This window comes from Pseudomonas sp. MLB6B (assembly GCF_054508135.1).
On sequence record NZ_CP199313.1, the window covers coordinates 3,298,338 to 3,523,286 of the forward strand.

The window sequence follows — 224,949 nt, forward strand, 5'->3', positions numbered from 1 at the left end:
AAGGTGGCTGGCGCAAGTGGGAGGTGGGCGCAAGGATCAATGACGAGCCCAAGGCCATGCGCCTGGTCATGGATTACTACCGCCAGGCGGGCGACAGGACTCCGGTATACATCCTGTTCGTCAGCGATGGTGGTGTGCACGAGAACCGCGCCATCACCCGCCTGATGATGGAAGCGTCCAACCAGCCGTTCTTCTGGCAGTTCGTCGGCCTGGGCGGGTCCAATTACGGGATACTGGAAAAGCTCGACGACATGGCTGGCCGTGTAGTGGACAACTGCAACTTCTTCGCCCTGGATGACCTGCACGACGTCTCCGAAGAAGTGCTGTACGACCGGCTGATGGAGGAATTTCCCGGTTGGCTGCGGGAAGCGAAAAGTAAAAACATCATCGCCTAGACGAAAAAAACCCCTGCATGCAGGGGTTTTTCATAGCGTCGGGGTTAGCCGATGCTTACACCGTGAGCTTCGGCCAGGGGCTTGAGGCCACCCGCGAAACCTTGGCCAATGGCCTTGAACTTGAACTCGTCGCCATTGCGGTACAGCTCACCGAAGATCATGGCCGTTTCGGTAGAGGCGTCCTCGCTCAGGTCGTAGCGTGCCAGTTCCTTGCCATCGGCCTTGTTGACGACGCGGATGTAGGCGTTGCTCACCTGACCGAAGCTTTGCTTGCGCGCATCCGCGTCGTGGATGGTCACGGCGAAGACCAGCTTCTTCACGTCCGGGGCCAAACCGGTCAACTTCACGTTGACCTGCTCGTCGTCGCCATCGCCTTGGCCCGAGCGGTTGTCGCCCAAGTGTTCGATGGAACCATCGGCCGACGTCTTGTTGTTGTAGAAGATGAAGCCGGCATCGTTCAGTACTTTGCCGTTTTCACCCACCACGAACACCGATGCGTCGAGGTCGAACTCTGCGCCGTCGGTGACGCGTGCGTCCCAACCCAGACCGACCGTGACTTCCGCAAGGCCCGGGGCCTCTTTGGACAGCGATACGTTACCGCCTTTGCTCAAGCTGACTGCCATGGGGTGTGTTCCTTCTTCAAAAGTGAGAAATCAGAATGCCAGACCGAAGCCGGTCGCAACGGCTTTGAGGCCGCCTGCGTAACCCTGGCCCACGGCGCGGAACTTCCACTCACCGGCGTTGCGGTAGAGTTCGGCGAAGATCATCGCGGTTTCGGTCGAGGCGTCCTCGGCCAGGTCATAGCGCACCACTTCGTTGCCATTGGTCTCGTTGACCACGCGGATGAAGGCGCCGCCCACTTGGCCGAAGTTCTGCCGACGCGCGTCGGCATCGTGGATGGTCACGGTGAATACCACCTTTTCGACATCGGCCGGGACGCGGCTCAAGTCGACCTTGATCACTTCGTCGTCACCATCACCGGCACCGGTACGGTTGTCGCCGGTGTGCTCGACCGAGCCATCGGCGCTTTTGAGCTGGTTGTAGAAGATGAAGTCGGCTTCGCTGCGCACCTTGCCGTCGCCCTTGAGCAGGAAGGCACTGGCGTCGAGGTCGAACTCTTGGCCATCGGTCGCGCGCGGGTCCCAACCCAGGCCTACGATCACCCGAGTCAGGGAGGGATCGGTCTTGGTCAGGCTGAGGTTGCCACCTTTGGAAAGGCTGAGTGCCATTTGACTAACTCCTTGTGTTTTACCGAGATTTCACTTGGATTCTGCCGATGCGTCGTCCTTCGCGGGGAAGATCACACTGGCGAGGATGCCGATGACCAGGGTCACCATGACGATGAGCAAGCTGGTGTTCGGATCGATGGTGTAGCCGTGGTGGAACATGTGGTCGGTGGCGTTGAGCGCCAGTTTCAGAGCGATGAAGAACAGCAGAGCGACGACCGCTTTCTCCAGGTGCACCAGGTAGCGCTTGAGCGCTTCGAGCACGAAGTACATGGTCCGCAGACCGAGAATGGCGAACAGCATGGCCGAGTAGACGATCAGCGGCTCACGGCTGACGGCGATCACCGCCGGTACCGAGTCGAAGGCGAACAGCACGTCGGAGACTTCCACCACCACCAGGCAGAGGAACAGCGGCGTGGCGAACAAAGTGCCTTTGGCAGCCAGACTCATGCCCTTGTTCTCGGGCTTGAGCAGCTCACCTTCGAGTTCCTTGCGGCGCACGAAGAAGTGGTTGCCGTGCAGTTTCGGCCAGACCGGGAACAGCATCTTGGCGAAGCGATAGGCGATGTGCTTGGAGTAGTCCTCCTCTTCCTCATCGTCCCCGCCGCTTCTAAGCATCATGATCGCCGTCCAGGCAACGATCACCGCGAACACCACCTCGACCCATGGGCCGAAGGCCAGCAGGCCGGTACCGATGGCTACGAACACGCCGCGGAAGACGATGGCACCGATGATGCCCCAGTACAGGATGCGGTGACGCAGGTTATCCGGCACCTTGAACCAGGCGAAGATGGCCATGAAGACGAACAGGTTGTCGACGCTCAGCACTTTTTCCAGGGCATAGCCGGTCACGAACAGGCTGGCGACCTGTGGGCCGTGATGGATGTAGAGAAAGCCTGCGAATGCCAGGGAGATGGCGATCCAGAACACCGACCAGATGGAGGCGTTGGCCAGGGTGATCTGCTTGTCGCCACGGTGCGTGACCATGTCCAGCAGCAGCGCGCCGACCGCGATGCCGATGAAGACCGCCATGGTCAGCGGGGGAAAACCGATATGGGTAGCTTCCACAGTTGTTTACCTTAGAGTTCGAAATCAGCCGGGTTGAGGCCCAGCTCCATGCACATCTGACGGCAAGCCGCCTTTTCCTTCTCGTCGAACTCGCCGTCCGACGCCCCGATGGCGCAGGTCACACGTACCAACAGGCGCGCGGCGCTTTCGTTGTCCTTGATCCGGCCGATGACCTTCAAGGCTTCCGCCTGACCGATCTGCGGATCGAATTCGAACTTGGCCACCGCGTCGTTGAACACGGCCAGCACGTCGGTGAGGCTGAACACCTTGAGTTCCGGCGAAGTATTGAGAAACGCCGCCATCTTCTGTTTTTCTTCGGCACCCGCGCCGTTGCTGGCCATGGCGACCATGGCGCTGGCGTTGGAAATCGCCTCCATGAATTTGCGGTTCTTGTGCTTGGCCACTTCGGTGGTCAGCGTTTCGCGGGCTTTAGCCGCGTTGGTTTTGAGCCATGCCAGCATGGGTATCACCTCTACAGACGGGCTCGGCCCGCGAATGATGAGTCACTTGGAACCTGCGCTCCAGCGCATGCCCCAGTTGTAAGCCTTGTCCATCGGTTCCTGGGAACGATGGAAATCGACGCGGCGGGTCACTTTGACCGAGCCGCCGTCGTTTTCCAGCAGCGCGATGGCGCAGCAGCCCAGACGACCGCCCTCTTCGTTCAGACGTACTTCGATTTCCGGTTGCCCTGGGACGAAAATGGTGACCACGCCATCGGTCTCCGTCCAATTGGGCGCGCCCTCGTAGATGAAGGCGTAGACCAGGATGCGGCGCACTTCGCTCCAACGGTCGCCATTGATGTGCAGCCATTCGCCGCCGGACACGGATCCGGTACGGTCATCGCCCATCAGTTGCACATACGGCTCGTCGTGCAGCGAACCGAACGCATTGCCCAGCGCCTGAACCACGCCTTTATAGCCGTTTTGCAGTTCGAACAGGCAACCGACATCGAGGTCGACCGATTTGCTGCGTCCGAAGAAGCCCGTCTTGCCTTTGTTCCAGTTGAGGTTGACGCGAATCTCGCCGAAGCCGCCGGCCTTTTTGTCGAGGCTGATGGAAGCGCGGGACTTGTCGAGGGTGATCTTGCTCAGGCTCACGCTGGGCTTGGGCGCAGGAGGGGGCGCTGGTGTGGCGGCCGGTGCCGATGCGGGCGCAGGACTCGGCGTCGATGCAGGGCCGGCAGTAGGTTCGGGAGCGGCGATGTCCACCCCGAAATGAGTCGCCAGCGGGGCCAGCCCGCCGGCAAAACCTTGGCCGACGCAGCGGAATTTCCAGGCGCCCTGCCGGCGGTAGAACTCGCCCAGAATGAGCGCGGTTTCGTTCATGCCTGCCGTCGGAATCTGCGCCTCTATGTCGTTTGAAAGGCGAACGCTGAGGCTGGAAACGCGCGCAAAAGCGGCCTTGTTCTCGTGGATGGTGGCAGTCAGCGCGACCTTGTCGATAGCGGCGTCGAGACGGGCCAGGTCGATCGAGAACACCGCGCGCCCAGGATTGCCTTCGACCAGTTGTAGAGCGCCTGACAACACGCTGGGCTGGCCGTAGAAGCACATGTCGTCGTCGCTGCGCACCTTGCCGCTGGCGGCCAGGGCGAACGCCGAGACGTCGATATCGGCACCGGGGATGGCCGAGTAGACCACTTCCACCCGGCTAAGCGCGGTGTCGACCGCAGCGTTGGCGCCTGGCGCGAGGCTGGTCATGCGCGCACCGCCTGGGCCGCGAGACCGACCAGATCGTCGACCGTACGCCCGCTGGCGGTCGAGCCGATGGTATGGAACTCCCAGCCTCCCGCGCCACGCGACAGACGCGCCATGACCAGGCCGGTATGTGCGCCTTGCTGGGACAGGTTGAAACGTGCCAGCTCGACGTTGTTCGCCGGGTTGACGATGCGGCAATAGGCGTTCTGTACGCGCTCGAAGTTTTCCCCGGTGAAGGAATTGACGGTGAACACCAGGTGAGTCACTGCCGCCGGCAGGCCATTGAGATCGACCTGGATGGATTCGTCGTCGCCATCGCCCTCGCCGGTACGGTTGTCGCCGTTGTGCACCACCGATCCGTCACGCGATTTGAGTTGGCGGAACCACACGACGTCCATCGACTTGAGGTTCGCGTCGAACAGGATGCACGAAGCGTCCAGGTCGATCCCGCCGCCGCCGCCGAACAGTTTGCCCAGCAGACCGGCCTTGACCGGGTCCCAGCCCAGCCCAAGGGTGACCTTGGACAGGCCGCTACCGGCGGTCTTTTCCAGGGAAATGCTTTGGTTCTTCGAAAGGGTGAGTGCCATGGTTACGCTCCTTGTTGATCGTCATGCTGCCGGGTCGCAGCGGCGTTGCCGGTGACCGAGTGCTTCATCACTTCGCCTTCTTGCAGCTTGGCGCCGATACGGCGAATGTTCAGCCGCCCACGTTGCCAACGCGGGTGGAAGTGCCGCCAATGCGGTTCCTGCGCTGCGGCCAACAGTTCATGGTCGCCACGGGTATCGCCCCAAGCCCGCAAGCGGTACTGCTCGAGCGCACCATAGATCGCTTCCAGGCGCAGTACCTTGTTTTCGCAGCGGCAGTTGCTCCCGCTGATGGCACCGGTGAGGCGGCCATCGACCACTTCCAGTTCGGTGGCGATCAGTTTGATGCCCAGGTGCTCGGCAAAAGGTTTGAGCACGATACGCGGCGATGCTGAACAGATCGTGACATGCGCGCCGCTGGCGACTTCAGCTGCCACCGAGCGGACCCCGGCCGGGCGCATCAGGCGTTTCCAGTAGGCCGCCCTGAACTCGCCGGCCTTGCGCTGCACCCATTGCTCTTCCACGCCGGTCAGGAAAGTGGCGATCAGAATCGCCTTGAGTTCGTCGCGGGTCATGCCCTTGCCGATGTAGCGCAGGCAGTCGGGCAGCATGCGCAGGGCGCGGGCGGCGAAGGCACGCTTGCCGAACGCGAACAGCAGGAACGGCAAGAAACTGTCGCGATGGGTCAAGGTGCCATCGAAGTCGAATACCGACAGAACATCTGCGCCTGCAGGGCCCGCCTCCATCATTTCCTGGGTCATCGAGCGACCTCCGCTAATCGTACCGGTTCTGCGATCCCGCCTTCGGCGGGCTTCACTCCATGCCATTTGGCGCGTTCCAGGATGTTGGTCGCCCAGCTCTGGTGGGTGGCCGGCTCCAACATCGCATCGTTGTGCCTGAATACCGCAGGCGCGGTGTCGTTGAGAATCATACGGGCGCAATTGAGGTCTTCGATGGACACCCTAAATGCCTCGTTGATCGGCGCGATCTGAGTGGGATGGATCGCGGTCTTGCCGACCAGACCGTGGGCGATGTCCAGCTGTAGCTCCTCGGCCAGCAACGCAGGCGTCGCCAACTGCTCGAACACCGGACCTGTCAGCGCGAAGCCCTGCGCGCCGAGCACACCTGCGAGCATCGGAATCACGTAGCCCATCGGGGTTTGATAGAGGGTGGTGGCCGGGTTGCGACGCAGGCCCAGGCAACTCATCAGGTCGTTGCCGCCGATGCGCAGCGCCAGTACGCGTTCACCCAGCGCTTCGTGCAGTGCAGAGCCCATGTCGGCCATGGCGTTGGGGTGGAAGACCTCGCGGGTCTCCAGGGTCGGCATCAGCAGCAGGTCGGGATTGGCTACCGCCAGCGCCCATTGGTTGAGGCTGGCCATGCACAGCTTGGGCAACACGAAACCATCGGCGCTGGTGATATCGGCCCAATCGTTGAGCCGGGCGGCCATGTCGGCATCGCGCGGCCGGATGAATACCAGCGGGCCGCTGTTGGCCTGGTCGTGGCGCAGCCGGGTTTTGCTCTGCGCCAGCACTTCGCGTAGCGACGCCAACGCGTGGTCGACGTCGGTGGCGGCCACGGCGTCTTCCAGGCAGATCACCAACGAGCGCAGGCCGGGCAGTTTCGTGCCCTGCACAACCTCGAGAATGTCCGGCCGGGTGGCCGGCATGTACAACGTGGCGCCCAGGGCGAATGGAGAAATGTGTTTCATCGGCTGACCCCCCGAATGATGGTGACCGCTCGATACGGACCGAGTTCATCGCCCACGGCCTGAACCTCGATACCGGCGCGGTCGGTCAGGTGGATGAGCAGTTGAACGTCGGCGTCGGCGCGGTCGCGCACCAACACCTGATCGGGCACGCGGCGCAGTACCGCCCGGGTCGCCTCGGCGATGCCGGGTTTGATGCGATTGAGGTTGGCGATGTCGAAACGCCTGGCCAGGCCCTGCACCACCGCGAGGGCTTCGGCTTGCAATCCCGCGGTTTGGACAGGCGTCCAGGGCCGGGCCGGTGCTACGGCCACCCCTACCCGCGCCGCCTCGATCCGTTCGATGAAACTGCGGGTCACGTCGTGCTCGCGCAGCGCATCGTAGACCACACAACCGTGCAGGCCGCCTTCGACCGGCCATATCGAGCGCGACACCAGACCCGATACCGTAGCGCCCAGGATGCCCGAGGGGATGATCCAGTCTTCGGCCGAGGCCGCCAGCCAGGCTCGCCCGCACGGGTCGGCGAGCACGACCAGGCGCGGTGCGTCGGTGAAGCGCGGGTCTGCCCCCAGGCAACGTTGCAGCTCGCCGGCGATGGCACCCTTGCCGGTCCAGCCATCGACGAACAGGATGCTGTCTGCGCCATGGGCGTCGATGATCGCATCCAGCGCCTCCTGATCGATGCCACGGTCGCGCACGATGCTGACCCCGTAATGCTGCACATCGCGTCCCAGATCGCGCAATGCCCGGCGTAGCAGCACGCCGAGCGGCAGCCCTGCACGCACGAAGGACACCAGCGCCAGGGTCGTGCCCGGCGCGTGTCCGGCGAGCGCCAGTGCCAGGGCCTGCACGTCGGCGGCCATGCGCTCGCCATTCTGGTGCAGACTGCGTTCATACAAAGCCATGTGCGTGGCCGAGGGCGCATGTTCGGCGCTGATCATTTCCGAGTAATGCTTCTGCTGGGTCTGGATCAGCCGTTCCTTTTCCAGCACGTCGGTCAGCTCGAGGTTTACCGGGCGCAGAAGGAACTGTACGTCATCGGGCAGATAGCTGCCGCTACCGACGGTTGCGCAAGGCAGGCGGAGTTCACGCATCAGCATGCTCCTGCACCAAGGCCGCCAACTGGCTGCTCGCAGGGGTCGCCCAGAAATCGCACAGGTTCATGAAGCCAAGGTCGGTGATGCTGTCGCCAAAGCCCAATACCGGGCGTTCGCCCCGTTCGCGTCGATCGCGCTCCAGGTAATGGCGTACCGCCTGGCGCTTGGACAGGCCGGCGGGCAGCAGTGCGAGGTTGTTGCCATTGCGGTGGCTGTGCATGTCCGCCAGCAAGCCCCGGGCTTCGAGTGCGTTGAGCACTTTCAGCAGGTCGTGATCGTGGCCGTCATTGTGTTTGACGACTACATAATGGCGCTGGTCGGCCTCCTCCACCACCCAGCCGCGCAGGGAAAGGCCCAGCTCGCCTGCCAGGCCCAGCGCGGTGTCGCACAGCGCCGGCAGACGTTCGTGGAACGGGCCTAGCACTTCGTTCATGACAGCGTGCCAATGGGCATCCACTTGGCCTTCGGCATCCAGGATCAAACCGCCATGGGCGCAGATCGCGTCGCCATCGAACGGCAGCTTGACGCGGGCGAACGCCTCGGCGCTGCGGGCCGTCACTGGGACGACGTCGGCGCCGCTCAACAACCACTTCAGCAAAGCCTGCTGCACGGGGTTCTGATAACCGCTCACTTCGCCTGCGACGTCGTACGAAGCCGGGTGCCGGGCGCTGCCTGACGGCATCTTGCGGGCGGTCTGAAACAGCGTGTCGTCCAGGTCTACGAGGACCAGGGGGCGTTCATTCGCCATCGACGATGACCTCCGCATCAAGGGTTTCGATCAGCGAACGCGGCACGGCTTCGGCCGCCGTTTCGCTGCAGATCAGCACACGGTCGAACTGGCCGGGCGCCACGTTGTAAAGAAAATTGACGATGCCCAGACCGTAGTTGTCGGAGAAGCTCAACGCATGCTCGATGCAATGGCCCAGCGCGATCGGTGAGCGAGTGGTGGAACTGAAGCGCACGTCGGCCCCATCCCGTTGGAGGCGCTCGGCCAGGAGAAAGGGTTTCCACACGAATTCGCCGGTGCCCAGGACCAAGACCCGCTCGCCTGGACTGACGCGAACATTCGGGCCGAGCGTGTCTTCGATACCGCAAGTGCCCAGGCGCCCCCAATCGTTGGCTGGGTCCACCGGCCAGTCGCCGACCGCTACGGTACCAGTCTCCGGCATCTGCGGCAGAGGTGCGGTGGGGTCTTCCTTGAACCGGTAGCTGCCTTTGAGCAGTGACACCTGCTGTACCGTGGAACCCAGGTGGCTGCCCAGGGCATCACTCGACCAATCGGTCAGTACGCAGGTGACGACGCGTTCGATGTGGTTCAAACCCGCATCGAGCAACGCACGGTGCACATTGACGAAGGTCCGCCCGGTCGAGGCTTCGTCGTCGATCAGCACCAGCGAACGCGCACTGCGCAGACGCGCAGCGAGCGCCGGATCGGTCGGTTCGTGGATCAGATGGGCGCTGGCATGGCTGTGCTCTTCTTCGAAGCGGGCGAAGATCCGCTCGCCGACGGGGTGCCGCGTGCTGACCAGGTACATCGTGTCGTCACGCCTGGCGCTATAGGCGCGGTGTACGCCGGCGCCCAGTCCGACAGCCGTCTCGGCCATGCCGAGCATGAGCACTGGGCCTGGCAGGTCGGTGGGAATCTGCGCGGCCAAAGCTCGATAGGACTGCTCCATCAGCGCCGGTTCGACGGGAATGTGCTTGCCCAGCACGCGCGAAACGAAAAGGAACGCGCGCTTGGGGTTACGCCGCTCGGCGAAGCCGAACAGCGATCGAGCAGGTACGTCGCCGCCCTGGACATCGACTTCGAGCACGCCGCGCGTGAGGGTCGCGCTGAGCCGGATGGGTTGCTGGTTCAATGCACTGTGTTCCCTGTGTGGAAGAAGTCCCTAGGACAACGTCTGTATAAGCAGCTGAGGCGGCTCATCATCGGCGCGCCTCGATTTTCCAAAGCGACGGCTGCGCGATTCTGGCGATCTCGGCAGCACTCTTCAGCGGGCTGGCCGCGTGTGTCAGAAATGGCACATGGCAAGCTTCGAGAAAGGCTGCCAGCAGTTGGCCTTTCACGGCGAAATTCATGCTTTGCGCGTCGGCGACCGTGGAGGTGACCATTCCCACGACCGCACCGCTGGCGTCGAACAACGGGCTGCCGCTGGAGCCGGGCTGGATGGCGGCCGTGAACTGCAACAAAGTCGTGTCGTTGCGCAGGCCGAACATGGCCGACACACCGCCTTGGGTCACATGAGCACCGCCGCCGGCCAAGCCTGACAGCGGAAATCCCACCGCCGTGACCGGATCGCCCAGGCCACATCCGCCTGCCGTAGCGATGGGCAGGGGTTGCAACACGGCGCCGTCGACCCGCAGCAAGGCCATGTCGTTGGTACCGTCGACCATGATCGGCTCGGCCCGGTGCCGGCCACTGAAGGCATTGATCTCGATCGTGTGCATGCCTTCGATGACGTGCGCGCAGGTCAGGAGCATGTTGCTCGAGACCGCAAACCCGGTACCGGTCGCCTTGGAGGGGCCGGCGTCGGGGCTGCCGCCGCGCTCTGCAGGTCGGTCCGGATGCGCCTCGTCCAGCTCGATGCCCAGCCGCCTGCCGAAGGCCGCGAGCCCGTAGGCCGAGCCTTCGGCCAGTGCGCGGAATTTCCAGTGCCCGCCACGTTGGTAAAACTCACCCAGGATCAATGCGCTCTCGCCGTGGCCGCTGACATCGAGGGTGTAGCGAATCCGCTGCTCGATATCGAGGGTGAAGGCGCCTACCACGCCCAGAGGCCCAAGGTTGTCATAGCGGTACACCAGCAGCAGGACACGGTCGCTGCCAGCGGGCAACGCATCCAGACGCAGCTTGCAACCGACGTAGGACGGATCGCCGCTCCAGGTCATCCAGCCCGTCTGTTCGACGTGCAATAGCGCCGCAGGCCCGGTGGGCGCGCGGCGCTCGTTGACCGGCAGCAACGCCACCGCCACCGACGCACCGAAGGCGTCGGCAAGCGCGGTGGTCAATACCCAGTCGGTTTCGGAGCTGCCTAGGGCTGTATTGGCACCGGGTGTCAGCATGGCTCGCTCCGAGAGTGAAAAGGGCCTGGCCAATCAATGGCGACTGCGAACTTGCAGGGCATGATGTCAACGCTCCGGCGCGGCAACGGCGACAGTGATCGGCTTCACCCTGACGCTCTCGATCCACTCACCGTGCGGCTCAGGCAACCCCAGCCGGCGCGCCGCGAAAATACCCGGCAGATTGACGCCCGTCAGGCGTGTATAGCCGATGCCGCCGGAATAGCGTGGATTGATTTCCAGAAGCCTGGGTTGGCCGTCGCCATCGTCACGGGTTTGCACGTTGACGATGCCGTCGCATTGGAAATGCTCCGCGGCGGCCAGCGCCAGCCGGGTGGCCGGCGTGTCGCGCTCGAAACGCTGATGCACGCCGGACTTGCGGCGCCCGACATAGGCCACCACCCTGCCAGCCTCGCAGACCATGTCGACCGAGCATTCGGCGCCGGGTAGGTAGGGCATGACCAGCAACGGCTCGCGCGGCGATTGCGCGGCGTAGGCTTGGAGGTAGGTTGCGAAGTCCACCTCTCGACTGTCGGGGTTGGCGAAACAGCGGAACGGGTCGAGACCTTCGCGCAGGCGCCAGAAGCCTTGGCCATAGATGCCGACCACCGGTTTGATGCACACCTCCCCACTGGAGCGACACGCCTGATAGGCAGCGGCCAGTTCGTCGGCACTGGTGACGGTGATGGCAGGGATGCAAGCGAGTCCAGCAGCTTCGGCACGGGCGGTGAACACGGCCTTGTCGTCGACCCACTGGAACGTCTGCACGCTCAGCCCGCCGGTGACGAGGGTCAGCCCAGCGGCTTCGAAGGCGTGGCGTTCGGCTTCATATGCAGCGCCCAAGCGCCCGGCCACTACGACGTGCACGCCGTGCTGCAAAGCCGTACGGATCACCCATTCGACGCGCTCTCCAGACGTTTCAGGTTCGCGCAGCGCGAGGTCGGCCACACCGGTGATTTCCGGTCGATCGCCGCGATGGGAGGCGATTATTCTGACGTGCGAAGGCAGCGCTTCGCGAGCGCCCAGCAGGATGTCGCGTTGGGACGCTTGCCCTTCCAGAAACCAGATCATGGGTTACCTAAGGATGGTTGAACTGCGGACACCACAGGGCCGCATCCTGTCAAGCGCGAAGCACCGTACCGGCACTTCACGAAATGGCCTCAGTATGAGCCTGGACACGCTCCGTGCGTAGCCCTCCAAGTCGTTGAAAGTACGGGAATTGTATTGCGACTTGTGAACACGACTGGCAGACGGGCATTGTGCCACGTTAGGACTTGGAGCACGCGCAGTGGAGAAAAATCGCCTGTGAAATCGGACCTCCCTCTCAACTGTATAGCTCAAGACAACATCGAGCGGTGAACATGGCGCGGCTTTAGCGAGCGCTGGGCTTCATCAGCCGCAAACTGGAGTCGCGCTTGGCCAGATGGCGCTGCAGGCAGAGGGTACGGGTATCGGCCTGCAAACCATAAAGCCCGCGCAGACGCGCCAACGACAAACCACTGACATTCACTAGCCAGCGCACCACGGGGTCCGGGCACATCCGGCCCTGAAGGGCATTGTGAAGATAAGGCAGGGCCACTTGCATGTTGGGGTGGCAACGTTGCACGAAGGCTTCCAGTCGAGCCCCATGCTCCACGAAGGGCGCGAACAGTAGGCAGGCGAGCTGTTCCTCGCCCAGGCCATAGCCGCGTTGCAGACGTTGCTCGCTTTCACTGCCCAGACTCGACTCACTGGCCGGCCCCACTCGCAACCACGGCGTCTGCATCGGCAATGTGCTCGGCCGCTCCCGCGCAGCCCCCAGGTACTTGGCCTGGAGCTCGCGCAGATAACCGAGCAGCGGCAGATCGGTGAAGGCATGAAGGCCTTTGCCGTATGCGTCGTTGTCGAAGCGACAGCCCAACATGCCTTGCAGACGATCCTGATGCCCGATGTGCAGCAGCAGCTCGTCAAGGCTCAACAGTTGCAAGCTGCGCCCATAGGCAGCCGATCTTGAGACCAAGTCACCCGCCGGCGCAGGCAACTGCGCCAGACGCGTCTGCAGGCGCGCAAGCGCTTGGATCATCGCGCTTGCGCACTGAAACGCCAGTGCCCTACCAGGCTCGATCAGGCGCAGGCAGCGCCGGCTCCAGGCCAGCAGGCGCAGGCGCTGGAGGTGTGGCATGGCGGTGACCAGCGCGCTCGCGCCATTTCGGGCCCGCAGTGCGGGTGCGCAGGCCTTGGCCAACTGCAACCACAATCGGCTGCCCAGCAGCGCACCCGCTGAGCCCTGCTGGGCGTGTCCGAACAGCAACCAGGCCTCGCGCGCCGATGCCTGCGGCTGCTCCAGCGCGAAAACGTGGGCATCGAGGGGCCGCAAACCGTCGGCGTCGGCCAGGAGCAACTCGACGCGGCTGTCATCGTGCAAATAGAGCGCGTCGAAGCAGCGTAGATGATTGGCCCGTTCCAAGGCCTGCATGCCTGGCTGGCACAGCACCAGCACGCGCAGGGCGAAGGTCTGCGAAAAGCGCTGGGCAAGGCTCAGCTGCGCCGCCCGCAAGCAGGCCAGCAGATGGGCACTGGAGCGGTCGTTGCCGTGCAGCACCAGCAAGCGGAACTCGCCGATCCGCTCAACCCCTCCTGCGGCTACCAGCAGCCGCTGGATCAGCAGTTGCAGCGAGGCCCGCTGCGCTTGGTTCAGGTGGTCGAGCAAGCGTTCGAGCACCTGCCCGAAAATGGCTTGCATGGCATGGTCGTGCATCTCACTCATCGCGTGATTACCTCGTCCCTGAGCGACTCGGGCGAACGAATAACCGGCGTCCTGCGATCAGCACGATCGAGAGGAAGCCTTTCCTACTGGTGACGGTAATAATTCACCAAGGAATTAGCGATGAGGGTTTATTCCAGAAATGTGTAGGAAAGGTTGTTTTGCCGCGTAGGAGTTTTCCTAGCCCCCACCTGGGAGGGCGCACGCCCATACCCAAGCGGGAACGATCACTCCGCGCTGGCGAGGTCCAGTACCACGCGCCCGCCACAAGGGCAGTCGTCCATGTAGCGATGGGCCTGGACCACTTCCTCGAACGGATAGACCTTGACGATCTGCGGCGTCAGCAAGTGCTCGGCGGTGAAACGGTTGATGTCTTGCAGAGCGCGCTGCAGGGCCGGCTTGTCTTGGTCGATGCCCAATTCCGGCTTGCCGGTGAAGTTGCTCACACAGTGCAAATGGAACTGGATGTTCTTCTTGAATGCCGCGCAGGCCGGGAACGGCGTCTGGTTACCGCCTTGCAGGCCGTAGAGCACCAGGCTGCCCCGCGGCGCCAGCACATCGCCCAGAAGCGACATCTGCGGGCCGCCCAATCCGTCGAGCACCATGTCCACACCGCGGTTGGCGGTGAACTTGTTGATCTGCAGGAGCAGGTCCTGCTCTTCGGTGACGATCACGTACTCGGCCCCCAAGCCCAGCAGGTAGTCACGCTGCTCGGCCCGTTTGGTGGCTGCCAGCACTCGCAAACCCAAGGCCTTGCCAAGCTGCACGAAGGCAGGGCCGGCGCAGTGGCTGGCGTCGGTCACCAGCGCAGTTTGCCCAGGTTTGGCCCGGGCCAGGTCCATGTAGGCGAAATAGGCGATCAGCAGTGGCGTGTAGTGCACGCTGGCTTCGATGGGCGTGAGCACGTCGGGGTAGCGTGTCAAAGCGCAGCGCGGCAGCACGATGACATCACCGTACACTGGGTGGTCGTTGGGACTGGTCGCTGGGAAGCTTGCCACCCGATCACCGACCGCCAGGTCCTCGACGCCCTCGCCCACAGCGCTCACCACGCCGGCCATTTCGTGACCGATGCCCGAGGGCAGACGCACCTGGGACAACGCCAGGTCTTGCCGCCAGAGTACGTCGTACCAGCTCACACCGATGGCTTGCACGCGCACCTGCACCTCGCCCCTGGCCGGCGTGGGCTCGGGTCGTTCCTCGCAGCGCAGCACATCGGCGGCGCCGAACTTGTGGAAACGGATGATGCGGGACATCGCCTACCTCGACTGTGTGAATCTCATAAGACCGGACTGTATCCGGAGGCCAGCGCTTAGGCCATCAGTGGTGATTAATAGTCGACATGCCTGCCATCGATTGGGTTCGAGGCAAATTGGCCCATGCCAGCCTGAAAACGATGCAGGGTAACAGCCTTTGCCCGTAAGATTCACCTCTGCTCCCGCCCAGGCAACAGGCCAAGCCCGCCCATGAACCGTAACGACCTGCGCCGTGTAGACCTCAACCTGCTGATCGTGTTCGAGACCCTGATGCACGAACGCAGCGTGACCCGCGCCGCCGAAAAGCTGTTCCTCGGCCAGCCGGCGATCAGCGCAGCGCTGTCGCGCCTGCGCAATCTGTTCGACGACCCGCTGTTCGTGCGCACCGGGCGCACCATGGAGCCCTCGGCCCGCGCTCAGGAGATCTTCGCCCTGCTCTCCCCAGCGCTGGACTCGATTTCCACCGCCGTCAGCCGCGCCGCCGACTTCGACCCAGCCACCAGCAACGCGGTATTCCGCATGGGCCTCTCGGACGACGCCGAATTCGCCCTGTTGCCACTGCTGCTCAAGCGCATCCGCGCCGAGGCCCCCGGCATCGTGCTGGTGGTGCGGCGGGTCAACTACCTGCTGATGCCCACGCTGCTGGCCTCGGGCGAAATCTCCGTGGGCGTTAGCTACACCGCCGACCTGCCGGCCAACGCCAAACGCAAGGTGCTGCGCCGTAGCGCACCTAAGCTGTTGCGCGCCGATACGATGCCTGGGGCAATCAGCCTGGACGACTTCTGCAGCCGTCCCCACGCGCTGGTGTCGTTCGCCGGGGACTTGTCCGGCTTCATCGACGAAGCGCTGGCAGAGCTGGGCCGCAAGCGCCAGGTGGTGCTGGCGGTGCCGCAGTTCAATGGGTTGGGGAGTTTGCTGGCAGGCACCGACATTCTTGCTACGGTGCCGGATTACACGGCCGATGTGCTGACGGCGGCGGGCGGGTTGCGGGCTGAGGAGCTACCGTTGCCGGTGCAGCATTTCGAGTTGCACATGGCGTGGCGGGGGGCGCAGGACAACGATCCGGCGGAGCGGTGGTTGCGGTCGCGGATTCAGATGTTTTTCGGGGACCCGGACAGCCTGCTATGAAACTAAGCCAGGGCGCTGATGTGCAAACCCCTTTTGAACATGACGGTGGCTTTCCAAGACGGCCCCAGGAGCCGTTCGAGAGACGCCGATGCCTTCATTTCCCGACAAGAAGCGCGAACGTTGCTGCAGGATTTCGAATTACCCAATCCTCTCGAATTACCCAATCCTCTCGAATTCACCGTGCTGCCTGACTGGATGCGCTGATGCGCCTTGCCTTGATACAACTTGCCGGAGCCCCCATGAGCGACAAACAACCCTGCCGTCTTTGTGCCACGCCGATAGTGGCTTCCACCTTCGAGCGCAACGACGGGTTATGCATGCCCTGCAAAGGCGGTTATCGGGAAAATATCGAAGCCGGCAAACGCCGCGCCGAAGAGCGCAGGCGGTACCTGGCCAGCCCGCAAGCCCTGTATTGGAACGCATTGGTCGACCGCGTGTACCACACGGCCGCAGGCTTCACGGGGCTGAAATTGGCAGAACAGCACTATTACGCTGTCAGCGTGTTACAAGGCGAAGTCTACAATGGCGGCTTCGACCAGTATTTCGGCAACTCTTCAGGCGATCATTATGCGCACGCTTGCGCGGGCCTTCTCGAACTCGGTGCGACGCAAACGCTGGCCCTGCTCGAAGAAGCCAAACGTGTGCTCTTCGGCACTGAACCTGTGCCCAGCGAGCAAGATGCACGTCAGCTGAGCATGCCTACTTATGCAGACGAACGGGACCTCGAATGCGAGGCTGCACTGGATGCCCTCGACACTCGGTTCTACCAGGACACCGAGCAACTGGACGAGCGTCTGCTGAGGTATGCCGACGAGCACCGGTTGTTCGAAACGGCGGCCGACTGACAGCGGTGTCTCGAAGTCGCTGATCCTCACACTGCACAAGCGTTGGTCCAATGGCGCTCAAGCCAATGACCCACCGCAGCCGACCTACCTTGGATACCTTCATGCTCTACATCGTCATGCTCGGCGGTCGCCACCCCCGCGCCAGCATCGAAGTCCACGACGTGCTGTTCGCCCAGGCCGAGACCTTGGCCGACACCTACCCGCAACTGCGCGCCAACTGGTTCGGCAGCCCCAAGGGATTGCACATCGACGCCTGGATGGAAGTTGACGGCGTGGACGTCTACCGTATCGAGTTCAGCCAGGCCAGCCCGGCACCAGGGGCGCTGCGGCTGTTCTTTCTCAATCTGGGCGGTTACGAACCCGGGGTGTTCGGCGAAGCGCACCGCTACCTGCTGATAGCCGCACCGGACAAAGCCACTGCCAAACGCCTAGGCAGGCACCGCATGGCGAAGGTTGGATCAAGGCACACACCGACGCGGTCTTGGACATCGACGACTGCTTGCCCATCGACCTGGTAAGCGGGCGCTATGTACACCTGGTCGAAGGCGAACACCGCGGCATTGTCCAGCGCAGCGACTATCTGCCGATCTGAGTGGTCGACTGCCGTCCGTCGCCGAATTTCATATCCGCTACAACACGTGTGGATCACGCCCTTCGAAAGATTCATGAGCATTATCTTTTACAGGAGCTTCAATCATGCGTGAGTACCCCAAACCGCCCTTCCCGTCCCAGCCTCAATCCGTGCCGGGTTCGCAGGCGAGAATGGATCCGTATCCCGATTGCGGCGAGGAGTCCTATACGGGCCATGGCCGTCTGGAAGGCAAGATCGCGCTCATTACCGGTGGCGATAGCGGCATTGGCCGTGCCGTCGCGATTGCCTATGCCCGGGAAGGTGCTGATGTCGCCATCGCCTATCTGGACGAACACGAAGACGCCAAGGAAACCGAGCGCTGGGTCCTGGCTGCGGGCCGCAGGTGCCTGCTGCTACCGGGCGACCTCGCCGACAAGCAAATCTGTTACGACACGGTCGACAAGACCTTGGCCGAGTTCGGACACATAGACATCCTGATCAACAATGCTGCCTTCCAAATGTCTCACGACAATCTTGAAGACATTTCAGATGATGAATGGGTTATGACGTTCGACGTCAACATGACCGCTATTTTCCGCATCTGTCAGCGAGCGGTCCCACACATGAAAAAGCGCGGTGGTGGTTCGATCATCAATACCAGCTCCGTCAACTCCGACGACCCTTCACAAGCACTTTTGCCTTATGCGACCACAAAGGGCGCGATTGCCAACTTCACCGCCGGGCTTGCGCAAATGCTCGCCAAAGACAACATCCGCGTGAACAGCGTCGCCCCCGGCCCGATCTGGACCCCGCTCATTCCAGCGACTATGCCCGATGAAGCGGTGAAGAGCTTCGGCTCCGGCTACCCCATGGGTCGCCCCGGCCAGCCGGTGGAAGTGGCGCCGATCTACGTGCTGTTGGGTTCCGACGAGTCGAGCTACATTTCGGGTTCACGCTATGCCGTCACCGGCGGCAAGCCGATTCTCTAGATATAGAAACCAGGCCCGCTACGGCGGGCCCCACCCCTTTCTGCCAACATCGACACACCCATGAGTTTCGCTCGAACCGATCAGCCTATGCCTGTTCAACGCTCTACAGACATCAAGGTAACTCCGTCATGACACGCGACCCCTCCTTGGCCGTTCTGAACTATCTCAAAGCCCACGATCTGCTGCTCACCACCGCCGAATCCTGCACCGCAGGGCGCATGGTGGCGATGCTGGCCGAGCACGAAGGTGCGGGCGAAGTGCTCGAGAGCGGTTACGTCGTTTACTCGCCAGAAGCCAAGCAGCGCCTGCTCGGTGTCGACCCTGGCACCATCGAACGCTTTGGCCTGACCAGCGAAGCGGTGGCCTGGGAGATGGTCCGCGGCGCGCTACGAGACAGCCCTGCCAACGTAGCCATTGCCACCACGGGCGTGGCAGGCCCTGCGCCTGCCTCGGGCGTGCTGCCTGGCACCCTCTGTTTCGCTTGGGCTTTTGCGGGTGAGACCGACGCTGTGTTTACCGCCACCCAGCGTTTTTTCGGGGAGCGTGCGGATGTTCTGCACAATGCAGCACTGCATGGTCTGACGCGTTTGGTGCACTACCATGAACGTTGGTTGAGAAGCGAACGAGCCTGATCCATCTGTGGTCTAGTTCGGAACGATTGGCTGCGAACCAGCGCTCATCCAGGTCAGCTCTGCTTGGAAAGCGCGAAAAGCCCTTGTGCCTCGCGCATGAAGATCTCGACCGTTTTCGGACCGATGCCCTCGAACTCGAGCAACCATCGTTCGAAGTCCACACGCGTGGTGTTTCCAGCCAGCAAGCCTGCATGCTGGTGGGGCATCTGCACCGCGAACTTCCGCGCCAATGCCTGTAGGCGTCGGGCTGTCGATTCGTCATAACGCGTATAGCCTGCCTGGCCCAACAAGCGCACCAAGGTTGCGTGACCGCACTCCACGAACTTGGCCGGTGAATCCAAACCCTGTCGTTCCACCACCTGCCGATAGGCCGCGACGGCTACCAAGGCGCGGATACGCTTGCCGATCAGAAAAGCGGCTACCAGCCAGAGGAACACATCTGCGCCGCGCGGGTTGTCGAGATCGAGGGCGAGGTCTTTGGCAGTGATGGGCTGCATAGGCACCGTTTTAGGCAGTTGAGAGACGAAGCTGTCAATCGACAGCGTCTGCCATGGTAGGTTGCCATGGTCAGCATAGCGAGCCGTCGAACCTGACCAAGCCCCGAGTACACCCGTTGCACATGACCACAAGGATGAGCCCCGTGAACAGCGACACCCCCCGCATCGACATCGTACCCCTGAGCGAAACCCACCTGACCGGCATCACCGCGCTGTACCACGAGCCAGCGGTGTGCCGACAAGTGCTGCAAATGCCCTACCAGTCCACCGAAGTCTGGCGCCAACGGTTGGCGGCGAGCAGTGAACGGCGTGTCCAGCTGGTGGCGCTGCACCAAGGCGAGGTCATTGGCAACATCAGCCTGGAGCAGTCACCACGCATTCGCCAAAGCCATGTCGGTGGCTTGGGCATGAGCGTGGCTAAGGCCTGGCAAGGGCAAGGAATCGGATCGCGGTTGTTGCAGACGGCGCTGTCGGTCGCCGACGACTGGATGAACCTGCGCCGCGTGGAACTGACGGTATTCGCCGATAACGAACCGGCTATGGCCCTCTACCGCAAGTTCGGCTTCGAGGTGGAAGGTCGCTTGCGCGACTACGCCGTACGCGACGGTATCTATGTGGACGCCTTGAGCATGGCGCGCCTGCGCGCTCGATGATGCGCAGTGCGGGGCGCCGACGGCGCGCCCTGCCCTATGCCGCTCAACCTCGGCACTCACCCTGCTGCGCCGACAACGGCACGTCGAACACCTTGTCGAAGGCCCACTGGAACGCGAACGCATAGACGAAGAAGAAAGCGAACAGCGCCAGGTTGGTCAGCAGCGCTTGCCAAAGACCGATCTCCAACCAGAACGCCACCAGAGGCAGCAGCAACAGCACCAGGCCGCCTTCGAACCCCAGCGCGTGCAGCAAGCGGCGCCACAGCGTGCGCTGACGCTGGGCGCGACTGGCTTCCCAGCGTTCGAACGCCCAGTTGAAGGCCATGTTCCAGCTCAGGGCGATACCCGACATCAGGAGCGACAGCACCGTGGAATGCGCCATGCCAGTGTCGAACAGGAACGCCAGGGCCGGCGCCACGCAGGCCACGGCTATGACTTCGTAGAGGATGGCTTGGACGATCTTGCGGGCCTTGCCTTGCATGGGGGATTCCTTGGCGGTGGCCGTTGAGGTTGTAGCGTGGTGAGGCTTTAGAGGCAAGAACGGCCTGTTCGGGGTGCGTCAATCAAGGGGCACGCTGTCCCTCGTCCAGTCCCATTGTGCTCAGGCCGAAGCGCCCATACGGCATAAAGCGCCTCTTACGGCAAGAGCACGTCACTCGATCCGTCTCAAGGCATCCAAATGCCAATACTCGGCAGCCAACTCATCGGCCAGTTGCCGCGCCCGCCCCAGCCGCACCGGCGCTCGCTCGATGTCCACCAACACACTGGCGCACGGCAGGGGTGCCAAGGGCTGCCAGCGTTGCAAGCGGCCGTCGGTGAAGACGAAGCAACGCTGCACTTCGGTCGGATGCTGGCGTGCGCGTGCGGCCAGCCACTCGCGAGCCTGTGCCAACGCCGCCAGCAGCGGCGTGCCGCCCCCGGCGCCGAGGGCCTGCAACCAAGGCTGCAAGGCTGCGGAGGCCTTCAGCCCATGGCGCTGCCAGCGCGGTTCGCGGCCACTGGCGGTGAGCAAGGTAAGGCGAGCGCGTTGCCGATAGGCCTGATCGAACATCTGCGCCAGCAACCCTTTGCACTCGGCCAAAGCACCGTTGCGGCGGGTCGAGCCCGAGGCATCGACGATCACCAGCCACAGCTCCGGGCCTTGGGCCTGGCGCTGTTGCCAGCACAGGTCGCGACGATGTCTGGGCCGGCCCTTGAGCAAGGTGGACACCCAGGCCACGCGGCCCTCGCCGGCGCTACGCGCCTTGCCTCGGGGCACGCCGACCAAGCGCCCCGGTCGAGTTCGAGCATCCACCGCATTGGCGCCACGCGCGCGGATGCTCAGGGCTTTTTTGCCCAGTTCGGTACCTCACGCCGGGCGCCGCCGTTCACGGCTTGCGGCGGCAATGCGCCCCAATCGCCAGGTCCTGCCTGCGGTTCGCTGGCCTGGCCGGCAGGCGGCGGTGGTGGGCTGGGCGCCTGTTCGGGCGCCGGTTGCCGACGGCGGTGACGCAGAGCGAATTCGGCGACCGCCTGGATATCCTCTTCGGCGATCTGGCTGGCGCCACGCCAAGCGGCGTGGGCACGGGCCGCGCGCAGCCAAACAAGGTCGGCGCGCAGGCCGTCCACGCCAGCGGCAAAGCACTGGGCGGCGATGTTGGCCAGGGACGCGTCGTCCAGCTCGATCTGCGCCAATGCCGCCCGGGCAGCCTGGCAGCGCTCGCGCAATTGCGCCTGCGCGGCCTGCCACTGGGCGCTGAAACCTTGCGGGTCTGCGTCGAAGGCCAGTCGCCGGCGGATGATCTGCTGGCGCGCCTCGGGGGCGGGCGAGCCGTCGAGCAGTACGTTCAAGCCGAAACGGTCGAGCAGTTGCGGGCGCAACTCGCCCTCTTCAGGGTTCATGGTGCCGATCAGTACGAAGCGCGCCGAATGACGGTGGGAGATCCCGTCGCGCTCCACCCGATTGACACCGCTGGCGGCCACGTCCAGCAGCAGATCCACCAAGGCGTCAGGCAACAGGTTGACCTCGTCGACGTACAACACCCCGCCATCGGCCCGCGCCAGCACACCGGGGGAGAACTGCGCCTTGCCCTGCCCGAGCGCGGCGTCCAGGTCGAGGGTGCCGACCAGGCGCTCTTCGCTGGCGCCTAGAGGCAGGGTGACGAAGGGCCCGTCGTCGAGCAGCGCCGCCAGGCCCCGGGCCAAGGTGCTCTTGGCCATGCCGCGCGGGCCTTCGATCAGCACCCCGCCGATCTGCGGGTCGATGGCGGTCAGGCACAGCGCCAGCTTCAGGTCGTCGGCGCCAACCACGGCGGCCAGCGGGAACTGCACGGGTTCGGTCATATCAGGCATCTTCCTCGCCTTCGAGCAAATGGGATTCGAGGGCTTCGCGGTACTCGCCCGGCGCCTGCCACAGCCCGCGCTGTTGCGCTTCGAGCAGGCGCTCGGTGAGGTCGCGCAGGGCTTCGGGGTTGTGCTCGCGCATGAACTCGCGGGTGGCTGGGTCGAGCACGTAGGCGTCGGCCAGGGATTGGTAGTGGTGGTCGTCGATCAAGTGCGTGGTGGCGTCGAAGGCGAACAGGTTGTCCACCGTCGCGGCCATCTCGAAGGCGCCTTTGTAGCCATGCCGCTTCACCCCGTCGATCCACTTGGGGTTGAGCGCACGGGCGCGCACCACACGGTTGAGCTCTTCCTTGAGGGTGCGGATGCGTGGCCGGTCGACCTGGCTATGGTCGCCGTGGTAGCTCGCCACCTGGGTGTGCGCCAGAGTTTCTGCGGCGGCCAGCATGCCGCCCTGGAACTGGTAGTAGTCGTTGGAATCGAGCAGGTCGTGCTCGTGGTTGTCCTGGTTCTGCACCACTGCCTGCACCTGGCTCAGGCGCTGGGCGAACTGCGCGCGCGCCGGGGTGCCTTCGTCCTGGGCGCCATAGGCGTAGCTGCCGTGGTTGAGGTAGACCTCGGCGAGGTCCTCGCGGTTTTGCCACAGGCGCCCGTCGATGGCGTTCTGCACCCCCGCGCCATAGGCACCGGGCTTGGCGCCGAACACTCGCCAACCGGCTTCGCGGGCGGCCTGCTCGGGGTCGACGCCCTTGGCCAGCAGCGCGCTGCGCTCGGCGCGTACGCGGGCGGCCAGGGGGTTCAAGTCGTCAGGTTCGTCCAGGGCGGCGACGGCCTGCACGGCGGCATCGAACAAGCGGATGAGGTTGCCAAAGGCATCGCGGAAAAAGCCCGAGACGCGCAGGGTCACGTCCACCCGCGGGCGGTCGAGCACGCTCACCGGCAGGATCTCGAAGTCGTCGACCCGCTGCGAGCCGCTGGCCCACACCGGACGCACGCCCATCAGCGCCATGGCCTGGGCGATGTCGTCGCCGCCGGTGCGCATGGTGGCCGTGCCCCACACCGACAGGCCGAGCTGGCGCAGGTGGTCGCCGTGGTCCTGCAGATGCCGTTCGAGCAGCAGGCTGGCCGAGGCGAAGCCCAGGCGCCAGGCCGTGGTGGTAGGCAGGTTGCGCACGTCCACGGTGTAGAAATTACGCCCGGTGGGCAGCACGTCCAGGCGCCCGCGGCTCGGCGCACCGCTGGGCCCTGCGGGCACGAAACGCCCGTCCAAGGCGGCCAGCAGGCCTTGCAGCTCGGCCTCGCCGCACCCGTCCAGCGCTGGGGCTATTTGCCCCAGCAGACCGTCGAGCACGGCGTGCACCGGTTGCCAGGCAGGTTCGGCCGGCAAGGCCAAGGTGCCGGCCAGGGTCGCCTCGATCAGCGCCAAGGCATGCAGCTCCAGGCGCTCACGGGTGTCGCCATGGGTGCGCCAGAGGCTGTCGTCGACGCCCAGCAGGCACGCGGGCCTGGCGCCGCGCCAAGGCTCGCCGAGGTCGCAGTCCAGGGGATCGAAGCCCAGCGCCAGGGCCTTGGCCAGCGCCCGCAGCAGGCTGGCGTTGGCGCCTTGGCCGTCGTAGCGCTCCACGCGCAGCAGGGCCAGCAGGGTATCGCGGCGCAAGCGGCCCTCGGGCGACTGGCCGAACACGTGCAGGCCGTCACGGATCTGCGATTCCTTCAGGTCGCACAGGTAGGTGTCCAGGCGTGGCAGCCAGAGTGCGGCGTCGTCCAACTGGCCTTCGAGCTGCAGTTCGCGGTCAATGTGGTTGGCTTTGACCAGTTCCAGAATCTCGCGCTGCAGCTCGCGGGCGCGGCGTGGGTCGAGCAGTTGCGCTTCGTAGTACTCGTCGGCCAGGCGTTCGAGGTGGCGCAGCGGGCCGTAGGTCTCGGCACGGGTCAGCGGCGGCATCAGGTGGTCGATGATCACGGCCTGGGTCCGGCGCTTTGCCTGGGCACCTTCGCCCGGGTCGTTGACGATGAACGGGTAGACGTTGGGCATCGGTCCGAGCAGCGCATCGGGCCAGCATTCGGCCGACAGCCCCACGCCTTTGCCCGGCAGCCATTCCAGGTTGCCGTGTTTGCCGACGTGGATCAGTGCGTCGGCGCCATAGGCGTGGCGCAGCCAGAAGTAGAACGCGAGATAACCGTGCGGCGGCACCAGATCGGGGTCGTGGTAGACCGCGCTGGGGTCGAGCTGGTAGCCCCGGGCCGGCTGGATGCCGACGAAGGTCGAACCGAAGCGCAGGCCGGCGACCATCATGCGCCCGGCGCGGCACATTGGGTCCTGCTCGGGCGCGCCCCAGCGCTCCAGCACCGCTCGGCGGTTGCCCGCCGGCAGACGGGCGAAGGCCTGCTGGTAGTCCTCAAGGCTCAGGCTCTGGGCGCAGGGACGCTGGTCCAGGTGGTCGAGGTCGTTGGTCACCCCGCCCAGCAGGGCCTGAATCAAGGCAGTGCCGGTCTCGGGCAGCGCGTCCACCGGATAGCCCTGGTCGGCCAGGGCTTGCAGGATATTGAGCGCCGCGCCGGGCGTATCCAGGCCCACGCCGTTGCCGATGCGACCGTCGCGGGTCGGGTAGTTGGCCAGTACCAAGGCGATGCGTTTCTGCGCGTTGGGCAGGCGCGCCAGGACCACCCAACGGCGCGCCAGCTCGGCGACGAAATCCATGCGTTCGGGATGTGCGCGGTAGCAGACCACATCGGCCTGGCTGCGCTCGCTGCGCCAGGCCAGGTCCTTGAAGCTGACCGGGCGGGTGATGATGCGTCCGTCCAATTCCGGCAGAACGATGTGCATGGCCAGGTCGCGCGCGCCCAGGCCTTGCTCGTTTGCTTCCCAGGCCGGCTGGTTGTCCTGGGCGCAGATCGCTTGCAGCACCGGTACGTCACGCCGCAACGGGCGCAGGTTGGGCCGCTCCGGGCTGGACAGGGCGAAGCCGGTGGTGTTGATGATCACCTCGGCGTCGACTTCGTCCATCCAGTTCTGCACCTGGGCCAGGCACTCGGGCTCCTTGAGGCTGGCGACCGCGATGGGCAGCGGGTTGAGGCCGGCGGCTTGCAGACGCTCGCAGAACGCGTCGAGAAATGCGGTGTTGGCCGCTTGCAAATGCGAGCGGTAGAACAACAGCGGCGCAACCGGCCACTCCGGCTGCCATTGCGCATACCAGTCCTGCAGCGTGGCGCTGCCCACCTGAGGGTGGTAGACGCTCGTGCGTGGCAAGGGCTGCGGCTCGTGCCAGGGGTAATCGCGGCCCAACCAGGTGCTGGCCAGGCAGTTGAACAGGTTCAAGGCATTGGCCTTGCCACCCTGGCGCAGGTAGTGCCAGAGCCGCTCGGCGCGGGCGTCGCGTACGCTGCCCAGATCGGTCAGCTCGGGGTCGGGGCGGTCGTCCCCCGGCACCAGGATCAGCTCCACACCGCGCTCGGCCAGTTGTACCAACTGTTCGATGCCGTAGCGCCAGTAACCCACGCCCCCGTGCAGCGACAGCAGGATGACCTTGGCGTGACGCAGCACCTCGTCGACGTACAGGTCGACCGAGCCGTGGTTCTGCACCTGCATGGGGTTGGCCAGGCGCACGCTGGGGAAGTTCGCCGGCAGGTGCTCAAGCGTATCGGCCAGCAGCGCCAGGTGCGAATCGCCGCTGCACAGGATCACCAGCTCGGCCGGGGTCTGGCCGAGGTCGGCGATGCTATCGTCCGGCACGAAGCCGCCGGGCTGAGTACGCAGCAGGTGCATCGATCAGGCGCCCAGGGCTTGGTGCAGGCGCGCGCCGAGCTGTTCGGCGTCGAGGTCCTGGCCGATCAGCACCAGGCGGGTGATACGGGCTTCATCGGCACGCCACGGGCGGTCGAAGTGCTTGTCGAAGCGGCTGCCCACGCCTTGAATGAGCAGGCGCATGGGTTTGCCGGGAATGGCGGCGAAGCCCTTGATGCGCAGGATGTCGTGCTGGGCCACCAGTTGCGCCAATGCCTCGAGCAGCAAGCGCTCGTCGGCTTCGGGCAGCTCCAGGGAGATGGAGTCGAACGCGTCGTGGTCGTGGTCGTCGTGCTCGCCGTCTTCGTCGTGGTGCGAGTCATGGTGAGTGCGGCGGCCGTCGATATGCGCCTCGGACTCGGCGCCCACGCCGATCAGCACGTCCAGCGGCAGGCGGCCGCTGCTGGCTTCGATGATCTTGACCGCCGGCGGCAATTCTTCCTGGACTTCGGCACGTACGCGAGCCAAGCCTTCGGCGTCGATCAGGTCGGCTTTGTTCAGCACGACCAGGTCGGCGCTGGCCAATTGGTCGGCGAACAGCTCGTGCAGGGGCGATTCGTGGTCGAGGTTGGGGTCGAGCTTGCGCTGGGCGTCCACTTGGTCGGGATAGGCGGCGAAGGTGCCGGCCGCGACCGCCGGGCTGTCGACCACGGTGATCACCGCATCGACCGTGCAGGCGTTGCGGATTTCAGGCCACTGGAAGGCTTGCACCAGCGGCTTGGGCAGGGCCAGGCCGCTGGTTTCGATGAGAATGTGGTCCAGATCGCCGCGGCGCGCCACCAGCTCGCGCATGACCGGGAAGAACTCTTCCTGCACCGTGCAGCACAGGCAGCCGTTGGCCAGCTCGAAGACCCGGCCCACCGCCTCCTCTTCGGTGCAGCCGATGCTGCACTGCTTGAGCAGGTCGCCGTCGATGCCCAATTCGCCGAACTCGTTGACGATGACCGCGATGCGGCGGCCCTGGGCGTTGTCCAGCATGTGCCGGAGCAAGGTGGTTTTACCCGAGCCGAGGAAGCCGGTGACGATGGTGACGGGAAGCTTGGCCAGTGTTTTCATGTCTCAGTGCCCTTGGCAGACGGCGCGGGCATGCGGGACGATCGCCCGCGACCGGATAGGCCAGGCGTGCTCGCCACCGGATCACCCCGCCCGGTTGATGTCGAAAGCGTACCGAGGCAGGTCTCCTGGCTCGCATCCTGGCCATCGCGACCGTGCCGATGGCGCCTTCCCGCGTGCGCGCAGTGGCTGTGCCGATCGGCTGGGATGCTTACAGTTGCGGGGGCAGCCGCGGCTCTACCGCGTTCCCGTCTTAGCTCAGTGGGTGAGGGAAACCGTGCCCCCTGAGAACCTCGAAACGGCAAGGCTACGCAGTGCCCCGCGTGGGGTCAACCGCAGCCGCCGAGGGGCGGCCGATTGACGGGAATCATGCCCCATGGTTTGCTAGCGCCCTTGCGTCAGGTGCCCCTTGTGGGGTGAAACGGGAAACCGGTGCGTCGCGGTCTGCAACAGCAGGCCAGGCAATGCCGGTGCTGCCCCCGCAACGGTAAGCGAGTCATGCGTCTGCAACACCACTGCGTCGGCGCCAGCCACGTGGGAAGGTCGACGCACTGTCTGGGGAGCCAAGCTCCCGCTCGCGAGCCCGGAGACCGGCCTGACGTCTCGATCAACCCCCGCGGTGGGCGGGCGCCGTTGCCTGCACTTGGCGTGTCCGCGCTGAGGCGACCGTGCGTGACCTACCGATTCCCAGCCGAGGAACACGTCATGCCCATCGTCAGCAGCAAACCCGCCATCAGCCCCTCCACCACCCTCAGCCAGCGCCTGGTCATCGCCATCGGTGCCGGCCTTTTAGGCTTGAGCCTTGTGTATTTCGCCGGCTTCTCGCACATCGACGCCGTGCACAACGCCGCCCACGACACGCGCCACAGCGCAGCCTTCCCCTGCCACTGAGGACGCCGGCATGTTCACTCGCATCGCCCGTACCGCGGGCTTCAGCGGCTTGCTCGCCGCGATGTTGCTGACCCTGCTGCAAAGTTTGTGGGTCAGCCCGTTGATCCTTCAGGCCGAAACCTACGAAAACGCAGCGCCTGCGGTCCAGGGGCACAGCCATGCCGAAGGCGGTGCCGCCCATGAGCATGCCGCTGAGGCGTGGTCGCCCGAGGACGGCTGGCAACGGGTGCTGGCCACCACCGGCGGCAACCTGGTCGTGGCCGTGGGCTTCGCCTTGCTGCTGGCGGCGCTGTACAGCCTGCGCGAACCCAATCGCGTCGCCAGTGGTGCGCTCTGGGGCCTGGCAGGCTTTACGGTGTTCTGCCTGGCGCCGACCTTGGGCCTGCCGCCCGAGCTGCCTGGTACGGCTGCCGCCGACCTGGCCCAGCGGCAGACCTGGTGGATCGGCACTGCGGCTGCCACGGCCTGTGGTCTGGCGCTGCTGGCGTTCAGCCGTTCCTGGCTCTTCAAGCTGCTCGGCGCCGCGCTGCTGGTCGTGCCGCACCTGATCGGCGCTCCGCAACCTGCCGTCCACGAAAGCCTGGCGCCCGAAGCGCTGGCGGCGCAGTTCAAGCTTGCCTCCTGGCTGACCAACGCAGCCTTCTGGGTTGCCCTGGGCCTGCTCAGCACTTGGCTGTATCGCCGCGCCGAACGTGCCTGACGCCCTTGCGCTGTATGCCGGCATCGGGTGCCGCAAGGGCTGCGATGCCACACAGTTGTCGGCGCTGCTCTTGCAAACCCTCGAGTGTCATGGCCTGCCCCTGAATGCCGTGCGCGCACTGGCCAGCATCGCCAGCAAGGGTAAGGAGCCGGGGCTGCTGGAGCTGGCCGGGCAGTTGCACGTTCCACTGCTGGTCTTCGACGTCGTCAGCCTGGAAGATCTGCAACCCTTGCTCAGTCACCGCTCGGCCGTCGCTTTCGCCCACAGCGGCTGCTGGGGAGTGGCCGAAAGCGCGGCGCTGGCGGCCGCGCGCCAGGTGGAAGGTCGCTGCGCCTTACGTGTGACGCGGCAGGTGTCGGGGCCGGCTACCCTTGCGCTGGCTTGGCGGGGATAATCGCGGCCCCTTCCCCTCTGCAAGGACGTTACATGACGGTCTATTTCATCGGTGCCGGCCCTGGCGATCCCGAACTGATCACGGTCAAGGGCCAACGCCTGATCCGCCAATGCCCAGTGATCATCTATGCAGGCTCCCTGGTACCCGAGGCCGTGCTGTCCGGCCATCGGGCCGTCACGCTGCTCAACAGCGCCGAGCTGCACCTGCAACAGATCGTCGAGGCCATGCTCGACGCCCATCGCCAGGGTCAGGATGTGGCCCGGGTGCACAGCGGAGACCCTAGCCTGTATGGCGCCATTGGCGAGCAGATCGCGCAATTGCGCGCTCATGGCGTCCCCTACCAGATCGTTCCGGGCGTCACCGCCACCGCAGCCAGCGCCGCTCTGCTCGGCTGTGAGCTGACCCTGCCGGGCGTGGCGCAGACGGTAATCCTCACCCGCTACGGCAACAGTTCGCCCATGCCCGAAGGCGAACGCTTGGCCGACCTCGCCCGGCACGGCTGCACGCTGGCCATTCACCTGGGTATCAAACACCTGTCGCGCATCGTCGACGAGCTGCTGCCGCATTACGGCGGTCACTGCCCGGTCGCCGTAGTGCACCGCGCCAGCTGGCCAGACCAGGACTGGGTGCTCGGTACGTTGGAAGACATCGCAGATCAGGTCGCCGCCAAGGGCTTTCGGCGCACGGCGCTGATTCTGGTCGGCCATGTGCTAGGCGACACCCCCTTCGCCGAATCGGCGTTGTACCGCGCCAGCCATGCTCATTTGTATCGACCCTGAGACAGGTAGAAGGGCTTCAATACCTGTATCAGTGCAATCGCCTGGAGATGGCCTAAACTGGGATCACCCGAAGGGCTTGTAGGAAACTTCCTCAGAATTGTCCTGCTTTTTCAACACTTCAGTCACGACCGTTACCAAGCCATCCGATTCGACGTATGGTGCGCGTCCTCCGCTGAGGTAGCGGCGTGTTCCTGGGTGATTTCAGGAAACGGACCACATTTCCGATAGGAGTTTCCCCATGACCAGCGTCCTCGTAGTCGATGACCACGCGGCTATCCGGTTCGCCGTCAGCATGTTGCTGGAAAACCAGAAGTTCCAATTGCTCGGTACCGCGAGCGACGGCATCCAAGCGGTAGAAATGGCCCGTAAGTTGTCGCCCGACGTGGTGATCCTCGACATCGCCTTGCCGCGCCTGGATGGCATGGAAGTGATCAAGCGCTTGCAGTTGATGGAGCCTGCACCGAAGATCATGGTCCTCACCGGCCAGCCGGCCGACCTCTATGTGCGACGTTGCCTGGATGCTGGCATCTCGGCCTTCGTCAACAAGGACGAAGACCTCGACGCCTTGGTCTTCGCCCTCAAGGCCATGGTCAAAGGCTATTCGACCTTTCCCCAGATGTCGGTCAACAGCAGTTCTCTGGAAAGCGAGGCCACCCGTCTGGGCAGCCTGTCGAACCGCGAAGTCGAAGTGCTGCGCAGGCTTACCCGAGGGGAAAGCAACAAGGCCATCGGTGAGAAGATGAACCTCAGCGCCAAGACCATCAGCACCTACCGCGGGCGCATCATGGACAAGCTCAAGACCGAATCGCTGGTGGAAATGGTCGATCTGGCCAAACGAAATAACGTGAACTGACCTAGGAATGAAGCCGATGCTGCCAACGCTGCTATTGACCGGGCTGTTGGCCTTCTCGGCCGACGCCTGGTCACAGGTCGACAGCCAGCCTCGCCAATTACTCGCCCGCTCGCAGAGCGCAGCGCCACCCATGACCCTCGACGAGCAGGATCGCCATTGGCTGGAACGGCGCAAGGCCTTGGTGGTGGGCAGCTCTACACCGGACTATCCGCCGTTCGAGATCAACACCAGTCAGCACGACTACGAGGGGCTCAGTGCGGACTACGCAGGGCTGATCGGCGAACAGTTGGGCATTCCCATCCAGGTACAGCGCTTCGCGACCCGCACCGAAGCGATCCGAGCGCTGCACGATGGACAGATCGACTTGCTCGGCAGCTCCAATGCCTTCGAGGCCGACGATGCTGGCTTGACCCTCAGCCAACCCTATGCAGACGACCTGCCAGTCATCGTCACTCAGCCAGGCCGGCGTCTGCGCAAGCATGACGACCTCACCGGGTTGCGCCTGGCTACCGTAGACCACTACCTGCCTACCGCCACCGTGCAGCGCCTCTATCCGAAGGCGCAACTGAGCCTGTACCGCTCGACCCTGGCCGGTCTGGCTGCGGTGGCCTTGAATCAGGCCGATGTCTACCTGGGCGATGCCATCAGCACCGACTACCTGATTGGCATGAGCTATCCAGGGCAATTGAAGATCGACCAGTTCGTCGATCAGCCGACCGGTACCTTCGCCTTTGCCCTGCGCCGCGACAATCCCCGGCTCAAACGTCTGGTCGATCAAGCCCTGGCGCGCGTCTACAACAGCGAGCGGCTGAATATCCTGCGACGCTGGACCAGCGGCAACACCAGCATACTGCTGGAACGTAACCTCAATGCATTGACCAGCGAAGAACGCCGCTGGATCGATCAGCACCCTACGGTGCGGGTGATGGTCACCGAAAGCCTGGCGCCGCTGACCTTCACCGACGACAACCAGCAACCGCGCGGTGCGACCGTCGACCTGCTCGAGCAAATCGGTCTGCGCACGGGTTTGCGCTTCCAGATGGTGCGCAGCGACTCGGTGCAAGAGATGGTCGACCAAGTGGTCCGTGGCGATGCCGAGCTGGTGGGTGCCCTAGGCTATGGCACCGAGCGCGCCTCACGCCTGCGCTTCACCCGGCCCTACTTGGTCAGCCCGCGCGTGCTGGTCACGCGCAGCGACCAGCCGGCTCTTGCCACCGGCCTGCTGAACCAACAGCGTGTTGCCCTCTTGGCAGGCTCGCCCATGCGCGAGGAGCTGCACGCCCGTTACCCACACTTGCGTTTCATCGAAGTCGCCAACCCGCTGCGCATGATGGAGGCCGTCGCCAATGGCGACGCCGACGTGGCCTTGAGTTCGCAGGTCAACGCGACCTACTACATCAACCATGTGTTCAAGGACATTCTGAAAATCGCCTCGTTGCTGGACGAGGAGCCAGCCGTGGCGGCATTCGGTGTAGCACCACAATTGCCGCTGCTGCAAAACATCCTCGACAAAGCGCTGATGAGCATTCCGCCCGACGAGCTGGAACAACTGATCAACCGCTGGCGTGTCAATGCAGTGGCCAGCGACAGCCCCTGGCGCAACTACCGCACGCTCATGCTGCAATTGGCTGTCTTTTCCCTGGTGCTGTTGGCCGGTGTCGTGTTCTGGAACACCTACTTGCGCAAGCTGATCCACCAGCGCACCGAAGCCCAGCAAGCGCTGCAGGCGCAATTGGCGTTGAGTCGAAGCCTGTTGGAGCAACTCAGCCAGGCGAAGAACGACGCTGAGCAGGCCAGTCAGGCGAAAAGCACCTTCCTGGCAACCATGAGCCACGAGATCCGTACCCCGATGAACGCGGTGATCGGCCTGCTCGAACTGGCACTCGAAGACAGCCGGAGTGGGCACTGCGATACCGTCTCGCTCAAGACCGCCCACGACTCGGCCGTCGGTCTGCTCGAACTGATCGGCGATATCCTCGACATTTCCCGCGTGGAAGCCGGCCACCTGACGTTGCATCCGGCGCCGGTGGACCTGCTGGAAAGCGTTCGCACCACCGTGCGCGTGTTCGAAGGCAATGCGCGGATCAAGGGGTTGGAGGTTCAGTTGCAGTTACCCGGCGGACCGGCTTGGGTACTGATCGATCCGGTGCGTTTTCGTCAGGTGCTGTCCAATCTGCTGAGCAATGCCATCAAGTTCACCGACCATGGCAAGATCGTGGTGTCGCTGCAGGTCACCCCGTCAGCGAGCGACGACAGCCTGTCTGTCGAGCTGCAGGTGCAGGACAGTGGCGTGGGCATCAGCGCCGCCGACCAGGCTCGGCTGTTCACCGCCTTTACCCAGCTCGGCAGCGGGCAGGCGCGCCAAGGCGCCGGTCTTGGGTTGGTGATCAGCCGTACGCTGTGCCACCTGATGGGCGGCGAGCTGGAGTTGCAAAGCGTGGAAAGCGTCGGCACTCGAGTCAGCGTCGTCCTCGATTTGCCTACCGCACAACCGGTGGCGCCCACTCAGCCGACCCGCAACGACACCCCGACACCTACCTGCTCGCTCAGCATATTGGTGGTCGACGACTACCCTGCCAATTTGCTGTTGATGGACAAGCAGCTCACCGGCTTGGGCCATCGGGTGATGCTGGCCGAACACGGAGTGGCGGCACTCGCACTCTGGCAGGACCATGCCTTCGATCTGGTCATCACCGACTGCAGCATGCCGGTGATGGACGGTCATGCCCTGGCTCAGCGCATCCGCGAGCTGGAGCACCAAGGGCAGCGACCGGCGTGCGTCATCATCGGTATCACGGCCAACGCCCAGATCGAAGAGCGCCAGCGCTGCCTGCAAAGTGGCATGGACGACTGCCTGTTCAAACCGGTCGGGTTGCGCACGCTCAAGGCCCATCTGCCTACCCAGAGCATGCAGCCACAGGCGCTGCCCACGCGGGGCAGCGGCTTCGACCTGAACAGCCTGATACACCTCACCCAGGGCGATGAGCAGCTGGTGCGCCGGTTGCTCGAGCAGCTTGCCCATAGCAATGCCGAAGACTTGCAGGCGCTGCGCGGGCTGGGTTCGGTGCCCACGGTGGAGGCTGTGCAGGCACTGGTGCATCGGATCAAGGGCGGCGCCAAGATGCTCAAGGTCAAGGCGGTGGTCGAGCGCTGCGAAGCCCTGGAGCTGGCCTGTGCCACCGGCAAGCCGCTCGACCCCGCACGCCAGGCACTGGAAGCGTGCCTACAGTCACTGGCGGACGAGCTGACACAGGAGCTCAATGCAATTGAAGCGTCGAGCTGATCTGGTTGATCGCTTCGACCACATCGCGTGAGCCTTGCTGGATCTGCATGATTACCGTGCCCGCCTCGCTGGCCAGTGCCACCCCTTGACCGGTACGGTCCAGGCTCGACTGCATGCTGGCTACGGCGGTGAGCGACAAGTCGTGGTTGTGCCGCACCACCTGCACGATCTCCACCGTGGCTTTACTGGTGCGCGCCGCCAGATTGCGCACCTCATCGGCCACCACCGCGAAGCCACGCCCGTGGGCGCCGGCACGGGCCGCCTCGATGGCGGCATTGAGCGCAAGCAGGTTGGTCTGCTCGGCAATGCTGCGGATGGTCAGCACGATCTGGCCGATGGTGTCCGACTGCCGGCTGACCGCATCCAGGTTGCGCGCGGCATCGTTCAGCTCCTGTGAGATCTGCTCGATCACCGCTACGGTCTGCTGCACCACCTCGGTGCCTTTGCGTGCGCAGACATCGGTTTGAACCGAGCTGGCGTGTGCCGCCTCTGCGGCCGTGTGCTGCGTAGTGACTTGGGCGGTGATGTCGGTGGCGAACTTGACCACCTTCTGCAATCGGCCCCTGTTGTCGAAGATGGGGTTGTAGGAAGCCTCCAGATACACCGAGCGCCCGTCTTTACCGACCCGCTCGAAGCGGTGCGAGTGGTACTCGCCACGGTTGAGCGAGGCCCAGAACTCGCGGTACTGCGCGGATTCGCGCTCCTTGGGCAGACAAAACAGACTGTGATGGCGCCCGACCACTTCATCGAGCGTGTAACCCAACGTGGCGAGGAAGTTGTCGTTGGCCGTGAGCACCTCGCCCTGCGGAGTGAACTCGATGATCGCCATCGACCGGCCTATGGCCTTGAGCAGACTGTCCTGCTCGTGGGTCTGCCGGACTCTGCGCGTGATGTTGGTCGCGACCTCGATCACCCGCACCACCTCACCCCGCTCGTCCAGCACCGGCAGGTAGCTGGCCTCCAGCCAGACCTCGTGGCCATCGCGGTCGCGGCGCTCGAACGTGCCGCTGGCAGCGATCCCTTGGGCCAGGTCTTGCCAGAACAGCTTATAGGCCGCGCTCTGCGCATAGGCCGGGTCGCAGAACAGCCGATGGTGCTGACCCTGCAGTCCCTCCAATGCGTAACCGGTGGCCGCGCAGAACCGTGCGTTGGCATGGACGATGGTGCCGTCGGGTGCGAATTCGATGATCGCCATGGCTCGGTCGAGGGCAGCGTACCTGGCCTCGCTGCGCGCCAGGGCCTGACGACCGCGCTGAATTTCGACCAGATCGGATTTGCGATGAAACTCGAACATGACGCCGGCCTCCTTTATGCACGGTGAACTGAGCATACCTTGACACCTTGGCCTGGCAAGCCATCTGCCACTACGTTCGTCGGCAGCGCGACGCTATCGGTCGCATGGCTCGCCCTATGGTTGCGCTCCAAACGGATGCACAGGATTTGCCAATGCCATTGATCCGCTCTCACGGATTCAAGGCATCTTCCGTGATCGAATGAGCGATGCGAGGTCTACCTATTTCGACGCACCCGATCAGATACGCAGACGATGGCTACTCCTATCGACGCGATCCGTGTAAATTGCACCGCGTTCCAGCCCCGGACCCGACATCCGCATTGCATCGAACCGCATGCGTTGCCCTGGGCGCTTGTATGCCGCCCTCCTCCTCTGCCAACGCTGGACACTTGCCATGCCTCACCTGTCACCCGACGAAGTCATTCGCGCTGCGTTGCAGATTTCGCACAACCGCCTGCGCAAACAGCACGAACTGGTGGTGGGTTTCGCCGTGCAGTCGCTGAAAATGGGCTGCCTCGACGATCTGCTCACCCAAGCTTGCGCCATTGCGGCCCAAGGCATGGACACGCCTTTCGCCAAGGTCCTGCAACCTGTGCCGGGTACGACGCTGTTTCGTCTCACCCATGGGGTGGGCTGGTTGCCCGAGGACATCGGCACGGCCACCGTAGGCGCGGACGACGCCAGCCCAGCAGGCTATGCCTTCACCAACAATCGACCGATCATTTCCAATCACCTGGGCCAGGAACTGAGGTTCAGGACGCCGTCGCTGTTGCGCGACTACGGCATCGAACGCGCGATCAACGTGCCGGTGCGCGGCATGGCAGCCACCTTCGGCGTACTGGAGGTCGACAGCCGCGATGGCGAGGACTTCATCGACAGCGACGTGGTGTTCCTCGAAGGGCTGGCCAACATCATCTCCATGGCCACCGAGCGGCTGGCCGCCCAATTGGAACGCGGTAGCCCCCACGCCTATTCGGAGACCGTGCTCAACGCCAGCCCCGACTGCGTCAAGATCCTCTCGCACGATGGCAAGATCGAGTTCTTCAACGAGGCTGGCCTTTGCCGGATGCAGATCGAAGACATGCGCACCGTCGCTGGCAAGCACTGGATCGATCTGTGGCCCCACAATGCAAAAGCCGCCATCGAAAATGCCTTGGTTCAAGTGGGCAAAGGCAACTCGGTGCGCTTCGAGTCGGGCTGCCCCACGGCCAAAGGCGAGCCGAAGTGGTGGGACGTCACCGCCGCGCCGATTCTTGGCCGTGATGGCCAGATCGAAAAGATCATCGCGGTCTCGCGCGATATCACCGAGCGCCACGAACAGGAGCAGCGCCTGACGGCGCTGGTCGAGGCGCAGAACACCCAGTTGACCGAACACGGTCTGCACCTCGAAGAAACCCACCACCGGGTGAAGAACAGTCTGCACCTGGTCAATACCCTGTTGTTGCTGCAGGCCAACCTGTCCACCGAAGACACCGTCAAGGCCCAGCTGCGCACTGCGGCCAGCCGTGTGCAGACCATTGCCACGGTGCATGAGCAGTTGTATCTGGACGTCCAAGGCGAGGAGGTCAGCGCTTGCAAGTACTTGAGCGCGCTGCTCGCCGACATGAAGGCGGCTTTCGGCGATCCGCCCATCACATGGACGGTGGAAGACTTCCTGCTACCGGCCGAACGCATGGCGCCGTTGGGGCTGGTGGTTTCGGAGCTGGTGACTAACGCTTTGAAATACGGACGCGGCGCCATCACCGTCGACGTCGTGCGCCAGGCGCAAGATGCCTTGATCGTGGTGTCCGACGAAGGCGACGGCTTCCCGGACCACTACCCCAAACCGAGCGGGACCGGGCTGGGCATGCGAATGGTCAAGAGCTATTCGCGCTATGGCGAAGAGGCCATCACCCTGGATACCTCCACAGGGCTCAGCACGATCAAGGTACGCTTCAAACTCTGAGTACGCGGCCTGGTACGACAGTGCCGAGCAGGTGCGTGAAGGTGGGTCGAGAGGCAGACCGCCTCATGCCTCACCCAAGGCTGCTCCCGAAGCCCTCAGGTGCTTTCGCGCACCATCAATTCGAAACCCAGATCCTGCTGCGGCGTCGCCACGGCTTTGCCGTCCAGCAGCGCGAGCAAGGCTTGGGCCGCCGCGTGGCCTACCGCTGCCCGTGGGGTGCGGATCGAGGTCAGGCGCGGGACCATGTGTGCAGAAGCCGGCAGGTCGTTGAACCCGATCATGGCCACGCGCTGCGGCACCGCTACACCTTCGCGCAGGGCTTGCAGGATGGCGCCCTGGGCTAAGTCGTCGTTGCAAAAGAACAAGCCATCGACATCGCTGGCACGCGCCAGCATCTGGCTGAACAAGGCGCCGCCCAGCGCGATGGAGGAAGGCTCGGGCACCAGCAACTCCAGTTCGGGCGCGCTCAAGCCAGCCTCCCGCAGCCCCTGGCGAAAGCCTTCGGCCCGTTGCATCACGCGTGGGTCGAGTTGCGCGGCGATGAAGCCCAGCCGGCGCCGGCCACGCTCGAGCAAATGCCGTGCGGCGGCGCGTCCGGCTTCGAACTGCGAGAAGCCCACCGCAAAGCCCTCCGCCTGTCCGCCCAGCTCCATCATGTGCACGCAGGGTATGGCACTCGCAGCGAGCATGTGCAATGACGCCTCGCTGCGGTCGAAACCGGTCAGCAACATTCCGCATGGCTGGTAGGCCAAGTAGTTGCGGATCAGGTTCTCTTCTTCGGCGCTGTCGTAGTGGTAGTTGCCGATCAGTACTTCCAGACCGCGCGGGCGCATGACGGCATGGATCGCTTCCAGGGTATCGATGAACAGTTGGTTGGATAGCGAAGGAATCAGCACGACCACCGAGTGGCTGCGTGCCGAGGCCAACGCACGCGCAGCGGAGTTGGCGACGTAGCCCAGGGTGGTGGCAGCCGCGCGGACCCTGTCGGCCAGCTCTGGCGCAACCGTAGCCACGCCACGCAGTGCCCGTGAAGCGGTGATCGGGGAAACGCCGGAAAGCCGGGCCACTTCAGCGAGGGTAGGACGACCTGTAGTACGCGAGCCAGAGCGAGTCATGAGAATTGTAATTTTTTACTACTTGCATGGGCTGGGAACGGTCACTAAGGTAGCGCTGTCTCACGCCCCAGGCAACGTATCCTTGCTGGCCGACGTTGCCTAAGCGTCCATACTGCGTTCAGCACAAGATCAATAAAACTCGGGAAAGTCACGCGCCGCCGGCTCATGCCACCGCCAAGACAGCGCTGTCTTACCCCGCAGGAGGTACTGATGAATCCTTCCCTGTCTGCCCTCGTCGTCATGGGCGTGGCCGGTTGCGGCAAAAGCTGCATCGGCTCTGCCATCGTCGCCACCAGTGGCGGCCGCCTGATCGAGGGCGATGCGTTCCACCCTGCCGAAAACATTCGCAAGATGAGTGCCGGTATCGCCCTGGACGATGCCGACCGCGCCGGTTGGCTGGTGCGTCTGGGCCAGGAGCTGCAAGCAGCCATCGCCGCGGGCGAGCGGCCTGTATTGACCTGCTCGGCGCTCAAGCGGCGCTATCGGGAAACCCTGCGCGAGGCCGTGCCGGCCCTGGGCTTCGTGTTTCTCGAACTGACGCCCCTGGAAGCGGAGAGGCGTGTGCTGGCCCGCCCAGGCCACTTCATGCCGGCCAGTCTGATCGACAGTCAGTTCGCCGCTCTGGAATCGCCGACCGGGGAGGCGCTGACCCTGACCCTCGACGCGACTCGCCCCATCGTGACCCTGGCCGAGCAGGTCGACGCCTGGCTAAAGCACCCTGGTGAGCCAGGCCTTGCCCGTACGGCCTGAGTGCCGTATTCCCGGCTCACCCAAGACAGCGCTGTCTGAAGCACCCTGTATTCGTTAGAAAACGCGGCCCGCAGACACAACAACGATAAAACCGAGGCTTACTCCCATGTTCGGAATGGCTACTGATACCTTCCTGCTGCTCGATGCACTAGTCACCATCGTCGGGCTGATCGTGCTGATCACCCATTTCAAGGTTCATCCCTTCGTCGCCCTGACCCTGGCAGCAGGTTTTCTCGGCCTGACCTCCGGCATGCCGGTGGCCAAGGTGATGAAATCCTTCCAGGACGGCTTCGGCGGCGTGCTAGGCTTCGTCGGCATCGTGTTGGCGCTGGGCACCATGCTCGGCAAACTGATGGCCGACTCGGGCGGCGCCGACCAGATCGCGCAGACGCTGATCCGCGCGTTCGGCAAGCGCAACGTGCACTGGGCCATGATGTTCTCGGCCTTCCTGGTCGGCATCCCGCTATTCTTCGAAATCGGATTCGTGCTGCTGATCCCCTTGGTGTTCATCGTTGCACGGCGCACCGGTGTGTCGCTGGTGAAGATCGGTATTCCGCTGCTGGCCGGCCTGTCGGTGGTCCACGGGCTGGTGCCGCCGCATCCAGGACCGCTGCTGGCCATCGGCATCTTCAAGGCCGACATCGGCAAGACCATCTTCTATGGCCTGCTGGTGGCACTGCCCACCGCGATCATAGCCGGCCCGCTGTTCGGCACCTTCATCTCACGCTACATCCCCGGTACGCCGTCGCAAGAGCTGATGGACCAGATCGCCCGCGAATCCCAGGCCCGTGAACTGCCGAGCTTCACCGTCACCCTCATCACCGTGCTGCTGCCGGTGGCATTGATGCTGCTCAAGACCTTCGCCGACGTGGTGCTGCCCGCAGAACACATCGTGCGCCAGTGGCTCGACCTGATCGGCCACCCCATCACCGCTCTGCTCGCCGCCCTGCTGCTGGCGTTCTACACCTTCGGCTCGGCGCGCGGCTTCTCGCGCCAGCAGATCATGAAGATGCTCGACCAGAGCCTGGCGCCCACGGCGGCCATCGTACTGATCGTCGGCGCGGGCGGTGGCTTCAAACAGATGCTGGTCGATACCGGTGTGGGCAACGTGATCGGGCAGATGGCGGTGCAGGCGGAAATCTCGCCGATTCTGCTGGCCTGGTTGGTAGCAGCGGTGATCCGTGTGGCGACCGGTTCGGCGACCGTAGCGACCATCACCGGTGCCGGCATCGTCGCCCCGGTCGTTGATTTGATTCCCGGCGTCAACCGTGAGCTGCTGGTGCTGGCCACCGGCGCCGGCTCGCTGATCCTGTCGCACGTCAACGACGCAGGTTTCTGGCTGGTCAAGCAATACTTCAACATGACCGTGACCGAGACCCTGAAGACCTGGACGATGATGGAAACGCTACTGTCGGTGGTCGGCATCATCTTCATCATGGCGCTATCGACGGTCGTGTGACCGTTGATCGGGGCGACCGCACCATCCCCTGGAGCCGACGGCCAAAAGCTCCAGAGGCCTTCGCCCCGCCTGTCTGGCGCGCCCACTCCCGTGTTGGCAGACGGGGCGATGGCCCTCCCGATCATTGCTGGAGTGCGCCGCTATGAAACGATCCCTGCTGTTAGCCGCCCTGCTCGTCTCGCCGTTGACATTTGCCGCCGCCGGCGCGGGCACGGGTACCACCTTCCCGGACGACCCGCATAACCCCGCCCCGACCCCAGGCGTGGACAGCACGCTCAATCCGGTGGAGAAACCGATGCCGCGCGACACCGACCCACGTCTGCCAGGAGACGATCAGCGCTTGCCGGGCGAGGATCAGCGCACGCTGACCAACCCTGCCGATGATCAAAGTCTGCCTGGAATGGGTACCGGCACAGGCACCGACGCTGGCGGCGCCACCATGACCCCTGGCGCCACCCAGCAGCCCTGAGCGGCGCACGGCGCAGGTCAGTAGTCGAATCGATCCACTGCCCTGCGCCGTTCGTTGTCATCCCTGCGGTCGTAAGCGGCCGTCGTCTGGATGTTGGCGTGGTGCGCCAATTTCTGCGCAATCGACAGATCGTGCTCTTCGATCACCCGCGTAATGAAGGCGCGGCGAAAATCATGGGGCATGATCTTGATGCCTACCTGAGCCCCTCGTTGGCGCGCGATGTAATAGATGGCGTGCTTGGTGATGCGCGCGCGCGTGATGTGGTTGCCACGCCGGATGCGGTTGAACAGAAAGCCGTCGTCCTCTGCCCCTGCCGGTAGTTGCGCCCGTCGCAGCTCGAGCCAGGCTTGCAACTTCTCGAACGCCCAAGGCGGTGCGTATTTGAGCAGTTGACGGTTGCCCTTGCCCCGCACCCGTAGGCTGCGCTCCTTGAAGTCCACTTGGTCGAGGTCGATGTCCACCGACTCAGACTTGCGCATGCCCGTACCGTAGAGCAAGGCGATGATCGCTGCGTCACGCACGCCCTGGGGCCGTGGATCGGCGGCACACACGTCCATCAGTTCGCGGATCAGGCTACGGCGCAGGTTACGCCCGGGCGGCAGGCGGGTACCGCTGTCGGGTTTGACCTCACGGATGCGCAGCAGGTGCTCGTGATCGATCAACCCCTGGCGCCAGGCCTCGTTCATCACACCGCGAATGGCGTTGACGTACAGCGAAGAGGAATTTGGCGCGTAGCCATCGGCGCGTAGCGCTGCCACCAGGCCGATGATGTGCCCCGGCTCCAGGCGTTGCCAGGGCACTTCGGTGATGTCCTGGTCTTCGAAGCCTAGCCGGTCTGCAGCGTCTTGCAGCACATAGCGCATGGTCTGCTGGCTGGACGGTGCCAGGCGGGTCAGGTATTGCAGCAGAGGGTTTTGCAGGAGGTCAGACAAAGCGCGGATCCTGTTGCAAGGCGCAGGCGGCGGCGCAGGACCGTCACGCACGCAGGTGATTCAGCCGGGCGCGTCTGGGTGTACGGGCGAACCAGGCCACCGCGCGCAGGTTGTCGTAGCGCTGCCGGCGATACAGCGGGCCATGGTAACCCATTCGTCGCGCACCTTCGAACCTGGCTTCAATTACGCACGGGCAAGGCTCCACACCTTAGGGTCGACCGTTGGTCCGATGAAAACTGGCGCGCCAATATTTGCAAATCCTTGCCGCACCGCTCTAACGCGCCGCCGCAAGCCCTCGACCCGAATGTGACCGAGCGCGCACCGTCATCAAATAATCATGCTTTGAGCGGAACCTTCTCTGACATGGCTGCTAAGGTAATGATTCCCACAAGGGCGCGCCCATAGATGCCCCATCACCGGTTCACCTGAATACGGAGGCTGGCATGAACAAGATGACGTTTCCCAACGCTTGCCAAATGATGCGCTGGCATTTCCACCCGCTGGGCTTCGAGGCCAGCATGGATGCGCCGAACAGCATGATCGTGCGCCTGTTCGACCGCGCCAGCGGCGAAACCCTCATGGCCATTGCCGGCATTCCTTGCGCGGCGATCATGGCCCCGGCCGACGTCGAGTGGATCATCGAATCGGTCGAGGCGGAGATGGACGCCTTCGTCCCCTACTGCACCCTGCGCAACGCCAGCTGAGGGCACCCGCTCAGCGCGGCGTCAGCGCCTGGGTGTCCGCCGCAGCCTGCCGCTCGTCCCAGCCGCCGCCCAGCGCCGCAATCAATTGCACGCTGGCGACCAGCCGGCCTTGCAGCAACGACAGCGCACTGCGCTCGTTGCTGAGGGCCGTGGCCTGCACGTTGACCACATCCAGGTAACCGATCAATCCTGCGCGGTATTGGTTCTGCGTCAAGCGCAGCGACTCGCGGGCAGCCTCCAAGGCTTCCTGGCGAACCACCGCCTCGTCGCCATACACACGCAACTGCACCAGGTAGTCCTCCACCTCGCGGAAGCTGTCGAGCACGGTCTGCCGGTATTGCGCGGCGGTCTGGTCGTATACGGCCACGGTACGGTCGACCTCGGCGCTGCGCTGGCCGGCATCGAACAACGTCATGGCCAACGATGGCCCGACCGACCAGAACCGATTGGGCAGTTCGATCCAGTTGCGGAAGCTGCTGCTGGAATAGCCACCGCTCATGCTCAGGCTCAGGTCCGGGAAATACGCAGCGCGGGCCACGCCGATGCTGGCATTGGCGGCCATGACCCGACGTTCGGCGGCGGCGACGTCCGGGCGACGTTCGAGCAGTTGCGAAGGCAGTTGCAGAGGGATCGCCGGCAACTGCGGTATCGACTCGCTAACCGGCAGGGAGAAGTCCGCTGGCGCCCTGCCCATCAGCACGGCGATGGCGTTCTCGTACTGGGCGCGCTGCCACGCCAGGTCGATCAGGTCGGCCTCGGTGCTCTTGAGCTGAGTACGGGCCTGGGCCACGGCGTCGGGGCCGGAAATGCCGGCGCGATACTGGTTCTCGGTCAGGCGCAGCGAGCGTTGATAGGCTGCCACCGTAGCCTCGAGCAAGCGCTTCTGTTCGTCGATGACGCGCAGTTGCAGGTAGTTCTGCACCAGTTCGGATTGCAGGCTCAAGCGCATCGCCGCCAGGTCGGCGATGCTGGCTTCGGCGCTGGCCTCATTGGCATTGAGCGTTTCGCGCAGCTTGCCCCACAGGTCGATCTCCCAGTTCACGCCCAGTTGCGCGTTGTAGGTGTCGCGAATGCCGCTGCTGTTGTTCGACAAGCCCGAATTGCTGCTGCCCGCACCTTGCGCGGCGCGGGTCTTGCCCACGCTCAGATCGAGGCTGGGGAACAGCGCGCCACGGCTGCTGCGCACCAGCGCGGTAGCCTGGCGGTATTGGGCGGCGTATTGGGCCACGGTCTGGTTGTTGGCGTTGAGCGCATCGACCAGCGCATCGAGCTGAGGGTCGTCGTACAGCCGCCACCAAGCGCCGCGCTCTACGGCATCAGCAGGCTTGGCTTGGGTCCAGCCCTCGGCGTGCTTGAACTGCACCGGTGCCGACAGTGCGGGCCGTTCGTAGTCGGGGCTCAGGCTACAGGCACTGAGCAGCGCCAGGCACAGCCCGGCGCCGAGCACACGCGAACCACGGCCGTTGCTCAACCGCTGCAAGGCACGGTGAAGGGAAGTCTGGGCGAAAGTCATAGCGGGGTATCCAGGGCAGCGTCGGTGCGCACGCCGCGCAAACGGTTGAAGCGATGGCGCAGGCGGTCGAGGTACAGGTAGACCACCGGAGTGGTGTACAGCGTGAGGATCTGGCTGATGAACAGGCCACCGAGGATGGTCAGGCCCAGAGGCTGACGCATTTCCGCGCCTTCGGCCGCACTCAGCAGCAACGGCAAGGCGCCGAGCATGGCCGCCAGAGTGGTCATCAGGATCGGTCGCAGGCGCAGCAGGCAGGCCTGGCGGATCGAGGCTTCCGGACTCAACCCATCGTTGCGCTCGAATTGCAGCGCCAGGTCGATCATCAGGATGGCGTTCTTCTTCACCACGCCGATCAGCAGGAACAGCCCGAGCATGGAGATCAGGCTGAACTGGCCGCCGGTCAGGTACAAGGCCAGCAAGGCGCCGACCCCGGCGGAAGGCAGTGTGGAAAGGATGGTCAGGGGGTGGATGTAGCTTTCATAGAGCACCCCCAGCACCAGGTACACCAAGACCAGCGCGCCGAGAATCATGAACGGCTGGCCTTTCTGCGTCTCGGCGAAGGCATCGCCGGTGCCGCCCAATTTGGCGATCACGCTTTCCGGCAGGCCCACGCGAGCCACCGCGCGCTCGACTGCGGCCAGCGCCTGGTCGGGGCTGTAGCCTTCGGCGATGTCGAAGGCGATGTCGTCGGAGGCGAACTGGTCCTCGTGGCTGACGCGGTCGCTGGCCAGCGTGTTCTCGTAACGCGCGATGGTCGACAGCGGCACCCGCGCGCCGTCCGCGGTGATCACATAGACCTGCTGCAGAGTGCTGGGATCCCAGGCATAGCGTGGGTTGATCTCCAGCACCACCTGGTACTGGTTGAGGCTGTCATAGATGGTCGATATCTGTCGCTGGCTGTAGGCGTTGTTCAGCACCGTGGTGACCATCGACATGTCGATGCCCAGGCGCTTGGCCTGGTCGCGGTCGACCACCAGGGTCACCTGCTGGGTGCCGGCGCCGTCGTTGGCGTCGATGGCGGTCAGCTCAGGCAAGGCGCGCAGCGCGGCGGTGACCTTCGGGTACCATTCGCGCAGGGCTTCGAGATCGCCGCTCTGCAAGGTGTAGAGGTATTGCGATGAGCTCTGGTCGCGGCCACCGCCGCCCAGTTGCAGGTCCTGGTCAGCCATCAGGAACAGCCGCCCGCCCGGCACCTTGGGCAATTCGCGGCGCAGCCGTTCGATGACCTTCTGCGCGTCGATGTTGCGCTCGGCGATGGGCTTGAGGCGCACCAGCACCATGGCATTGTTGGTGCCGCTGTTGCCACCGATGAAACCAGCCACGCTCTGCACGGCCGGGTCGGCCAACAGGGCGCGGCGGTAGATTTCCATCTTCGGCTGCATGACCGTGAACGACAGGCCATCGTCGCCCCGGATGAAGCCGATCAGCTGTCCGGTGTCCTGCTGCGGCATCAGCGTCTTGGGCACGATCACGTACAGCGCGACGTTGAGCACGATGGTCGCCAGCAAACTGAGCAAGGTCAGCCGCCGATGGCGCAAGGCCCAACCCAGGCTACGGTCGTAGGCGGCGACCATACGTTCGTGCTGGCGGTCGCTCCAACGTTGCAGGCGATTGCGTTCGGCCTCGTGCGGTTTGAGCCAGCGCGCGCAGAGCATCGGCGTCAAGGTCAGCGAGACCAACAGCGAAACCAGGATCGCCGCCGCCAACGTCACGGAAAACTCCATGAACAGACTCCGCACGATGCCGCCCATGAACAGGATCGAGACGAACACCGCCACCAGCGACACGTTCATCGACAGCAGCGTGAAGCCCACTTCCTTGGCGCCCAGATAAGCCGCCTGCATGGGCTTCTCGCCGTTCTCGATGTGCCGCGAGATGTTTTCCAACACCACGATGGCATCGTCCACCACCAAGCCCGTGGCGAGGATCAACGCCATCAGCGACAGGTTGTTCAGGGAAAAGCCGCACAGGTACATCACGGCGAAGGTGCCCACCAGCGATACCGGTACCGCCAGGCTCGGAATCAGCGAGGCGCGCAGGTTGCCGAGGAACAGGTAGACCACGAGGATCACCAGCCCAACTGCGATCAACAAGGTGTGTTCGGCTTCGGCCAAGGTCGCCTTGATCACCGGCGAACGGTCCATGGCGATGTTCAGCTGCACGCTGGCCGGCAGCAGCGATTGCAGCGCCGGCAGTTGCTGCTTGATCTGCTCCACGGTCTCGATGATGTTGGCGCCGGTCTGGCGGTTGACCACCAGCAGCACGGCGGCCTGGTCGTTGAAGAAGCCGCTGTTGTAGCGGTTCTCCACGCCGTCGCTGACCGTGGCCACATCCGACAGCCGCAGGATGGCGCCGTCGGTCTGGCGGATCACCAGCGACTCGTAGTCTTTGGCCTTTTCCAACTGATCGTTGGCGCGCACCTGCCAGTTGCGCCCAGCGTCCTCGACGAAGCCCATGGGCCGGCGTTGGTTGGCATTGGCCACGGCGTTGCGCACATCGTCCAGGGCCAGGCCGTATTGGTTGAGCAGTTGCGGTTCGAGGGTGATGCGCACGGCTGGCAGCGAACTGCCGCCGATCTGCACCTCGCCTACCCCGCTGACCTGGGCCAGGCTCTGCGACAGGATGGTGTCGGCCAGGTCATAGAGCTGGCCCTTCTGCAACACGTCCGAGGTCAGCGACAGCACCATGATCGGCGCTTGCGACGGGTTGATCTTCTTGTAGGTGGGCATGCTGCGCATGCCGCTGGGCAACAGGTTGCGCGCGGCATTGATGGCGGCCTGTACCTCGCGGGCTGCGGCGTCGATGTCGCGGCCCTGGTCGAAGCCGATGATCACCCGCGTCGAGCCCTGGTTGGAATTGCTGGTCAGGGTGCTGACTCCCGCAATGCTGCCGAGCTTGCGCTCCAGCGGCGTGGCGACGGTCGCCGCCATGACCTCGGGGCTCGCGCCTGGCAGGTTGGCCTGCACCACGATCACCGGGAAATCCAGTTGCGGCAGCGGCGAGACCGGCAGCAAACCGAAGCTGACGCCGCCCAGTAGCATGATCGCCAGGCTCAGCAGCAGCGTTGCCACCGGCCGCTGGATGAAGGGTGCCGACAGGTTCATGCCTGGGCCTTACGCGCATCGGCGTGCGGCCGCCAGCGCCGCGCCAGACGGTCGAAGTACAGGTAGATGACGGGCGTGGTGAACAGCGTCAGCACCTGGCTCACCAGCAAGCCGCCGACCATCACCAGCCCGAGCGGCTGACGCAGCTCGGCGCCGGAACCGGTGGCGAGCATCAGCGGCACCGCGCCGAACAGCGCCGCCAGGGTGGTCATCAGGATCGGCCGGAAGCGCAGCAGCGCCGCCTGGTAAATCGCGTCACGCGGTGCCATGCCCTGGTTGCGCTCGGCCTCCAGGGCGAAGTCGATCATCATGATGGCGTTCTTCTTGACGATACCGATCAGCAGAATGATGCCGATGATGGCGATCATGCCCAGGTCGTTACCGCTGATGAGCAAGGCCAGCAAGGCGCCGACCGCGGCCGAAGGCAGGGTCGAGAGGATGGTCACCGGGTGCACGTAACTCTCGTACAGCACCCCCAGCACGATGTACATGGTCACCACGGCGGCGAGGATCAGCAGCAAGGTGCTCGACAGCGAGGCCTGGAACGCTTCGGCCGCGCCCTGGAAGCGGGTCTGCACACCGATCGGCAAACCGATGTCCTGCTCCACCTGTTCGATCACCTTCACCGCTTCGCCCAGCGACACGCCTTCGGCCAGGTTGAACGACATCATCACCGCCGGGAACTGACCGATGTGGGAGATCGCCAGCGCTGCCTGGCGCTGCTCCACCGTGGCCAAGGCCGACAGGCGTACCTGGCCGCCGTCGGCGGCCTTGACGTGGATCGACTCCAACGCGCTGATGCCGGCACTGCCGGCGTTCTGCGATTGCAGCACCACGCGGTACTGGCTGGCCTGGGTGTAGATGGTGGAAATCTGCCGCTGGCCGAAGGCGTCGTACAGCGCGCCAGTGATCTGTGCGGTGGTAATGCCCAGGCGGCTGGCCTTGTCGCGGTCGATGGTCAGGTACACCTGCAAGCCTTGGTCCTGCAGGTCGCTGGCGACATCCGTCAGCTCGCTGCGCTGCTGCAGGGCGCGCACCAGTTTTCCGCTCCATTGCGCCAGCATGTCGGCGTCGGGCGACGACAGGCTGAACTGGTACTGGGTACGGCTGACCCGGTCTTCGATGGACAAATCCTGCACCGGCTGCATGTAAAGGCGGATGCCCACCAGCTTGTCCAATTGCGGCTGCAAGCGCTCGATCACCGCGCCTGCGTCATCGTCGCGCTGGCCGTGGGGCTTGAGGTTGATCAGCATGCGCCCGCTGTTGAGGGTGGCGTTGTCGCCGTCCACACCGATGTAGGACGACAGGCTCTGCACCGCCGGATCTTGCAGGATGATGTGGCTCAGCGCCTGTTGGCGTTCGCTCATGGCGGCGAACGAGGTGGCCTGGGGCGCTTCGGAAATGCCCTGGATGACCCCGGTGTCCTGCACCGGGAAGAAGCCCTTGGGCACGATCATGTACAGCACTACCGTGAGCGCCAGGCTGGCGACGGCCACCAGCAGGGTCAAGGGCTGGTGCTTGAGCGCCCAGGTCAGCGCGCTGGAGTAATGCTTGATCAGCCAGTCGATCCACGCCCCGCTGGCGCGGTAGAAGCGGCCCTGCTCGTGTTCCTTGGGCTCGGCCTTGAGCAGGCGTGCGCACATCATCGGGGTCAGGGTCAGCGACACCACCAGGGAAATCAGGATCGCCACCGCCAGGGTGATGGCGAACTCGCGGAACAGACGCCCCACGACGTCGGCCATGAACAGCAGCGGGATCAGCACGGCGATCAGCGACAGGGTCAGCGACACCAGGGTGAAGCCGATCTGTCGCGCGCCCTTCAGGGCAGCTTGCAATGGCGTCTCGCCCTCTTCGATGTGGCGGGCGATGTTTTCCAGCATGACGATGGCATCGTCGACCACGAAGCCCGTGGCGATGGTCAACGCCATCAGGGTCAGGTTGTTGATCGAGAAGCCGGCCAGATACATCACGCCAAACGTCCCGATCAGCGACAGCGGCACCGCGATCGACGGTATCAAGGTGGCGCTGACCCGGCGCAGGAACACGAAGGTGACCATCACTACCAGCACGATGGCCAGCAGCAGCTCGTGCTGCACGTCGGTCACGGCCGCGCGGATGGTCTGGGTGCGATCGGTGAGCACGCTGACGTCCAGCCCAGCCGGCAGGTTGTCGGTGATCGAGGGCAGCAGTTGCTTGATCCGGTCCACCACCTCGATGACGTTGGCCCCCGGCTGGCGCTGGATGTTGAGCAGCACCGCCTGGTTCTCGTTGGCCCAGGCCGCCAGCCGTTCGTTCTCGGCGCCGTCGACGATCTCGGCGACGTCTTTGAGGCGTAGAGGCGCGCCATCGTTGTAGGTGAGGATGAGGTTGGCGTAGTCCTCAGGCGAGCGCAGTTGATCGTTGGCATCGAGCATCGACACCCGCGTCGGACCGTCGAAGTTGCCTTTGGGCTGGTTGACGTTGGAGGCGCCGATCAGGGTGCGCACGTCTTCGAGGTTGAGCCCGGCGGCAGCCAGCGCCTCGACGTTGACCTTGATGCGCACCGCCTGGCGCTGGCCGCCAGCGATGCTGACCATGCCGACGCCGCTGATCTGCGCGATTTTCTGCGCGACGCGGGTATCGACCAGGTCGTTGAGTTTGGGCAGCGGCAAGACCTTGGAGGAAATCGCCAGGGTCAGCACCGGGGTGTCGGCCGGGTTGACCTTGTTGTACACAGGCGGCGCCGGCAGGTCGCTGGGCAAGAGGTTGCTGGCGGCGTTGATGGCGGCCTGCACCTGCTGCTCGGCCACGTCCATGTTGACGTCCAGGCTGAAGCGCAAGGTCAGCACCGAGGCGCCGCCCGAACTGGTCGAAGCCATCTGGGTCAGGCCGGGCATCTGCCCGAACTGACGCTCCAGAGGCGCGGTGACCGCGCTGGTCATCACCTGCGGGCTGGCACCGGGGTACAGGGTCATCACACGGATGGTCGGATAGTCGACCTGGGGCAAGGCCGATACCGGCAGCAGCTTGTAGGCGATCAGGCCGGCGAGCACGATCGCGAGCATGCTCAGCGTGGTGGCGACCGGCCGCAGGATGAACAGGCGCGAGAGGTTCATGCACCCGCCTTGGCAGGCGCGCTCGGCTCGGCGGTGCCGTCTTTTTCCTGGCCTTGCAGGTGCTGGCCGGGGGTGGTGGGGACGTCGGCGCTGTCCTGCACCACTTCGACCAGGCTGCCCTCGCGCAAGCGGTCGGTGCCTTCGAGCACCAAGCGATCGCCCGCCGCCAGGCCTTCGAGGATCACGCTGCGCTCGCCGTCGCTGGCGCCGACCTTGAGCTTGCGCACGTTGACTTTGTTTTCGGCGTTGACCACATAGGCGAAGGTACCGTCGTTGCCGAACTGGATCGCTGCGGCAGGCGCCATGACCACCTGTTTGAGGGTGTCGGCCAACACTCGAACGTTGAGGAACTGGTTGGGGAACAGGGCCTGGTCGCGGTTTTCAAAACGCGCCTTGAACTTCAGCGTGCCAGTGGTGGTGTCGATCTGGTTGTCGGGGCTCGCCAACACGCCTACGGCCTGCTGCTTGCTGTCGGTGCGGTCCCAGGCTTCCACCGGCAGGCGGGCGCCTGTGCGGTAGCGCTCGAGCACAGTAGACAACTCGGTTTCCGGCAGGGTGAAGGCGATGTCGATCGGTTGCGTCTGGGTGATGACCGCCAGGGCTGTGGTGTCGTTGGCGGCGACCAGGTTGCCCAGGTCCAGCTGACGCAGCCCTACGCGGCCATTGATCGGTGCGCGGATCTGGGTGAACTCCAGGTTCAGTCGCGCGTCGCTGACCGCGGCTTGGTTGGTCTTGACCAAGCCCTGGAACTGCGCGACCTGCGCCTCGGCGGTGTCGAGGGTCTGCTTGGCGATGCTGTCTTCGGCATACAGCCCTTTATACCGGGCGACATCGACTTGAGCGTTCTTCAACTGCGCCTGGTTCTGCGCCAGGGTGCCTTCGGCCTGCTGCAAGGCGATGCGGTAACTGCGCGGATCGATCTCGGCGAGCAGATCGCCGGCCTTCACTTGCTGGCCTTCCTCGAAGTGGATCTTCACCAGCTCGCCGGAGACGCGGCTGCGCACATTCACCGTATTGGTGGCGGTGACCGTACCCAACGCCTTGTAGTAGAGCGGGAAGTCGCCAACCTGGGCCGGCTCGACGCGCACCGGCACGGCCTCGCCCGAGCCGCCGAAACCTGGCCTGCCGCCTTGTTTGGCCGCCGTTTCTTTCGAGGCCCCGGGCCACAGCCACCAGGCCAACGCAGCCAGTAGCAGCACAATCAACAGGCCGATCAGCCAGCGGCGAGGAGAGCGAGAGACGGAAGCTTGCATGGGTTGAACAGACCTTGTTCGCAAAACGGCGGGAGAAAGGAGGTGAACGATAATCATCTGACGGGTTTTAGCAAAGCGCCTTTACCCCGGCTTTACCCAGGGCTGACGTCAGGGGCGCCGGGCACTGTAAATGAAAACGGCCTGGAGCGCTGTCCAGGCCGTTCTCACACAGGCGCAACGAACCGACCGCAGGGGCCGGCTGGCCGGGCTTACTTCAAGACAGCCAACGCGGCGTCGTAGTTCGGCTCGTCGCCCACTTCGCTCACCAGCTCGCTGTGCAGCACACGGTCGTTTTCATCCAGTACCACCACGGCACGGGCGGCCAGGCCTTTGAGCGGGCCGTCGGCGATGGCCACGCCGTAGTCCTGGAGGAACTCGACACCGCGCAGGGTCGACAGGTTCTGCACGTTGTCCAGGCCCTCGGCGCCGCAGAAGCGGTCCTGAGCGAATGGCAGGTCGGCCGAGATGCACAGCACCACGGTGTTGCCGAGCTCGTTGGCCTGGGCGTTGAACTTGCGAACCGAAGTGGCGCAGGTCGGCGTGTCGACGCTGGGGAAGATGTTCAGCACTTTGCGCTTGCCGGCGAAATCGTTCAGCGATTTGTCGGCCAGGCCTTTGCCGACCAGGGAGAAGGCTGGCGCTTGCGCACCGACCTGTGGCAGTTGGCCGTTGACCTGGACCGGGTTGCCTTTGAGCGTGACTTGAGCCATGGAATGCATTCCTCGATGACGGTTGTGGAAAGCCACCGAGTTAACCACGAAGCGCCGGACGTGCCTACGATGGCGAACGAATTAATGCCCCTGCGCTGCTCGCCATGGACGTAAAAAAGCCCGGGCCGCTAGGCGCGCCCGGGCAGGGTCGTTCGTCAGGCGATCAGCTCAGCAAGCCATACACCACCGAGGTCAGCGCCACCAGCCCGACCAGGGTCACGAACACGTTGGACATCGCCCCGCTGTACTTGCGCATCGCCGGCACGCGGCGGATGGCGTACATCGGCATGAGGAACAGCAGCACGGCGATGATCGGGCCGCCGAACGACTCGATCATGCCCAGGATGCTCGGGTTCAAGGTGGCGACGATCCAGCACACCACCAGCATCAGCGCAGCCACCACACGATCGAGGGTCTTGGCGCTGGAACGCAGGCCGGTTTTGCCGAGCATGCCCTTGAGGCCTTCGCTGGCCCCGATGTAGTGGCCCAGGAACGACTTGGCGATGGCCACGAAGGCGATCATCGGCGCGACGAACCCGATGATCGGGTTGCCCAGGTGGTTGGCCAGGTACGACAGGATCGACAGGTTCTGCGCCTTGGCTTCGGCCAACTGCGCGGTGTCGAGGGTCAGCACGCAACTGAAGACGAAGAACAGCACCATGGCCACCATCAGCAGGTGGGCGCGCATCAGGATCTGGCCGCTGCGCTCGTCGGCATGTGCTCCGTAGCGGCGCTTCTGGTCCACGGCGAAGGCGGAAATGATCGGCGAATGGTTGAAGGAGAACACCATGACCGGAATCGCCAGCCATACCGTGTGCAGGAAAGCCGAACCTGCTGGCACATGGTGCGCGGTTTCGAGAATGCCGCCGGTCCAGTGCGGAATCAGATACAGGCCCAGCAACGCCAGCGCGACGATGAAGGGGTAGACCAGCAGACTCATGACCTTGACCGTCGCCGCTTCACCGCAGCGCACGATGGCCAGCAGGCCGAGGATAAGACCGAACGCCAATAGCGCGCGAGGAGGCGCTTCGAGGTGCAGTTGATGCTCCATGAAGCTGGTCACGGTATTGGTCAGCGCCACGCTGTAGATCAGCAGGATCGGAAAGATGGCGAAGAAGTACAGCACGGTGATCACCGCACCGGCCGTGAGGCCGAAATGCTCTTCGACCACCTCGGTGATGTCGCCGCCACGGCCCGACAACACGAAGCGGGTCAGGCCGCGGTGGGCGAAGTAGGTCATCGGCAGTGCCAGCAGAGCCAGCACCAGTAGCGGCCAGAAGCCGCCCAGGCCTGCGTTTATCGGCAGGAACAGCGTGCCGGCGCCGATGGCGGTGCCGAACAGGCCGAGCATCCAGGTGGTGTCGTGACGTGACCAGCTGGCCAGGGCTGTCGGAGTCGATTGGTATTGTTGTTCAACGCTTGGGGCCTGCTCATTCATTCCGGGTGCAACTCCACTCGCAAGACTGCAACAGGCTGAGCGCGGCCAAACCCGCGGGTTTGGCCAGCTCAACCGAAAAGAGGGGCGCGATTGTGCACGTAATGGCAGCGCTTGCGAAGCCCCGCCCGAGCAGTGGTTGCACCAAGAGCCACCAGGATGCCAGCATCCGGGCGGCGCACGCGGGCGTTGGTCTGTGGACAGGCCAGGGGTAGAATGAGCCCCCATTCACCCACGCGTACGGCCATCATGCAGTCCGATCTCGACCTGTTCGGTAGCCAGGCCCAACGCCTGGCCACCCATACCGTGCTGCTGCCCGGCTTCGTGCTGCCACGTCTCGAAACGCTGCTCGATGCGCTGCGTCCGGTGCTGCGCGCCGCGCCTTTTCGGCACATGGAAACGCCTGGCGGGCAGACCATCGCGGTGGCCCTCAGCAACTGCGGCGACTTGGGCTGGGTCAGCGACCGACGCGGCTATCGCTATACCACGCACGATCCAATCAGCGGCGCACCTTGGCCCGCCCTCCCCGCGCTGCTCGCGCAACTGGCACATGAGGCCGCGGGCGCCGCTGGCTTCAACGACTTCCACGCCGATACCTGCCTGATCAACCACTACCTGCCAGGCACACGTTTGTCGCTGCATCAGGATCGCAACGAGCGCGACTTCAGCCAGCCCATCGTGTCGATATCCCTGGGCCTGCCGGCGGTATTCCTGCTGGGCGGGCAGCAACGCGGCGACGCCACGCAAAAGGTGCCGCTCGGCCATGGCGATGTGCTGGTCTGGGGCGGCGACGACCGCCTGCGCTTCCATGGCGTGCAGCCGATCAAACCAGGCGAGCACCCGCGCATGGGCAGCCGGCGAATCAACCTGACCTTGCGCCGCGCCAGCTGACGACGGTGCATCGCGCAAGCCCCGCTAGCACCCGAAGCAGCAGGCACATTATGCTAGGCCGGCATCTTTGCTCCTGCCACTATGTGAGTGCCGAATATGAAAATCGATGACATGGATGCCTTCGTGGCCGTCATCCGTTGCCAGTCCACCAACCTCGCGGCGCAGGCCTTGCAGCTGACTCAGCCAGCGATCACACGCAGGGTACAGCACTTCGAAGAGGATCTGGGCGCCATCCTGCTCGACCGCAACACCAAGCCGCTCAAGCCCACGCCCATGGGGCTGCGGGTGTACGAACAGTGCAAGGCGATCCTGCGCGAGATCGATGCGCTGCACGAGCTGGTGGCCAACGACGGCGCTCCGTCAGGCAGCCTGCGTCTGGGCGTACCGCAAACCCTGGGCGATGTGGTGTTGCTGGATGCCCTCGGCGCGCTGCGCGAGCGCTACCCGACACTGCGCACCCAAGTCAGCAGTGGTTGGGGCAGCAGTTTGCTGGCGCGGATGGAAAACGGCGAGCTGGACGCGGCCGCAGCGCTGTTCCCACCCGGCAAGATTTTCCCCGAAGGCATCGTCGGGCGCTCGATGCTGCGTCTGCCCTTGCAGGTGGTTGCGGCCAAGGGCAGCGTGACCCGTCGTGCATGCAAGCTCAAGGATTGCTACAGCCAAGGCTGGGTGCTCAATCCAGACGGCTGCGGCTTTCGCGCCGGCCTGCAGCGCGCCCTGAGCGAACAGGGGCTGAACCTTGCGATCAACCTGGAGACCTTCGGCACCGATTTGCAATTGGGGCTGGTTGCCAATGGCCAAGGATTGGGGCTCGTGCCAGAGCCGCTCTTGCGCAGCAGTGCCCATCGCGAACGCTTGGAGGTACTGAGCGTCAGCGATTTCAAGCCACAGGTGGACCTCTGGCTGCTGCATCCGCGCTATTTGGGCAACCTCCTGGAACCGGTGGAACTCTTCGGCGAGGTGACTGCAGCGCGCTTGCAAGGCCATGCCCACCCTGCGACCGATGCAGAGGGTGCCAATACCTGAGCCGTTGCAATTGCCCGGCGTCTGTCCCAAGCTCTGACCCTTGCTTTTGCCAAGGACCAGACGATGCCTAGACGCAACCGCCTCCTGACCGCCGCGCTTTTGGCGGCTGTCGGCGTGGGGACGCTCAGCTACCTCTGGCGCGAGCCGATGCCGGCGCCGAGCGCTGCGCCGCCGGCCAGTTATGCCAAAGCGCTGCGGCTGGCGCACGATGGCCAGCCGGGAGCCGCCCGCCTGCTCTACCAACAGCTGCAACGCCAAGACCTGTCGCCCATGCGCCGCGCTGCGCTCTACGAAGAGCTGCCCAACTACCCCTCCTCCATTGCCCTGAAGCTGGCCAAGCAGGACCTGACCCACGACGACCCGCTGGTACGCCGGGCTGCGGTGATGGGCATCAAACGCCTGCTACCGCCCGCGCAACGCAGCATGGCGCTTGGGCCGCTGCTCGAAGACGACGACCTGAGCGTGCGGCATGCCGTGGTCGATGCGTTGCTGGGCTTGTCGCCCGATGCCGTCGGCTTGTACTTCAGCCCATTGCAAGAGGCGCTCGAGGCCTATCAGCAAGTGCTCGAAGGCCAGCCCGACGATGCTGACGCGCAGTTGCACCTCGCACGGCTGTACCTGCACGAGCAAGCCTACACTCAAGCTGCCGCCGCCCTGCGCCGCTGTTTGGCGCTGAACCCGCAGAGCGCCGACGCCCTGGCCACCCAGGTACGGTTGCTCGAACGCCAGGGTGAGCACGATGCCTCGCGCCAGGTGTTGGCCAAGGCCTTGCTGGAAAACCCGGATTCCGCGTTTCTGCAGCACGAACTGGGCTTATGGCTGTTGCGCCACGCGCAAACCGAATACGCCTTGCTGGCCTTTTCCAAAGCCGTGGAGCTGGAGCCGGACAATGCCGACTATCGCTACACCTTGGCAACCACGTTGCATACGCTGGAGCAGGTCGATGCGGCGCAGACGCAATTGCAGACCCTTCTGGACCAACACCCTAACGACCGTCGGGCAAGGCTATTGCTGATCGCCTATTGGAAGGAAACCGGCCAGTTGCAGAACGTACAGGTGCTGTCAGCCGAACTGGAACGGCAAAACGCCGACGACCCTGCTTTGCAGCAGGGGCTTTGACCCGCTGAACAGCAGCCTACTCTCCCATGTAACGGTGAGCTTTTGGCGTGAGGCCCACCGAAGTGTCAGCGGCCGATGTCTTCGTTCCAGATGCTGGGGTGCTGATCGATGAAGCGCTGCATCAACTGCTGGCAGGGCTCATCGTCGACTACCTGCACATCCACTCCGCGACTGCGTAGCAAATCCTCTTCCCCCATGAAGCTTCGATTTTCGCCTACCACGACCCGGCCAATGCCATATAGCAGAATCGCCCCGCTGCACATGGGACAAGGCGAGAGCGTGGTATAGAGCGTCGATTCACGGTAAACGTCCGCGCTTAGGCGGCCCGCATTTTCCAGCGCGTCCATCTCGCCATGCAGGATGGCGCTGCCTTGCTGAACACGGCGGTTGTGTCCGCGGCCGATGATTTTTCCGTCGTGTACCAGCACCGAGCCGATGGGAATGCCGCCTTCGTCGAACCCCTTCTGGGCCTGTTCGAAAGCCGCTTGCAGATAGCATTCATGCGAGATATGGGCATTGACCATGATGACTCCGGGAGGCGGGAATATACTCAGGCTAGCACGTGGCCTGGGCTTATTCGATTGGGCCTGTGACAAGTCCTACAAGACAGGTATCGAGTGCGCATGCTTTACAGGAATTTACCCACCCAGACCTCATGAGCTTTTCCCCTACTCTGCGCTGATTCCCTGCGCGCAACTGTTGCGCGTGTACGTCTGCCGCTTGAGGATCCTTCCCCCATGACCGCACTTCGCCAGCCTACGCACTCGTTTCGCAGCCTCCTGCTGATCGTGGGAATCTGCCTGATTCCCATTTTTTGCGGCACTTTGGTGATCGTCCAGCAAATCGATCGCGCCCTGGATGTCGCTGCCCGAGCCGCAGGGCAGCGTGCGTTGTATGTGGTGGACAGGGTGTTCGACGCGATACGCGAGACGAGCAATATGGCCATGCACAGCCCTCTCAAAGAGTGCTCAGGGGTGAGCGCGCAATTGACTACTCGAGTCAAGACCAATCCAATGCTGCAAGCCCTGGCCCTGCAACAGGCCAACGGCAACATCTGTGTGTCGGGCGAAACGGACCGGCCCACAGCGGCTGCGTTCGAACGCTTGGGCGATCAACGCATCACATTGAACGCACCGACCCCCGACAACGCGCTGGACAGCCTGCTGACGTTCGCCTGGCACGCCGATGACCACACCCTGCTGGCCACCGTGAAAGGCCGGCAGTTGCACAGCCAGCTCTCGCAGTTCACCCACGGCGAAATCCTGCAACTGGATTTCGTAGATCACTCGATTTGGATCACTCAGAACGGCTTCGAGCTAAATAATGCCAACCTGACCCTCAACCGCGCCAGCAAGCTCTCGACGCAATACGACTACACCGTACACGTAGGCTACGGCCCTGACACCTTCCGGCGCATGTTCTGGCGCTATGCGCTCAATGCCCTGCCGTGGCTACTGGTGGTCGGATTGGTGACTGGCCTCGGCGCTCATCTGCTGAGAGCGCGCAATCACCGCAAGACGACGCAGATACCGTCTTGACGGCACCTGCATCGCGTTGGCTTCAATCGGTTTGCAGCACGCCGCGCAGCACCTGGTCGCGCTCGATCGATTCGAACAATGCCTTGAAGTTGCCCTCACCGAAGCCGTCATCGCCCTTACGCTGAATGAACTCGAAGAACACAGGGCCCAACAGGGTCCCGGAAAAGATCTGCAGCAAAAGCCGCCGATCACCTTGCTCGGATGCGCCGTCCAGAAGAATGCCACGCGCTTGTAGCGCATCGACCGGCTCACCATGGTCGGGCAGCCGTTCCTCGAGCATTTCGTAATAGGTTTGCGGTGGCGGCGTCATGAACACCATGCCCAGGCCTTTGAGCGCATCCCAGGTCTTGATCAGATCGTCGGTCAGGAAGGCCACGTGCTGGATACCCTCACCGTTGAACTGCATCAGGAACTCTTCGATCTGCCCGGCTCCCTTGGAAGACTCCTCGTTGAGCGGGATGCGTATCATGCCGTCAGGCGCGGTCATGGCTTTGGAAGTCAGCCCGGTATACTCGCCCTTGATGTCGAAGTAGCGAATCTCGCGGAAATTGAACAGCTTCTCGTAGAATCCCGCCCAATACGCCATGCGCCCGCGATAGACGTTGTGGGTCAAGTGGTCGATGATCTTCAGGCCCGCGCCTTGCGGGTGGCGGTCCACGCCTTCGAGGAAGGTAAAGTCGATATCGTAGATCGAGCTGCCTTCTTCATAGCGGTCGATCAGGTACAGCGGCGCGCCGCCAATGCCCTTGATCGCCGGCAAACGCAGTTCCATGGGGCCGGTCTCTATCTCGACGGGCTGCGCACCCAGCTCCAAGGCCCGGGCATAGGCCTGGTGAGCATTGCGTACGCGAAACGCCATGCCGCAGACCGAAGGGCCATGCTCGGCGGCGAAATACGACGCCACGCTCTTGGGTTCATTGTTGAGAATCAGATTGATATCGCCCTGGCGATACAGGTGTACTGCTTTGGAGCGGTGGGTAGCCACATGGGTGAAGCCCAGCGCCTTGAGTACCGGCTCGAGCACGCCTGGGGCAGGCGCTGCGAGTTCGATGAATTCGAAGCCCATCAGGCCCATTGGGTTGTCGAAGAGATCAGTCATGGGATTGTCCTTTGTCAACGAAAAAATTAGCGGTCTGTGTAACCTTGTTTTTTTCGTTGAGCCGGCGGTGAACACGGCACGCCGCGCACGCTGCGAGCGAGGAAATCACCAATGATCAGTTTGAATCCATAACGCGCCATAACCGCTCGGCCTCGACGGACTGCCCTCCGGTGGAAGGCTTATTGTTTTATTCGTAAACCGATTCTACATAGCGTAATAGTATTTGTCGCCAGCTCATTGTTGCCTCTTGCCGACAAGCGGCTATCCTGTGGCAAAACTTCCCTATGCGACAAGGTCACAACCCATGCCCTTAACGGCTCGCCGCCCCACCCACTGGAGTTGGCGCACTCTTCTGCCTTGGGCTTTGGTGATCCTGCCGCTGCTGATCGGCACACCCGCGTTGCGCTGGCAGGCAGAACGCGAGCTCGAAGCGCAAAGCCACGGCGCAGCCCTTCAGGTGCTGCAGCAAGCCGAGCGCATCCTCGATCACTTGTCTGCGGCTGCCCATGCCCTGCTGCCGCTGGCCGGTCAGCCTTGCGAACAGTCCAGCCTGGCCCTGCGCGCCGAAGTCACGCGCAATGCTTTCGTACGCTCCACTGTGCTGTTCGACCGGGAACGGGTGTATTGCACATCGCTGCTCGGCGGTTACGACGAAGCGGTCGATGTAGACGATTATACGGAAGGCACCCTCTGGTTGATGGATGGCAACTCCGTCACACCCGGCCATCCGTTGATGATCTACCGAATGGGCGAAGCCCGCCGCGGGGTGCTGGTGACGGTCGATGGCGAACACCTGCTGACCTTTTTGCGCCTTTACGGCGAAGACCTGGCCCTGCAGATCCGCGTGGGTGAGCATTGGCTAGGCGCCGACGGACAAGTGCATACCGGTGCGCCGCCTACCCCCGCGCACGCCTTGGCGCAATTGGCGTCGACCCGCTATCCGATCAGCACCCAGGCCGGATTCAGGGAAAACCTGTCGTTAGTCTTCATGCTCAGCCATTACCCTACGCTGTTCCTCTTGCTACTGGGCCTCGGCCTGCTCGCTGGCAGTGCCTGTCGCTGGCAGATACGCCGCGCCTCCTCGTCCCGCGCTGAATTGGAGCGGGCGCTGCAAGCCGACGAATTCGTTCCCTACCTGCAACCGGTGGTGCGCAGCGGCGATTATCACTGGGCCGGCGTCGAAGTACTGATGCGTTGGCAGCATCCGCGCGAGGGACTGGTGCGACCCGACCTGTTCATCCCCTACGCCGAGCACAGCGGGCAGATCGTCCCCATGACCCGCGCGCTGATGGAGCGCACCGCACGCAGCCTGGCGCCGTTCGCCGCACTGCTCGACGACGGGTTCCACATCGCCTTCAACATCACCGCCGATCACTGCCGCGACCTGGCTTTGCTCGATGATTGCGCCCAATTTCTCGCACAGTTTCCGCCAGGCCGCGTCGCCCTGACATTGGAACTGACCGAGCGCAGACTGATCGAGCCCGATGCGGCCACCCTCGATTTGTTCGCCAAGCTCCACGAGATGGGCGTGATGATCGCGCTCGACGATTTCGGCACCGGCCAGTCCAGCCTCAATTACCTGCACCAGTTCAACATCGACTACCTGAAGATCGACCGCAGCTTCGTTGCCATGATCGGCGGCGAGGCGCTGTCGCTGCACATCCTCGAAAGCATCATCGAGCTGTGTGAAAAGCTGGGCTTGGGCATCGTCGCCGAAGGGGTGGAAACGCCCGAGCAACGCGATTATCTGGTCCGCCATGAAGTCGAATACCAACAGGGCTATCTGTTCGCCAAGCCCATGCCCGTGGCCGACTTCCTCACCGCCCTGGCCGCACGTCCAAAGCCGCCGGCCTTGTCCGCCAAGACGTCGCCTGAGATCATTCGCGATTGACCACAGGTCCAACTAAGGAAAGGGGCAATCGTGTCCAGGGGCATCGTTACTTCGGTATTGGCGTCGTGTCTGTTCGCCGTCATGTACTTCTACACCTCACTGCTCGCGCCATTGGACGGCGAGGAAATCTTCGGCTGGCGCATCTTGCTGACCCTGCCCTGCCTCACCCTGTTCATGTGGGTGACCAAGGACTGGCAACGGGTCGGCGAAGTCATAGGACGCGTGTGCCGCAACCCCGTCCTGCTGCTCGGCATGCTCGGCACTTCCTGGCTCATGGGCGTTCAGCTATGGCTGTTCCTCTGGGCACCGCTGCACGGCCGCAGCCTGGAAGTGTCGATGGGCTATTTCCTGCTGCCCTTGGCCATGGTCGCCACCGGGCGTCTGGTGTACGGCGAACGGTTGTCCCGCCTGCAATGCATAGCGGTGGCTTGCGCAGCGCTGGGCGTGGCCCACGAATTGCTCCAGCACGGCAGCTTCGCCTGGGAAACCCTGGTGGTGATGTGCGGCTATCCGGTGTATTTCGTGTTACGCAAGCGCTGCCGTACCGAACATCTGGGCGGTTTGTGGTGCGACATGTTCCTGCTGCTGCCCTGGGCGGTTTACTTCGTGGTCCAGGGCCCGCTGTCGTCAGCCGACCTGGCCGAGCATGCCAGGCTCTATCTGTTGATTCCGCTGCTCGGCGCGATCAGTGCGAGCGCGCTGATCGCATACGTCGTGGCCAGCCGCTCGTTGCCGTTCACCCTGTTCGGCCTGCTCAGCTATGTCGAACCCGTGCTGCTGGTAGGCGTGGCGCTGCTACTGGGCGAGACCATAGGCCCCGACCAGTGGCTGACCTACCTGCCGATCTGGGCGGCGGTGCTGGTGCTGGTGCTCGAAGGCCTCAGGCACTTGGCGCGGCAGCGTCATCGTCGCGGCTGAGACGAACCTGGCGCACGCGCCGCTCCTCGACCGCCACCACGGTCAACGTCCAGCCATTGCAGCTCAAGCGGTCGCCGATCACCGGCAATCGGTCGAGCAGGCTCATCACCAGCCCTGCGAGGGTCTGATAGTCCTCGGTGGCGCGTGCGGCGAAACCGGTGCGCGCCTGGACCTGGCTCAGATTGAGAGCGCCACTGGCGACAAAGCCGCGGCCTTCCTCGACAATCTCCGGCCCACCGATTTCGCTGGCATCGGGCAGCTCGCCGGCGATCGATTCAAGGATGTCGGTCATGGTCAGCAACCCGGTGAAATCACCGAACTCGTTGATCACGAAGGCGATGTGCGTCGATTGCGCGCGCATCTGCTCCAACGCATTGAGGATGCTGAAGCTCTCCAGCAGGTTCAACGGCACCTGTACCATGCTTTCCAGGTCGGGCTGGCTGCCGGACAGCAGTGCCTTCAGCAGCTCCTTCTTGTGCACATACCCCAGTGGCTCCTCAATGTGCCCAGCACGAATTACCGGCAGGCGTGAGTAAGGCGAATGGGCCAGATTCAGCGCATTGGCCTGGGGGTCCAGCGCCAGGTCGATGGCATCGACCTCGGCGCGTGCCGTCATCACCGTGCGGATCGGGCGCTCGGCGAGGTTCAGCACGCCACTGATCATCACGCGCTCGCGGCGATCGAACAGCACCTGGGTCTCGCCATCCTCGACCAGGTCGGCGATGTCTTCGCCCACTTCGTCGCTGCTGACGCGACGCCCGCCCAGCAGACGCAATACTGCATGGGCGGTACGTTCACGCAGCGGCAGCTGGCCTTGCACACTGCGTTTGCGCCGCGCGGTGGCCAGTTGGTTGAACAGCTCGATCAGCAGCGAGAAGCCGATGGCGGCGTACAGGTAGCCTTTCGGGATATGGAAGCCCAGGCCTTCCGCGGTCAGGCTGAAGCCGATCATCATCAGGAAGCCCAGGCACAGCATGATCACCGTGGGGTGGGCATTGACGAAGCGGGTCAGCGGCTTGCTGGCGATGATCATGATGCCGATGGAGAAGATCACCGCGATCATCATCACCGACAGGTGCTCGACCATGCCCACGGCGGTGATTACCGCGTCCAGCGAGAACACCGCATCGAGCACCACGATCTGCGCCACGATGGGCCAGAACGCGGCGTGACGCAGCGGCCCCTTGTTCTGCGGAGCATGCCCTTCCAAGCGCTCGTGCAGCTCCATGGTGGCCTTGAACAGCAGGAACACACCACCGAACAGCATGATCAGGTCGCGTCCGGAGAAACTCTTGCCGAACACCTCGAACAAGGGCGCGGTCAGGGTCACCATCCACGAGATACTCGCCAACAGGCCCAGGCGCATCACCAGCGCCAGGGTCAGGCCGATGATCCGCGCGCGGTCGCGCTGATGCGGTGGCAGCTTGTCGGCGAGGATGGCGATGAATACCAGGTTGTCGATACCGAGCACCAGCTCGAGCACGATCAGCGTCAAGAGGCCTAGCCAGGCCGTGGGGTCAGCTAGCCATTCCATCAGCGGATACTCACGGCAAGGTCAAGGGAAGCGATCGGGCGGGAAGGTCTTGGCGACCTGAAGCAGGGAGGCTCGGTGAAAGCGCTCATAGGGACCTTGATAGAAATTGCGGAAATTAATCCTACAACCCATGCAGACAAATCTCACAGCGACAAACTATTACAAACTGTAGCCAAACGTTCCCTGGACACATTCGCATGGCGTACTCATCGCGCGTGCCCCGCATCCAGGCAGAGTGACGGGCTGTATCGACCCTACCCTTCAGCGCAACAGATCTTCGATCTGTTCGTGCAGCGTATTCAGATCGAACGGCTTGGCCAGAATAGGTGCCTTCCGCGCGATGGGACTGCCCGATTCGACGATCTCCGCCGGATAGCCACTGATGAAAATGACCTTCAGGTCGGGCCGCAACTTCACCGCAGGTTCGGCGATTTCCACCCCCGACACACCGCCCGGTAAACGAAAGTCGGTGACCATCAGATCCAGGTGGGGCTTGGTGGCCAGGATCGCAAAAGCCTCTTGGCTGTCGGCGGCGACCAGCACGTGGTAACCCATGTGCGACAGATACTCGCTCAACACCATGCGGATCGCAGGCTCGTCCTCGACCACCAGCACTACATCTTGTGCATCTTCACTCATAACAAAGCCTTCGAATTCAACAAGTCGCCCCTATGACCTCGCGCTCAGACAGAGGTTGCCTGTGCGTGGTCGCTTTGTGCCGCTACCACTGGCAACGGCAGGTAAACGCTGAACGTGGAGCCTTTACCTTCCTCGCTGTGCACCTCGATGCGCCCACCGTGGGCCAATACGATCTGTTCGGAGATGTACAGACCCAGCCCCAGACCGCTGCGCGCGTGCTGCGCTGCCACGCGCTCGAACTGCTGGAAAATACGTTTCTGGTTCAGCTCACTGATACCGATGCCCTGGTCCTGGACCTGCACACAGACCATATCGCCCTCCTGATGCATACGCACGTACACGGTCTTGCGATCGCCATAGCGCAAAGCGTTGGACAACAGATTGGCCAGAACCTGCTCGACCCGGAATTCGTCCCAGTTACCGCACATGGGCCGACACGCGTTCAGCTCGATACGTGTTTGCAGCGCCTCGGCCTGAGCGTCGAAACGTTCGACCAGATTCAGCAGCAAAGCGCTCAAATCGAATGGCTTGGGTTTGATCGACAGCTTGCCGGTGCGGATCCGCGACACGTCCAGCATGTCTTCGACCAATCGGATCAGGCTATTGATCTGCCGTTCGTCGCGCTCGACCATCGACTGCAGTTTTTCCGGGCTGAAGGCCGCCAGATTGCCGCGCGCCAGGTTCATCTTGCGCAACTGGGTTTCGAGGATCAGGCCATTGAGTGGCGTGCGCACCTCGTGGGACACGATCGACATGAAATCGTCGCGCATGCGTACCGCGTGCTGCAATTCGGTCTGCGTGGCCTGCAACTGATCGAGCAGCAGGGCCTGTTCCTGACGCCCTCGCTCCAGAGCCTCGAGCTGCCGATCGAGCACCTCGCGCTGGCGGTACAGATCGACGAATACCGAGACTTTGCTCTTCACCGCCAAGGTGTCGAGGGGTTTGTGCAGAAAATCCACTGCGCCGCTTTCGTAGCCCTTGAAGGCATAGTCCATATCGCGGCCCGCGGCGCTGACGAAAACGATGGGAATGTGCTTGGTCTTTTCCATGCCACGCATCAATTCGGCCAGTTCGAACCCATTCATGCCAGGCATCTGCACATCGAGAATGGCCAGCGCGAAGTCGTGTTCGAGCAGCAGCGACAGTGCTTGGTCGGCCGACAGCGCCTGATGCACCTGGCGGTCTGCACCCTGTATCAAGGCCTCAAGCGCCAGCAGGTTTTCCGGCAGGTCGTCGACGATCAACAGTTTCGCGGTGATGTGGCTTAGCATGCGCTGGCTTCCAGGGTGGCGAGCAACTGCCCGATACCGCTCAGAGAAAGAATGTGGTCGGGCGGATGCGATGCCAGTGCCGCCTGCGGCATCAGCCCCACCTGTGCGTCATGGGGGTCCTGGACGATGGTCCGACCACCCTGTTGTTTGATTCTGGCAAGCCCCTGGGCGCCATCTTGATTGGCCCCGGTCAGGACGATGCCGAGCAGGTTGGCACCATAGGCATCGGCGGCGGACTCGAACAGCAAGTCGATGGACGGACGCGAATAATGCACCGGGTCCTCCTGACTCAATGAAAGGCTGAAGTCCTTCTCGACCGACAAGTGATAGCCAGGGCCTGCGACGTAGATCATGCCCTCGACGATACGTTCCTTGTCGCAGGCCTCGCGCACGGGTCGCACCAAACGGCGCTGCAGCACCGAAGCCAGATGGCTGGGCCGATCAGGCGGCAAATGCAGCACGCAGAGAATCGGTATGCCGAAGGCTGGCGGCAGCTGCCCGAGCACCTCGAACAAGGCGGCTACCCCGCCTGCCGAGGCGCCGATGACGATGGCCTGTGGCGTGATCATGATTTGCGAAAGATCCGTTCGGGGCGCACCAGCGCCTCGAATCGATCGGCATAGGCGGAAAAGTCGATCGACTCCTTGCTACCCAGCACCAGAAAACCGCGATGGCACAGCGACTCGTGAAAAAGACCGAAGGCACGGTCTTGCAGCGTTTTGTTGAAGTAGATCATCACATTGCGGCAAGACACCAGTTGGGTCTCGGAAAACACGCTGTCGGTGGCCAGGCTGTGGTCGGCGAAGGTCACGTTTTCGCGCAGGCTGCCGTCCATGATCGCGTTGCCGTAGGCTGCCGTGTAGTACTCGGAAAAATCGCGGCGGCCACCGGCCTGGCGGTAGTTCTGCTCGTAGGCCTGGATGTTCTGCAACGAATAGATGCCTTGCTTGGCGCGTTCCAGCGAATACGGGTTGATGTCGGTGGCATACAGGATGCTGCGTTCGAGCAGACCCTCCTCGCGTAGCAGGATGGCCATGGAGTACACCTCTTCGCCTGTACTGCACCCGGCGATCCACAGCTTGATCGAAGGCCAGGTGCGCAGCAGCGGCACCACTTCGTTGCGCAAGGCCAGGAAGTGGCTGGGGTCGCGAAACATTTCGCTGACCGGAATCGTCAAGTACTGCAACAGCTCCATGAACATGCCGGGGTCGTGCAGCACCCGCTCCTGCAACGCCGACACCGTGCGGCAGTCGAACTGGCGCACGGCGTGCAGGATCCGGCGCTTGATCGAAGCGCCGGAGTAGTCGCGAAAGTCATAGCTGTACTTGAGGTAGATCGCCTCGATCAGCAGCCTGATCTCGATGTCGGTATCACGGTCGATAGTCAAATGCGCTCCAACTGCGGCAACCACACGCGAATCAGCGAGAACAGGCGGTCAAGGTCTATGGGCTTGGCCAGGTAGTCGTTGGCGCCGGCTTGTAGGCACCGGTGCTGGTCGTCCTTCATGGCCTTGGCGGTCACGGCGATGATCGGCAGCTTGCGCCAGCGCGGTTGCTGACGGATCAGGCGCGTCGCTTCGTAGCCGTCCATCTCCGGCATCATCACGTCCATCAACACCAGATCTACGTCCTGATGCTCCTCGAGGCGTTCGATGGCCTCGCGGCCGTTGCGACCGATCAGCACCACGGCACCTTTCTGCTCGAGTGCGCTGGTGAGGGCGAAGATGTTGCGCACGTCGTCGTCGACCAGGAGGATGCGCCGGCCTTCGAACACCCGGTCTCGGCTGCGCGCGGTCTTCAGCATGCGCTGGCGCTCGTGGGACAACTGCGACTCGACCTTGTGCAGGAACAGTGTCACTTCGTCGAGCAGCCGCTCGGGCGAGCGCGCACCCTTGATGATGATCGAGCGCGAATACTTGAGCAGTTCGGCCTCTTCTTCGCGGGTCAGGTTGCGTCCGGTGTAGACGATCACCGGGGGGAAGGCGCAGATGTCTTCGGAAGTCATGCGCTTGAGCAGCTCGCCGCCCAGCATGTCGGGCAGTTTCAGGTCGATGATCATGCAGTCGTAGACGTGTTCGCGCAGCAGATCCAACGCCTCCTGGGCCATGCCCACGGCGGTGATCTCGATGTCTTCGTCGCCGATCAGGCGGGCGATGCTCTCGCGCTGCAGGTCGTCGTCCTCGACCAGCAGGATGCGCTTGAGCTTTTGCGTGAGCTTGGCTTCCAGACGCCCGAAAACTTCCTTGAGCTCGTCGCGGGTGGCAGGCTTGACCGCATAACCGATCGCGCCCATATGCAGGGCCGCTTCGACGCGGTCCTCCACGGAGATCACGTGCACCGGAATGTGCCGGGTTTCGGCGCGTTCCTTCAAGCGTTGCAGCACGGTCAAGCCGGAGTGGTCGGGCAGACGCATGTCCAGGAGCACGGCATCGGGCAGGTAGCGCGCGGCAAGCTCGAAGCCCTCGTCGGCGCCTTGGGCGTGCAGGCAGTTGTACCCCAGCTCGTGGGCCAGATCGTAAAGAATGTGGGCGAAGTTCGGCTCGTCTTCGATGACCAGAATGCAGCGATTGTCGAACGGCGCCAGCTCACGGTCGTCGGCGAAAGCCGGTGCCTGCGCCAGGCTGGGCCGCGCGATCGGCGCGTTGGGCGCCGGTGGGGCCGGCAGGCGATCGAGTACTGGACGCAGGATGGGGATGTCGTCCACGAGCTCCTCGGCTTCGTAACGCTCGGGCAGTACCAGGCTGAACAGGCTGCCCTGCCCTGGCTGGCTCTGCACGGTGATCTCTCCGCCGAGCAACTGTGCCAGGTCGCTGGAAATGGACAGGCCAAGGCCGGTACCACCGTAGCGGCGGTTGCTGGTGCCGTCGACTTGGTGGAACGCGCCGAAGATCGCCTGTTGCTGGTCTTGGGGGATGCCGATGCCGCTGTCCTGGACCGCGAAGACGATACCGCGCGCCGGGTCGTGGCTGATGGTCAGGCTGACCTTGCCCTGTTCGGTGAACTTGATGGCGTTGGACAGCAGGTTCTTGAGGATCTGCTCCAGGCGCTGGCGGTCGGTGTACAAGGTGGCCGGCACTTGCCCTTGCAGATGCACTTCCAGGGCCAGGCCTTTGTCGTTGGCCAGCGGCAGGAACATGGCGCGCAGGCCATCGACCAGCCGCTCCAACGGCGTGGTCTGCGGGCGTACTTCGAGCTTGCCGGCCTCGACCTTGGCGATGTCGAGAATGTCGTTGATCAGATTCAGCAGGTCGTTGCCGGCCGAGTAGATGGAATCGGCGAACTTGACTTGCTCAGGGGTGAGGTTGCCGCTGGCGTTCTCGCCCAGCAGCTTGGCCAGAATCAGCGAGCTGTTGAGCGGCGTGCGCAGCTCGTGGGACATGTTGGCCAGGAACTCGGACTTGTACTGGCTGGAGCGTTGCAGGTCGTCGGCGCGCGCCTGCAGTTCCTGTTGCGCGGTATTGAGCTCGCTGTTCTTGCGGTCCAGCGCGTCGGTGCGCTCGGCCAGTTGCTCGTTGGTCTGCTCCAGCTCGGCTTGCTGGGTTTCCAGATAGGCCTGGGATTCCTTGAGCACGCGCGATTGTTCTTCCAACTCTTCGTTGGCGGTCTTCAACTCTTCCTGCTGGACTTGCAGCTCTTCGTTGAGCTGCTGGGTTTCGGCCAGCACTTCTTGCAGGCGCTGGCGGTAACGCGCGCTTTCGATGGACGTGCCGAGGCTGCCGGCCAAGCGTTCGAGCAATTCTTCGTCGCGCGGTTGCAGGGGGCGCAGAAAGCCCAGCTCGATCACGCCGTTGGCTTCACCGTCGTGGCTGGCCGGCACCAGCATGGCACTACGCGGCAGGCCGCTGCCGAGTCCCGAGCTGAGCTTGTGGAACCCTTCGGGCAGATCGTCCAGGCGAATGACCTTGCCCTCACGCACCGACTGCCCCAGTAGACCATCATGAGCTTGCAGCCGCTGTTCGCGCGCCTGCTGTTCGACGTCCAGGCCATAGCTGGCCACGCGGATCAGTTGCCCGTGCTCGTCGCGCGCGTAGACTGCGCCCACCACGCTGCCCAGGTAGCTGGCGAAGAAGCGCAGGATGCTGTCCCCCAGCTTGGGCAAAGTCAGTTGGCCCAGCACCTCACCGGCGAGCTGGGTCTGGCCGTTGCGCAACCAGGCCTGATGCTCCAAGCGTTCGGTGGCGCGTTGCTGCGCCCAAAGGTTCTCGTCATAGCTGGCCGAGAGCGCCAGCAGATCGCGACGGCCCAGGTAGGCCAGCAAGGCGGTGAGGCCCACGATCAGCACAATGAAGGCACTGATGATCAAGGTGGTGACGTCGTTGACCGTTTCGGTGCGGGCGGCACGCAGTTGCTGTTCGTTGTCGATGAACGCGGCGTATTCCTTGCGCATCTGGTCGGTGATGCGTTTGCCGCGGCCATTGCCGATGGCTTCGCGGAAACCCTCGCCCTTGCGACGCTGCTCGATCATCTCGCCGCCGAAGTCGTTCCAGGCATGTTGGAGGGCTTTCAGACGTTCGATGCGATCGACCTGTTGCGGGTTGTCGCTGACCAGCTCGCGCAGTGCATCGAGGCTGCCGAAGATCTGTGGCTTGGCGACTTCGTAGGGATCGAGGAAACGTTCGTCGCCGGTGATGAGAAAACCGCGCATGCCGGTTTCCATGTCGATCGACAGCTTGACGGTTTCGTTGGCGTTGCCGATGACGTGGTCGGTGTGCTCGACCCACTTCATGGCCGACAACAGGTAGCTGACCACCACGACGAAAGCCACGGCACTCAGCAGCCCCACGCCCAAAGGCAAGCCCACGTTGCGGCTGAGCAGTTTGCGGAAACTGCGTTGGTCCATCGAAGCTGCTTGAATCATCAGTTAACGCCCGAACGAAGAAAGTCTGTTGAACGGTGGAGCGGAAGGCCGTGCCGATTCTGCCGACGCCCGTCTTTGCCCTGCGGCAAAAGGGCGCCATTCTACAGCGCTTCGCGCGCGAGGGCAGGCATTTAGCCAGTCTTGGATGGGCAGGATTCGCTAAACGTTCCATCGGTGTGCGCTCGGGGGTATCCTGCGGAACTTCTCATCGCCCCAGGGCACTGAGTAGACACCCCCTTAGAACAGGATTGATTCATGCAACTACTGGTTGTCGAAGACGACGACATCGTCCGCATGTTGATGGTCGAAGTGCTCGACGAATTAGGCTACAAAGACGTCCTCGAAGCCGACAGCGGCGAACAGGCGTTGGCCGTTCTCGAGGATTCGACGCACCACCTCGACCTGCTGATGACGGATGTGGGCCTTCCTGACATGAACGGCAGCGAGCTGGCGGCCAAGGCGCGCGCGCTGCGACCGACGCTGCCCGTACTCTTTGCAAGCGGCTATGCCGAGAGCATGGCGGTTCCAGAAGGCATGCACATGATTGGCAAACCGTTCAGCATGGAAGCGCTTGGCGACAAGATCCGCTCGATATTGGGTGAGCGGCCTTAAGCGCCCTCAGCGCATTCTTCTCAACAGGTACGTGTCCATGATCCAGCCTTTGCGGGCACGTGCCTCCCTGCGCATCTGCGCAATCCGCTCCTTCACGTCTTGCAATGGGCCTGAGACGAGCATCTCGTCTTCGCTGCCCAGATAAGCGCCCCAGTAGATGAACAGGCCGTCGACCGCGATGTGCTCGAATGCGTTTTGGCCGTCGAGCATCACCAGCACACTGTCGATGTCGGCAAGTTCGCTCAATCGCCGGCCGGGAACTATCGTCAGCAGCCCACCTGTGTCATTGAGCGGTACTGCGTGGCGCGCGGCCAACGCCTGGACGCTGCTGATGCCGGGAATTACCCGTAGCGCCACTTCGACGCCGCGCTGCCTGACCAGATCGAGCACGTGCAACGTACTGTCGTACAACCCAGGGTCGCCCCACAACAAAAACGCTCCCACTTCGCCAACCGACAATTCGTCCTCGATCAAGCGGGCATACAAAACCGCACGCCGTTCATGCCAGGCCCGCACGGCCCACTTGTAATCACTGGCCTGCGCATCGCGTTGCACATCATCGATTTGCACCACGCGGTAATTGCCAGGACGCGCGTGACGCTCGATCAACTGCCGGCGCACCTCGACCAGGTCGCGCGTTTCCTCACCTTTGTCGATCAAAAAGAATACGTCGGCATGCTGCAGTGCTTCGATCGCTTCAAGCGTGATTTGCCGAGGGTCGCCTGGACCGATGCCGATCAAGAGCAGCTGTTTCATCGGTTGGCCTCCTGACCCAGATTGAATGACCCCTGGCGGGGCGCAGGGCGTTATACCAGCCCGGGGAAAAGTTCACTTTGAAGTTGCAAGTTATTGCGCGAACTGTGCAATCCCCAACGGCTACTAGTTACATAATTTTTCATCGAAGTTTGGGTTTACCGCGCCCGTACCGACAACTACACTGACTCGCATCGGACAGTTTCTTGCACCTGACGTCGAAGTTGACAAGCGCCTGTTCATATCCGCATATCCGGCCCCGTTGTTCTCAAGGAGTAGTGTCCATGTCCAGACTCGCCGAATTCCGCGCCGCGGAAAAAGCCCTGCAAGACCAGATCGTCCAATTGGAATCGATGAAGAAAGATGCCGGCCTCAAGCGCGAAATCGAGTTCGAGCAGAAGCTGCTGGTATTGATGAAAGACTATAACAAGGGTTTGCGCGAGATCGTCGCCATCCTCGACCCGAAAACCCCGACCAAGGCGCCTGCGCCGGCCAGCAAGCAGCACCGCCGCCCACGTGTGACCAAGGTCTACGAGAACCCACACAACGGCGAGCTGATCGAAACCAAAGGCGGTAATCATCGCGGCTTGAAAGCCTGGAAAGAGGAATACGGCAGCGACACGGTAGAAACTTGGCTGCGCGCATGAAACATGAACAAAGCGTTCACAGATTTTTCACAGCGGGCGCGGCATTATCGAACCAGCTAACGGACTAGCGACCCCATCACGCGCCCGCACACGCGGGCCTCTAATTCCAACGCCTCGCACCTCGTGCGGGGCGTTTTCATTTGTGGGATCGCATTTCTTCCGTATCATGCATGCCTGTTCGTTTCGCTGGAGCCCCAGGCCCGGCTTTATCATCTGGAGACCCCATGAGTCTGAACGATCTGCAAAACCTCCCGGGCATCACCGCCCAACCCGATGCCGCTACCCACAACTTCGTGTTCAACCACACCATGCTGCGGGTCAAGGACATCGAGAAGTCCCTGGACTTCTACACCCGCGTTCTGGGTTTCACTCTGGTCGACAAGCGCGACTTCGCCGAAGCCGGTTTCAGCCTGTATTTCCTGGCCCTGACCGACAAGAGCGCGATTCCAGCGGATGACGACGCGCGCCACCAATGGATGAAGTCGATTCCGGGCGTGCTGGAACTGACCCACAACCACGGCACCGAAGAGGACGCCGACTTCGCCTACCACGACGGTAACAGCGACCCTCGCGGTTTCGGCCACATCTGCATTTCCGTCCCGGACGTCACCAGTGCCTGCGCACGCTTCGAGGCACTGAACGTACCGTTCCAGAAGCGCTTGAGCGATGGCCGCATGCACCACCTGGCCTTCATCAAGGACCCGGATGGCTACTGGGTCGAAATCATCCAGCCAGCCCCGATGTGATCCACCGGCGCCCGTACGTTCGTCGGGCGCCGTCTGCACCCCGCCTCGCTGTGGTATAGCAAAAGAGCACCTATTGCGAACCACCGCGAGGTAAAGACCATGCATACCCTGCACTGTGAATACCGCGATCACACCATCACCGCCAGCGTGATGGCCCATCCCGATTCCCCCCTGCCCTACGCTGCCGGCTGCCTCATTACGGCGCCTGATGGACATGTCAGCAGGCGCCTGTCGCTGCCCGTGGAAATGAAGTTCATGGCCGATCTCGAGCACGCTCAGCAGGCGGCGCTAGCCCATGGCCGTTGGTTGGTGGATCAGCAGCTCGATCGACACGCCCAGCGTTTCTGACCCGTCATGCGGGGCCTGGCACCGACGCCGGACAGGCTCCGCTCCATGAAGCGCCCAGCCTTCAGCCCTCACGGGCGAAGGCCACCGCCTCATCGACCTGGGCAGGCGTGGGCCGGATGCCGGTGTAGAGCACGAACTGCTCCAGCGCCTGCAAGGTGATGACATCGACGCCGGTTATCACCGATTTGCCCTGTTCGAGCGCACGTGCGATCAATGGCGTGCGCTCCGGCCGGGCGACGACATCGAATACCCACTGCGCCTCGGCGATGGCCGCCTGCTCGAAGGCCAGTTGATCGGCTTCGGCTCCGCCGAGCATGCCGATGGGCGTGACGTTGATCAGCATGGGCAACGGGCCAAGGCCTTGCATGTCCGGCATCCAGCGGTAGCCGCATGCCTGCGCCAGTTTGCGGCCGGCCGCCTCGTTGCGCGCTACGATGGTACCGTTGGCAAAACCGCTATCGCGCAATGCACAGGCCACGGCCTTGGCCATGCCGCCACTGCCACGCACTGCGAAGGCCGTCGCTGGATCGACCTGTCGCTGCTCGAGCAACTGGCGTACGGCAAGGTAATCGGTGTTGTAGGCCGTCAGCCGTCCTGCGTCGTTGACCACGGTGTTGATCGAATCGATCGCGGCGGCGGAAGGATCGATCGTGTCGACCAACGCCATGCAGGCTTCCTTGAATGGCATCGACACACCACAGCCACGAATCCCCAAAGCGCGAATACCCGCAACGGCAGCGGGCAGATCCTGGGTGGTCATGGCCTTGTAGTAGTAATTCAGGCCCAGTTGCCGATACAGGTGGTTGTGAAAGCGCACCCCGAAGGTGCCTGGCCTTCCGGCCAGAGAGATACAGAGGACGGTTTCGGGGTTGGCTGCGATGGGCGTCATCTGAGCTCCTCGTTATGGAATCGAATTAGACGGTGGTTGGGTTATACCCCATCGCGCTCGATAACGAACCTCGGACACACCATTCGTCCGACCTTACATAACCTTTACGCTGCCAGGCGCTGCATTGATTCGAAACTGCGGTCATAGTGCTACGCCCCTGAATCTGGGGTGTTTCGGAGGATTCGTTATGAAGCGTCACCTGCCAGTGATCGCGTTGCTGATCGGGGCCTTGGCCGTGAGTGGCCCGGCCGCTGCCCATGGCTGGCGTGGAGCGGGACCGATCCTGGGTGCGGCCGTCGTGGGCGCCGTGGTCGGCGCGGCCGTGTCTGGAGGCCAGGACCGTACCGTCTATGTCGACCGCGAGCCGACCTACTACGCGCCGCAGCCGGTCTATGTGCAGGCACCGCCGCCTGTCTATGTCGAAAGGCCGCCGGTGTACGTGCAAGCCCCACCCCCGGTGTATTACCAGCAGCCCTACGTAGTGGAGCGCTATGTACCGGCACCACCGCCGCCACCCCACTACCGCCGTTATTACGGCCCGCCGCCGGGTTACTACGGCCCACCACCGCCACGCTGGTGAAACCTGCCACATGCGCACTGCTTTCCCGATACCCATCGCCCGCCTTCAGCGGGCTTTTTTATGCGCCCGTGCAGCCTCCGGCCGACGAATGGATGAAGTTTTTGTCATACGGCCTGGCGGCTTTGACAAGCAATCGACAGCGTCTGGCCCATACTCCACAATGCGCCGCGTTTCGAAAGGGGAAATCCTTTCGCAGCCAATGACATACCCACCATTAGTGAGCCTCGACGTGAAAACTTCCCTGTCCATCCTCAGCCTGCTGTTGTTGCTCACAGGACCCGCGATCCTTCCCGCCGCTGCCGCGCAAGCCCCGGCCCAGGTGCAACGTGACCCGGCCAGGCTGCACCTGGCCTCCGGCAGTGCCTTGTTGATCGATCTGAACACACGCAAAGAACTCTATTCGAGCAACGCCGAACGCGTGCGGCCGATCGCCTCGGTCACCAAGCTGATGACCGCCATGGTCGTGCTCGACGCCAAGTTGCCGATGGACGAAATGCTGACCATGACCATCGCCAACAACCCTGACATGAGAGGCATCTACTCGCGTGTCCGCCTGGGCAGCGAACTGAACCGCCGCGAAACCCTGCTGATCACCCTGATGTCGTCGGAAAACCGCGCCGCCACCAGCCTCGCCAACCATTACCCCGGCGGTTACAGCGCTTTCATCAAAGCCATGAACGCCAAAGCGCGCAGCCTGGGCATGAGCCATACCCGCTACGTCGAGCCGACCGGGCTGTCGACGCAGAACGTCTCTACCGCGCGTGACCTGGCCAAGCTGCTCATCGCGTCGCGCAACTACCCCATGCTCAGCCAACTGTCGACCACACGCGAAAAGACCGTGGCGTTCCGCAAGCCCAACTACACCTTGGGCTTTCGCAACACCGACCACCTGGTCAACAAGAGCAACTGGGACATCAACCTGACCAAGACCGGTTTCACCAACGAGGCGGGGCACTGCCTGGTATTGCTGACCAAAATGGACAACCGCCCGGTGGCGATGGTGATTCTCGATGCCTTCGGCAAGTACACCCACTTCGCCGATGCCAGCCGCATGCGCCAGTGGCTGGAAACCGGCGCTACCAAACCTGCGCCGGCCGTGGCCTTGCAGTACAAGGCCGAGCGCCACGCGCGAACTCGCCTGGCAGCCGAGTGACGGGGTGGAGCGTCCGCCGCCGGCTATGGCGGCAGGCGCACTAGCGGTCGCTTACCGAGTCAGAATGTCATTTCCTTCACATCGGGCGCCACGATCAGCTTGCCGGCCGTCTTGTCGACGATCTCCTGCACGCTGACTCCCGGCGCCGTTTCCCGCAGGATGAAAGCACCGTCCTGGATTTCCAGGTAGGCCAAGTCGGTCAGCACCTTACGGATGCAACCGGCGCCGGTCAGCGGCAGGCTGCAACGTTCCAGCAGCTTGGATTCACCGTCTTTCGAGGCATGGGTCATCGTGACGATGATGTTCTCCGCGCCAGCCACCAGGTCCATGGCGCCGCCCATGCCCTTGACCAACTTGCCTGGAATCATCCAGGAGGCGATGTTGCCCTGCACATCCACTTCGAAGGCGCCGAGCACGGTGAGGTCCACGTGCCCGCCGCGGATCATCGCGAAGGATTGCGCCGAGTCGAAGATCGACGCGCCGCGGCGGGCGGTGACGGTCTGCTTGCCTGCGTTGATCATGTCGGGGTCGAGCTGGCTTTCATCGGGGAACTCGCCCATGCCGAGCAGGCCGTTTTCCGATTGCAGCATCACATCCATGTCGGCCGGGACGTAGTTGGCCACCAGGGTAGGGATGCCGATGCCAAGGTTGACGTAGTAGCCGTCTTGCAGTTCACGGGCGACGCGTTGCGCCATTTGTTCGCGGGTCAGGGCCATGATCGGGTTCTCTTGGAGGAATGAGGCCAGGGCTCAGGCCTTGAGGGTACGTTTTTCGATGCGCTTCTCGAACTGGCCGACGATCACCCGATCGACGAAGATGCCAGGGGTATGGATTTCGCTAGGCAGCAGCACACCCGGCTCCACCAGCTCTTCCACCTCCACCACGGTGATGCGGCCGGCCGTGGCTGCCAGCGGATTGAAGTTCTGTGCGGTGTTGCGGTACACCACGTTGCCGTAATGGTCGGCCTTCCAGCCCTTGACGATGGCGAAGTCGCCGGTGATGGCTTCTTCGAGAATGTAGGAACGGCCATTGAACTCACGCACTTCCTTGCCCTCGGCCACGGGTGTGCCGAAGCCGGTGGCGGTGAAGAACGCCGGGATGCCGGCCCCGCCTGCACGCATCTTTTCCGCCAGGGTGCCTTGAGGGGTCAGCTCCACTTCCAGTTCGCCGCTGAGCAATTGCCGTTCGAATTCCGCGTTTTCGCCCACGTAAGAAGCGATCATCTTGCGAATTTGTCGGTCTTCGAGCAGCACGCCCAGACCGAATCCATCCACGCCACAGTTGTTGGACACCACCGTCAGGCCGCGCACGCCCAGGCGCTTGATTTCGGCGATGAGGTTTTCCGGGATGCCACAGAGGCCGAAGCCGCCGGCCAGCACCGTCATACCGTCCGTGAGCCCTTCGAGGGCTTGTTGATAGCTGCTGACGCGCTTGTCGAGTCCGGCCATGGTGGGTTGCCTTGTGCGAAAGAGAAGGTAGCGCCATGTTCACGCCTGGCGACTTATTTGTTAATTTTGTTTTCGTGATGGATTGATAAAACTTCCAAAAGAGCACCTGCCATGAACGTCAAGCAGCTACGCGCTTTCGTCAGCGTGGCCAAGTTCCAGAGCTTCGCCCAGGCCGGCGAGCATCTGCATGTGTCGCAACCTGCATTGAGCCTGACCATCAAGGCTTTGGAAGAGAACCTTGGCGGCGCGCTGTTCACGCGCACCACCCGCAGCGTCGCCCTGACCGCCGAAGGCGAGGTGCTGCTGCCGTTGGCGCGGCGTCTATTGGCCGAATGGGACGACACCGAACAGCAACTGCGCCAGCGCTTCACCTTGCAACTAGGGCGCGTCGCGGTGGCGGCGATGCCGTCGTTCGCCGGCAACCTGTTGCCACCGGCACTCAAGGTATTCCGTCAGCGCTACCCCAAAGTCAACGTCACCGTGCACGACGTCATCAACGAACAGGTGCTGGAACTGGTGCGCCACCGCCGCGTCGAACTAGGCATCGGTTTCGAACCGGACAGCGGTGAAGGCTTGCACTTCCATCCGCTCTATATGGACCGATTCGTCGCCGTGGTGCCTGCCGACTCGCCGCTGGCGAGCCATGCGCACCTGGCCTGGCGCGATTTGCTCGACCAGGACTTCATCGCGTTGCAGCGCCCTTCCGCCGTACGCCTGCTGCTCGAAGAACATGCGCCCGTTGCAGCAGGATCGCTGGCCGTGGCGTTCGAAAGCCACCAGCTGTCCACCATCGGCCGTATGGTCGCCAGCGGTCTGGGCGTGAGTGCGGTGCCCGCGCTGTGCATCCGGCAGATGCAGGAACTGGGCGCCTGCTGCGTGCCTCTGGTCGAGCCCAGCGTGGAACGGCGCATCGGCGTCATGGCGCTGAGCGAACAGAAACTCTCTACCGCAGCCCAAGCGTTGCTCGATGTGCTGCTGGCCCACACACAGATTCCGGAGATGACATGCACTACATGAAACTGGCAGGTTGCGACGTTCCGGTCATTGGCCAAGGCACCTGGTACATGGGCGAGCGCCCCGACCAGCAGGCGGCGGAAGTGGCCGCGCTGCAACAAGGCATCGACCTGGGCCTGACGCTGATCGATAGCGCCGAGATGTACGCCGAGGGCGGTGCCGAGCGTGTGGTCGGCAAGGCCATCGCCGGGCGCCGCGACAAGGTCTACCTGGTCAGCAAGGTGTATCCGCACAACGCCAGCCGGCGCGGCGTGGCCGAGGCCTGCGAGCGCAGCTTGGAGCGCCTGGGCACCGACCACCTCGAACTGTACTTGTTGCACTGGCGCGGCCAGCATCCACTGGAGGAAACCATCGAAGCCTTCGAGCGCCTGCGCGAACAGGGCAAGATCGGTGCCTGGGGCGTGTCCAATTTCGACCTGGACGACATGCAAGGCCTGCCCTCTTCGGCCTGCGCCGCAAATCAGGTGCTGTACAACCCCAGCCAGCGCGGTATCGAATTCGATCTGCTGCCCTGGAGCCGCGCCGAAGGCATGCCGGTCATGGCCTACTGCCCGCTGGCGCAAGCCGGATGCCTGCTCGGGCACCCCGTGCTGGCCAGAATCGCCGAAGCGCACGGGGCGACCCCGGCCCAGATCAGCCTGGCCTGGGTGGTCCAAGGCGGTGGCGTGATCGCCATCCCCAAGGCTGTCAAGCCCGAGCATGTGCAACTGAATGCGGCGGCCGGTGCCCTACGCCTGACCGCTGAAGACCTGCACGCCATCGACGAGGCCTTCCCTGCGCCAACATGCAAACAGCGACTGGCCATCGTCTGAGGTATTTGTTCGCATACACCTGAAACGGCCAGCGTTGTCCCGCAAAGGACGACGGTCGCTGTTAAGGAACCGCTCACTGAAGGACTTCCCATGCTCACCGCTTTACTGTTCGACCTCGATGGCACCCTTACCGACACCGACACCCTGCACCTGCAAGCCTTTCGCGATCTGCTCTTCGAGCACGATGGCCGCGAGCTGAGCGCTGCCGAGTTCGAGACTCAGGTCAGCGGGCGCGCCAACCACGCACTGTTCGCCGACCTGTTTCCCGAACTGTCGCCTGCCGAGCGTCAAGCCTTGGCCGACCGCAAGGAAGCGCTATTTCGCGAGCGCTCGCCGCGCTTGCAGCCTCTGCCTGGCCTGCTGCGTGTGCTCGAGCATGCACGCCGCTTGAAGGTCGGCTTGTGCGTGGTCACCAACGCGCCACGGCTCAACGCCGAACACATGCTGCGTGCCATGGGCCTGGATCAGGCATTCGAGCACGTGCTCGTCGCCGAGGAACTGAGCCGGGCCAAACCCGACCCATTGCCCTACCTCACCGGGCTCCAACGTTTGGGCGCTGAAGCCGCGCAAGCCTTGGCGTTCGAAGACTCACTGCCAGGCGTCACGGCAGCGAGCGCTGCAGGCATCTTCACGGTAGGTTTGAGCACCACGCAGCCGGCACAGCGCTTGCTGGAGGCCGGTGCGCAGTTGGTGATCGAAGACTTCGACGATCCACGCCTGTGGGCTTTGCTGGAGACCCACGGCCAGGTTTAACCAACCGTTTAGCCAGCATTGAACTCAAGCAACCGGGCCAGACCCTGCGCCAGCTCGGCGCGGCGGAACGGCTTGCGCAGCACCTCGAAACCGTTCAGCTCGCTCGGGCTGAGGTTGGCATAGCCGGTGATAATCAGCACCGGCAGCTGGGCCAAGCGCTGCCGGGCCTGCTGGGCGAACTCGGCGCCAGTCATGTCGGGCATCACTTGGTCGGTCAACAGCAGATCGGGCACGAAGCCGGCTTCGAGCAGCGCCGTGGCTTGCGCGGCGCTTTGCGCTTCGGTGACTTTGTAGCCCAAGTCGCGCAGCTGCAACGCCGTGGCCTGGCGCACGATTTCCTCGTCGTCGACCAACAACACATGGCAACCGCTCGGGATAGGCAACGCTTCGGGGCAATCGCCGTCGCGGCCTGCAGCCGGCAACGCAGTCGCCGGTAGCCACAAGGTCGCCTGGGTGCCTTGGCGCTCCTGGGAACGCAAGGTGAACCCCCCACCCGACTGCAACGCCAGGCCCTGGACCATCGGCAGACCCAGGCCCACCCCCTGACCCACGGTCTTGGTCGAATAGAACGGCTCGGTGCAACGCGCCAGGACCGCTTCGGGCATACCGCAGCCGTCGTCGGCCACCTGCAGCCAGATCAACTGCCCGGCGACGATGCCGGCCGGCCGCGCATCACAGTCTTCCACCAAACCTGCGCGAATTTCCAGACGCCCGCCGTGGGGCATGGCGTCGCGGGCGTTGATCACCAGGTTGAGCAGCGCCAGCTCCAATTGGCTCGGGTCGATGACCACGCCCGGCAGATCGGCATCGATATCCACTTGCAAGACGATGGTTGGCCCCAGGGAACGTGCGATCAGCTCGCGCATGCCTTCGATCAGATCGGCCAGCGCCACCACTTCGGGCTTCAAGGTCTGCCGCCGGGCAAAGCTGAGCAGGCGGCCGACCACCGTTCGTGCCCGGTCGGCAGCCAACAGCGCGCTGTCGATCAAGCGCCCCGAACGGGGATCGGGCACGCGTCGCTGGATCAGCTCCAGCGACGCGATGATCGGGGTGAGCATGTTGTTGAAATCGTGGGCGATTCCGCCGGTGAGTTGACCGATCATTTCCATCTTGCGCGATTCGTGCAGTTGCAGCATCGACGCTTCCCGCTGCGCGAGCATGCTCGATACGCGCTCCTCCAGACTGGCGTTCATGGCCACCAGGCTCGCTTCGGCGCGGGCATGCACGATGGCCGTCCAAGCCAGCTTGGCGGTTTCTTCGATCAGCAGGCGCTCGTCGTCGATGAAGGCGTGGGGCGTGTCGAAGTGCACGGCCAAGGTGGCATCCAGGTGCTCGCCCGTATGTACCGGCACCAGCAGGCTGGCGCACAGGCCGCTACTGCCCGGCTCGGTGCAGTCCCCGGCCACCGCCTGGCCTTGTGCCAAGCGCTTGTGCAGGTGCTCGCCATGGTGCGCATAGGATTGTTCGCGCTCGAGCACAGGCACCCCGGCGAGCCATTGCTGCTCGATGTGAAAGCGCTGGCCGTCACCGGCATCGTGGCCGAAAAATACCCGCGATGCCCCCAGGTGCTCGCCAAGACGCCGTATCGCGAAAGCCTCAATGTGCGCCGCGTCCTTGATCTGCGGCAGAGTACGGCCCAACTCCAGCAGAAAGGCCTGGCGCCGCTCGAACTGCACCCGCGCGGTAGTTTCGGTGACGATGCACAGCACGCCCCCTATGGAGCCGTCGACCTCGCGCACCGCCGAATAGGACACATCGAACCAGGCGGTTTCGCCCAGGCCGTGGCGCTCGATGTAGAACGGGCGGTCGCTGGCCGCGAACGTCTCACCGGTCTCCCGCACGCTGCGCAGCAACGGCTCGAGGTCATCCCACAGCTCGCTCCAGTTTTCCTGGGCCGGGCGGCCCAGCGCCTGGGGGTGTTTGGCGCCGATGGTAGGAGCGTAGGCGTCGTTGTACAGGGCCACGTACTCAGGGCCCCAGAACAATACGATCTGCGCTTTGGCCGGCAATATGGTCGCCATCAAGGTTTGCAGGCTGGGCGGCCAAGCTTGGGCAGGACCCAGGGGCGAACTGTGCAGGTCCAAGGTGCGCAGCAAGGCAGCGACCGCTCCACCTTCGCGCAAGAATCCAGGTGGAACGGTATGCGGGCGCTCTACGGCGCCGTCAGGATAGAGGTTCATCGCATGGAGGCCATCGAAATCAAGGGGCCAAAACTCGGGTTCTGAAGCCTATGAGACCAATCTGGCGCAGATGTTCCACCTAAAGTAGGGAAACCGTCTGGACGGCAATCGCCTCGGCCCACTCGCGTGCTGCTTGACGTTCACGTCAAGGCGGTTATAGGTTGGTTTAACCTTGCGCCCGAGCCCGACCATGAGCAGCCACACTTACAGCATTTCCGACCTGTCCCGTGAACTGGACATCACTACCCGCGCCATCCGCTTCTATGAAGAACAAGGCCTGTTGGCGCCCGAGCGACGTGGCCTTGAGCGTATCTATTCAGCCCGCGACAAAGTCACCCTAAAGCTGATCCTGCGCGGTAAGCGCATCGGCTTTTCGTTGGCCGAATGCCGCGAGCTGATCGGCCTGTACGACCCTGCAGGCGGCAACGCCCGACAGTTGAACGGCATGCTGGCCAAAATCGCCGAGCGCCGCGCCCAGCTCGAACAGCAGATGCTCGACATCCAGCAGATGCACTTGGAGCTGGACACTGCCCAAGAGCGCTGCGAGCAGGCACTGGCCAGTACTGCCGCGCCCCTTACCCTTTGATCCTTCATCAAGGAACACGATCATGCCAATGCCCTCCTCCGTACGTCTGGTCGACGTCGGCCCGCGCGACGGCCTGCAGAATGAAGCCCAACCCATCAGCGTGGCTGACAAGGTCCGGCTGGTCGACGACCTCACCGCGGCTGGCTTGGCCTACATCGAAGTCGGCAGCTTCGTCTCGCCCAAGTGGGTGCCGCAGATGGCCGGCTCCGCCGAAGTGTTCGCTGGGCTGACGCCCCGCGCAGGTGTCACCTACGCGGCTCTGGCGCCCAATCTGCGCGGCCTGGAAGATGCGCTGGCCGCCGGCGTCAAGGAAGTGGCCGTGTTCGCGGCCGCTTCCGAGGCGTTCTCCCAGCGCAACATCAACTGCTCGATCAGCGACAGCCTCAAGCGCTTCGAACCACTGATGGCGCTGGCACAGGCCGAAGGCGTACGGGTACGGGGTTATGTGTCGTGCGTACTGGGCTGCCCTTATGAAGGCACGGTGCGCGCCGAACAGGTAGCGCCAGTGGCGCAGGCCCTGCACGGCATGGGCTGCTACGAGGTTTCGCTGGGCGACACGCTCGGCACCGGCACAGCCGGCGACACACGGCGGTTGTTCGATGTGGTCGGCCAGGTGGTGCCCCGCATGCAACTGGCTGGGCATTTCCACGACACCTACGGTCAAGCCCTGGCGAACGTCTACGCCAGCCTGCTCGAAGGCATCGGCGTGTTCGACAGCTCCGTCGCCGGGCTGGGTGGCTGCCCCTATGCCAAAGGCGCTACCGGTAACGTGGCCACAGAAGACGTGGTGTACCTGATGCATGGGTTGGGCATCGAAACCGGCATCGACCTGGATCTGTTGATCGCTGCAGGGCAACGCATCAGCGACGTTCTAGGGCGTGCCAGCGGTTCGCGGGTGGCACGCGCACGCAGCGCAGCGACGGCCTCGCAGTGACACACGTGGGGCATCGAGTGTTACCGCCCCCCAGCGCTTGGCAAAAAATCGGGTAACAGGGAAACAATTCGACAGAATTTCAGGAGTGGCTGAGCTGGCCTGTCAAGCTAACTAGCTGTTTTAAAAGGAATTTAAAAAGTTGGCACGCCATCTGCTATACCTTTCGTACAACAAGAACAACAAAACGCATCACCCAATAAAAACAACAGACAACGGTTCTGACATAACAAGAACAACACGGCAGAAGCGTAGCAAGCAGATCTTTTTGAAGTCGATGGGTTTTCCGGGGTATTGCCCCGCACCTGGCACAGAACAACAAAACTACCCTCAGGTAGCGACGGTCAGGCTGGATCAGCAATGATGAACATCGATCAGCGCTCAAAAAAATACGTTTGCTCTTGAGCCCCGTATGGGGGCCACCGCCACACCTGGACACACCGACAAAAACAACAAACGGTACGTCCCGAATAATAAGAAAGCGCAGGCAACATACCTCAAGGGGAGCTTCGGCTCCCCTTAGTGCTTTCTACGGCTTTTGCGGCTGCGGCTTCAGCCGCAATCGTCCCCTAAGGCTGCCACTGGCGCGTCACCCGCCTAAGTCAGGACATCGAGAGAGCAATCGCACGGGCCGTGAAGTGGCTCAGCGTGCTCGGATTGCCGAATCCCGCCTCTACCCGCCCTGAGTTCGAATCAAGGTTTGGTTTCTTCCTCCTTCTTCTTGTCCTCGCGCTGCCCGCCGATCCGTTCGACCAACGCTGGCATGCTGCTCAGCACCAACAAGCCCAGCACCGTGCTGATCAACGCCGTGGCCTCACGGCCCATGCCCGCTGCCGTGCCGATCGCCGCGGTCATCCACAGCCCCGCCGCCGTGGTCAGCCCCTTGACGTGGCTGGGGTCGCTGCCGTTGCCCTTGAGGATGGTCCCGGCCCCGAGGAAACCGATACCCGCCACGATGCCCTGGATCACCCGGCTCATCGCCTGCTCGTCGGCACCGGCCATGCTCGGGGCGAGCACGAACAGCGCGGCACCCATGGACACCAGCATGTGCGTGCGCACGCCCGCCGACTTGCCGCGGTGCTCGCGCTCGAAACCGAGCACCGCGCCCAGCACCGCGGCCATCATCAGACGCACCAGAATCCGCGCCACTTCCTGCTCGTCCGTGACGTCGGCGAACTCCGCCGCCACTGCCGTCCATACGTTGTCCAGCCAATCGTCCATCGGCATTCGCTCCTTCGTTCAGCTTAGGGCATTGACCCTGGCGCACTGCGGGAGTGCCCTTGGCCGCCGTTCGCCGGTTTCCAGGAGCAATCGATCGGGCGGGTAGTCACAACCTCTGCATACCCACAGAGAGAGAGAGGAACTCCACATGCCCGTTCACATCGACGAAACCAACCATCGTTGCACGCTGACCGGCGCCGACCTGCGCCTCGAAACCGCCGGCTCCGACATCGAAATCGTCACCGACGAACAGTTGCGCATGTCGGTCGCCGTGGCCGCCGGGCAGCGCGTGCCAATTACCGAAGCCGAGGCCGATGCGCTGACCGTGGCAGGCGCCAAGGACGGACGCAAGCACCTCAAGGCCAGTGTGCCAGGCTCGGTGATCTGAACAGCGCCACCACTGATACGGTTTTAGCGGCGTGAATTGAGGCTGTACTGCAAACAGCGACGCGGCCATAGTGGCAGGCGGTCGACGCCGACTGCCCCGCCCACCTGCCTGCCCGCCGAGCTGCCATGAAACGCTACGAACGCTTTGCCGACGACATCGCCGAACTGATCCGCAGCGGGGTGCTCGGCCCTGGCGAGCGCTTGCCGTCGGTGCGCTATGCCAGCCAAACCCACGGCGTCAGCCCTTCCACCGTGTTCCAGGCCTACTACCTGCTGGAACGTCGCGGCTTGATCCGCGCCCGGGCGCGGTCGGGCTATTTCGTCAACAGTCACGCCCCGCGCGCCTTCACCGAGCCGCACACCCTGGCGCCGATCAGCGAATCGACCGATGTCGACGTCAGCGACCTGGTGTTCTCCATCCTCGACTCCATCAAGGACCCGGCCACCGTGCCGTTCGGCTCGGCCTTCCCCAGCCCCAAACTGTTCCCCCTGCAACGCCTGGCCCGTTCGTTGGCCAGCGCCGGGCGCAATATGGACCCGCAGGTGGCGGTCACCGACCTGTCGCCTGGTAATCCGCAACTGCGCCGGCAGATCGCCCTGCGTTACATGGTCACCGGGCTGATGCTGCCCATGGAGGAGCTGCTGATCACCAACGGTGCCTTGGAAGCGCTCAACCTGTGCCTGCAAGCGGTGACCGAGCCGGGTGACCTGGTGGCCATCGAGGCGCCGGCGTTCTACGCCTGCCTGCAAGTACTGGAGCGGCTCAAGCTCAAGGCGGTGGAGATTCCCGTGCAACCGCGCGAAGGCATGGACCTGGCCGTGCTGTCGCAGACTTTGGACAAGCATCCGATCAAAGCCGTGTGGAGCATGACCAACTTCCAGAACCCGATGGGCGCCAGCATGCCGGAGGCCAACAAGCAGGCGCTGGTGGCCTTGCTGCGCAAGCACCAGGTGCCGTTGATCGAAGACGATGTGTACGCCGAGCTGTATTACGCCCAGCACGCGCCCAAACCGGCCAAAGCCTTCGACACCGACGGGCTGGTCATGCACTGCAGCTCGTTCGCCAAAAGCCTGGCCCCGGGCTATCGCATCGGCTGGGTCGCCGCCGGACGCTTCGCGCAGAAGATCGAGCGGCTCAAGCTGATGACCTCGCTGTGCGCCTCGATGCCGGCCCAGGCCGCCATCGCCGACTACCTACAGCACGGCGGCTACGATCGCCACCTGCGCAAGCTGCGCTACGCCCTGGAAGGCCAGCAGGCCAACATGCTCGCCGCCGTGGCCAAGTACTTTCCGGCACAGACGCGGGTCAGCCGACCCAGCGGCGGCTATTTCCTATGGCTGGAACTGCCCGAGCGCATCGATGCCCTCAAGCTGTTCCACATGGCCTTGGCCCAAGGCATCAGCATCGCGCCAGGGCCGATCTTCTCGCCGACCCGGCGCTTCGGCAACTGCATCCGCCTGAACTACGGCAGCCCCTGGAGCGAGACCTCCGAGCGGGCCATGGAAACCTTGGGGCGGATCATCCGCTCGTTCTAGGCCAAGGCGAGATCAATGCCCACCCGAACCCGGCGGCGCCTTGGCGCTGAACGGCGGCTTGGCGAACCACACCAGCAGAATCAACCCGGCGAAGATCCAAGTCATCAGGGTGAAGTAGTCCACCGTCGACATCATGTAGGCCTGGCCGTTGACGATCTGCTCGAGCTGGGCGTAGTTCTGCAGGCTGGCGCCGCCCATCTGCTCCAGGGTATGACGGGTCGCCGGGTCGTACGGAGTGATGTGTTCGGTCAGGTAGGCATGGTGCTGGTCGGCGCGGCGAATCCAGATCCAAGTGGTCAAGGATGCCGCGAAGCTGCCGCCCAGCGTACGCAGGAAGGTGGCCAGGCCCGAGCCGTCGGCGATCTGGTGCGGCGGCAGGTCCGAGAGCAGGATGCTCAAGGTCGGCATGAAGAACAGCGCCACGCCGATGCCCATGAACAACTGCACCAGGGCGATATGCTGGAAGTCCACCTGGCTGGTGAAGCCGGCGCGCATGTAGCAACTTGCGCCGATCGCCAGAAACGCCAGGCCCGCCAGCAGGCGCAGGTCGAAACGGTGCGCGTACTTGCCCACGAACGGCGACATCAGCACCGGTAACAGGCCGATCGGCGCCACCGCCAGGCCCGCCCAGGTCGGGGTGTAACCCATCTGCGTCTGCAACCACTGCGGCAGGATCAGGTTGATACCGAAGAACCCAGCGTAGCCGCCGACCAGCACGATGGTGCCGACGCGGAAGTTGCGGTGCACGAACAGGCGCAGGTTCACCACCGGATGGCGGTCGGTCAGCTCCCAGATGACGAAGATGCACAGGAACACCAGGGAGATCAGGCTGCCGGCGACGATGAACGGCGACTCGAACCAGTCCAGGTCGTTGCCCTTGTCGAGCACCACCTGCAAGGCCCCGACGCCAACGATCAGGGTCAGCAGGCCGATGTAATCCATGGGTTGGCGGCTGGTGTGCACGGGCCGCGCGCGCATCTGCTGGCGTACTACCGCAGCGGCGAACAAGCCGATCGGAATGTTGATGAAGAAGATCCACGGCCAACTGTAGTTGTCGGTGATCACACCGCCGAGAATCGGCCCGGCGATGGGCGCCACCACCGTCACCATCGCCAACAAGGCCAGGGCCATGCCGCGCTTGGCCGGGGGATACACGGCGATCAACAGCGTCTGGGTCATGGGATACAGCGGCCCGGCCACCACCCCTTGCAACACGCGAAAGCCCACCAGCTCGGGCATCGACTGGGCGATCCCGCAGAGGAACGACGCCAGCACGAACAGCAAGGTCGCCCAGATGAACAGCTTGACCTCGCCGAAGCGCCGGCTCAGCCAGCCGGTCAACGGCAAGGCGATGGCGTTGCTCACGGCGAACGAGGTGATGACCCAGGTGCCCTGCTCGTAACTCACGCCCAGGTTGCCGGAGATGGTCGGCAAGGCCACGTTGGCGATGGTGGTGTCGAGCACCTGCATGAAGGTCGCCAACGACAGGCCGATAGTGGTCAGCAACAGGCTCGGCGGCGTGAACTGGGCAGCGGCCGGCTGGCTCATGGCGTGGCCGTCTTGCCGGCGGCGCTGTTGTCACGGATCAGGCGGGCGATCAACGCATCGGCCTCGCCCAACTGCTGGTCGTAGACCTGGGTGCTGTAGGTGGCCTGTTGCGGTGGCTGCTGGGCCAGCACCGGGCCATCTTGGTCGTGCAGATCGACCTCGACCACGGTGGACAGACCGATGCGCAGCGGATGGCGCTGCAACTGCTCGCGATCCAGGGCGATGCGTACCGGCACTCGTTGCACGATCTTGATCCAGTTGCCGGTGGCGTTCTGTGCCGGCAGCAAGGCGAAGGCGCTGCCGGTGCCGGCGCCCAGGCTCTGCACGGTGCCGCGGTACTCGATGTCGTCGCCGTAGAGGTCGGCGGTCACGCTTACCGGCTGGCCGATGCGCATGTCGCGCAGCTGGGTTTCCTTGAAGTTGGCGTCGATCCACACCTCGTCCAGCGGAATCACCGCCATGGTCGCAGTGCCGGGTTGCAGGCGCTGGCCCAACTGCACCGTGCGCTTGGCCACGTAGCCGGTCACCGGTGCCACCAAAGTGGTGCGTGCATGGTCGAGGTAGGCCTGGCGCAGCTCGGCGGCGGCGGCCATGACCTCGGGGTGCGAGGCCACTTGGGTGTCATCGACCAAGGCGGTGCTGGTGTTGAGTTGCTGGCGGGCGCTGTCCACGGCGCTTTGCGCGGTGGTCAGGTCGTCGCGGGCATGGGATAGCTCTTCGGCGGAAATCGCCCCGCCATCGGCCAGCGCCTTGCGCCGGTTGTAGTTGTCGCGTGCGGTCTTGAGCGCCGCCTGGCGCGACTGCACCTGGGCCTTGAGCGCATCGACGTTGCTGTACAGCCCGCGCACTTCGCGCACCGTACGCGCGAGCTTGGCCTGGCTGGCCTGCAAGGCCACCTCGGTATCGGACGGATCGAAGCGCAGCAGTACCTGCCCGGCCTGGACCAGATCGCCATCGTCGGCACCGATGCTGGTGACCGTGCCGGTGACCAGGGGCGTGATTTCCACCACGTTGCCGTTGACGTAGGCATCGTCGGTGTTCTCTTCCCAGCGCCCGATCAGGCTGTACCACGCCCAACCGGCTGCCGCGCCGAGGATCACCAGCAACAACAGGCCGAGCAGCCAGAGCTTGCGCTTGCGCGAGCTGGCGGGCTTGTCGGCGGTTTGGCCAGCGCGCTCGGCGGGAGCGTTGGCATCAGGGGAAGTGGCCATGGCAGTACCTTGAAAAAATCGGAGGGTTTAACGGTTGCTAAAACGACGCACCGTCATCGGGTCGCCGGCAGCGAGAAGGATCTTGGCCAACAGGTGCTCCAGGGTGCTCAGTTCCTCGGCCTCGAGCACGCCGACCAACTCGTTCATGGCCTTTGCGCCGACCTCGGGCAGGCGATCGGCCAGGCGCTGACCTTCGACGGTCAGCACCAGGCGCACCTGGCGGCGATCCCGTGGGCAGCGCTGGCGTTGGATCAGCCCCTTTTGTTCGAGGCGATCGAGCATGCGCGTCATGGAGCCGCTGTCCAGGCCCAGGCACCGGCACATTTCGGCGGGCGTATCGAGCGCCAGTTGGGTGACGATCACCAGCACCTTGAACTGCGCAGCGGTCACGCCTTCGCTCTCCAAATGCGCATCGAGGATGCGGTCCTTGAGGATCGCTGCGCGCCCTAGCAGCAAGCCGAGGGAGCAATCGGAAAAGTTGTCTGGCGTGAAGAATGGCATCGCACGCGCCCAGGCTAAGTGTGTGCAAATGTTACTGCCTAGGCAGTGAATGTCAAAGACTTTATTAGCAGCCTAATTAATTAAGCGGTCTGCCGCTGCCAGGTGCGGGCCGCATACAGTCGGCAACCCCTGCCAGGTAGGTGCATATGAGGCTTTTACCTGTTCAGGGTTGCTGAGCGGCGCAGCCCGGATCGACGCCGCATTCGCAAACGCCTCCAGGCTCAGGCCTGGGTACTGACCATGCTCCCGGCACTGCCCTTGTTGGCTTCGGACAGCGCTGCCAGCAACTGGCTGGTCGCGGTCATCAGGCTGGCATTGAGCGTGGCGATATTGGCTTGCTGGGCGGCCATGGCGGCCTGCTTGGCCTGGTCGCTCGTCTGCTGGGCACTGATCGATTCCAACTGGCGCTGCGCTTCGGCCAATTGCTTCTGCAGATCCTTGATCATTTGCTTGAGTTCTTTGATCGCATCCGACTCGGTGTCTTCGCTGCTGGTGCCGCCCGCCGCGGGCGCCTGGGTCTGCAAGCCCTCGTTGAACGCCTTGCCTTGCAGCTGCACGGTCGAGGTCTGTTCGCTGGCGCTGGAGCTGTCCGTGGTGGCAGAGGCTGAAGCAGGACTCATCGCTGACGGCACGACGAGGTTGGAAAAATTCACCATGGGTCCTCCTGGAATGGGCGTGATGGGGCGTAGCCGCTGTATCGGCAGCTCGTCCGAAAACTGTAGGACCTAAGGCCCGCTTTTCTACGCCGCAGCGCAGGCGCCGGCGCTAAATTCCCCCAGCACTGGCTCGTTCCCTTGATGTACCCGTGCAGGCGCTGCACCCCTCGGCAGGCATGCCGCTCTCCACTCCTATGGACATCCGCCATGAGCCAGACTTCACCTTCAGCCCCCATGAAAGACCTGATCGGCGTGGGTTTCGGCCCTTCCAATCTGGCTTTGGCCATCGCCCTGGAAGAACTCGCGCACACCCACGGCCATGCCCTCGACGCCCTGTTCATCGACAAGCAGACTGACTACCGCTGGCATGGCGAGACCCTGGCCAGCCAGAGCGAGCTGCAGATCTCCTTCCTCAAGGACCTGGTGTCGCTGCGCAATCCCACCAGCCCCTACAGCTTCGTCAATTACCTGCACCAGAAGCAGCGCCTGGCCGACTTCATCAACCTGGGCACGTTCTACCCCTGCCGTTTGGAGTACAACGACTACCTGCGCTGGGCCGCCGAGCATTTCGCCACCCAGGCGCAGTACGGCGAGCAGGTGTTGCGTATCGAGCCCGAGGTGCATCAAGGCCGGGTCGAGCACCTGCGGGTGGTTTCGCAGGACGGCCAGGGCCGAGAAATCGTGCGCCGTAGCCGTTCGGTGGTGGTCGGCACCGGCGGCACACCGAAGATTCCGGATATTTTCCGTAGCCTGAAGGGCGACCCTCGGGTGTTCCACCATTCCCAGTACCTGAGCAGCGTCGCCAAACTGCCCTGCACCCAAGGCAAGGCCATGCGCGTCGCGGTGATCGGCTCGGGACAGAGCGCCGCCGAAGCGTTCATCGACCTCAACGACAGCTACCCGTCGGTGAAGGTCGACATGATCCTGCGCGCCGCCAGCTTGAAACCTGCCGACGACAGCCCGTTCGTCAATGAAATCTTCGCCCCGGACTACACCGACCTGGTGTTCAACCAGCCGGCGGCCGAGCGCGGCAAGCTGATCGAGCAGTTCCACAACACCAACTACTCGGTGGTGGACCTGAATCTGCTCGAACGCATCTACGGCATCCTCTATCGACAGAAAGTGGCCCATCAGTTCCGCCACAACGTGTTGTGCCGACGCCAGGTCGAAACCGTGGCCGCCAACACGGACGGCATCGAGCTGACCATCACCGACCTTGCCACCGGCCAGCAGCAGACCCACCGTTACGATGCCGTGATTTTGGCGACCGGCTATGCCCGCAGCTCCCACCGCGAGCTGCTCGCGCCGCTGGCCGGCTACCTGGAAGACTATGCGGTAGACCGCAACTACCGCGTCCTGACCAGCCCCGACCTGCAAGCCTCGGTGTACCTGCAAGGCTTCTGCGAAAGCAGCCATGGCTTGAGCGATACCCTGCTGTCGGTGCTGCCAGCGCGGGCGGCGGAAATTGGTGAGGCACTGTTTCAGGAGCTGGGCTGCCAACGTGAGCGCATGCAACGGTCGGCGCTGGCCAACAGCGCTTGAGATAGCTACCACCTCAGGCTGTGCCCCACTGGAAAACCGGCCTGTGCGACAACAGCACAGGCCGGTTTTTCAGTGCTTGAAACAAATTCTTTCAATTAAGTGCGTAGGATTTTTATTCTCATTCGTCCTTACTAGTGCGGCCCATTTAGGCTGGGCGTTCGCTCGACCCCATTTCTAGAAGAACGACTGATGGCTCAATCTCCCAAAAAATCCAAATCCAGGCTGTGGTTCCTGGTCCACAGCTGGCTCGCGCTGCCGATCTGGTTTTTCGTGTTGATCGTCTGCTTCACGGGCATGCTCGCCGTGGTCAGCCACGAGATCGTCTGGTTGGCCAACCCCGATGTGCGTGCTACCGCCCCTTCCCCGGACGCCGAGCGCTTGAGCTATCAGCAGGTGCTCGATGCAGTGAAGCAGGCGGAACCTGGCCTTACCATCGAACGGCTCAACCAACCCGATGGCTCGCACTTCGCGCTCAACCTGAGCGTCACCCGGCCAGACGGCTCCAAGCCTACGCTCTACGTCAACCCCTATACCGGCGCGATCCAGGGCCAGGCGCCGGACTTCAACTTTCAGGCTTTCACCCGTGCCTTGCACGGCTGGTGGCTGGTGCCTTTCACCAGCGGTTACAGCTGGGGCTGGTACCTGGTGTCGCTGCTCGGGCTGCCGATGCTGGCGTCTTTGGTCACAGGCCTGGTGGTGTACAAGAAATTCTGGCGCGGTTTCTTCAAACCCGTGCGTACCGGGCACGGTTCGCGCATCTTCTGGGGTGACCTGCACCGTCTGGCCGGGGTCTGGTCGATCTGGTTCATCGCGGTCATCTCCATCACGGGCACCTGGTTCCTGATCCAGGCGATTCTGGCCGACAACCACATCACCATCTCCAGCGAGCCCATCGTACCGGTGATCGCCCGTGAGCAAGTGCCGCAGATGCCCGATGGCAGTGCAGCACCGCGCATCGACCTGGACCAGGCCACACGCATCGCCCAGCAGAGCATTCCGGACCTGGACATCAGTTACGTGTTCATGCCGGGCACGGCCTATAGCCACATCTACATGCTCGGCCGTGGCTGGTACCCGCTGATGATGCAAACCGCCGCGGTCAATCCTTATACACAGAAGATCGACAGCCAGTTCCTGCTGTCGGACCGCTCGGCCCTGGAGTTCGTCACCGAATCCATGCGCCCCCTGCATACCGGTGATTTCGGCGGTCTGGCGATCAAACTGGTGTGGTTCTTCTTCGGCCTGGTTCTGACGCTGATGGTGCTGAGCGGCCTGTTGATCTGGACCAAGCGCACTGCCCAAGCCACTGCCGCCGCCCTCAAGCGCCGCGAGCGACCGGCGCGGACGATCGCCGACACGACGCGCAAAACGCCCGAGCCCGCCATGGAGGTGCAACCATGAGCCGTGCGCAGACCCTGCCGCCGACCGGCTTCAGGCACTGGTGGCTGAAGTGGCGCTTCCACTTGAACATCCTGCTGATCCTGATTCCGTTGGCATTCATGCCCAAATACTTCGCCGATTCGCGCCTGTTCCGCGGTGACGACGGCCTGGGCCAACATATACAGGCCGACATCCCGGTGGGTCGCTGGAGCGTGAGCCTGGCCGAGATGCTCGACCAACCGCCCGTGCAGGACGGCCCGGCCGGCTACTTCAAAGTCTTCAACCTGGCCTTGTGCGCCACCTGCGACGAAGGCGTCAAGGCCATCTACCTGCGCATCGGCAAGCCACGCAGCCTGCGCGCGGCGGGCAGCATCCTGTTCGGCTCGCAGTACCGCATGGCCACCTCGCTGCCGATTCCGCCACGCACCCGGCCCGACGCCCAGATCTGGATCACCATCGAAGGCTGGGACGGCAAGTTGTACCAGGCATCCGTACCCCTGGCCGACGCATCGCCTGCAACCGCAGCCTGGCTCGCCAAACAAGGAGGCAACCCATGAAACACCTGATCCGCAGGCTCGCCCTGCCCTTGCTGATCCTGGCCGCAGGCCCGGCCCTGGCCCACAACCCGATGTGCGAATGCGACGAGAAAGGCGACGGCGAAATCACCTGCAAAGGGGGCTTCTCCGACGGTAGCGGCGCGCCCGGGGTGACCCTCGACGTCATCGGCTACGACGAGCAGGTACTGGTCGGCGGCAAACTCGGCGACGACTCGACCCTGACTTTCAAACGCCCCGACGGCGAGTTCTACGTGCTGTTCGACGCCGGCCCCGGTCACGTGGTGGAAGTCGACCACGCCGACATCGCCGCGCCATGAGCCGCGTCCAAGTCGTGCGCCCGGCCGGTGCCGGGCACGAAACCCTCTACGTACTGCTGGCCGCGCTGGTGATCGTGCTGCTGGCCGCTGCCGTGGTCGGCGCACGCGGTGCCCGGGAAGACGAAGTGGCGCTGGGCGCCCACGAGATCGACGCCCGCCGCGACCTCACTCCAGCCGAGCAAGGCCTGTACACCGACCTGCGGGTGGCCGCCGACGAAATGCGCCTGCTGCGCGAAGACACCGGCAGCAGCCCTGACATAGACGTCCTGGCCGAGGAAGGGCTGCCGCCGTTCGTGGTCGACGCCAGCAGCGAAAGCCGCGGCCGCCACCAATGGCAACGCCTGGGTGAAGACGCCTACCTGGGCCGCAGCCAGGCCACTGACGTGGCTGGCAGTTTCCTGTTGTTGCTGCCCGCCGAGGCCGATTCAGAGCCGGCGGTCTGGCTGCGCCGGCAAGGCGGCGAAGCCGCACCACCGCTCGACCGCTCCGCGACGGGTCTGGCCGATGCCGGTTGGCAGCAGGTCGTCAGCCACTACGACGCTGGGGTCACCCGCCAGCACCGCCACTGAAACAAGGATTCCTCCATGTTCCGCTCCGCCCTGGCGCGTCGCGCCCTTGCCCTGCTGGTCGCCTGCGCCCTGCCCGCCCTGGCCCTGGCCGATGCCGGCAAACCCCTGCGCATCGGCATCACCCTGCACCCCTACTACAGCTACGTGAGCAACATCGTCGGCGACAAGGCCGAAGTGGTGCCGCTGATTCCGGCCGGCTTCAACCCGCATGCCTACGAGCCGCGAGCCGAAGACATCAAGCGCATCGGCACGCTGGACGTGGTGGTGCTCAACGGCGTGGGCCATGACGACTTCGCCGACCGCATGATCGCGGCCAGCGAAAAGCCCGACATCGAGACCATCGAAGCCAACCGCAACGTGCCCCTGCTGGCCGCGACCGGCATCGCCGCACGCGGCGCCGGCAAGGTGGTCAACCCGCACACCTTCCTGTCGATCAGCACCACCATCGCCCAGGTCAACAACATCGCCCGCCAACTGGGCGAGATCGACCCCGCCAACGCGGCGTACTACACCAAGAACGCCCGCGCCTACGCCAAGCGCCTGCGCGGCCTGCGCGCCGCCGCCTTGGCCAAGGTCAGTGCGGCGCCCAATGCCAATTTCCGTGTCGCCACCATCCACGCCGCCTACGACTACCTGCTGCGCGACTTCGGCCTGGAGGTCACCGCCGTGGTGGAGCCGGCACACGGCATCGAGCCGAGCCCGGCACAGTTGAAGAAGACCATCGACCAGTTGAAGGCGCTGGACGTCAAAGTGATCTTCTCGGAGATGGACTTCCCTTCGGCCTACGTCGAGACCATACAGCGCGAAGCCGGCGTGCGCCTGTATCCGCTGACGCACATCTCCTACGGCGAGTACACCAAGGACAAGTACGAGGTGGAGATGCAGCGCAATCTCGACACCGTGGTGCGCGCCATCGAGGAGAACCGCACATGACCGCCGCCCAGCCCATCGGCGTCGGCGGGCCGCGCATCGAGTTCGCCGGCATCGACCTGACCCTGGGCCGCACGCGCATCCTCGAGCAGGTCAGCTTCGACGTCGCCGCCGGCAGCCTCCACGCCATCGTCGGCCCCAACGGCGGCGGCAAGAGCTCGCTGATCAAGACATTGCTCGGGCAGATGCCACACCAGGGGCGCTTGACCCTGCACTGGCCCGGCTCGAGCGAAGTGGTCGGTTACGTACCCCAGGCCCTGGAGTTCGACCGCGGCTTACCGATGACCGTGGACGACTTCATGGCCGCCATGTGCCAGCGCCGTCCGGCCTTCCTGGGTTTGTCGCGCCGCGTGCGGCCGGCCATCGACCAGGCGTTGGAGCGCGTAGGCATGCTCGACAAGCGCAAGCGGCGCATGGGCGCCCTGTCGGGCGGTGAACGCCAGCGCGTGCTGCTGGCCCAAGGGCTGATTCCGGCGCCGCAACTGCTGGTACTCGACGAGCCGATGTCGGCCCTCGACGAAGCCGGCATCCAGGTCTTTGAGCAACTGCTGCATGCCTGGCGCGCCTCGGGCACTACGGTGCTGTGGATCGAGCACGACTTGCAGGCCGTATTGCGCCTGGCCGACCGCGTTACCGGGCTGAGCCGCCAGGTGCTGTTCGACGCCGCGCCGGCAGAGGCGCTGACCCCGGAACGTCTGCTCAGCCTGTTCTCCGTCCATCCACGCCGCGAGGGCGCCGCCTGATGAGCTTCGAAGTGTTTCGTCAACTGGTTCAAGAGTGGGCAGCGGCCGGGTACCTGCCCGAGGCGCTGGCCTATGGTTTCGTCATCAACGCCCTGCTGGCCGGCGCGATGATCGGGCCGGTCCTGGGCGGGCTGGGTACGTTGGTGGTGGTCAAACGCTTCGCCTTCTTCTCCGAAGCGGTCGGCCATGCCGCGCTGACCGGTGTCGCCATCGGCATCCTGCTAGGCGAACCCTATACCGGCCCTTACGGCAGCCTGTTCGGTTACTGCCTGCTGTTCGGCATCCTGCTCAATTTCCTGCGCAACCGCACCGGGCTGTCGCCCGACACCTTGATCGGCGTGTTCCTCTCCGTGTCGCTGGCCTTGGGCGCCAGCCTGCTGCTGATGCTGGCCGGCAAGATCAACGTGCATATCCTGGAGAACGTGCTGTTCGGCTCGGTGCTGACGGTCAGCCCCGAAGACCTGCTGGTCCTTGGCATCGTCGCCTTGCTGGTGGTGGCGCTGGCGGTGCCGCTGTACAACCGCATCATGCTCGCCAGCTTCAACCCGCAACTGGCCGCGGTGCGCGGCGTAGCGGTGAAGACCCTCGACTACCTGTTCGTGGTGCTGGTGACCTTGGTCACGGTGGCGGCGGTGAAAGTGATCGGCGCCATCCTGGTCGGCGCCCTGCTGGTGATCCCTGCAGCGGCAGCACGCCTGGTCAGCCAGTCGCTCAAGGGCTTCTTCTTCGCTTCGGTGCTGATCGCCACCCTCAGCACCCTGGCCGGCATCCTCCTGCCGATCGTCTTCGACCTGCCCATTCCCTCGGGCGCGGCGATCATTCTGGTGGCCGGCGTGTGCTTCGCCCTGGCCGCTCTCGCCCGCGCCCTCCTTCCGCGCCTGCAAGGAAACCCGGCATGAACCTGTCTCTCAAGCATTTGACCCTCGCCCTGGCTCTGGCCGGTGTGCCCTGCCTGGGCCTGGCCGCGCCTGCCGTCAGCGCGGGCACCGACGCCGCCGGTTCGTCCGGCGCGGCAGTGACCGTTTTGACCACCTTGCCCGTCACCCACAGCCTGGCCGCCACGCTGCTCGAGGGCACGTCGGTACGGCTCGAGCGCGCCGCACCGGCCAACCTGCCGGCCAGCCGTCAGCCGTCGTTCTTCAGCACCCGCGGCGGTGCCAGCCTGGACAAGGCCGCACGCCAGGCCGATGCCGTGATCGGCTTGCGCTCGATCTGGCGCGACGATCCGCTCTACCCGATGGCCAGGCGTAGTAACATCCGCATCGTCGAAATCGACGCCGCGCGGCCGGTGGACGGTGCTCTGCCGGGTATCGCCGTACAGGGCGACGATGCCTTCGCCGGTTACCCCTGGCTGAGCCCGACCAACCTCGGCCGCATGGCCGACGTGCTGGCCAACGACCTGGAGCGTCTGGCGCCCGCCGACAAGACGCGCATCCAGAACAACCTCGCGGGGCTCAAGCGCCAGTTGTTGGCGTTGCAGTCAACCAGCCAGACGCAACTGGCTGAGGTCGACAACCTGAGCGTGGTCAGCCTCTCCGAACGCCTGAGCTATCTGGCCGGCGGCATGAACCTGGACCTCATCGACCAGCCGTTGCCCGCAGGCGATCGATGGGACGCGGCGGCCCTCAAGCTGCTTGGTGACAACCTCCAGGCGAACGACGTAGCCCTGGTACTGCATCATCGCCAGCCCGACCCCGCCGTGGCCGATGTCATCAAAGCAGCGGGCGCCAAGCTGGTGGTGGTCGACAGCGACGCCGAAGACACGCTTGGCGGGCTGAAAGCCAGCGTCGAGCAAGTAACGGCGGCCCTGCGCGGCTGACCTGGCGCTGCGCTCCCGGCAAGCACTGCCGGGGGTGCGGCCGCCAGCCGAGCATCGTTACACATGCCGACAGCTATGTAATGGATTGTACAAAGCAGGAAGCCGATTGCTATGCTGGCGCGCTTGGGCCATTCCCTTGGCCGCCTCTATCAGTAAGTACCGTTCATGAAAATCGCTCTCGTCCTGATCTTCGTCCTGTCCATCAGTTACGTGCACCTGCGCGGTCGCGTACGCCACAAACTGACTCGGCAGTTGGGCGATCACTCCAGTTTCCTCGCGCCGATCAACTGTTTCCTCTACCTGTTCTCCCGCCATCCTGCCAAACCTTATCTGCCGGTCGAGGCCTTTCCTGAACTCGCACCCTTGCAGGCGCATTGGCAGGAAATCCGCGAAGAGGCGGTGCAATTGCTGCATGGCGGCGAGATCAAGAAGTCGGAAAACTACGACGACGTGGGCTTCAACTCGTTCTTCAAGACCGGCTGGAAACGCTTCTACCTCAAGTGGTATGGCGAGAGTCATCCGTCTGCGCTGAGCCTGTGCCCGCGCACCACCGAACTGCTGCAAGGCATCGGCACGGTCAAGGCGGCCATGTTCGCCACGCTGCCACCGGGCGCCAAGCTGGTGCGCCACCGCGACCCCTACGCGGGCTCTTACCGCTATCACCTGGGCCTGGACACCCCCAACGACGACGGCTGCTACATCGACGTCGACGGCGAAAAGTACGCTTGGCGCGACGGCGAGGCGGTGGTGTTCGACGAGACCTACATCCATTACGCCGCCAACACCACCGAACACAACCGCATCATCCTGTTCTGCGACATCGAACGCCCGCTCAAGTACCGCTGGGCCACTGCGTTCAACCGCTGGTTCAGCCGCAACGTCATGTCCGCAGCGGCCGCACCCAACGATGCCAACGACAAGACCGGCGCGATCAACCGCCTGTTCACCCGCATCTACCGCATCCGCGAACGCGGCAAGGCGCTGAAGAAGCGCAACCGCACGCGCTACTACCTGGAAAAATGGGCCGTGGTGGCCGCGTTGGTCCTGGTGTTCATCTACATCTGAGGCCGTCTTGGGCCGCCGGCACTTGCCGGGCGGCCTGGGGCGTCCCACACTGCGCGGTCCGTTCGCACAGGAAAGCCTGCCCATGCACATCCGACCCATGACCCCGGACGACTTCGAGCGTTTCTGGCCCACTTTCCAGGCCGTGGCCCAGGCGCGCGAGACCTACGCCTACGCCCCCGACATCAGCTTCGAGCAGGCACGCCAGCTCTGGTTGGAACTGCCGCTGCACACCTTGGTGGCCGAAGACGAGGGGCAACTGCTGGGCTCCTACTACCTCAAAGCCAACGCCGCCGGCCCCGGCTCGCACGTAGGCAACTGCGGCTACATGGTCTGCGAAGCGGCACGCGGCCGCGGCGTGGCGCGGGCGCTGTGCGAGCACTCGCAGAAACTCGCGCGCCAGGCTGGCCTACTGGCGCTGCAGTTCAATTCGGTGGTGGCCACCAACGAGGTAGCGGTCGCGCTGTGGCAGGCACTGGGCTTTGAAACCGTCGGGCGCCTGCCCAAAGCCTATCGCCATGCCCGTTTTGGTCTGGTGGATTGCCTGGTGATGTACAAGTGGCTGGCCGACGAGCCGGTGACCGAAACACCACCCTTGCTCATCGGCCGCAAGAACATCGAAGCGCGGGTGTCGCGCCGCCGAGGCCGCTGACCCGAAAGACGCTTCGGGGCGATGCTCAAAGTCGTCTTCGCACGGGGCAAGGCCTCGCAAACCCCGACATGCAACGGTTTTATCCGCAGGTTTTGCGCTCGCTCACATTCTTGAAGGCTAGACGGGCCAAAACCGCTGCCGGGCCGTTCGTTGCGATACCCTACGCAGCGTTCCCCTCTGTCCGGATTTCGCCTGATGCCTTCCTCGCCCGACGCCTCGCGCACCCCATCCGCCGACCCTACCCTGACCTGCGCCTACGACCTGCTGCGCCACTCGCAACGTCCACTGCCAAACGCTCAGCGCGGCGCCGAATGGACTGGGGGCTGGTGTCTGGGCTTACCGCCCGGCATTCGCCCCAGTCAATGGCCACTCAGCGAGACCTTCGGTCACCCGCTGCGGCATGCCTTCACCCTGCACATTCCAGAGCAGTACCGCACCCAGGGCGATGCGCGCGTGGCCTTGAGCCTGTTCGTCGACGATCAGTTCGACGAACTGTCGGCCAATGAAGCGGTGGAAGCCTTCTTTGCCGCAGAGCTGCCTGAAGCCGCCCCACAAGACCAGGCACTGCGCGCGCTCTGGCAGCATGCCAGAGATCGCCATCCCGCACGCTTCGACATGCGCGACATCCTCGGCACGCAATACGCCGGTTTGTGGCTGACCCAAGCCGAGTTCGACGGCCCGCTCTGCCCGGCGCCGCGCCTGCCGGCCAATGGGCTGCTCGGGCCCGAGCCGACTTGGCACACGCAGCCCTACCCGGTCTATTTCCATGACCTGCGCATCCGCGAACCCGACGCGCCGCCTCTGGAGCTGCTGCCCGGTGCCGGCCTGGAAACGGCGTTGCCCATCCTCGCGCAGCTGCGCGAGGGCGACCCCAACGTGGGCAAGCCGCCGCGGGAGTGGGACGACGAGTGCGTGGAGAGCGGCTATGTGCCGGCCTTCGGCGAGTCGGCGCAGGGGCTCGATCTGGAACGCTTCTTCGGGCGTAACCATCTGGGCGGCACGATGATGCCGGTGCAGGGTTATCCTGAGTTCGGCCCACGTTTTCTGGAGTTCGAAGAGGATTTCGGCGGCTTCAATTTCGGCTGTGGCACGGGCCAGGTAGACCTCGCGTCGATGCAGTTGGACTGGGCCTGCGGCTAGCGGGCTCAAGTCTGGGCGGGCGGCTAGGTCCCTACCCCGCCTGCGAGCGAAGCTGCGTCATCCTGTCGCAGCAGATTTCTCGGCTTGGCGGCTCGCCGAGCCGTAGAATCCGCCCGGCCTTTTCGTCCAGTCGCCACGAACGCTGGCAACCCGTCGCCATGACCCTCTACGCTCCTGCGCCGCTCTGATCGACCAGGATCCCTCCGCCCGCCCGCTCATTCGCGGCCTGCGGTCGCGTCATGCCCCGGTCGCAGACATTCCCTGGCACTTTGCTGCAGCGCCGGCCTCCAAGGCCTGCTCGATCCCGCATGCCGGAAAGGGCGTCCGTTGTTTTCCTACTTCTAGAGGTACGTATGTCCGTGCGTTTGCTGGGCATGGCGCTGGCGCCATTGCTCGGGTTGTTCATCGTTGCGTTGGGCAACGGCTTTCTATCTTCGCTGACCACCCTGCGTCTGGGCGAGGCCGGTGAGTCGGCCACCATGATCGGTGTGGTGGCGTCCGCCTATTTTCTCGGCCTGACGCTGGGCGCGCTGTTCAACGACCGGTTGATCCTGCGCATCGGCCATATCCGCGCCTATACCTGTTTCGCCTCGCTAATCGCCGCAACCATCCTGCTGCAAGGGCTGTTCGTCGACACCTGGGGCTGGATGGTGCTGCGCCTGATCAACGGCTGGGCCACCGTCGGGGTGTTCCTGGTGATCGAAAGCTGGATGCTGCTGGCCGGCGACGCGAAGATTCGCGGGCGCCTCTTGGCGCTGTACATGATCGCGCTATACGGCGCTGGGGTACTGGGCCAAGCGTTTCTCGGCGAGCTGGCCGGCTGGGGCTCGACCGCACCGTTCATGGTCGCCGGCATGCTGGCCTCGCTGTCGATCCTGCCCATCGGCGTGCTGCCGCGGGTCTCGCCCCTGCTCGACCAGGTGGAACCGCTCAAACCGCGCCAGCTGCTCAGCGTGACGCCCAGCGGTCTGGTGGGCTGCTTCGGTTCGGGCGTGGCCATTGCCGCGGTGTACTCGCTGCTGCCGCTGTACCTGCAACGCATTGGCCTGGACACCGGTGAGGTAGGCCGCATGATGGCCTGGGTGATCCTCGGCGCGATGCTCCTGCAATACCCGGTAGGGCGCTGGTCGGACCGCACCGACCGCCAGGACGTGTTGATCGTGCTGGGGGCGGTGTGCGTGGCGCTGTCGTTGGGTATTCTGCTGTTGCCATCGGGCTCGCCACTGCTGCCCGCGCTGCTGTTCCTGCTGGGCGGCGGAGTATTCGCGGTGTACCCGGTCGCGGTCAGCCATGCGGCCGACCGGGCACCGGCCGACGCCATCGTGCCGATGATCCAAGGCATGCTGCTGATCAACTCGCTGGGTTCGGCGATGGCCCCGCTGATGATTTCGCCCGCAATGACCGCTTATGGTGAGACCGGCCTGTTCTGGGCCTTCGCAGTGGTCAACCTGGGCATGGTCGGGTTCTTCCTGTGGCGCCGTGGCAAGCGCCCGGCTCCCGAGCATCCGGCACCCTTCGCGCCGTCGGCGACCTTCTCGCCTACCGGTGCCGAGCTGCGGGTGACCGAAGAGCTGATCCATGCGGCCCACGAGCACCCCACCATGGCCGATACGCATTCCTACGCGGACGTCGAAGCGGTCGAGAGCCCCACTCCGCCCAAAACCGATAGCGCGTAACATCCAGTAACCTCACACGCATGACCGTCTGTCGTCTGCCGGGCACCGCCGCCCGGCCGGCGCAGCCGAACCGAATGTAAGATCCCTTCCTTCAGGAGATTCACATGATCAGCATTCGCCCGCTTTCCATCGCACTCGCCCTGAGCCTCGGCCTGGCCTCGGTTGGCAGCTTCGCCGCTACCACCGGCACTTCCACCGGCACTTCCGGCACTGGCCATTCCACCACCCACGGCGCTGGCGCCTCCGGCACTGCCGTTCCTGGCACCGACACCAGCGTGAACGCCCCTGGCGGCGCGGGCAAGAACGACTCCAACGCCAATACCACCACGGGCGCGAGCACCGGCACCAATGCCGACGCCGCCCAAGGCATGCCTGCGCCAAAGAACAACGATGGCAGCACCAACTCGCTGCCGGGTACCGGCAACACCGCGCCCAAGCAGTGATGCACCTTCGGCGCTGACCTGCGTTGCGCGGGTCACGCCGTTGTTTCTGCCCTAGGTTGCGAACCGACCGACACGCGACATCCTTCCTGTCACACCCATCACGCCCTCCTCCGTCAACGCTGCATGCAGCGCTGGTAGCGCGCATCCACACGCTGGGCGAACCAGGCCGTGGTGAGCTTGCGTGTGATCTTTGGACTTTCCAGAACGATGCCGGGCAACACCGCGCGTGGCATTGGCTTGCCGGTTTTGGCATCAGCCAAGGCGAAAACTCCGATATAAAGCCTGGTCTCTTCGAACGCCAACCCGTCTTCCTGCTCCAACTGCCGACGAATCTGCGGGTTGCGCAGCCCAAGCCTGCCGCCCAGGGTTCGCGCCGCCTGCTCGGTCTTGCCGGGCATCAGTGCGCCAGGGTTTATCAAGTCGCCGTCAAGCGCCAGCGGAGTGCCCGTCACACGACTCAACGCCGCCTGGAACGCAGCGTCGCGGCTCGCGTACCAACCGGCGTTGAAATCCGCGAAGCGGTACAGCGGCTGGGTGTAATGGGTGGGGTAACCCAGCAGGTGAGCGATACCGAAATACAACCCGCCACGGCGGGTGAACACTTCCTGGCGCAAGGTTCCGCTGTAGGTGTAGGGGTAATCCTGCGCATGCTTCTGGGCGAAATCGACGCTGACCTGCATCGGCCCGCCCGTGCGCACTGGGTTGAGCCCCGCGAACAACGTACGGCCCAGCGGCAGACTGGCGATGACGTCGTCGTACAGCGCACTCAGCTCGCCTTCGCTGCGCACCGCCAACAGGCGCTGCTGGTAGGTCTTGCCTTTGGCCGAGGTGCTGTCGAGCGCGACGTCGACCAACAGTTTGGGTATGTGCAAGCGCCCCGCACGCCGGTCGATCTCCTCCCGGGCGATGCGGCCCAGGCCTGGCACCTTGGGATCGGCGTTGAAGGTCGACTCCTGCTCGGCCACCGCCAGTACCGCGCACAGGTTGCTGCGGTCGGCGGGCAGGCGCTGGGCGGCCATGGCGACTTGGATGTCTTCGGCCCAGCCCTTGCGGTCGTCGAGGTGCGCGGGTAGCAAACGCACTAGCCGGGCGCGTACCGCGGCAGGGTCGTCCTGAGGGTCGGGCGCGGCTGCGCGCTGACCGGCGCAGCCTTGCAACAACGCCAGCACCATCAATCCGGTGCAACTGGCGCGCAGACGCCAAGAGCGGGCAGGCATCGTGGGGGGTGTGGCCGCATACAGTGCGCTGCCGGGCGCCTGCCATGGGCAGGACAACGGCGTGGCCTGAAGCCGATCGATCGACATGCGGACGTCCCGTGCTTGAAATAGCGGCTTAGCCTCCCTCAAGCGGGGAGCCACGTCAATCAAGCGTCAATCAAGCGCGCAGACGATGCGGCTGCAAACGGCTGGTGAGCGCATCCAGCACGCGCTCTTCCTCGGTATGGATGAAGAAATGCCCGCCCGCGAACATTTGCAGGTCGAAAGGCCCCAGCGTCTCCGGCCCCCAAGCCATCAGCTGCTCCTGAGTGGCACGGTCGGCGTCTCCAGCCAGCACATGCAGCGGGCAGCGCAATGGCGGCCGCTGGCGATAGGCATAGCGGCCGCACAACAGGAAGTCGGCCCGCAGGATCGGCAAGGTCAGGCCCATCAGTTCTTCGTTGGCCAACACGTCTTCAGGGGTGCCCTGTAGTTGGCGCAGCTCCTCGATCAACTGAGGATCGGACTTGGGCTCGCGCCAATCCTTGCCGTCGTATTCCTCGCGGCGTGTCGGCGCCGCCGTACCGCAGGCGAACAGGGCCAAGGGCGCAGGGCAGCCCAAGGCTTGCAGTTCATGGGCCAGTTCGAACGCCAGCAGCGCTCCCAAGCTGTGCCCCAATAGCGCATAAGGCTTGCTGGCCACCAGCCGCTGCTCGGCGGCCAGTTGCCGGGCCAACGCCTGCATGTCGGTCTGCAACGCTTCGCCGAAGCGTGCGCCACGTCCAGGCAACTCCACCGGGCGTACGCTCAGCCAAGCGGGCAGCTTGCGCCGCCAGCGCGCGTAGACCATGGCGCTGGCTCCCGAATACGGCAGGCACAATAGGTTCAGTGCGGTCACTCGCAGGGCCTCAGGAGGCTGCGCTTTCGGCCATCTTCTGGCGCAGGCTCAAAGGCCGCATGTCGGTCCATACCTCGTCGATGTAGGCCAGGCATTCGGGCTTGAAGCCGCTTTTGCCGACAGTGCGCCAGCCGTTGGGGATCGTCTTGTAGTCGGGCCAGATGGAATATTGCTCTTCGTGGTTGACCACTACCTGGAACACGATGTCGTCACGGTCGAATACGGAAGTCATTGCTTGTCTCCTTGAAGATGGGGCCGTTGCATGGGACGCAGGGCAGGTCTTCAAAAGACGTAGGAGCATTCTGAGAAATTAGTCAGACATAACCGCAAAACTTGGCCAGCCACACCGTAGGTCAAGCCCCCTCACGCACCGCCCAGCAAATCGTGGGCGTCAAGCAGGCGATAAAGCACTTCGGGATTGCGCTCCAGCCCACGGCGGATGGCTGCGGGGATTTCCCGACGGGTTTTACGGCACAGGCCGGGTTGCGCGTCGATGTCGATCTGCACGCCGCGCCCGCTGCGCACTTCGTGGTCGCCAGGGCCGATGTGCAAACGGATGCCGAGGTTGTCTTGCAGACGCTGTTGCAGGCGATAAAGGTCGGCGAGGTCTTGCAGGTTTTCCAAGCGCTCGAGCAGGCGCCGCTCTTCCTGGCGGGTCAGCAGCAGGATGCGCTGGGCCGGGGACGGGCTTTCGGCCAATCGCTCGCGACCGCAGTCGCAGGCGCCGGGTGGGCAGGGTTGGCGCAAGGGCGTGGGTTGGGTCATGGCCTCAGCATAGCCTGTATGTAACGGGTTGCAGGCCAGAGACTGCGGGGCGTCTGGCACCCATGCCCTGCGCCGGCGCCAGGGCGCCGGCGCGGCTCAACTGCCCAGGCCTTCGGGCAACAAGCTGCGCTCGAAGGTGAACAACCGATCGGCCTGGGGCATATGCCGGTACAACTGCTGCGGCCGCCCGAGTCGCGGTTGGTTGCGCTCCCCGGTATCGCTCACCCACCCCAGCTCCTTCATGCGCTCCAGGCGCTTGCGCAGCGAGGTGTTGTTGACCGTCGCGCCCAGGCAGGCCTGGGTGGCGTGCAAGACGTCGAGCACGGTGAAGCGCTCGGGCGCCAGGTACAGCGGCAAGCTGCTGTACACCGTTTTGGTCGCCAGACGCTCGCGGGTCAAGCGCACCAGCAGGTTATGGTCGAAGGGCAGCAGCACCTTGCGCTGCAAGACGCTGTCTAGTTCGAAGAACCCGAGGTCGTCGCTCGACAGCGCGGTATCGGGCGCCAGCAACGCCAAGTAGTACGTGCTCAGCGACCAGCCGCGCGGATCGCGAAAGGCGTTGCCCTCGGTGCCGACCTGCTCCAGGTAACGCGGCTCGACCCGCGCTTTTTCCCGCAGGGCGCGCTCGGCGGCGGTCGCCAGGCTGTTGTCGAGGCTGCGGCCGTTGACGATGACGCCAGGCAGCGCCCAGTCGCCCAGGTGCGGTTCGCGTTCACGGCGGTGCAGCAGCACTTGCAAGGTTGCAGTGTCAGGGGCCATGCGCAGCGCGACGATGTCGACGCTGGCCAGAACTTCGGCACGGCTCATGGCGTACTCCAGGAATGGGAAGTCGAGATATTCCACCAGAAATGCAATCCGTGACAAGACCCACGTTTTTAAAGATCCAAGGCTTGACAGACTTATTGCACCAGGTGAATTATATAGGCATTCCCGCATAAGGAGTCATGTGATGAAGATCGCCAGTTTCGATGTCGACGCGCAGAACGGCTTCACCTGCAACGCACCCGACGAGCTGCCCGTCCCCGGCGGCCACGAAATCGTCCCCGCCCTGCAAGCCATGGCCCAGCGCGCCGACCTGCGTCTGGGCAGCAAGGACGCCCACCCGCGCAATGCCGTGTGGGTCGTGGCCGAGCACGCGCAGATGCTGCAACCGCTCGACCTGCCCAACGCTGACTTGACCTGGGTCAGCCACTGCGTCCCGGGCACGCCAGGATTCGAGCTGCTGCCCGGCCTGCCGGCACCCATCGACTACGACTACTTCGTCTGGAAGGGCGTAGAGCCCGACCTGCACCCCTACGGCGCCTGCTACCACGACCTGGCCGAGCGCCGCTCCACCGGTGCCATCGAATACCTCAAAACCCAGGGCGTGAGCGTGGTGATCGTCGGCGGCCTGGCCCTGGACTACTGCGTCGCCACCACCGCCCGCCAACTGCGCGATGCCGGCCTGCAGGTGCTGCTCTACCTACCGGCCTGCCGCGGGCTGAGCGCGGCGGGCTGCGCCAGCGCCTGCGAGGCCATGGTGGCCCACGGCATCCGCCTGTGCGCCGACGAGAGCGCCCTCGACCAGACCCTCAACGAACTGCGGGAGACCTTGCAATGAGCGAACACATCTTCGGCGACCGTATCGTCCAGAACCTGCTGGACACCGATTTCTACAAGATCACCATGATGCAAGCGGTGCTGCACAACTACCCCAACGCCGAAGTGGAGTGGGAATTCCGCTGCCGCAATGGCGAAGACCTCTCCCCGTACCTGGCCGAAATCCGCTACCAGGTCGAGCAGTTGGCCGAGGTCTCGGTCACCCTCGACCAGTTGGCCTACCTGGAAAAGATCCCCTTCATCAAACCGGACTTCATCCGTTTCCTAAGCCTGTTCCGCTTCAACCTGCGTTACGTCCACATCGGCCTGGACGACAGTGGCCAACTGGCCATCCGCGTACGCGGGCCTTGGCTGCATGTGATCCTCTACGAGATTCCGCTGCTGGCGATCGTCTCCGAGGTGCGCAACCGCCAGCGTTACCGCGACGTGCGTCTGGAGCAGGTGGGCGAGCGTCTGTACCAGAAGCTCGACTGGCTGCACCAGGAAGCCAGCGACGCCGAACTTGCAGGCTTGCAACTGGCCGACTTCGGCACCCGCCGGCGCTTCTCCTACCCGGTCCAGGAAGAGGTGGTGCACATCCTCAAGCGCGACTTCCCCGGCCGTTTCGTCGGCACCAGCAACGTGCATCTGGCCCGCGAGCACGAACTCAAGCCCATCGGCACCATGGCCCACGAATGGTTCATGGCCCACCAGCAGCTCGGCCCGCGCCTGGTCGACAGCCAGGTCGCGGCGCTGGAATGCTGGGTGCGCGAGTACCGCGGCCTGCTGGGCATCGCCCTGACCGACTGCATCACCATGGACGCCTTCATGGGCGACTTCGACCTGTACTTCGCCAAGCTCTTCGACGGCTTGCGCCATGATTCGGGCGACCCATTGGCCTGGGCCGAAAAAGCCATCGCCCACTATCAGCGGTTGGGCATAGACCCGGCCAGCAAGACGCTGATCTTTTCCGACGGTCTGGATTTCGCCAAATCGCTCGCGCTGTACCGCGCCCTGCACGGACGCATCAACGTGAGTTTCGGCATCGGCACCCAGCTGACCTGCGACATCCCAGGCGTGCAGCCGATGAACATGGTCATCAAGATGACCGAGTGCAACGGCGCGCCGGTGGCGAAGATCTCCGACAGTCCGGGCAAGACGCAGTGCCGGGACGAGAATTTCGTCAGCTATCTGCGGCACGTATTCAACGTGCCGAGTTGAATCGGACTGCACATCGGCGCGGCGGGGCGTAGAAGGATCTGCGCCCGCCTTTGCCCCGGCGGGTATCGCGAGCCCTCCCAACACTCGCCGAGCCGCCACTCGCCGCGCTTGCTGAAACGTTTATGTGGGTCTATAAAAACGCACAACTCAAAGAAAGGCCCTTGCCATGACCCCGCTCAAATTCCTCGTCGCCCTCGGCGCACTGTCCGCTGCCACCCCCGCCTCGGCCTGGGACTACGTCCTGCTCGACACCGACAAAGCCGCCCAGCCTTGGCAGATCACCAGCGCGCAACTGGGCATCAAGACCGACAAGCCGTTCAGCGTCACCCTGCGCACCTTGCACGGTGGGCGGCAGGAAGGCGTCAGCATCGTCGACATCGACAACGGCACGATGAAGCTCTCGGTCGTGCCCACGCGCGGCATGAACGTGCTGCACGCCTCGGTCGGCGACGTGCGCATGGGCTGGGACTCCCCAGTCAAGGACGTGGTCAACCCCGCATTCATCGAGCTCAACGGCCGTAACGGCCTGGGTTGGCTGGAGGGCTTCAACGAGCTGGTGGCCCGCTGCGGCTACGAATGGGTCGGCCATCCGGGCGTCGACAACGGCGAGCTGCTGACCCTGCACGGCCGCGCGGCCAACATTCCGGCGAGCAAAGTCACCCTGCACATCGAAGAACGACCGCCCTATGCCATCACCCTGCGCGGCGAGCTGAAGGAGCAGGCGTTCAAGAAGGTCGATTTCTCGGTCGCGACCGAACTGGTCACCGAACCTGGCAGCGCGGCGTTCGCCCTCAACGACACCCTGACCAACGGCGGCGATTACCCCAAGGAATACCAGGCGCTGTACCACAGCAACTTCAGCACGCCGCTGCTCGAAGAAGGTGCCCGCTTCGTCGCTCCGGTGAAGCAGGTGTCGCCTTTCAACGACAAGGCCAAGGGCGATCTGGCCGACTGGCAGACCTACCGTGCGCCCACCAAGGACTACGACGAGACGGTGTACAACGTGGTGCCCTATGCCGACGACAAGGGCGACACCTTGACCGTCTTGCACAACAAGGCCGCCAACCTGGGCGTCGCGGTGGGCTTCAACACGCAGACGTTGCCGGTGTTCTCGCTGTGGAAGAACACCGACACGCAAGGCCAGGGTTACGTCACCGGGCTGGAACCGGGGACCAGCTTCTCCTACAACCGCCGCTATCAGCGGCCGCTGAATCTGGTGCCCACGATCGGGCCGAAGGAGCAACGGCAGTTCCGCATCAGCTACCGCTTGCTGGCGGACAGGACTGCCGTGGACCAGGCCCTCAAGCAGATAAGCAATATTCAGAAAGGCCGCGAAACGCAGGTGCGACCGACACCCTTGGTCGACCTGAACGACCAGTGATCGTCCCGCGATCAGACGTTTCGCCCTGATGCCGTTCCAGGCGTGCTGTGTGACGCAGCCGGGGACTCGGCTGTCGGCGGCTCATAGGGGGCCGCCTGTTCGCCTCGGCCCAGCAGCATCCAAGTGGCGACGGCTACCCCCAAGGTGACGCCGCTCAATATCAGCATCAGCGTATCGAAACCGTCGAGGTAGGCGACACGCAGCAACTGCGGATCGAATGCAGGGTCCAGCGTGCCCAGCGACAGAAGCTGGGCTATCTCGCTGCTGCGCTGGCCAGGTATGAGGGGTTCGAGCCGGCCGGCCACCAGCACGCTGAGCAACGCGACGGCAGTCGCCAGCGCAATGCCCTCACCTGCCACTCGCATGGTATTGAAAATACCCGCAGCCATGCCGGCCCGCTCGCGAGGCACCACGCCAATGGCCAACCCATCCATCAGCCCCCACGGAAGCGCTGTGCCCATACCGATCGTCAGCATCGTACCCACGAATCGTGACCCCGCCTCGGTAGGCGTATGCGCCAGAAGATAAAGACCCACAGCGGCGATCGAAAAACCGACCGCGCACAGCTTGCCTGCCCGGATCCATCGTGACAGCCAGGCCGCCAGTAGCGGCACGACCAGCATCGGCGCAGACAGGGCCAGCAGCAGCAAGCCACTGTCCGAAGGTGCGATACCTTCGACACCCAAGCGAAACGTGAGCAGTACGATCAAGACGATATAGCAATAGCAGGTACCGATAGGCAGTAACTGCACGCCTATGAACCGCGGGTACCTGAACAATGTCAGCTCGAGCATCGGTTGCTCGATATGCAGTTCGATCATCACGAACGCCGCCATGCTCAGCGCCGCACCCGCCAGGAGCCCAATGACCAAAGGCGTGCGCCAGCCAGTCTGGGGCGCAAGAACGATCGCTGCGGTGAGCAACACGAGCATGACCGAGAAGCTGGCAGCGCCTGCCCAATCGAACGCGTATGCCTTGGGGGCGCGGGTCTCCCGCATACAGACCACCGCCACCAGCAGCGAGACTGCCGCGAAGATTGCGGGGGTGGCAAAGATCGCACGCCAACCGAAATGCTCGAGTAACAGGCCGCCTGCGAGGGGGCCGAAGGCCAGCCCTATGCCAAAGGTGGTACCCAGCAGACTGAACGCACGTGCCCGCGCCCGACCTTCGAACACCTGGGCCAGTGCCGCAGAACCGCTGGCCAGGGTGGCCGCAGCGGCAGCCCCTTGCACCGCCCTCAGCACGATCAGCCAGCGCATGCTGGACACACCGGCAAGGGCGATGCTGACCGTTGCCAGCAGTGCCAACCCTGCGATGAACAGCCGCTTGCGGCCGTAGGCATCGGATAGGGTGCCGGCGGCCATGAGCAGACTTCCAAAGCTGAGCATGAAAGCGTTGGTGACCCAGGGAAGCTGGGACGGCTCAGCGGCCAAGGCCCGACCGATCGCAGGTGTGGCGACGGCGCCACCCGTGAAGCTCAATGGCAGCACCAGCGCCGCAAGGCAAATAGCGCACAGAACATGTAAACGTCCTCTTGGCGAGGCACCTTGAGCGATCTGCATGACGTGAATCCTTATGTTGCAAGATGGGCAACAGAATCTATAAGGTCCGCAATTGCTGAAAAACGCTCTGCCGCTCCACTGTCAACGGACGTAAAGGATGTAATTCAATGCAAAGTCTCAATGGCATCCTGGCGTTCGTGAGAACGGCCGAACTCCTGAGTTTCGTCAAGGCAGGCCGGGCCATCGGCATTTCCGCCTCGGCTGTGGGCAAGAACGTTGCCCGCCTGGAGGCCTCGCTGAACGTACGGCTTTTCCAGCGCCACACCCGCAAAGTAAGCCTTACCGACGAGGGCCAACTGTTCTACGAGCGCTGCCGGCCCATCCTCGACGACCTCGAAGATGCCCAAGCCATGCTGTCGCATGTCGCGCAGACGCCACGCGGTCGCTTGCGCATCAGCCTGCCGACCATCGGCTATCGCCTGGTCATGCCGCTGATGGTCGAGTTTCGCGACAACTACCCTGAAATCGAACTGGACATGGACTTCAGCGACCATCTGGTCGACCTGGTCGACGACCGTTTCGACGTGCTGGTGCGCAGCGGCGGGTTGACTGATTCCAAACTCATGTCGCGGCAGCTGGGACCGTTCCAGTTCGTGCTGTGTGCGTCGCCTGCCTACCTGGCGCACAAGGGCTGGCCCTGCACGCCTGCCGAACTGACGTCGCACGACTGCTTGCTCTATCGCTTCGTGACGACAGGCAAGGTCATGCCCTGGGACCTGGCCGAAGGCGCCTCGCCTCGCTCCATCGTGCCCCCTGCGGCGATGACCCTGAACAACATGGAAGCGATCCTGATGGCGGCGCAAAACGGCCTGGGCATCGCCTACATGCCGGACTTTCTAGTGCGTGAATCAATGGCCGCCGGCTCGCTGCAAACGCTTCTGGACGGGTGGACCACGGACGGAGGACAGTTCTGGGCCCAGTGGCGGCCTAGTCGGCACTTGTCGCCCAAGATACGCGTGTTCGTGGACTTCCTCTCGGAGCATCTGTCGCGACGGCACCTCTCTCAAGCCACAGCGGGCCAGTCAGCTAGAGGTACAGCGGCGGGCAGGGCCTTGTAGGGAGAAGGCTAAAGCGATCCCGCCGAGCGGCCACAAAAAAACCCGCGTTCGCCAACCCTGGCGAACGCGGGTTTTCCATACCCTCAGATCACGCGCGCTTGGCGCTGCGCATCTGGTGGATGATACCCATCACCACCACCACGGCCGCCGCAGCACCGGTTGAGACCACCAGGATCTGGTAGTCGGGCATGAAGGCCATCACCACCAGGCAGACCACGATGAAGGCGATCACCAGGTAGGTCAGCCAAGGGAACAGCCACATCTTGAGCTGGATTTCCTTGCCTTCGGCGATCAGCTTGCGACGCATGCGCAGCTGCGAGAAGGCGATCACCAGGTACACCAGCAAGGCGATCATGCCCGTGGTGTTCATCAGGGTTTCCAGCACGTCTTGCGGGCGCAGGGTCTCGCTGAAGTTGATCAGCGCGCAGAACACCGCAACCAGGCACGAGCCGATGATGGCCAGCACCGGCACCCCACTGTTGCCACGGGTGCGCTTGAACAACGCCGGCGCGTCGCCGCGCTTGGCCAGGGAGAACAGCATGCGCGAAGCGGTGTAGTGGCCCGAGATCAGGCAGCTGCTCACCGAAGTCAGCACTACGAAGTTCATCAGCAGCTCGGCGTAGGGCACGCCTAGCAGCTCCAAGGTACGGCGGTAGGCGCCATAGCCGGAGATGCCCAGGTGCGGATCGTTCCACGGCACCAGGCAGACGATCAGGAAGATCGAGCCGACGTAGAACAGGCACACGCGCCACACCACCGAGTTGGTGGCCTTGACGATCTGACGGGCTGGGTCCTTGGATTCGGACGCTGCGATGGTGACGATCTCCGCGCCCAGGAAGGCGAACATCACCCCCAGCAACGCGCCGATGACCGTGGTGAAGCCATTGGGCATGAAGCCTTCGGCGGTCAGATGGGTGATGCCGCGCACTTCACCGAACTGCCAGATGTTCAACGCTGCCGCCGTACAGACGATCAGGAAGCAACAGATCGCCACCACTTTGATCAACGCGAACCAGAACTCGAACTCGCCGTAGTGCTTGACGTTGAAGAAGTTCACGGTGATCAGGATCAGCGTGGTCGCCAGCACGAACACGTTGACGCTCACGTCGGGGAAGAAACCATGCAGGATCTTGCCCGCCACGTAGGCTTCCCAGGCCATGAGGATCACCCAGTACCACCAGTACAGCCAGCCGATGGTGAAACCTGCCCAACGGCCGATGGCGCGGTCGGCATAGGTGGAGAACGAACCGGTGTCGGGCGACGACGTGGCCATTTCGCCAAGCATGCGCATGATCAACACGACCAGGATGCCGCCGGCCAGGTAGGCCAGTACCGAAGCGGGCCCAGCGCTGTGGATCACGCTGCCGGAACCGACGAACAAGGCGCCGCCGATGACGCCGGCGATCGACATCATGGTCAGGTGGCGCGGTTTGAGCGAAGCGCTGAGCTTGCTCTCGTTCTCCACGGTCGCGGAAGTGGTGGAGGTGGATGTTGCGTCCATCAGTGGTGTACCCCGTGCTTCTTTTTATCCAAGGAATTTGAGTGAGACCCCGATGGGCAGCGGCCTCACCTGTACAGCATGTGCAGACATCGAACCAAACGGGACGCGTCGGGTCAGACCACGGCATGCGTGGCAGCCTCTATCGGCAAAACGAACGCATCGCTCGGACGCGACTGTGCGCCCTGCTCCCGCTCTGCCTTGCCGAACCCAGGTTCATTTCGTGCGGCGACGCCGCACACAGACGTTCAGGCCTTCCTTGGCAGCCTGCTGGCAAGTCGCCGGCATCGCCGGCAGTCCTACCAAAACGTAAAAAAGCCGAACGCCGGCTAGACTCCAGCGCGTTCGGCCTCCACCGGTTCGCCGTCCTGAGGCGACGTCTGCCGGTTGTTGCTATGTTCGAGCGTCGGATGGGTATTGCCGCTGCTTCAGGCAGGGTCCGCGCCCGTTCGACATTCGACCGCTCAGCACCCTGGACGCATGTCCGAAACAGGTCATTTCGGCCAGTGTGTGGCGCTATCTGATACCTAATGTAAAAATGTCTGACACATTGAGCCATGCACAGCGCAGTGAAATCCGCACTGCACTGTACAGGCCGTCGATGCTGTACACCGCTCGTCACCCGGCACGTCCGCATTACCCAAGGCCCCAACATGCTCGAACTACGTCCAGACTCCGCTACGCCGCTGGTCAACCAGATCATCGACGGCCTACGCGAGCTGATCGACGCGCACACCCTCAAGCCGGGCGCCAAGGTGCCCTCGATCCGGGCGTTCGCGGCGACCTACTCGGTCAGCACCTTCACCGTGGTCGAGGCCTACGACCGCCTTGTGGCCCAGGGCGTATTGATCAGCCGCGGTAATGCCGGCTTCTTCGTCAGCCGCGTCAGTGGCGAGCACCTCGACAGCCCCGCGCGCGACAGCGACGCCGCACTCCCCTCGTTCAACGCCGAGTGGTACCTGCAACAGATCTTCGAAACCCGCCAACTGCCGTTCAAACCCGGTTGCGGCTGGCTGCCCAACGACTGGATGTATGAAGACGGCCTGCGTCGCGGCCTGCGCCAGGTGGCCGGCAGCCCTCTGGAGCTGTCGGGTTACGGCGACCCCTTGGGGCTGCCGGAACTGCGCGCCGTAACCGCGCAGAACCTGCAACAGGAACTGTCGATCGTCGCCAACCCGGCGCAGTTGCTGCTCACCCACGGTGCCAGCCAGGCGCTGGACCTGGCGGTGCGCACGCTGGTCCGCCCAGGCGATGTGGTGCTGGTGGACGACCCTGGTTACCCCAACCTGATGAGCATCCTGCGCTTCCAGGGCGCCACGCTGGTCGGCGTGCCGCGCACGCCCAACGGCTACGACCTCGACCAGCTCGAACGGCTGCTGGCCGTGCACCGGCCCACGGCCTTCTTTACCCAGCCGCACCTGCACAGCCCGACCTGCTCGCGCACGCCGTTGGCGCAACTGCACCGGCTTCTGCAACTGGCCAGCCAGCACGGTTTCCGGCTGATCGAGAACAATCTCTACGCCGACATGATCGCCGAGCCGCAACCCTGCCTGACCAGCCTCGATCACTTGCAGCAGGTGGTCTACGTGGGCAGCTATTCCAAGAGCATCTCGCCCAACGTGCGGGTGGGTTACCTGTTGGCCAACCCGCAACTGATCCAACAGCTGCTGACCCTGAAGATGCGCTCGGGGCTGACCACCTCGCAGGTGATGGAGCGCGTGGTCTACGCCGCGATCATCGACGGGCGCTGGCGCAAGCACCTCAAGCGCTTGCGCCAGCGGTTGGCCCAGGCCCATCAAGACGTCGGCGCACGCCTGCAACGGCTAGGCTTCGAACTGTTCGTCGAGTCCGACGAAGGCATGTACATCTGGACCCGTCACCCGCAATTGCCGGACAGCGCGGTGCTGCTCGACGAGGCGCTGAGCCAGGGCATGATGCTGGGCCCGGGGCAGCTATTCATGGTCGACGCGCAGCCCACGGGCTGGATGCGTTTTAATGTGGCGTTCAGCACGGCGCCGGAGCTGTGGGAGCTGTTCGAAGGGTTACTGGCCAGGCACGTACGCCTACCGGGGCGCTGAGGGCGCGGGTTCCTGCAAGCCGGCCAGTACTTCGGCCCGGGTCGTGACGTGTCGCAGATGCTGGACCCACAAGGCCTGGCCCGTCTGCCCCGAGCGGTCCAGCCAGGAGCCGATGCTCAGGTCGGTGACCAGCGTCGGCATCAACCCGGCATCGAACAAGGCAAAGCCTGCTGCCAGCAGACCGCTGTCGACCCCTACTCCGCATACCAGCACGCGCTCGGGCGCCAGTTCGCGCAGGTAGTCCAACGCCTCGGCCGGCAGGCCATAACCATGCTTGACGAACACCCGATCCGCCTCGTGCAGGCTTTCGTCGCTACGCGCCGGATGCCAGCCCGCCTGGCGCTGGAAAGGCGTGCGTGCCTCGTCGTGCAAGGTCAGCGTCGCCGCCGTCAGCAACCGCGCCGAAAACGCACGTACGCCATCGACCAGCCATTCGGGCGGCTCGAAGGTGGCCTGGACGTCATTGATCAGCAGCACCTGGCGCATGCGCCCTCCCCGTGCGACGGCAAAAAGCGCGCAGTATAGCCAGCCGGCGAGCACTCCTGCACGGTGCCAGGGCGATTTCACCCAGGCTGCGCCCGCCCCCATGAAACATTGTTCATGGACCTGCGATGCCCTGGCTACGGGGTCCACCGCGCCGGCCAGGGCCCGTACGCCGCCAGCGCCTTGAGCCCCGGGGGCGGCTTGCGTAGCATCCGCACGCTCGCGTCCCAGGCGCCGCCGCCCGCCAGCCCGCTACCCAGAGCCCGTCATGCCCCAGCCCATTCCCCTCAAGGACCACGAACGCGAAAAATCGCTGGTCAACCGCCGCTTGCTGGTTTGCGCAGGCCTGACCGTGGCCCTGGTCGGTGCTCTGGTCGGGCGCTTGTACGTGCTGCAGGTGATCCAACACGACAAGCAAAGCGCTGTGTCGGAAAACAACCGCGTGCACATGCTGCCGATCCCGCCCGAGCGCGGCCTGATCTACGACCGCAACGGCGTGGTCCTGGCCGACAACCGGCCCAGCTTCAACCTGACCATGACCCGCGAGCGCGCAGGCAACGTGGCCCAGGTGCTGGACCAGCTCACCGAAGTGCTGGGCCTGGACGCCGAAGACCGCCAGCAGTTCGACAAGGACCTGCGTCGCGGCCGCAAGCCCTTCGAGCCGGTGACCCTGATGGTGGGCCTGAGCGAGCAGCAGATCGCACACATCGCGGTGAACCAGTTCCGCCTGCCGGGGCTGGAAGTGGAACCGCAGTTCATCCGCGAGTACCCCCTGGCCGAACATTTCGCCCATTCGGTGGGCTATGTGGGGCGGATCAACGAGCGCGAAGCCAAGACCCTAGACCCCACTGAATACCGCGGCACCGAGTCGATCGGCAAGACCGGCATCGAGCACTTCTACGAAGACCGCCTGCACGGCCACGTCGGCTATGAAGAAGTGGAAACCAACGCCCAGGGTCGGGTGATGCGCGTGCTCAACCACCGCGACCCGACGCCGGGCGAGGACATCGTGCTGAGCCTCGACGCGCACCTGCAACAGGCCGCCGAACATGCCCTGGGCGAGCGCCGCGGCGCGGTGGTGGCGCTGGACCCGGCCAACGGCGACATCCTGGCGATGGTCAGCAACCCCAGCTTCGACCCCAACCTGTTCGTCAAGGGCATCAGCTTCAAGCAGTACGCCGCCCTGCGCGATTCCATCGACCGCCCGCTGTTCAACCGCGTGCTGCGCGGGCTCTATGCACCGGGCTCGACGATCAAGCCGGAAGTCGCCATCGCAGGCCTGGACAGCGGCGTGATCAGCCCCGCCAGCCGGGTGTTCGACCCCGGTTACTACGAATTGCCCAACTATGCCCACAAGTACCGCAACTGGAACCGCAGTGGCGACGGCTGGGTGGATCTGTCGGCCGCGATCATGCGCTCCAACGACACCTTCTTCTACGACCTGGCGCACAAGCTGGGCATCGACCGCCTGCACGACTACATGGCCGAATTCGGTCTGGGGCAGAAAGTGTCGCTGGACCTGTTCGAGGAAGCGGCCGGGCTCATGCCTTCGGCGCAGTGGAAGCGTGCTACCCGGCGCCAGGCCTGGTTCCCGGGCGAGACGCTGATCCTCGGCATCGGCCAGGGCTACATGCAGGTCACGCCGCTGCAACTGGCACAGGCCACCAGCCTGCTGGCCAGCAAGGGCGTATGGCACCGGCCGCACCTGGCGATGAGCGTGGGCGGCCAGGCGCCGGTCGACCCCAACCCCATGCCCGACATCGTGCTGCGCGATGCCCATGCCTGGGACGAGGTCAGCCAGGGCATGCAACGGGTGATGCACGATCCGCGCGGCATCGCCCGTGCGTCCGCAGCCGGCGCCCAGTACCGCATCGCGGGCAAGAGCGGCACCGCGCAAGTGGTGGCCATCCGTCAGGGCGAGCGCTACAACCGCGAGAAAACCCTCGAGCGACATCGCGACAATGCGCTGTTCGTCGGCTTCGCCCCGGCCGAAGCGCCGCGCATCGTGGTCGCGGTGATGATCGAGAACGGTGAGGCCGGCGGTCGCGTGGCGGGTCCGGTGGTGCGCGAGGTGATGGACGCCTGGCTGCTGGATGACCAAGGCCATCTGAAAGCGGCGACGACCGCGGCCAAACCGCCGCACGCGTGAGCCTGGACGGCAGTCTGATTGCGGTCGCCGAGCCTAGGGGCCGTCACGTTGCTCGAAACTTGCCATCGAAAAGGAATGCTCCGGTGCCCGCCGCGGTCCAAGCGCCATGGGGCACTGTCGCCCGCGCTATGGCGTTCACCGCGCGAAGGATTTTCATGGAAAGCATCGATCTGTTGGTTCTACGCACTGCCTGCGACTGGCTGGCCAGCGGCGAACGGGTGCTGCTGGCAACCGTCGCCGGCACCTGGGGGTCGTCCCCGCGTCCAGTGGGCTCGATGATGGCACTGCGCGCCGACGGCCGCGTGGTGGGCAGCGTCTCCGGCGGCTGTATCGAAGACGACCTGATCCAGCGTTATACCCATGCACATGGCGGCCCTGGCATGCCGGAGCGGGTCACCGAAGTGGTGCGCTATGGCGTCAGCGCCGACGAGGCGCACCGTTTCGGCCTGCCCTGCGGCGGCACCTTGGAACTGGTGCTGGAATTCGCGCCCGAAGTCGAATCGTTGCGCGCGCTGCTCGCCGAACTGGATGCGGGCCACCTGGTGCAGCGCCGGCTCGAACTCGACAGCGGCAAGGTCGCGCTGACCGTCACCGACCAGCCCGCGGTCTCCGGCCTTCAGGGCCAGGTCATGCACACCACGCTTGGCCCAGGCTACCGCTTGCTGTTGATCGGTGCCGGGGCGCTGGCCGAGTACCTGGCGACCATGGCCCTGTTCAACGGCTTCAAGGTGTCGCTGTGCGATCCGCGCAGCGAATACCGCAGCACCTGGTCGGTGGCCGGCGTCGAGCACCTGCCGGGCATGCCGGACGACGTGGTACGGGCGTTCGGCGCCGACCAGCGCAGTGCCATCGTCGCCCTGAGCCACGATCCGCGCCTAGACGACCTGGCCCTGCTCGAAGCCCTGCAAGGGCCGGCGTTCTACATCGGCGCCATCGGGTCGCGGCGCAACTCGCAAAGCCGCCGCGAACGGTTGATCGAGCACTTCGGCCAGACCGAAGCGTCGCTGCAACGTCTGCACGGCCCTATCGGTCTGCATATCGGCAGCAAGACACCTGCGGAGATCGCTGTCAGCGTCATGGCCGAACTGCTCGCGGAAAAGAACGGCGTGGCCTTGCCAGGGGCCGTAAGGGTGGCGGTGGGCAAGCACATGCAAGAATGCGCCGCCTGACCGTGCTTGCACCCGGCTTTGCACGGAAGACGACGACATTAGCGTCCACACAAGTGGAACAGTGGCAATTTGGGTGCAATACTCTCCAGCCTGATTGTCAGAGACATCACCCATGCGTGTATTCCTTAGTCACTTTCGAGACCGCGCACTGGAAGTGATGGCCTCGGGCGTCTCCATTCACGGCCTGCTCGGCGAATTCGCACTGGCCTTGCAAGTCGAAATCCCCGATGCTGTGGTCGGCATCCTGGTCCTGGACACGCCCGGCAATACCTTTCGTCACGCTATATTCCCCGCCATGCCCACGACCTTCACCAGCGCATTGATCGGCAATCCGATCAGCGCGGGCCGGGGTTCCTGTAGCCATGCCGTGCGCACTGGCAAGACCGTCGAAGTGCCCGATGTGGCGTCGGACGAGCGTTTTTCCGAGCAGTGGCGCGACGAGTTTCGCAAGCACGACCTGACTTCGCTGATCTCGGTCCCGGCCATCGGCGCGGATGGCGAGGTGCACGGATCGCTCGCAGTCGTCCATCCCATGGACGCAGGCTTGACCAAGGAGCAGCGGGTGTTCCTGTCGGGCGCTGCGGGCCTGTGCGCGCTGTTTTGCCGGTACAGCCGCACCCAGGAGTCGCAGACCTTGTTGATCGGTGAGCTCGAACACCGCATGCGCAACCTGTTTTCGACCCTTTCCGGGGTGGCGGTGCTGACCCTGCGAAACTATCCGGAGCCCGAGCAGTTCCGGTACATGCTCGATCAGCGCATGGTGATGATGCAGCGCGCCCATGCCTTGGCGCTGTCCCCGGCGGAAATGCCGCTGGCCTCGCTGCTGAGCGAGGTCCTGTCTCCCTACAGCGACCGTTACCGGATCCGTTTCGACGGCCCCGCCATTTTATTGGCCAAGGAAGCCGCTGCGGCATTTGCCATGGTGGTCCACGAGCTGGGTACCAATGCTGCGAAGTACGGCGCGCTTTCGCAACCGGGGGGCGAACTGCACATTAGCTGGCAAACCGAACCACGTTCTACCGAGGATTCGCACGACGGTTTCAGCTTGAGTTGGCAGGAATTCAACGGGCCCGTGGTGCTGGCGCCGTCACGCAAAGGCTATGGCACGCTGATGGTCAATGGGGCGCTGCGCAACGCGTTCAACGGCTCGGCCGCCTTCACCTATGAGGCGGCAGGGTTCAATTGCCTGATCAGCGCGCCGTTCAACGAGCGCCTCGGGCGGGCAGAGCCACGCCACGACTGACCTGGCACTGTCCTGCACGCCTTACGTCATGGCACTGGATCAAGCCCGCGGCGGATTCAACGCGTCCGTCAGTGGCAGATCGTCACCGGCAGGGCCGTCCGGTCGCTGATCCCAGCCGTCCTTGTCGGGATCGGTGATCAATGGATCGTCGCCAGGCACGTCGGGGCGCCCTGGGTCGGGCATGGCCGGGTCGAATGGGTCGCGGCTCGGGTCGGGCGCGTCGGGATCGTCTGGGGAGGAAAAACCAGGGTCTCTTGAATCGGTGCTCATGGCGAGGTACCTCATGCAGAGATAGGTGTGGCGGTAGGGTACGAATTATCGCTCGGCAGCGATTGCAGCGGCACGCCGCCTACTGATCGACTGGATGCTCGGGTGTGACCGAATCGTTGACCTCGACGTCCGGCATCTCTTCGTCGAGACCAGCGTCATCGTCGTGCAGCTCAGGGGCTCGCTTGGCGGCCGGGTCTTGCGGTGCGGGGTCGCGTGGCACGGTTGGGTGGTTGTCCATCGTCGAGTCTCCTAGCCGACGGGCGAAATGCCCGTCCTTATAGCTGTGAGCACCCTCGAAGCGGGCAGTGCCCGCTGCCGGACCGACGGCGGCGCTACCTCCTGATTAATCACATGGTAGAGCCAGTTCTTGGGAACGTTTTTCGACGCTAATTGACGGCTTGCGCGAATCGCTGCACTCCCCTCACACTGCCGCATCCCCCCGCTCACCGAGGCTTGCAGCGCATGTCGCCTTATTCGTCACAGCACCAGTATTACCTTTCAGGCGCGGAACGCTCGGCGATCGCGGAAATCGAGGGTACTACCAACATTCTCAAGCTGGTTTTGAAGTACACGGCCATGCCGTTTGCGGCTATCGCCAAGTTCAACGACAACGACTGGGTCATCTGCGCGGCCTTGGACAGAGGCGACTTCGGTTTGGAACAAGGCGATGCCTTCCCGCTGGAACGCACCATCTGCAGCGAGTTCCTGCGCACGCCGGAGGCCCTGCTGGTGCCCTCGCTAAGCCAGGACTCGCGTTTCGCCCTGCGCCCCATCGTCAATCAGCTGGGCCTGGACAGCTACGCCGGGGTGCCGATTTTCCTGCCCAATGGCGATTTGTACGGCGCTTTATGCGCGCTCGATACCCGCGAAGCGTATTTCGACGACCCGGACCTGGCCGAAGTGCTGTCCCTATTCGCACGCCTGGTGGGGTGCATCCTGTATGCGTGCATCGAAGACCAAGCCGTGGAGCCAGCCGAATCGGTTTGACCAGCCCTTGCGCCCGAACCGCCTCGAACGACCTCAATGACCTTAACGACAAAGCCCAGCATTGATGCTGGGCTTTGTCGTTAAGGTGCCGTTCGGATCATTCGGTCCTGGCGGTACCGTTCTCGCGGGGCACCTGCGAATCCTGGTCCGAGCCAGGGTTGCCCGCCGGTGGGTTCCAATCTTCGGGCTTTTTGCCTTCCTGAGAACCGACGCCTTGCTTGGGCTCGGACGACGTCTGCTCGAGTCCCGAACCGTGGCCTTCGCCGGTATCTGGGGTGTCGCTGCTCGGGCCTGGATAAGGTGCTGCGGGTCCATTGTTATCTTTGATCACGATCGTTCTCCGCTAGGGGACGCAGGCCATCTGCATCTGCAACATTGGAAGAACGCCGCGAGCCGAAGTGCGATGGCATTGACGAACGGCATTCACCTGCACGCTGCCCTACCCCTTCGACGAGCCAAACTGGTAGGGTTGCACCGGCATTGGTGGCACGCACCCGTGCTCGACCGAGTCGACGTCATTCGTTCAATAAGGAAGTACCCGATGAAACGCTATCTGGCCCTGGCTACCTTCGCTGCCCTGGTTGGCTGCAGCCATGACACACCTGTTCCGAACACGCCGAACCTTGAGGGCAAATGCGACGAAGTGGCAAGGTTCGACCTGTCGTTTTCGCGTTTCGACGAAGTCGCGCAGGACATCGGCAACGACAGCGGTTGCGTGATCAAGTCCGATCTGAACAGCACGGGCGCGGTGAAACCCAATGTGGTGAAAGGCGAAATGACCCGCCGTGAAGCCATCCAGGCGGCCATTCAGAGCACCGGCCTGCAGATCGTCAACCACCAGCCCGACCAGGTCACGGTGCAGTAACGGCACGGACCGGTCGGCGCGCTTGACTCGTCTCGCTAGGCGGCAAGCGCGCGTCGCAAGGCTCAGCAGTAACCAGGTGGGATGCCGTCCTTGTTCTTGTCCTTGAGTCGCTCGCGTTCTTCTTCGGTGGCGTGCGCCGGTACGTCGTCCTGCTGGGCAGGGGTGGGCTTGGGTTGCTCTTGCTTGGAATCGGTCATGTGCAACGTCCTCGACTGAAAAGTGACGGACGTTGGGCAGCGATAGACGACCATATGTTCAGTCGGACCGGCGGCCACCCGCTGCACTGCGAGCCCCCGCCGGCAAACAGCGTCATTTGCGTGTCTTTGGTTGGATCACCTGGGTATAGAGGAAGTAGCCCCCGGCGATTTCGGCGACGGCGAGCACCCCATGCAGCGGTCCGAACATGAAGGACGAGGCGATGAACGCCACGGCGACGATACCGGCGAAGATCTGCAGAATCTGCACGGTCTTGGGGGACACCGCGACCTTGCCATTGACCACGTAACCGGCGGCCAGGCCGATCAAGATACCGATGATGATGCGTGTGAACATTGCAGCTCCTTACTCGGGCGAGACGCCGATGTCTTGTGACGTGCTGGTGGGTAGGTGGACCAGGCGCGAAAGCTCGCGTTGAACCATCTTACACATCCGCAGTGGCGCGGGAGAGATGCGGACATGACCGACGCCCATATCAACACGCCTCGCCTTTCGGCGCTGCTCGCCAGGCGAACTCGAGACCGCTCTGGACGACAATCGAGGATCGGACGGGAGCTTGCGCGCAAGCTGCGGTCCAACGGTGCAGCGGGCCCTGCTCCGACCTGGACGGCGGTGCCGCGCCACCTCGTACGACAGGTGCGCACACCCTTCGCTCTGCCCACGATCCACTTTGGAGAATAGCCATGCCAGTGACCGTCAAGAAACTCGAAGGCGATGACATCCCCCCTCACCATCGCCAAGAAGGCGTAACCCAGGTATTTCGCGTTACGGACGACAACGGTGTCGAGCATTTCGTCGACACCGACGAGGCGGCCGCCAAACTTGCGGTCACTTTGAGCGAACTGGATCCAGACGAGCGCGTCTGAACCCAGCGCCTCGGCCATAGCAAGCCCGCAATCAGCGGGCGATCATGCTGGCGGCCTGCTCGGTCGCCTCGGTAGTGCGCGTCGCCAGCTTGCGCACCTCGTCGGCCACCACGGCGAAACCGCGCCCCGCTTCGCCGGCACGGGCCGCTTCGATGGCCGCGTTCAGTGCCAGCAGGTTGGTCTGGCTGGCAATGCTCTGGATGGTGGCGACGATGCTCGACAACTGGGCGATGTTGGCTTCCAGGGTCTTCTGGTAGTCGGCTTGGGATTGGCGCATCGCGCGCTGTTCGTGCTGCAGATGGACGTCCACCAGTGCCCCCACCACCCGCAACGGCAGGCCATCGGCGTTGCGCCGTGTCTGGCCGCGGGCGCGGAACCAGCGGTACTCACCCGAGCGATGCTTGAGGCGGTACTCGATGTCGAATGGGGTCTTGCCACTGCGGTCGGTCAAGTGCGCGGCGAAGGCCGACAGGCTGCGCTCCTTGTCTTCCGGATGCAGGCGCGAGGCCCAGCTGTCGAGCACGTCGGGAAATTCCTCGACCGTTTCGAAGCCCAGCAGGCGACGGAACTGCGGCGACCACCAGAAGGGGTTGCGCGGGTTGACCGGATCGCCCGCGATCACTTCCATGTCCCACAAGCCGTCGGACAGCATCTCACGGGCCAATTCGAAACGGGTGATGATCACATCGTGCTCGCGATCGCGCTCCAACTGGTCGTGGATGTCGCGCAGCGAGCCGGCCACGCGCAGAGGCGCGCCTTTGCCGTCGCGCAGGGTTTCGCCTTGAGCATAGAACCAGCGATAGGTACCGTCTTTCATGGCCAGGCGGTTCTTGACCCGGTAGGGCGTGCTGCCCGAGCGGTCGTTGAGGTGGCGCGCGAAGGCGTCGAGGGTGGCCTGTTTGTCTTGCGGGTGCAGGCGGTCGGCCCAGCTCGACAGCACGTTCGGGAAGTCATGTTCGCCCTGGAAACCCAGCATCTGGCGCAATTGCTGCGACCACCAGAACACGTTGTGCGGATTGACCGGGTCACCGGCCACCACCTCCATGTCCCATAGGCCCTCGCTGGACGCACGGTTGACCAGATCGAAGCGCACCTGATGGCGTTGCGCAGCGGCGCTGGCTTGGGCCAACTCCGCCTCGGTCGCAGCCAGTTGCTGCTCGACGTCGGCGCGCGCCTGAAGCTGCGCCTGCTCACGCGCTTGCAGGGTTTGCCAGGCTTGCATCACGGGTTGGTTACGCGAGCGCTGTTCGAGGTGAGGGGGCTGCAGCGTGGTGACGGCCTTGACCAATTCGTGCAGAGCCTTGCGGTCGCGCCGCGGCGCCAGGAAGGAAAACATGGGATAACCTCTTGATGGAAAAGGCCTGATCCCTGGCGTCATTCACCTGCATCGGCGGCGTTTGGCGTTTCTGTAGCATGTGGTTTCATTTAATTGGACGACTACCCAACGGCGTACAACTTTTTCCGCAGCGGTTTACTTAGCGATTTTGGACGCGGATCTTTTCAGCCGAGGACGAACACCGCAGCGGCAGTGGCCTTGGGTATGCGAGGCAGAGCAAGTTCCGGTGCCACGTTATTTGACGATCAGCCTTCGAGCAGGCAGGTTGCACGTCCTACTATCGACTTCACGGAACCAGAGGTCTTCATGCCCAACGTGTTCGGCCGCTTGTTCAGGTGCAAGCCTCAGGCCACCAGAGCCTCGGCGCAGCCTACCGACGCTCTTAGCCCTCTGGGGCCGATGCTCGCCGGCCTGCCCCTGGCCGAGTGCGCCTCGCGGCACGCCCCGCACGACGCCATTCACCCTCACCAGGCAGATTGCTCGTCGTCCGACAGCGCCAGCGACAGCGGGTCCAGCGACGGAGGGTCCGGCAGTTGCGACTGATCGATTCCATGCACCCGCATCAGGTCGATGACGGGCATCCGCCCCAGGGTGCGCGGCGCCCATGAACGCCTCCGAGCAAGTGACGGTGAAGTGCCCCCGCTGCGGCGCCTGTGCCCAGTTCCATGAGCCGTTCGCATTCCTGCGGGCAGCGCCCACCGGCCAGACGGCCATTGTCTGGGGAGGTTGGTTCGTGGTCGAGCGCTACCCCGACGTGCTGCCCTGGCAGGCGCCCAAGGGTCGTTCGGGTCAGCACCTGGTGCATGGCGGCGACGATGGCCGGGGCTATGCGGTGTTGCATCGTGGCGTGGTCGATTGCCGGGCGTGCATGGCGCGCTTCGTCCATGAACTGGCCTGGCCCGACGACCTGTGGTGGCAATGGTCGATCCGCGGTCATCTGCTGTGGGCCTGCGACCGGGTCCAGGCCCTGCAGATTCTCGACTACGTGCGGGCCACCGACCGACCCGCCCGCTCCATTCACGGACCGATCGGCAGCCTGCCTAGCGTGTTTCTCTCGGCCAAGATGCGCGGCGCCGTGGTCAAGGCCATGGAGAAGACGCTGGCCGCAGGCTGAGGCCGGCGCTCATTGCTCGCGTTTCTTGCCGATCACGACGGCGCCGCGGGTGATCGAGAAGCCCACATCGCCGACGTAGTTGCCGTTGCTCTGCAGGCATTGCTCGGTCTGGCCCATCGAGACCGGCACCACGTTGACCACGTCGTAACCCTCGGCGTCATAGGCCTCGTACATGTCGCGCAGCAGGTTGGCATACTCGTCGAAGTTGACGTGGCGGCTGCTGTAGACCTCCTTGGTCTTGTTGCCGAAAAGGCCAGCGGGTTTGGTTTCGCTGGTCAGCGAGGCGTAGAACCAGCGCGAAATGAATTTGCCGGACATGGGGGCTCCTTAGGGGGCGTTGGGAAGAGCCGGATATCCTGCACCAGTTGGCGCAACGTGCAACAGCCTTCCGCCTCGAGCGCTCCGACAGACTCAGGCCAACGCGTCCCAATAGGGTGGCTCGCCAATGGCCTCGATCAAGTACTGGGTCACGGCGCTGACCTTGCGCGAACGTAGGCGGCTTTGCGGCGACAGCACATGGATCGCACCCGGATCGGCTTCGACTGCGGCCGTCCAGTCCGGCAGCAGCCGCGCCATCTGCCCACTGGCGAAGGCGTGCTTGTCGTACAGCCAGGTCGGAAACAGCACGATGCCCCGGCCGGCCTGTGCGGCCGCCACCAAGACCTGCGCGTCGTTGCTACGCAACGGCCCCTGCACGTCGATGACCTGCGGCGCCGCGTGCGGCGACTGCCGGAAGAACCAGCGCTGCGCACCTGCCAGACCTTTGTAGACCAGGCAGCGATGCTGGGTCAGATCCTCAGGGCAGGCGGGTGCGCCGAAACGTTCGACATAGGCAGCGCTGGCCGCCAGCACGTACTTCTGCTCGGCCACTTGGCGGCCGATCAGGCCCGAGGGCTGCAGGTGTCCGACACGCAAGGTGATGTCGGCACCCTCCTGGATCGGATCGATGAAGGCGTCGGTCAAGGTCAACTCGATGGTGATGTCCGGGTAGGTCTCGGCCATGCGGTTGAGCAGGCCGGCGATCTGCAACTTGCCCAAGGCTACCGGCGCATTGATTCGCACCAGCCCCTGCACGGCATCCGACCTGCCCTGCAGCGACTCGTCGGCGGCATCGAGCAGCTCGAGCACTTCGCGCAGTTGGTAGTAGTAGCGCTCCCCCGCCTCGGTCAGCCGCACGCCACGGGTATTGCGATAGAGCAATTGCTGCCCGAGGCTTTTCTCCAACGCTGCGATGAACCGCGAGACCGAAGAGGCCGGCACCTGGAAGTGCCGGGCCGTGGCGACGAAGCTGCCGGTCACGGCGACCATGACGAAGAAGCGATGGGCTTTGAGGTGCATGTGGGTCCTTGGGACAGGCGAGCCGAAGGCCCTGACGAGCGACCTGGGCATTGCGATTACAGCAATGGTGTTTTGCCGGGAGCCGCAATTGTGGCGATTAGCGCACCGAAATACCATGCCGCCCTTGATTCAGGAGACCCACCCTCATGCAACAACTCTGGACAGTGCCCCTCGTCGTGCTCGCGGGCATGGGGCTTTCCGTCGAAGCCGGGCTGCTCGGCCCGTTGGGCGAAACCGTCGGCCACGGCTGGGCGGTGTTTGGCATTTTCAGCCTGGGCTCGCTGCTGCTGACCTTCGGCCTGATCTTCGGCCGGCCGAAGCTGGCAGCGATGTTCGCCAAGCCGCGCTGGATGCTGGCAGGCGGCCTGTTGGGCCCGCTCTACGTCGGCGCCTTGACCCTGGCCACGCCGCACATCGGCGTCGGCCTGACCATGGTCGGCATCTTGTTCGGACAGGTGGCGGCAAGCCTGGTCATCGACCACTTCGGTTGGCTGGGCGCGGAGAAAAAACACGTCGACGGCTACCGCCTGGGCGCCCTGGTGGCGATCCTCGGCGCGCTGTGGCTGATCAATTCGTAAGGGGAAATCGATGCTGTTCATCATGCTGGTGATCGTAGTTCTGGGCGGCGCGGTGTTGTGCGCGCAGTCCGCCATCAATGGGCGCCTGGGGCATCAGGTGGGCGTGCTGGAAAGCGCCTGGCTGACGTTCGTGATGGGGGCGATGGTAAGTTTTCTGTATGCCTTCCTGTTCGAACCGTCACACGCGATGAACCTGTTCAGCGTTCCGCGCTGGCAGGTGACCGGTGCGTTCTTCGGGGTGGTGTACATGCTGGTGATCGTCTTCGCCGTGCCGCGTATCGGCACCGCGGCGGCGACAGTGGCGGTGATCAGCGGGCAGCTGTTGATGAGCCTGCTGATCGACGACTTCGGCTGGTTCGGCAATGCCGTGATCGAACTGGACACTTCGCGCAAGGTCGCCATCGGCCTGCTGGCCGTGGCGCTGGTGTTGATCTACAAGAGCAATACCGCCACGCGAGCCGCCGAGGCCACGCGCGCATCGGCCTAGCGCCACACCGCTCGCCGTCGATCCAAGCCATGCCAGGCCCTAACGCCGATCAGTCAACCAACCGGGGCCGCTTAGCGGCCCCAAGTGACACCACTCCGGCTTAACTGACTGACATCAGGCCAGCCCCTGGCTCGGACGCTCGCCATCCAAAAGCGTTGGTGCGGCAGGCGGTGCCACCCGGCGGCTCTACCTACAGGTTGTAGGCCCGCTCGTTGTGCGTCGTCAGGTCCAGCCCTTCTTCCTCGTCTTCACGGTCGACACGCAAACCGATGGTCAGCTTGAGCACCGCGAGGATCGCCAGGCTCACCACCAGGCAGTACACGAAGGTGAAACCTACCCCCTGCAACTGCACCAGCACCTGTCGCCCCGGTGTCACGCCTTCCACATAGCCACCCAAAGACGGCGCGGCGAACACACCGGTCAACACCGCCCCGATCATCCCCCCTACCCCATGCAGGCCGAACACATCGAGGCTGTCGTCATAGCCCAGCGCGCGTTTGAGCCGCGTCACGGCGAAGAAACAGCCGGCCCCGGTGAGGATGCCGATGGCCAACGCGCCGAGCGGCCCGACGAAGGCGCACGCCGGGGTAATGCCCACCAGCCCGGCCAATGCACCAGAGGCTGCACCCAGCGCCGTGGGCCGACCGTCCACCAGATGCTCGGTGAGCAGCCAGCCGACGATGCCTGCACACGCGGCCACCATGGTCGCCAGCATGACCACGCCCGCCCCTTGGTTGGCGGCAAGGCCCGAGCCCACGTTGAAGGCGAACCAGCCGACCCAGATCAACCCCGCGCCGACCAGGGTCAGGCCCAGGTTGTGCGGCGGCATGGGCGTTTGCGGATAGCCCTTGCGCTTGCCGAGCATGTACGCCGCCGTCAGCGCCGCGACCCCCGAATTGATGTGCACGGCGGTGCCGCCAGCGAAATCCAGCACGCCCCAGTCGACCATCAACGCGCCCGGCCCGCCCCATACCATGTGCGCGATGGGCGCATAGACCAGCACGAACCACAGCGCCATGAACAGCAACGCCGCGCCGAACTTCATGCGCTCGGCGAAGCCGCCGGCGATCAATGCCGGGGTAATGATGGCGAAGGTCAGCTGGAACACCGCGTAGACCCCCTCCGGGATACTGCCCACCAAACTGTCATGGCCAATGTCGAGCATCAGCGCCTTGTCCAGGCCACCGATGAAGCTGTTGAGGGTCAACTGCCCGGCGACCATGCCCTGGGTGCTGACCACCAGGCTGTAGCCGAACAGCACCCAGAGCACGCCGATCACGCCCGCCACGGCGAACAGCTGGGTGAACACCGAAAGGAAATTCTTCGCCCGCACCATGCCGCCGTAGAACAGCGCCAGGCCTGGCAGGCACATCAGCAGCACGAACATCGCTGCGCAAATCATCCAGGCCGTGTTGCCGGTGTCGAGGCCCGGCTCGGCCGCCTGGGCCAGCGGCGCGGCGGCCAACGCGAGTAAGGCAAAGGCACGCTTCATCGGTTCGCTCCTGTACGAATGAAAACCGCCGGCATGCGGGCCGGCGGTATCGGTGTGGATCAGTACTGGGTCTGCCCCGGCACCCAAGCGGTGCCCGCCAGCGGCACGCGGGCCATGGCGGCGGCCTCCACGGTCAGGGCCACCAGGTCCTCCGGGTCGAGGTTGTGCAGGTGCGACTTGCCGCAGGCGCGGGCCATGGTCTGGGCTTCGAGCACCAGTACGCGCAGGTAGTTGGCCAGGCGCCGGCCGGCTTCTTCGGGGTGCAGACGCTTGGCCAGTTCCGGGTCCTGGGTAGTGATGCCGGCCGGGTCGCGGCCGTTCTGCCAGTCGTCGTAGAAGCCTGCTGCCGAGCCGATTTCGCGCAACTGCGCGTCCAGACGCGGATGGTTGTCGCCCAGGGCCACCAGTGCGGCGGTGCCGATGGCCACCGCATCGGCGCCCAGGGCCATGGCCTTGGCGACGTCGGCGCCGTTGCGGATGCCACCGGAGACGATCAGTTGCACCTGACGGTGCATGCCCATCTCCTGCAAGGCCTGCACCGCTTGCGGGATGGCTGGCAGGATGGGAATGCCGACGTGCTCGATGAACACCTCCTGGGTCGCCGCCGTGCCGCCCTGCATGCCGTCGAGCACGATCACATCGGCACCGGCCTTGACCGCCAGCTTGACGTCGTAATACGGGCGGCTGGCGCCGATCTTCACGTAGATCGGCTTTTCCCAGTCGGTGATCTCGCGCAGTTCGGCGATCTTGATCGCCAGGTCGTCCGGGCCGGTCCAGTCGGGGTGGCGGCAGGCGCTGCGCTGGTCGACGCCGATCGGCAGTGTGCGCATGCCGGCCACCCGCTCGGTGACCTTCATGCCCAGCAGCATGCCGCCGCCGCCCGGCTTGGCGCCCTGCCCCAGGACGATCTCGATGGCGTCGGCCTTGCGCAGGTCGTCGGGGTTCATGCCGTAGCGCGACGGCAGGTACTGGTACACCAGATGCTGCGACTGGCCGCGCTCTTCCGGAGTCATGCCGCCGTCGCCGGTGGTGGTGCTGGTGCCGGCGATGGTGGCACCGCGACCCAGGGCTTCCTTGGCGTTGGCCGACAGCGCGCCGAAGCTCATGCCGGCGATGGTCACCGGGATCTTCAGGTGGATCGGCTTCTTGGCGAAGCGCGTGCCCAGCACCACATCGGTGCCGCATTTCTCGCGATAGCCTTCCAAGGGGTAGCGCGAGACGCTGGCGCCCAGCAGCAGCAAGTCGTCGAAGTGCGGCAGGCGGCGTTTGGTGCCGCCGCCGCGGATGTCGTAGATGCCGGTCTCGGCGGCGCGTTGGATCTCCTGGATGGTCAATCGGTCGAAGGTGGCCGACTCGCGCAGCACGGGGGGGAATTGTTCGCTCATGGGTAAGCTCCTGGCTCAGTACGCGCTGGCGTTGTCGACTTTGAAGTTGTACAGCTCGCGGGCCGAGCCGTAGCGTTTGAAATCGGCGGCGCTATGCGCCAGACCCGCCTGGTCGAGCAAGGCTTGCAGCTCTTCCAGGTGCTCGGCGCGCATGGCCTTTTCGACACAGTCCGAACCCAGCGACTGCACCGAGCCCTTGACGTAGATGCGCACCTCGTACAGGGAATCGCCCAAGGCATCGCCGGCATCGCCGCACACCACCAAACGCCCGGCCTGGCCCATGAAGCAGCTCATGTGGCCGATGCTGCCGCCGACCACGATGTCCACGCCTTTCATGGAAATGCCGCAACGCGCCCCGGCGTCGCCTTCGATCACCAGCAGCCCGCCGTGGGCGGTGGCGCCGGCGGCCTGGGAGGCGCTGCCTTTGATGCGCACCGAGCCGGACATCATGTTCTCGGCCACGCCCACGCCGACGTTGCCGTGCACGGTGATGTTGGCCTGCTGGTTCATGCCGGCGCAGTAGTAGCCGGCATGGCCGTCGATATCCACCGAGATCGCCTGGTCGATGCCCACGGCCAGGTTGTGCTTGCCGGCCGGGTGGCTGACGTGCCATTCGCGGTCTTGCACGTCGCCGTGCAGGGCCTGGTTGAGGTCGCGCACCGAGGCGCTGGAAAGGTCGATCGTTTTCATGGCTGTCTCCAGTGGTTCGGGGCTCAGGCGCTTTCGCGCTCCCAGACGTACAAGGTGGCCGGTGCCGGCTCCCAGACCTTGGCCTTATCGATGCCCGGCAGACTGGCCAGGGCCTGGTACTCCGAGGCCATGGCCACGTAGTCGTCGGTTTCGGCCAGCACCGCAGGCTTGCAGGCGATCGGGTCGCGGATCACGGCGAAACCGTTGCGCGTACCGATGGCGAAGGTGAAGAAACCGTCGAGGTCCTGCAGCGCGCCGTCCAAGGCTTGGGCCAGGGTGTCGCCCTGTTGCAGACGCCAGGTCAGGTAGCCGGCCGCGACTTCGGTGTCGTTGTCGGTTTCGAAGCTGATGCCTTGCGCCTTGAGCACCTGGCGCAGGCGGAAGTGGTTGGACAGCGAGCCGTTGTGTACCAGGCACAGATCGGCACCCGTGGAGAACGGATGGCTGCCTTCCATGGTCACGGCGCTTTCGGTGGCCATGCGGGTATGGCCGATGATGTGGCTGCCCTTCATGCCAGCCAGGCCGAAGCGGCTGGAGATTTCGGCCGGCAGGCCCATGCCTTTGAGGATTTCGATGCTTTGCCCGGCGCTCATGATACGCACCTCGTCGGCGAACTCGGCCAGCGCCGCACGTACGGCCGCCTCGCTCGTCTGCACCTTGAGCACGGCGGCGCTGGCGTTCTGGAACCAGTCCAGCGAGCAGGCCAGGCGCGCCTCCAGCTGGCCCATCAGGGCCGCCCAGGGGTAGTCGGCACGGGTGGCTTGCAGGGTCAGCTTGAGCCAGCCGTCGGCCACTTCATCGCCATAGATGGCGAACCCTGCGCTGTCCGGGCCGCGGTCGGTCATCGCTTGCAGCATGGGTTCGAACAGTTGGCCGAGCTGGGCTTCGAGCTCGGGTTTCTTCAAGTACAGACCTACGATTCCGCACATAAAAGCCTCACTTTCGTTGGGCAGCGCGCGGCGAGCGGCACGCTGCAAGGTGTCCGTGGTGAACGGCAAAGGGTGTGGGTGGCGGCCGGACGTTGCTCGGCGCGCGGTTCAGAAGAATTCGGTGTAGCGCTGGATCTCCCAGTCCGAGACGTGGCGGCTGTATTCCACCCACTCCATCCGCTTGAGCTTGATGAATTCGTCGACGATCTCGGCGCCCAGCACCTCGCGGAACAGCGGGTCGGCCTCGAGGGCGTCGGCGGCCTCCTTGAGCGACTGCGGCAAGGTGGCGATGCCACGCGCGGCGATGGCGTCCAGGCCGAGGCTGTAGAGGTTCTCGTTGCACATCGGCGCAGGTTCGAGCTGGCGGTCGATGCCATCCAGGCCTGCGGCGATGATCGCGGCGGTGACCAGGTAGGGGTTGCAGCCGGCGTCGGGCAGGCGGAACTCCAGGCGACCGTAGGGAATGCGCACCATCGCCGAGCGGTTGTTGGCGCCCCAGGCGACGAAGGCCGGCGCCCAGGTCGAACCGGACAGCGAGCGGCCCACCACCAGGCGTTTGTAGGAGTTCACCGTGGGCGCGGCGAAGGCGCACAGCGCCGGGCCGTGGGCCATCAGGCCGGCGGCGAAGTGATAGGCGAGCTTGGACAGGCCCATGCCGCTGACGTCGCTGTCGTCGTGGAACAGGTTGGGGTTGCTGGCGCTGGCAAGCGACAGGTGGAAATGCATGCCGTTGCCGGCGCGCTTGGGGTCGGGCTTGGGCATGAACGAGCAGATCATCCCCAGATCGTTGGCGATCTCGCCGGCGGCCATGCGGAAGAAGGTGAAGCGGTCGGCCGATTCCATGGCGTCGCTGAAGGTGTAGTTGATCTCGAACTGGCCGTTGGCATCTTCGTGGTCGATCTGGTAGATGTCGAAGCCCACCGGTTGCAGGGCTTCGGTCAGGCGCTCGAGGAACAGCCGCGAGCGCGACAGGCCCTTGTAGTCGTAGCAGGGCTTGTCGAGGTTGTCGGAAGCATCGACCAGTTGCAGCTTGCCCTGCTCGTCGCGGCGGAACAGGCTGAATTCCGGTTCCAGGCCGGTGTTGAGGGTCCAGCCCTTGTCGGCCAGGCGCTGCACCTGCCGTTGCAACACGTAGCGTGGATCGTACGGCCAGGGCTGGCCATTGACGTGGCCGACGCAGACCACCCGGCCGTAGCCTGGCTGCCAAGGCACCGGGGTCAGCGTGGACAGGTCGCCACGGGCCATGAAGTCGGGGCCGTGCGGCTCCATGCCCATGCCGCAGATGGCGAAGCCGGCGAAACCGGCGCCCTGCTCGGCGACCATCTTCAGGCCCGAGACCGGCACCGATTTGGTTTTCGCCGAACCATGGATGTCGACGAATTGCGCCAGCACATACTTGATGCCGAACTGGTCGAGGATGCGCTGGGTGTCTGCTGGCAACATGGGTTGATCACTCCTGGATGAGGGCACGGCAAGGTAGGCCGGTGGGTATTTCCAATCAGGAAACTTACTTTCATTACAGGAATGCAACGGGCTTGCCAACTTTGCTGAATGCGCTGGAAATCTCAGGAGGCGCACTTTTCCCTCTGTCTATATGGGAAACTTCCTTTCACCGGAGGAAACCTGGTATTGAGCCGTATTTCCGTGCTAATTCCTGGTGCGAAAATAATATTCTTGAACTGAAACCGTGCAGGAGCCTACATGTCCACCGAGACCGAACCCCGACTGCGCCTGGAGCAGTTTCTCGGCTTGCAACTCAAACGTGAGCGTCAGGCCCAGGCCTTGAAGCTGGCTGACGTGGCACGCATCGCCGGCATCAGCCAAGGAATGTTGAGCAAGATCGAGAACGCCCAGGTGTCGACCAGCCTGGATACCCTGAGCCGCCTGTGCGACGTGCTGGGCATGCCGATGTCCAAGCTGTTCGCGCAATACGACCAGCGCGACGGCAACGCCTTGCTGGTCAAGGCCGGCGACGGTCTGGAAGTGGTCGGTCGGGGCACCGACAAGGGACATACCTACCAGTTGCTCAACCACACGCGAGGGCCCAAGAAGAGCTTCGAGGCCTATTTGGTGACCATGGACGACGCCAGCGAGGAATTCCCGACCTTCTCCCATCCGGGCACCGAGTTCCTGCACCTGCTCGAAGGTGAGTTGGTGTATCGCCACGGCAACCAGCTGTATCCCATGCAGGCCGGTGACAGCCTGACGTTCGATGGCGATACGCCGCATGGGCCGGAGAAGCTGGTGCAAGTGCCGATTCGGATGTTGTCGATCATGAACTATGGGGTGGAGTGAGCGGCCGTTTGGGGATGGTTCTCCTATGCAGAGCACTCGAATTGAGCGGCGGGTAGCCGCACGTTCTCATTTCGAGCGGATTTCTGTGTAGGAACAATAAACATCTCTGTTTATCGGCGCACAGCACGGAAAGCTACGTGTGCTCAAATTTTCTGGATTACGCTCCTGACGCGAAGGAATTCGGATGATTTAAGCTTTTTTAGGGAATAATTATCTGCAGCTTCATAAGTTTGCTCGCAGGAACTTTCCTACAGCGCCATAAACCGACTTAGATCTTGTAAAAACCACTTACAAACACCGCTTGCCTCAGCAGCTACATAAAACTAACTTCTATCTCGCGTCTCGCCGAGGCGCATAATCCAAAAAGGAGTTAGCCATGAAATCTGCAATCGATATTTTCAAAACCGATAGTCATACCGTAACTACTCAAGGCGTCTGTATGTGGTAACCCTCCGGTGGAGGCGATGTAAGTCGCCTCCACCGGCCCTTACTCATGGAATAGATATATGAAAGATACAGGCTTCCACACACTCTGGGATATAGAGGGTGCGGCTAAACATGTTTTGCAGAATGAAAATCTTCTGCACGATTTTTTCCGCGAATCCTTGCGAAACTCCGGCTTCACCATTCTCGATGATTTGGTGCACAAATTTCATTCTGGCGGCAGCGGCGTAACTGGTCTATTTCTACTTTCAGAGTCCCACCTTTCCTATCACACCTATCCAGAAAATAGGTATATCAGCATAGACGTCTACACATGTGGAAGAACCAATGACGCCATAAATACAGACATCTATATCTATTTTCACCATGCAGCAGTACTTAATCGCAGAACGTTGGCAAGAGGCACCCATATCAACCATAGTCTGGATGATTTCCATGAAATTAATTGACAACGGTGTAATCAAATTCGACTACCAGTTTCCACTCTATAATTTTTTCTTTCCTAGTCAAACTGCCCATTCATTTAGCGCTGACAACATTAATGCTGCCGAGATCTTTGCCTCTGCGAGTCGACACTCCACATCAAGAGCGCTCTATTTCCACATTCCTTTTTGCGAAAAAATTTGTTCATTCTGCCCTTTTACCAAAGGACTTTATAAAAACCAGGAACAGATAGATGCCTATACCAAAGCGCTTATCAAGGAAATTGAACTGAAATCCAAAATTATGGATCTCAACTCAGCTCCGATCAAGGCAGTATTTTTTGGAGGAGGCACACCATCCCTGCTGTCACCAGCCAATATACGATCAATAAGAAAAGCATTACACGATAATTTTGACTTGAGCGAAGTCTCTGAGTTCTCTTTCGAATTTAGTACCACAAGCGTAAATACTGAAACCGTGCTAGCTACAGCTGAACTAGGCGTTACTCACGCACGATTTGGCCTACAAACAATCCATAAGGAGTGGCGAAACTTATTCAATTTAGATCCAGAGATCAACCGCATCGAAAAATCCAGCCAACTATTGAATTCACAATTCGATCATGTTCTTTGCGACATTCTGTACGGTATGAATGGCAGTACAGAAGAGCAGACTCTGATCGATATCGATTATGCAGTTGCTCTTGGCGTATCAAATATAGACATATACCCAATAAACAATGTTGCGACATCTGTAAAGCTTCACAAAGCCCTGCGCTCGCGCACGCCAGACGTCACCCCAGCGCTACGCAAGCTTAATATGAAGCTACTATTCGATGAACATCTACGTTCTAAAGGATACGTCCCATACAATGGACATGGCTATCGGCTTGCACCGTCGCAAACATCCCTTCCCTACGTCAAAGACTACCGATTCATCTACCATGATCATCTATACGGCTACGCCGATCTAGACCTGTTGGGCTTTGGTACCGGCGCGATCTCTGCGCTGCATGGAGCTGTGATCACCAATACGTCATCTCGCGAACGGTACTGTTCAGAGCTGATGAGTGATAACTATTCATGTCGTATTAGCCTCCATGACCCGGTACTTTCAGAAGCCAGACCTTTGATCATGGGCCTCCCCTATCATGGGAATGTATCCAAGGCTCACATTAATTTTCACAAAATCCCCGATGCATTAATGGCTCGCCTTAGGTCGCTCATATCAGCTGGCTTGATAACTGAGACAAAAACAACCTATTCGCTAACACACCTTGGCTGGCTCTGGTACAGCAACCTAATGTTTTATTTGATGCCGCAATCTGAACAAGAGCATTTTAAAAACTTGGTATTTCAACGCCTCAGCACTCCAGGCCGCGTTATCACGGAAAGCGAGCTTATTTACCGAAAGATATTGTGATATCTCCTATGCATAGCTTGAAGAACAAACAGCAAGTCCGTGTGACATCTGTCAGCTTTTTTTGCTCGAAAATGGGTGAGTTCTCGTTTGAGACCACGTTCGCCGTTCTAGCCATATCGCTAACCGACGCTGATCTAGGCATGCTAGGTCTTATTTATTTTTTCCGGTACATACCTAGTATAGCATTAACGTCTTTAGCCGGCTGGCTAGCAGATAACTACGACACGAGGCGCGTGTTGAGATGGGTCGAGTGGCTAAAATCGATCGTATTGCTGTCCCTGTTTTTTACTGCCATTCAGCCCGTCCCTTCTTTACTGTTAGTCGTTATGCTCGCCATGCTAATTACATCATTGGACTGTTTATACGCACCCTCGTTTAGAACCCTGTGCGTGAAACTTGTCGAGCGCAAGGCACTTGACAAGTTGAACAGTGGGATACAAGTCCTCGAAGACAGTGCCGCCATAGCTGGCCCACTCATGTTTTCAGCCCTGTCATCAATGGTGCTTGGTCACTTGACATTTCTGCTCGGCTCACTTTGCATGGCCGCCTCTGCAATAAGCACACTACTATTGGCGCCTCAAGCCTGTACAAAAGAAAAACCTAAATTAAAGCTCACCGCTCTCTTAATCCGACCTCTGGAACGCGCTAGAAAATTGCCCAGCGCCAATGCTGACTTATTTAACATTATCGCGTGCACTTCGCTGTGCGCAATGTTTGCAACGTCTTTGATTCGTTTTATTCTACCCGCTGCCGTAATAGTGCATTTTTCGTCCGAGGCTGTCGTAGGATACGTTATGGCTTTACTGGCAGCCTCGACAGTACTAGGAGGACTCTGCTATCCCTTGCTCAGCAAGGCGTGTACGCCAAAGAGCGTACACGCATTTTGGATGATTTATTCTTTTTTATTCATGAGTACAGCTTTCTCGCTAAGTGTCAGTGATTGGTTATTTTTTGTCTTATTGTTCGGGACAGGTTTTGCTGGAGCTTTCGTAGATATAGCAATAACTACCAACATTCAAACACTTTCATCAGAAAACGAAATAGGCTCCAATTTTTCAATTTACTACTTTTCAGCAGTGCTAGGCGATGCGCTCTCCGGCGTCGTGGCCAATGGCGTCATTCTACTGGCAGGCCCCGCCACCTTTATCTGGATGAGTCTGTTTCTTTTATTGACCTCATCATACTGGACTTTAAAAAGGAGAACCCCCCGGTGATTATCTTGATGCATAGCCAAGTACTAGATATCGCTGCCTGGCCTGGTGTTCAGCTACAAGAGTTCGATGCACTAAATATAGCACAGGCTTCGGCACTACTACTAAGCGCCAATGATATTTTACACGCAAATGTTCTACATGCCTCTATACATTGGAAAATTCCGGTTTTTCTAGCACTCACCCCAGGAGCGGATTATCAGATACTCTCAAAAAGCTATAAGACCGTCACAATTCCTTTACAGCCTTGCGATGAGCGTAATATCGAGCTGAGTGCTCTGTCGTTCGAAAGCGCTGCGCTTCCCCCTTTTACACGAGCTGTTGCCAAATTCATTGCCCTTGATCGACATACTTTCGCTTGCCCTGGCCATCAGGGGGGAAGATGTTATGAAGATCACCCTGCTGGAGTACGCTTCAAGCGGATGCTAGGCCCAGGCTTTCTCAAGTTGGATGTTCCCCATGCTGCCCCCGAACTGGGCGACGTTTTAAGCCATGAGGGCCCTGTGCAGAAAGCCGAGCAACTGGCAGCGCGTGTATTCAATGCCGATGATACCTGGTTCGTACTTAACGGTACATCTACCGCGAATAAGATTGTCGCTAGCGCGCTGCTAACGTCAGGCGACCTAGTCCTGATGGATCGCAACAATCATAAATCAGTATTCATAGGCGCATTGATTCAATGCGGCGCTTTGCCCGTATATATTGAAACGCTTCGCGATGATGATGGCATTCTCGGCGGATATAAATCAGGAGCTCTTGAACAAAAGCTACTTAGAAGCAAGGCAAATGCTCGATCCACTACTAAATCCAATCTGAAGCGCCCCTTCAGGCTTGCCATCATACAACATGAAACCTGCGATGGCATAATCGTCGATGCTCGAGCAATAATCAATCGCATTGGCTCTCTGTGCGACTACATACTGTTTGATGCTGCTTGGTCGGGTTACGAATTGTTTGTACCAAAACTCAAAAAATTTACACCGTTAGGGCTAGATCTTTCATCAGAATCTCCTGGCATCATCGTCACGCAGTCAGTGCACAAACAGATGTTCGGCCTGTCTCAAGCCTCACAGATTCATAAGCAGGACAGGCACATCAGATCTCAACACCGCTACTGTCCATCTTATGTTTTCAACAGTGCATTTATGCAGCATGCCTCGACCAGCCCTTCATATCCTTTGTTCATGTCACTGGAAATAAACGCTGCCATGCACGCCAATGGAGAAGGTATCCGACATTGGAAGCGGGCAGTAGAGAATGCGTTGTTTTTGATGGATCAAGTAAAAAGCAGATGTAGAATAATCTCGCCAGTCGCAGTACACCCCTATCAGTTCGAACCGCGCATGGGTGCCGCATCTTTGCAATGGCAAGGTTTCGAACCGGCACTTCACCACAGAGATCCTTGCAAAGCAATATTTTTGACAAAGCCCCATGATGTCCGTCAGATCAAAGTCCCAGCATGCCTAGTAACCCGCTATCTTCAAGACCATGACATCACTCCCGAGAAGACCGACCTCTACAACTTCACGATGCTAATCACTCCTTCCGTAACAGAAAATGATATTCAGCGTTTGGTTCAGCATCTCGCGCGCTTTGAACAGACGCTAGCGAGCAATACAGCCGCAACTCAAGCCCTGCCATCGCTTATAAAATGGCAATCTAAGCTGGGCAATCAATCGCTAAACGAGCTGAGCGCCTCTGCCAATGATATATATGCACAACTTAAATTGGAGTCGCTGCAAGCAGCTATTTTCAGTAGCTCTGAACAGCCAGTTATGGTCTATTCGCCGCAACTTGCCAATCAGCGCCTGATAAAAAACAGAGCTCGCTTGGTTCCAGTTGCCGACGCCCTCGACCTCATTGCCGCGGAATGCATCATTCCTTATCCACCCGGCATTGTATGCGTTGCGCCAGGTGAACGCTTCACCCGGGCTACGGTCGCCTACCTCGCAGCAATAGAAACATTGAACTTAAGTTTTCCTTGGTTGGCGCAACATGTACAAGGCTTGCACGAAGTTCACCTACCTGAGCGTCGTATATCCTTGGGAGTGTTCGTTATTGAGTGATAACGAGTATCCCGGCGTTGCAACTTGCACCCACCCGCCCCATAAATTCATCCACATCGATATGGACGCCTACTTCGTCGCCGTCGAACTGCTCGATGACCCGAGCCTCGCCACTCGCCCGGTCGCCGTCGGCGGCAGTGCGGCCGAGCGCGGTGTGATCAGCACCGCCAACTACATAGCCCGCCAGTCGGGCGTGAGAAGCGGCATGGCCACCGCGACCGCACAGCGCTTATGCCCCGGTCTCGTGCGGTTACCTGTCCGGTTGGCGCGCTACGAAGCGGTCACACAGCAGCTGGACGGAATTTTTCGACGCTACACCGACCGGGTGGAATTTTTCTCGCTCGACGAAGCCTCGCTGGACGTCACCGGTCTGCCGCACTGCGACGGCTCGGCCACGCGCATGGCCGTGGCCCTGCGCCAGGCCATTCGCGTAGAGCTGGGGCTAACAGCTTCTGCGGGCGTAGCACCGCTCAAGTATTTAGCCAAAATTGCCTCGGAGGTGAACAAGCCTGATGGCCTACATGTGATCACGCCACATGAAGTGCCGACGTTTCTTGCGACACTCGACCTTCGTAAGCTACCCGGCGTCGGCCCGCGGGCCTGGGCCGTTCTCGAACGCATCGGCTGCCGACGCTGTGGCGATGTCGATGTGTCCAAGCTGCCGGCGCTGCTGCGTGAGTTGGGCGTGCAGGGTTATCAGCTGTGGGCGTTGTGCCAGGGCATGGAACCGGCACCTCGACCACCTGGGTCGATCCGTTCGCTGGGCGTGGAGCATACGCTGGCCACCGACTGTGTGGATTTCGAGGCCTGCACCCTGGCCTTGCTCGCGTTGATGCCCGCGCTCCATGCGCGGCTCTCGACCCTGGAACCAGGTGAGCAAGTAATCCGTAACCAGATAAAGCTCAAGTTCGACGATTTCGCCATCGCCAGCACCGAGGCCCCTGCCACTGTCATCGATGAGCGCGTGCTCCGCTCGTTGCTGCTGCAGCTGTGGAACGGTCGGCGACAAGGACGGGCGGTGCGGCTGATCGGGGCGGCAGTCAAAGTCCGGCGCGCGGACGCGCAAGACCGTCAATTGTCTCTGTGCTGGTAGGCCTTAGAGCCACTTCCTCAGCTAGAACCCGAAATAAAAATTCCTGACAGGATAAAAATTTTCCTCTGGCTATAGACCTCCTCGTGCCGTTTGCTTATAAAACCGCAAAAGGAAATTTATATTCCTGCCAAGAATTATTCAGTGTCACCCCCTTTCGCCCTTGTGCCCGACCTGCCCCACTTCATCACGAGGATCCGAGCATGCACCCCGCTCCCGACCACTTCATCCTGCGCGTCAGTTGCCCGGCGGTGTCCGGCATCGTCGCGGCAGTGACCACGTACCTCGCCGAGCAAGGTTGCTACATCAGCGAAATGGCGCAGTTCGACGACGAAGACAACGGCCGCTTCTTCATGCGTGCGGTGTTCCGCTACAACCTCGGCTTCACGGGCGATACGGCGCAGCTGGAAGCCGGCTTCGGCGATGTGGCCGAGCGTTTCGACATGGACTGGAGCCTGCACAGCAGCGCGCGCCCGACCCGCGTGCTGCTGATGGTCAGCAAGTTCGACCATTGTCTGGCCGACCTGCTCTATCGCCACGCCAAGGGCGAGCTGGACATGCACATCACCGCCGTGGTTTCCAACCACCTCGACCTGCGCGCCATGGCCGAGCGCCAGGGCATCCGCTTCATCTACCTGCCGGTGAGCAAGGACACCAAGCAGGCGCAGGAGGCGGCGCTGATGCGTATCGTCGAGGAGACCGGCACCGAGCTGGTGGTGCTGGCGCGCTACATGCAGATCCTCTCCGACGACCTGTGCCGCCAATTGAGCGGCAAGGCGATCAACATCCACCACTCTTTCCTGCCCGGCTTCAAGGGTGCCAAGCCCTACCATCAGGCCTACCAGCGCGGGGTCAAGCTGATCGGCGCCACGGCCCACTACGTCACCAGCGACCTGGACGAAGGCCCGATCATCGAGCAGGAAGTGCAGCGCGTGGACCACGCCTACAACCCGGAAGACCTGGTCGCCATCGGCCGCGATACCGAAACCATCGCCCTCTCCCGCGCAGTGAAGTACCACCTCGAGCACCGGGTGTTCCTCAACCACGACCGCACGGTGATCTTCAAATGAACGCCACTTCCAGCGTCAAGCTGATCGACGGCAAGGCCTGCGCGGCGAGGGTGCTGGTCGAGGTGCGCGAGCAAGTGCAGTCACTGCGCCAGCAAGGCGTGCAGCCGGGCCTGGCCGTGGTGCTGGTAGGCAGCGACGCCGCCAGCCAGGTGTACGTGCGCAACAAGGTGCTGCGCGCTAATGAAGTGGGCATCCGCTCGCTGGAGCATCGCCTGCCCGCCACCACCCGGCAGGCCGAGTTGCTGAGCCTGATCGCGCAGCTCAACGAAGACCCGCAGGTGCATGGCATTCTGGTGCAGCTGCCATTGCCGGCGCACATCGACGAACACCGCGTCCTGCAGGCGGTGAACCCGCTCAAGGACGTCGATGGTTTCCACAGCGAGAACGTCGGTGGCCTTGCACAAGGCCGCGAGGTCCTGACCCCTTGCACCCCCAGCGGCTGCATGCGCCTGCTGCGCGAGGCCTGCGGCGAGCTGCGCGGCAAGCACGCCGTGGTGGTGGGCCGCTCCAACATCGTCGGCAAGCCCATGGCGGCCTTGCTGCTGCAAGCCGACTGCACGGTGACCACGGTGCACTCGCGCAGCCGCGATCTGCCGGCGCTGTGCCGCCAGGCCGACATCCTTGTAGCGGCGGTGGGCAAGCCGCGCCTGATCGGCGCCGACTGGCTCAAGCCCGGCGCGGTGGTGATCGATGTCGGCATCAACCGCATCGACGAAGACGGCCGCAGCCGTCTGGTCGGCGACGTCGACTTCGCCGCGGCCCTGCCCCAGGTCGCGGGCATCACGCCGGTACCCGGCGGGGTCGGCCCGATGACCATCGCCTACCTGCTGAAAAACACGCTGCAGGCCTTCGCGCTGCAGCAACAGGCCACTCGCCAGGAGCGCACCCCATGCCCTTCGCCCTGCTGAAACACGGCCTGAGCGCCGACTATCCGGTCGATGTCGACCTGCCGCCACCCTGCGAACTCAAACCCCACTACGACGTGGTGATCATCGGTGGCGGCGGCCACGGCCTGGCCATCGCCTATTACCTGGCCAAGTACCACGGCATCAGCAACGTCGCCGTGCTGGAGAAGGCCTACCTGGGCGGCGGCAACACCGCGCGCAACACAGCGGTGATCCGCTCCAACTACCTGACCAGCGAGGGCGTGCGCTTCTATGCCGAATCGGTGCGCATGTTCCAGAACCTGTCCAACGAATTCGACTTCAACATCATGTATTCCGAACGCGGCCAGCTGACCCTGGCGCACACCGACGCCACCGTGCGTGCCTTCCGCCAGCGCGCCGAGGTCAACAAGCATTTCGGTGGCCGCACGGAAATGATCGACCGTCAGCAGATCCGCGAACTGGTGCCCAGCCTCAACCTCGACCCCGGCCACCTGCCGGTGCTGGCCGGGCTCTGGCACATCGACGGCGCCACCGCGCGCCACGACGCCGTAGCCTGGGGCTACGCCAAGCAGGCGGCCAAGCGTGGCGTGGAGATCCATCAGCTCACCGAAGTGCAGGACCTGGTGATCCGCAACGGCCGCATCGAGGCGGTGAAGACCAACCGTGGCACCGTGCAGTGCGGCTGCGTAGTGCAGGCGGTGGCAGGCGCCAGTTCGCTGTTGATGAACAAGGCGGGCATTCGCGCGCCGATCCAGACCTACCCGCTGCAAGCCATGGTCACCCAGCCGCTCAAGCCGTTCCTCGACCCGCTGGTGAGCTCCTCGGCCCTGCACTGCTACGTGCAGCAGACCAGCCGTGGCGAGATCGTCTTCGGCGGTGGCTCGGACCCTTACCCGCTGTACGGCAGCCGTTCGACCCTGGACCTCAAGGAAAGCCTGCTGGCCCACGCCATCGAGATGTTCCCGTTCATGGCCAACGCCAAGCTGATGCGCCAATGGGCCGGCAGCACCGACATGACCCCCGACTACAGCCCGATCATGGGCCTGTCGCCGGTCGACAACTATTACCTGGACGCCGGCTGGGGCACCTGGGGCTTCAAGGCCACGCCCATCTGCGGCAAGACCATGGCCGAACTGGTCGCCAACGGTGGCAAGGTGCCCGCGCTGATCGCGCCCTTCGCCCTGGAGCGCTTCAGCCGCTTTCAGCAGGTCAACGAAATGGGCGCCACGGCCGCGAGCCACTGACAGGAGCACGAGACGATGAAGATTCTGACCTGCCCTTTGAACGGGCCACGCAACATCAGCGAGTTCTCCTATGGCGGCGAGCTCAAGCCGATGCCCGATCCGGCCACCAGCAGCGACGTCGAATGGGCCGACTACGTGTTCAACAGTGCCAATCGGGCCGGCGTGGTCACCGAATGGTGGCTGCACAACGCGTCGAGCTACTGGTTCCTGGCCGAGCGCCACACCGTCAGCGACCAAGTGCTGCGCACTTTCGACCCCAAAGAGATGTTCGACCGCCGCGTCGACTTCGCCCCTGCCGCCACCCCGGAGATCGCCGGATGAACAGCCCTGTCCGCCTACCCGCCCCCATGGGCCTGCTGATCGACCGCGCGCGGCCCGTGCGTTTCCACTTCGACGGCCAGGCTTGCGAAGGTTTCGCCGGCGACACCATCGCCAGCGCGCTGTTGGGCAACGGCCGCTGGTTGCTGTCGCGCTCGTTCAAGTACCACCGCCCGCGTGGCCCTTTGAGCATGGCCGGGCAAGATGCCAACACCCTGGTGCAGTTGCCCGACGAGCCGAACGTGCTGGCCGACCTGGAGCAGGTCCGCGACGGCTTGAAGGTCGAAGGGCAGAACTACAACGGCAGCTTGAATGACGACCGCGACGCCTACCTCGGCAAGTTCTCGCGTTTCATGCCGGTGGGCTTCTACTACCGCGCCTTCTATAAACCCAAGGGCATGTGGAAGCGCTGGGAGCCGCTGATCCGCAAAAAGGCCGGCCTGGGCGTGCTGAACCTCGACTTCAAGCCGCACTACTACGACAAGGCCTACCTGTTCGTCGACCTGGCCATCGTCGGCGCCGGGCCCGCCGGCCTGCGCGCCGCCTTGGAAGCCGCCAACGCCGGGGCCAAGGTGCTGTTGATCGAGCAGCAATCGGTGCTCGGCGGCTCGCTCACCTATGCCCGCTTCGACGTCGCCGGCACCCGCGCCGCCGCCCTGCGCCAGGAACTGCTGGCCGCCATCGACGGCCACCCCAACATCCAGGTGCTGCTGCAAGCCACCTGCAACGGCTGGTTCACCGACAACTACCTGCCGGTGATCCAGCACCAGCGCATGTTCAAAGTCCGCGCCATGCGCTGTCTGGTCACCGCAGGCGCCTTCGACCAGCCCGTGGTGTTTCGCAACAACGACCTCCCTGGCGTGATGCTGACCAGCGCCGCCCAGCGCCTGATGAAGCTGTACGCGGTCAAGCCCGGCCAGCGCGCGGTGGTGCTCACCGGCCACGACGACGGTTACCTCGCGGCACTCGATCTGCAAGAGCAAGGCGTGGCCGTGGCGGCCGTGGTGGACATGCGCGCCGCTCCCCTCGATCCCGCCCTGGCCGCCGAACTGCAGCGGCGCGCCATCCCCCTGCACCTGGGCAGCACCGTCTACGAAGCCTTGCACGAAGCAGGCATGCGCCACGTCAGTGGTGCGGACATCCGCCCCATCGTCGGCCAGGGCAAGGTCGGTGCCCAAGGCATGCGCGTGGCCTGCGACCTGTTGTGCATGTCGGCTGGCTACATGCCGGTCTACCAACTGCTGTGCCAGGCCGGCGGCAAGCTGGCCTACGACGTCGAGCGCGACGCCTTCGTCATCGACCAATTACCCCCAGGGTTGGACATCGCAGGCTCGGTGAACGGCCGCCACCACCTCGACAACGTGCTGGCCGACGCCACCCGCAGCGCCGGCGAAGCCTTGCTCGCCCTGGGCCTGCCGGCACCGGCGCTGCCCGACTCGGTGCTCGAAGCCAAGGTCAATTTCCCCTGGCCGATCTTCCCCCACCCCAAGGGCAAGGACTTCGTCGACTTCGACGAAGACCTGCAAGTGCGCGACATCGTCAATGCCACCCGCAGCGGCTACCGCGACATTCAGCTGGTCAAGCGCTTCTCCACGGTCGGCATGGGGCCTTCGCAGGGCCGGCACTCGGCGCTGCCCACCGCCCGTTTGGTGGCCCAGGCCACCGGTCGCAGCATTGGCGAAACCGGCGTGACCACCGCCCGCCCACCCTTCCAGGCGGAGAAACTCGCCCACGTGGCGGGCCGCGCCTTCGACCCTTACCGGCAAACGCCGATGCACCGCCGCCATGAGCAGGCCGGTGCCAAGCTGATGCCCGCCGGTGCCTGGCAGCGCCCGGCCTACTACGGCTCGCCCGAACAGCGCGACCCGTGCATGCAAGCCGAAGCCCGGCACGTGCGCGAGAAGGTCGGCCTGATCGACGTCTCCACCCTGGGCGGCCTGGACGTGCGCGGGCCGGACGCAGCCGAACTGCTCGAGCGGTTGTACACCTTCGGCTTCGCCAAGCTGGCCATCGGTCGTACCCGCTACGCCCTGATGACCAACGAGCACGGCGTGGTGATCGACGACGGCGTCTGCGCGCGCCTGGCCGAATGGCACTTCTATGTCACCGCGACCACCAGCGGGGTCGATCGTCTCTACCAGCAGATGCTCAAGTGGAACGCCCAGTGGCGTCTGGACGTGGACATCACCAACGTGACCGCTGCTCTGGCGGCGGTGAACCTGGCCGGGCCGCTGTCGCGTCAGGTGCTGGAGCAGGTCTGCGACGACGTGGACCTGTCCGCCGCCGCCTTCCCCTACCTCGGCGTACGCCTGGGCAAAGTCGCCGGCATCGCCGCGCGCATCCTGCGAGTCGGTTTCGTCGGCGAGCTGGGCTATGAAGTGCACGTGCCGGCGCGCCATGCCGAACGCCTATGGGACGCGCTCATGCAGGCCGGTGCCGGCCTGGGCATCCGCCCGTTCGGAGTCGAGGCGCAGCGTTTGCTGCGTCTGGAAAAGGGCCACGTGATCATCGGCCAGGACACCGACGGCATGACCCACCCCGCCGAGATCGACATGCAGTGGGCGATCGGTCGCAAGAAACCCTTCTTCGTCGGCAAGCGCTCGATCGAGATCCTCGAAGCCCAGCCGCTCAAGCGCAAGCTGGTGGGCTTCAGCCTGCCACAAGGCAGCCCGCAGCCGCTCGAAGGCCACCTGGTCCTCGATGGCCCGGACATCAGCGGCAACGTCACCTCCTGCGAGTACTCGCAGACCTTGGGGCAGATCATCGGCCTCGCCTACGCCGGCGCCCACCAGGCCACGCCGGGCATGCACATCCCGATCCGCGTCGAAGGCGGCGCGCTGGTGCATGCCACGGTGGTGAAGCTGCCGTTCCACGATCCCGACAACTCGCGCCAGGAGCTCTAAGCCATGACCAGCTTGAATACCCCCACACCCAGCCGCCGGCCCGTGCCGGTCGAGGCAACGGCCTGCAGCCTGAGCGACCTCACCGAACTGCCCCGCTACGGTCTGCGCGGCAGCGACAGCGCAGGCTGTCTGCAAGCCCTCGGCTACCGCTTGCCCGAGCGCCCCAACCAAGCCGTACGCCAGGCCGACGGCAGCTGGGTCGCACGCCTGTCGGCGACCGAATACCTGTTGCTGGGTTGTGGTGATGATCAGGGCGCACGTGTCGCGGCGCAGGAAGCCGAATGGGTCCAGGACGAGCGGCGCAGCTACTTGCTGCCGCGTCAGGACAGCCATGCCTGGTTGCAGTTGTCCGGCGTTCGGTGCAGCGCCGTGATGGCCAAGCTCTGTGGCGTCGACCTGCGTGCCGAGGCGTTCGCGGTCGGTGCGGTGGCGCAGACTTCGGCGGCGCGGATCAATGTGATCGTGATCAATGTCGGGGATGAGCGGGGACCTGCGCTGGCACTGCTCTTCGATCGCGCGTCGCTGAGTTACTTCACAGACGCCGTGCTCGATGCGATGGCGGAGTTCGTGGCGGGTGCGCCTGCCGGTTGAAGGCGCCTGGAGCGACATCTGCTTTCCTGATAGACGGCAATGTCGGAGCCGAGGATGCTGAAGACGCTGGATGCGCTGTCGTCGTTGAAGGGGGCGCCTAGCTGGGCGTTGCCTAGCCGGGGCGCCCAGCGATGGACGCCTCTGCGACCTTCAACGTGGCATGGACGAATATCCGGACGTTTCAGGCAGAACCCAAGAGACCCCAGTCGCGCGACCGACTGGCCAGGGTGCCATCCGCCTCAAACCTTGAACCGACCCGCCATCCCCTGCAGTTGCACCCCGATCCGCGCCAGTTCCGCACTGGAACTCGCCGTCTCCTCACTGGCCGCCGCCGTCTGGTCAGAAATGTCACGCACCTGGGTGACGCCACGGCTGATCTGCTCGCCCGCCGCGCTCTGCTGCTCGGCCGCGCAAGCGATCTGCTCGTTCATGGCCTCGATGTCCTTGATCGAACCGGCGATGCGCTTGAGCATCTGTCCGACCTCCTGGGACAGGCCGACGCTGTCGTCGGTCAGCTGCACGTTCTGCTCGAGTACATTGCCCATGTGGTCGGTGCTCTGGTTGAGCGCGGCGATCAGCTGGGTGATCTCATCGGTAGAGCTGCGCGTGCGCTGCGCCAGCCCGCGCACTTCATCGGCCACCACGGCGAAACCGCGTCCCGCCTCGCCTGCGCGTGCCGCTTCGATGGCCGCGTTGAGGGCCAGCAGGTTGGTCTGTTCCGACACCGACTTGATGACGTCGAGCACCCCACCGATGCTGTCGGCGTGGCTGCGCAAGGTCTTCATCACGCTTTGCGCTGCCGACATTTCCTCGGCCAGCCGCTCGATCTGCGCGACGGCCTTGTCCACCGCCTGGTCGCCCTGGCTCGCCTGCTGACTGGCTTGCAGCGCGGAGGCAGCGGCCTGGCCGGCGTTGCGCGCCACTTCATGGGTAGTGGCGGTCATTTGCTGCATGGCCGTGGCGATCTGCTCGGTTTCGCTCTTCTGCGCCTGCACGCCCGCGCTGGTCTGCTCGGTCACGGCCGACAGCTGCTCGGCGGCGCTGGCGACCTGCACCACGCCGTCACGCAGCTCGCTGACCAGGCCGTGCAGGCTGAGTGTCATGCGCTGCATGCTCGACTGCAAGGCGCCGAGTTCGTCGGTGCGGGTGACGGTCTGGCGGTGGGTGAAATCGCCGCGGGCGACGGTTTCGGCGATTTCCACGGTTTCCTTCAAGGGCGTCACGATCGAGCGGGTGATCAGCCATGCGGCCGCGCCGCCCAGAAAGACGGCGATGGCCAGCCAGAGCAGCAGGGTGCGTTGTGCGTCGCGCACGTCGGCCTGCTGGAACTCGACCTGGACGGCGGTGAGTTTGTCGGTCAGTGCCAGCAGTTCGGCGATGGTCTTGCTGATGCCCGACTGACCGGCATCGACCCGGCCCTGGGCTTGCACGGTCTGCTGGATGCGCTGCTGGTAGGCGGTCACTTCCTCGATCATCGTCTGCACGTAGGATTGCGGCAGCGAGCTACTAGTGAGTTCACGGGTCTGGCTGAGCATTTCGGTCACCGCTTCGGTGGCCGCCGCTTCCAGCGCCGGGCTGGGCGTGGCGGCATAGGTGCGGAAACTGATGCGCATCCGCTGCAGGGTCAGTGCCAGGCTTCCCAGCGACTGGCGGTCGTCATAGAGCCCGCCGTCGGCATTGCCCACATCCCACAGCCGCTGTAGCGCCTCGTTCATGGTTTCCGCCGACGCGGTGGCATTGTTGCGTGCCTCCTCGCGTTCACGGGTAGCGGCCACCGACTGGTCGTAAAAGCCGCGGTAGTTCTTCAGCAGCCCACCCGCCTGGCCGATCAGCGCCTGGCTCTGCGCCGTACGGAAGTGCGGGGCCATGCCTTGCACTTGTGCGTTGGTCGCCTCCAGGGCAGCGAGCCACTTGGCTGCCTGCTCGTCGGAGGCATTGACGAAATACACCAGCCGCTCGATGCGCATGTCCCTGGCCAGGGTGCTCAGCTTGGCGACCTCCTGCATGCGCGCATTGCGCTCGGCCAGGATCTGGCCGGTCTGCCAACCGGTGTAGGCGACCAGCATGATCAGCGCGACCAGCAGCGAAAAGCCCAGTGCGAGCTTGGTACGCACGCTGAGGTTGTTGAAAGCGTCGAGGCGGGATGATGGCATCGGGGAAGACTCGAGAGAGTGAGGAAGCGCCGGCACTGGGTCTACGGCTTACAGAAGCATCGGCTCGAAACGTCTTTCCTTGATGGTGGGGTGCGAAATTGAGGACGATCAGGCCCTAGTGCACGTCACCGGCCTGCCCGCGGACTGCCTGGAGCCGCATCACTTCATAGGCGAGTGCGTCGCAGGCCGGTCGCGTCAGCGTACCCTGTCGCTGGATTTCGAGGGCGGCTTGCTGGCGCTCGTTTTGCAGTCTGGACGGATCGAAGTCGAACTCGGCCGTTCGTTCCTTCAGCATCCGGCTGCCCGCAGCGGCCAGATCGACATCCATCATCCCGGCGGCCGCACATTGCTCGCCGAGCGTGGAGGACAGCGCTATGGCCCGATACTGGGCAGCCTGCATAACCGGTTTTTCCGGTTGGGCAGCGCAGCCCGCTAATATGACAGCAGCGGCGAGCGCGCAGACGGGGCGTTTCATTGGATCACCTCATGCGATGGAGAAAGCTCGTGGAAAGCGCGGTGGGCGCAGATCGACCTCAAGGGCCACCCTACCCACCGTTTCGAAAGGCCAAGCGAGCGCCTTGCGCTTCGCCATGATGGCGGCGACGGTCGTCCTTTACCAAGCCGAATATCGCGCTAGACGCTTTGCAGCACCTGGGCCTGCTGCCCAAAAACCAGCGCGGTGGCGACGGAGCGGTGCAACGGCACCACCGCGGTCAGGGTAGCCTGGTACGCATGGTAAAGATCGGCCTTGCCTCGATAGACGCGAGAAGACGGCCTGTTCGAACCATCGACCTCATGATGCCAACCGCCGTTCACCCGGTCGATCAGGTACAGATCCGTGTAATCCCAAAAGCGTCCGTACCAATCCGCATAGGCCGCATCGCCGGTGCGTACGGACAGGGCGTGGGCCGCCTTGATGGCTTCGGCCATGACCCAGTGCGGTCGATTGTGCACCACGGGCCGGTCTTGCCAGTCGACGGTGTAGACCATGCCCGGCGCGCCGTCCACCGCCCAACCGATGCGCGTACCGGTCTCGAACAGCCTGATGGCACTTTCCGACAGCCAGCCAGGTGCCGAACCGTCCTGGGCCTCTAGCGCGGCCTCCAGCTTGAGCAGCAGGAAAGACCACTCTAGAAAGTGGCCAGGGGTCAGGCCGTAAGGCCGCAGGTCGTCGGTGGCCCGGTCCTGGTGGTAGTCGGTGAGCGGCTGCCATCGACGGTCGAAGTGCTCGGCCAGTCGGTAGTCCTGCGCGCGTGCCAACTGCGCCACGAAACGCGTGGCGATGCGCAGCGCACGCGCGCGCCAGAGCGGCGCGTCCAGGGCGTCGGCCACGGCCAGGGCCATTTCCAGGCTGTGCATGTTGCTGTTGGCGCCGCGGTAGTCTTCTTCATCGGTCCAGTCGGCGGCAAAGCTCTCGCGCATCACCCCTTCCTCTTCCGACCAGAAATGCCGCTCGATGGGGGCCAGCGCACGCTCCATCAGCGCCGTGGCACCCGGCAACCCGGTGACCACTGCCGTCGATGCGGCCAGGGCCACGAACGCATGAACGTACGCCTGCTTGCGCCCCGCCCGGTCGCCGGCGGCGGGCAACCACCCGCCATGCTCGGCGTCGTGCAGCGTGTCCATCAGCGTTGTCACGCCGTGCACGGCCAGGGTCCGGCCGCCGGGCAGGCCGCGGGCGAAGGCCAAGGCATAGGCGTGCGTCATGCGGGCGGTGATGAGCGTCTGCGCCGGACCGTCGGAGACGCGGCCCGCATCGTCGAGCGCGGCGAAACCGTCTTCGACGCGCGCGTTCTTGGAGAAATCCAACAGCCACTGGCCCTGCTCGTCGAGCCACCGATGGTGCAAGGGGCTGTTCAGCCAGTCGAGACGTGCGGGGGACCTATCCATTGACCGGCATCCCCCCATTCACATGGATGGTCTGGCCGGTGACGTAGGACGCATCCTCACTGGCCAGGTACACATAGGCCGGCGCCACCTCGCTGGGTTGGCCGATGCGCCCCAGCGGAACGGACTTGCCCATGTCGGCGACCAGTTGCGGATCGATCGGGCCGAAGCCGGCTGGCTGGATCGACGTCCAGATAGGCCCCGGCGCGACTTCGTTGACGCGAATCCCACGGCTTGCGAGCTGGAGCGCCAGTGCGCGGGTGAAGCCCACTTGCGCACCCTTGGTGCTGGAATACGCCACCAGGCTGTCATTGCCCACGTAGGCATTGACCGAGGTGGTGTTGATGATGGAAGCGCCCGGCGCGAAATGCGGCAGCGCCGCGCGGCTGAGCCTGAACATGGGGTGCACGTTTGTATCGAAGTGCCACGCCCAGTCTTCGTCGCTGACGGCTGTCAGGTCATCGGCCACTTTCTGGATGCCGGCGTTGTTCACCAGGATGTCCAGACCACCCAGGGCCGCAACCGCTTCGTCGATGACCTGGCGACAGAACGCCGGGTCGCGCAGATCGCCGACGATCGCCAGCGACCGCACACCCTCGGCCTCCAGCAGCGACAGCGTGTACTGGCCGTCCTCGGCTTCCATGGGCAGATGGACGATGGCGACGTCGGCGCCTTCGCGGGCAAAGTGCAGGGCTACAGCGCGGCCGATGCCGCTGTCGCCCCCGGTGACCACGGCCCGCTTGCCGGCCAGACGTCCACTGCCCCGGTAGTTCGGGCGGATGTGCTGGGCCGGTGGATTGAGCTCGGACTCGCGGCCCGGCATGCGGTCTTGCGACTGGGGTAGAGGTGTGAACATGGTCGTTTTTCCTGAATAGGGGTTGGGCTTGGATGCAGTTGCCGAGACCCATCCGCGCCATGGACGCTGCGCACCGGATCTCGTCGGCAGGGCGCCATGCCTAAAGATCGGCGCCCTCGCATTGCATACAGAGCAGGCCGAAAACATTTCGTTGCATCGCGATTCATTAAATTTGCATCGCGATGCAAAATCCTTTGAAACTGGATCCCATCGGTGCCTATGATCGGGCCTGACCTTATTTTGGACGGCCCTCCCATGCGTGTATTCGCCTGTATCGCCCTGTCGTTGATCAGTACCGCAACCCTGGCCAACAGCCCTTTGTTTCTCGAAGTCAATGAAGCGAACCAGGCCCACCCGCGCTCAGCCAACGTCGAGATCGTCGCCCGTCTCGCAGACCTTGACCCCTCGGGCGTGGCGGTGATCGGCAAGCGCTTGTTCCTGAGCTTTCCGAAGCACGATGCCGACCACGCAGGGCCCGTGCTGGGGGAATGGCGAGATGGCCGTCTGGTGCCGTTTCCCGACGCCGCGATGGCTAGCAGCACCACCGGCGATCCCGCGCAGAGGCTGGTGTCGGTGCATGGCATCACGACCGATACGCAGGGCCGGCTGTGGGTGATCGACGACGGCAAGGTCAAAGGCCAGGCCATCGCACCTGGGGGCGCCAAGCTGGTGGGCTTCGATCCCGCCACGGGGCGCGTCGTGGCCAAGGTGCTGATCCAGTCGGCTTTGCTGCCGGACAGCCATCTGAACGATCTGCGCATTGACCTGAGCCATGGCGCGCAAGGAACCGCCTACATCGCCGACAGCTCGTTCGATGGCCACCCGGCGTTGGTCGTGGTCGACATCGCCAGTGCCAGGCAGCGCCGGGTCCTGGCGAACGATGCGCGGATCAAGGCAGACCCCGGCTACCAGACGGTGTTGGAAGGCCGTGTGTTGCAGCAGTCTGCCAACCCCCCTGCCTTTCCAGGGGGTGGCGTGGACGGCGTCGCGTTGTCGCCCGACGGCGGCACGTTATATTTCGCGGCGCTGTCCAGCCGCAGGCTCTATTCGCTACCTGCCGCTTTGCTGGCCGATTTCAACCAGAGCGACGCCGCGTTGGCCGATGCGATAGTCGACCTGGGCGAAAAAGGCGCGGCGGATGGAATGGCGACCGACCCCTGGGGGCGCCTGTATACTACCGCGGCGGATCACGACGCCATTTTCCGCCGTAACCTGGATGGCACCTTTGAAACCATCGCCCAAGATCCCCGCTTCATATGGCCCGACGGAATTTTTGCTGATGAACACTATGTCTATGTCGTACTGGGGCAGTGGACACGCCTGCCGCAGTACCATGCTGGCGTCGACCGCCGCCAACCGCCCTACCTTGTCGCCCGCGTGCCGATCAGCCCACCATGAGTGAACGCCCGCCCACCTCGCACGATGTCGCCCGCGAAGCGGGGGTTTCCCAGTCGGCGGTCTCACGCGTGTTCGCCGAAGGGGCGAGTGTGTCGCCGGCCATGCGCGCTCGCGTCGAGGCAGCCGCCGCGCGCCTGGGTTATCGCCCGAGCCGCCTGCCGGCCATCATGCGCTCGGGCAAGAGCGACATCGTCGCCGTGGTCATCGGCGGCCTCTACAACCCTTTCCATACGATGACGTTGGAGTCCTTCACCCAGGCGCTGGCCGCGGCCGGCAAGCAGACGTTGGTGGTCAGGGTCGACAACGACCGCGACCTCGACGAGGCCTTGGGCGAGTTGGTGTCGTTGAAGGTCGACGGGGTACTCAGCGCCCTTTCCGTCTCCTCGGCCCTGGCGGCCCAGGAACTCGATCGCTATCGCCTGCCCATCGTCACGCTGAACTCGTCCGTGCAAAGCCGCTGGATCTGCGCGGTCAACTCGGACAACGCCGAAGCCGGTCGGCAGGCTGCGCAGTTGCTGTACGACTCCGGCAGCAGGCATTTCGCAGGCATTCTGGGCCCGGCAGATACGCTGAGCCACAGTGCCCGCGCGCTCGGCTTTGCCACCACTGTGCAACCGTTCGGCGACTCGTCCCTGCAGGTCAGCCATGGCGGCTACGACTACGAATGGGGCAGACAGGAAGGCGCGCGACTGCTCGACTTGGCGGAGCGCCCCGACGGTATCTTCTGCGGCAACGACCTGATCGCGTTCGGTCTGGTCGATCGCTGGGCCGAAGCCGGGCTTTACGCACCGCGGGACTTTCGGATCATCGGCTACGACAACATGCCTTCGGCGGCGTGGTCGCGTTTCGCGTTGACCAGTTACGACCAGAACACTGACTTGATGGCACAGTCGGCCATCGAGTTGCTGTTGCGGTTCGATGATTGTGCGCCCTGCACACGCGTGATCGAGCCTCGATTGGTCCGGCGTGCGAGTTGTTGAACGAGCGCCGGGCATGTCGGCGCGAACGCCCGATAGGCGACGTACCAACGCCTGCTGAGCCGGGCGTGCAGCACTTGCTCCCAGGACATGCCCGCAACGAACCGCTCGTTCAAGGCGCCGGTGGTGGTGAAGAAAACGATCAACGCCGTCGTGTCGGCAATGAAGGGCAGGTGTTTGTTCATGGTGTTCCCGTGAGGGCGAGGTTGGATGCCTGGCACGAAGGGTCGGCTATGCGATGCAAGGCACGCGTTGGCGCCCAGCGCGTGGATGGCATCATCGAGCGTGTGACCGACAACGCCTGTATTCGATTTGGCGTGAACTCTGGCCTCACTCAGGCAGTGCAGTCGCTGCTCACCTTTCGGGCCTTGCGCCCCGACCTGCCAGATCGCTCGAACGCTCATCCACGGATCGTCCATAGCTGATCCATCCGAGTGGTGTACGCCTGGCTGATCATGTCGCGCCTCATCGCCCACTCCGGCGATGCCGGCACGCTGGCCGCCCGCACCGTTCCCCTCCCCCAGCGGCTGTTGATCGTGTCCATCACCCGCATCAGTCGATCGCATTCGACGGGCTGGGCGGGCGCGAACAAATCCCCGGAATACTCGCCTGCCTTGCGCAAGTCCATGAGCAAGACCTCGGCCTTGCTGTAGCGATAGCCTTCGCGGAAAACCAGGCCCACCGCTTCGGTAGCCAGGCGGGTCAGCAGCAGCGTGTCGTTGGTGGGATAGGGCAATTCGACCAGCGCGCCCTGGGCATGGTGTGGCTCACCTACGCTGTGCATGCCCGTGCGGATGCTCACGCGCATGCGCTTGCACATCGACCCTTGCGCCCGCAGCTTTTCGGCTGCTCGGGCGACGTAAGTGGCTACCGCCTGCTCGATGGGCGCCAGTTCGCTCAGGCGCATGCCGAACATTCTGCTCGAGCAGATCTCCTGCTTGTCAGGCTCGGTCTCGTCCAGCGCCAGGCAAGACACACCGTTCAGCTCCCGCGCCGTCTTCTCCACCACGACGCTGAACTTCTCGCGCAGCGTTCTTGCGTCCGCGTTGGCCAGGTCCATTGCCGTTCGTATGCCCATCTCCGCCAAATGGCCGGTCATGCGCCGGCCGATCCCCCATACCTCACTCACTTGAGTATTGCGCAGCACCCAGTCGCGCTTGAAGGGATCGCAGATATCGGCCACGCCGCCCGTATGCGCCGCCAGCCGCTTGGCGGTGTGATTGGCGAGCTTGGCCAAGGTCTTGGTGGGCGCGATACCTACGCCCACCGGAATTCCGGTGCATTGAGAGATACGTATGCGGATAGCGTGACCCAGGTCGTTAAGGTTGGCGCGGATCCCGGTGAGATCCGCAAAGCACTCATCGATGCTATAGACCTCGACCTTCGGCACCATGCCTTCGATAAGACTCATGACGCGCTCGCTCATGTCGCCATACAGCGCGTAGTTGCTGCTGAACGTCTTGACGCCGTGCTGGCGTAATGTGTCCCTGACCTTGAAGTAAGGGTCACCCATTTTCACGAACGGCTTGGCGTCATATGAACGGGCGATGACACAACCGTCGTTGTTCGAAAGTACCACGATCGGTGTTTTGGCAAGGTCGGGTCTGAACACGCGTTCGCAACTCGCATAGAACGAGTTGCAATCGATCAGCGCGAATACCTGCTCACTGCGCATGGTCGCGCACGCTGTACCGAACGACGCCCCAGATGGACAGTTCGTCGCCTTCCATGATGTAGCGCGGCGGGTAAGAACGGTTTTCCGATTTGAGTATGACCACCCCATTGCGACGGTGAAGTCGTTTACATACAGGTTCGCCGTTGATGGCCGCGATCACAATGTCGCCATGCTCGGCCTCACGTCCTCGGTCGACGATCACCAGATCACCGGAGTAAATCCCCGCGCCCTGCATGCTGTCACCTTCGATCTTGGCCAAGTACACCTGAGGCGCACGGAGCTCGAACAACTCGTCCAGCGAGATATGCTGCTCGATGTGATCGGCCGCTGGCGAAGGGAAACCCGCAGGGATGAGGAAGGCATAAACCGGATGACGTTCGGTGCCGTCGGTTGGCTTACCCAGGTAGGTGATTGACATGGTTGGAGGGCCTGAGGGTTATCTGTATTTATATACAGTTAATCCAGCCATTGGTAATTGGTCAACGTAGATGAGCGTTTTTTCGGACAGGCGTGAGGCATGGCCTCTTTGGACATCATTCGACCGACACGGCAATAGAACATCATCTTCGCCTATTTGGTTGGCATCGGACCGCTAAGTAAGCGAGAAGTGGCGCACTTGAACATCGCCTTGTTTAACGCGGCATCGAGTGAATAAACCGTGCCATTTTCAATCGACGACAAGGAATGGCCGCCCAGCTGGCAGTTTGGGGATCGTTCTTCATATTTGCAGGGTCCATCGTGCAGATATGGCAAAATGACACCATTTAGGGCGTAACCGATGACCGAAGCAGCAGTGACAGGACGGAGTGCGGACGATACCGCCCTACGCAGCCATACGAATTCGCACACCCGGCGCACGACCGACACCCATGACAGGGAAGGTTGCGAATGGACCTGACCACGCTGCATTTCACCGATGCATTGGTGAATCTAACGTGCGGGCTCATGTGCTTCGCTATCTGGGCAAGCAGGCCTGGCAATAGATGTTTTGCCTATTGGGGCCTCGGCGGCTCGTTGTATGGCCTTACCGCCTGCTGGCTGCCCTACCTCCCGGACGGCAACCTCGGTACGGGCCTGACCTATTCGGCGCTGCAGATCGCCAACATCATGTTCTGGGCAGGATATCGGGTGTTCGACGGTGTGCCTGCCGTTCCTGGCTGGCTGCTGGGTTTGCCGACGATCCCTCTGCTGACCGCGCTCGCGTTCGGCTATCCCTCCTATACATCGATCCTCGCCGAGCAGGCCACGATCGTCGCTTACTGTGCGATTTCGCTGGCCCAAGTAGGGTACGTACTCAAAAAGTCCGATGCACTGTATTCCCCGCGGTCCATCTCTGCCTATGCGGTGATCGTCATTCTCCTGTCCGTCGTGCTGACGGGCATCGCCTGGGACGACCAAGCCCAGAACGACACCCATGTCGCGTTGTTCATATTGACCGACCACGCAATGACCATCGTCTTCATGCTGGCCGTCATTGCGATGGTGGGTCAGCGCGACTTCAGGTCGCTGGTCAACGCTTCGCGTCGAGACCCGCTCACCCATGCGCTCAATCGCTCGGGGCTCGACGATCTGCTGTCGAAGATCGACACCGATGCCGCTCTGCTTCTGATAGATGTGGACCATTTCAAAACGATCAACGACCGCTTCGGCCATGCGGTCGGCGATGAAGTGTTGCGTGCACTGGTGAGCCGTATCGCCAGCGTTCTGCCTGCTGGCGGCCACCTCGTACGTTTGGGCGGCGAGGAGTTTCTAGTGATTTCGCAGCCGCCGGATACCTTGCAAGCCGCAGCGTTGGCTGAGCGCATCTGGGCCGCGGTTCGCAACGAGTCGTTCTCGTACGAAGACGCCAAGATCGACTTTACCGTCAGCATCGGGTGTGCGTGGTTCGCGAGCGATGAACCGTTCAGGCAAGCGCTCAAAAGAGCCGACAGCGCGATGTACCGCGCCAAACGGTCCGGACGTGACGTGATCGTTGGAGATTGGGACACCAATGCGTCGTCCGATCGATCGTGTGTCTAGATGATGTTGCCTGGGCGACGCGTGACATTGCCGAGCGCTTTTCAGGAGGTACCTGTGCCTGGGCCAACGTCGGTCTGGGCCATCTATCGCTTCATGAAAGCTCTGGCAGATGTTTGAGCATTGCAACGTAGAAATGACATGGCGGGCACCATACCCATTTGCAGTACGACCACCGGAGCGCAGCCCGATCAAATTCGACGCTTGCATCGACAATCGAACGCGGGAACGGCTTTGTGCTAATTTCGACTGTCGCAAGATGTGAGGGTCATACATGGCAGTCAATATAAAAAGGTTCGATGAGCTCGCGCAGAGGATTTTGGCGGGTCTACACGAAGCATTCCCAGCAGCCCGTCACCTAGGACCCAATGAAGCCGGACTCAGTGACGAGGCGCCTGCCCTCAACACATCCGGTGGGCGATCCGCATCCGATGAATGGCATACGTTGGACACAGAGCTCGCCGGCGTCCTTACCTGGCTTGTGGAGCAAGGCCTGGTCCATGACCGCCAGAACAAATTCGGCGCGAGCCATATCTTGACCGCAAGGGGTTTTGAAGTGTTACACCGGCTCGACCCCAAATACGAGATTCCAGCGGTTGCGAGGCTACTGGATTGAAGAATCACGGGTGGTTATGGATGTAAGAGGCGCTGAACCCAAGGCAAGGGCATCGCGCTGTTTCAAGTTGGACAGGCTGCTATGGAAACAGCTGGGCTGGTTCCAATGCCCTACTCCAATTGGGTGAACCCATGACTCCCTGACTCTGGCTCAGGATTCGGCTGTTGACGGCGCTATGGCTGAGTACCAGGCACCGTGGCCCACCCCGGCCCCGCCAGCCGCCAAAGACCAATCCGCGCCAGCGCCAGTAGTCGAATTGGCTTGCAACCGCAAGTGCAGCGAAGCGGTCAACGTATACACCTGCACTACTGGAGCCCATGCCATGTTGAACCGTCAAACCGTTGGTGGCACAGACCAGGAGCTCGCGCACATGCGCCGACTCAACAAAGTCCTGGCTCGGCTGCCGCGCTTTCGCATCCCGCACAAGCTTGTTCTACGAAGCATTCAAGGGCTGCTCAAATTAGGCCAAATGCGGAACACCAAACTCGTTCGCCATGGGGTACGTGCTGAGCGCAAAACAGTCAGCGTAGAAGACGCGATGGCCTGGGTACGCGTCCTGTACCCCAAAGGTGCGCCCAAGGTCGTAGTGCTCGACATCCACGGTGGCGGCTGGGTGATCGGTAACCCGAGCATGAACGATGCGTTGAACCTGGGGCTCATCAATGCCTGCGATGCGGCGGTGGTGTCTGTCGACTACCGCCTTGCGCCAGGTGCGTCCATCGAAGAGCAGATACAAGACTGCCTCATAGCTGCACGCTGGTTGCTCGACCCTTGCAACTCCACCTTTCGGGGGCTGCCGGTGATCGTGGTGGGTGAGTCAGCCGGGGGGCATCTTGCCGCCGCCTGCTTGCTGGGCCTCAAAGCATGGCCCGAGCTGCTGCGACGTATCCAGGGTACGGTGCTCTACTACGGTGTGTACGACCTTGCGGGCACCCCAAGTGTGCACGCGGCAGGTCCCGATACTTTGGTGTTGGACGGGCCAGGGATGGTAAATGCGCTGCGTCGATTGACCCCAGGGTTGAGCGATGAACAACGCCGGACGCCGCCCCTGTCGCCGCTGTATGCGGATCTGGACGGCCTGCCTCCCGCATTGATGGTCGTAGGGGAACGCGACCCTTTACTGGACGATACGCTACTGATGGCGACGCGCTGGAGCGAGGCTGCGGCGGTCGACCTATGGGTGGTGCGAGAAGCGCCGCATGGTTTCGTGCATTTTGGGGTAGGTCAGACGGTTATCGAGGGGGTGCGGCGGTGGGTGCTGTCCAGGCAGAAAGACGGCCGTTGACCCGGTTGGGAATATCCGCCACAGCCTGATCACCACAATCGGAAAATGCGATATAGCCACGACCGGAGCATCGACTCTAGTGCTTTCTGAGTCGGCAAGCTCCGATTCAGGCTTTCTGGCGCTCATCGCGTGAAGACCTTCACCTTGCATTTAGTCCGTAGCGTTCGCTGAAGTCACCTTGCATGGCTTGGGCGCGCATCGACTTGGCCGAATGCGCGCGAGACAGGATCGCCCTATGATTCGGTGAGTCCACGTCTGATAATGCCTCGGATATCAATATTCGAGGCAGAGCCGACAATGGACTACCGTGCAACGCGCCACGCCCTATTTGCCTTTTCCTTCTTCGTAATGTGCCAACCCGTACAAGCATCGGCATGGCAAATTTGCCGTATGGAGCTACATATCACCGATGTCTTGAAGCTTCCCTATCCAAAGCTACAGGCCCAGGTTGTGAAGGTAAGCCAGGCATCGGCCACGGCGGAATGCCCGGAAAAGGGGGCGACCATCACATTCGTACCGGAAACTGCTGATTACCAAAACACGCTTCCACGCAGACAGTGGCCCCAAAAAGGCCAGATGATGCACATCGACTATCGATACCTGGATGGGACGTGCAAAGGCGATGGCCATCCCCATGCGTGTCGTATCGAACACTACCCCTTGGCGGGTACGTAAGCGCCCGGCGAGCTCATCTTGCGTAAGTCGGGCGGCCACCCCATTGTTTCGCCAATCTCGGAACCGTTGGTACACGGTTGACTACGGGCCGAAGCGCTCCGGCATGTCACGCCAGGCAGCACCGGGACACAGCACCCAAAGCACGCCATCAAGCATGAGACGGTCACTGATTCGAGGTCGACCACGCCTAGGTGTCTCGATAATAAGGGCCAGAGACCAGATCTCAGGTCTCGTGCGAAATTTCGTACCGCTTCGCCATCACAGGATTCCTTTCCGTTGATGGCTGAGGAATCTACAAACTCCTTAATGCTGTGGATCAATGACTAGATTTCTCAGAGTTTCGTACAGATCCTGGGGTCTGTAGACAGTAGACCGTACTGGTGGAGGCTCAAAAACCTGCCCTCCTTGAACTCCACATCCCGCAGTGTGCCTTCACGCTGGAATCCGAACTTCCTCAGCAGTAAGCAACTGGGCTCATTTTCCGGCTCAACGTCTGCGTGAATGCGATGCAAGCCCAGATTGCAGAACCCGTAGTCAATCACTGACGGCAACGCTTCGGAAAGTAGACCTTGACGCCAATACTCAGGCATCAACCAATATCCGATCTCGGCTTTTCGATGGGTGTGGGACCAGTCGTTGAGGCCGCATGCCCCTATCAACGACTCCTGGTTGATGAGAGATATTCCCCACCAGATACCAGACCGCTCGGTAATGATTCGTTCAAACCAGCGCATTTGTTCTTCGGTCTCTGTGAGACTCGAATAGGACACGCCGTAATGAGCGATCACGCGAGGGTCGGAAAGGGCCTTGTACACGTCGACCACATGCACAGGCAGTATCTTTCTCAATGTGATTCTTTCTAAGATGAACTCGGGGAATACGGTGGACACTTGGTAGGACCGGTTGCCTCAAGAAGGTCGCTAAGTTAACACGGACGCGGCGTCCCCTTATCCCCCAAACTGGCTGGTGTTCAGCGCCGGCAGGCTCGAGCTAGACCTTCCGTGGCGCCTGGCGATTACGTTGGGCGGACGCTTATACTGCACGTCCCTATTCTGGCTCCCTCTGTAGTTCCTGCTGCAACCCTATCCTTCTTTCCACTGCCGCCATATGGCCGTAAAAACGGGCCATGCTTCCACGATCTGCGCGGCCGGCGCGGCGACTCCGATTCGTTATCCGCGCCAGCTATCGCATGCAGAGCAAGCGTTAACTTTCGGTGGTTCATCTGGCCTGGGATGCGAGCGTCCGAGCTCGCTCCACTCCCCAGGCCAAAGCTTTGGTGACGGTTTCTCCTGGACGTCTGCTATACGCCTCTTCGCGGATCGTTCTTCCTGAAGGCGCGTACACGCCAATGAACATCTGCGTTTCTCCAGTCCTTGATAATCGGGCTTGGACGTCAAAATTGGTCCCATCGGAAAGCATTTCTTCGTGCGTTCTGCTGTGAATCCTGACATCTGCCCAATTCCAATACTTATTTCCTCGTACTCGCATAATCACCTCCCTATGCCTGTGCCGGTACGACACCCCTACAGGACACGCGACAAAATACGTCGGGTCAAGCAGTGTAGATCACACTATGACTAAGAGGTCACAAATAGGTCGCCGATGAGCTGACGGTTCCGCTTACCAAATTTTGCTCTCGCTTACTGTCGCGATAGGTAAGCAGAGAAATTCGCATGCTCTGCGCCACGCACGCCGTATGGCCGGCTTGCGCAGGCTGGCCTCAAGGTCCGCTTACCCTACAAGCACTTTCGTCTTTCCACCGAGTAGAGAACGGCATGGGTTTTCTCCAAGCATGAAAAAGCCCGCGCCAGGCGGGCCACACGAAAGACGCGTTATGATCGGGTTATCTCACTGGGAGTGACTTCATGAAAGAACTATGGATGGGAATGACGTTCGCCTTGGCGTTGGGCGGGTGCGGGACCGTGCGCACGGTGTCCAACGAGTCAAAAGCCGTGGACGATCTGGCGAAATGGCAAACCAATTGTCATACGATCCCCCGGGCGTATAGTGGCGTTGCTTATCAGTTCTGCAACTTGAACGCCCCTCCGCGAACAGGCCCGCATTGGGCTACATTTCCGATCCTGCTCGACATGGCAGCGTCGGGAGTTGTAGACACCGTTGTTCTTCCTTACACCGGCTATCGGCAGTACAAGCAAGGCAATGTGCCAATTCGCAGGCTGGAATACTGATACCCCTACTTGGGTCGCGATGGCCAGGCTAGATCAGGCGGTCGGGGGTCCGGTCTTCCCCACTGTTGGCTCCTTTGCAGTAATCGATACCTTGGCGCTGTAGTCCTTCAGAACTTGGCACACGCACACCTGGCCTTCGTCTCGGCCTGCACCGCCGCGTTGATGTTGCCTAGCGGGGTAAACGAGCCGTCTATCCGCTGTTTTTCCGCCGCCAACTCGTCGCCTTGCTGGGTGACGGTAACGCCGAACGAGTCCAGCGCCTTACCCGACGCTGCAGCCACACGTGCGCGGTGACCTTGGCGCCGTTCGTGTTCCCGCCTTCCAAGAGCGTCGAGTAGGTGAAGCAGACCTCCGATCTGCACAAGCAGTGGATACCGGTGCTCGTGAGCTGGGGATTCGACGCCGCCCCCGTATAACTGCCGTCACACCTATGCGACAATACGCTCAATGTCTGGTCTGAATCCCGCATTTATCGCCCAACAGCTGGGTCACAGCGTTCGAATGCTGTTGTCGACCTATGCCCGTTGGCTTAACTCAAGCTCCGATTGGAGCGAGCTGGAAAAACTCAAAATTGGTATCAAATCGGTATCAGGTTGAGATCCGGCCCTGTAAGTAACTGATAGGTTAGCCCTTTGATCTCTACCGCCAACATCACCATGCGTCATGGCATGAGGTGTGGCAGGTCGAGAGAGGTTGATTCTGCTACCCTGTACCCCACCCTGCCCCCCTCCTATCCACACAGAGTGGTTCCTGAAATGGTCCGCTAAGATCCATTCAGATCTTATGCCGTTTCGGCATGACAAATGTGCTTAACATCCTGTTAGAGACGTTCTATATTTGCGTGGCCCATCGGCTGTCGTTTTGGCAGGACGGAGTCGACGTGAGGCATGCGTTACAGTTTCTGCTGGCGCGTTAGCAGCTCAGGGTAAGGCCTCAAGCACGGCGCCATGTGGTAAAAGCTTTAGTAATTATCGAATTATACAGAAAAGCGGAATTTTAAAAATTTCAAGGGGCATGCAAATCACCACGGATTTCAGCAGTGGAGCTTAAATTTTAAGTGGTCAAAATTCTTTGTGCCAACACAGACTATCGCTATTCCTTACCAAGGAGGCGCTGCCAAGCAGCGTGATTTCAGGATGATAAAATCATTAGATCTTTCTAATTTTAAATCAGTAAGCACTTCCCTACCGTTAGATTTTGAAAACTTCTCGATAATCTGTGGATCTAACAGCTCAGGTAAAAGCTCCATAATCCAAGCATTACTGATGTTAAGTCAGACATTCTCTTCAAGGTATCTAAAAAGCTCGATAGCACTGAATGGACCTTTAGTTAGGCTAGGCTCGTTTTCGGACATCCTGGATTATAACTCAAAAGCAAAATCGATCTCCATCAAGATAAACATGAAGTTTACCCAAGAACAACTTTGGATATCAAGTATTCGCGAGGTTAGTCTTGACTATACATTTGGTGGCAGAGGTGACAACGGTAAGAATTACGATAGCGAGTTCCACCCTGAAATCATCCGCGGTGTAGTTAAAGTAAAAAATTCCGAGGGCGAAACTGAGACTATCTCTTTTGGGGAGCCAGACTCATCCAAGAGTAGCCCCGAGCATTTGTTTACAGTCAAAGAACTAGACTCAAAAAGCAAAGATGTGTTATCTAAAGAATATCCTTACTATAAAATCGAAGGATGCAGTAAGCTTGATATTGTGCCTAGCGTAGTTGTAGTTAACTACGATCATACGAAGAAGCTTAGCATGGCCTTGGTGCCATATCTAATTGGCTCGACAGCATATTTGAAGAGCATGACCCATGAGGAATCTGAAGAGCTAAGAAAAATAAATATCCCGGGAGCCTTTTTCGACAAACTTCGTTCACTTATAGATTCTGAATACGAGGACCGAGTAAAAAGCTTTGAGATTCCAGATGAAATTTTGACGATGATGGAAGGTGAAAACTCAAGGCATATTAACATCCATCGCGTCAGATCACTTCTAGCGCAACAAGCCATGGTCCTTACTTCCGATATTCTACCCGAGTCCTCTAAATTAAATGGAATTAGCGTTGATATAACTGCTTGGCGTGCAATTGTCGAAAGTCTAGACGAAAAAGTTAAGAAATCGTTCTTTGATTTTCTTATAAGAAATCGTGAAACCATACAGGGTGTATGGTATTCAAATAATAAAAAAATTAGAAAAAAGGCAAACTTCAGTCTGCCAGCATTTCAAGAGCTAGAACATTATCTATCTTTCGTATTTGAGAGAAGCCTCAAATACTTAGGCCCGTTGCGAAACGAACCTCAGGCAATGTATCAAGCCTTTGACCTCTCTGAGCCTACCAGAGTCGGGCTCAAAGGCGAATATACGGCTGCTGTGTTACACATCAACAGTAACACTCGAATCAGGTATCCGAGAGTAAGAGAACAACCTGAGGGAAAAATCGCTATTGATTTCAGATACGACACCCTCGCTGTAGCATGCACTGAGTGGTTAACGTATCTCGGCGTTGTAACCTCAGTACGTACGACAGACCGCGGCAAGCTAGGCTACGAAGTTTTAGTACGGACTACTACTGAAGATAAGTGGCAAGATCTGACTCACGTAGGAGTAGGGGTTAGCCAAGTATTGCCAATTGTAGTAATGGCTTTACTTTCATCAGACGATGACATACTTATCTTTGAGCAGCCCGAGCTGCACCTACACCCTAAAGTCCAATCGCGGCTAGCAGATTTTTTTATTGCAATATCATCTGGCACTAAACAGTGCATTATTGAAACTCATAGCGAATACGTAATTAACAGATTGCGACTTAGAATAGCTCAAAGCAGAGATGATGTTATAAGATCGAGATCTTCCATTTTATTTGTTGAAAAAAACAAGGGCCAAGGAAGCTTCCAGTCAATTAACATTACTCCTTATGGAGCCATACCAGTCTGGCCGGCAGATTTCTTCGATCAAACTGACAATGAAGTAGAAAGCATTTTGATCGAGGCTAGCAATAAGAAAAGAGAAAACTTATTGCGTAATACAGCTTCTCCCCGACACGGGGAAACCAAATAATGCAAATAATAGTCAGCTGCGACTACCTCGTGTCTCCAGCATTCTGTGAAAAAGATGACTTGACCATCTATGTCGAAAGCTTGATAGCAGTCAAACGGGAGCTGGATAATGAGAGCAGTCGAGTATATATTGAAGATAATGCCCTTTTAAAGTTGAAATCATTAGGACAATATCCATGCGCTCGAATTTTTAACCATAATATCGACCCAGATAGCGAAAGTGAATATTCAGGCCAGGATATTGCCAGGATAGTAAACAATATTCTAGAGATGGGATTTGACCCTGAGACATGTCTACCACTATGCATAGCAGAATGGACAGATCGGCAAATAAATCCTGATTTGTCAGGATGCGCACCGGAAAGAACCCTAGCCCTAGAAAGCTTAGTTGAAAACATCTCCCTGGCCTCACACATTTATGATAAGAGTTTATCATTACTTCACTACCCAGTTACAGAAAACACGTCGCCAATACAGATCACAGGCGAAATATGTGCCATTGAACCTCTAACTGAAGATGAACTACCTATTCAGTTTAACAACGCGCTGCCTGTATTTAAAGATTTTGATCAATTTTCAGCAAACGTGAGTGGGTTTGCGCTTTTCGAGGCCGCCGATACACCAATTAAATTTAAAACTGCATTTCACTCAGGAGCTTTATCCATACTAAAATCTCGTGGATCAACAGCTACCATTGGTTGGGATGATTTTGAGTTTGGCACCGATTTTATTGAAACTTTAATTTCCCATCAATGCGGTCCTAAAGGTAGATTCGCCGGCACAGCGTACGATGTTATTTGCCATGTAATTGCAGGCATTTCGAAATACGAGCTGAATCCGTTTTACGACGATCTAGATAAAAAAATTCAAAAAACCTCTTATGGCCAAAAAGCATGGAGAACGCATATTACGAAACGCCACTCCGCACTTAGACTGATGTACTGGTCTTCTGAAAATTCAGTTCAATTGGCAAATATAGGAAATAAACACGATCTGACTATTTCGGCTTATACTGCAGACTGAATATATGGCGCAGGGGAAAGCTTGCTGATTATTTTAGCTTGATGAATTTAAACTTCGACAACTTGCGGCTACGGGCCGCAAGTTTAGCTAGCCCTATCGACTTCGCAGCATAGTTTAGGCGGCACATTTACTAGCCGCTGATTAATTACTGGAATTTTTATGTGAATAGGACTGGCTATCTGTCACAGCCTGATAGGAAAATTCTGCGATGAGTCGCAAGCGCTCAATCTCAGCAGCAGGACTACCAGCGTCTTTAGCCTCATGATAACGGCGCAGGGAAGTAATCGCTTCCTTGATTAAAGGGTGATTAGTATCTGCTGAATCTACAACTGTTCTTTTCATGGTATCATCAACGCGGATTAATTAGCATATTATAAGAAGCCTCACAAGCTAGACCCGCTATTCTGGCACGATCGTAAGCTTTCGCCAGCTCTCCCGCTCGAGCATCAGCCCGTGCGAGCAAGTCGGAGAGCACCATGGCGGCGCGGGTGGCTGCCTGGCCTCGGGCGACAGCGGCGGTATCCTGGCCGGGGCAACTGACGGCGGCGGCGAATTGACCGGCGTCGTGCTGCAGCCGCTCGCCAGCAGCATCGGCGCCAGCAGCGCCAGCGTCAGCCACCTGGTGTTGTTCGTGTGCATGGGCTCTTGCCTCCTCCTGCGCTTTGGCGCGTAGTTGCTCTTCCTCGCGGGCGTTGCGCTCGCCCACGGCTTCGGCAAGTCGGGCGCTACCGTCGCGCTGCGCCGATGCGGCCAGAGCATCGCTGCGCTCTACCGACCGGCCGTGCTGGTAGGCGCCCCAGTACGACCCCAGCACTAGGGCCAGCAAGCCCAGCCGCATCGGCCAGGTCATGCCAGCGCCCGCCGCACGCCTTCGTCGATCACCGCCGCCGGGTACGGGTTGCTGCCGTTCTCGTGAGCGATGATGCCGGCCACCATGCCGCGCAACGTGGCCGGGCTCTTAATGTCGATTATTGCCGTGGGATGCACGCCGATGCGCGTGGCCACCGCGCTAGCGTAGGCCTGGGTATCGTTCTCGTTGCTCGGCGCCCAGCGGCTGATGGTTTCGAGCACGGTGTCGATGCCCTTACCGCCGACGCTTGGCGTGCCGTCTTTACTGCGGTAGTTGATCAGCAGCTTGCCCAAGGCGCGGATGCCGTTCTCGGGCGAGTCGAAGCAGGCGAAGCGCGGTTTCGCCACGCCCCCCTCCAGGCCCAGTTGGCCAACCCAGTCGTTGCGAGGGTTGTAGTCGATGTTTCCAGGGTTGTTGTTGCGGATGCCGCGTGGGGTCATGGATCAGCTCCAAATAAAAAACCCCGCGATGCGCGGGGTATTGGTGAATTGGGGGAAGCTCATAGGTCCACGACCTTGAGGGGTTTTGTCTCTTTCTTTTTCTTGCCGGCGGCTTTTGCTTTGCCCTTTTTGCCGCCGTTGCATTCCACAGACGTGGTCCAGCCGGACTGGGTAAATACCTGTTCCACGCCGTCCACTAGATACTCACCGTCCAGCCCGGGCTTGAAGCCCTGGGCATTGATCGATCGTTCAGCGAACAGGTCGGCACGCCCGGCCATTTCGAGGCGTACAGCGGCGGTGCTGCGATTGAATGCGGCCAGACGCGCCTTGGCGGCCTGCTCGGCAGCGCTCTTGTTGGGGTAGGTGTGTCGATCGGTATGCACCGGCGGCAGGCTGTCCGGGGCGTCATCGTTGGCCAGCTCCACGACCTGCAGCTTTCCGGTCTTCGGGTCTTGGTGCTGGGTCTTCACGGCCTTCTGCGTGTTGCGATCGCCAAGCCGGAATTGGTACCGACTCACGTCGGCTCTATTGATCGTCACGACCGACAGCGTCTTGCCGGACGCGCTCTGACCACCTTGGCGGGGCATCACCAGCAGTTTGCTTTCGGCCACCTTGGCCGTGCAGTCGTACTGCCTGGCCAGGCGGGTGATGAAGTTAAAATCGGACTCATTGCGCTGGTCGATTCGCTCGACCTTGGTACCCACTGAACACACCGGCTCCCAGCCGTTGCGCTTGGCAATATCGTTGACGATCTGCGACAGGGGCGTGCCTTCCCAGCTACCGCTACGCACGGTCTTACCGCTGCCGCGCATGTCGCTTGCCTTGCCGCGTATAACAATCGTGTCGGGCGGGCCGCTTACCTCCACCTCGTCGACCCTATAGGCGCCCATCCGGGTAAGCGCCTGGCCCACATAGCCCATCATCACCGTGACGTTGCTTCCGCGCGAAGGCAGGGCAACGGCTTGGTCCCGATCGTCAATGCGCAGCTCGAATTCGTCCGAATCCATCCCGGGCTTGTCCGAGATCCGCAGCATCAGCAGCCGATCGTTGATGAGCGTGGTGATGTCCCGGCCGTCTGCAATGATCCGGTAGGTAGGTTGCATGGTTCAGGCTCCAGAAAAGAAAACCCCGCACTGGGCGGGGTTCGTTACGCGTAACGGGAGGGTCAATCCCATAGTTGAATGAGTTCGGTGGTCTGCGCCGCCAGATCTGGCAGATAGATGCGTACCCCGGCGCGATAGGGCTGGTCATGCTCGGCCAAGCCCTGGTTGGCGCTTAGCACAGCTTCAACCGCCCCTTTCAGATGCCCATAGTGGTGGTAGCAGATGCTGTCGAGCAGATCCCCATCAGACGTTCTGCAGGTCATTGCCATAGCTTACAAACTCCAAGGTGAAGGCCTGTTTTCGCGGAATGCCGCCGGCGAGCAGGTTGCTTTGCTCTTCTTCCACACTGAGCAGGCACCAGGTACCCAGCACCTCGCCATAGCCCGTGGTCAGGCCCACCGGCTGCAAGGCGCGCCCGATGCTGCGCAACGTGTTCAGTTGCTTTAGACCGCCCTTAAAGCCCGGGAAAATGGCCCCCTTGAGCGTCAGCTTGTCTTCGCCCAGCCCTACCGCCTGCTGCGCGATACTGCGCGTCAAGCGCTCCTGTCCTGCCCACTTAAACGACGTTTGCCGGCGCAGCTCGTCGAACGCGGCCGTATCGAGGTTGAAGTAATACGGCTGCGCATTTGGCTCAACCGGCTGCAGGATCAGCAGGTGCGGGAAAGCCTTCACAGCATCGGCCTGGGGCGTGAGTTGCGGCGCTAGTGCGCTGCTCGGCACGACGCTGGCCAGCGCCGGCGAAGACTTGCCTGCGAGCCGCCCGATAGCGGCAGTCGCCCGGCCGGCCTGCTCCTTGATAACGCCAAGGCGCTCTTGCACCTGGCCTACCGCCGCAACCGCCTGACCGTAGGTCGACGTCACCCGCCCCACGGCGGACTGGGCCACGCTGATAGCGCGCATGGTGCGCTGCAGCTTGGCGCCGATCGCCGGCCCAACGAATGGAACGCTTTCAAGATCCGAGGCCGCACCGGTGATGTCGCTTACAGCGCCGTTGAGCGGGTTGACCATGCCATCCATGCTGGTACGGCCAGCCTCCTTTGCTGCTACCAAGTTGGTCAGCCCTGATTGCAGTAGCTCCATGTAGGGCATAGCCCCTCCTCAAATGTGCGGTGCGTCGAACAGCTGCGTAGAGGCCTGCCGCGCTGCGACCTCGCGGGAAAAGGCTTCCCACTGCGCTCGCATGTGCGGTTCCAGCTCACGGGCCAGCTGGGCGGGGTCTTTAACATCGCCCTGGACCGTAATGTGTAGGCTCGGCTTGAACTCAAATTGCTGCTCTACCTTGGGCGCGGCTGCCTTGGCCGGTGCCGGCGCTTTGGCGAGTACAGCCGCTGTCTGCCCCGGCGGCACGGCCAGCTCCCGTACCAGATCACCCAGCGCTGCAGGTGGCGGCGCCTTAGCCGGCAGTGCCAACGGGCTTGCAGGCCTGTCGGTAGCCCTGGGCAATTTCAGCGCTGCCTGCACGGCAGGCGGTAGGCGCGGGCCGCTGTCGTCCTGGCGCTCTACCGGTCTTTTTGGTGGAACCAGATCTGCGCCAGGGAAGCGCACCTGTTGAGCCGGTAGTGCCGGCACCATAAACGCGGCCCCATAGCCCGGGGCGGGCGGATCGTATGTAACCTTCTGATCGCCGGCGGGCTTGGCCTGCTGACCCACCGTCTCACCGACAGCAGGCAATGGCTGCGCAGGCGGCACCGCCGCAGACACGGCCGGTTTGGGCATGGCCTCTGCTGGCCTGGCCAGCGCCTTTATCTCGACCTGCCCGGGCTGGCTTGGCGTCGCCGGCGGTAGGACTACCGGACCAGGCTTGACCACTACAGGCGGGACCGTGGCCCCGCCGGCGGACTTGGCCTCGATCAGTGCCGCTGGCTGACCTGGCGCCGCCGGCGGCAGGACTACCGGACTAGGCTTGACCACCACAGCCGGGACCGTGGCCGCGCCGGCGGGCTTAGCCTCGATCGGTGCCGCCGGCTGACCTGGCGCCGCCGGCGATACGACCACCGGACTAGGCTTGACCACCACCGGTGAAGCGGCGGCCGCGTCTGTGGGCTTGGTTTCGATCGGTCCAGTCTGCTGGCTGGCTTCCGCCGGCGGGGCCTGCTTGGACTCGTCCTTGTCTTCGTCGTCAGACCCAAACAACTTTTTACCCAGCCAGCTGCCGCCGGCTTCGCCGCCCAGGCTGCCGAGGTAAGCCCCGACCGCACCGCCGATCGCCGTACCCAAAATCGGTACGACGGACCCTATCGCTGCTCCAGCAGCGGCGCCGGCGAGGGTGCCCGCTAGGCCGCCGGCGGCGCCGCCATACCCTTCGGCCTTCTCATCCTGAGTCTCGGCGTTCTGGTAGGTGTCAACCGCGTTGATTCCAGCTTCCAGCAAGGCACCCCCGGGGATACCTTTACTCACGGCGCCCAGCTTGCCGACCATGCCGGTCAGTCGCGCCATGCGGCCCGGTACCGGTCGTGGCGGCGGCGGTGGCGGTGCCGGCGGCGGCGGCGGGCTTGGTGGTCGACCGGCGCCGTTGCGGCCGGACCTGCGTCGACGCGATCCGCGCCGGCGGCCTTGACCACCTTGCCCCGGGCCGGCCGGCGACCCGCCTACAGCACCTCCGATGGCACTGGCGTTAACGACAAACACCTTTTGCGGCTCACCATTGCCGCCGTCACCATCGTTGGCCGCTCCGTCCTCGTCGGGGCGCAGCAGATCGAGCACTTTCAGCCCGGTGTCCATCAGGCTAAAGGGCTTTTTGCCGCCCTCCTCGGCAGCCTCGGCACCTTCATTTTCAGGCTCGGTCGCGTCCTTGCCTCCAAGCGCTTTGATTCCGCTTGCCAGCAGGCCAAGGGCGATTTCCCGCTTGCTCTTGGGCTGGTCGTCACCATCCCCGTCAGCATCACCAGCTCCAGGGTTGGTGACGAAGACCTTTTGCACCTCCCCGGGCTTTCCGGTACGCCCAAGCAACGCACCGCGACCAATGTTCAGCAGCCCCTTACCAATTTTGAAGGCGCTGAACACGGATTTTAGCGCTATGAAGCCTGCACCAACTGCCACCATGCCGGCGACGACAGGCTTGGAGTTGTCCGATAGCTCAGTAAAGCCCTGGGCCGTAGCAGTGATGGCCTTAGCCACCCCATCAGTCATCGGCCGGATGGCATCGCCAATGCTGCGCATCGAGTCATTGACCGACTGCATTGTCTCCGCCCACAGCTGCGAAGACGTTTCCCGGCGCTCAGCCAGGTTCTTGTCGAGAATCCCCGACGCCTTTCGGGAGTCGGCTTTTAACTCTTCGTACAGCCCCCGGTTCTGCCCGTAGGCGGTGAGCGCTGCCTTGACCTGCATGTCGGCAAAGATGTCGCCGGTGCGCAGGGTCTTTTCCAGGGCATCGAGCGCGGCCCGGGCTTTCTCTGGATCGACCTCCTTATCGATTTTGGCCTTGGCCTGCTCGATCTTCGCAGCCTTGGCAGGGTCGGTCGCCTTGACGTATTTCATGGCCAGGGCCATGGACGCCTCGATAACGTTCATGCCCTTCTGCAGGCCCGTATTGAGCGAGGCCTGATAGTCGATGCCGGCGTCTTTGTAAGCCTTGACCACGTCGCCGGCGCCTAACTTCTCCATCCAGTTCTTGAAGTTGTTGGCCGCTTCATCCGAACTGCCGGCAGTCTTCATCTGCACTTGCAGCATCGAGCCGAGCGAGGTCACGGCATCCAGGCCGGTAATCCCGTTCTTCTCCATGCCTGCGAGCAGCTGCGGAAACCACTTGGCCATGTCGCTGGCTTCGAAGCTGCCCGCCTGGCCTTGATAGGCGATCGCCTCAAGGGCCTGCTGCATGACCTTGGGGTCGGTGATCTTGGCGTTCTGCTCGAGCGCCTGAATCATCGACGCCGTGTCGACCCCCGAGGCGCCCTGCCCGATCGCAAACTTGGCCGCGACTGGGGCATACGACAGCGCCTTGTCCAGCTCCATGCCGGCGCCCACCAGCTGGTTGACCAGATCCGCTACGTCGTTGCGCGACATGCCAGTGTTACTGGCCGTGTCGATCACCGTCCGGTTTAGCTGGGCCTCTTCTGGCTTGTTGGCGATGTCGGCCTTGATCGCGATGTCACGGATAATCGCCTGATAGTCCGCGCTGATCTTGGCCGGCACAGTGACCAGGCCGGTGGCCACCACCGCCTGCCCAATGCTGGACTTAAGCGAGGCCCGGCCCTGCTCGACCTGCTGGTGCCCTTTCATCTGCAGGTCGGACGCCCTGGCCACCTGACCAAGGCGCGCATACTCAGATGCGAGCCTGCCCACCTCGACGCCTTGCTTGCGCAGGGCGTTATTATTGGCCTCCAGCCTGTTGAGCAGCTTGCTTGCGTTGGCGGCGCCGCTTTCATGGGCTTTGCGCCACTCGTCGCGCAGGCGCATCGTCTCGCCGATCATGCCCTTGAGGGCCTTGGCCTTGTTGCCTTGCTTCTCCAGCTTGTCGATGCGGCCTTCGACGTTCTTGAACGCGGCGCCGACCGACGAACTGACGGCGCCGCCGATCACCACTGCTAACGCCAGTTTGCTCGACATCAGCTATCCCCCGGGCTCTAGTCCGAAAGCCACCACACCATGTCGGCAAACGTCATGGTCATAATCTCGGTGGCGGAAAAATTCAGCTCAGCAGCCAGACGCTTGGCCAGCTGCTTTTGCACGGTGGGGCTGAACTCAGCTTTCGCTGACCAGAAAGCGGTAGCCCAGCTTGACGCGCTCGTAATCCTTGAGGGTCATGTTTTCCCAGTCCTTACTCCCTACCTGGGCCAGGGAGGCGAACAGGTTCAGTTCGAGCTGTTCGTTATCAGACCCGCATGCCGCCGTGGCGGCGCGCATGTCGCGCACAGTGGGCGTGCGCATATGCAACGAATCAACCGTGGTGCCGTTGAGTTCGGTGGGGGTACTCAGCTTAATGGTGACGCCGTCAGCGGCGACGGAGAGGAAGGCAGGGGCGATTTTATTGGTCATGGTGCAAGATCCTTGATTCGAATGTGATAGTGGGGAAAGAGGGCCTTACAGGCCCAGGTCAGCGCGCTGGCTGGCCAGCTGGTCGACGCCGTCGATAACGCGGCGCATGCCCACCGGATCGATCTCGTACACCGTGCGGCCGCCGACTTCGAGCTTGTAGAAGGTCACTGCGATGTTGTGCTTGATCTCGGCCTTGTCGCCGGCCTTCCAGTCGCCCATGTCGATCTCTTTCAGCGAGCCGCGCAGGGTGACGATTACGGGGGTGGTCTTGCCGCCTTGGCCCTTGAATGAGCCTCGGAACGTGCCGTTGAACGCCTTGCCATCGGCCAGGCCGAAGAATTTCAGCGACTCGCGGCGGACACCGGTGGTGACAAACCCGGCTTCCATCTTTTCCATGCCCTGATCCATCTCGATCGGCATGTCCATGCCGCCAACGCGATGCTCTTCGGTCTTGAGGGTGAGCTTGGGCAGGGTCAGGCTTGGAACATCGCCCTGGAAGCTGATGCCGTCTGCGAACAGGTTAAAGTTGGCCAGGGTTTCGGGAATCATTGCCATGCTGTGCGCTCCTTAAGCGTTGTCGAGGATTTCGTTCAGGTACTGATCGGTAACTTCCACACGGAAGTTAGGGTTCTCGGCCGGCGGCACGTCGGTGAAACGAATGTTCCAGTACACCTTGCCCTGGCCCAGTTGAGAGGCCGTGTTCAGGTCAGGATCTGCGTAGACTTCGAAGTTGATCACCGCCCCTTGCCCCTTGAGATCGCGCATGAAGGATTGCAGGCCCTCGGTCACGTCCTTGACGTAAGTGGCCGTGATCGAGCGGTCGACCGCCCATTTATGCCCTGCCTGGATGGCATCCATGATGATGTCCAGGGTGCGCACCCGCGTGACGAACGCCCATTTCGCATCGCTCGACAGCGTGCGGTTGCCCCACAGGCGGAACCCGTCGTCACGAATGATCGTTGCCACATTGGCGTTATTGAGCAGGTTGGCCCGGCAAGTCTCGTCGCCGTCCAGAAACTCCACCGAACGCGTGGTGCCGGTGATTCCGACCAGTTCCTTGTTGGAAGGCGACGCCCAGAACCCGTAGTTGGCGTCGGTCCAGGCAAACACGCCAGCGGCCCAGGCCGAGGCCGGCGCATCGACCGTGGTGCTGGACGTGGTGTCCCAATACTGCACACCGGGGTCGACCATGAAGGCGCGCTTGGCGCCAAAGTTCTTGGCGTAGGCTTTGGCCGCTTCGTCGGTCGTGCCCGGGCCGTCAATGATGGCCAGGCCGCGCAACTTGTCGGCCAGGCTCACCAACGCGGTGCCCACGGGCAGAGCCGAGCTGTGCTTGGGTGCAATCAGCAGTCGAGGCTGGGCATTGAAGCGGCTCTTGCCGTCCAGCAACGCCTGCAGGCCGGTACGCTTGCCGTTGGCCAGCACGCCGCCGATGATCGCCGAAGCCTGCGCCGCCGCTTCGGCCACCTTGGCGACGCCACACGCGACGATTACGGCCTTGGATCGGGTAAAGACGGCGACACAGGCCTTGGTGATCGCAGCGTCTGGCCCCCAGGCCGAAACCGCTTCGCGCTCGCTGGTGATCAGCACCAGGTCATTGGCCTGTGCGGTGAAGGCCGGCGCCGGGGTAAACGTGTCGACCAGGCCAATGATCGAGGACGACGGCAGAGAGATGTTGCGCGCGCCGGTGTCGACGCTCGTTACGGTAACGCCGTGAAAGAAACTCATGGATGGATCTCCAGATATGCGAAAGCCCCGCATGCGGGGCTTGTGGTACTGCGGAAATGAAAACGCCCCGTCAGTGCGGGGCGTCTATTCGGCTTGCGAAGCCAGCCAGGTGGCCAGCGCTTCGTCGTTGGGACTGCTCGGCCAGTCGTCGTCGGCCGGGGCGTTGGTGGTGATGTCCAAGCGCGCCAGCTTGACGCGGTAGATCTTCCACGCCTTGAGCGCATCGGCTTCGGCTTCGCTGGCCATGTCCAGATCGACGGCATCTTGCAGGGTGTTGATGCGTCCCGTTGCGTACTGGTTGGCCAGCAACTGCTTGCGGTAGGCCGTGCGGCGCGCCGCCTCGGCAATGGCCGCCTCGTCCGGCACCCACTTGTCTTCCTGCCAGGTGTCGAACGCCGTTTCGGGCGCCTGTAGGGTGTACCCGTCCGGCAAATCGCCCAAGGCCAGCCATTGACGCGGCTCGCCCGTCTCGGTGCTGTACACCGTGGCGCCACGGTGATCAGCGACCATGACCCAACCGTCGGCATCGCGGTTGATCAGTGCGGCAAGTCCGACCTGCTGCACAGGCGGCTCAAGCAGATAGCTGTAGGCCGGAAAGCCCCACACATCGGGCTCAAGCGGGCTTGGGTCAGCCTCGCACAGGCCCAGGTACTCGCCGGTGCCACGATGCACGTTGCACACCTTTGGCGCCTCAACACCCGGCAGCTTCCACCAGGGCAGCAGCTCGACCACTTCTGGCAGCTCTTCCAACTCGACGATTTCTTCGCTCATGGATACCTCAATACTTGATGCAGGCCAGGTAGGCCCGGTTAGCTACGCGGTTTTCAGTGCCGCCGCTGCTGCCGATATTCACTACGTGCGTATGCACACCGCCAATCGCCGACGTAAGCGTTTGATAGCCGTCACTCTCTTGGTCGCCGAACACCGCGTTACCTCCATCGCTAACGAAGTTGGACGTGATTTTCTCGCGGACGAACTGCATGGTGTGCGAGTGCGCGCCGGCCTGGTTGGTCGAGGCCGCGTGAACGTGCGCCTCGTTCTGGCCAGCCTGCGTCGAGAACAGCACTCGGCCCGAATCAGCAGCGTTCAAACCGTCGGTCCAAGCCTTATCTACCAACTCGCGGTCGTCTGGCACGTTGAATGTCGTGGTGCCATTGCCCGCGCCAAACTTGGTGCCGATTTCCGCGAACAGGGCAGCGTAGGCGGTACGTGACCAGGCGGCGCCGTTACGCTTGAGCCACCCTGTTGGCGGGGTTTCGCACGCAAAGTGCGCAACCTGGCCAGGTGGCGCGGCAGCGGCAGCGGCGGCGTTCAGCGCCTCAACCGTGGCCATTTCGACCCAGGGCGTAAAGCCGCTGTAGTCGTTGCTATCGTCGGTTCTGACGACCACCTTCGACCCGGTGGTTACGCCAAACTGGGTCCGCTGGCCGGGCCCTTCAATTTGAAACCCGATAGCGTCATAGCCGCCCGACGTAACTTCCGCTCCCACACTGTTATTGGTGTACCCGTAGAACGCAGTCCCACGCAGGCCATCGAGATCGCCAACGTGTGCCGACCGGGCGCTAAGACCAAATGCCGCCAGGCCCTGCAGCAGGGCTTTCATGGTGGCGACTTGGTCAGTGTTGGTGCCCACGGCCGCCGTAGGCGCCTCGGGCGACCCGGTGAGCTTGGGCGATGCCAAGTTGGCCTTCTTGGCCAGCTCGTTGAGCGTCGTGGTTGCAAAGTTCGGATCGTTGCCCAAGGCCGTTGCAAACTCGCGCAACGTATCCAACGCGCCCGGCGCCGAGTCGATCAATGCCGCGACCGCTGCCTGCACAAACGCGGTGGTGGCCAGTTGGGTGGTGTTGGTGCCCTTGCTGGCTGTCGGCGCCTCGGGCGTGCCCGTGAGCTTGGGCGAGGCCAGCGGTGCTTTTAGACCCAGCAGGCTTGTCATCGTGTCGGCAAAGTTCGCGTCATTTCCCAGCGCCGTGGCGATCTTCTTCAAGTTGTCCAAAGCGTTTGGCGCCGAGTCGACCACGGCGCTGACCGCCGTCTGGACAAAGGCCGTATTCGCCACCTGGCTGGTATTGGCCCCCTTCCCCGCTGTAGGCGCCTCGGGCGAGCCTGTGAACTTGGGCGAGGCCAACGGCGCTTTGATTGCCACAACTTCGGCCAGCGCGCTCAACGCGGTGAGCGACGCCATTTCCGCCCAAGGCTCAAAACCGCTGGCATCGTTGCTGTCATCCGTGCGCACGAACAGTCTGGTTCCGCCCGGCACCGCAAATTGCGTGCGCTGACCTATCGATTCAATCTGCAAGCCAATGGCGTCGTACCCGCCGCCCAGTTCAATCGCACCGACAGACTTTTCACCGAAACCGAAAAAACAGGTTCCACGTAGCGCGTTCAGATCATCAACGAAGGTGGATCGCCCGGACGTCATCCCAAAAGACGCCATGCCCTGCAGCAAGGCTTTCATGGTGGCGATTTGGTCGGTGTTGGTGCCCACAGCTGCCGTAGGTGCCTCGGGTATCCCCGTGAGCTTGGGCGATGCCAAGGTGGCCTTCTTGGCCAGCTCGTTGAGCATTGTGGTTGCGAAGTTCGGATCGTTACCCAAAGCCGTTGCAAACTCGCGCAACGTATCCAGCGCACCAGGCGCGGAGTCAACCAGCGCGGCAATAGCCGCCTGCACAAACGCGGTGGTGGCCAGCTGATCGCTGTTGGTCCCCTTGCCTGCCGTAGGCGCCTCGGGCTTGCCGGTGAGCTTGGGCGAGGCCAGCGGAGCCTTCTGACTCAGCTGGATGTCCATTGCGCTCGACAACGCGCTTAGCGCGTCCACGGTCGCCAACTCGACCCAGGCGGAGAAGCCACTGTAGTCCTCGCTGTCGTCGGTGCGGATCTGCAACTTGGCGCCGCCCGAAACCGCAAACTGCGTGCGCTGCCCATAGGACTCGATCTGCAGGCCGACAGCGTCGTAAGCCCCCGCCTCGGGCGGCGCACCAATGGTCCAGTGCGTGAAGCCGAAAAAGCGCGTGCCGCGCAGCGCGTCGAGGTCGGCCGGACGGCTGGACTTGTCCGCCAATCCATACGCACTCAGCCCCTGCAGCAGGGCCTTCATGGTGGCCAGCTGGTTGGAGCTGGTCCCTACCTCGGCGGTCGGCGCCTCGGGCACGTCCGTGAACTTGGGCGAGGACAAGTTGGCTTTCTTGTTCAACGCGTCGTCGACCTGGGTCTTGGTGTAGACATCCGTCAGACCGTAGCCGGCGGCGGTGGTCGGACTCGTCCCCGCAACCACACGGCCGTACTTGTCGACCTGCACGCTGCGATACGTGCCAGGCGCCACCCCAGTGCGACCGAAGACCATTTCGAATGCCAAAGCGGTAACGCCCAGGCTGATCGTGGCGTCAGTGACCAGCTGCCAAGCGCTGTCGCCGTTGAGCGTGCCGCGCTCGACCAAGACCAGCAGATTGGGCGTGACCTTGACGCTGGTATTCGCATCCGGGCAGCGCGTCCAGGCGCCGATGGCGGCCAAGTACAGGCCATTGTCTTTGGCTGCGCTCTGATCCTTGACCAGCACCCGGGCGCCTGCCGGCAATGACACACCGTCTACCGCCTGCAGGCCGCTCAGGGCGATGTTCCCCGTGGTGGCCGCGAGTACCGAATGCTTAAAGTCTTGGCGGGCCAGTTCCTCGCTCACCCATTCGCGGGTGGCCAGCACGACACTAGGGTCGATCTTGAGCTGCACGTTGCTGGCACTGCTGACGATCAGGCTCATGCGCACGACCTGGGTACGTCCAGAGCCTTGGCTAAGCAGCGGCTTGTAGGTGGGCGCGCAGTTGGCGATCGCTACAAGGTCGCCGTCGCTATCGAACAGGCCGATTTCGCGAATCCAGCGCCCACCCACGTCGGCGGGGATCACCTGTTCGGCCACGATAATCGACTTGTCCTTGTCGTCGATTTTCAGCTGATTGAGCGGCGCGCGGCGCCACTCTTTGATCAGCTTGGTCTGCGACGCCTCGGGCTTAGGGTCGGTGCCGTTGGCATCGCCCACGGCCATATGTGTGATGGTCCATGGGATGTTCAGGGCGTCCGCGTTGGCCTGCTTGGCCGCGCCAATGTCCGTCAGGATGGCGTAAAACTGGGTGTTCTGATCAACCATATGAGATGTCCAGGGTATCGATAGTGTGTTCGCGACCGCCACGGCCTATCGAGCCTGTGACTTCAATGTCGCGAATCGCCGGCGGGTATATGTCCAACTCGTCACCGTCAAAGATTGCGCCGCCGATGTAGAGGTGGCCGGCGGTTTCAAGGCTGATGGCCAGGGCCGTCATATGCCGGCTCACGGGCCGCGCGTCGTCGAGCAGCGCGCTCAATTCGTTGTAGGTTTCTTCACTGATGCCTGAGTCGGAGACACCTACGCGCAGAGCAAAGGTGCCGGGCACACCTTGGGGTTCTGTCTCAAACCACTCCACCACCTCGATCAGGTAGCCGAATGGCTCAACCACTCGCCTCAAGGCACCGATCGTGCCCTTGTAGGCATGGACGTAGAACGCCGAGCGGATCACCGAGCGCTTGACCGATTCAGACCAAGTGTCGTCCCAGCGGTCGACCGACCAGGCCCACGCCAACTGGTGCAGCAAGGGCGCTGGGCAGGTGTCTGCGTTGTACAGGGCGCGCAGAGGAATACCGGCCGGGTCACGGCTGGCCGCCTCTACTGCGCGTTCAAGTTGCGTGCTGTTGGAGGGAAGCAGGCTCGTCACGTCAGATGCCCCGCGTTACGGTCACGCTCGCGCACCAGGCGGCTTGGGCTTTGGTCGGCTTGAGGTCGGCCCAGCCGATCAGGTCAACACGCCTGACGCCCTCGATATGCAGTTGCGCGTCGATCGCAGACCGGGGCACCTCAACTCCTAGCCGCCGGCGTGGGTTGATCCAGGCTTTTAATCGGCGCTTGCACTCGGCCAGCAACGCCTCGTTTTCCGGGCCGTTGCCGGTGAAGTACACAACCGCTTTGATGTCGTATCGCAGGATCTGCGCGCTTTGCACAATCAGCCGGTCCCCGACTGGACGCACGTCGTCGTCGTTCAGGCGTTGCGTCACGTCTGCCAGCAGGCTGGCAGTTGCTGCGCCATCGTCCTCAAGGCTCAGCACCGTTACCACCACGGTGGCCGGCGAGGGGCTTTCGGCCGTCGCGTCGGCAACCAGGCCGGATGCGTTACGCGCGTGCAGGATGTAGCTGTTGCGCGGCCCGGCCGTGGTCAGGCCCTCATAAACCAGCTGCACCCGTTCCCGAAGCGCATCGTCCTCCTCAAGCACCTCTTCGATCGGCGGCACGGCCGTCAAATCCTCGGCCTGAACGACCAGGCGCGTGAGCTGCACGTTGCCCGCCAGCTGGTCCAAGTCTGTGCCCTTGGCGTAGGCCAGCAGCAGAGCTTTGGCGGCATCGTTGACGCGCGCGCGGTCTTGCAGGCGGCTAAAGGCTGCCACTTCAAGCAAGGCCAGCACCGGGTCGCTTTCAAGCTCTGCGTTCCAGCTCTCGCCCATGCCCTCGCGGAACGTGGCCAGGCTTTGCTGATAGGTGTCCTCGAAGTCCAGGCTCTCCAGCACCTGCGGTGCCGGCAGCGCCGAAAGGTCGATCGTACTCATGCCGTCACCTCGATAATCGCGCTGTCGCCCAGGTACTGGCCGGTCAGCTGCATGGTTATCTTCCCGTCGACCACTGACACCACCCGTACACGCTCCAGTTTCAAGCGCGGCTCCCAGCGGCCAAGCGCGCGGGCGACTTCGGCCTGCACAGCGCTTTTCCACCCCTCGGTAACGGGCAAGTCGATGTAGCGGCGCAGGTTGCTGCCGAACTCCGGCCGCATCCGGCGACTGCCTACAGGCGTGGTCAGAATCACTTCGATGGACTGTCGTAGATGGGCCTTACCGGACAGCGGCTGTCCCGTGCGGCGGTCCAGTCCGATCATGGGGTTACTCCCTGGCCAAGTCCGGGTGGTTGCTCAGGTAGTTCAGGGCATCGACGTCGTCCGGCTCAACCGAAACGGTATGGGCCTGCACCTGCAGCACGCGGTTGCTATCAGGCAGCACCAGTGAGCGCGACGTGTAAACGGTGTCGCGGAAGGTGACGCGCCCCGGGGCGACAGGTGCGTCGGCCTCGGTGTCGGTGGATTTCTTCGCGGCCATGTGTGGCTCCAATGAAAAAGCCCGCGCGCGGCGGGCTTTGAGTGGGTTGGGAGGGGTTAGCCGTGCCTGGCGACGACCTTTTCAACGTCTGCAGCCAGCGCGGCGGCCAGGGCCTGGGGCTCGGCCGCGCTCTGGACGTTGAAGTTGATCGTCACATTGCGCGCCGGCCCTTCGATGTACTGGCCACCGCTCAAGGCGCGGCACAGGCCCTCGGCGATAACCTCGGGATCGTTGTCACCGGCCAGCAGCCGGCACCAGTAGTCGCGCATACGCATGCGGTCACAGAACCCGGTGATCTGGTAGCCGACCATCTTGGCCACCGTTTCGCTGTCAGTCCCGTTGATCGGTGCGTTTTTCCGTTGCTGATCCATGCCTGCCTCAATGCTTGTGGTTAGGGGTGTTGCCGGCGGTGTCGATGATCCTGGCGCCGCCGAAGATGTCGCCCGTTACGCGTAACGCGCCGTTGATCTGGACATTGCCCTGCAGGGTGATGCTGGGCGCCTTGACCGTCACGGCTTGTGCCTCTACTGCTGCCGTCGAGGTCTTGGCGGTGATGCTGTCGTCGGTGATCACCGCGGTACTGCTGCCAACCTTGATCGTGACCGTGCCGCTGGGCAGCGTGATGGTGTAGCTCTTGGCCTGCCAGTCGTAGACCAGCGAGCCGCCATCGTCGTAACGCCATACCTCGACGTGGTCACGGTTGTCCGGCTGGGCACCAGCGTTGCCGTACAGGCCCGGCACAAACGTGCCTTGCGCAGGATCTCCGCTTGGGCTGATCAACGCGCCCTGCTCGCCCATGCTCGGCGATCGCCAATGGCGGGCTTTGCCGGCGGCCAGGGCATGCCAGCGCACCCAGGCGCTGACCCAATCGGTGCCGTCCGTCACCCGCACTTTGCCGGCGGCCAGATCCACACCCACGACGTAACCCTTGATTACCTGCCCTTCCAGCATGCGGTCGTGCTGTGCGGAAACGTACGTCATGCCATGTCCGCCGCCGGCCTGTACAAGCCCTCATTGCCTGGCCCCGTATCCGGGTCGAAGGCAAAGACCAGCGCCCCGGGCGGCTCGTCAGGGAAAGGCCACTCGGTGCCGCCCAGGTAGACCGTTTGCCGCCACTGCACCGACCAGCCGACGCATTTCAGTAGCTCCGGCGTGATCTCTGACGGCATGGCCTGCACGTCCTGGGTCTGGTCGACGAAGTCCAAACCCCAATACTGCCCGTCCAGCAACTTGACCAACTTGCTGGCCAGGATCGCGGCTTGCAGCGGCGCCTGCTCGCGGTCTTCCTCAACCAGAATCAAGGCCTCGAACGTGGCCATGATGCAGGTGCGGCCATCGCCCGGATCTGGCCCGGGGGCCATGCCGGTGAGGGCGTAGAACATCGCCGGCAGTTGCATGCCGGCCTCAAGCACCGGATAGGCCGCGATGTTCGGTAGCTGGGGCAGCGCCTGGGTCATGGCCTGGGTCATGGCCGCGTGCAGCTGGGTCAGCTCACTAGATGATGTCTGCTGTTCGCTCATGCTTCACCGTCAAGATAAGAGTCACCCAGCCGGTACCGTCCGGCTCCGGCCGGACGACGGTGTAAAGACCACCGCCGTCCTCCGGGGCCAGCTCGATGGTCAGGGCGGCGCCTTTCTCTAAGCCGACCGCGTCTGCCACCGGCAGGCTGAACTGAGGTTCGCGCACGGCCTCGGCGTTGATGGCCGAGGCTAGGCGCTTGCTCCCCAGCTGGGGATCGTGGAAGGGGTTTTCGAAGATCCCCAGCACCTCACGACCGTCCGCGCGCGTGGCTCGATCGCCGACGCGCCGCAGAATCGGCCGATCCAGGCGCCGGGCCGCGCGCTCTCGAAAGCTCGATGCCGTGGCCATTACTGCACGATCAGCACTTCGGCATAGCCGCCGGCGGAATCGCTCAGCAGCTTGCCGTAGGGCTTGGAGCCGTCAGTACCCGGGACTACCAGCGCACCGTCTTTCACGCTGGCGGCGTTGCCGGCCTTGAGGGCAGCGTCGGCCGGGACGCTCCAGGCGCCGGCCGTGCGGTAGGTGATAGGCGCACCCTTGGCGCCGCTTTCGAGTGGCATCACCGCCAGGTCGTTAATGACCTGGGGCACGCCCTTTACCGATCCGCCGGTCGGCGCCGGCAGGGTGACGGTGTCACCGCTGTTCACATAGTTGGTCGCCATGATTCTCTTCCTCCAGAAACAACAAACCCCGCTTAGGCGGGGTGCTTGGTAGTGCGCAGCGGTTACTGGCCGGCGGACTTGTTCAAGCCGCGCGCGTCGAGCGCGGACACGCCGGCATCGATGCGGACCTTGGAAGCGACACCGTCGCTGGTGAAGCCTTCTTGCTGGTCGAAATACGGCGTCTCGATCCCGTCCAAGTAGGCCACTTCGATAGTGTCCGAGCCTTGCTTGGCCGCCAGGTAGTAGCTGGTAGCGGAGTCGGCATCCAGTCGCGGCTCAGCAATGACCTGGGCGAAGTTGCGGATCGGGTTGTCGATGCCGGCATTGGTGTCTGCACCCGGTACCGAGGCCGAGCGGATCAGCTGGTTGGCCTTGTCTTCCAGTGCTACTGGGCACAGCAGGAAGGCCGGGCGAATGTTCAACGGTCGCGGCTTGGCGTCCTTGGCCACTGTGGCCTGCTGCAGCGCCATGGCGGTCTTGGCCGTGCTCATCGCCTCGATCGACAGCTTCGAAGCGGCGCCGGTGAAGAGGTTTTTGCGCGAGGCATCGAACAGCGGTCGACCGTCTTTCATCTTGCCGTTCTTGGTGAGCAGGTCGTAGACCAGATCGCCAATGGTTGCCCGGGCGGCCTCACCCATCAGGCGCGGAATCGCGGTCAGTGCATCGAGATCATCGTTGATGATGGCCTGACGGTTGATGGTGAACAGCTCGCCGTAGGTGGCCAGCTGGATGGTCTCCCCGGTGTCGCCCAGGGTGATGTTCTTGTAGTCAGCGCCAGGACGAACCTCACGCAGCGACGACAACGACCCCAGGCCTACGCGGTTGGAGACCTTGAAGTCGCTCAAGCGGCCCTTCTTGGTCCACAGGTGATAGGTCTCTTCGGACTTCTCCCAGCCCGTCAGCAGCGACTTGTAGGCCGCATCGAGCAGGATGTTGCCGAAGTCGCTCGAACCGTGGGTAAAGGCCAGACCGACCATGACCATAGGGTGCAGCGTCGAGACGCCGACGCCGCGCTCGACCAGCGAGGCCCGCGCCAGCTCGCGCAGGGTCATGAAGTTGAACCCGTTGTCGTCCTGCAACTCGCCCAGGCCCGCACGCGCGTAGATCGAAGCGCGCACGGAGTCGCCCACCAGATTGCCGTTGGTGATGTGGCCGTGATGGCGAACGGTACCGGTCGGGGTCGTGCCTTGACCGATCACCTCCAGCAGCTTGGCGTTGGCCTGCTCGATCGTGCAGTTGACATCGCTCAGGCAGGTGTCGCGCAACGCTTCTTGCCCGGTGAAGGGCTTGAAGGCTGCTTGAATGGCGGTACGCCGGGCACCGTCGGCCGCCAGGGCGCGCGCGGTGATCTGCTCGACGGTTTCGGCAGGATTGCCCGGCGCCGGTGCTGGCCCGCCTGCAGGCGGCGTAACCGAACCGCGCGGGGTGAAGAGTTGCTGTGCAGCTGTGGGCATGTTGGTGTAGTCCTTCAGGCGGTTGGAGTTGATCGTGGCGAAGGCCTCGACCGAATCGAGCAAGGTGTCGGCAAAGCCCAGGGCGACGGCCTCAGCGCCGGTCATCCACGTTTCTGCCGTCAGCAGCGCTTCAACTTCTTCGGCGCTCTTGCCGGTCTTGGCGACGTACACCGCCACCATGCCGGTTTCGAACTTGTCGAGGGTTTCGGCATATGTGCGCATGGCCTCGGCGTCGCCGCCCTGGATGCCCCAGGGCTTGTGAATCATCATCATGGCGTTGGCCGGCATGCGGATCTCGTCGCAGGCCATCGCCACCACGCTGCCCATACTGGCGGCCAGGCCGACCACGGTACCGATCACCCGCGCCTTATGGCTCTTGAGCAGGTTGTACATGGCCATGCCTTCGAAGACGGCACCGCCCGGCGAGTTGATGTGCAGATTGATCTGTGACACGTCACCTACAGCGCGCAGGTCTTTGGCGAACTGTTGCGCCGAGATCCCCCAGTCGCCAATGTCGCCAAACAGATACACCTCGGCCACGCCGCGCGTAGCAGCGGCCTTGATGGTGTACCAGTTGTTGCCGGGGTTATCCGTCGTCGTCCCGACCGACCCTTGCGGGCTCATCAGCGGCGGGGGCTGGTTCCTTTTTTGCGTCTGCATCTGTTGGGTTCTTCCCATAGATTTGGTGGTAGTAATCCGAACTCAGCACCAGCTCGGCCGCGCGGTTGGCGGCCACCTCGGCGATCCGCGAGGCCTTGAGTTCGGATGGGTTACGCTGCCGCGACCGGGCCACCTCGGCCTCGTCGGCAAAACCTGCCTTGACCAAGATTTCCCAGGCGGTTGCCTCATGCACCGGGTTGATCCAGGGCATGACCGGGCCTTGATAGAAGGCGCCGTAGAGGGTCCGCTGATCCACGTCAGGCGGAATCCGCAACTGGCCGCTCATGACGGCCATGCGCAGCCATGCCCGGTACACCGGGCGACACCAGTAGTCGATGAACTCGTGCTGCAGCAGGTCGTAGCCCAATTGGCCCTCAACCAGCTCTTGCCGCTGCGCCGAGTAGGTGCCGTCATAGCTGCGCGCCACGCTCGAATAGGTGCTGCGCGCGCCAGCGGCCACGGCCTTGAGTTGGCCGTTGCGAAAGCCTTCAAGGAAGGGATTCGGGCGGTTGCTCTCGATCGTCCCGACTTCCTCGCCGGGCAGCAGGTTGTCCATGACCATGCCCGGGCCGAACGGGAACGTGCGCTGTTGCTGCGTCTGTCCCTGGCCGGGCGGCACATAGTCGTCCGGGGTACCCTTTTTGATGTACATGGCCAGCGCCGCACTGATCCGCGCCGCGACCCGCTCGCTCTGCTCGTAATCCTTGATGTCCGCCAAGCGGATCACCACGGCATGCAGCAGCGGCTGGCCACGGTTCTGACCGATGCGCTTACGGTTCGCAATGTGGATCACCCGATCGGCCGGGACGCGCTTGGTGTTGTACGCCCACTTCTGGCCGACCATAGAACCCGGGTGGCCATCGAGCAGGTGGTAGGCCTGCACGCGCCGCCAGTTGTCACGCTCAACGCCCTGGACGATGCCGGCCGAGTAATCCACGTAGTCAACTGGCAGGTAATCAGGCTCCAGCAGTTCGATAGCGAAAGGCACGCCGTGCAGGTGCGTATAACCTGGCACCTTGCCCAAGAGCAGCTGCCCCAGGGCCTCGCCGTCGCGCAGCCAGGTGCGGCACACCAGCCGCTCCATTTGCGGCCGGGTCAGCTCGCCCGAAGTCTCCGGCGCCAATGACCATTCGCCCCATAGCGCTTTGATCGCCCCGGCCAATTGCGTATGCACCGTGCCGTCGTAGCGCATGGGAATGGGCTCGACGGCGATACCCGGGCCGCCCACTACCCGCTCTTCGAGCCGGTCAAACAGGCCCGTTACAAGGTCGTGATCCTCGTCCAGTTTGCGGCACTGCTCGCGCAGCGATTTGAGCGAGTGATGCAGCTCGCTATCAGCGTCTTTGGGCTGCTTCTTGGGCTTGTGCGTGCGCGAAGGCTTAGCGGCCTCGAAGGCCAAGATCACGCTGCGGGCACGCATGCGCTCGGCGACTACGCGCGGGAAGAACGGCGCCAGGGCGCGGTCGACCAAGTCACCGATCATTCAAACGTCGCCAGGGAATGCCCCGGGCGCCCTCCGCGCGCGGCATTGGCGGCGCGCCGCTCCCACTCCAAGCGGCCGGCGCGGATCTGCGGCAGCTCTGCCATCGTCACGCGCCGGCCACCAAACTGCACGTCCTTGCCGCCCACGACCAGGTCGGCTTCGGCCTGCAAGTAGAGGTCTACCATTTCCTGCGGGGTCACAGCCATCCGCTGTCTCCTGTTTCGACCCAGTCACCGGTTACGGGTTGATGATCTGGTTGGGGTTGCGCCGGCGGCTCTGCCACGGGGTCAGGCGCCGGCTCGCTTTTGGGTTCGCTTTGCTGCTCGGCGGCATCTTCGTCAGCCTCCAAGTAGGGCTCCGGCGGTTGTGCCTGGATCTTGTAGGCCTGCACCGCTGGGTTTTGCAGTGCCAATACCTCAAGGTCCAAGCCGAACTTCTGCTGACTGATCCGCAAAGCGGCGAGCGCGTACACAAAGCAGTCGAGGGCTTCGTTGCGCCGCTTCTTGGCGTCCCAGCGCAGTACGCGTCGACCGCGCACGATCACCCATACCTTGCTCTCGCTGGTCAGCTGCTTGAGTTCGTCGTCGTCGCAGATCAAGTCGTCGGCAGGGAAGTGAACAAGACCAGGCACAGGCCGGTCGCCGTCTGGCTGCAGCTTGAGGCGGTTGTAGATCACTTCCTTGGCGTTGTCGGTACCGACCTCGGTGAGGTAGGTCTTGGACTTCTTGTCTTTTTTCTTCGGGAACGTGGCAATGGCCTTGCCGTAGGTGCTGGCTCCGAAAATCGGGATCACCCAGTGCAGGCCATGCTTACGGCTTTGCTCTTTAACCTCATCGGAATAATGGCCGCCGGAGTCCCAGCACCAACGCATAACGCCCATCACCGTGCCATCGGCGCGGGTGAACTGGCGGTGCAGCTCCAGGCCGACTTGGCGTAACAGCTCGGCGCTTGACGGGTCGCCCGTAAGCACTCGTCGATAGATCAACCACGACTCTTCGCCAGACCCGAACGCCCATACGCGCAGCTCATAGCGGTCGTCCTGGGTATCGAGCGACCCCATAAGCACCAGCGCGCGCGCCGGCACTTGAGCCGTGTAGACCTCGCGCCGCTCGCGCAGCTGCTCCCAACTGACTTTTTCCGTTTCGTCCTCTTCCCACACCTCGCCCAGGGTGGTGTTGACGAAGGTTTTCAGCTTGCCCCGGTCTTTGCCGACCTCAACGCGCTCGGCGGCAATATCCACCCACGTGGTGAAGGTCGAATAGATCGTCCAGATATGGAACGTGACCGAGCGCGGCGGCGCGATCGGCTTATCGTCGGCTCTAAACCACTCCATGCTGTCGCGGGTCCAGACGCCCGTTCGGTCGCAGATGTAACGACCCGTCTTGGCGGCTGCCTGTACCATTTCGTGATACTCGAACGTGCCGCCTTGGCAGTGTTCGCACAGGTACCAGGCGGCAGCGACCTCGCCGTCTTCGCTTTTGCGCCACTTGAGGCCGTAGGGCTCTTCGGGGCCGCCCCATTTCAGAGTTTGCTCAGCGCCACAGCAAGGCGCCTTGATGTGAAAGCGCATGTAGCGCGACGACTTTTCAGCCGCGCGGCTGACTTGGCAGGCGCCGGCCGTGCCTGGCGTAGATCCCCGGATCGACTTTTTGTAGGTCGAGCCTTCCAGGCGCTTGTCGCCCAGCATGGTCGGCGCGCCCTCGCCCTCGATGTCCGGGTCGAACTTCGACAGCTCGTCGTAGACGACTTCATCGGGGCTTTTCTCGCGGTAGTTCCTGGCGGCTTTGCCACCCAGGCACCACAGCATCTTTTTGTTCTCGAAACACTTGGCGTCGATGGTGTTGTCGCCGTGCTTCTTGTCGTACCAGGGCGCCAAGGCGAGCAGCACCGGCACGTCGCGGATCATCGTGTCGACGTGCCGCTTCATCATGTTTTCGGCGTCCGGCTCGGTCGGGCAGTACATGAGCAAGTTGCGCTTCTTGTGCTGGACCTTGTAGCCGTGATTTGCCATCAGCATCTTGGTGTAGCCGACCCGCGCCGACTTGATCACGTTGACGATGCGGATTAGGTCGTTGCCCATCGCGTTTAGGATGGCGACCTGAAAAGGTGCGGTGGTCCACCGCCCTTCCTGATAGGACGACTCGGACGACAGGTAGAAATGCTTGTCGGCCCATTCCACGGCCGACAGCGGGGGTTCCTTGTAGAGCGCAGCCAAGCCACGCCTGACCGCCTCAACCAGACTCTTTGTCCAGGGCGGTGACGAATTCATCCAGCAGCTCCGGTATGGTTTCGGCCAGACCGGCCGCTTCGTTACGCGTAACGGCAATCTCCCGCTCGAAACTCTCCATGAACCGGATTTCCAAATCGGGGTGCTGCAGCTTCACTTTTTTAGGGATGGTGTCGAGGTAGGACGCCAGCAGCGCCGACAGCCTGGCCAGCATGAAAGTGGCGAACCCGACGGGTACCAGCTCCTTGTCGCCGATGCGGTTTTTGCGGGCCTGGGTGTCGGCCTGTTCCTTGGTCAGCCGCCACCGCTCCAGATCAATCTTGTAGCCGATCAGCGGATCGACCTCGGTTGAACCCGGTTGCTGTTTCCCGCTTTGGTGCTGCAGGCGGTTGTCCAGCACCGAACGGGTGTCATAAAACGACTCGCGGCCGATCTTGGCGACCGGCTCAACGCCCCATTTATCAAAGGCTTGGACGGTGATACCGAGGCTTTCGGCCATGCTTTTCTTGTTCAGCCAGTACGGCTTGCGGGTAATCGTTGAAATGGCCATAGACGAAACAACAACCAACCTCTGAAATTGGGTCGTACATACCGAAGAAGCGGGGCCCGAATTACCCCCTACCCCCGGTACCCTCGGGAGGACCCATCGAAAATGGTCAAAAACCCACCAAATCGACCCCGTCCGGCAGCCCCAACCCCCCCTGGAGGCCACGGAATACGGGGCCTCCAGGGGTTTTCGTAGAATCTCAGCCCCGGGCGGTCAGGATCGCGTCGCGTAAAGCCCGGTCGAGGATGGTCGGGCCGTGGGCCTTGGCGATGTTCGCGGCGATCTTGAAGAACGGGAAGATCACGCGGTATTGCGGCGCGCTGTCGCTGAACAGGAAGACCGGCTTGGCCGCGTCACCGAATGCGGTGTGCTTGCGCTCCCAAATGCCCTGCTCGTCGTTGACCGTGCCGGTGAAGTAACGCTTGGCGTTGCCCTTGCGTCGACTGCGCTTGCTGCCGGTAGCGTTGGCCTGAAAGCCGCTTGCCGACTCGGCCGCGCCTAGCCCCGACAGGATGCGGGTAATGGTGCCGCGCGACACGTTGCCGTACTGGTTGAGCAGGTCATTGACCGGAACGGCGTACTGCCCAGACTTCATCAGCCCCTTGGCGATCAGCGACTTCTCAAATCGCTTATGCGGTCGCTGTCCGCCCTGGACGACCTGCTGCAGATACGTGTCGGCAGGTATGCCCGAGGTCCAAGCGTCTTTGAAGTAGACCTTGGCCACGCGGTTCTTGGTGGCTGCCTGAACGTACAAACTGCGCATCGTGGTCGGCGTGGGCCGGTCGATACGCTGCTTCATCACTTCCAGCATGCCGGCCTTGATCTGCTGGGCCAGCCGGGTTTGGGCAAGGATCTGCGCGAACGGGATCTGCCGCTTCTTGATGTCCGAGAGTTCGCGGGTCAGTTGGACTCGGTCTATGTCCAGTTTGAAGTCGATCATGGCCAGCCCCTGGTGCGCTAGACGGTGCCGATCTGGTCGCGCGTCGGTGGCGGCGATGTGAAGAGCTGGCTGCGTTGCTCAGCCAGTAAGCCGTTCAACTGGACGAATAGCACTTCCCGAACCTGGCCCTTGGCGCTGTCGAGAGTTCTGGCGGTCGATTCGATCGCTTCGGATAGCGGATTGCCTACCAGCAATGCCTCCCCTGTGGCCAGCTCGACTAACGCGGAAGCGCCTTGAATCTCCGGGCTCGCCTCGGTGTGCGGTGCGCCCATAACGACGCTTTCGAGCTGATCCATTGCCCGATTGAAGGCAATCATGGCACGTTCGAGCGCATTACCGTCCAGTCGGGCAGACCCATGCAGATCCACTGCCAGGCGTTGCCCGCACACTTTCAGATCGCACAGTTTTTCCAGGCCGAGCACCAAGCTCGAATTCAGAACAACGGAATCACTCATTGCATCGCCTCGATGTAAGTCGCAGGGCTCAAACTGGCCACCGCATCGTGAGAGTTCATGTGCCCTTGCAGCGCGAATGCAGCGAGGGCAGCCAACACAGCCAAGAGCGGCCTTTTTTTCATGGCGTATCAACCTTGCGCTCAGCCCAGCGGCGACCCAACTGGCGTACTTGCTCAACCCCAAGCACGCCGACGAAGCCAGCGACTGCATAGGCATAGCCGCCGGTCATGCCGAACTTCTCTGCGCCAATGCCCACCATAAAGACCAACACACCGCCCAAAGCAGCCTCTAACAGACGGCGATCCCAACGTGGTTCTTTGTCGTCATAGAGGATTCGCAGGTAACTGAGGATGGTGGCTAAGGCGGCGGGCATGCCATGGTCACGCAAGGCGGCCGCAAGCATGACCCAGAAGGTCGGATCCTTTTCGGGGGGCATGGTCTGCATCTCGATTCCTCCCGAATCGGGAGCACAAATGAAAATGCCCCGGCAAAGCCGAGGCACAGAAACGAAAAACCCCGACTCAATGGCCGGGGTTCGTCAGTGTCTTAGTGCGTTGCAAGCTGGACACGCTGCTATAGAAACAGGTGTTTATCCGCGCGGAAAGCTTTTTTACGCAGCTTCGCGGAAAAGCTCCAATGCGCAGTCGATCCATGCCACGCCCGTGTTAATTAACTCGCGGGCCTTGGCTTCTCCCATCTTGTGCTCTCTGGCAATCCGCAGCGATGGCCACTTCGCGCCGAAGTAAAGCCAGATGAAGCCGCCCATCTGCGGATCACGCTTGATCAGCCGGGCCACGGCTCCATCCACAGCAAGGGCCAGGTCATCGGTGATCACGTATTGCTTTGCTCCACCTACTGCCGGCGCATTGTCACGCATCAAAGCGTAGAGAGGGCACACGTACTGGGGTACACCCATTTCATCCATCCGCCACCATCCCCACTGCTCCAGCATGTACGCCGTGTCACCCAGGGATTTACCCACGTAGGTCCGTTTTTTCATTCGATTTCAATCCCCGGTAAAGTTGGAGCCACCCGCGCCACGTCGGTTGGTCCCCTGATACTGCTGCTCTGGCCCATGCGTTTCGCTGGGCCTTTTCATTTGAGTTATTTGCTGCTCTGCCGCCTGTAGCTTGAAACTGAGCTGGGTTACCAGTTCGTCGAGCGGAAGCACCAACCTAGATCCCTCAACAACCCAACCTGACCCGTTGCAAGCGGTACAAGCCAGCTCAAAAAACACCCCTCTTACTACAGCCCTCCCCTTGCATGTCGGGCACTTAACCAAGTCGATTCGCGCCTGATCAAAGCCACGGTCCGTGCCCTTTTTCACGTTCTGCATTCTCCCCTATGACTAATTCGATGATTTGGCTGCGCGCCTTGCGCGGTGTGGCCTGCGGTCCGTTGTGAGGAATGACCGATTGCACGCCGGTCAACCCGTGGATGGACGCGAAACCGATCCCGTCTAACCATGCGTGCCATTGCTCCAGTGCCTCCCGGCGCAGTCCATTGCCCTTGGTCTTGATGTAGGTATCAGCAACTTTGCCGAGTGAGTGGTTCAGCAGCATTTCGCCAATGAACCCATCCACGCCCATATCCAGCCAGGCGGTACGCGCGACCTTGCGCAGGTCATGGCTCGACCATTCGCGGCTGGCCAAGCGCCGAAACACGGAAGAGGCCTGGCTGGCGCTCATCGCCTGCCCCTTTCGGCCTGGGAACAGGTACCGGCCGGTATAGCCGCCGTCGAGTTGTGTGTTGCGATACCGGCGCAGCAGTGCCAACACTTGCGACGTCAGCGGCAGCCGATGTTCAGTACGGGTTTTGGTGTGCCTGGCCGGGATGAACCATTCGGCATGACCGAAGGCGAAGTCGGACCACTCGGCTTGCCGGCTCTCCCCTATGCGCGTGCCGTGGCAGATCATCAACAGGGCCAGCATGGCGTCGACGGGCGATGCGTCGAACAGTGCTCCTAGCGCGGGCAGTACCTCGCGCAGGTGATCGGACCGCAGTCGTCCATCTTTCGGCAAAATCTTGGTCTTGATGAAATTCGTGAACTTCATCTCAGCCATGGGATTGCTGGGAATCAGCCCGAGCGTGCGTGCTGCGCTCATGGCACGGCTCAACACTCGAAAAATCTGTCGGACGTAGGACGTCGAGCACGTCGCTTGAAGAGGCCACATCAGGGACTTGTCGAGGACGGCCGGGGTGAGTGCGCAGATAGGCATGTCGCCAAGACGAGGCTGCAGGTGCCGATCTACCACCGTGCTTACTGTGCCCTTCCAAGAATCGGAAAGCGCGGCGTCACTGGCGACACGGCCCTTGAACCACTCCAGTAGGTCGCTGAAGGTCACAAGACCTGCGAGGGCGACTGCTTCATCTGGACGGCCTAGCAACCGCTGCCGAAGCGCTGGCAACTCAGCAAATATCGCAGCCGGCCCGTAATCAGGAAAGCGGGCCAGCCGGTTCCACTTCCGACGTACCACAAGGAACCAAGTACCTGATTGTCGGCTCTGGTCGAAGCGAAATCTCAACCCAGGGTGACGCGGGTCGCGCAGGTCACGTACCCCGGCCACAGCGGCCTGTCGACGGATCTCGGCGTCCGAAAGCTTAACGATGGCAGTCGCGCTCATGCTCTTCCCCGGCAAGGAAGCTCTTCCCCAAGCAGATCAATGATGCTGTAGGTGGAGGGCCACATTCTGGCGCCGTGCGATGCGGCCAGAGCCTTGTCGCGATAAAGCGCTACTGGGGGCGCTGGTTTGTACGAAAGGTCGAGCCGATCACTGCGACAGTAAAGCGCGTAGCGGTACTCGCTAAGTTCGGGAGGGAGTTCCATGGTCATGCTGCGGCCGTCCTTCCCGCGTAGCGAGCGGAAAGCGAGCGCTCTTTGGTCGGAGCTGCTTTCACTGGCGGCACCCAGCTGGTCGACAGGTCTTCGAAGCGGTTGTACTGACCAACAAACGCAGCACGAACGGTGCCCGTCTCAATATCTCGACCCTTGCCGATGATGATTTCGGCAATGCCCTTGTACTCGCTGTTTTCGTGATAGACCTCGTCGCGGTACACAAACAGGATGACGTCGGCATCTTGCTCGATGGCGCCAGATTCGCGCAGGTCCGAGGGCACCGGGCGTTTGTTGGGACGCTTTTCGCACTCCCGGGAAAGCTGACTGAGCAGCACGACTGGAATACCCAACTCGCGGGCAATCAGCTTGCAGCCTCGGCTGATGCTGCTGACCTCTTCGGTACGGTTACCGCCCTCACCTTCCATCAGTTGCAGGTAGTCGATAACCAGCAAGTCCAGCCCATGCTTGAGCTTGTGGCGGCGCGCCATCGAGCGGATACGGCCAACGGTTCCAATAGCCCGGTCAGCGATGAACAGTGGCGCTCGCTGAATCTTGTGGGCTGCGGCCGCAAGCTGGTTGCCGTGGGACTGGCATGCTGCACCACTCTTCACCAAATTCAGTGGAATGCGGCCCTCGGAGGCAACCGCGCGGTCGATCAGCTGACCCTTGCTCATCTCCAAGCTGACCACCAGGCAGGTCTTGTTCTGCTGGATCGCTGCATGCTGCGTGATCGCCATTGCCAGCGTCGTCTTGCCCATGCCTGGGCGTCCGGCAACGATGATCAGCTGCTCTGGTTGCAGGCCACCCAGCTTTTCATCGAGATCAGCCAGCCCCGTGGACAGACCGATCAGGGTTTCACCTCGGCTCAGACGGTCGTGCCGGTCTTGCCAAACCTCGACCTGCTGGGCAAGTAGATCACTTGCCTTGACGACCTCGACCTCATCGCTACCAGCATCAATGGCCATCGCGGCGGCTTGGACTGCGGCAATTTTGGATTGCAAGTCGCCTGCGCCCTGGGCGATGTCGAGCGCTTGGCCGCTCAAGTCGTAAAGCGCCCGTTCGATGGCGCGGTCGTTCACGATACGGGCATAAGCCCGGGCGTTGGCAACGCTTGGGGTGGCCTGCACCAGCTCTGCGCAGTAGGCCAACGCGTTGTCGCCGGTGTGCAACCGACCGATGTGCTCACCAACCGTCAACAGATCGACAGCATTGCCGGCCGAATGCAGCTCGAGAATGGCGCGGAATACTTCGGCCGTCTCGGCGAAGTAGAACGATGTGGGGCTTAAGCCATCAGCGAGGATGTCAATCAGTTCCGGGCGTTGCAGCATCGCACCCAGCACGCCGTGTTCAGCCTCTGCGCTGTAGAGTTCACGCACTGTAATTTCCCTCGACGACCTTGACGAAGTTGCCAGCGTTGATCAGCCAGTCGAACGTGGCGCGGAATGGCGCACTGCCTGGCTTGCCTTGGAGTCGGCCCATCAGGAAATCGGATTCGGCCACAGTTGCGAAATATTCGGTCCAGAAATCCAGGCTTTGGTGAACATCGCTTTGGACCCAACGAGCACGAACCTGTTTCTTGCGGGATTCGGATACCAGCACCACTGCTGGCAGTTGCGGAGTCAGCAACCGGTTGAACAGATTTACGATGTCTTGCACTGGGCATGACGGCGGTCGCGAATCGCGATTGCCAGTAGGTGACGGTTCAATTGATGGTTCCTTTACGGTTCTGGGGGCAGCAGGTGCCGGGGTGGGGGGCATTTCCTGCCGGGGCGGTGGGGCATCTGGTGCCGGGGGGCATTTAGTGCCGGGGGCATATGCTGCCGGGGTCAGGGTGTACCAGGTGGATCGGCCGAAGCGCTGATGACTGGCCAAAACATGCGCTTCTTCCAGCCAGCGCAGTGCGTTACGAACAGCGCGCTCCGACAGGCAGGTGCGGATGCCAATGGTTGCCAACGACGGCCAGCAGACACCGTCGTCATTCGCATTATCGGCGAGGGAAATCAGCACTGATTTTTGCGCAGGGCTCATGCCCTGAAGCGGCCAACAGGCGGTCATCAGGATGGTGCTCATATGTAAATCCCAGGTGCAGGAACGCGCTCAGGCAAGTTGTTGCCTGCATCATGTGTAAGAGGCATAATTCGTCTCGCTGTGTTGAACAAGAAGCCGCCCTGCCAGGCGGTTTTTTTTCGTCTAGCTTTTGGGCCTGGATGGATGATCAGGTGTATTTGGCATCTGTCTTTTTGGTGCTGCCCACTGGAGAATCTTGGCAATTGAGCAACCGCACTTAAGCTGCCTGATCGGTCCTGATTCGTCTTTCCTGGCTATCCAGTAGGTTTTCAATCGCCTTGCCAAGCTCATACCGAACTGCGGCACCCTTGGAAGCACGAGAAATCGTCGGCTGGGTGGTATCGCATTGCCTCGCGATATCCGCCTGCGAAAGCCCAAGCTGGAACAAGCGGGTCAACATTTCAGGGATTGTCATGTGGCTTACCTATGAGTTTATGCATGGATAATCATACGAACAAGCATAGTCTCATGCAATAGAATCGCTGGAATACGTTCGCGCATATGGGAAGTGTTATGTCCGTCGCTAGCAGGCTTAGGGCCAAAATGAGGGATCTGAGCCTCAGCGAAAGCGAGTTAAGTAGGCAGTCGAAGGTCCCTCAGCCTACGATCAATCGAATTCTCTCAGGAGAAAGCTCAAGCCCACGTCGCGGGACAATCGAGGGCCTTGCAAGAGCACTCAGCGTATCCCCTGACTGGCTAATGTTTGGCGTGAGCGCGCCAACTGATTCGAACGTTGCCATGTCGCTACAACCCTCAAGATCATTCGCCTATCCAGAAATCAGTTGGGTCCAGGCAGGCATTGCAAAGGAAGCCGCTGAAGTGGGAAATCTGTCCACCAGCCCTAGACATACCTCGGACGTCTGGGCCGGCGAAGAAGCGTTTTGGCTGCGCGTAGTAGGAGCTTCGATGACAAGCGCTACAGCCCATTCATTTCCTGAAGGCTCTTTAATCCTTGTAGCGCCGGACATTGAGCCCAGACCAGGTCAGTTTGTGGTCGCCAGAATGCTGGACACTGCCGAAGCTACTTTCAAGCAGCTCGTGAAGGATGCGGGCGAGCTTTTTTTGAAACCCCTCAATCCTGCCTATCCAATGAAACCGCTAGACGAACGCTGGGAAATCGTGGGTACAGTCGTTGACGGAAAAATGCCCAAATCAGTGTTCATGATGTAGACACCTACCGCCTCACGAACCCGCTGATAGCGGGTTTTTTTTAGCCAGAAATAAATTTATGCGGAATCGTATTGACTGAATTTATGAGCATTCGTATAGTTCTAGCCATTGGAACGCATAGCCCGTTTTGAAGCCGCTCTTTACACAACTTGACGTGACCACCTCGACGCACCCAGGCCCTCACCTGGGTCGGGACAAGCTAAGTCGTCGACCACGCAGCCTCTGGACAGCTGCCGGACTCCCCTCATTGGGAGGACGCCAAACTATGCAGCCAGCCGAGAAGAACACCGTTCACGAAATGTGTGACCCGGCCAGGTTGGGATAACCGCGGCACGGCATGGTTTGGATAGGTTTCACCGATTGGCCTGCGCACGCGGGTCAGACGGGAAACCAACCAAGGAGTAGGGCCATGCTGATACTAACCCGTAAGACAGGCGAAACCATCGTGATCAACGACAACATCCGCGTGAGGGTGTTGCAGATAAGAGGCGGTCAAGTACGAATCGGTGTCGAGGCACCGGCGGACATTGCTGTCCATCGGAGCGAGATTCATAAGCTAATTAATGGGGCTATGGAAAAGCCCCACGTCGCTGGACAAGTCGCACTTGGTCCGGTGCCTTCTAGTCAATCGTTGGACCTAACTAGGCGTACGGCGCAACGCTTTGCTGAGCAAAATTTCGCTGACCCTTGGATCTATTTTCAGCATTGCGACCCTTCTAGTGCATCACCACACTCCTAGAGATATCCGGCGGTCCCTTCAAGACGAATAGCACTTTCCGTGACAATCTCGGCCACCTCTACACTTTCTAACATTGTGACCTTACCGTCGCCGTCGACGCGATGTTGAGGTGCGTTCGACCAATATTCATAGGCGATACGCTCATACAATTCCCAAAAGCTGGACTGATTGCGCAAGTTCCGGCTTTGAAAAAGCGTAAAATCACCCCTATGCATCTTGGCAGCGGAATCGATTATTGTTGCCTCGTAAATTACACCAAACTCATTTACTTGACGCCCATATTTTCGAGCATCTTCGTAGCACTCGAACATAAAACAAGAGTGGAGCCTAGAGGGCTTTGACTCGAACTCACTCACTCGAATTCCTTCGAAAATCAACTCCCTAGCGAGAGCATAGAAATTTCCCTTCTGGCCCTCGGGCCCTGTCGAGTAACACCTTAAGTTTCGACCGTAATTCCCGGGCATAACAACCGTACCATCTCCCAGCATATTCGCAGCAACATGGAAATAACTTTTCATTTTATCTCTCGCAGTCGTGGGGATTGCGGAGACTACCACGGCCCGGCGTGGGTAAAAATCCGGGACTTCTCAACCCCATATGCTCAGTAGCTGAGACCACTCATGGAAAAGATTACGCGCGGCACATGGACTGGCCAACTAGGAAAGTCGCTGGCACCTCGCGAACTGGAGGCCCTACTCTGGGTCGCCCAGGGCCTGACAACCAAGGAAATCGCGCGGCGTATGGGCATCAGCCCCGGTACCGCCGCCAACCGTATCGAAACGGTGCTCTACAAGCTCGAGGTTGGGCGTCGCATCGAAGCGGTCACCAAGGCCATGGGCCGCCAGATCATCAGCCCTCTGTGCATTGTGCTGGCCGGACTGCTAGCTATACACGCTGTCCTGGGCGACACCGACCCCATGCGCCGCGATCGCCGCGCACCCGAGCGCCGCGAATCTTTCGTGCGCATCGCCCGCAAGGCTGAGGCCTTCGCCCACAACGCCTGACCCATATAGGATCATCCATGCAAACCATCATGCATCCTGCTTTTCAGGAAAAGTTAGCCGTGCTCGCGGCGCTGCTCGAGTACAGCCGTAATTTGCGGGCCGAGACCCGCGCCAAAATCGGCGTGCCGCGCTATCAGGTGGTAGGCAGAGGCCCAACGTGGGATGTGGTCGACATGGCTACCAATTCCGTGCAGGGCTTCGCTTTCAGCTACAAGGCCGCGCTGCGCTTCGCCTCAGCTATGGAGGCTGGCGCAGTCAGTAAAAGAGGACAACTAGGACAGGCCAAAACATCCCTGATGCGCACGAATGAGCGCGTGCAGAGCTGACCGATAAAGTAGCCACTTCTCTGGGGAAGGGTGGAGAAGTTGATGACGGCGAAAAGGTTTGCTGCACGTCAGCCAGTCAAGGGATTTCGACGGTATCAAGCGCCGCTCGTGTCAGCGACCCCGTAGTCAATGAAGCCAGCCCGCACCAATCACCGAGCAGCCCGCGACGGCGCTCAGGCTACCTACACGACAGGTTCGCCATGGAACTAAGCGCGTGACCAGCAACGAAAAGCTTAACGCCTCACTAGACCACAATCGGGCCTACTTCTACACCAGCCTCAGCTAGGGCACCGTAGGCAAGCTGCTTGCCCTCAGCCCACAGCGCCCGAACAAGCTGGAAATCGGTGTTGATTTCACCCGACAGCGTAGAAGCATATAAATCTAGTTCCCACCGAGCTTGGCAACACCGGCGCCAATAGCACTTCGATATGCTGCCGACTGGCCTGGTAGAACAAGCGAACAGCTAGCGGATGCTCACATCAACCGTCCAAACAGGCTCGCCGTCAACAGGACCGCTGTCAGATATAAAAGCGACCTGCACATGCGGATTTCGCTTACGGAATTCTTCGTCGAGGTAGGCTTGTGGCTCTGCAAATTCGAGCACTACTAAGTCATCATCCCGACGTTTGATTCGGTTGAACGTCAGGCCACCATCGAACTCTAGGATGTCGTCATCTGGAATACCCTGGAGTCGACGTTTCAATTCGCCAACAGTGAAAATATTATCGCTCATTAATGCTCCTTGTAAAAAGCCCTACGCCGGATTCCTGTAATACAGCATCCCAGATCAAATTACCACCCTACCGCATCCAGCCACGGTAAGCCGCACAAATATTTAAAAAAATTAGTGCCATAAGTCGCGGCTTGCGCTATCTATCGCCCTGATGGGATTCATTCAACTAATTGAGCCCGTAGGAATCTATTGAGCTCCCTGGCCAACTGGCTTTTCTGACTTTCCCCTTGAACTCGTACAGTGCCTGCGCTTACCACATGATTAAGATAGGCGTCCTTAAGTGCTTCTTTGAGAGATACATAGGCATCCACGACTCCCTGATCGAAGTAAAGCCTGACGACAGGGTCAACAACGTCAAGCTCTTTGGCGTTTTTCTCTGTTATGGCCTTTGCAGCACCACCTAGGACTACCTCAGCTTTAGACTCTAAGAGTGTCATGCGCGCAGCCTGAGCCTCTCGCAGCGACTTTTTATTAAGAGCTTTCTCAGTGAAGACGTTGACAAAGTAGCCGCCGACGACTGTTGCAGCTACAGGTCCAAGCCAGTCCCCAAACTTGCTAATAAAAGGAAGAAATTGAACGCAATCCATTAAACACCTGAGTAAGTAGAGAAATCTTAGGTCGCTCAAGAGAGCGGTATCATAATAAAGAGGTAGTCCATAGATGACTAGATCCATCCAGCCACTTACCAAATTTTAACAACAAAGTCTGCCTAGTGAAGGCGGCACTTGCATGGAGAATTTCCATGCCCCCCCCGGCTCTAGCCCTAGGCCAGTTTACAAGCTCTTCCACCCTCTTTCATCAATGACACCAACCTGCCGCTGCTGGCGGCGCTGGAGCCCCTATGCATATCGAAGACTCCGGTGACGTTGACAAAGTCACCGAACAACGCATGGCCGATCTTCTCGGCTGCACCAAACGCGCCTTGGAAGGCCGCCGGCTCCGCGCCGCGATCCCCGAGGGCGTATGGATGAAGCACGGCGGCCGAATTATTTACAGTAAAAAGAGGTACGACGAATGGCTGGAAAGCCAATGGATTTACCCCCAGGGATCGACATTCATCATGGATCGCTCCGACTCCGGTTCATGTGGGAAGGTACTCGCCGAAGTGAAACCCTTCCCTACCCCGCGTCACAAAAAGGCATCAAAGCTGCATCCCAGCTTCGCGATCAAATAACCAGCCTGGTCAAACTCAACCTTCTCGATCATGACAAATACGCGGAGTTGTTTCCCAGCTCCGCTGCTGTGATTGGCGGCATTCCAACGTTTGGGGAGTACGCGCAGTTGTGGCTGGATAGCCGGGAGATTACTGCCGGCACCAGGCTCAACTACAAGAGCACGCTGAACCTATATTGGGTGCCACACCTGGCGCTGGTGCGCATCGATCTAGTCACCTCAACGTTGCTCCGCAGGATCGTAGCGGCATCGAAGTGGACGTCGCCGGCGGTAAAGCGCAATGCGATGGTGAAGCTGTCGACCATCCTGCGCTCTGCGGTACTGGATGGCCTGATATCACGCAACCCGGCTGACTCGATCCAGCTGCCGGCCAGGACACGAAAAGAGGTTGATCCTTTCACCCTGGATGAAGCCAACGCAATCATCGCGCAGTTGTATGCACACAAGCATTGGCCCAGCCAGATCTATGCAGCGTTCTTCGAGTTTATGTTTTTCACTGGCTTACGGCTATCCGAGGGCCTGGCCCTGCGGTGGGACACCTTCGACCAGACGAAGAAGACTATCCATGTCCGGCGCACAATCGCCTTGGGCGTGGTTGAGGAAAGGACGAAAACGGGCAGAGATCGGTTCGTGTTGCTTAACGAAAGAGCGCTGCACGCTTTGGAGTTTGCCCGCCAGTACGCCGAGCGTCGTAAGCTGGGGAAAGGCCAGTTCACTGAATCGCCCTTCATATTTCCGCCTGGAAAGAACGGCGAGTTCGTCAAGCAGACCTCGGACGTTCACCATCAGTGGCGCCCTACCCTTAAGGCGCTGGGTGTCCGCTATCGACCACCGTATAACTGCCGTCACACCTATGCGACAATATGCTTAATGTCCGGTCTCAACCCCGCATTCATCGCCCAACAGCTCGGGCATAGCGTGCAGATGCTTCTGTCGACTTATGCACGTTGGATCAACTCAGCCTCTGATTGGCAGGAGCTCGAAAAGCTCCAGATTGGTCCCAAATTGGTCCCAGGCTGAAAAAGCATTCTGTAAGTTACTGATAGGTAAGGCAATTGATCTCCACCGCTAATATCACCATGCAGTTCGGCTCCAAGCCGCTCTTCGAAAACGTCTCCGTCAAATTCAACAACGGCAACCGCTATGGCCTGATCGGTGCCAACGGCTGCGGCAAGTCCACCTTCATGAAAATCCTCGGCGGTGACCTGGAGCCCAGCGGCGGTCAGGTCATGCTCGAGCCCAACACCCGCCTGGGCAAGCTGCGCCAGGATCAGTTCGCCTACGAAGAATTCAACGTCGTCGATACGGTGATCATGGGCAACGGCCCGCTGTGGAAGGTCAAGGCGGAGCGCGAGCGTATCTATTCGCTGCCGGAAATGACCGAAGAAGACGGCATGGCTGTCGCCGAACTGGAAACCGAGTTCGCTGAAATGGACGGCTACACCGCCGAATCCCGTGCCGGCGAACTGCTGCTGGGCCTGGGCATTCCGCTGGAACAGCACTTCGGCCCGATGAGCGAAGTGGCGCCTGGCTGGAAGCTGCGTGTGCTGCTGGCCCAGGCATTGTTCTCGGACCCGGACGTGCTGCTGCTCGACGAACCGACCAACCACCTGGACATCAACACCATCCGCTGGCTGGAAACGATTCTGACGGCGCGTAACAGCACCATGATCATCATTTCCCACGACCGGCACTTCCTCAACAGCGTCTGCACGCACATGGCCGACCTGGACTACGGTGAGCTGCGCCTGTTCCCGGGCAACTACGACGAGTACATGACCGCCGCGACCCAGTCGCGCGAGCAGTTGCTGTCGGACAACGCCAAGAAGAAAGCGCAGATCGCCGAGCTGCAGACTTTCGTCAGCCGCTTCTCGGCCAACGCTTCGAAAGCCAAGCAGGCCACCTCGCGCGCCAAGCAGATCGACAAGATCCAACTGGCCGAAGTCAAGCCGTCGAGCCGGGTCAGCCCGTTCATCCGCTTCGAGCAGACCAAGAAGCTGCACCGCCAGGCGGTGGTGGTCGAGAAGATGGCCAAGTCGTTCGACGACAAGGTGCTGTTCAAGGACTTCAGCTTCACCGTCGAAGCCGGCGAGCGCGTGGCGATCATCGGCCCCAACGGCATTGGCAAGACCACGCTGCTGCGCACACTGGTCGGTGAGCTGCAGCCGGATGCCGGTGCGGTGAAGTGGACCGACAGCGCCGAGGTCGGTTACTACGCGCAGGACCACGCGCACGACTTCGAAGACGACGTGACGCTGTTCGACTGGATGGGTCAGTGGGTCAGCGGTGAGCAAGTCATCCGCGGCACCCTGGGGCGCATGCTGTTCTCCAACGACGAGATCCTCAAATCGGTGAAGGTCATCTCCGGTGGCGAGCAGGGGCGCATGCTGTTCGGCAAATTGATCCTGCAAAAGCCCAACGTGCTGGTGATGGACGAACCCACCAACCACTTGGACATGGAGTCGATCGAAGCGCTGAACCTTGCGCTGGAGAACTACCCCGGCACGTTGCTGTTCGTCAGTCACGACCGTGAGTTCGTCTCCTCGCTGGCAACTCGAATCGTCGAGTTGACGCCCGAAGGCGTGGTCGATTTCAGCGGCACCTACGACGATTACCTGCGCAGTCAGGGTGTGGTGGTCTGATGCCGCTGGCCGCAAGAAACGGCGTCTAGGTGCAATGCCAGCCAGTTAAGATACACGCCTTGAGCCTTGGCTCGTAGGCTGCAGAATCCGATGCTTGGAAACGGGCGTCGGATTTTTTATGCGTCTAGCAAAAGTACTGCCCCTCACTCACGAAATGGCATTAAGACCAAATGCTCTTGGGGGAAGAGGTGTACGGTCCCGGAATGAGAGGGTACGGATTGATCGTGGATCGCTCCGGGTTTCTCGTCCAGTCTTCACAGATCATCTTGAACGGCGAGCGCCATCGTAAACCCTTGAAGTATCTGGCGAAGTTGTAAGCCATTACAAAAGCCAGTATGTGCACCTCTAATGCAGCGAAGTCGAGAATGATGAGCGGCCTTGATCGTGGCGTCTTTGATCATACGGCTCATGCGCTCGAGCTGACCGTTGGTCTATGGTGGTGAGCCTTGGTCAATGTTTATGCCGTGCTAGTGGCAGACGCGATCAAACATATGCCACCAAACTTATTGGTCGCGCCGTTGCGATAGCGAGGTGGCTCGATGAAGGCTGCACTATCGTCAGCCAGGGCAGTGTGGCAGGCCACATCCGAGCTTTCGATTCGACTTGTCTCGGACTGAACATCCAAGACACTGCGATTTGCTGGGACTAGGCACCTGGTAATTTTATCAGTAGCGCACGTTTAGAAATTGCCACAGCATGCGCCGTATACGGACATGAAACAAGGTGATTCTATGGGCAGCGAAAGTGAAGCCACGAAAATTTTCTTTAAATCTTCGGAGGGTGTCTGCTCTCTGTTAGACGATCAAGGAAATCGTACGTATTTGAAAGCTGGGCATGCGTTGCTAGCTGAAGTAAAGACGGAAGGTTCAACACCAATCGAGATTTGCATGACGGACAGGCTAGGCAGTGTACTTGGAATGCATGTTTCAGCAGCCAGTATTCCCTATATGCCTTATGGGTTCAGCGCGCCAAATTTCTTGGAAAGAAAAACGCTAGGCTTCAGTGGTGAGCTGCACGACGCCGCCGCACGGTGTTATTTATTGGGTGTGGGTTATCATAGGCCTTATAGTCCAGCCCTCATGAGGTTTATTCGTTCGGACGATGCAAGCCCATTTGGTGCGGGAGGTATAAACGCCTACGCTTACTGTGGTGGAGATCCTATAAACAATATCGATCCTTCTGGACACTCTTTCGTCAAATTCTTCAAGAACCTCTTGACTGATCGACCAAAAAGAAAAGCCAACGAGTACAAATCTTATGTATCGTCTCAATTGGAAAAACTAGAGGCGGTCAAGGTTTACGAGCTCCAAGGTGAAGGTATTCATAAAGCTGAGCAGGGGTATAACCAACACCTTAGGCTGACCAATGCCCTTAAAGAGATTACAATTTCAAAAAAACTATCCAAAGCGGCTCAACGCCATATGGATAAACATGGGCTTGACGCCACAGATAAATTGGAATCTTTTAATAGGCGAAGAATTTGGTTGGAAACTAAAAAATCCAAAATGGAATCCTATGCGATTGAATACCGGAAATACATAAAGGCGGCCGCTAAAGAAAATTCTGAATCTCGACAACCCCATCTGAACGCTGCGAACACACAGGTCAGGCAAGACACATCGAACATACAGAAGCCGAAAGGGCATTTTCAGTGGGAACAGCCATAATAGTTGCACGTGTTAATTTTTGGAATGATTAGAGCGCGTGCTTACTTTCTCAGAAGCAAGTGCAGTTTGAAAGGGCGCATCCAGGGTTCAGGCCGTACGACGTCGTGAAGTCGAGCTGAGCCCCGCGCGCCGAATCGAAAGCTTGCCGCCTCGCCACTTCCTGAACGTGAAGAACGTCGAAAATCCAGAGATCGAGAGTAGTACCCAGGACGCCCGCTTGGGGTCTGTCAACATGCTTATCGCAAAGCTGACAGCCCTTGAAAAGGTAATTGTGGTTGAGTTCAGCTGGCGTGCGATGACGCGTTCGGACAAGACACTGAGCCACCTATTTCATTACTTTCCATGACTTACCCCGCAGAGGCTTGCACCGCTAGTTAATGCACCACGTGATCAGCCAAACGCCCCTGAAGCGAAGCAGCAGCCAAGTGCGCCAAGTTTTGGCTCAACTGACTGACATTGGTGCCCAGGCGCCATTTTTCGTTACAGCAGAGCTGCTCAGCACTCGACGAACGCCACCGCCAAGCCACCCCGCGAGGTTTCCTTGTAGTTGGCGTGCATGTCGGCGCCAGTGTCGCGCATGGTGCGGATCACCCGGTCCAGCGAAATGAAGTGCTCGCCGTCGCCGCGCAGCGCCATCTGCACGGCGTTGATGGCTTTGACGGCCGCGATGGCGTTGCGCTCGATGCACGGCACCTGCACTAGGCCGCCGACCGGGTCACAGGTCAGGCCCAGGTTGTGCTCCAAGGCGATCTCGGCGGCGTTCTCGACTTGCGCCGGGGTGCCGCCGAGGATGTCGGCCAGGCCGGCGGCGGCCATGGAACAGGCCGAACCCACCTCCCCCTGACACCCCACTTCCGCACCGGAAATCGAAGCGTTCTTCTTGCACAGGATGCCCACTGCGGCAGCCGCCAGCAGGAAGTTGACCACGTCGTCGTCGCAGGCGCCGGGGTTGAACTTCATGTAGTAGTGCAACACCGCTGGAATGATGCCGGCCGCACCGTTGGTGGGCGCGGTGACCATACGCCCGCCGGCGGCGTTCTCTTCGTTGACAGCCAAGGCGAACAGGTTCACCCACTCCATCGCGCTCAAGGTCGAGCCGATGACGTTGGGTTTGCCGATTTCCTGCAAGCTGCGGTGCAGCTTGGCGGCGCGGCGCTTGACCTTCAGGCCACCGGGCAAGATGCCTTCGTTGTGCAGGCCGTTTTCCACACACTGCTGCATGGCGGCCCAGATTTTCAGCAGGCTGGAACGGATTTCTTCTTCACAGCGCCAGGCGCGCTCGTTGGCCATCATCAGTTGGCTGACGCTCAGGTGGTAGGTCTTGCACAAGGCCAGCAACTCGGCGCCGGAGGAAAACTCGTAGGGCAACTCGACCTGGCTGTCGGTGCTGGCCGGTGCATCGATCTCGCGCTCTTCAACGATGAAACCCCCGCCGACCGAATAATAGGTCTGGCTCAGCAGGCTCTGCTCGCCCTGCCATGCCTCGATCGTCATGGCGTTGGGGTGGTACGGCAGGCTTTCGTCGAGCAGACGCATGTCGCGGGCATAGTCGAAATCCACCGGCCGGCTACCGTCGAGCATCAGGCAGCGCTCTTCGTGCAGTTGCGCGATGCGCGGCTCGATGCTGTGCGGATCGATCTGATCGGGCCATTGGCCCATCAGGCCGAGGAGGCAAGCGCGGTCGGTCGCATGGCCGACACCCGTGGCCGACAGCGAGCCATACAAGCGCACTTGGACCCGTGTCACCTGTTCCAACAGACTGGCTGCACGCAGCGCCTGAGCGAAAGTGGCGGCGGCCCGCATCGGCCCCACGGTGTGGGAGCTCGAAGGACCGATGCCGATCTTGAACAGGTCGAATACACTGATAGCCATGCTAATACCTCGCGGTGCGACGCCCTGGGGCTGACGCACGGAGCCTGCGGAACGTAGATGTTTACTGTTGTTGAAGCCTATGGTGTTCCGCAGCGCTTACAATGACCAACGAAAATTCCTAACCAAGCCTTTAGCAGGACTAAACCATGAAGGGGCAGTTGAATGGCCAGGTGTACGTCTGGCTGCATGTGTTCGCCTGTGCCGGCCGGCATTTGTCGTTCACCCGCTGCGCGCAGGAGCTGCACATCACACCCGGCGCGGTCAGCCAGCAGATGCGCTTGCTCGAAGAGCGCCTGGGCTTTCGGCTGTTCGTGCGCCGTGCCCGTGGCGTGGAACTCACCGCCGAAGGCCAGCGTCTGGCGCAGACCGTCAGCGATGCCTACGGCAGCATCGAGGCCGAGCTGTTGCGCCTGGACGCCGGGGAAATCCGCGGCACCCTACGCTTGCGCTCGATCCCCTCGTTTCTGGCGAAATGGCTGACGCCGCGCCTGCCGCGCTTCCAGCAGCGCTACCCGGACATCGAGCTGCGTCTGGTGGCCGAAGACAGCAGCCAGGCGCTGGACCAAAGCGAATTCGACCTGGCCATCGACCTCAACGATGGCAGCTACCCGGGCATGCTCTCCACGCCACTGCTCGACGAACAGATCTTCCCGGTCTGCTCTCCAGCCCTGCTGCGCGGCCGCCCGCCCCTGCATGGCCCAGCGGACTTGGTGCACTACCCCTTGCTGCATGACATCACCGCCTGGCGCGGCAGCTCGGAATACGCCGAATGGGAGTTCTATCTGGACGGCATCGGTGCAGGCGGGCTCGACGTGCGCCGCGGCCATACCTTCAACCGCAACCACTTGAGCATTGAGGCCGCCATCGCCGGTGTGGGCGTGGCCATCGCCCGCCGTACACTGCTCAACGACGAACTGGAGCGCGGCGCGCTGATCGTGCCGTTCGGCGTGCCGATCCCCAACCATAAGCGCTATGTCCTGCTGTACTCCCAGGCCGGGCTGTTGCAGCCTGGCGCGCGGGCGGTGCACGACTGGTTGGTGGAGGAAGCGCAGCATTTCCGCGCGCTGCACCCGCTGGCGTTGGTCGATGCGGGTGGGCTGCAATGAACGCGGGCTTCAGGGTTGCACAGACGTTCCAGACGCGGTCGGCTAACGGCGGTTAGGCTGTAAGCGCGGTCTGGCCGAGCGCAGCCCATCGCACCTTAGGCATCGTCTGCGCGTTTGCCTGCCAGCACTGAGGTAGCGGCCGGATGCGCACCTGTCGAATGCTGCTTCTCCCTTGAATCCGGCGCCCTGGAGACGCCCATGAGCAACTGGATCGACCTCAACCAAGACGCCGCCACCGGTATCGAGTCGGTTCGCGCGCATTTCGTCGGGCACGCCTACGACCCGCATTTCCACGACAGCTTTCTGGTAGGCGTCACCGAACAGGGCGTGCAGCAGTTCAATTGCCGACGCGTGCGCCACCAGAGCACACCCGGCCAGGTGTTCCTGCTCGAACCCGGTGAGCTGCACGACGGCCACGCACCGACGGCCGACGGTTTCACCTACTCAATGCTCTACCTCGACCCCCAATGGCTGGAGCGCGAGCTGCGCGCCGTGTTCGAGCAGGTGCCGCAGCACGCCCTGCCGGGCTTTGCCGACACCCTGTGCCAGGACCCGCTGCTGGCCGGCGCCACCTTGCGAGCGTTCCAGGCGCTGCATGGCAAGGAGCTGCGCATCGTGCGCCAGACCGCCAGCGACGAGCTGCTCGCCGCCCTCACCCGCCATTTGCAATGGCGCAAGCGCCTGCACCCCGACCCACGCCTGCCGCTGACCGCCCAGGGCGCGCGGGAATACCTGCACGCCCACGCCCATCAGGACATCGGCCTGGACGAGCTGGCCGCTGCCTGCGGCACCGACCGCTACCGGCTGACCCGCGCCTTCAAAGCCGCCTATGGCCTCGCGCCGCATGCCTACCTGATTCAATTGCGCCTGTCCCAGGCGCGCAGTCTGCTGGCCCGTGGTTTTATCCCGGCGGATGTCGCCTCGCGTCTGGGTTTCGCCGACCAGAGCCACTTGGGCCGCTGGTTCCGTCGCGCCTACCGGCTGACGCCCGCCGACTACCGCAAGCGCTGCACAAAGCTTCCAGACTAGGCGGCGCCCATACGCCACGCTGGGCTCGCATTCATCTAGAGCCCTGCCCATGTCAGACACTTTATTGCCTTTCGCCTTATTCGCCTTCGCCGCCAGCATCAGCCCCGGGCCGACCAACCTGCTGATCCTGGTCCATGCCGCCCGGCGTGGGTGGCGCGCCAGCCTCACGCCGGTGCTGGCCGCCTGCGCGGCGGCGGCGGGCATCGTGCTAGTGGTGGGTTTGGGGCTGGGCGATTGGCTGCTGGGCCAACCGCAGGTGCAGCGCTGGCTGGGTTGGCTGGGAGTGGCCTGGCTAAGCTGGCTGGCCGTGCAGATGCTGCGCAGCGCCAGCGCGCCGCTGCAAGAGGCCAAAGCTCGGGCGTTCGGCCCGGGCGCTGCGGCGAGCTTGCAGTTGCTCAACCCCAAAGTGTGGTGGATGGCGGTGGCGGTGATCGGCGTGTTCGCCAGCCCGACACTGCCGGTTTGGCTGCTGGCGGTGGTGTTCCTGCTGGTCGCGCTGCCGTGCATGGCCGCCTGGGCCTGGCTGGGCGCCAGCAGCGCGCGCTGGTTGCAGGCGCCAGGCGCGCTGCGCTGGTTCAACCGAGGCCTGGCGGGGCTGCTGTTGGCCTCCGCCTGGCTCAGCCTGCTGTGAATCGCGAAGGGGGGCGATCGGGTGAAGGCTTACGACTTGGGGCCAGCCACGTCGGCTTGCGTCAAGCGCCGGGTACTGAATATCGCGATCGACAACCCAAGGATCGCCACGCTACCGCCCACCAGCCCAATGTTGGCCACGCCCAGCTGGCTGCTGACGATGCTGCCCAGCAACGCGCCGCCGCCGATGCCGATGTTGTAGATACCCGAGAACAGCGCCATGGCCACGTCGGTGGCGTCGCTGGCCAGTTTCAGCGTTTTGGCCTGCAACGACAGGCTGAAGCTGAGGATGGCGATGCCCCAGAACATGCTCAGCCCCGCAAACGCATAGAAGTTGCCCGACAACGGCAGCAGCGACAGCAGGCACGCGCCCAACACACCAATGGCCCCCAGCAGGAAACCATGGGGGAAGCGCTCGCTGTAACGGCTGAACAGCACCGAACCGAACAGGCCGGCGCCGCCGAACAGCAGCAACACCAGGGTGGTGCGTTCGCCGCCGATCTTGGCGACGTCCAGCGCGAACGGCTCGATGTAGCTGTAGGCGGTGAACTGCGCGGTGATCACCAGCGCGACAAGTAGGTAGGTGATGACCAGCGCCGGGCGCTTGAACAGAACCGGCAAGCTGCGCAGCGAACCCGAATTCTGGCTGGGCAGCAACGGCAGCGACTTGAACAGGCACAGCAAGGTGCCCAGCGCCACGGCGGCGATCCCGAGGAAGGTCATGCGCCAGCCCAGGGCCTCGCCCACTACCCGCCCCAGCGGAATGCCCAGCACCATGGCCAACGTGGTGCCGGTCGCCAGCAACCCCAGCGCCTTGGCCTGCTGCCCCGGCGGCGCCACACGCACCGCCAGCGAGGCGGTGATGGCCCAGAACACGGCATGGGCCAGGGCGATGCCGATCCGACTGACCAGCAGCATGGCGAAGCTCTGCGCCAGCCACGACAGCACATGGCTGACGATGAACACCACGAACACCACCGTCAGCAGGCGCCGGCGCTCGACGTTGCGGGTCATCAGCATCATCGGCAGCGAAGCCAGTGCCACGACCCAGGCGTAGATGGTCAGCATCAACCCCACCTGGGCCGGGGTCATGGCAAAACTGCGGCCGATGTCGCTGAGCAGCGCCACCGGCACGAATTCGGTGGTGTTGAAGATGAACGCGGCCAAGGCCAGCGCAATGACGCTGAGCCAGCTGCCGCCGCCCACCGGAGCAGGAATCGAGGTAGGGATTGGACCGTTCATGGGCGAGGTGGGGTTCTCCGAAACGCAGCAATGAGAAATACGCCATCCGCCCATGGGGGCGCCGGCGAGAAAACTGTTATTGGAAGGATTGCCAGGCATGGTACGCGCCGCGAGATTGAGCGGCAACCGCTCAGGGCCATGCGAACGGATGCTGGCGGTAATCGGGCAACGGGTTCTGCAAACAGCTGGACAGAAGGCAGGACAGCGATAGCGGACGCTCAACGCCCGTGGCTGCCACGCGTGCCATCTGCGACGCAATCTTCCAGCCCGTCTTGCACGCCGATACGGCACAACCCGGCCGGCCTTTGCGCACCCGCTCTACTTCAAGGCTTTACGGCACGCAATGAACGCCCTACTTTCGCAGCTCGATGCTTGGCGCAGTGGCCGACGCAAGCTATGCTGACGAGCATAGCCATGTGCCACCACCGGACTAGACCTTGCCCAGCAACTCCACTCGACAGACCATCGCCCGCCAATGGCGACTGCTCAAGCTGTTGCCCACCCAGCACCCTGGGACCACTTCCACCCATCTACACCGTGCCCTTGCCGAGGCAGGCCACAGCACCAGCAAGCGCACCATCGAGCGCGACCTGAACGAGCTGGCGACGCTGTTTCCGCTGCGTTGCAACGACAAAGGCACGCCGTTCGGCTGGTATCTGCGGCCCGACCCTACCCTGCACGGCCACGTGCCCATCACCCTGACCGAGCGTGCACCGCATTCACGCGAAATCGAGCTGTACCTATGGGTGGACGCCGCCCTAGCCGATCAACTGCTCGACGCGCCCTTGGCTGACGACATGCAACTGCGGCGCGATAACCAGGGCGGCGCTCACGTGGCTGCCACGATGAACGACGAGCCCCAGCTCATGGCCTGGCTGCTGGCCCATGCCGGCTCGCTACGGATCAAGCGCCCCCATGCGCTGCGTACGGCCATGCGCGAGCGTTTGCAACACGCACTGACGCTGAACCACGCCTGAATCCAAACCGCGCGGTCGTTGTGCAATCTGCGCCACCGGTAGCGCTTCGAACCGCAAGCATCGGCCACGGTCCATAGCCAGGCGCTGTGCGGCAGTGGCAAGCCCTGCGATCGAGCCATCGGGCCGACTCAGGACATGCCCGCCACAGCCAGCCCTCTAGCCGTGACAGGACCGCCCAATGCCCGCCAAACCGCCTTCACCTTTCACCCCTACCGGTTTCGTCAACGTGCGCGGTGCCCGTGAGCACAATTTGAAGAACGTCGATGTGCAGATTCCCCGCGACGCCTTGGTGGTCTTCACCGGCGTATCGGGTTCGGGCAAATCGTCGCTGGCCTTTTCCACGGTGTATGCCGAAGCCCAGCGCCGCTACTTCGAGTCGGTGGCGCCCTATGCGCGGCGCCTGATCGACCAGGCCGGCGTACCGGACGTCGACGCCATCGAAGGGCTGCCGCCGGCGGTCGCCTTGCAGCAGCAGCGCGGCACGCCCAGCGCGCGTTCGTCAGTGGGCAGCGTCACCACCCTGTCGAGTTCGATCCGCATGCTCTACTCGCGCGCCGGCCACTACCCCGACGGCCAGGCGATGCTCTACGCCGAAGACTTTTCCGCCAACACCCCGCAAGGCGCCTGCCCCGAGTGCCATGGCCTAGGCCGGGTCTACGAGGTCACCGAACAGACCCTGGTGCCCGACCCTTCGCTGAGCATCCGCCAGCGCGCCGTGGCCGCCTGGCCCCCGGCCTGGCAGGGGCAGAACCTGCGCGACATTCTGGTGACCCTGGGCCATGACGTGGACATCCCTTGGCGCGACCTGCCACAGAAGACCCGTGACTGGATTCTGTTCACCGACGAAACCCCGACCGTACCGGTGTACGCCGGCCTGACCCCGGCACAGACCCGCGCGGCCCTGTCGCGCAAGCTCGAACCCAGCTACCAAGGCACGTTCAGCGGCGCGCGGCGTTACGTGCTGCACACCTTCATGCATTCGCAAAGCGCACAGATGCGCCAGCGCGTGTCGCAGTTCATGCGCCCCGGGCCATGCCCGGCCTGCCATGGCAAACGGCTCAAGCGCGAGGCGCTGAGCGTGACCTTCGATGGCCTGGACATTGCCGAGCTGTCGCAGCTGACCCTCGACGAGTTGGGCGAGGTGCTGCAGCGAGTCGCCGCCGGCAGCGACGAGCCCTCGGGCAAGCCGGTCCTGCCTGCGGAAAAGCGCTTGGCCGCGCAACGCATCGCCGAAGAGCTGCTGGCCCGCCTGCAAAGCCTGCTCGATCTGGGTTTGGGCTACCTGTCGCTGGGGCGCAGCACGCCTAGCCTGTCGTCGGGCGAATTGCAGCGCCTGCGCCTGGCGACCCAGCTCAATGCGCAGTTGTTCGGCGTCATCTATGTGCTGGACGAACCTTCGGCCGGCTTGCACCCGGCCGACAGCGAAGCCTTGTACAGCGCCTTGCAGCGGCTCAAGGAAGCCGGCAACTCGGTGTACGTGGTCGAGCACGACGTCGAGACCATGCGCCGCGCCGATTGGCTGGTCGATGTCGGCCCCGATGCCGGCGAACGGGGCGGCCGCGTACTGTACAGCGGCCCACCGACAGGGCTGGCAGACATCGCCGACTCACGCACCCGTCCCTATGTGTTCGATGAACACGCGCGCATTGCACGTGCACCACGCCAGCCCGAGCAATGGCTGCACCTGCAAGGCATAACCCGCAACAATCTGCACGAGGTGGACGTCGCCATACCGCTGGGCTGCTTCACCTCGGTGACCGGCATCAGCGGCTCGGGCAAATCCAGCCTGGTCAGCCAGGCGTTGCTGGAGCTGGTCGGCGCGCGACTGGGCCGTGGCCCGGCGACGAGCGAGGGCGAAACGCCCAGCCTGGAGGACGACGCCGAGCTGCCCAGCACGGGCGAAATCACCCAGGGCATCGAACACCTCAAGCGTCTGGTGGATGTGGACCAGAAACCCATCGGCCGTACCCCGCGCTCGAATCTGGCCACCTACACCGGGCTGTTCGACGCCGTACGCAAGCTGTTCGCCAATACCGATCAGGCCAAGGCCCAAGGGTTCGACGCCGGGCGCTTTTCCTTCAACGTGGCCAAGGGTCGCTGCCCGCAGTGCGAGGGCGAAGGGTTCGTCAGCGTCGAGTTGCTGTTCATGCCCAGCGTCTACGCGCCCTGCCCGACCTGCCACGGCGCGCGCTACAACCCCGAGACGCTGGCCGTGACCTGGCAAGGCCTGAGCATCGCCGACGTCCTGCAACTGACCGTCGGCCAGGCGTTGGAGGTGTTCGCCGAGCAGGCGGCCATCCGCCGCAGCTTGCAGGTACTGGCCGACATCGGCCTGGGCTACCTGCGCCTGGGCCAGCCGGCTACGGAACTGTCGGGGGGCGAGGCGCAGCGCATCAAGCTGGCGACCGAGCTGCAACGCCAAGCGCGTGGTGCGACCTTGTACGTGCTCGACGAACCCACCACGGGGCTGCACCCTGAAGACGTCGACCGCCTGTTGGTACAACTCAACCGCCTGGTCGATGGCGGCCACAGCGTGCTGGTGGTGGAACACGACATGCGCGTGGTGGCGCAGAGCGACTGGGTGATCGACATCGGCCCGGGTGCCGGCACCCAAGGCGGTCGCGTGGTTGCGGCGGGTACGCCCGATGAGGTCGCGGCCTGCGCAGAAAGCCGTACGGCACGCTTTCTGGCGCAGTGCTTATAAAAACGGCCCAGTGGCGTGAGTCGAGCGCAAGGAAACTGGCCACATGAGCCGTGCCACTAGCCGGGGGGAGTACTGCCCCGGCCTCAGGCATGGATGCGGGCCACCGTGCCAGCGCCTTGCCGGCGCTGCTGCTGGCGCAGCTGGCCGACCAGCGCCACGAGGTCGCGGCAGCTGTTCAAGCTGTCGATCGGTACGCCGGTGAGGGTCACGCAATCGTCAAGGTTCGTACCCTGGCCCAAGCGCAGGGTCAGGCAGACCCCATCCGGGCAGGACACTTCGCAGCGATCGGGCAGGCACGCCTGCTCGATCATCTGTCGCAGTTCCAGCGTTGAAACACCTATCAAAGACATGTCGCCAACCTCGCTGTAGCCAGTGCGCCGCGTGGTGAACACCTGGGCTGGGCACAGCGCACGGCGAGCACGACATCGCGCTTGCTGAAGGCCTGGGCGCATTCTGCCGCGCCGTGTCCGGTAGCCGTGCTGCGCGCTATCGGCCTGGCCCTGCAGCACTGGCATGTGCATGAGTGCCGACAGGTGTTCGGCGCAGCTACACCCACCATAGTGGAAGAAGGCCAACGACCTATGACCGTCCGGCTGACTGCCGGGTAAAGGCGACCGGTGGTCTGCGAGGCTGACAGGCGCGTCGAACCGGTCGCCTCTACACGACGCGATCGTTTGAAAGGCTCGGCAGTGGCCGTCCGCTGCACAGCAGCGACAGATCGCCAGCGATGTCGGGTTCAGCAAAGCCGTCTGCGCGATCGGACAACGCGCGGCAGCGCAATGCGGCACACTAGGCGCCGTGTGCGGCAGGTCAGCCCCCTGCCGAAACGTACCGCCGGGGTTCGAACCGGGCGCTTCGAGGTTTTCCGACTGGTTCAGTGCCCTATCGTCCGAGAGACCAACCATGCCCACCCTCAAGACCGCCCTGCACCAGGGCCGCTTCGTCTGCATCCTGGAGTTCGTGCCCAAACCTTCGGCCGCGCGCTTCGACGCACTGGCAAGCATGATGGGCCGTCGCGAGCTGTGCGGCTGGCCGATGACGGTGTCGATCGGCGACCGGGTCGGCAGCCGCCTGGACCTGTCGCCGCTGGAGGCCCATGCCAGCTTGGCGCGCCCCATGCCGACCCTGCTGCATTTTTCCGGCAAGGACCGCGAGCGCCAGGACCTCCTGGCCCAGCTCGAACCCATGGACGCCGCCGGCCTCGACCAGTTGCTGGTGCTGACCGGCGACCGCCTGCAAGGCCACGAGCCCGGCGCCCACCCGGTGCGCTACCTGGAGTCGGTCGCAGCCTTGGCCATCGTGCGTCAGGCCCGCCCGGACTGGCTGCTGGGCGCGGCGCTGAACCCGTTCAAGTACTACGAGGAAGAAGGCGGCGCGCAGTATTTCAAAGCGGCGAAGAAGCTGCGCGCCGGCGCGGATTTTCTCGACCTGCAACTGGGTTTCGACATGGCCAAGCACGTCGAAGCCTGGAATTGGATGCAGGACCAACCTACCCCCAAGCCGCTGATCGCCTGCCTAATTGCCGTTACCCATGGCCGCGCCAAGATGCTCCAGCACGTGGCCGGGGTCACGGTATCGGCCTCGATGCTGCGCATGCTCGAAGCCGAGGCCGAGGTGTCCAAGGCGTTCGCGCAAGGCCGCAGCCTGCGCCGCCTGGCATTGCAGATCACCCAGCTGCAACGCATCGGCTACGCCGGGGTGCATTTGTCGGGTATGCATGAGCCAGAGCAGATGACCGCCTTGGAGACGGCCATCGACGCCTGCCAGGCTGAGATCGAGGACCAGGCCCAGTGGCAGGCGGCCTGGGCCGAGGCCTGGCACATGCCGGGTGTAGCACCGGTCGACTTTCGTCCAGAGGGAGCTCAGTGGGCGTTGGGGCAAGCGCAGGTGAAGCCGTCGTTCAAGGAAGCGACGCGGGTCCGATTGCTCGCAGCGCTGCACCATCAGGTGTTCGGCGGCGCGACCGCACTGAGCCGAGCGTTCGCCTGGTTCGTGCGCCGGCCGCTGTGGCAAGGCGCCCGCGGTGGGCGCTGGTTGCATCGCCTGGAACGCGCGGCGAAGCGACCGCTGGTGGGCTGCGACACCTGCGGGCGCTGCCGCCTGGAACAAACCTTGTACGTGTGCCCGGAGACCTGCCCCAAGGGACTGGCCAATGGCCCGTGCGGCGGCACACGGCTTAACCGTTGCGAGTTCGGCGACCGCGAATGCATCCATAGCGTGCGCTACCGCACCGCCAAGGCGGATCGGGTGGCCGCGCTGGCCAGCGAAGCGTTGATCGACTGCGTGGAGGTGGGCAGCCGGCATCGCAGCTCGTGGCCCGGGTGGTTCGACGCCACGCAGCATAGGGTCGAGCTGCACGCTGCCCAGCCAGAAAGCGCGGATCGCCTCGAACATGAGCTTCGTTGAAAACGTGACCGCTCGGTACTCAGGTCGCGCGGTTCCCCACTGAACATACGCAATCATCAGTGCCCATCGCACACCTTATGGAAGAAGGCAGTCACTTCGCGCGCGTTCAGGCATACTGGACCCATGCCTGCTTACGGGGCGGCGGGTGGAAAATGCCTTAGCCCCCTCGTCTTCATGCAACCCTGGACCACCACCGCCGGTCCAAGCCCAGCCACCTCTATCGACACCCTCCGCTGCCAGCGTGACCTGAGAACATGACCGCCCAATACCCGTCGCCCCCCACCGCGTGCGATCCCGAGCAGCGCCTGCACGCCGAAGTGCTGCGCTTACGCGGGTTGCTCGAAGCCGCCGGCATCGACCCGGACCGCACCGACCCCACCACCGACGCAGCCATCGCCGAGCAGGCACGGCGTGCGCGCACGGCCGCACGGCACTGGGCGGTGTTCGAAAGCGCCGTGGATTTCGCCATCGTGCTCAGCGACCACCAGGGCCTGGTCACCGACTGGAACATCGGCGCGACCCACATCATGGGTTGGAGCGCCGAGCAGATGTGCGGCGAAAGCGTCGAGCGCTTCTTCACCGACGAAGACTGCGCCAGCGGTCGCCCCTTCGAGGAGATGCGCCTGGCCCTGCGCGATGGCCGGGTGTCCGACGAGCGCTGGCACGTGCGTGAGGACGGCACGCGGTTCTGGGCCTCAGGCGAGCTGATGCCGCTGCACGGCGAACGCGGCGAACACCTGGGTTTCATGAAGATCCTGCGCGACCGCACCCATGAGCATCTGGCCGGACGCAGTATCCTCGAGGCCCAGGAACGCCACCGCCTGGTGGCCAAGGCGACCAACGATGCCATTTGGGACTGGGACATGGGCAGCGGCCAGGTGCAGTGGAACGACGCGCTGCACGAGGCCTACGGCCATAGCCTCGACCACGGCCAGATGGGCTACCAGTGGTGGGTCGCGCACATCCATCCCGACGACCGCGACCGCGTCTACACCTCGATACGCGCGGTGATCGACGGGGTGGGCACCACCTGGAGCGATGGCTATCGTTTCCAAAGAGCCGACGGCTCCTACGCCGAAGTGCTCGACCGTGGCTATGTCAGCCGCGATTTCGACGGCCACGCCGTGCGCATGATCGGCGCCATGCTCGACCTGACCCGCATGCGCTCGGCGGAAGCTGCGCTGCGCAAGAGCGAAGAGCGCTTCCTCACCATGCTCGAAATCATCGATACCGCCTTCGCCATCGTCGAAGTGAAGTTCGACGAGGACGACCAGCCCATCGACTACCGCTTCCTGGAGGTCAATCCGGCGTTCGAGCGCCAGTCGGGAGTGAACCTGCAGGGCAAGTGGGTGACCGAATATGCGCCCGATCTCGAGCCCTTCTGGTTCCAGACTTACGGCCACGTGGCCAAGACCGGCGAGTCGATCCAGTTCGAAAACTATGCCGAGTCGTTTTCCCGCTGGTTCGATGTGCGCGCGGTGCGTGTCGGCGAGCCTGAAGAACGGCAGATCGGCGTCTTCTTCAACGACGTCACCGAGCGGCGCAATGCCCAGGACCGCTTGCGCGTCAGCGAGCAGCTGGCCCGGGAAAACGTCGAACGGGTGCAACTGGCCCTGGCTGCGGGCGCCATCATCGGCACCTGGCACTGGGACCTGGTACACGACCGCTTCACGGTGGACGAAGCCTTCGCCATCTCTTTCGGCCTGGACCCGGCCTTGGGTCGAGTGGGCCTGAGCCTGGAGCAGGTGGTGGCCACCGTACACCCCGAAGACCGCAACGGCTTGCTCGCCGCCATCGACGAGGCCTGCCAACGCGGCGGTGCCTATGCGCACCAGTACCGGGTCAAGCGCGTCGACGGCAACTACTACTGGATCGAGGCCAACGGCCGCGTCGACCACGCCGCCGATGGCACGCCCATGGACTTCCCCGGCGTGCTGATCGACGTCGGCGAGCGCCGCGCCATCCGTGAGCAGCGCGACCATGCCTTGAACGCGCTGCGCCACCTCACCGAGACCTTGGAGCAGCGGGTGGCCGAGCGCACCCTGGAGCTGGTGCAGTCCGAGGAGAAACTGCGCCAGTCGCAGAAGATGGAAGCGGTCGGCCAGCTCACCGGCGGCCTGGCCCATGACTTCAACAACTTGCTGGCCGGCATTTCCGGTTCGCTGGAACTGATGAAACTGCGCCTGTCGCAGAATCGTCTCACCGACATCGACAAATACATGGCCGCCGCCCAAGGCGCGGCCAAGCGTGCGGCCGGCCTGACCCACCGCTTGCTGGCCTTCTCGCGGCGCCAGACCCTCGACCCGCAGCCGATCGACGTGGTCAAACTGATCGAGGGGCTGAGCGATCTGATCCAGCGCAGCGTTGGCCCGAGCATCGTCATCGAGACGTTCTCGGTCGGCGGCAAATGGCGCGCCCGCGCCGATGTCAGCCAACTGGAAAACGCCCTGCTCAACCTGTGCATCAATGCCCGCGACGCCATGCCCGAAGGGGGGCGCATCATCATCGAGACGGCCAACCGCTGGATCGGCGTGGACGCCGCCAAGGTGCTCGACGTGCCCACTGGGCAATACCTGTCGCTGAGCGTCACCGACACCGGCACGGGGATGCCGCCGGAAGTGCTGGCCAAGGCCTTCGACCCGTTCTTCACCACCAAACCGATCGGCCAGGGCACGGGGCTGGGGCTGTCGATGATCTACGGCTTCGCCAAGCAGTCCGGC

General features: G+C 62.6%; 215 protein-coding genes, 9 pseudogenes and 2 riboswitches (2 of these 226 running past the window's edge). Of the genes and pseudogenes, 102 read left to right on the top strand and 122 right to left on the bottom strand.

Translation table 11 applies throughout. The features are described from left to right. Positions 1–395, top strand: partial view of a VWA domain-containing protein gene (locus ACSMEV_RS14520; RefSeq protein ID WP_459205779.1) — the end only. The gene continues 862 nt to the left of window position 1, outside the view; 395 of the gene's 1,257 nt are visible here — the last part of the coding sequence; its start codon lies off the left edge, out of view; the stop codon is at positions 393–395. Positions 396–439: 44 nt separating this feature from the next. Here the strand turns inward: ACSMEV_RS14520 and ACSMEV_RS14525 are convergent, their stop codons facing one another. The 15 genes from ACSMEV_RS14525 to ACSMEV_RS14595 all read right to left on the bottom strand — a co-directional run bounded on the left by ACSMEV_RS14525 (position 440) and on the right by ACSMEV_RS14595 (position 14,825). After that, positions 440–1,018, bottom strand: coding sequence for a TerD family protein (locus tag ACSMEV_RS14525; protein WP_459205780.1), 579 nt, complete (start codon positions 1,016–1,018; stop codon positions 440–442). A 30-nt stretch (positions 1,019–1,048) separates the two neighbouring features. After that, entirely contained in the window at positions 1,049–1,624 is a 576-nt protein-coding gene (locus ACSMEV_RS14530; protein WP_296268206.1) for a TerD family protein, read from the bottom strand. 30 nt (positions 1,625–1,654) lie between these two features. Further along, the gene (locus tag ACSMEV_RS14535) at positions 1,655–2,689 is read right to left on the bottom strand and encodes a TerC/Alx family metal homeostasis membrane protein (RefSeq protein WP_459205781.1); all 1,035 of its coding nucleotides are present in this window, start codon (positions 2,687–2,689) and stop codon (positions 1,655–1,657) included. A gap of 11 nt (positions 2,690–2,700) precedes the next feature. After that, complete coding sequence (locus tag ACSMEV_RS14540) at positions 2,701–3,150, bottom strand: tellurite resistance TerB family protein (RefSeq protein ID WP_459205782.1); 450 nt, start codon at positions 3,148–3,150, stop codon at positions 2,701–2,703. Between the two features lie 42 nt (positions 3,151–3,192). Further along, positions 3,193–4,386, bottom strand: a complete 1,194-nt coding sequence (locus ACSMEV_RS14545) for a TerD family protein (protein ID WP_459205783.1) — start codon at positions 4,384–4,386, stop codon at positions 3,193–3,195. Beyond that, complete coding sequence (locus ACSMEV_RS14550; RefSeq protein WP_459205784.1) at positions 4,383–4,970, bottom strand: TerD family protein; 588 nt, start codon at positions 4,968–4,970, stop codon at positions 4,383–4,385. The genes ACSMEV_RS14545 and ACSMEV_RS14550 overlap by 4 nt, the downstream gene beginning before the upstream one ends. Positions 4,971–4,972: 2 nt before the next feature. After that, positions 4,973–5,728 (bottom strand): HAD family hydrolase, encoded by a 756-nt coding sequence (locus ACSMEV_RS14555; protein ID WP_459205785.1) that lies wholly within the window; start codon positions 5,726–5,728, stop codon positions 4,973–4,975. Then, entirely contained in the window at positions 5,725–6,678 is a 954-nt protein-coding gene (locus tag ACSMEV_RS14560; RefSeq protein ID WP_459205786.1) for an HpcH/HpaI aldolase/citrate lyase family protein, read from the bottom strand. The genes ACSMEV_RS14555 and ACSMEV_RS14560 overlap by 4 nt, the downstream gene beginning before the upstream one ends. After that, complete coding sequence (locus ACSMEV_RS14565) at positions 6,675–7,769, bottom strand: cysteine protease StiP domain-containing protein (protein ID WP_459205787.1); 1,095 nt, start codon at positions 7,767–7,769, stop codon at positions 6,675–6,677. Before ACSMEV_RS14565 ends, ACSMEV_RS14560 begins: the two co-directional genes overlap by 4 nt. Beyond that, positions 7,762–8,520 (bottom strand): HAD family hydrolase, encoded by a 759-nt coding sequence (locus tag ACSMEV_RS14570; RefSeq protein WP_459205788.1) that lies wholly within the window; start codon positions 8,518–8,520, stop codon positions 7,762–7,764. Before ACSMEV_RS14570 ends, ACSMEV_RS14565 begins: the two co-directional genes overlap by 8 nt. Continuing rightward, positions 8,510–9,631 (bottom strand): phosphoribosyltransferase domain-containing protein, encoded by a 1,122-nt coding sequence (locus tag ACSMEV_RS14575; RefSeq protein ID WP_459205789.1) that lies wholly within the window; start codon positions 9,629–9,631, stop codon positions 8,510–8,512. The genes ACSMEV_RS14570 and ACSMEV_RS14575 overlap by 11 nt, the downstream gene beginning before the upstream one ends. Positions 9,632–9,698: 67 nt before the next feature. Then, positions 9,699–10,832 (bottom strand): trypsin-like peptidase domain-containing protein, encoded by a 1,134-nt coding sequence (locus tag ACSMEV_RS14580; protein WP_459205790.1) that lies wholly within the window; start codon positions 10,830–10,832, stop codon positions 9,699–9,701. Between the two features lie 66 nt (positions 10,833–10,898). After that, positions 10,899–11,900 (bottom strand): ATP-grasp domain-containing protein, encoded by a 1,002-nt coding sequence (locus ACSMEV_RS14585; RefSeq protein WP_459205791.1) that lies wholly within the window; start codon positions 11,898–11,900, stop codon positions 10,899–10,901. A gap of 301 nt (positions 11,901–12,201) precedes the next feature. Further along, positions 12,202–13,575, bottom strand: coding sequence for a hypothetical protein (locus ACSMEV_RS14590; RefSeq protein WP_459205792.1), 1,374 nt, complete (start codon positions 13,573–13,575; stop codon positions 12,202–12,204). Between the two features lie 224 nt (positions 13,576–13,799). Beyond that, complete coding sequence (locus tag ACSMEV_RS14595) at positions 13,800–14,825, bottom strand: zinc-dependent alcohol dehydrogenase family protein (RefSeq protein ID WP_459205793.1); 1,026 nt, start codon at positions 14,823–14,825, stop codon at positions 13,800–13,802. A 210-nt stretch (positions 14,826–15,035) separates the two neighbouring features. Between ACSMEV_RS14595 and ACSMEV_RS14600 the strand changes: the two genes are divergently transcribed. From ACSMEV_RS14600 to ACSMEV_RS14620, 5 genes and pseudogenes are all read left to right on the top strand, one after another. Beyond that, positions 15,036–15,953, top strand: coding sequence for a LysR family transcriptional regulator (locus ACSMEV_RS14600; RefSeq protein WP_314487447.1), 918 nt, complete (start codon positions 15,036–15,038; stop codon positions 15,951–15,953). A gap of 239 nt (positions 15,954–16,192) precedes the next feature. Further along, complete coding sequence (locus tag ACSMEV_RS14605; protein WP_459208355.1) at positions 16,193–16,798, top strand: DMP19 family protein; 606 nt, start codon at positions 16,193–16,195, stop codon at positions 16,796–16,798. Positions 16,799–16,899: 101 nt separating this feature from the next. Then, a pseudogene (locus ACSMEV_RS14610) lies at positions 16,900–17,390 on the top strand (DUF1543 domain-containing protein). A 104-nt stretch (positions 17,391–17,494) separates the two neighbouring features. Next, a complete protein-coding gene (locus ACSMEV_RS14615) occupies positions 17,495–18,358 on the top strand; it encodes a glucose 1-dehydrogenase (RefSeq protein WP_459205794.1) in 864 nt (287 codons plus the stop codon). Positions 18,359–18,486: 128 nt separating this feature from the next. Further along, on the top strand, positions 18,487–18,990 hold the full coding sequence (locus ACSMEV_RS14620) for a CinA family protein (protein ID WP_459205795.1): 504 nt from the start codon (positions 18,487–18,489) through the stop codon (positions 18,988–18,990). A gap of 53 nt (positions 18,991–19,043) precedes the next feature. Here the strand turns inward: ACSMEV_RS14620 and ACSMEV_RS14625 are convergent, their stop codons facing one another. After that, entirely contained in the window at positions 19,044–19,487 is a 444-nt protein-coding gene (locus ACSMEV_RS14625; protein WP_459205796.1) for an HhH-GDP family DNA glycosylase, read from the bottom strand. Positions 19,488–19,630: 143 nt separating this feature from the next. Here ACSMEV_RS14625 and ACSMEV_RS14630 point away from each other — a divergent pair, with 143 nt between their 5' ends. Then, positions 19,631–20,140: a GNAT family N-acetyltransferase gene (locus ACSMEV_RS14630; RefSeq protein WP_459205797.1), complete on the top strand. Its 510-nt coding sequence runs from the start codon at positions 19,631–19,633 to the stop codon at positions 20,138–20,140. A gap of 43 nt (positions 20,141–20,183) precedes the next feature. Here the strand turns inward: ACSMEV_RS14630 and ACSMEV_RS14635 are convergent, their stop codons facing one another. The 5 genes from ACSMEV_RS14635 to cobW form a co-directional block, all read right to left on the bottom strand. Then, entirely contained in the window at positions 20,184–20,621 is a 438-nt protein-coding gene (locus ACSMEV_RS14635; RefSeq protein ID WP_296268243.1) for a PACE efflux transporter, read from the bottom strand. A gap of 171 nt (positions 20,622–20,792) precedes the next feature. Then, positions 20,793–21,359 carry a vWA domain-containing protein gene (locus tag ACSMEV_RS14640; protein ID WP_459208356.1) on the bottom strand — a complete coding sequence of 189 codons (567 nt, stop codon included), beginning with the start codon at positions 21,357–21,359 and terminating at the stop codon, positions 20,793–20,795. Positions 21,360–21,460: 101 nt separating this feature from the next. Next, positions 21,461–22,462: an ATP-binding protein gene (locus ACSMEV_RS14645; protein WP_459205798.1), complete on the bottom strand. Its 1,002-nt coding sequence runs from the start codon at positions 22,460–22,462 to the stop codon at positions 21,461–21,463. Position 22,463: 1 nt separating this feature from the next. Further along, a complete protein-coding gene (cobN, locus tag ACSMEV_RS14650) occupies positions 22,464–26,225 on the bottom strand; it encodes a cobaltochelatase subunit CobN (protein WP_459205799.1) in 3,762 nt (1,253 codons plus the stop codon). A 3-nt stretch (positions 26,226–26,228) separates the two neighbouring features. Then, complete coding sequence (cobW, locus tag ACSMEV_RS14655; protein ID WP_459205800.1) at positions 26,229–27,299, bottom strand: cobalamin biosynthesis protein CobW; 1,071 nt, start codon at positions 27,297–27,299, stop codon at positions 26,229–26,231. Between the two features lie 98 nt (positions 27,300–27,397). Further along, positions 27,398–27,600: riboswitch (cobalamin riboswitch) on the bottom strand. A gap of 79 nt (positions 27,601–27,679) precedes the next feature. After that, a riboswitch (cobalamin riboswitch) is annotated at positions 27,680–27,909 on the top strand. A gap of 92 nt (positions 27,910–28,001) precedes the next feature. Here cobW and ACSMEV_RS14660 point away from each other — a divergent pair. The 6 genes from ACSMEV_RS14660 (at position 28,002) to ACSMEV_RS14685 (ending at position 34,196) form a co-directional block, all read left to right on the top strand. Next, entirely contained in the window at positions 28,002–28,187 is a 186-nt protein-coding gene (locus ACSMEV_RS14660) for a CbtB domain-containing protein (RefSeq protein WP_459205801.1), read from the top strand. A gap of 10 nt (positions 28,188–28,197) precedes the next feature. After that, positions 28,198–28,887 carry a CbtA family protein gene (locus ACSMEV_RS14665; RefSeq protein ID WP_459205802.1) on the top strand — a complete coding sequence of 230 codons (690 nt, stop codon included), beginning with the start codon at positions 28,198–28,200 and terminating at the stop codon, positions 28,885–28,887. Next, positions 28,880–29,281 (top strand): cobalamin biosynthesis protein, encoded by a 402-nt coding sequence (locus tag ACSMEV_RS14670; protein WP_459205803.1) that lies wholly within the window; start codon positions 28,880–28,882, stop codon positions 29,279–29,281. The genes ACSMEV_RS14665 and ACSMEV_RS14670 overlap by 8 nt, the downstream gene beginning before the upstream one ends. A gap of 32 nt (positions 29,282–29,313) precedes the next feature. After that, positions 29,314–30,060, top strand: coding sequence for a precorrin-4 C(11)-methyltransferase (gene cobM / locus ACSMEV_RS14675; protein ID WP_459205804.1), 747 nt, complete (start codon positions 29,314–29,316; stop codon positions 30,058–30,060). Positions 30,061–30,298: 238 nt separating this feature from the next. Beyond that, positions 30,299–30,913: a response regulator transcription factor gene (locus tag ACSMEV_RS14680; RefSeq protein ID WP_314487472.1), complete on the top strand. Its 615-nt coding sequence runs from the start codon at positions 30,299–30,301 to the stop codon at positions 30,911–30,913. Between the two features lie 7 nt (positions 30,914–30,920). Then, entirely contained in the window at positions 30,921–34,196 is a 3,276-nt protein-coding gene (locus tag ACSMEV_RS14685) for a transporter substrate-binding domain-containing protein (RefSeq protein WP_459205805.1), read from the top strand. Here ACSMEV_RS14685 and ACSMEV_RS14690 read toward each other — a convergent pair. Further along, positions 34,171–34,629 carry a methyl-accepting chemotaxis protein gene (locus ACSMEV_RS14690; protein ID WP_459208357.1) on the bottom strand — a complete coding sequence of 153 codons (459 nt, stop codon included), beginning with the start codon at positions 34,627–34,629 and terminating at the stop codon, positions 34,171–34,173. The genes ACSMEV_RS14685 and ACSMEV_RS14690 overlap by 26 nt on opposite strands. Before the next feature lie 81 nt (positions 34,630–34,710). Then, positions 34,711–35,526: pseudogene (locus tag ACSMEV_RS14695) on the bottom strand (PAS domain-containing protein); the annotation flags it as partial. A 358-nt stretch (positions 35,527–35,884) separates the two neighbouring features. Between ACSMEV_RS14695 and ACSMEV_RS14700 the strand changes: the two are divergent. Beyond that, entirely contained in the window at positions 35,885–37,435 is a 1,551-nt protein-coding gene (locus ACSMEV_RS14700) for a sensor histidine kinase (RefSeq protein ID WP_459205806.1), read from the top strand. Between the two features lie 95 nt (positions 37,436–37,530). On the opposite strand, the gene gntR is transcribed toward ACSMEV_RS14700, so the two are convergent. After that, on the bottom strand, positions 37,531–38,550 hold the full coding sequence (gntR, locus tag ACSMEV_RS14705; RefSeq protein ID WP_459205807.1) for an HTH-type transcriptional regulator GntR: 1,020 nt from the start codon (positions 38,548–38,550) through the stop codon (positions 37,531–37,533). Between the two features lie 210 nt (positions 38,551–38,760). On the opposite strand from gntR, the gene ACSMEV_RS14710 reads away from it, so the two are divergent. The 3 genes from ACSMEV_RS14710 (at position 38,761) to ACSMEV_RS14720 (ending at position 41,228) form a co-directional block, all read left to right on the top strand. Continuing rightward, positions 38,761–39,300: a gluconokinase gene (locus ACSMEV_RS14710; RefSeq protein WP_459205808.1), complete on the top strand. Its 540-nt coding sequence runs from the start codon at positions 38,761–38,763 to the stop codon at positions 39,298–39,300. A 106-nt stretch (positions 39,301–39,406) separates the two neighbouring features. After that, positions 39,407–40,759: a GntP family permease gene (locus ACSMEV_RS14715; RefSeq protein WP_459205809.1), complete on the top strand. Its 1,353-nt coding sequence runs from the start codon at positions 39,407–39,409 to the stop codon at positions 40,757–40,759. A gap of 142 nt (positions 40,760–40,901) precedes the next feature. Continuing rightward, positions 40,902–41,228 carry a hypothetical protein gene (locus tag ACSMEV_RS14720; RefSeq protein WP_313738792.1) on the top strand — a complete coding sequence of 109 codons (327 nt, stop codon included), beginning with the start codon at positions 40,902–40,904 and terminating at the stop codon, positions 41,226–41,228. Positions 41,229–41,245: 17 nt separating this feature from the next. On the opposite strand, the gene ACSMEV_RS14725 is transcribed toward ACSMEV_RS14720, so the two are convergent. Then, on the bottom strand, positions 41,246–42,160 hold the full coding sequence (locus ACSMEV_RS14725) for a site-specific integrase (protein WP_459205810.1): 915 nt from the start codon (positions 42,158–42,160) through the stop codon (positions 41,246–41,248). Between the two features lie 443 nt (positions 42,161–42,603). Here ACSMEV_RS14725 and ACSMEV_RS14730 point away from each other — a divergent pair, with 443 nt between their 5' ends. Beyond that, positions 42,604–42,864, top strand: coding sequence for a DUF1652 domain-containing protein (locus ACSMEV_RS14730; RefSeq protein ID WP_296268260.1), 261 nt, complete (start codon positions 42,604–42,606; stop codon positions 42,862–42,864). A 10-nt stretch (positions 42,865–42,874) separates the two neighbouring features. Here ACSMEV_RS14730 and ACSMEV_RS14735 read toward each other — a convergent pair whose 3' ends face one another. The 6 genes from ACSMEV_RS14735 to ACSMEV_RS14760 all read right to left on the bottom strand — a co-directional run bounded on the left by ACSMEV_RS14735 (position 42,875) and on the right by ACSMEV_RS14760 (position 53,977). Beyond that, positions 42,875–44,377 carry an efflux transporter outer membrane subunit gene (locus ACSMEV_RS14735; protein WP_459205811.1) on the bottom strand — a complete coding sequence of 501 codons (1,503 nt, stop codon included), beginning with the start codon at positions 44,375–44,377 and terminating at the stop codon, positions 42,875–42,877. After that, complete coding sequence (locus tag ACSMEV_RS14740; protein ID WP_459205812.1) at positions 44,374–47,481, bottom strand: efflux RND transporter permease subunit; 3,108 nt, start codon at positions 47,479–47,481, stop codon at positions 44,374–44,376. Before ACSMEV_RS14740 ends, ACSMEV_RS14735 begins: the two co-directional genes overlap by 4 nt. Beyond that, entirely contained in the window at positions 47,478–50,576 is a 3,099-nt protein-coding gene (locus ACSMEV_RS14745; protein ID WP_459205813.1) for an MdtB/MuxB family multidrug efflux RND transporter permease subunit, read from the bottom strand. The genes ACSMEV_RS14740 and ACSMEV_RS14745 overlap by 4 nt, the downstream gene beginning before the upstream one ends. Next, positions 50,573–51,829 carry an MdtA/MuxA family multidrug efflux RND transporter periplasmic adaptor subunit gene (locus ACSMEV_RS14750; RefSeq protein WP_459205814.1) on the bottom strand — a complete coding sequence of 419 codons (1,257 nt, stop codon included), beginning with the start codon at positions 51,827–51,829 and terminating at the stop codon, positions 50,573–50,575. Before ACSMEV_RS14750 ends, ACSMEV_RS14745 begins: the two co-directional genes overlap by 4 nt. Positions 51,830–52,038: 209 nt before the next feature. Next, positions 52,039–52,539, bottom strand: coding sequence for a thiol peroxidase (tpx, locus tag ACSMEV_RS14755; RefSeq protein WP_459205815.1), 501 nt, complete (start codon positions 52,537–52,539; stop codon positions 52,039–52,041). Positions 52,540–52,702: 163 nt separating this feature from the next. After that, the gene (locus tag ACSMEV_RS14760) at positions 52,703–53,977 is read right to left on the bottom strand and encodes an SLC5/6 family protein (RefSeq protein WP_459205816.1); all 1,275 of its coding nucleotides are present in this window, start codon (positions 53,975–53,977) and stop codon (positions 52,703–52,705) included. 213 nt (positions 53,978–54,190) lie between these two features. Here ACSMEV_RS14760 and alkB point away from each other — a divergent pair, with 213 nt between their 5' ends. From alkB to ACSMEV_RS14775, 3 genes are all read left to right on the top strand, one after another. Next, positions 54,191–54,865 (top strand): DNA oxidative demethylase AlkB, encoded by a 675-nt coding sequence (alkB, locus tag ACSMEV_RS14765; RefSeq protein WP_459205817.1) that lies wholly within the window; start codon positions 54,191–54,193, stop codon positions 54,863–54,865. A 96-nt stretch (positions 54,866–54,961) separates the two neighbouring features. Continuing rightward, positions 54,962–55,891: a LysR family transcriptional regulator gene (locus ACSMEV_RS14770; protein ID WP_459205818.1), complete on the top strand. Its 930-nt coding sequence runs from the start codon at positions 54,962–54,964 to the stop codon at positions 55,889–55,891. Positions 55,892–55,954: 63 nt separating this feature from the next. Then, positions 55,955–57,010: a tetratricopeptide repeat protein gene (locus tag ACSMEV_RS14775; protein WP_459205819.1), complete on the top strand. Its 1,056-nt coding sequence runs from the start codon at positions 55,955–55,957 to the stop codon at positions 57,008–57,010. A 65-nt stretch (positions 57,011–57,075) separates the two neighbouring features. Here the strand turns inward: ACSMEV_RS14775 and ACSMEV_RS14780 are convergent, their stop codons facing one another. After that, positions 57,076–57,534, bottom strand: a complete 459-nt coding sequence (locus ACSMEV_RS14780; RefSeq protein ID WP_459205820.1) for a nucleoside deaminase — start codon at positions 57,532–57,534, stop codon at positions 57,076–57,078. 213 nt (positions 57,535–57,747) lie between these two features. Here ACSMEV_RS14780 and ACSMEV_RS14785 point away from each other — a divergent pair, with 213 nt between their 5' ends. Then, a complete protein-coding gene (locus tag ACSMEV_RS14785) occupies positions 57,748–58,548 on the top strand; it encodes a CSS-motif domain-containing protein (protein WP_459205821.1) in 801 nt (266 codons plus the stop codon). 22 nt (positions 58,549–58,570) lie between these two features. On the opposite strand, the gene hppD is transcribed toward ACSMEV_RS14785, so the two are convergent. Beyond that, a complete protein-coding gene (hppD, locus tag ACSMEV_RS14790) occupies positions 58,571–59,647 on the bottom strand; it encodes a 4-hydroxyphenylpyruvate dioxygenase (protein WP_459205822.1) in 1,077 nt (358 codons plus the stop codon). Positions 59,648–59,951: 304 nt separating this feature from the next. Between hppD and ACSMEV_RS14795 the strand changes: the two genes are divergently transcribed. Then, positions 59,952–61,538, top strand: a complete 1,587-nt coding sequence (locus tag ACSMEV_RS14795) for an EAL domain-containing protein (RefSeq protein ID WP_459205823.1) — start codon at positions 59,952–59,954, stop codon at positions 61,536–61,538. Positions 61,539–61,568: 30 nt separating this feature from the next. Beyond that, the gene (gene rarD, locus ACSMEV_RS14800; RefSeq protein ID WP_459205824.1) at positions 61,569–62,456 is read left to right on the top strand and encodes an EamA family transporter RarD; all 888 of its coding nucleotides are present in this window, start codon (positions 61,569–61,571) and stop codon (positions 62,454–62,456) included. Here rarD and ACSMEV_RS14805 read toward each other — a convergent pair. From ACSMEV_RS14805 to ACSMEV_RS14830, 6 genes are all read right to left on the bottom strand, one after another. Then, the gene (locus ACSMEV_RS14805) at positions 62,419–63,990 is read right to left on the bottom strand and encodes a TerC family protein (protein ID WP_459205825.1); all 1,572 of its coding nucleotides are present in this window, start codon (positions 63,988–63,990) and stop codon (positions 62,419–62,421) included. The genes rarD and ACSMEV_RS14805 overlap by 38 nt on opposite strands. A 261-nt stretch (positions 63,991–64,251) precedes the next feature. Then, on the bottom strand, positions 64,252–64,629 hold the full coding sequence (locus ACSMEV_RS14810; RefSeq protein ID WP_296268276.1) for a response regulator: 378 nt from the start codon (positions 64,627–64,629) through the stop codon (positions 64,252–64,254). 44 nt (positions 64,630–64,673) lie between these two features. Beyond that, positions 64,674–65,900, bottom strand: a complete 1,227-nt coding sequence (locus ACSMEV_RS14815; RefSeq protein ID WP_459205826.1) for a hybrid sensor histidine kinase/response regulator — start codon at positions 65,898–65,900, stop codon at positions 64,674–64,676. Further along, complete coding sequence (locus ACSMEV_RS14820) at positions 65,894–66,469, bottom strand: chemotaxis protein CheB (RefSeq protein ID WP_459205827.1); 576 nt, start codon at positions 66,467–66,469, stop codon at positions 65,894–65,896. The genes ACSMEV_RS14815 and ACSMEV_RS14820 overlap by 7 nt, the downstream gene beginning before the upstream one ends. After that, on the bottom strand, positions 66,466–67,287 hold the full coding sequence (locus ACSMEV_RS14825) for a CheR family methyltransferase (protein WP_459205828.1): 822 nt from the start codon (positions 67,285–67,287) through the stop codon (positions 66,466–66,468). Before ACSMEV_RS14825 ends, ACSMEV_RS14820 begins: the two co-directional genes overlap by 4 nt. Next, positions 67,284–70,757: a response regulator gene (locus tag ACSMEV_RS14830; RefSeq protein WP_459205829.1), complete on the bottom strand. Its 3,474-nt coding sequence runs from the start codon at positions 70,755–70,757 to the stop codon at positions 67,284–67,286. The genes ACSMEV_RS14825 and ACSMEV_RS14830 overlap by 4 nt, the downstream gene beginning before the upstream one ends. Before the next feature lie 255 nt (positions 70,758–71,012). On the opposite strand from ACSMEV_RS14830, the gene ACSMEV_RS14835 reads away from it, so the two are divergent. After that, positions 71,013–71,369 (top strand): response regulator, encoded by a 357-nt coding sequence (locus tag ACSMEV_RS14835; protein WP_459205830.1) that lies wholly within the window; start codon positions 71,013–71,015, stop codon positions 71,367–71,369. Positions 71,370–71,375: 6 nt separating this feature from the next. Here the strand turns inward: ACSMEV_RS14835 and cobF are convergent, their stop codons facing one another. Beyond that, positions 71,376–72,125 (bottom strand): precorrin-6A synthase (deacetylating), encoded by a 750-nt coding sequence (gene cobF / locus ACSMEV_RS14840; RefSeq protein WP_459205831.1) that lies wholly within the window; start codon positions 72,123–72,125, stop codon positions 71,376–71,378. 281 nt (positions 72,126–72,406) lie between these two features. Here cobF and ACSMEV_RS14845 point away from each other — a divergent pair, with 281 nt between their 5' ends. The 3 genes from ACSMEV_RS14845 (at position 72,407) to ACSMEV_RS14855 (ending at position 73,863) form a co-directional block, all read left to right on the top strand. Continuing rightward, positions 72,407–72,769 carry a histone-like nucleoid-structuring protein, MvaT/MvaU family gene (locus ACSMEV_RS14845; RefSeq protein ID WP_459205832.1) on the top strand — a complete coding sequence of 121 codons (363 nt, stop codon included), beginning with the start codon at positions 72,407–72,409 and terminating at the stop codon, positions 72,767–72,769. A 224-nt stretch (positions 72,770–72,993) separates the two neighbouring features. Continuing rightward, positions 72,994–73,515 (top strand): lactoylglutathione lyase, encoded by a 522-nt coding sequence (gene gloA / locus ACSMEV_RS14850; protein WP_459205833.1) that lies wholly within the window; start codon positions 72,994–72,996, stop codon positions 73,513–73,515. Positions 73,516–73,614: 99 nt separating this feature from the next. Then, entirely contained in the window at positions 73,615–73,863 is a 249-nt protein-coding gene (locus ACSMEV_RS14855; RefSeq protein WP_459205834.1) for a hypothetical protein, read from the top strand. A 61-nt stretch (positions 73,864–73,924) separates the two neighbouring features. On the opposite strand, the gene ACSMEV_RS14860 is transcribed toward ACSMEV_RS14855, so the two are convergent. Then, positions 73,925–74,752 carry a shikimate 5-dehydrogenase gene (locus ACSMEV_RS14860; protein WP_459205835.1) on the bottom strand — a complete coding sequence of 276 codons (828 nt, stop codon included), beginning with the start codon at positions 74,750–74,752 and terminating at the stop codon, positions 73,925–73,927. 187 nt (positions 74,753–74,939) lie between these two features. Between ACSMEV_RS14860 and ACSMEV_RS14865 the strand changes: the two genes are divergently transcribed. Together ACSMEV_RS14865 and pbpG are read left to right on the top strand one after the other, a co-directional pair. Continuing rightward, on the top strand, positions 74,940–75,332 hold the full coding sequence (locus ACSMEV_RS14865; RefSeq protein ID WP_296268287.1) for a hypothetical protein: 393 nt from the start codon (positions 74,940–74,942) through the stop codon (positions 75,330–75,332). A 229-nt stretch (positions 75,333–75,561) separates the two neighbouring features. Next, a complete protein-coding gene (gene pbpG, locus ACSMEV_RS14870) occupies positions 75,562–76,485 on the top strand; it encodes a D-alanyl-D-alanine endopeptidase (RefSeq protein WP_459205836.1) in 924 nt (307 codons plus the stop codon). A 59-nt stretch (positions 76,486–76,544) separates the two neighbouring features. Here pbpG and ACSMEV_RS14875 read toward each other — a convergent pair whose 3' ends face one another. After that, positions 76,545–77,201 (bottom strand): CoA transferase subunit B, encoded by a 657-nt coding sequence (locus ACSMEV_RS14875; protein ID WP_459205837.1) that lies wholly within the window; start codon positions 77,199–77,201, stop codon positions 76,545–76,547. Positions 77,202–77,234: 33 nt separating this feature from the next. Next, entirely contained in the window at positions 77,235–77,933 is a 699-nt protein-coding gene (locus ACSMEV_RS14880; RefSeq protein ID WP_459205838.1) for a CoA transferase subunit A, read from the bottom strand. A gap of 111 nt (positions 77,934–78,044) precedes the next feature. Between ACSMEV_RS14880 and ACSMEV_RS14885 the strand changes: the two genes are divergently transcribed. The 3 genes from ACSMEV_RS14885 (at position 78,045) to ACSMEV_RS14895 (ending at position 80,512) form a co-directional block, all read left to right on the top strand. After that, on the top strand, positions 78,045–78,950 hold the full coding sequence (locus ACSMEV_RS14885; protein WP_459205839.1) for a LysR family transcriptional regulator: 906 nt from the start codon (positions 78,045–78,047) through the stop codon (positions 78,948–78,950). After that, complete coding sequence (locus tag ACSMEV_RS14890; RefSeq protein ID WP_459205840.1) at positions 78,938–79,759, top strand: aldo/keto reductase; 822 nt, start codon at positions 78,938–78,940, stop codon at positions 79,757–79,759. Before ACSMEV_RS14885 ends, ACSMEV_RS14890 begins: the two co-directional genes overlap by 13 nt. A gap of 90 nt (positions 79,760–79,849) precedes the next feature. Then, the gene (locus tag ACSMEV_RS14895; RefSeq protein ID WP_459205841.1) at positions 79,850–80,512 is read left to right on the top strand and encodes an HAD family hydrolase; all 663 of its coding nucleotides are present in this window, start codon (positions 79,850–79,852) and stop codon (positions 80,510–80,512) included. A gap of 8 nt (positions 80,513–80,520) precedes the next feature. On the opposite strand, the gene ACSMEV_RS14900 is transcribed toward ACSMEV_RS14895, so the two are convergent. Beyond that, positions 80,521–82,692 (bottom strand): ATP-binding protein, encoded by a 2,172-nt coding sequence (locus tag ACSMEV_RS14900; RefSeq protein ID WP_459205842.1) that lies wholly within the window; start codon positions 82,690–82,692, stop codon positions 80,521–80,523. Between the two features lie 190 nt (positions 82,693–82,882). Here ACSMEV_RS14900 and ACSMEV_RS14905 point away from each other — a divergent pair, with 190 nt between their 5' ends. Both ACSMEV_RS14905 and ACSMEV_RS14910 read left to right on the top strand, forming a co-directional pair. Further along, entirely contained in the window at positions 82,883–83,278 is a 396-nt protein-coding gene (locus ACSMEV_RS14905; RefSeq protein WP_459205843.1) for a MerR family transcriptional regulator, read from the top strand. A gap of 22 nt (positions 83,279–83,300) precedes the next feature. After that, the gene (locus tag ACSMEV_RS14910) at positions 83,301–84,212 is read left to right on the top strand and encodes a hydroxymethylglutaryl-CoA lyase (protein ID WP_459205844.1); all 912 of its coding nucleotides are present in this window, start codon (positions 83,301–83,303) and stop codon (positions 84,210–84,212) included. Between the two features lie 690 nt (positions 84,213–84,902). On the opposite strand, the gene ACSMEV_RS14915 is transcribed toward ACSMEV_RS14910, so the two are convergent. After that, positions 84,903–85,430 (bottom strand): MgtC/SapB family protein, encoded by a 528-nt coding sequence (locus tag ACSMEV_RS14915; protein ID WP_413047250.1) that lies wholly within the window; start codon positions 85,428–85,430, stop codon positions 84,903–84,905. A 148-nt stretch (positions 85,431–85,578) separates the two neighbouring features. Between ACSMEV_RS14915 and ACSMEV_RS14920 the strand changes: the two genes are divergently transcribed. Both ACSMEV_RS14920 and mapR read left to right on the top strand, forming a co-directional pair. Continuing rightward, positions 85,579–85,818 carry a DUF3203 family protein gene (locus ACSMEV_RS14920; protein ID WP_459205845.1) on the top strand — a complete coding sequence of 80 codons (240 nt, stop codon included), beginning with the start codon at positions 85,579–85,581 and terminating at the stop codon, positions 85,816–85,818. 125 nt (positions 85,819–85,943) lie between these two features. Continuing rightward, a complete protein-coding gene (gene mapR / locus ACSMEV_RS14925; RefSeq protein WP_459205846.1) occupies positions 85,944–87,353 on the top strand; it encodes a GntR family transcriptional regulator MpaR in 1,410 nt (469 codons plus the stop codon). 12 nt (positions 87,354–87,365) lie between these two features. On the opposite strand, the gene ACSMEV_RS14930 is transcribed toward mapR, so the two are convergent. From ACSMEV_RS14930 to ACSMEV_RS14945, 4 genes are all read right to left on the bottom strand, one after another. Beyond that, positions 87,366–88,901, bottom strand: a complete 1,536-nt coding sequence (locus tag ACSMEV_RS14930) for a DHA2 family efflux MFS transporter permease subunit (RefSeq protein ID WP_459205847.1) — start codon at positions 88,899–88,901, stop codon at positions 87,366–87,368. Next, complete coding sequence (locus ACSMEV_RS14935) at positions 88,898–90,112, bottom strand: HlyD family secretion protein (RefSeq protein WP_459205848.1); 1,215 nt, start codon at positions 90,110–90,112, stop codon at positions 88,898–88,900. Before ACSMEV_RS14935 ends, ACSMEV_RS14930 begins: the two co-directional genes overlap by 4 nt. Positions 90,113–90,139: 27 nt before the next feature. Next, positions 90,140–90,613: a MarR family winged helix-turn-helix transcriptional regulator gene (locus tag ACSMEV_RS14940; protein ID WP_459205849.1), complete on the bottom strand. Its 474-nt coding sequence runs from the start codon at positions 90,611–90,613 to the stop codon at positions 90,140–90,142. Between the two features lie 221 nt (positions 90,614–90,834). Beyond that, complete coding sequence (locus ACSMEV_RS14945) at positions 90,835–91,233, bottom strand: hypothetical protein (RefSeq protein WP_459205850.1); 399 nt, start codon at positions 91,231–91,233, stop codon at positions 90,835–90,837. Positions 91,234–91,476: 243 nt separating this feature from the next. Between ACSMEV_RS14945 and ACSMEV_RS14950 the strand changes: the two genes are divergently transcribed. From ACSMEV_RS14950 to ACSMEV_RS15015, 14 genes are all read left to right on the top strand, one after another. Then, positions 91,477–92,811, top strand: coding sequence for a lysine N(6)-hydroxylase/L-ornithine N(5)-oxygenase family protein (locus tag ACSMEV_RS14950; RefSeq protein ID WP_459205851.1), 1,335 nt, complete (start codon positions 91,477–91,479; stop codon positions 92,809–92,811). 189 nt (positions 92,812–93,000) lie between these two features. Then, the gene (locus tag ACSMEV_RS14955; RefSeq protein WP_459205852.1) at positions 93,001–94,212 is read left to right on the top strand and encodes a PepSY-associated TM helix domain-containing protein; all 1,212 of its coding nucleotides are present in this window, start codon (positions 93,001–93,003) and stop codon (positions 94,210–94,212) included. Beyond that, positions 94,209–94,748, top strand: a complete 540-nt coding sequence (locus ACSMEV_RS14960; protein WP_459205853.1) for a thiamine pyrophosphate-binding protein — start codon at positions 94,209–94,211, stop codon at positions 94,746–94,748. Before ACSMEV_RS14955 ends, ACSMEV_RS14960 begins: the two co-directional genes overlap by 4 nt. Continuing rightward, entirely contained in the window at positions 94,745–95,065 is a 321-nt protein-coding gene (locus tag ACSMEV_RS14965; RefSeq protein WP_296268306.1) for a hypothetical protein, read from the top strand. Before ACSMEV_RS14960 ends, ACSMEV_RS14965 begins: the two co-directional genes overlap by 4 nt. After that, on the top strand, positions 95,062–95,634 hold the full coding sequence (locus tag ACSMEV_RS14970; RefSeq protein ID WP_459205854.1) for a DUF6162 family protein: 573 nt from the start codon (positions 95,062–95,064) through the stop codon (positions 95,632–95,634). Before ACSMEV_RS14965 ends, ACSMEV_RS14970 begins: the two co-directional genes overlap by 4 nt. A gap of 15 nt (positions 95,635–95,649) precedes the next feature. Further along, on the top strand, positions 95,650–96,567 hold the full coding sequence (locus ACSMEV_RS14975) for a metal ABC transporter solute-binding protein, Zn/Mn family (RefSeq protein ID WP_459205855.1): 918 nt from the start codon (positions 95,650–95,652) through the stop codon (positions 96,565–96,567). Continuing rightward, positions 96,564–97,307 carry a metal ABC transporter ATP-binding protein gene (locus tag ACSMEV_RS14980; RefSeq protein WP_459205856.1) on the top strand — a complete coding sequence of 248 codons (744 nt, stop codon included), beginning with the start codon at positions 96,564–96,566 and terminating at the stop codon, positions 97,305–97,307. The genes ACSMEV_RS14975 and ACSMEV_RS14980 overlap by 4 nt, the downstream gene beginning before the upstream one ends. Further along, the gene (locus tag ACSMEV_RS14985) at positions 97,307–98,206 is read left to right on the top strand and encodes a metal ABC transporter permease (protein WP_459205857.1); all 900 of its coding nucleotides are present in this window, start codon (positions 97,307–97,309) and stop codon (positions 98,204–98,206) included. The genes ACSMEV_RS14980 and ACSMEV_RS14985 overlap by 1 nt, the downstream gene beginning before the upstream one ends. Before the next feature lie 2 nt (positions 98,207–98,208). Next, complete coding sequence (locus tag ACSMEV_RS14990; RefSeq protein WP_459208358.1) at positions 98,209–99,126, top strand: metal ABC transporter substrate-binding protein; 918 nt, start codon at positions 98,209–98,211, stop codon at positions 99,124–99,126. 165 nt (positions 99,127–99,291) lie between these two features. Continuing rightward, a complete protein-coding gene (gene lpxO, locus ACSMEV_RS14995; protein WP_459205858.1) occupies positions 99,292–100,191 on the top strand; it encodes a lipid A hydroxylase LpxO in 900 nt (299 codons plus the stop codon). Between the two features lie 82 nt (positions 100,192–100,273). Then, positions 100,274–100,840, top strand: a complete 567-nt coding sequence (locus ACSMEV_RS15000; RefSeq protein ID WP_459205859.1) for a GNAT family N-acetyltransferase — start codon at positions 100,274–100,276, stop codon at positions 100,838–100,840. 195 nt (positions 100,841–101,035) lie between these two features. Continuing rightward, positions 101,036–101,980, top strand: a complete 945-nt coding sequence (locus ACSMEV_RS15005) for a hypothetical protein (protein WP_459205860.1) — start codon at positions 101,036–101,038, stop codon at positions 101,978–101,980. A gap of 353 nt (positions 101,981–102,333) precedes the next feature. Next, a complete protein-coding gene (locus ACSMEV_RS15010; protein WP_459205861.1) occupies positions 102,334–103,656 on the top strand; it encodes an MFS transporter in 1,323 nt (440 codons plus the stop codon). Positions 103,657–103,760: 104 nt separating this feature from the next. Further along, positions 103,761–104,099, top strand: coding sequence for a hypothetical protein (locus ACSMEV_RS15015; RefSeq protein ID WP_459205862.1), 339 nt, complete (start codon positions 103,761–103,763; stop codon positions 104,097–104,099). A gap of 113 nt (positions 104,100–104,212) precedes the next feature. Here the strand turns inward: ACSMEV_RS15015 and ACSMEV_RS15020 are convergent, their stop codons facing one another. From ACSMEV_RS15020 to ACSMEV_RS15040, 5 genes are all read right to left on the bottom strand, one after another. Further along, entirely contained in the window at positions 104,213–105,316 is a 1,104-nt protein-coding gene (locus ACSMEV_RS15020; RefSeq protein ID WP_459205863.1) for a DUF1615 domain-containing protein, read from the bottom strand. Positions 105,317–105,473: 157 nt separating this feature from the next. Further along, positions 105,474–106,193: a thioesterase II family protein gene (locus tag ACSMEV_RS15025; RefSeq protein WP_459205864.1), complete on the bottom strand. Its 720-nt coding sequence runs from the start codon at positions 106,191–106,193 to the stop codon at positions 105,474–105,476. Between the two features lie 10 nt (positions 106,194–106,203). After that, positions 106,204–106,425 carry an MbtH family protein gene (locus ACSMEV_RS15030; RefSeq protein ID WP_459205865.1) on the bottom strand — a complete coding sequence of 74 codons (222 nt, stop codon included), beginning with the start codon at positions 106,423–106,425 and terminating at the stop codon, positions 106,204–106,206. Between the two features lie 131 nt (positions 106,426–106,556). Beyond that, positions 106,557–106,958, bottom strand: a complete 402-nt coding sequence (locus tag ACSMEV_RS15035; protein WP_296268319.1) for a hypothetical protein — start codon at positions 106,956–106,958, stop codon at positions 106,557–106,559. Between the two features lie 96 nt (positions 106,959–107,054). Then, on the bottom strand, positions 107,055–107,765 hold the full coding sequence (locus ACSMEV_RS15040) for an NUDIX hydrolase (RefSeq protein WP_459205866.1): 711 nt from the start codon (positions 107,763–107,765) through the stop codon (positions 107,055–107,057). A gap of 142 nt (positions 107,766–107,907) precedes the next feature. On the opposite strand from ACSMEV_RS15040, the gene ACSMEV_RS15045 reads away from it, so the two are divergent. The 3 genes from ACSMEV_RS15045 (at position 107,908) to ACSMEV_RS15055 (ending at position 111,138) form a co-directional block, all read left to right on the top strand. Beyond that, positions 107,908–108,558, top strand: a complete 651-nt coding sequence (locus tag ACSMEV_RS15045; protein WP_459205867.1) for a nicotinamidase — start codon at positions 107,908–107,910, stop codon at positions 108,556–108,558. Next, the gene (gene pncB, locus ACSMEV_RS15050) at positions 108,555–109,757 is read left to right on the top strand and encodes a nicotinate phosphoribosyltransferase (RefSeq protein ID WP_459205868.1); all 1,203 of its coding nucleotides are present in this window, start codon (positions 108,555–108,557) and stop codon (positions 109,755–109,757) included. Before ACSMEV_RS15045 ends, pncB begins: the two co-directional genes overlap by 4 nt. 166 nt (positions 109,758–109,923) lie before the next feature. Continuing rightward, on the top strand, positions 109,924–111,138 hold the full coding sequence (locus ACSMEV_RS15055; RefSeq protein ID WP_459205869.1) for an aldose 1-epimerase family protein: 1,215 nt from the start codon (positions 109,924–109,926) through the stop codon (positions 111,136–111,138). An 11-nt stretch (positions 111,139–111,149) separates the two neighbouring features. Here ACSMEV_RS15055 and ACSMEV_RS15060 read toward each other — a convergent pair whose 3' ends face one another. Beyond that, positions 111,150–112,700, bottom strand: coding sequence for an MFS transporter (locus ACSMEV_RS15060; protein ID WP_459205870.1), 1,551 nt, complete (start codon positions 112,698–112,700; stop codon positions 111,150–111,152). A gap of 107 nt (positions 112,701–112,807) precedes the next feature. Here ACSMEV_RS15060 and ACSMEV_RS15065 point away from each other — a divergent pair, with 107 nt between their 5' ends. After that, on the top strand, positions 112,808–113,758 hold the full coding sequence (locus ACSMEV_RS15065) for a LysR family transcriptional regulator (RefSeq protein ID WP_459205871.1): 951 nt from the start codon (positions 112,808–112,810) through the stop codon (positions 113,756–113,758). Between the two features lie 88 nt (positions 113,759–113,846). Here the strand turns inward: ACSMEV_RS15065 and ACSMEV_RS15070 are convergent, their stop codons facing one another. After that, positions 113,847–115,259 carry an amino acid permease gene (locus tag ACSMEV_RS15070; protein WP_459205872.1) on the bottom strand — a complete coding sequence of 471 codons (1,413 nt, stop codon included), beginning with the start codon at positions 115,257–115,259 and terminating at the stop codon, positions 113,847–113,849. Positions 115,260–115,909: 650 nt separating this feature from the next. Between ACSMEV_RS15070 and ACSMEV_RS15075 the strand changes: the two genes are divergently transcribed. Then, on the top strand, positions 115,910–117,334 hold the full coding sequence (locus ACSMEV_RS15075; protein WP_459205873.1) for an aminotransferase-like domain-containing protein: 1,425 nt from the start codon (positions 115,910–115,912) through the stop codon (positions 117,332–117,334). Here the strand turns inward: ACSMEV_RS15075 and ACSMEV_RS15080 are convergent. Next, positions 117,320–117,820 (bottom strand): cysteine hydrolase family protein, encoded by a 501-nt coding sequence (locus ACSMEV_RS15080; RefSeq protein WP_459205874.1) that lies wholly within the window; start codon positions 117,818–117,820, stop codon positions 117,320–117,322. The genes ACSMEV_RS15075 and ACSMEV_RS15080 overlap by 15 nt on opposite strands. Before the next feature lie 265 nt (positions 117,821–118,085). Here ACSMEV_RS15080 and mrdA point away from each other — a divergent pair, with 265 nt between their 5' ends. From mrdA to ACSMEV_RS15095, 3 genes are all read left to right on the top strand, one after another. Further along, entirely contained in the window at positions 118,086–119,966 is a 1,881-nt protein-coding gene (mrdA, locus tag ACSMEV_RS15085; RefSeq protein WP_459205875.1) for a penicillin-binding protein 2, read from the top strand. A gap of 155 nt (positions 119,967–120,121) precedes the next feature. Further along, the gene (locus ACSMEV_RS15090; protein ID WP_459205876.1) at positions 120,122–121,135 is read left to right on the top strand and encodes an XdhC family protein; all 1,014 of its coding nucleotides are present in this window, start codon (positions 120,122–120,124) and stop codon (positions 121,133–121,135) included. A gap of 157 nt (positions 121,136–121,292) precedes the next feature. Further along, positions 121,293–122,378 carry a GAF domain-containing protein gene (locus tag ACSMEV_RS15095; protein WP_459205877.1) on the top strand — a complete coding sequence of 362 codons (1,086 nt, stop codon included), beginning with the start codon at positions 121,293–121,295 and terminating at the stop codon, positions 122,376–122,378. Positions 122,379–122,417: 39 nt separating this feature from the next. On the opposite strand, the gene ACSMEV_RS15100 is transcribed toward ACSMEV_RS15095, so the two are convergent. Both ACSMEV_RS15100 and ACSMEV_RS15105 read right to left on the bottom strand, forming a co-directional pair. Beyond that, the gene (locus tag ACSMEV_RS15100) at positions 122,418–122,648 is read right to left on the bottom strand and encodes a hypothetical protein (protein ID WP_459205878.1); all 231 of its coding nucleotides are present in this window, start codon (positions 122,646–122,648) and stop codon (positions 122,418–122,420) included. Between the two features lie 79 nt (positions 122,649–122,727). Continuing rightward, positions 122,728–122,886: a hypothetical protein gene (locus ACSMEV_RS15105; RefSeq protein WP_459205879.1), complete on the bottom strand. Its 159-nt coding sequence runs from the start codon at positions 122,884–122,886 to the stop codon at positions 122,728–122,730. A gap of 224 nt (positions 122,887–123,110) precedes the next feature. Between ACSMEV_RS15105 and ACSMEV_RS15110 the strand changes: the two genes are divergently transcribed. Both ACSMEV_RS15110 and ACSMEV_RS15115 read left to right on the top strand, forming a co-directional pair. After that, the gene (locus ACSMEV_RS15110) at positions 123,111–123,635 is read left to right on the top strand and encodes a GAF domain-containing protein (RefSeq protein ID WP_459205880.1); all 525 of its coding nucleotides are present in this window, start codon (positions 123,111–123,113) and stop codon (positions 123,633–123,635) included. A gap of 541 nt (positions 123,636–124,176) precedes the next feature. Continuing rightward, positions 124,177–124,500 carry a hypothetical protein gene (locus ACSMEV_RS15115; protein ID WP_296268335.1) on the top strand — a complete coding sequence of 108 codons (324 nt, stop codon included), beginning with the start codon at positions 124,177–124,179 and terminating at the stop codon, positions 124,498–124,500. 62 nt (positions 124,501–124,562) lie between these two features. Here ACSMEV_RS15115 and ACSMEV_RS15120 read toward each other — a convergent pair whose 3' ends face one another. Both ACSMEV_RS15120 and ACSMEV_RS15125 read right to left on the bottom strand, forming a co-directional pair. Continuing rightward, complete coding sequence (locus ACSMEV_RS15120; RefSeq protein ID WP_459205881.1) at positions 124,563–124,697, bottom strand: hypothetical protein; 135 nt, start codon at positions 124,695–124,697, stop codon at positions 124,563–124,565. Between the two features lie 112 nt (positions 124,698–124,809). Next, positions 124,810–125,052, bottom strand: coding sequence for a hypothetical protein (locus tag ACSMEV_RS15125; RefSeq protein WP_296268337.1), 243 nt, complete (start codon positions 125,050–125,052; stop codon positions 124,810–124,812). Positions 125,053–125,399: 347 nt separating this feature from the next. On the opposite strand from ACSMEV_RS15125, the gene ACSMEV_RS15130 reads away from it, so the two are divergent. Continuing rightward, the gene (locus ACSMEV_RS15130) at positions 125,400–125,582 is read left to right on the top strand and encodes a hypothetical protein (protein ID WP_459205882.1); all 183 of its coding nucleotides are present in this window, start codon (positions 125,400–125,402) and stop codon (positions 125,580–125,582) included. A gap of 40 nt (positions 125,583–125,622) precedes the next feature. On the opposite strand, the pseudogene ACSMEV_RS15135 reads toward ACSMEV_RS15130, so the two are convergent. Continuing rightward, positions 125,623–125,907, bottom strand: a pseudogene (locus ACSMEV_RS15135) (methyl-accepting chemotaxis protein); the annotation flags it as partial. Continuing rightward, positions 125,896–126,960: pseudogene (locus tag ACSMEV_RS15140) on the bottom strand (PAS domain-containing protein); the annotation flags it as partial. The pseudogenes ACSMEV_RS15140 and ACSMEV_RS15135, both read right to left, overlap by 12 nt. Positions 126,961–127,522: 562 nt before the next feature. Here ACSMEV_RS15140 and ACSMEV_RS15145 point away from each other — a divergent pair. Next, complete coding sequence (locus ACSMEV_RS15145) at positions 127,523–128,032, top strand: hypothetical protein (protein ID WP_459205883.1); 510 nt, start codon at positions 127,523–127,525, stop codon at positions 128,030–128,032. Positions 128,033–128,041: 9 nt separating this feature from the next. On the opposite strand, the gene ACSMEV_RS15150 is transcribed toward ACSMEV_RS15145, so the two are convergent. Both ACSMEV_RS15150 and ACSMEV_RS15155 read right to left on the bottom strand, forming a co-directional pair. After that, the gene (locus ACSMEV_RS15150) at positions 128,042–128,350 is read right to left on the bottom strand and encodes a hypothetical protein (protein WP_296268342.1); all 309 of its coding nucleotides are present in this window, start codon (positions 128,348–128,350) and stop codon (positions 128,042–128,044) included. 93 nt (positions 128,351–128,443) lie between these two features. After that, entirely contained in the window at positions 128,444–129,370 is a 927-nt protein-coding gene (locus tag ACSMEV_RS15155) for a LysR family transcriptional regulator (RefSeq protein WP_459205884.1), read from the bottom strand. Positions 129,371–129,516: 146 nt separating this feature from the next. On the opposite strand from ACSMEV_RS15155, the gene ACSMEV_RS15160 reads away from it, so the two are divergent. Both ACSMEV_RS15160 and ACSMEV_RS15165 read left to right on the top strand, forming a co-directional pair. Then, the gene (locus tag ACSMEV_RS15160; protein ID WP_459205885.1) at positions 129,517–129,948 is read left to right on the top strand and encodes a DMT family transporter; all 432 of its coding nucleotides are present in this window, start codon (positions 129,517–129,519) and stop codon (positions 129,946–129,948) included. Positions 129,949–129,958: 10 nt separating this feature from the next. After that, a complete protein-coding gene (locus ACSMEV_RS15165; RefSeq protein ID WP_459205886.1) occupies positions 129,959–130,435 on the top strand; it encodes a DMT family transporter in 477 nt (158 codons plus the stop codon). Positions 130,436–130,625: 190 nt separating this feature from the next. Here the strand turns inward: ACSMEV_RS15165 and ACSMEV_RS15170 are convergent, their stop codons facing one another. The 5 genes from ACSMEV_RS15170 to glnT all read right to left on the bottom strand — a co-directional run bounded on the left by ACSMEV_RS15170 (position 130,626) and on the right by glnT (position 136,374). After that, positions 130,626–131,927: an ammonium transporter gene (locus ACSMEV_RS15170; RefSeq protein ID WP_459205887.1), complete on the bottom strand. Its 1,302-nt coding sequence runs from the start codon at positions 131,925–131,927 to the stop codon at positions 130,626–130,628. A gap of 59 nt (positions 131,928–131,986) precedes the next feature. Next, entirely contained in the window at positions 131,987–133,312 is a 1,326-nt protein-coding gene (locus ACSMEV_RS15175) for an FMN-binding glutamate synthase family protein (protein WP_459205888.1), read from the bottom strand. A 15-nt stretch (positions 133,313–133,327) separates the two neighbouring features. Then, positions 133,328–134,002 (bottom strand): GltB/FmdC/FwdC-like GXGXG domain-containing protein, encoded by a 675-nt coding sequence (locus tag ACSMEV_RS15180; RefSeq protein ID WP_459205889.1) that lies wholly within the window; start codon positions 134,000–134,002, stop codon positions 133,328–133,330. 23 nt (positions 134,003–134,025) lie between these two features. Further along, positions 134,026–134,931, bottom strand: a complete 906-nt coding sequence (locus tag ACSMEV_RS15185; protein WP_459205890.1) for a class II glutamine amidotransferase — start codon at positions 134,929–134,931, stop codon at positions 134,026–134,028. A gap of 108 nt (positions 134,932–135,039) precedes the next feature. Beyond that, entirely contained in the window at positions 135,040–136,374 is a 1,335-nt protein-coding gene (gene glnT / locus ACSMEV_RS15190; RefSeq protein WP_459205891.1) for a type III glutamate--ammonia ligase, read from the bottom strand. 258 nt (positions 136,375–136,632) lie between these two features. Here glnT and ACSMEV_RS15195 point away from each other — a divergent pair, with 258 nt between their 5' ends. The 12 genes from ACSMEV_RS15195 to ACSMEV_RS15250 all read left to right on the top strand — a co-directional run bounded on the left by ACSMEV_RS15195 (position 136,633) and on the right by ACSMEV_RS15250 (position 150,895). Then, positions 136,633–137,226: a helix-turn-helix domain-containing protein gene (locus ACSMEV_RS15195; protein WP_459205892.1), complete on the top strand. Its 594-nt coding sequence runs from the start codon at positions 136,633–136,635 to the stop codon at positions 137,224–137,226. A 506-nt stretch (positions 137,227–137,732) separates the two neighbouring features. After that, the gene (speD, locus tag ACSMEV_RS15200) at positions 137,733–138,119 is read left to right on the top strand and encodes an adenosylmethionine decarboxylase (RefSeq protein WP_459205893.1); all 387 of its coding nucleotides are present in this window, start codon (positions 137,733–137,735) and stop codon (positions 138,117–138,119) included. Then, positions 138,106–139,515, top strand: coding sequence for a radical SAM protein (locus ACSMEV_RS15205; protein ID WP_459205894.1), 1,410 nt, complete (start codon positions 138,106–138,108; stop codon positions 139,513–139,515). Before speD ends, ACSMEV_RS15205 begins: the two co-directional genes overlap by 14 nt. Before the next feature lie 8 nt (positions 139,516–139,523). Beyond that, the gene (locus ACSMEV_RS15210; RefSeq protein ID WP_459205895.1) at positions 139,524–140,729 is read left to right on the top strand and encodes an MFS transporter; all 1,206 of its coding nucleotides are present in this window, start codon (positions 139,524–139,526) and stop codon (positions 140,727–140,729) included. Next, complete coding sequence (locus tag ACSMEV_RS15215) at positions 140,726–142,792, top strand: Orn/Lys/Arg family decarboxylase (RefSeq protein ID WP_459205896.1); 2,067 nt, start codon at positions 140,726–140,728, stop codon at positions 142,790–142,792. The genes ACSMEV_RS15210 and ACSMEV_RS15215 overlap by 4 nt, the downstream gene beginning before the upstream one ends. Beyond that, entirely contained in the window at positions 142,785–143,885 is a 1,101-nt protein-coding gene (dinB, locus tag ACSMEV_RS15220) for a DNA polymerase IV (RefSeq protein ID WP_459205897.1), read from the top strand. The genes ACSMEV_RS15215 and dinB overlap by 8 nt, the downstream gene beginning before the upstream one ends. A 200-nt stretch (positions 143,886–144,085) precedes the next feature. Then, positions 144,086–144,952, top strand: coding sequence for a formyltetrahydrofolate deformylase (purU, locus tag ACSMEV_RS15225; RefSeq protein ID WP_459205898.1), 867 nt, complete (start codon positions 144,086–144,088; stop codon positions 144,950–144,952). Next, positions 144,949–145,860 carry a bifunctional methylenetetrahydrofolate dehydrogenase/methenyltetrahydrofolate cyclohydrolase FolD gene (folD, locus tag ACSMEV_RS15230; RefSeq protein WP_459205899.1) on the top strand — a complete coding sequence of 304 codons (912 nt, stop codon included), beginning with the start codon at positions 144,949–144,951 and terminating at the stop codon, positions 145,858–145,860. Before purU ends, folD begins: the two co-directional genes overlap by 4 nt. Continuing rightward, positions 145,842–147,083, top strand: coding sequence for an FAD-dependent oxidoreductase (locus ACSMEV_RS15235; RefSeq protein ID WP_459205900.1), 1,242 nt, complete (start codon positions 145,842–145,844; stop codon positions 147,081–147,083). Before folD ends, ACSMEV_RS15235 begins: the two co-directional genes overlap by 19 nt. 15 nt (positions 147,084–147,098) lie before the next feature. Continuing rightward, on the top strand, positions 147,099–147,404 hold the full coding sequence (locus ACSMEV_RS15240; RefSeq protein WP_459205901.1) for a sarcosine oxidase subunit delta: 306 nt from the start codon (positions 147,099–147,101) through the stop codon (positions 147,402–147,404). Further along, positions 147,401–150,304, top strand: coding sequence for a 2Fe-2S iron-sulfur cluster-binding protein (locus tag ACSMEV_RS15245; RefSeq protein ID WP_459205902.1), 2,904 nt, complete (start codon positions 147,401–147,403; stop codon positions 150,302–150,304). The genes ACSMEV_RS15240 and ACSMEV_RS15245 overlap by 4 nt, the downstream gene beginning before the upstream one ends. Before the next feature lie 3 nt (positions 150,305–150,307). After that, positions 150,308–150,895, top strand: a complete 588-nt coding sequence (locus ACSMEV_RS15250) for a sarcosine oxidase subunit gamma (protein WP_459205903.1) — start codon at positions 150,308–150,310, stop codon at positions 150,893–150,895. Positions 150,896–151,134: 239 nt separating this feature from the next. Here ACSMEV_RS15250 and ACSMEV_RS15255 read toward each other — a convergent pair whose 3' ends face one another. The 5 genes and pseudogenes from ACSMEV_RS15255 to ACSMEV_RS15275 form a co-directional block, all read right to left on the bottom strand. Beyond that, the gene (locus ACSMEV_RS15255; protein WP_459208359.1) at positions 151,135–152,007 is read right to left on the bottom strand and encodes a methyl-accepting chemotaxis protein; all 873 of its coding nucleotides are present in this window, start codon (positions 152,005–152,007) and stop codon (positions 151,135–151,137) included. After that, positions 151,993–153,048 (bottom strand): annotated as a pseudogene (locus ACSMEV_RS15260) (methyl-accepting chemotaxis protein); the annotation flags it as partial. The pseudogene ACSMEV_RS15260 and the gene ACSMEV_RS15255, both read right to left, overlap by 15 nt. Positions 153,049–153,163: 115 nt before the next feature. Then, complete coding sequence (locus ACSMEV_RS15265; protein WP_459205904.1) at positions 153,164–153,523, bottom strand: hypothetical protein; 360 nt, start codon at positions 153,521–153,523, stop codon at positions 153,164–153,166. A 158-nt stretch (positions 153,524–153,681) separates the two neighbouring features. Next, positions 153,682–154,938 carry an AGE family epimerase/isomerase gene (locus tag ACSMEV_RS15270; protein WP_459205905.1) on the bottom strand — a complete coding sequence of 419 codons (1,257 nt, stop codon included), beginning with the start codon at positions 154,936–154,938 and terminating at the stop codon, positions 153,682–153,684. Beyond that, the gene (locus ACSMEV_RS15275) at positions 154,931–155,791 is read right to left on the bottom strand and encodes an SDR family oxidoreductase (protein ID WP_459205906.1); all 861 of its coding nucleotides are present in this window, start codon (positions 155,789–155,791) and stop codon (positions 154,931–154,933) included. The genes ACSMEV_RS15270 and ACSMEV_RS15275 overlap by 8 nt, the downstream gene beginning before the upstream one ends. Before the next feature lie 219 nt (positions 155,792–156,010). Here ACSMEV_RS15275 and ACSMEV_RS15280 point away from each other — a divergent pair, with 219 nt between their 5' ends. Both ACSMEV_RS15280 and ACSMEV_RS15285 read left to right on the top strand, forming a co-directional pair. Beyond that, entirely contained in the window at positions 156,011–157,189 is a 1,179-nt protein-coding gene (locus ACSMEV_RS15280; RefSeq protein ID WP_459205907.1) for an L-dopachrome tautomerase-related protein, read from the top strand. Then, a pseudogene (locus ACSMEV_RS15285) lies at positions 157,186–158,154 on the top strand (LacI family DNA-binding transcriptional regulator); the annotation flags it as partial. The gene ACSMEV_RS15280 and the pseudogene ACSMEV_RS15285, both read left to right, overlap by 4 nt. Here the strand turns inward: ACSMEV_RS15285 and alaE are convergent. Continuing rightward, complete coding sequence (alaE, locus tag ACSMEV_RS15290; protein ID WP_459208360.1) at positions 158,049–158,351, bottom strand: L-alanine exporter AlaE; 303 nt, start codon at positions 158,349–158,351, stop codon at positions 158,049–158,051. The pseudogene ACSMEV_RS15285 and the gene alaE sit on opposite strands and share 106 nt — an antisense overlap. Between alaE and ACSMEV_RS15295 the strand changes: the two genes are divergently transcribed. Continuing rightward, the gene (locus ACSMEV_RS15295) at positions 158,235–158,591 is read left to right on the top strand and encodes a hypothetical protein (RefSeq protein WP_459208392.1); all 357 of its coding nucleotides are present in this window, start codon (positions 158,235–158,237) and stop codon (positions 158,589–158,591) included. The genes alaE and ACSMEV_RS15295 overlap by 117 nt on opposite strands. On the opposite strand, the gene ACSMEV_RS15300 is transcribed toward ACSMEV_RS15295, so the two are convergent. Beyond that, positions 158,567–159,841: a Y-family DNA polymerase gene (locus ACSMEV_RS15300; RefSeq protein WP_459205908.1), complete on the bottom strand. Its 1,275-nt coding sequence runs from the start codon at positions 159,839–159,841 to the stop codon at positions 158,567–158,569. The genes ACSMEV_RS15295 and ACSMEV_RS15300 overlap by 25 nt on opposite strands. Beyond that, positions 159,831–160,259: a LexA family protein gene (locus tag ACSMEV_RS15305; protein WP_296268368.1), complete on the bottom strand. Its 429-nt coding sequence runs from the start codon at positions 160,257–160,259 to the stop codon at positions 159,831–159,833. Before ACSMEV_RS15305 ends, ACSMEV_RS15300 begins: the two co-directional genes overlap by 11 nt. A gap of 470 nt (positions 160,260–160,729) precedes the next feature. Here ACSMEV_RS15305 and ACSMEV_RS15310 point away from each other — a divergent pair, with 470 nt between their 5' ends. The 3 genes from ACSMEV_RS15310 (at position 160,730) to ACSMEV_RS15320 (ending at position 164,433) form a co-directional block, all read left to right on the top strand. Next, the gene (locus ACSMEV_RS15310; protein ID WP_459205909.1) at positions 160,730–161,860 is read left to right on the top strand and encodes a GGDEF domain-containing protein; all 1,131 of its coding nucleotides are present in this window, start codon (positions 160,730–160,732) and stop codon (positions 161,858–161,860) included. 935 nt (positions 161,861–162,795) lie between these two features. Beyond that, positions 162,796–163,758 carry an alpha/beta hydrolase gene (locus ACSMEV_RS15315; RefSeq protein ID WP_459205910.1) on the top strand — a complete coding sequence of 321 codons (963 nt, stop codon included), beginning with the start codon at positions 162,796–162,798 and terminating at the stop codon, positions 163,756–163,758. Positions 163,759–164,055: 297 nt separating this feature from the next. Continuing rightward, positions 164,056–164,433, top strand: coding sequence for a hypothetical protein (locus tag ACSMEV_RS15320; protein ID WP_459205911.1), 378 nt, complete (start codon positions 164,056–164,058; stop codon positions 164,431–164,433). Here ACSMEV_RS15320 and ACSMEV_RS15325 read toward each other — a convergent pair. The 3 genes and pseudogenes from ACSMEV_RS15325 to ACSMEV_RS15335 all read right to left on the bottom strand — a co-directional run. Beyond that, positions 164,422–164,692 (bottom strand): annotated as a pseudogene (locus ACSMEV_RS15325) (transposase); the annotation flags it as partial. The gene ACSMEV_RS15320 and the pseudogene ACSMEV_RS15325 sit on opposite strands and share 12 nt — an antisense overlap. Positions 164,693–164,765: 73 nt before the next feature. Beyond that, complete coding sequence (locus ACSMEV_RS15330) at positions 164,766–165,323, bottom strand: GNAT family N-acetyltransferase (protein WP_459205912.1); 558 nt, start codon at positions 165,321–165,323, stop codon at positions 164,766–164,768. A 328-nt stretch (positions 165,324–165,651) separates the two neighbouring features. Further along, the gene (locus ACSMEV_RS15335) at positions 165,652–165,921 is read right to left on the bottom strand and encodes a hypothetical protein (RefSeq protein WP_459205913.1); all 270 of its coding nucleotides are present in this window, start codon (positions 165,919–165,921) and stop codon (positions 165,652–165,654) included. A gap of 377 nt (positions 165,922–166,298) precedes the next feature. Here ACSMEV_RS15335 and ACSMEV_RS15340 point away from each other — a divergent pair, with 377 nt between their 5' ends. The 3 genes from ACSMEV_RS15340 (at position 166,299) to ACSMEV_RS15350 (ending at position 170,703) form a co-directional block, all read left to right on the top strand. Further along, positions 166,299–166,622, top strand: a complete 324-nt coding sequence (locus ACSMEV_RS15340; RefSeq protein ID WP_459205914.1) for a YceK/YidQ family lipoprotein — start codon at positions 166,299–166,301, stop codon at positions 166,620–166,622. A gap of 1,136 nt (positions 166,623–167,758) precedes the next feature. Next, positions 167,759–169,681 carry a DUF3696 domain-containing protein gene (locus ACSMEV_RS15345; protein ID WP_459208361.1) on the top strand — a complete coding sequence of 641 codons (1,923 nt, stop codon included), beginning with the start codon at positions 167,759–167,761 and terminating at the stop codon, positions 169,679–169,681. A 59-nt stretch (positions 169,682–169,740) separates the two neighbouring features. Beyond that, positions 169,741–170,703 (top strand): hypothetical protein, encoded by a 963-nt coding sequence (locus tag ACSMEV_RS15350; RefSeq protein ID WP_459205915.1) that lies wholly within the window; start codon positions 169,741–169,743, stop codon positions 170,701–170,703. Between the two features lie 141 nt (positions 170,704–170,844). Here ACSMEV_RS15350 and ACSMEV_RS15355 read toward each other — a convergent pair whose 3' ends face one another. The 35 genes from ACSMEV_RS15355 to ACSMEV_RS15525 form a co-directional block, all read right to left on the bottom strand. After that, on the bottom strand, positions 170,845–171,045 hold the full coding sequence (locus ACSMEV_RS15355; RefSeq protein WP_459205916.1) for a hypothetical protein: 201 nt from the start codon (positions 171,043–171,045) through the stop codon (positions 170,845–170,847). A 7-nt stretch (positions 171,046–171,052) separates the two neighbouring features. Next, the gene (locus ACSMEV_RS15360) at positions 171,053–171,553 is read right to left on the bottom strand and encodes a DUF2514 domain-containing protein (RefSeq protein WP_459205917.1); all 501 of its coding nucleotides are present in this window, start codon (positions 171,551–171,553) and stop codon (positions 171,053–171,055) included. Further along, a complete protein-coding gene (locus tag ACSMEV_RS15365) occupies positions 171,550–171,993 on the bottom strand; it encodes a structural protein P5 (protein WP_459205918.1) in 444 nt (147 codons plus the stop codon). The genes ACSMEV_RS15360 and ACSMEV_RS15365 overlap by 4 nt, the downstream gene beginning before the upstream one ends. 59 nt (positions 171,994–172,052) lie before the next feature. Then, positions 172,053–173,096, bottom strand: a complete 1,044-nt coding sequence (locus tag ACSMEV_RS15370) for a phage late control D family protein (RefSeq protein ID WP_459205919.1) — start codon at positions 173,094–173,096, stop codon at positions 172,053–172,055. A gap of 62 nt (positions 173,097–173,158) precedes the next feature. Continuing rightward, on the bottom strand, positions 173,159–173,365 hold the full coding sequence (locus ACSMEV_RS15375) for a tail protein X (RefSeq protein ID WP_459205920.1): 207 nt from the start codon (positions 173,363–173,365) through the stop codon (positions 173,159–173,161). Beyond that, positions 173,340–174,185, bottom strand: coding sequence for a phage tail protein (locus tag ACSMEV_RS15380; protein ID WP_459205921.1), 846 nt, complete (start codon positions 174,183–174,185; stop codon positions 173,340–173,342). The genes ACSMEV_RS15375 and ACSMEV_RS15380 overlap by 26 nt, the downstream gene beginning before the upstream one ends. Positions 174,186–174,194: 9 nt before the next feature. Continuing rightward, entirely contained in the window at positions 174,195–177,641 is a 3,447-nt protein-coding gene (locus ACSMEV_RS15385; protein WP_459205922.1) for a phage tail tape measure protein, read from the bottom strand. Between the two features lie 135 nt (positions 177,642–177,776). Then, positions 177,777–178,070, bottom strand: coding sequence for a phage tail assembly protein (locus tag ACSMEV_RS15390; RefSeq protein WP_459205923.1), 294 nt, complete (start codon positions 178,068–178,070; stop codon positions 177,777–177,779). A gap of 45 nt (positions 178,071–178,115) precedes the next feature. Continuing rightward, positions 178,116–178,625, bottom strand: a complete 510-nt coding sequence (locus tag ACSMEV_RS15395; protein ID WP_459205924.1) for a phage major tail tube protein — start codon at positions 178,623–178,625, stop codon at positions 178,116–178,118. Positions 178,626–178,637: 12 nt separating this feature from the next. Then, entirely contained in the window at positions 178,638–179,798 is a 1,161-nt protein-coding gene (locus ACSMEV_RS15400; RefSeq protein ID WP_459205925.1) for a phage tail sheath subtilisin-like domain-containing protein, read from the bottom strand. An 84-nt stretch (positions 179,799–179,882) separates the two neighbouring features. Then, a complete protein-coding gene (locus ACSMEV_RS15405; RefSeq protein WP_459205926.1) occupies positions 179,883–180,569 on the bottom strand; it encodes a tail fiber assembly protein in 687 nt (228 codons plus the stop codon). 7 nt (positions 180,570–180,576) lie between these two features. After that, the gene (locus ACSMEV_RS15410) at positions 180,577–183,933 is read right to left on the bottom strand and encodes a phage tail-collar fiber domain-containing protein (RefSeq protein ID WP_459205927.1); all 3,357 of its coding nucleotides are present in this window, start codon (positions 183,931–183,933) and stop codon (positions 180,577–180,579) included. Further along, positions 183,926–184,534 (bottom strand): phage tail protein I, encoded by a 609-nt coding sequence (locus ACSMEV_RS15415; protein ID WP_459205928.1) that lies wholly within the window; start codon positions 184,532–184,534, stop codon positions 183,926–183,928. The genes ACSMEV_RS15410 and ACSMEV_RS15415 overlap by 8 nt, the downstream gene beginning before the upstream one ends. A gap of 1 nt (position 184,535) precedes the next feature. Continuing rightward, entirely contained in the window at positions 184,536–185,417 is an 882-nt protein-coding gene (locus ACSMEV_RS15420) for a baseplate assembly protein (protein ID WP_459205929.1), read from the bottom strand. Continuing rightward, positions 185,414–185,740: a GPW/gp25 family protein gene (locus tag ACSMEV_RS15425; RefSeq protein WP_296268420.1), complete on the bottom strand. Its 327-nt coding sequence runs from the start codon at positions 185,738–185,740 to the stop codon at positions 185,414–185,416. The genes ACSMEV_RS15420 and ACSMEV_RS15425 overlap by 4 nt, the downstream gene beginning before the upstream one ends. 4 nt (positions 185,741–185,744) lie before the next feature. Next, complete coding sequence (locus tag ACSMEV_RS15430) at positions 185,745–185,957, bottom strand: hypothetical protein (RefSeq protein ID WP_459205930.1); 213 nt, start codon at positions 185,955–185,957, stop codon at positions 185,745–185,747. A 56-nt stretch (positions 185,958–186,013) separates the two neighbouring features. After that, entirely contained in the window at positions 186,014–186,328 is a 315-nt protein-coding gene (locus ACSMEV_RS15435; protein ID WP_459205931.1) for a hypothetical protein, read from the bottom strand. A 7-nt stretch (positions 186,329–186,335) separates the two neighbouring features. Continuing rightward, on the bottom strand, positions 186,336–186,938 hold the full coding sequence (locus ACSMEV_RS15440; RefSeq protein WP_459205932.1) for a phage baseplate assembly protein V: 603 nt from the start codon (positions 186,936–186,938) through the stop codon (positions 186,336–186,338). Beyond that, positions 186,935–187,477 carry a hypothetical protein gene (locus ACSMEV_RS15445; protein ID WP_459205933.1) on the bottom strand — a complete coding sequence of 181 codons (543 nt, stop codon included), beginning with the start codon at positions 187,475–187,477 and terminating at the stop codon, positions 186,935–186,937. Before ACSMEV_RS15445 ends, ACSMEV_RS15440 begins: the two co-directional genes overlap by 4 nt. Next, the gene (locus ACSMEV_RS15450) at positions 187,452–187,826 is read right to left on the bottom strand and encodes a head-tail joining protein (RefSeq protein ID WP_459205934.1); all 375 of its coding nucleotides are present in this window, start codon (positions 187,824–187,826) and stop codon (positions 187,452–187,454) included. The genes ACSMEV_RS15445 and ACSMEV_RS15450 overlap by 26 nt, the downstream gene beginning before the upstream one ends. Next, a complete protein-coding gene (locus tag ACSMEV_RS15455; protein ID WP_314493254.1) occupies positions 187,826–188,140 on the bottom strand; it encodes a hypothetical protein in 315 nt (104 codons plus the stop codon). Before ACSMEV_RS15455 ends, ACSMEV_RS15450 begins: the two co-directional genes overlap by 1 nt. A gap of 62 nt (positions 188,141–188,202) precedes the next feature. Next, complete coding sequence (locus tag ACSMEV_RS15460; RefSeq protein ID WP_459205935.1) at positions 188,203–190,254, bottom strand: ClpP-like prohead protease/major capsid protein fusion protein; 2,052 nt, start codon at positions 190,252–190,254, stop codon at positions 188,203–188,205. After that, complete coding sequence (locus ACSMEV_RS15465) at positions 190,181–191,737, bottom strand: phage portal protein (RefSeq protein ID WP_459205936.1); 1,557 nt, start codon at positions 191,735–191,737, stop codon at positions 190,181–190,183. The genes ACSMEV_RS15460 and ACSMEV_RS15465 overlap by 74 nt, the downstream gene beginning before the upstream one ends. Further along, positions 191,734–191,943 carry a primosomal replication protein PriB/PriC domain protein gene (locus ACSMEV_RS15470; RefSeq protein ID WP_459205937.1) on the bottom strand — a complete coding sequence of 70 codons (210 nt, stop codon included), beginning with the start codon at positions 191,941–191,943 and terminating at the stop codon, positions 191,734–191,736. Before ACSMEV_RS15470 ends, ACSMEV_RS15465 begins: the two co-directional genes overlap by 4 nt. Then, a complete protein-coding gene (locus tag ACSMEV_RS15475; RefSeq protein WP_459205938.1) occupies positions 191,934–194,006 on the bottom strand; it encodes a phage terminase large subunit family protein in 2,073 nt (690 codons plus the stop codon). The genes ACSMEV_RS15470 and ACSMEV_RS15475 overlap by 10 nt, the downstream gene beginning before the upstream one ends. Then, positions 193,969–194,514: a terminase small subunit gene (locus ACSMEV_RS15480; RefSeq protein ID WP_314493246.1), complete on the bottom strand. Its 546-nt coding sequence runs from the start codon at positions 194,512–194,514 to the stop codon at positions 193,969–193,971. Before ACSMEV_RS15480 ends, ACSMEV_RS15475 begins: the two co-directional genes overlap by 38 nt. A 196-nt stretch (positions 194,515–194,710) precedes the next feature. Further along, positions 194,711–195,451 carry a hypothetical protein gene (locus ACSMEV_RS15485; protein WP_459205939.1) on the bottom strand — a complete coding sequence of 247 codons (741 nt, stop codon included), beginning with the start codon at positions 195,449–195,451 and terminating at the stop codon, positions 194,711–194,713. Positions 195,452–195,468: 17 nt separating this feature from the next. After that, a complete protein-coding gene (locus tag ACSMEV_RS15490) occupies positions 195,469–195,906 on the bottom strand; it encodes a hypothetical protein (protein ID WP_459205940.1) in 438 nt (145 codons plus the stop codon). A 118-nt stretch (positions 195,907–196,024) separates the two neighbouring features. Next, positions 196,025–196,351 carry a phage holin, lambda family gene (locus tag ACSMEV_RS15495; protein WP_314493243.1) on the bottom strand — a complete coding sequence of 109 codons (327 nt, stop codon included), beginning with the start codon at positions 196,349–196,351 and terminating at the stop codon, positions 196,025–196,027. 165 nt (positions 196,352–196,516) lie between these two features. After that, positions 196,517–196,906, bottom strand: coding sequence for an antiterminator Q family protein (locus ACSMEV_RS15500; RefSeq protein ID WP_459205941.1), 390 nt, complete (start codon positions 196,904–196,906; stop codon positions 196,517–196,519). Between the two features lie 298 nt (positions 196,907–197,204). Then, positions 197,205–198,530 carry a tyrosine-type recombinase/integrase gene (locus ACSMEV_RS15505; RefSeq protein WP_459205942.1) on the bottom strand — a complete coding sequence of 442 codons (1,326 nt, stop codon included), beginning with the start codon at positions 198,528–198,530 and terminating at the stop codon, positions 197,205–197,207. Continuing rightward, positions 198,527–198,739: a hypothetical protein gene (locus ACSMEV_RS15510; RefSeq protein WP_459205943.1), complete on the bottom strand. Its 213-nt coding sequence runs from the start codon at positions 198,737–198,739 to the stop codon at positions 198,527–198,529. The genes ACSMEV_RS15505 and ACSMEV_RS15510 overlap by 4 nt, the downstream gene beginning before the upstream one ends. Further along, the gene (gene dnaB / locus ACSMEV_RS15515) at positions 198,736–200,118 is read right to left on the bottom strand and encodes a replicative DNA helicase (RefSeq protein WP_459205944.1); all 1,383 of its coding nucleotides are present in this window, start codon (positions 200,116–200,118) and stop codon (positions 198,736–198,738) included. Before dnaB ends, ACSMEV_RS15510 begins: the two co-directional genes overlap by 4 nt. Continuing rightward, a complete protein-coding gene (locus tag ACSMEV_RS15520) occupies positions 200,111–200,812 on the bottom strand; it encodes a helix-turn-helix domain-containing protein (protein WP_459205945.1) in 702 nt (233 codons plus the stop codon). Before ACSMEV_RS15520 ends, dnaB begins: the two co-directional genes overlap by 8 nt. Before the next feature lie 214 nt (positions 200,813–201,026). Next, the gene (locus tag ACSMEV_RS15525; RefSeq protein ID WP_459205946.1) at positions 201,027–201,224 is read right to left on the bottom strand and encodes a hypothetical protein; all 198 of its coding nucleotides are present in this window, start codon (positions 201,222–201,224) and stop codon (positions 201,027–201,029) included. Positions 201,225–201,322: 98 nt separating this feature from the next. On the opposite strand from ACSMEV_RS15525, the pseudogene ACSMEV_RS15530 reads away from it, so the two are divergent. From ACSMEV_RS15530 to csrA, 3 genes and pseudogenes are all read left to right on the top strand, one after another. Then, positions 201,323–201,496 (top strand): annotated as a pseudogene (locus tag ACSMEV_RS15530) (helix-turn-helix domain-containing protein); the annotation flags it as partial. Positions 201,497–201,547: 51 nt separating this feature from the next. Continuing rightward, complete coding sequence (locus ACSMEV_RS15535; RefSeq protein ID WP_314493270.1) at positions 201,548–201,979, top strand: S24 family peptidase; 432 nt, start codon at positions 201,548–201,550, stop codon at positions 201,977–201,979. 409 nt (positions 201,980–202,388) lie between these two features. Continuing rightward, positions 202,389–202,562, top strand: a pseudogene (gene csrA, locus ACSMEV_RS15540) (carbon storage regulator CsrA); the annotation flags it as partial. A 152-nt stretch (positions 202,563–202,714) separates the two neighbouring features. Here the strand turns inward: csrA and ACSMEV_RS15545 are convergent. After that, the gene (locus tag ACSMEV_RS15545; RefSeq protein WP_459205947.1) at positions 202,715–203,074 is read right to left on the bottom strand and encodes a hypothetical protein; all 360 of its coding nucleotides are present in this window, start codon (positions 203,072–203,074) and stop codon (positions 202,715–202,717) included. A gap of 264 nt (positions 203,075–203,338) precedes the next feature. On the opposite strand from ACSMEV_RS15545, the gene ACSMEV_RS15550 reads away from it, so the two are divergent. Then, positions 203,339–203,722, top strand: a complete 384-nt coding sequence (locus ACSMEV_RS15550) for a response regulator transcription factor (protein WP_459205948.1) — start codon at positions 203,339–203,341, stop codon at positions 203,720–203,722. A 17-nt stretch (positions 203,723–203,739) separates the two neighbouring features. Beyond that, complete coding sequence (locus ACSMEV_RS15555) at positions 203,740–204,048, top strand: hypothetical protein (RefSeq protein WP_459205949.1); 309 nt, start codon at positions 203,740–203,742, stop codon at positions 204,046–204,048. A 463-nt stretch (positions 204,049–204,511) separates the two neighbouring features. On the opposite strand, the gene ACSMEV_RS15560 is transcribed toward ACSMEV_RS15555, so the two are convergent. Both ACSMEV_RS15560 and ACSMEV_RS15565 read right to left on the bottom strand, forming a co-directional pair. Continuing rightward, the gene (locus ACSMEV_RS15560; RefSeq protein WP_459205950.1) at positions 204,512–204,781 is read right to left on the bottom strand and encodes a hypothetical protein; all 270 of its coding nucleotides are present in this window, start codon (positions 204,779–204,781) and stop codon (positions 204,512–204,514) included. A gap of 158 nt (positions 204,782–204,939) precedes the next feature. Next, positions 204,940–205,455, bottom strand: coding sequence for a hypothetical protein (locus tag ACSMEV_RS15565; protein WP_459205951.1), 516 nt, complete (start codon positions 205,453–205,455; stop codon positions 204,940–204,942). Between the two features lie 167 nt (positions 205,456–205,622). On the opposite strand from ACSMEV_RS15565, the gene ACSMEV_RS15570 reads away from it, so the two are divergent. From ACSMEV_RS15570 to ACSMEV_RS15585, 4 genes are all read left to right on the top strand, one after another. Further along, positions 205,623–205,955, top strand: coding sequence for a hypothetical protein (locus ACSMEV_RS15570; RefSeq protein ID WP_459205952.1), 333 nt, complete (start codon positions 205,623–205,625; stop codon positions 205,953–205,955). Further along, entirely contained in the window at positions 205,865–206,974 is a 1,110-nt protein-coding gene (locus ACSMEV_RS15575; protein WP_459205953.1) for a tyrosine-type recombinase/integrase, read from the top strand. The genes ACSMEV_RS15570 and ACSMEV_RS15575 overlap by 91 nt, the downstream gene beginning before the upstream one ends. 35 nt (positions 206,975–207,009) lie before the next feature. Next, a complete protein-coding gene (locus ACSMEV_RS15580) occupies positions 207,010–208,596 on the top strand; it encodes an ABC-F family ATPase (protein WP_459205954.1) in 1,587 nt (528 codons plus the stop codon). A 713-nt stretch (positions 208,597–209,309) separates the two neighbouring features. Next, complete coding sequence (locus tag ACSMEV_RS15585) at positions 209,310–210,263, top strand: RHS repeat-associated core domain-containing protein (RefSeq protein ID WP_459205955.1); 954 nt, start codon at positions 209,310–209,312, stop codon at positions 210,261–210,263. A 495-nt stretch (positions 210,264–210,758) separates the two neighbouring features. Here ACSMEV_RS15585 and ACSMEV_RS15590 read toward each other — a convergent pair whose 3' ends face one another. Further along, complete coding sequence (locus tag ACSMEV_RS15590; protein WP_459205956.1) at positions 210,759–212,135, bottom strand: L-serine ammonia-lyase; 1,377 nt, start codon at positions 212,133–212,135, stop codon at positions 210,759–210,761. 146 nt (positions 212,136–212,281) lie between these two features. Between ACSMEV_RS15590 and ACSMEV_RS15595 the strand changes: the two genes are divergently transcribed. The 3 genes from ACSMEV_RS15595 (at position 212,282) to ACSMEV_RS15605 (ending at position 214,901) form a co-directional block, all read left to right on the top strand. Then, positions 212,282–213,241, top strand: a complete 960-nt coding sequence (locus tag ACSMEV_RS15595; RefSeq protein WP_459205957.1) for a LysR substrate-binding domain-containing protein — start codon at positions 212,282–212,284, stop codon at positions 213,239–213,241. A gap of 198 nt (positions 213,242–213,439) precedes the next feature. Next, the gene (locus tag ACSMEV_RS15600; protein WP_459205958.1) at positions 213,440–214,270 is read left to right on the top strand and encodes an AraC family transcriptional regulator; all 831 of its coding nucleotides are present in this window, start codon (positions 213,440–213,442) and stop codon (positions 214,268–214,270) included. Positions 214,271–214,319: 49 nt separating this feature from the next. After that, positions 214,320–214,901, top strand: coding sequence for a LysE family translocator (locus ACSMEV_RS15605; RefSeq protein ID WP_459205959.1), 582 nt, complete (start codon positions 214,320–214,322; stop codon positions 214,899–214,901). Between the two features lie 29 nt (positions 214,902–214,930). On the opposite strand, the gene ACSMEV_RS15610 is transcribed toward ACSMEV_RS15605, so the two are convergent. After that, the gene (locus ACSMEV_RS15610; RefSeq protein ID WP_459205960.1) at positions 214,931–216,142 is read right to left on the bottom strand and encodes a sugar transporter; all 1,212 of its coding nucleotides are present in this window, start codon (positions 216,140–216,142) and stop codon (positions 214,931–214,933) included. Between the two features lie 437 nt (positions 216,143–216,579). Between ACSMEV_RS15610 and ACSMEV_RS15615 the strand changes: the two genes are divergently transcribed. Both ACSMEV_RS15615 and uvrA read left to right on the top strand, forming a co-directional pair. Next, positions 216,580–217,119: a WCX domain-containing protein gene (locus tag ACSMEV_RS15615; RefSeq protein ID WP_459205961.1), complete on the top strand. Its 540-nt coding sequence runs from the start codon at positions 216,580–216,582 to the stop codon at positions 217,117–217,119. Positions 217,120–217,297: 178 nt separating this feature from the next. After that, the gene (gene uvrA, locus ACSMEV_RS15620; RefSeq protein WP_459205962.1) at positions 217,298–219,823 is read left to right on the top strand and encodes an excinuclease ABC subunit UvrA; all 2,526 of its coding nucleotides are present in this window, start codon (positions 217,298–217,300) and stop codon (positions 219,821–219,823) included. 83 nt (positions 219,824–219,906) lie between these two features. On the opposite strand, the gene ACSMEV_RS15625 is transcribed toward uvrA, so the two are convergent. Then, positions 219,907–220,173 (bottom strand): DUF1652 domain-containing protein, encoded by a 267-nt coding sequence (locus ACSMEV_RS15625; RefSeq protein ID WP_459205963.1) that lies wholly within the window; start codon positions 220,171–220,173, stop codon positions 219,907–219,909. Positions 220,174–220,726: 553 nt separating this feature from the next. On the opposite strand from ACSMEV_RS15625, the gene ACSMEV_RS15630 reads away from it, so the two are divergent. Together ACSMEV_RS15630 and ACSMEV_RS15635 are read left to right on the top strand one after the other, a co-directional pair. Beyond that, entirely contained in the window at positions 220,727–222,229 is a 1,503-nt protein-coding gene (locus ACSMEV_RS15630; protein ID WP_459205964.1) for a methylenetetrahydrofolate reductase C-terminal domain-containing protein, read from the top strand. A gap of 320 nt (positions 222,230–222,549) precedes the next feature. Continuing rightward, positions 222,550–224,949, top strand: the 5' portion of a protein-coding gene (locus ACSMEV_RS15635; protein ID WP_459208362.1) for a hybrid sensor histidine kinase/response regulator. It continues 495 nt past the right edge of the window; 2,400 of the gene's 2,895 nt are visible here — the first part of the coding sequence; it begins with the start codon at positions 222,550–222,552; the stop codon falls past the right edge of the window.

Excerpts from the sequence above, each read along its gene's own strand:
- ACSMEV_RS15300 (WP_459205908.1), bottom strand. The coding sequence starts at position 159,841 with ATGCGCAGTGAGCAGGTATTCGCGCTGATCGATTGCAACTCGTTCTAT.
- mrdA (WP_459205875.1), top strand. The coding sequence starts at position 118,086 with ATGCCCCAGCCCATTCCCCTCAAGGACCACGAACGCGAAAAATCGCTG.
- ACSMEV_RS14545 (WP_459205783.1), bottom strand. The coding sequence starts at position 4,386 with ATGACCAGCCTCGCGCCAGGCGCCAACGCTGCGGTCGACACCGCGCTT.
- ACSMEV_RS14820 (WP_459205827.1), bottom strand. The coding sequence starts at position 66,469 with ATGATCACGCCACAGGCCATCGTCATCGGCGCCTCGGCAGGCGGGGTA.
- ACSMEV_RS14970 (WP_459205854.1), top strand. The coding sequence starts at position 95,062 with ATGAGCCGCGTCCAAGTCGTGCGCCCGGCCGGTGCCGGGCACGAAACC.
- gntR (WP_459205807.1), bottom strand. The coding sequence starts at position 38,550 with ATGACTCGCTCTGGCTCGCGTACTACAGGTCGTCCTACCCTCGCTGAA.
- ACSMEV_RS15375 (WP_459205920.1), bottom strand. The coding sequence starts at position 173,365 with ATGGCAATGACCTGCAGAACGTCTGATGGGGATCTGCTCGACAGCATC.
- ACSMEV_RS15460 (WP_459205935.1), bottom strand. The coding sequence starts at position 190,254 with ATGCAGACGCAAAAAAGGAACCAGCCCCCGCCGCTGATGAGCCCGCAA.
- ACSMEV_RS15270 (WP_459205905.1), bottom strand. The coding sequence starts at position 154,938 with ATGGATAGGTCCCCCGCACGTCTCGACTGGCTGAACAGCCCCTTGCAC.
- ACSMEV_RS15370 (WP_459205919.1), bottom strand. The coding sequence starts at position 173,096 with ATGCAACCTACCTACCGGATCATTGCAGACGGCCGGGACATCACCACG.
- ACSMEV_RS15320 (WP_459205911.1), top strand. The coding sequence starts at position 164,056 with ATGGACTACCGTGCAACGCGCCACGCCCTATTTGCCTTTTCCTTCTTC.
- ACSMEV_RS14960 (WP_459205853.1), top strand. The coding sequence starts at position 94,209 with ATGAGCCGTGCGCAGACCCTGCCGCCGACCGGCTTCAGGCACTGGTGG.
- ACSMEV_RS14900 (WP_459205842.1), bottom strand. The coding sequence starts at position 82,692 with ATGAACCTCTATCCTGACGGCGCCGTAGAGCGCCCGCATACCGTTCCA.
- ACSMEV_RS14875 (WP_459205837.1), bottom strand. The coding sequence starts at position 77,201 with ATGGCCCTGACCCGCGAACAAATGGCGCAACGCGTCGCCCGTGAACTG.
- ACSMEV_RS14580 (WP_459205790.1), bottom strand. The coding sequence starts at position 10,832 with ATGCTGACACCCGGTGCCAATACAGCCCTAGGCAGCTCCGAAACCGAC.
- ACSMEV_RS15160 (WP_459205885.1), top strand. The coding sequence starts at position 129,517 with ATGCAACAACTCTGGACAGTGCCCCTCGTCGTGCTCGCGGGCATGGGG.
- ACSMEV_RS14965 (WP_296268306.1), top strand. The coding sequence starts at position 94,745 with ATGAAACACCTGATCCGCAGGCTCGCCCTGCCCTTGCTGATCCTGGCC.
- hppD (WP_459205822.1), bottom strand. The coding sequence starts at position 59,647 with ATGACTGATCTCTTCGACAACCCAATGGGCCTGATGGGCTTCGAATTC.
- lpxO (WP_459205858.1), top strand. The coding sequence starts at position 99,292 with ATGAAAATCGCTCTCGTCCTGATCTTCGTCCTGTCCATCAGTTACGTG.
- ACSMEV_RS14735 (WP_459205811.1), bottom strand. The coding sequence starts at position 44,377 with ATGACTTTCGCCCAGACTTCCCTTCACCGTGCCTTGCAGCGGTTGAGC.
- ACSMEV_RS15430 (WP_459205930.1), bottom strand. The coding sequence starts at position 185,957 with ATGGCCGCGAAGAAATCCACCGACACCGAGGCCGACGCACCTGTCGCC.
- ACSMEV_RS14860 (WP_459205835.1), bottom strand. The coding sequence starts at position 74,752 with ATGACGCCCATCGCAGCCAACCCCGAAACCGTCCTCTGTATCTCTCTG.
- ACSMEV_RS14615 (WP_459205794.1), top strand. The coding sequence starts at position 17,495 with ATGCGTGAGTACCCCAAACCGCCCTTCCCGTCCCAGCCTCAATCCGTG.
- ACSMEV_RS15560 (WP_459205950.1), bottom strand. The coding sequence starts at position 204,781 with ATGAGCGATAATATTTTCACTGTTGGCGAATTGAAACGTCGACTCCAG.
- ACSMEV_RS15405 (WP_459205926.1), bottom strand. The coding sequence starts at position 180,569 with ATGAGCGAAGAAATCGTCGAGTTGGAAGAGCTGCCAGAAGTGGTCGAG.
- ACSMEV_RS15505 (WP_459205942.1), bottom strand. The coding sequence starts at position 198,530 with ATGAGCGCGACTGCCATCGTTAAGCTTTCGGACGCCGAGATCCGTCGA.
- ACSMEV_RS15005 (WP_459205860.1), top strand. The coding sequence starts at position 101,036 with ATGCCTTCCTCGCCCGACGCCTCGCGCACCCCATCCGCCGACCCTACC.
- ACSMEV_RS14940 (WP_459205849.1), bottom strand. The coding sequence starts at position 90,613 with ATGCCATTCTTCACGCCAGACAACTTTTCCGATTGCTCCCTCGGCTTG.
- ACSMEV_RS15065 (WP_459205871.1), top strand. The coding sequence starts at position 112,808 with ATGCAAAGTCTCAATGGCATCCTGGCGTTCGTGAGAACGGCCGAACTC.
- ACSMEV_RS14985 (WP_459205857.1), top strand. The coding sequence starts at position 97,307 with ATGAGCTTCGAAGTGTTTCGTCAACTGGTTCAAGAGTGGGCAGCGGCC.
- ACSMEV_RS15075 (WP_459205873.1), top strand. The coding sequence starts at position 115,910 with ATGCTCGAACTACGTCCAGACTCCGCTACGCCGCTGGTCAACCAGATC.
- ACSMEV_RS15480 (WP_314493246.1), bottom strand. The coding sequence starts at position 194,514 with ATGGCCATTTCAACGATTACCCGCAAGCCGTACTGGCTGAACAAGAAA.
- ACSMEV_RS15265 (WP_459205904.1), bottom strand. The coding sequence starts at position 153,523 with ATGAAACGCCCCGTCTGCGCGCTCGCCGCTGCTGTCATATTAGCGGGC.
- ACSMEV_RS15435 (WP_459205931.1), bottom strand. The coding sequence starts at position 186,328 with ATGGATCAGCAACGGAAAAACGCACCGATCAACGGGACTGACAGCGAA.
- ACSMEV_RS15120 (WP_459205881.1), bottom strand. The coding sequence starts at position 124,697 with ATGACCGATTCCAAGCAAGAGCAACCCAAGCCCACCCCTGCCCAGCAG.
- ACSMEV_RS14645 (WP_459205798.1), bottom strand. The coding sequence starts at position 22,462 with ATGACCGAACCCGTGCAGTTCCCGCTGGCCGCCGTGGTTGGCGCCGAC.
- ACSMEV_RS15625 (WP_459205963.1), bottom strand. The coding sequence starts at position 220,173 with ATGTCTTTGATAGGTGTTTCAACGCTGGAACTGCGACAGATGATCGAG.
- ACSMEV_RS15555 (WP_459205949.1), top strand. The coding sequence starts at position 203,740 with ATGCAAACCATCATGCATCCTGCTTTTCAGGAAAAGTTAGCCGTGCTC.
- ACSMEV_RS15400 (WP_459205925.1), bottom strand. The coding sequence starts at position 179,798 with ATGAGTTTCTTTCACGGCGTTACCGTAACGAGCGTCGACACCGGCGCG.
- ACSMEV_RS15340 (WP_459205914.1), top strand. The coding sequence starts at position 166,299 with ATGAAAGAACTATGGATGGGAATGACGTTCGCCTTGGCGTTGGGCGGG.
- ACSMEV_RS14775 (WP_459205819.1), top strand. The coding sequence starts at position 55,955 with ATGCCTAGACGCAACCGCCTCCTGACCGCCGCGCTTTTGGCGGCTGTC.
- ACSMEV_RS15345 (WP_459208361.1), top strand. The coding sequence starts at position 167,759 with ATGATAAAATCATTAGATCTTTCTAATTTTAAATCAGTAAGCACTTCC.
- ACSMEV_RS15280 (WP_459205907.1), top strand. The coding sequence starts at position 156,011 with ATGATCGGGCCTGACCTTATTTTGGACGGCCCTCCCATGCGTGTATTC.
- ACSMEV_RS15155 (WP_459205884.1), bottom strand. The coding sequence starts at position 129,370 with ATGCACCTCAAAGCCCATCGCTTCTTCGTCATGGTCGCCGTGACCGGC.
- ACSMEV_RS15170 (WP_459205887.1), bottom strand. The coding sequence starts at position 131,927 with ATGAAGCGTGCCTTTGCCTTACTCGCGTTGGCCGCCGCGCCGCTGGCC.
- glnT (WP_459205891.1), bottom strand. The coding sequence starts at position 136,374 with ATGTTGCCAGCAGACACCCAGCGCATCCTCGACCAGTTCGGCATCAAG.
- ACSMEV_RS15520 (WP_459205945.1), bottom strand. The coding sequence starts at position 200,812 with ATGAGCACCATCCTGATGACCGCCTGTTGGCCGCTTCAGGGCATGAGC.
- alaE (WP_459208360.1), bottom strand. The coding sequence starts at position 158,351 with ATGAACAAACACCTGCCCTTCATTGCCGACACGACGGCGTTGATCGTT.
- ACSMEV_RS15040 (WP_459205866.1), bottom strand. The coding sequence starts at position 107,765 with ATGAGCCGTGCCGAAGTTCTGGCCAGCGTCGACATCGTCGCGCTGCGC.
- pncB (WP_459205868.1), top strand. The coding sequence starts at position 108,555 with ATGAGCGAACACATCTTCGGCGACCGTATCGTCCAGAACCTGCTGGAC.
- ACSMEV_RS14525 (WP_459205780.1), bottom strand. The coding sequence starts at position 1,018 with ATGGCAGTCAGCTTGAGCAAAGGCGGTAACGTATCGCTGTCCAAAGAG.
- ACSMEV_RS15630 (WP_459205964.1), top strand. The coding sequence starts at position 220,727 with ATGCCCACCCTCAAGACCGCCCTGCACCAGGGCCGCTTCGTCTGCATC.
- ACSMEV_RS15125 (WP_296268337.1), bottom strand. The coding sequence starts at position 125,052 with ATGTTCACACGCATCATCATCGGTATCTTGATCGGCCTGGCCGCCGGT.
- ACSMEV_RS15020 (WP_459205863.1), bottom strand. The coding sequence starts at position 105,316 with ATGCCTGCCCGCTCTTGGCGTCTGCGCGCCAGTTGCACCGGATTGATG.
- ACSMEV_RS14715 (WP_459205809.1), top strand. The coding sequence starts at position 39,407 with ATGTTCGGAATGGCTACTGATACCTTCCTGCTGCTCGATGCACTAGTC.
- ACSMEV_RS14760 (WP_459205816.1), bottom strand. The coding sequence starts at position 53,977 with ATGAATGAGCAGGCCCCAAGCGTTGAACAACAATACCAATCGACTCCG.
- ACSMEV_RS15590 (WP_459205956.1), bottom strand. The coding sequence starts at position 212,135 with ATGGCTATCAGTGTATTCGACCTGTTCAAGATCGGCATCGGTCCTTCG.
- ACSMEV_RS15015 (WP_459205862.1), top strand. The coding sequence starts at position 103,761 with ATGATCAGCATTCGCCCGCTTTCCATCGCACTCGCCCTGAGCCTCGGC.
- ACSMEV_RS15465 (WP_459205936.1), bottom strand. The coding sequence starts at position 191,737 with ATGATCGGTGACTTGGTCGACCGCGCCCTGGCGCCGTTCTTCCCGCGC.
- ACSMEV_RS15060 (WP_459205870.1), bottom strand. The coding sequence starts at position 112,700 with ATGCAGATCGCTCAAGGTGCCTCGCCAAGAGGACGTTTACATGTTCTG.
- ACSMEV_RS14710 (WP_459205808.1), top strand. The coding sequence starts at position 38,761 with ATGAATCCTTCCCTGTCTGCCCTCGTCGTCATGGGCGTGGCCGGTTGC.
- ACSMEV_RS15360 (WP_459205917.1), bottom strand. The coding sequence starts at position 171,553 with ATGACCTGGCCGATGCGGCTGGGCTTGCTGGCCCTAGTGCTGGGGTCG.
- ACSMEV_RS15525 (WP_459205946.1), bottom strand. The coding sequence starts at position 201,224 with ATGACAATCCCTGAAATGTTGACCCGCTTGTTCCAGCTTGGGCTTTCG.
- ACSMEV_RS15605 (WP_459205959.1), top strand. The coding sequence starts at position 214,320 with ATGTCAGACACTTTATTGCCTTTCGCCTTATTCGCCTTCGCCGCCAGC.
- ACSMEV_RS14740 (WP_459205812.1), bottom strand. The coding sequence starts at position 47,481 with ATGAACCTGTCGGCACCCTTCATCCAGCGGCCGGTGGCAACGCTGCTG.
- ACSMEV_RS15470 (WP_459205937.1), bottom strand. The coding sequence starts at position 191,943 with ATGGCTGTGACCCCGCAGGAAATGGTAGACCTCTACTTGCAGGCCGAA.
- ACSMEV_RS14620 (WP_459205795.1), top strand. The coding sequence starts at position 18,487 with ATGACACGCGACCCCTCCTTGGCCGTTCTGAACTATCTCAAAGCCCAC.
- ACSMEV_RS14665 (WP_459205802.1), top strand. The coding sequence starts at position 28,198 with ATGTTCACTCGCATCGCCCGTACCGCGGGCTTCAGCGGCTTGCTCGCC.
- ACSMEV_RS14950 (WP_459205851.1), top strand. The coding sequence starts at position 91,477 with ATGAGCCAGACTTCACCTTCAGCCCCCATGAAAGACCTGATCGGCGTG.
- mapR (WP_459205846.1), top strand. The coding sequence starts at position 85,944 with ATGAAACGCTACGAACGCTTTGCCGACGACATCGCCGAACTGATCCGC.
- ACSMEV_RS14855 (WP_459205834.1), top strand. The coding sequence starts at position 73,615 with ATGCATACCCTGCACTGTGAATACCGCGATCACACCATCACCGCCAGC.
- ACSMEV_RS15210 (WP_459205895.1), top strand. The coding sequence starts at position 139,524 with ATGCATAGCTTGAAGAACAAACAGCAAGTCCGTGTGACATCTGTCAGC.
- ACSMEV_RS15175 (WP_459205888.1), bottom strand. The coding sequence starts at position 133,312 with ATGAGCGAACAATTCCCCCCCGTGCTGCGCGAGTCGGCCACCTTCGAC.
- ACSMEV_RS15585 (WP_459205955.1), top strand. The coding sequence starts at position 209,310 with ATGAAACAAGGTGATTCTATGGGCAGCGAAAGTGAAGCCACGAAAATT.
- cobW (WP_459205800.1), bottom strand. The coding sequence starts at position 27,299 with ATGAAAACACTGGCCAAGCTTCCCGTCACCATCGTCACCGGCTTCCTC.
- alkB (WP_459205817.1), top strand. The coding sequence starts at position 54,191 with ATGAGCCCCCATTCACCCACGCGTACGGCCATCATGCAGTCCGATCTC.
- ACSMEV_RS15450 (WP_459205934.1), bottom strand. The coding sequence starts at position 187,826 with ATGGCCACGGCATCGAGCTTTCGAGAGCGCGCGGCCCGGCGCCTGGAT.
- ACSMEV_RS15365 (WP_459205918.1), bottom strand. The coding sequence starts at position 171,993 with ATGACCCCACGCGGCATCCGCAACAACAACCCTGGAAACATCGACTAC.
- purU (WP_459205898.1), top strand. The coding sequence starts at position 144,086 with ATGCACCCCGCTCCCGACCACTTCATCCTGCGCGTCAGTTGCCCGGCG.
- ACSMEV_RS15030 (WP_459205865.1), bottom strand. The coding sequence starts at position 106,425 with ATGACTTCCGTATTCGACCGTGACGACATCGTGTTCCAGGTAGTGGTC.
- ACSMEV_RS15535 (WP_314493270.1), top strand. The coding sequence starts at position 201,548 with ATGTCGCTACAACCCTCAAGATCATTCGCCTATCCAGAAATCAGTTGG.
- ACSMEV_RS14785 (WP_459205821.1), top strand. The coding sequence starts at position 57,748 with ATGACCGCACTTCGCCAGCCTACGCACTCGTTTCGCAGCCTCCTGCTG.
- ACSMEV_RS15130 (WP_459205882.1), top strand. The coding sequence starts at position 125,400 with ATGCCAGTGACCGTCAAGAAACTCGAAGGCGATGACATCCCCCCTCAC.
- ACSMEV_RS15250 (WP_459205903.1), top strand. The coding sequence starts at position 150,308 with ATGACCAGCTTGAATACCCCCACACCCAGCCGCCGGCCCGTGCCGGTC.
- ACSMEV_RS15475 (WP_459205938.1), bottom strand. The coding sequence starts at position 194,006 with ATGAATTCGTCACCGCCCTGGACAAAGAGTCTGGTTGAGGCGGTCAGG.
- ACSMEV_RS15410 (WP_459205927.1), bottom strand. The coding sequence starts at position 183,933 with ATGGTTGATCAGAACACCCAGTTTTACGCCATCCTGACGGACATTGGC.
- ACSMEV_RS15235 (WP_459205900.1), top strand. The coding sequence starts at position 145,842 with ATGCCCTTCGCCCTGCTGAAACACGGCCTGAGCGCCGACTATCCGGTC.
- ACSMEV_RS15575 (WP_459205953.1), top strand. The coding sequence starts at position 205,865 with ATGTGGGAAGGTACTCGCCGAAGTGAAACCCTTCCCTACCCCGCGTCA.
- ACSMEV_RS15355 (WP_459205916.1), bottom strand. The coding sequence starts at position 171,045 with ATGAAAAGAACAGTTGTAGATTCAGCAGATACTAATCACCCTTTAATC.
- ACSMEV_RS15080 (WP_459205874.1), bottom strand. The coding sequence starts at position 117,820 with ATGCGCCAGGTGCTGCTGATCAATGACGTCCAGGCCACCTTCGAGCCG.
- ACSMEV_RS15600 (WP_459205958.1), top strand. The coding sequence starts at position 213,440 with ATGAGCAACTGGATCGACCTCAACCAAGACGCCGCCACCGGTATCGAG.
- ACSMEV_RS14560 (WP_459205786.1), bottom strand. The coding sequence starts at position 6,678 with ATGAAACACATTTCTCCATTCGCCCTGGGCGCCACGTTGTACATGCCG.
- ACSMEV_RS14930 (WP_459205847.1), bottom strand. The coding sequence starts at position 88,901 with ATGAGCCAGCCGGCCGCTGCCCAGTTCACGCCGCCGAGCCTGTTGCTG.
- ACSMEV_RS15310 (WP_459205909.1), top strand. The coding sequence starts at position 160,730 with ATGGACCTGACCACGCTGCATTTCACCGATGCATTGGTGAATCTAACG.
- ACSMEV_RS14660 (WP_459205801.1), top strand. The coding sequence starts at position 28,002 with ATGCCCATCGTCAGCAGCAAACCCGCCATCAGCCCCTCCACCACCCTC.
- ACSMEV_RS14605 (WP_459208355.1), top strand. The coding sequence starts at position 16,193 with ATGAGCGACAAACAACCCTGCCGTCTTTGTGCCACGCCGATAGTGGCT.
- ACSMEV_RS14595 (WP_459205793.1), bottom strand. The coding sequence starts at position 14,825 with ATGTCCCGCATCATCCGTTTCCACAAGTTCGGCGCCGCCGATGTGCTG.
- ACSMEV_RS14980 (WP_459205856.1), top strand. The coding sequence starts at position 96,564 with ATGACCGCCGCCCAGCCCATCGGCGTCGGCGGGCCGCGCATCGAGTTC.
- ACSMEV_RS14585 (WP_459205791.1), bottom strand. The coding sequence starts at position 11,900 with ATGATCTGGTTTCTGGAAGGGCAAGCGTCCCAACGCGACATCCTGCTG.
- ACSMEV_RS15245 (WP_459205902.1), top strand. The coding sequence starts at position 147,401 with ATGAACAGCCCTGTCCGCCTACCCGCCCCCATGGGCCTGCTGATCGAC.
- ACSMEV_RS15380 (WP_459205921.1), bottom strand. The coding sequence starts at position 174,185 with ATGCCCTACATGGAGCTACTGCAATCAGGGCTGACCAACTTGGTAGCA.
- ACSMEV_RS14530 (WP_296268206.1), bottom strand. The coding sequence starts at position 1,624 with ATGGCACTCAGCCTTTCCAAAGGTGGCAACCTCAGCCTGACCAAGACC.
- ACSMEV_RS15425 (WP_296268420.1), bottom strand. The coding sequence starts at position 185,740 with ATGATCGGACTGGACCGCCGCACGGGACAGCCGCTGTCCGGTAAGGCC.
- ACSMEV_RS14635 (WP_296268243.1), bottom strand. The coding sequence starts at position 20,621 with ATGCAAGGCAAGGCCCGCAAGATCGTCCAAGCCATCCTCTACGAAGTC.
- ACSMEV_RS15595 (WP_459205957.1), top strand. The coding sequence starts at position 212,282 with ATGAAGGGGCAGTTGAATGGCCAGGTGTACGTCTGGCTGCATGTGTTC.
- ACSMEV_RS15495 (WP_314493243.1), bottom strand. The coding sequence starts at position 196,351 with ATGCAGACCATGCCCCCCGAAAAGGATCCGACCTTCTGGGTCATGCTT.
- cobM (WP_459205804.1), top strand. The coding sequence starts at position 29,314 with ATGACGGTCTATTTCATCGGTGCCGGCCCTGGCGATCCCGAACTGATC.
- ACSMEV_RS14830 (WP_459205829.1), bottom strand. The coding sequence starts at position 70,757 with ATGATTCAAGCAGCTTCGATGGACCAACGCAGTTTCCGCAAACTGCTC.
- ACSMEV_RS15255 (WP_459208359.1), bottom strand. The coding sequence starts at position 152,007 with ATGCAGCGCATGACACTCAGCCTGCACGGCCTGGTCAGCGAGCTGCGT.
- ACSMEV_RS15095 (WP_459205877.1), top strand. The coding sequence starts at position 121,293 with ATGGCCTCGGGCGTCTCCATTCACGGCCTGCTCGGCGAATTCGCACTG.
- ACSMEV_RS14885 (WP_459205839.1), top strand. The coding sequence starts at position 78,045 with ATGAACGTCAAGCAGCTACGCGCTTTCGTCAGCGTGGCCAAGTTCCAG.
- ACSMEV_RS15510 (WP_459205943.1), bottom strand. The coding sequence starts at position 198,739 with ATGACCATGGAACTCCCTCCCGAACTTAGCGAGTACCGCTACGCGCTT.
- ACSMEV_RS15090 (WP_459205876.1), top strand. The coding sequence starts at position 120,122 with ATGGAAAGCATCGATCTGTTGGTTCTACGCACTGCCTGCGACTGGCTG.
- ACSMEV_RS15315 (WP_459205910.1), top strand. The coding sequence starts at position 162,796 with ATGTTGAACCGTCAAACCGTTGGTGGCACAGACCAGGAGCTCGCGCAC.
- ACSMEV_RS15115 (WP_296268335.1), top strand. The coding sequence starts at position 124,177 with ATGAAACGCTATCTGGCCCTGGCTACCTTCGCTGCCCTGGTTGGCTGC.
- ACSMEV_RS14730 (WP_296268260.1), top strand. The coding sequence starts at position 42,604 with ATGAACAAGATGACGTTTCCCAACGCTTGCCAAATGATGCGCTGGCAT.
- ACSMEV_RS14975 (WP_459205855.1), top strand. The coding sequence starts at position 95,650 with ATGTTCCGCTCCGCCCTGGCGCGTCGCGCCCTTGCCCTGCTGGTCGCC.
- ACSMEV_RS15570 (WP_459205952.1), top strand. The coding sequence starts at position 205,623 with ATGCATATCGAAGACTCCGGTGACGTTGACAAAGTCACCGAACAACGC.
- ACSMEV_RS14890 (WP_459205840.1), top strand. The coding sequence starts at position 78,938 with ATGCACTACATGAAACTGGCAGGTTGCGACGTTCCGGTCATTGGCCAA.
- ACSMEV_RS15550 (WP_459205948.1), top strand. The coding sequence starts at position 203,339 with ATGGAAAAGATTACGCGCGGCACATGGACTGGCCAACTAGGAAAGTCG.
- ACSMEV_RS15150 (WP_296268342.1), bottom strand. The coding sequence starts at position 128,350 with ATGTCCGGCAAATTCATTTCGCGCTGGTTCTACGCCTCGCTGACCAGC.
- ACSMEV_RS15070 (WP_459205872.1), bottom strand. The coding sequence starts at position 115,259 with ATGGACGCAACATCCACCTCCACCACTTCCGCGACCGTGGAGAACGAG.
- ACSMEV_RS14570 (WP_459205788.1), bottom strand. The coding sequence starts at position 8,520 with ATGGCGAATGAACGCCCCCTGGTCCTCGTAGACCTGGACGACACGCTG.
- ACSMEV_RS15110 (WP_459205880.1), top strand. The coding sequence starts at position 123,111 with ATGTCGCCTTATTCGTCACAGCACCAGTATTACCTTTCAGGCGCGGAA.
- ACSMEV_RS14685 (WP_459205805.1), top strand. The coding sequence starts at position 30,921 with ATGAAGCCGATGCTGCCAACGCTGCTATTGACCGGGCTGTTGGCCTTC.
- ACSMEV_RS15195 (WP_459205892.1), top strand. The coding sequence starts at position 136,633 with ATGTCCACCGAGACCGAACCCCGACTGCGCCTGGAGCAGTTTCTCGGC.
- ACSMEV_RS14700 (WP_459205806.1), top strand. The coding sequence starts at position 35,885 with ATGCCTCACCTGTCACCCGACGAAGTCATTCGCGCTGCGTTGCAGATT.
- speD (WP_459205893.1), top strand. The coding sequence starts at position 137,733 with ATGAAAGATACAGGCTTCCACACACTCTGGGATATAGAGGGTGCGGCT.
- ACSMEV_RS15010 (WP_459205861.1), top strand. The coding sequence starts at position 102,334 with ATGTCCGTGCGTTTGCTGGGCATGGCGCTGGCGCCATTGCTCGGGTTG.
- ACSMEV_RS15275 (WP_459205906.1), bottom strand. The coding sequence starts at position 155,791 with ATGTTCACACCTCTACCCCAGTCGCAAGACCGCATGCCGGGCCGCGAG.
- ACSMEV_RS15455 (WP_314493254.1), bottom strand. The coding sequence starts at position 188,140 with ATGGCGACCAACTATGTGAACAGCGGTGACACCGTCACCCTGCCGGCG.
- ACSMEV_RS15145 (WP_459205883.1), top strand. The coding sequence starts at position 127,523 with ATGAACGCCTCCGAGCAAGTGACGGTGAAGTGCCCCCGCTGCGGCGCC.
- ACSMEV_RS14935 (WP_459205848.1), bottom strand. The coding sequence starts at position 90,112 with ATGGCCACTTCCCCTGATGCCAACGCTCCCGCCGAGCGCGCTGGCCAA.
- ACSMEV_RS14835 (WP_459205830.1), top strand. The coding sequence starts at position 71,013 with ATGCAACTACTGGTTGTCGAAGACGACGACATCGTCCGCATGTTGATG.
- ACSMEV_RS15205 (WP_459205894.1), top strand. The coding sequence starts at position 138,106 with ATGAAATTAATTGACAACGGTGTAATCAAATTCGACTACCAGTTTCCA.
- ACSMEV_RS15485 (WP_459205939.1), bottom strand. The coding sequence starts at position 195,451 with ATGATCGACTTCAAACTGGACATAGACCGAGTCCAACTGACCCGCGAA.
- ACSMEV_RS15390 (WP_459205923.1), bottom strand. The coding sequence starts at position 178,070 with ATGACCAATAAAATCGCCCCTGCCTTCCTCTCCGTCGCCGCTGACGGC.
- tpx (WP_459205815.1), bottom strand. The coding sequence starts at position 52,539 with ATGGCTCAAGTCACGCTCAAAGGCAACCCGGTCCAGGTCAACGGCCAA.
- ACSMEV_RS14955 (WP_459205852.1), top strand. The coding sequence starts at position 93,001 with ATGGCTCAATCTCCCAAAAAATCCAAATCCAGGCTGTGGTTCCTGGTC.
- folD (WP_459205899.1), top strand. The coding sequence starts at position 144,949 with ATGAACGCCACTTCCAGCGTCAAGCTGATCGACGGCAAGGCCTGCGCG.
- ACSMEV_RS14780 (WP_459205820.1), bottom strand. The coding sequence starts at position 57,534 with ATGGTCAATGCCCATATCTCGCATGAATGCTATCTGCAAGCGGCTTTC.
- ACSMEV_RS14810 (WP_296268276.1), bottom strand. The coding sequence starts at position 64,629 with ATGAGTGAAGATGCACAAGATGTAGTGCTGGTGGTCGAGGACGAGCCT.
- ACSMEV_RS15385 (WP_459205922.1), bottom strand. The coding sequence starts at position 177,641 with ATGTCGAGCAAACTGGCGTTAGCAGTGGTGATCGGCGGCGCCGTCAGT.
- ACSMEV_RS14555 (WP_459205785.1), bottom strand. The coding sequence starts at position 5,728 with ATGACCCAGGAAATGATGGAGGCGGGCCCTGCAGGCGCAGATGTTCTG.
- ACSMEV_RS14550 (WP_459205784.1), bottom strand. The coding sequence starts at position 4,970 with ATGGCACTCACCCTTTCGAAGAACCAAAGCATTTCCCTGGAAAAGACC.
- ACSMEV_RS14945 (WP_459205850.1), bottom strand. The coding sequence starts at position 91,233 with ATGAGTCCTGCTTCAGCCTCTGCCACCACGGACAGCTCCAGCGCCAGC.
- ACSMEV_RS15395 (WP_459205924.1), bottom strand. The coding sequence starts at position 178,625 with ATGGCAATGATTCCCGAAACCCTGGCCAACTTTAACCTGTTCGCAGAC.
- ACSMEV_RS15445 (WP_459205933.1), bottom strand. The coding sequence starts at position 187,477 with ATGAGCGAACAGCAGACATCATCTAGTGAGCTGACCCAGCTGCACGCG.
- ACSMEV_RS14565 (WP_459205787.1), bottom strand. The coding sequence starts at position 7,769 with ATGCGTGAACTCCGCCTGCCTTGCGCAACCGTCGGTAGCGGCAGCTAT.
- ACSMEV_RS14805 (WP_459205825.1), bottom strand. The coding sequence starts at position 63,990 with ATGGAATGGCTAGCTGACCCCACGGCCTGGCTAGGCCTCTTGACGCTG.
- ACSMEV_RS14540 (WP_459205782.1), bottom strand. The coding sequence starts at position 3,150 with ATGCTGGCATGGCTCAAAACCAACGCGGCTAAAGCCCGCGAAACGCTG.
- ACSMEV_RS15490 (WP_459205940.1), bottom strand. The coding sequence starts at position 195,906 with ATGAGTGATTCCGTTGTTCTGAATTCGAGCTTGGTGCTCGGCCTGGAA.
- ACSMEV_RS14770 (WP_459205818.1), top strand. The coding sequence starts at position 54,962 with ATGAAAATCGATGACATGGATGCCTTCGTGGCCGTCATCCGTTGCCAG.
- ACSMEV_RS14720 (WP_313738792.1), top strand. The coding sequence starts at position 40,902 with ATGAAACGATCCCTGCTGTTAGCCGCCCTGCTCGTCTCGCCGTTGACA.
- ACSMEV_RS14910 (WP_459205844.1), top strand. The coding sequence starts at position 83,301 with ATGCCAATGCCCTCCTCCGTACGTCTGGTCGACGTCGGCCCGCGCGAC.
- ACSMEV_RS15045 (WP_459205867.1), top strand. The coding sequence starts at position 107,908 with ATGAAGATCGCCAGTTTCGATGTCGACGCGCAGAACGGCTTCACCTGC.
- ACSMEV_RS15000 (WP_459205859.1), top strand. The coding sequence starts at position 100,274 with ATGCACATCCGACCCATGACCCCGGACGACTTCGAGCGTTTCTGGCCC.
- ACSMEV_RS14815 (WP_459205826.1), bottom strand. The coding sequence starts at position 65,900 with ATGCTAAGCCACATCACCGCGAAACTGTTGATCGTCGACGACCTGCCG.
- ACSMEV_RS14865 (WP_296268287.1), top strand. The coding sequence starts at position 74,940 with ATGAAGCGTCACCTGCCAGTGATCGCGTTGCTGATCGGGGCCTTGGCC.
- ACSMEV_RS15105 (WP_459205879.1), bottom strand. The coding sequence starts at position 122,886 with ATGGACAACCACCCAACCGTGCCACGCGACCCCGCACCGCAAGACCCG.
- ACSMEV_RS15440 (WP_459205932.1), bottom strand. The coding sequence starts at position 186,938 with ATGACGTACGTTTCCGCACAGCACGACCGCATGCTGGAAGGGCAGGTA.
- uvrA (WP_459205962.1), top strand. The coding sequence starts at position 217,298 with ATGCCCGCCAAACCGCCTTCACCTTTCACCCCTACCGGTTTCGTCAAC.
- ACSMEV_RS15610 (WP_459205960.1), bottom strand. The coding sequence starts at position 216,142 with ATGAACGGTCCAATCCCTACCTCGATTCCTGCTCCGGTGGGCGGCGGC.
- ACSMEV_RS14795 (WP_459205823.1), top strand. The coding sequence starts at position 59,952 with ATGCCCTTAACGGCTCGCCGCCCCACCCACTGGAGTTGGCGCACTCTT.
- ACSMEV_RS14845 (WP_459205832.1), top strand. The coding sequence starts at position 72,407 with ATGTCCAGACTCGCCGAATTCCGCGCCGCGGAAAAAGCCCTGCAAGAC.
- ACSMEV_RS14600 (WP_314487447.1), top strand. The coding sequence starts at position 15,036 with ATGAACCGTAACGACCTGCGCCGTGTAGACCTCAACCTGCTGATCGTG.
- ACSMEV_RS15035 (WP_296268319.1), bottom strand. The coding sequence starts at position 106,958 with ATGACCCAACCCACGCCCTTGCGCCAACCCTGCCCACCCGGCGCCTGC.
- ACSMEV_RS14905 (WP_459205843.1), top strand. The coding sequence starts at position 82,883 with ATGAGCAGCCACACTTACAGCATTTCCGACCTGTCCCGTGAACTGGAC.
- ACSMEV_RS15565 (WP_459205951.1), bottom strand. The coding sequence starts at position 205,455 with ATGGATCTAGTCATCTATGGACTACCTCTTTATTATGATACCGCTCTC.
- ACSMEV_RS14590 (WP_459205792.1), bottom strand. The coding sequence starts at position 13,575 with ATGAGTGAGATGCACGACCATGCCATGCAAGCCATTTTCGGGCAGGTG.
- ACSMEV_RS15100 (WP_459205878.1), bottom strand. The coding sequence starts at position 122,648 with ATGAGCACCGATTCAAGAGACCCTGGTTTTTCCTCCCCAGACGATCCC.
- ACSMEV_RS15420 (WP_459205929.1), bottom strand. The coding sequence starts at position 185,417 with ATGAGTACGATCGACCTTTCGGCGCTGCCGGCACCGCAGGTGCTGGAG.
- ACSMEV_RS14920 (WP_459205845.1), top strand. The coding sequence starts at position 85,579 with ATGCCCGTTCACATCGACGAAACCAACCATCGTTGCACGCTGACCGGC.
- ACSMEV_RS15185 (WP_459205890.1), bottom strand. The coding sequence starts at position 134,931 with ATGTGCGGAATCGTAGGTCTGTACTTGAAGAAACCCGAGCTCGAAGCC.
- ACSMEV_RS15500 (WP_459205941.1), bottom strand. The coding sequence starts at position 196,906 with ATGAAAAAACGGACCTACGTGGGTAAATCCCTGGGTGACACGGCGTAC.
- ACSMEV_RS14880 (WP_459205838.1), bottom strand. The coding sequence starts at position 77,933 with ATGGCCGGACTCGACAAGCGCGTCAGCAGCTATCAACAAGCCCTCGAA.
- ACSMEV_RS15180 (WP_459205889.1), bottom strand. The coding sequence starts at position 134,002 with ATGAAAACGATCGACCTTTCCAGCGCCTCGGTGCGCGACCTCAACCAG.
- ACSMEV_RS14745 (WP_459205813.1), bottom strand. The coding sequence starts at position 50,576 with ATGAACCTCTCGCGCCTGTTCATCCTGCGGCCGGTCGCCACCACGCTG.
- cobN (WP_459205799.1), bottom strand. The coding sequence starts at position 26,225 with ATGCACCTGCTGCGTACTCAGCCCGGCGGCTTCGTGCCGGACGATAGC.
- ACSMEV_RS14750 (WP_459205814.1), bottom strand. The coding sequence starts at position 51,829 with ATGCAAGCTTCCGTCTCTCGCTCTCCTCGCCGCTGGCTGATCGGCCTG.
- gloA (WP_459205833.1), top strand. The coding sequence starts at position 72,994 with ATGAGTCTGAACGATCTGCAAAACCTCCCGGGCATCACCGCCCAACCC.
- ACSMEV_RS14680 (WP_314487472.1), top strand. The coding sequence starts at position 30,299 with ATGACCAGCGTCCTCGTAGTCGATGACCACGCGGCTATCCGGTTCGCC.
- ACSMEV_RS14625 (WP_459205796.1), bottom strand. The coding sequence starts at position 19,487 with ATGCAGCCCATCACTGCCAAAGACCTCGCCCTCGATCTCGACAACCCG.
- ACSMEV_RS15165 (WP_459205886.1), top strand. The coding sequence starts at position 129,959 with ATGCTGTTCATCATGCTGGTGATCGTAGTTCTGGGCGGCGCGGTGTTG.
- ACSMEV_RS14915 (WP_413047250.1), bottom strand. The coding sequence starts at position 85,430 with ATGGACGATTGGCTGGACAACGTATGGACGGCAGTGGCGGCGGAGTTC.
- ACSMEV_RS15240 (WP_459205901.1), top strand. The coding sequence starts at position 147,099 with ATGAAGATTCTGACCTGCCCTTTGAACGGGCCACGCAACATCAGCGAG.
- ACSMEV_RS15335 (WP_459205913.1), bottom strand. The coding sequence starts at position 165,921 with ATGCGAGTACGAGGAAATAAGTATTGGAATTGGGCAGATGTCAGGATT.
- ACSMEV_RS15055 (WP_459205869.1), top strand. The coding sequence starts at position 109,924 with ATGACCCCGCTCAAATTCCTCGTCGCCCTCGGCGCACTGTCCGCTGCC.
- ACSMEV_RS15305 (WP_296268368.1), bottom strand. The coding sequence starts at position 160,259 with ATGTCAATCACCTACCTGGGTAAGCCAACCGACGGCACCGAACGTCAT.
- ACSMEV_RS14895 (WP_459205841.1), top strand. The coding sequence starts at position 79,850 with ATGCTCACCGCTTTACTGTTCGACCTCGATGGCACCCTTACCGACACC.
- cobF (WP_459205831.1), bottom strand. The coding sequence starts at position 72,125 with ATGAAACAGCTGCTCTTGATCGGCATCGGTCCAGGCGACCCTCGGCAA.